The sequence below is a fragment of the Spirosoma sp. genome (genome assembly GCF_026391055.1).
In the GTDB taxonomy this organism is placed as follows: Bacteria; Bacteroidota; Bacteroidia; order Cytophagales; family Spirosomataceae; genus Spirosoma.
Map to the genome: position 1 here is coordinate 346029 of NZ_JAPLET010000030.1, position 230686 is coordinate 576714.

The 230686-nt window shown below is 50.4% G+C and carries 176 protein-coding genes, 2 tRNA genes, 2 pseudogenes and 1 riboswitch (2 of these 181 only partly in view); of the genes and pseudogenes, 82 read left to right on the forward strand and 98 right to left on the reverse strand.

Going from position 1 to position 230686, the window contains the following annotated elements:
• The 4 genes from NT073_RS30505 to NT073_RS30520 form a co-directional block, all read left to right on the forward strand.
• On the forward strand, positions 1-1976 hold the 3' portion of the coding sequence (locus NT073_RS30505) for a family 20 glycosylhydrolase (protein WP_297381721.1). The gene continues 616 nt to the left of window position 1, outside the view; only the last 1976 of its 2592 coding nucleotides appear in the window; its start codon lies beyond the left edge, outside the window; its stop codon occupies positions 1974-1976.
• 42 nt (positions 1977-2018) lie between these two features.
• Complete coding sequence (locus tag NT073_RS30510) at positions 2019-2855, forward strand: ROK family protein (protein WP_297381723.1); 837 nt, start codon at positions 2019-2021, stop codon at positions 2853-2855.
• Positions 2856-2939: 84 nt separating this feature from the next.
• Complete coding sequence (locus NT073_RS30515) at positions 2940-4217, forward strand: MFS transporter (protein WP_297381725.1); 1278 nt, start codon at positions 2940-2942, stop codon at positions 4215-4217.
• Positions 4218-4263: 46 nt separating this feature from the next.
• A complete protein-coding gene (locus tag NT073_RS30520) occupies positions 4264-5427 on the forward strand; it encodes a DNA-binding transcriptional regulator (RefSeq protein ID WP_297381727.1) in 1164 nt (387 codons plus the stop codon).
• A gap of 37 nt (positions 5428-5464) precedes the next feature.
• Here NT073_RS30520 and NT073_RS30525 read toward each other — a convergent pair whose 3' ends face one another.
• The 5 genes from NT073_RS30525 to NT073_RS30545 all read right to left on the reverse strand — a co-directional run bounded on the left by NT073_RS30525 (position 5465) and on the right by NT073_RS30545 (position 13070).
• A complete protein-coding gene (locus NT073_RS30525) occupies positions 5465-6217 on the reverse strand; it encodes a LytTR family DNA-binding domain-containing protein (protein WP_297381729.1) in 753 nt (250 codons plus the stop codon).
• Entirely contained in the window at positions 6214-7839 is a 1626-nt protein-coding gene (locus tag NT073_RS30530) for a histidine kinase (protein ID WP_297381731.1), read from the reverse strand. The genes NT073_RS30525 and NT073_RS30530 overlap by 4 nt, the downstream gene beginning before the upstream one ends.
• 150 nt (positions 7840-7989) lie before the next feature.
• The gene (locus tag NT073_RS30535; RefSeq protein WP_297381733.1) at positions 7990-9234 is read right to left on the reverse strand and encodes a hypothetical protein; all 1245 of its coding nucleotides are present in this window, start codon (positions 9232-9234) and stop codon (positions 7990-7992) included.
• A gap of 229 nt (positions 9235-9463) precedes the next feature.
• Positions 9464-11833 (reverse strand): hypothetical protein, encoded by a 2370-nt coding sequence (locus tag NT073_RS30540; RefSeq protein WP_297381735.1) that lies wholly within the window; start codon positions 11831-11833, stop codon positions 9464-9466.
• A 22-nt stretch (positions 11834-11855) separates the two neighbouring features.
• Positions 11856-13070, reverse strand: a complete 1215-nt coding sequence (locus NT073_RS30545; RefSeq protein WP_297382162.1) for a DegT/DnrJ/EryC1/StrS family aminotransferase — start codon at positions 13068-13070, stop codon at positions 11856-11858.
• 132 nt (positions 13071-13202) lie between these two features.
• Here NT073_RS30545 and NT073_RS30550 point away from each other — a divergent pair, with 132 nt between their 5' ends.
• Positions 13203-13799: a thiamine phosphate synthase gene (locus NT073_RS30550; RefSeq protein ID WP_297381737.1), complete on the forward strand. Its 597-nt coding sequence runs from the start codon at positions 13203-13205 to the stop codon at positions 13797-13799.
• Here the strand turns inward: NT073_RS30550 and moeB are convergent.
• The 15 genes from moeB to NT073_RS30625 form a co-directional block, all read right to left on the reverse strand.
• Positions 13796-14842, reverse strand: a complete 1047-nt coding sequence (moeB, locus tag NT073_RS30555) for a molybdopterin-synthase adenylyltransferase MoeB (protein WP_297381739.1) — start codon at positions 14840-14842, stop codon at positions 13796-13798. The genes NT073_RS30550 and moeB overlap by 4 nt on opposite strands.
• A complete protein-coding gene (thiH, locus tag NT073_RS30560) occupies positions 14839-15975 on the reverse strand; it encodes a 2-iminoacetate synthase ThiH (protein WP_297381741.1) in 1137 nt (378 codons plus the stop codon). The genes moeB and thiH overlap by 4 nt, the downstream gene beginning before the upstream one ends.
• Positions 15972-16751 (reverse strand): thiazole synthase, encoded by a 780-nt coding sequence (locus tag NT073_RS30565; protein WP_297381743.1) that lies wholly within the window; start codon positions 16749-16751, stop codon positions 15972-15974. The genes thiH and NT073_RS30565 overlap by 4 nt, the downstream gene beginning before the upstream one ends.
• Before the next feature lies 1 nt (position 16752).
• The gene (locus tag NT073_RS30570; protein ID WP_297381745.1) at positions 16753-17382 is read right to left on the reverse strand and encodes a thiamine phosphate synthase; all 630 of its coding nucleotides are present in this window, start codon (positions 17380-17382) and stop codon (positions 16753-16755) included.
• A gap of 53 nt (positions 17383-17435) precedes the next feature.
• The gene (gene thiC / locus NT073_RS30575) at positions 17436-19313 is read right to left on the reverse strand and encodes a phosphomethylpyrimidine synthase ThiC (protein ID WP_297381747.1); all 1878 of its coding nucleotides are present in this window, start codon (positions 19311-19313) and stop codon (positions 17436-17438) included.
• A 2-nt stretch (positions 19314-19315) separates the two neighbouring features.
• Positions 19316-19606 carry a sulfur carrier protein ThiS gene (thiS, locus tag NT073_RS30580; protein WP_297381749.1) on the reverse strand — a complete coding sequence of 97 codons (291 nt, stop codon included), beginning with the start codon at positions 19604-19606 and terminating at the stop codon, positions 19316-19318.
• A 36-nt stretch (positions 19607-19642) separates the two neighbouring features.
• Positions 19643-19735, reverse strand: a riboswitch (TPP riboswitch).
• A gap of 164 nt (positions 19736-19899) precedes the next feature.
• Positions 19900-23928: a putative Ig domain-containing protein gene (locus tag NT073_RS30585; protein ID WP_297381750.1), complete on the reverse strand. Its 4029-nt coding sequence runs from the start codon at positions 23926-23928 to the stop codon at positions 19900-19902.
• A 393-nt stretch (positions 23929-24321) separates the two neighbouring features.
• Positions 24322-25668, reverse strand: coding sequence for a Gfo/Idh/MocA family oxidoreductase (locus tag NT073_RS30590; protein WP_297381752.1), 1347 nt, complete (start codon positions 25666-25668; stop codon positions 24322-24324).
• A gap of 9 nt (positions 25669-25677) precedes the next feature.
• A complete protein-coding gene (locus NT073_RS30595) occupies positions 25678-26394 on the reverse strand; it encodes a DUF1080 domain-containing protein (protein ID WP_297381754.1) in 717 nt (238 codons plus the stop codon).
• 118 nt (positions 26395-26512) lie between these two features.
• The gene (locus tag NT073_RS30600) at positions 26513-28021 is read right to left on the reverse strand and encodes a RagB/SusD family nutrient uptake outer membrane protein (RefSeq protein ID WP_297381756.1); all 1509 of its coding nucleotides are present in this window, start codon (positions 28019-28021) and stop codon (positions 26513-26515) included.
• A gap of 25 nt (positions 28022-28046) precedes the next feature.
• Complete coding sequence (locus NT073_RS30605) at positions 28047-31514, reverse strand: TonB-dependent receptor (RefSeq protein ID WP_297381758.1); 3468 nt, start codon at positions 31512-31514, stop codon at positions 28047-28049.
• A gap of 61 nt (positions 31515-31575) precedes the next feature.
• On the reverse strand, positions 31576-32664 hold the full coding sequence (locus tag NT073_RS30610) for a FecR family protein (RefSeq protein ID WP_297381760.1): 1089 nt from the start codon (positions 32662-32664) through the stop codon (positions 31576-31578).
• A 15-nt stretch (positions 32665-32679) separates the two neighbouring features.
• Positions 32680-33270 (reverse strand): sigma-70 family RNA polymerase sigma factor, encoded by a 591-nt coding sequence (locus NT073_RS30615; RefSeq protein WP_297381762.1) that lies wholly within the window; start codon positions 33268-33270, stop codon positions 32680-32682.
• A 294-nt stretch (positions 33271-33564) separates the two neighbouring features.
• On the reverse strand, positions 33565-35397 hold the full coding sequence (locus NT073_RS30620; RefSeq protein ID WP_297381764.1) for a RagB/SusD family nutrient uptake outer membrane protein: 1833 nt from the start codon (positions 35395-35397) through the stop codon (positions 33565-33567).
• A 20-nt stretch (positions 35398-35417) separates the two neighbouring features.
• A complete protein-coding gene (locus NT073_RS30625) occupies positions 35418-38558 on the reverse strand; it encodes a TonB-dependent receptor (protein ID WP_297381784.1) in 3141 nt (1046 codons plus the stop codon).
• A gap of 389 nt (positions 38559-38947) precedes the next feature.
• Here NT073_RS30625 and NT073_RS30630 point away from each other — a divergent pair, with 389 nt between their 5' ends.
• The 3 genes from NT073_RS30630 to NT073_RS30640 all read left to right on the forward strand — a co-directional run bounded on the left by NT073_RS30630 (position 38948) and on the right by NT073_RS30640 (position 42535).
• Positions 38948-39508 carry a gluconate 2-dehydrogenase subunit 3 family protein gene (locus tag NT073_RS30630; protein WP_297381785.1) on the forward strand — a complete coding sequence of 187 codons (561 nt, stop codon included), beginning with the start codon at positions 38948-38950 and terminating at the stop codon, positions 39506-39508.
• A gap of 121 nt (positions 39509-39629) precedes the next feature.
• Positions 39630-41339: a GMC family oxidoreductase gene (locus NT073_RS30635; protein ID WP_297381786.1), complete on the forward strand. Its 1710-nt coding sequence runs from the start codon at positions 39630-39632 to the stop codon at positions 41337-41339.
• A 164-nt stretch (positions 41340-41503) separates the two neighbouring features.
• Positions 41504-42535, forward strand: a complete 1032-nt coding sequence (locus tag NT073_RS30640; RefSeq protein ID WP_297381788.1) for a YihY/virulence factor BrkB family protein — start codon at positions 41504-41506, stop codon at positions 42533-42535.
• 27 nt (positions 42536-42562) lie between these two features.
• Here the strand turns inward: NT073_RS30640 and NT073_RS30645 are convergent, their stop codons facing one another.
• Positions 42563-45154, reverse strand: coding sequence for a response regulator (locus tag NT073_RS30645; protein ID WP_297381789.1), 2592 nt, complete (start codon positions 45152-45154; stop codon positions 42563-42565).
• A 315-nt stretch (positions 45155-45469) separates the two neighbouring features.
• Here NT073_RS30645 and NT073_RS30650 point away from each other — a divergent pair, with 315 nt between their 5' ends.
• Complete coding sequence (locus NT073_RS30650; protein WP_297381790.1) at positions 45470-46969, forward strand: arabinose isomerase; 1500 nt, start codon at positions 45470-45472, stop codon at positions 46967-46969.
• 15 nt (positions 46970-46984) lie between these two features.
• Here NT073_RS30650 and NT073_RS30655 read toward each other — a convergent pair whose 3' ends face one another.
• Positions 46985-47593, reverse strand: a complete 609-nt coding sequence (locus NT073_RS30655; RefSeq protein ID WP_297381792.1) for an NAD(P)-binding domain-containing protein — start codon at positions 47591-47593, stop codon at positions 46985-46987.
• A gap of 70 nt (positions 47594-47663) precedes the next feature.
• Positions 47664-48917: an ornithine--oxo-acid transaminase gene (gene rocD, locus NT073_RS30660; RefSeq protein ID WP_297381794.1), complete on the reverse strand. Its 1254-nt coding sequence runs from the start codon at positions 48915-48917 to the stop codon at positions 47664-47666.
• Between the two features lie 116 nt (positions 48918-49033).
• On the opposite strand from rocD, the gene NT073_RS30665 reads away from it, so the two are divergent.
• The 3 genes from NT073_RS30665 to NT073_RS30675 all read left to right on the forward strand — a co-directional run bounded on the left by NT073_RS30665 (position 49034) and on the right by NT073_RS30675 (position 50343).
• Entirely contained in the window at positions 49034-49204 is a 171-nt protein-coding gene (locus tag NT073_RS30665) for a DUF5522 domain-containing protein (RefSeq protein ID WP_297381796.1), read from the forward strand.
• A gap of 60 nt (positions 49205-49264) precedes the next feature.
• On the forward strand, positions 49265-49504 hold the full coding sequence (gene rpmB, locus NT073_RS30670) for a 50S ribosomal protein L28 (RefSeq protein ID WP_046375705.1): 240 nt from the start codon (positions 49265-49267) through the stop codon (positions 49502-49504).
• A gap of 116 nt (positions 49505-49620) precedes the next feature.
• Positions 49621-50343 carry an RluA family pseudouridine synthase gene (locus NT073_RS30675; RefSeq protein ID WP_012930994.1) on the forward strand — a complete coding sequence of 241 codons (723 nt, stop codon included), beginning with the start codon at positions 49621-49623 and terminating at the stop codon, positions 50341-50343.
• Positions 50344-50441: 98 nt separating this feature from the next.
• Here NT073_RS30675 and NT073_RS30680 read toward each other — a convergent pair whose 3' ends face one another.
• On the reverse strand, positions 50442-50942 hold the full coding sequence (locus NT073_RS30680; protein WP_297381798.1) for a DinB family protein: 501 nt from the start codon (positions 50940-50942) through the stop codon (positions 50442-50444).
• Positions 50943-51034: 92 nt separating this feature from the next.
• Between NT073_RS30680 and NT073_RS30685 the strand changes: the two genes are divergently transcribed.
• The gene (locus tag NT073_RS30685; RefSeq protein ID WP_297381800.1) at positions 51035-52000 is read left to right on the forward strand and encodes an NAD(P)H-quinone oxidoreductase; all 966 of its coding nucleotides are present in this window, start codon (positions 51035-51037) and stop codon (positions 51998-52000) included.
• Between the two features lie 242 nt (positions 52001-52242).
• On the opposite strand, the gene NT073_RS30690 is transcribed toward NT073_RS30685, so the two are convergent.
• The 4 genes from NT073_RS30690 to NT073_RS30705 all read right to left on the reverse strand — a co-directional run bounded on the left by NT073_RS30690 (position 52243) and on the right by NT073_RS30705 (position 59580).
• Positions 52243-55425 (reverse strand): CusA/CzcA family heavy metal efflux RND transporter, encoded by a 3183-nt coding sequence (locus NT073_RS30690; protein ID WP_297381801.1) that lies wholly within the window; start codon positions 55423-55425, stop codon positions 52243-52245.
• A gap of 39 nt (positions 55426-55464) precedes the next feature.
• Positions 55465-56424: an efflux RND transporter periplasmic adaptor subunit gene (locus NT073_RS30695; RefSeq protein WP_297381803.1), complete on the reverse strand. Its 960-nt coding sequence runs from the start codon at positions 56422-56424 to the stop codon at positions 55465-55467.
• A 2-nt stretch (positions 56425-56426) separates the two neighbouring features.
• The gene (locus tag NT073_RS30700) at positions 56427-57728 is read right to left on the reverse strand and encodes a TolC family protein (protein WP_297381805.1); all 1302 of its coding nucleotides are present in this window, start codon (positions 57726-57728) and stop codon (positions 56427-56429) included.
• Positions 57729-57924: 196 nt separating this feature from the next.
• Entirely contained in the window at positions 57925-59580 is a 1656-nt protein-coding gene (locus NT073_RS30705) for a M28 family peptidase (RefSeq protein ID WP_297381807.1), read from the reverse strand.
• A 188-nt stretch (positions 59581-59768) separates the two neighbouring features.
• Here NT073_RS30705 and NT073_RS30710 point away from each other — a divergent pair, with 188 nt between their 5' ends.
• On the forward strand, positions 59769-60707 hold the full coding sequence (locus tag NT073_RS30710) for a nucleoside hydrolase (protein ID WP_297381809.1): 939 nt from the start codon (positions 59769-59771) through the stop codon (positions 60705-60707).
• A gap of 100 nt (positions 60708-60807) precedes the next feature.
• Here NT073_RS30710 and NT073_RS30715 read toward each other — a convergent pair whose 3' ends face one another.
• Positions 60808-61503: a hypothetical protein gene (locus tag NT073_RS30715; protein ID WP_297381811.1), complete on the reverse strand. Its 696-nt coding sequence runs from the start codon at positions 61501-61503 to the stop codon at positions 60808-60810.
• A 694-nt stretch (positions 61504-62197) separates the two neighbouring features.
• On the opposite strand from NT073_RS30715, the gene NT073_RS30720 reads away from it, so the two are divergent.
• The 7 genes from NT073_RS30720 to NT073_RS30750 all read left to right on the forward strand — a co-directional run bounded on the left by NT073_RS30720 (position 62198) and on the right by NT073_RS30750 (position 67743).
• Entirely contained in the window at positions 62198-62458 is a 261-nt protein-coding gene (locus NT073_RS30720) for a hypothetical protein (protein WP_297381812.1), read from the forward strand.
• Positions 62459-62477: 19 nt separating this feature from the next.
• Entirely contained in the window at positions 62478-63050 is a 573-nt protein-coding gene (locus NT073_RS30725) for an NUDIX hydrolase (RefSeq protein ID WP_297381813.1), read from the forward strand.
• 255 nt (positions 63051-63305) lie between these two features.
• Positions 63306-64478, forward strand: a complete 1173-nt coding sequence (locus NT073_RS30730; protein ID WP_297381815.1) for an aminotransferase class I/II-fold pyridoxal phosphate-dependent enzyme — start codon at positions 63306-63308, stop codon at positions 64476-64478.
• A 343-nt stretch (positions 64479-64821) separates the two neighbouring features.
• Positions 64822-65679, forward strand: coding sequence for a prephenate dehydrogenase (locus NT073_RS30735; RefSeq protein ID WP_297381817.1), 858 nt, complete (start codon positions 64822-64824; stop codon positions 65677-65679).
• Between the two features lie 110 nt (positions 65680-65789).
• Entirely contained in the window at positions 65790-66656 is an 867-nt protein-coding gene (locus NT073_RS30740) for an aldo/keto reductase (protein WP_297381819.1), read from the forward strand.
• A gap of 50 nt (positions 66657-66706) precedes the next feature.
• A complete protein-coding gene (locus NT073_RS30745) occupies positions 66707-67105 on the forward strand; it encodes a hypothetical protein (RefSeq protein ID WP_297381821.1) in 399 nt (132 codons plus the stop codon).
• A gap of 107 nt (positions 67106-67212) precedes the next feature.
• Complete coding sequence (locus NT073_RS30750; protein ID WP_012930978.1) at positions 67213-67743, forward strand: ferritin; 531 nt, start codon at positions 67213-67215, stop codon at positions 67741-67743.
• Between the two features lie 115 nt (positions 67744-67858).
• On the opposite strand, the gene NT073_RS30755 is transcribed toward NT073_RS30750, so the two are convergent.
• The 4 genes from NT073_RS30755 to NT073_RS30770 are packed head-to-tail and all read right to left on the reverse strand — an operon-like array spanning position 67859 to position 71221.
• Positions 67859-68491 (reverse strand): HmuY family protein, encoded by a 633-nt coding sequence (locus tag NT073_RS30755; protein WP_297381824.1) that lies wholly within the window; start codon positions 68489-68491, stop codon positions 67859-67861.
• Positions 68492-68519: 28 nt separating this feature from the next.
• Positions 68520-68726, reverse strand: coding sequence for a hypothetical protein (locus NT073_RS30760; RefSeq protein ID WP_297381826.1), 207 nt, complete (start codon positions 68724-68726; stop codon positions 68520-68522).
• A gap of 12 nt (positions 68727-68738) precedes the next feature.
• Positions 68739-69113 (reverse strand): hypothetical protein, encoded by a 375-nt coding sequence (locus NT073_RS30765; RefSeq protein ID WP_297381827.1) that lies wholly within the window; start codon positions 69111-69113, stop codon positions 68739-68741.
• Positions 69114-69169: 56 nt separating this feature from the next.
• Positions 69170-71221: a TonB-dependent receptor gene (locus NT073_RS30770; RefSeq protein WP_297381829.1), complete on the reverse strand. Its 2052-nt coding sequence runs from the start codon at positions 71219-71221 to the stop codon at positions 69170-69172.
• Positions 71222-71432: 211 nt separating this feature from the next.
• On the opposite strand from NT073_RS30770, the gene NT073_RS30775 reads away from it, so the two are divergent.
• Together NT073_RS30775 and NT073_RS30780 are read left to right on the forward strand one after the other, a co-directional pair.
• Positions 71433-72362 (forward strand): DUF6607 family protein, encoded by a 930-nt coding sequence (locus NT073_RS30775; protein WP_297381831.1) that lies wholly within the window; start codon positions 71433-71435, stop codon positions 72360-72362.
• Positions 72363-73012: 650 nt separating this feature from the next.
• On the forward strand, positions 73013-74923 hold the full coding sequence (locus NT073_RS30780; protein WP_297381833.1) for an ATP-binding protein: 1911 nt from the start codon (positions 73013-73015) through the stop codon (positions 74921-74923).
• Between the two features lie 102 nt (positions 74924-75025).
• Here NT073_RS30780 and NT073_RS30785 read toward each other — a convergent pair whose 3' ends face one another.
• The 10 genes from NT073_RS30785 to atpA all read right to left on the reverse strand — a co-directional run bounded on the left by NT073_RS30785 (position 75026) and on the right by atpA (position 89853).
• Positions 75026-76672 carry a glycosyl hydrolase gene (locus NT073_RS30785; RefSeq protein WP_297381834.1) on the reverse strand — a complete coding sequence of 549 codons (1647 nt, stop codon included), beginning with the start codon at positions 76670-76672 and terminating at the stop codon, positions 75026-75028.
• Positions 76673-76907: 235 nt separating this feature from the next.
• Positions 76908-78002, reverse strand: coding sequence for a cell shape determination protein CcmA (locus tag NT073_RS30790; RefSeq protein ID WP_297381835.1), 1095 nt, complete (start codon positions 78000-78002; stop codon positions 76908-76910).
• A 167-nt stretch (positions 78003-78169) separates the two neighbouring features.
• Positions 78170-79735 (reverse strand): RagB/SusD family nutrient uptake outer membrane protein, encoded by a 1566-nt coding sequence (locus NT073_RS30795; RefSeq protein WP_297381837.1) that lies wholly within the window; start codon positions 79733-79735, stop codon positions 78170-78172.
• Positions 79736-79892: 157 nt separating this feature from the next.
• Complete coding sequence (locus NT073_RS30800; protein WP_297381839.1) at positions 79893-83120, reverse strand: TonB-dependent receptor; 3228 nt, start codon at positions 83118-83120, stop codon at positions 79893-79895.
• Positions 83121-83205: 85 nt separating this feature from the next.
• Positions 83206-84984 carry a sensor histidine kinase gene (locus NT073_RS30805; RefSeq protein ID WP_297381841.1) on the reverse strand — a complete coding sequence of 593 codons (1779 nt, stop codon included), beginning with the start codon at positions 84982-84984 and terminating at the stop codon, positions 83206-83208.
• A 27-nt stretch (positions 84985-85011) separates the two neighbouring features.
• Entirely contained in the window at positions 85012-85659 is a 648-nt protein-coding gene (locus NT073_RS30810) for a response regulator transcription factor (protein ID WP_297381843.1), read from the reverse strand.
• A 411-nt stretch (positions 85660-86070) separates the two neighbouring features.
• Positions 86071-86361 (reverse strand): hypothetical protein, encoded by a 291-nt coding sequence (locus tag NT073_RS30815; protein ID WP_297381845.1) that lies wholly within the window; start codon positions 86359-86361, stop codon positions 86071-86073.
• A 99-nt stretch (positions 86362-86460) separates the two neighbouring features.
• Complete coding sequence (locus NT073_RS30820; protein WP_012930964.1) at positions 86461-87030, reverse strand: DUF4136 domain-containing protein; 570 nt, start codon at positions 87028-87030, stop codon at positions 86461-86463.
• 261 nt (positions 87031-87291) lie between these two features.
• Positions 87292-88185, reverse strand: a complete 894-nt coding sequence (gene atpG / locus NT073_RS30825) for an ATP synthase F1 subunit gamma (protein ID WP_297381847.1) — start codon at positions 88183-88185, stop codon at positions 87292-87294.
• 93 nt (positions 88186-88278) lie between these two features.
• Entirely contained in the window at positions 88279-89853 is a 1575-nt protein-coding gene (gene atpA / locus NT073_RS30830; protein ID WP_297381849.1) for a F0F1 ATP synthase subunit alpha, read from the reverse strand.
• Positions 89854-90226: 373 nt separating this feature from the next.
• Between atpA and NT073_RS30835 the strand changes: the two genes are divergently transcribed.
• The 3 genes from NT073_RS30835 to NT073_RS30845 all read left to right on the forward strand — a co-directional run bounded on the left by NT073_RS30835 (position 90227) and on the right by NT073_RS30845 (position 93559).
• The gene (locus tag NT073_RS30835) at positions 90227-91003 is read left to right on the forward strand and encodes an FKBP-type peptidyl-prolyl cis-trans isomerase (RefSeq protein ID WP_297381851.1); all 777 of its coding nucleotides are present in this window, start codon (positions 90227-90229) and stop codon (positions 91001-91003) included.
• Between the two features lie 96 nt (positions 91004-91099).
• Positions 91100-93229, forward strand: a complete 2130-nt coding sequence (locus tag NT073_RS30840) for a carboxy terminal-processing peptidase (RefSeq protein WP_297381853.1) — start codon at positions 91100-91102, stop codon at positions 93227-93229.
• Between the two features lie 90 nt (positions 93230-93319).
• Positions 93320-93559, forward strand: a complete 240-nt coding sequence (locus NT073_RS30845; RefSeq protein WP_297381855.1) for a hypothetical protein — start codon at positions 93320-93322, stop codon at positions 93557-93559.
• Positions 93560-93562: 3 nt separating this feature from the next.
• Here NT073_RS30845 and NT073_RS30850 read toward each other — a convergent pair whose 3' ends face one another.
• Positions 93563-94963 carry an MATE family efflux transporter gene (locus tag NT073_RS30850; protein WP_297381857.1) on the reverse strand — a complete coding sequence of 467 codons (1401 nt, stop codon included), beginning with the start codon at positions 94961-94963 and terminating at the stop codon, positions 93563-93565.
• 181 nt (positions 94964-95144) lie between these two features.
• Here NT073_RS30850 and NT073_RS30855 point away from each other — a divergent pair, with 181 nt between their 5' ends.
• The 5 genes from NT073_RS30855 to NT073_RS30875 all read left to right on the forward strand — a co-directional run bounded on the left by NT073_RS30855 (position 95145) and on the right by NT073_RS30875 (position 99957).
• A complete protein-coding gene (locus NT073_RS30855) occupies positions 95145-95954 on the forward strand; it encodes a DUF4290 domain-containing protein (protein ID WP_297382164.1) in 810 nt (269 codons plus the stop codon).
• Between the two features lie 111 nt (positions 95955-96065).
• Positions 96066-97373, forward strand: a complete 1308-nt coding sequence (gene murA / locus NT073_RS30860; RefSeq protein ID WP_297381858.1) for a UDP-N-acetylglucosamine 1-carboxyvinyltransferase — start codon at positions 96066-96068, stop codon at positions 97371-97373.
• Between the two features lie 147 nt (positions 97374-97520).
• A complete protein-coding gene (locus tag NT073_RS30865) occupies positions 97521-98177 on the forward strand; it encodes a DUF305 domain-containing protein (protein WP_297381859.1) in 657 nt (218 codons plus the stop codon).
• A 63-nt stretch (positions 98178-98240) separates the two neighbouring features.
• Positions 98241-99047 (forward strand): bacteriorhodopsin, encoded by an 807-nt coding sequence (locus NT073_RS30870; RefSeq protein ID WP_297381861.1) that lies wholly within the window; start codon positions 98241-98243, stop codon positions 99045-99047.
• A gap of 10 nt (positions 99048-99057) precedes the next feature.
• Entirely contained in the window at positions 99058-99957 is a 900-nt protein-coding gene (locus NT073_RS30875) for an S-adenosyl-l-methionine hydroxide adenosyltransferase family protein (RefSeq protein WP_297381863.1), read from the forward strand.
• A 134-nt stretch (positions 99958-100091) separates the two neighbouring features.
• On the opposite strand, the gene NT073_RS30880 is transcribed toward NT073_RS30875, so the two are convergent.
• Positions 100092-101933 (reverse strand): ABC transporter ATP-binding protein, encoded by a 1842-nt coding sequence (locus tag NT073_RS30880; protein WP_297381865.1) that lies wholly within the window; start codon positions 101931-101933, stop codon positions 100092-100094.
• A 175-nt stretch (positions 101934-102108) separates the two neighbouring features.
• Between NT073_RS30880 and NT073_RS30885 the strand changes: the two genes are divergently transcribed.
• From NT073_RS30885 to NT073_RS30905, 5 genes are read left to right on the forward strand one after another with little or no spacing between them, the layout of a single operon-like run.
• A complete protein-coding gene (locus tag NT073_RS30885) occupies positions 102109-102453 on the forward strand; it encodes a PadR family transcriptional regulator (RefSeq protein WP_297381867.1) in 345 nt (114 codons plus the stop codon).
• 2 nt (positions 102454-102455) lie between these two features.
• Positions 102456-103127 (forward strand): hypothetical protein, encoded by a 672-nt coding sequence (locus NT073_RS30890; RefSeq protein ID WP_297381869.1) that lies wholly within the window; start codon positions 102456-102458, stop codon positions 103125-103127.
• Positions 103128-103133: 6 nt separating this feature from the next.
• Positions 103134-103832 (forward strand): hypothetical protein, encoded by a 699-nt coding sequence (locus NT073_RS30895; protein ID WP_297381870.1) that lies wholly within the window; start codon positions 103134-103136, stop codon positions 103830-103832.
• A gap of 10 nt (positions 103833-103842) precedes the next feature.
• Positions 103843-104538 carry a hypothetical protein gene (locus tag NT073_RS30900; protein ID WP_297381872.1) on the forward strand — a complete coding sequence of 232 codons (696 nt, stop codon included), beginning with the start codon at positions 103843-103845 and terminating at the stop codon, positions 104536-104538.
• A 26-nt stretch (positions 104539-104564) separates the two neighbouring features.
• The gene (locus NT073_RS30905; RefSeq protein ID WP_297381874.1) at positions 104565-105269 is read left to right on the forward strand and encodes a hypothetical protein; all 705 of its coding nucleotides are present in this window, start codon (positions 104565-104567) and stop codon (positions 105267-105269) included.
• A 39-nt stretch (positions 105270-105308) separates the two neighbouring features.
• Here the strand turns inward: NT073_RS30905 and NT073_RS30910 are convergent, their stop codons facing one another.
• Positions 105309-106379, reverse strand: a complete 1071-nt coding sequence (locus NT073_RS30910) for a glycosyltransferase family 1 protein (protein WP_297381876.1) — start codon at positions 106377-106379, stop codon at positions 105309-105311.
• A gap of 174 nt (positions 106380-106553) precedes the next feature.
• Between NT073_RS30910 and hemE the strand changes: the two genes are divergently transcribed.
• Positions 106554-107588 (forward strand): uroporphyrinogen decarboxylase, encoded by a 1035-nt coding sequence (hemE, locus tag NT073_RS30915; protein WP_297381878.1) that lies wholly within the window; start codon positions 106554-106556, stop codon positions 107586-107588.
• A 184-nt stretch (positions 107589-107772) separates the two neighbouring features.
• Here the strand turns inward: hemE and NT073_RS30920 are convergent, their stop codons facing one another.
• The 3 genes from NT073_RS30920 to NT073_RS30930 form a co-directional block, all read right to left on the reverse strand.
• Entirely contained in the window at positions 107773-108774 is a 1002-nt protein-coding gene (locus NT073_RS30920) for a bifunctional ADP-heptose synthase (protein WP_297381880.1), read from the reverse strand.
• A gap of 90 nt (positions 108775-108864) precedes the next feature.
• Positions 108865-110385 (reverse strand): NADH-quinone oxidoreductase subunit N, encoded by a 1521-nt coding sequence (locus NT073_RS30925; RefSeq protein ID WP_297381881.1) that lies wholly within the window; start codon positions 110383-110385, stop codon positions 108865-108867.
• 108 nt (positions 110386-110493) lie between these two features.
• Positions 110494-111309: a TerC family protein gene (locus tag NT073_RS30930; protein ID WP_297381882.1), complete on the reverse strand. Its 816-nt coding sequence runs from the start codon at positions 111307-111309 to the stop codon at positions 110494-110496.
• 374 nt (positions 111310-111683) lie between these two features.
• Between NT073_RS30930 and NT073_RS30935 the strand changes: the two genes are divergently transcribed.
• Together NT073_RS30935 and NT073_RS30940 are read left to right on the forward strand one after the other, a co-directional pair.
• A complete protein-coding gene (locus NT073_RS30935; protein ID WP_297381884.1) occupies positions 111684-116744 on the forward strand; it encodes a translocation/assembly module TamB domain-containing protein in 5061 nt (1686 codons plus the stop codon).
• 6 nt (positions 116745-116750) lie between these two features.
• The gene (locus tag NT073_RS30940; RefSeq protein WP_297381886.1) at positions 116751-119174 is read left to right on the forward strand and encodes a BamA/TamA family outer membrane protein; all 2424 of its coding nucleotides are present in this window, start codon (positions 116751-116753) and stop codon (positions 119172-119174) included.
• Between the two features lie 93 nt (positions 119175-119267).
• On the opposite strand, the gene NT073_RS30945 is transcribed toward NT073_RS30940, so the two are convergent.
• A complete protein-coding gene (locus tag NT073_RS30945) occupies positions 119268-119981 on the reverse strand; it encodes an arylesterase (protein WP_297382165.1) in 714 nt (237 codons plus the stop codon).
• 186 nt (positions 119982-120167) lie between these two features.
• On the opposite strand from NT073_RS30945, the gene NT073_RS30950 reads away from it, so the two are divergent.
• From NT073_RS30950 to NT073_RS30960, 3 genes are all read left to right on the forward strand, one after another.
• Positions 120168-120884, forward strand: a complete 717-nt coding sequence (locus NT073_RS30950; RefSeq protein WP_297381888.1) for an ABC transporter ATP-binding protein — start codon at positions 120168-120170, stop codon at positions 120882-120884.
• Positions 120885-120963: 79 nt separating this feature from the next.
• Positions 120964-123471, forward strand: a complete 2508-nt coding sequence (locus NT073_RS30955; RefSeq protein WP_297382167.1) for an FtsX-like permease family protein — start codon at positions 120964-120966, stop codon at positions 123469-123471.
• A gap of 156 nt (positions 123472-123627) precedes the next feature.
• Positions 123628-124314, forward strand: a complete 687-nt coding sequence (locus NT073_RS30960; protein WP_297381890.1) for a thiopurine S-methyltransferase — start codon at positions 123628-123630, stop codon at positions 124312-124314.
• A 62-nt stretch (positions 124315-124376) separates the two neighbouring features.
• Here NT073_RS30960 and NT073_RS30965 read toward each other — a convergent pair whose 3' ends face one another.
• From NT073_RS30965 to NT073_RS30985, 5 genes are all read right to left on the reverse strand, one after another.
• Positions 124377-125003: an ABC transporter ATP-binding protein gene (locus NT073_RS30965; protein WP_297381892.1), complete on the reverse strand. Its 627-nt coding sequence runs from the start codon at positions 125001-125003 to the stop codon at positions 124377-124379.
• A gap of 74 nt (positions 125004-125077) precedes the next feature.
• Positions 125078-125875, reverse strand: coding sequence for an acyl-ACP--UDP-N-acetylglucosamine O-acyltransferase (lpxA, locus tag NT073_RS30970; protein ID WP_297381893.1), 798 nt, complete (start codon positions 125873-125875; stop codon positions 125078-125080).
• A gap of 50 nt (positions 125876-125925) precedes the next feature.
• Positions 125926-127320 (reverse strand): bifunctional UDP-3-O-[3-hydroxymyristoyl] N-acetylglucosamine deacetylase/3-hydroxyacyl-ACP dehydratase, encoded by a 1395-nt coding sequence (locus tag NT073_RS30975; protein ID WP_012930933.1) that lies wholly within the window; start codon positions 127318-127320, stop codon positions 125926-125928.
• A gap of 119 nt (positions 127321-127439) precedes the next feature.
• Entirely contained in the window at positions 127440-128468 is a 1029-nt protein-coding gene (gene lpxD, locus NT073_RS30980; protein ID WP_297381895.1) for a UDP-3-O-(3-hydroxymyristoyl)glucosamine N-acyltransferase, read from the reverse strand.
• Between the two features lie 150 nt (positions 128469-128618).
• Positions 128619-129881, reverse strand: a complete 1263-nt coding sequence (locus tag NT073_RS30985) for an HD domain-containing protein (protein WP_297381896.1) — start codon at positions 129879-129881, stop codon at positions 128619-128621.
• Positions 129882-130006: 125 nt separating this feature from the next.
• Here NT073_RS30985 and NT073_RS30990 point away from each other — a divergent pair.
• Together NT073_RS30990 and NT073_RS30995 are read left to right on the forward strand one after the other, a co-directional pair.
• Positions 130007-130080: transfer RNA gene (locus tag NT073_RS30990), tRNA-Ile, on the forward strand.
• Between the two features lie 95 nt (positions 130081-130175).
• On the forward strand, positions 130176-131219 hold the full coding sequence (locus NT073_RS30995) for a glycosyl hydrolase 53 family protein (protein ID WP_297381897.1): 1044 nt from the start codon (positions 130176-130178) through the stop codon (positions 131217-131219).
• A 76-nt stretch (positions 131220-131295) separates the two neighbouring features.
• Here the strand turns inward: NT073_RS30995 and NT073_RS31000 are convergent, their stop codons facing one another.
• The 5 genes from NT073_RS31000 to NT073_RS31020 form a co-directional block, all read right to left on the reverse strand.
• Positions 131296-131595: a hypothetical protein gene (locus NT073_RS31000; protein ID WP_297381898.1), complete on the reverse strand. Its 300-nt coding sequence runs from the start codon at positions 131593-131595 to the stop codon at positions 131296-131298.
• 171 nt (positions 131596-131766) lie between these two features.
• The gene (locus NT073_RS31005) at positions 131767-133074 is read right to left on the reverse strand and encodes a Gfo/Idh/MocA family oxidoreductase (RefSeq protein ID WP_297381900.1); all 1308 of its coding nucleotides are present in this window, start codon (positions 133072-133074) and stop codon (positions 131767-131769) included.
• 304 nt (positions 133075-133378) lie between these two features.
• Positions 133379-133645 (reverse strand): hypothetical protein, encoded by a 267-nt coding sequence (locus tag NT073_RS31010; RefSeq protein ID WP_297381902.1) that lies wholly within the window; start codon positions 133643-133645, stop codon positions 133379-133381.
• 184 nt (positions 133646-133829) lie between these two features.
• Positions 133830-134261, reverse strand: a complete 432-nt coding sequence (locus NT073_RS31015) for an ABA4-like family protein (protein WP_297381903.1) — start codon at positions 134259-134261, stop codon at positions 133830-133832.
• A gap of 118 nt (positions 134262-134379) precedes the next feature.
• Complete coding sequence (locus tag NT073_RS31020; protein ID WP_297381905.1) at positions 134380-135588, reverse strand: dipeptidase; 1209 nt, start codon at positions 135586-135588, stop codon at positions 134380-134382.
• A 249-nt stretch (positions 135589-135837) separates the two neighbouring features.
• Between NT073_RS31020 and ubiE the strand changes: the two genes are divergently transcribed.
• The 6 genes from ubiE (at position 135838) to NT073_RS31050 (ending at position 146003) form a co-directional block, all read left to right on the forward strand.
• Positions 135838-136572, forward strand: a complete 735-nt coding sequence (gene ubiE, locus NT073_RS31025; protein ID WP_297381907.1) for a bifunctional demethylmenaquinone methyltransferase/2-methoxy-6-polyprenyl-1,4-benzoquinol methylase UbiE — start codon at positions 135838-135840, stop codon at positions 136570-136572.
• The gene (locus NT073_RS31030; RefSeq protein WP_297381909.1) at positions 136518-137327 is read left to right on the forward strand and encodes a porin family protein; all 810 of its coding nucleotides are present in this window, start codon (positions 136518-136520) and stop codon (positions 137325-137327) included. Before ubiE ends, NT073_RS31030 begins: the two co-directional genes overlap by 55 nt.
• Before the next feature lie 134 nt (positions 137328-137461).
• Positions 137462-137539: transfer RNA gene (locus tag NT073_RS31035), tRNA-Val, on the forward strand.
• Between the two features lie 1003 nt (positions 137540-138542).
• Complete coding sequence (locus tag NT073_RS31040) at positions 138543-141731, forward strand: TonB-dependent receptor (protein ID WP_297381911.1); 3189 nt, start codon at positions 138543-138545, stop codon at positions 141729-141731.
• Positions 141732-141745: 14 nt separating this feature from the next.
• Positions 141746-143227, forward strand: coding sequence for a RagB/SusD family nutrient uptake outer membrane protein (locus NT073_RS31045; protein ID WP_297381912.1), 1482 nt, complete (start codon positions 141746-141748; stop codon positions 143225-143227).
• A 208-nt stretch (positions 143228-143435) separates the two neighbouring features.
• Positions 143436-146003, forward strand: coding sequence for a GH116 family glycosyl-hydrolase (locus NT073_RS31050; RefSeq protein WP_297381914.1), 2568 nt, complete (start codon positions 143436-143438; stop codon positions 146001-146003).
• Positions 146004-146034: 31 nt separating this feature from the next.
• Here the strand turns inward: NT073_RS31050 and NT073_RS31055 are convergent, their stop codons facing one another.
• The 7 genes and pseudogenes from NT073_RS31055 to NT073_RS31085 form a co-directional block, all read right to left on the reverse strand.
• The gene (locus NT073_RS31055) at positions 146035-146238 is read right to left on the reverse strand and encodes a hypothetical protein (RefSeq protein WP_297381916.1); all 204 of its coding nucleotides are present in this window, start codon (positions 146236-146238) and stop codon (positions 146035-146037) included.
• Positions 146225-146458: a hypothetical protein gene (locus tag NT073_RS31060; RefSeq protein ID WP_297381918.1), complete on the reverse strand. Its 234-nt coding sequence runs from the start codon at positions 146456-146458 to the stop codon at positions 146225-146227. The genes NT073_RS31055 and NT073_RS31060 overlap by 14 nt, the downstream gene beginning before the upstream one ends.
• Positions 146459-146529: 71 nt before the next feature.
• Positions 146530-146688: pseudogene (locus NT073_RS31065) on the reverse strand (helix-turn-helix domain-containing protein); the annotation flags it as partial.
• A gap of 108 nt (positions 146689-146796) precedes the next feature.
• Complete coding sequence (locus NT073_RS31070) at positions 146797-147609, reverse strand: hypothetical protein (RefSeq protein WP_297381920.1); 813 nt, start codon at positions 147607-147609, stop codon at positions 146797-146799.
• 55 nt (positions 147610-147664) lie between these two features.
• Positions 147665-147832: a DUF2147 domain-containing protein gene (locus tag NT073_RS31075; protein WP_297381922.1), complete on the reverse strand. Its 168-nt coding sequence runs from the start codon at positions 147830-147832 to the stop codon at positions 147665-147667.
• 144 nt (positions 147833-147976) lie between these two features.
• The gene (locus NT073_RS31080) at positions 147977-148585 is read right to left on the reverse strand and encodes a TetR/AcrR family transcriptional regulator (RefSeq protein WP_297381924.1); all 609 of its coding nucleotides are present in this window, start codon (positions 148583-148585) and stop codon (positions 147977-147979) included.
• A 187-nt stretch (positions 148586-148772) separates the two neighbouring features.
• Positions 148773-149084 (reverse strand): hypothetical protein, encoded by a 312-nt coding sequence (locus tag NT073_RS31085; protein WP_297381925.1) that lies wholly within the window; start codon positions 149082-149084, stop codon positions 148773-148775.
• A 414-nt stretch (positions 149085-149498) separates the two neighbouring features.
• Here NT073_RS31085 and NT073_RS31090 point away from each other — a divergent pair, with 414 nt between their 5' ends.
• Both NT073_RS31090 and NT073_RS31095 read left to right on the forward strand, forming a co-directional pair.
• The gene (locus NT073_RS31090; RefSeq protein ID WP_297381926.1) at positions 149499-150140 is read left to right on the forward strand and encodes a response regulator transcription factor; all 642 of its coding nucleotides are present in this window, start codon (positions 149499-149501) and stop codon (positions 150138-150140) included.
• 36 nt (positions 150141-150176) lie between these two features.
• Positions 150177-150527: a hypothetical protein gene (locus NT073_RS31095; RefSeq protein ID WP_297381928.1), complete on the forward strand. Its 351-nt coding sequence runs from the start codon at positions 150177-150179 to the stop codon at positions 150525-150527.
• Between the two features lie 19 nt (positions 150528-150546).
• Here the strand turns inward: NT073_RS31095 and NT073_RS31100 are convergent, their stop codons facing one another.
• Entirely contained in the window at positions 150547-152520 is a 1974-nt protein-coding gene (locus NT073_RS31100; protein WP_297381930.1) for a sensor histidine kinase, read from the reverse strand.
• Positions 152521-152821: 301 nt separating this feature from the next.
• Here NT073_RS31100 and NT073_RS31105 point away from each other — a divergent pair, with 301 nt between their 5' ends.
• Positions 152822-154228, forward strand: coding sequence for a Dyp-type peroxidase (locus NT073_RS31105; protein ID WP_297381932.1), 1407 nt, complete (start codon positions 152822-152824; stop codon positions 154226-154228).
• A gap of 12 nt (positions 154229-154240) precedes the next feature.
• A complete protein-coding gene (locus NT073_RS31110) occupies positions 154241-155662 on the forward strand; it encodes a hypothetical protein (protein ID WP_297381934.1) in 1422 nt (473 codons plus the stop codon).
• A gap of 45 nt (positions 155663-155707) precedes the next feature.
• On the opposite strand, the gene NT073_RS31115 is transcribed toward NT073_RS31110, so the two are convergent.
• Positions 155708-156634 (reverse strand): AraC family transcriptional regulator, encoded by a 927-nt coding sequence (locus tag NT073_RS31115; RefSeq protein WP_297381936.1) that lies wholly within the window; start codon positions 156632-156634, stop codon positions 155708-155710.
• A 319-nt stretch (positions 156635-156953) separates the two neighbouring features.
• Here NT073_RS31115 and NT073_RS31120 point away from each other — a divergent pair, with 319 nt between their 5' ends.
• Positions 156954-158678, forward strand: a complete 1725-nt coding sequence (locus NT073_RS31120) for a DUF5597 domain-containing protein (protein WP_297381938.1) — start codon at positions 156954-156956, stop codon at positions 158676-158678.
• A gap of 42 nt (positions 158679-158720) precedes the next feature.
• On the opposite strand, the gene NT073_RS31125 is transcribed toward NT073_RS31120, so the two are convergent.
• The gene (locus NT073_RS31125) at positions 158721-162920 is read right to left on the reverse strand and encodes a hybrid sensor histidine kinase/response regulator transcription factor (RefSeq protein WP_297381939.1); all 4200 of its coding nucleotides are present in this window, start codon (positions 162918-162920) and stop codon (positions 158721-158723) included.
• A gap of 385 nt (positions 162921-163305) precedes the next feature.
• On the opposite strand from NT073_RS31125, the gene NT073_RS31130 reads away from it, so the two are divergent.
• The 9 genes and pseudogenes from NT073_RS31130 (at position 163306) to NT073_RS31170 (ending at position 175863) form a co-directional block, all read left to right on the forward strand.
• On the forward strand, positions 163306-164148 hold the full coding sequence (locus NT073_RS31130) for a DUF1080 domain-containing protein (protein WP_297381941.1): 843 nt from the start codon (positions 163306-163308) through the stop codon (positions 164146-164148).
• Positions 164149-164152: 4 nt separating this feature from the next.
• Positions 164153-165013 (forward strand): glycoside hydrolase family 16 protein, encoded by an 861-nt coding sequence (locus NT073_RS31135; RefSeq protein WP_297381943.1) that lies wholly within the window; start codon positions 164153-164155, stop codon positions 165011-165013.
• Between the two features lie 235 nt (positions 165014-165248).
• Positions 165249-168290: a TonB-dependent receptor gene (locus NT073_RS31140; RefSeq protein WP_297381945.1), complete on the forward strand. Its 3042-nt coding sequence runs from the start codon at positions 165249-165251 to the stop codon at positions 168288-168290.
• A 24-nt stretch (positions 168291-168314) separates the two neighbouring features.
• Entirely contained in the window at positions 168315-169943 is a 1629-nt protein-coding gene (locus tag NT073_RS31145; protein ID WP_297381946.1) for a RagB/SusD family nutrient uptake outer membrane protein, read from the forward strand.
• A gap of 47 nt (positions 169944-169990) precedes the next feature.
• On the forward strand, positions 169991-170968 hold the full coding sequence (locus NT073_RS31150; protein ID WP_297381948.1) for a glycoside hydrolase family 43 protein: 978 nt from the start codon (positions 169991-169993) through the stop codon (positions 170966-170968).
• Positions 170969-171630: 662 nt separating this feature from the next.
• Positions 171631-172938: pseudogene (locus NT073_RS31155) on the forward strand (alpha-L-rhamnosidase); the annotation flags it as partial.
• A gap of 18 nt (positions 172939-172956) precedes the next feature.
• Entirely contained in the window at positions 172957-173268 is a 312-nt protein-coding gene (locus tag NT073_RS31160; protein WP_297382169.1) for an alpha-L-rhamnosidase C-terminal domain-containing protein, read from the forward strand.
• Positions 173269-173478: 210 nt separating this feature from the next.
• Positions 173479-175086, forward strand: coding sequence for a 7TM diverse intracellular signaling domain-containing protein (locus NT073_RS31165; RefSeq protein WP_297381950.1), 1608 nt, complete (start codon positions 173479-173481; stop codon positions 175084-175086).
• Between the two features lie 165 nt (positions 175087-175251).
• Positions 175252-175863 carry a hypothetical protein gene (locus tag NT073_RS31170; RefSeq protein ID WP_297381952.1) on the forward strand — a complete coding sequence of 204 codons (612 nt, stop codon included), beginning with the start codon at positions 175252-175254 and terminating at the stop codon, positions 175861-175863.
• Between the two features lie 76 nt (positions 175864-175939).
• On the opposite strand, the gene NT073_RS31175 is transcribed toward NT073_RS31170, so the two are convergent.
• A complete protein-coding gene (locus NT073_RS31175) occupies positions 175940-176872 on the reverse strand; it encodes an esterase (protein ID WP_297381954.1) in 933 nt (310 codons plus the stop codon).
• A 1-nt stretch (position 176873) separates the two neighbouring features.
• Positions 176874-177443 (reverse strand): hypothetical protein, encoded by a 570-nt coding sequence (locus NT073_RS31180; RefSeq protein ID WP_297381956.1) that lies wholly within the window; start codon positions 177441-177443, stop codon positions 176874-176876.
• Between the two features lie 498 nt (positions 177444-177941).
• On the opposite strand from NT073_RS31180, the gene NT073_RS31185 reads away from it, so the two are divergent.
• From NT073_RS31185 to NT073_RS31200, 4 genes are all read left to right on the forward strand, one after another.
• Positions 177942-178247 (forward strand): hypothetical protein, encoded by a 306-nt coding sequence (locus tag NT073_RS31185; RefSeq protein WP_297381957.1) that lies wholly within the window; start codon positions 177942-177944, stop codon positions 178245-178247.
• Positions 178248-178903: 656 nt separating this feature from the next.
• On the forward strand, positions 178904-179653 hold the full coding sequence (locus NT073_RS31190) for a LytTR family DNA-binding domain-containing protein (RefSeq protein WP_297381959.1): 750 nt from the start codon (positions 178904-178906) through the stop codon (positions 179651-179653).
• A 368-nt stretch (positions 179654-180021) separates the two neighbouring features.
• Positions 180022-180963: a HAMP domain-containing sensor histidine kinase gene (locus tag NT073_RS31195; RefSeq protein WP_297381960.1), complete on the forward strand. Its 942-nt coding sequence runs from the start codon at positions 180022-180024 to the stop codon at positions 180961-180963.
• A gap of 263 nt (positions 180964-181226) precedes the next feature.
• On the forward strand, positions 181227-181994 hold the full coding sequence (locus NT073_RS31200; RefSeq protein ID WP_297381962.1) for a CpsB/CapC family capsule biosynthesis tyrosine phosphatase: 768 nt from the start codon (positions 181227-181229) through the stop codon (positions 181992-181994).
• Positions 181995-182006: 12 nt separating this feature from the next.
• Here NT073_RS31200 and NT073_RS31205 read toward each other — a convergent pair whose 3' ends face one another.
• The 5 genes from NT073_RS31205 to NT073_RS31225 form a co-directional block, all read right to left on the reverse strand.
• Entirely contained in the window at positions 182007-183002 is a 996-nt protein-coding gene (locus NT073_RS31205) for a glycosyltransferase family 2 protein (protein WP_297381964.1), read from the reverse strand.
• Positions 183003-183012: 10 nt separating this feature from the next.
• On the reverse strand, positions 183013-183981 hold the full coding sequence (locus NT073_RS31210) for an NAD-dependent epimerase/dehydratase family protein (RefSeq protein WP_297381965.1): 969 nt from the start codon (positions 183979-183981) through the stop codon (positions 183013-183015).
• Between the two features lie 82 nt (positions 183982-184063).
• Positions 184064-185677 (reverse strand): glycosyltransferase family 39 protein, encoded by a 1614-nt coding sequence (locus NT073_RS31215; protein ID WP_297381967.1) that lies wholly within the window; start codon positions 185675-185677, stop codon positions 184064-184066.
• 19 nt (positions 185678-185696) lie between these two features.
• Entirely contained in the window at positions 185697-187202 is a 1506-nt protein-coding gene (locus NT073_RS31220; RefSeq protein ID WP_297381969.1) for a capsule assembly Wzi family protein, read from the reverse strand.
• A 219-nt stretch (positions 187203-187421) separates the two neighbouring features.
• Positions 187422-188516 (reverse strand): acyloxyacyl hydrolase, encoded by a 1095-nt coding sequence (locus tag NT073_RS31225; protein WP_297381971.1) that lies wholly within the window; start codon positions 188514-188516, stop codon positions 187422-187424.
• A 364-nt stretch (positions 188517-188880) separates the two neighbouring features.
• Between NT073_RS31225 and NT073_RS31230 the strand changes: the two genes are divergently transcribed.
• The 6 genes from NT073_RS31230 (at position 188881) to NT073_RS31255 (ending at position 197342) form a co-directional block, all read left to right on the forward strand.
• Positions 188881-189432 (forward strand): hypothetical protein, encoded by a 552-nt coding sequence (locus NT073_RS31230; RefSeq protein WP_297381973.1) that lies wholly within the window; start codon positions 188881-188883, stop codon positions 189430-189432.
• Positions 189433-189506: 74 nt separating this feature from the next.
• A complete protein-coding gene (locus NT073_RS31235) occupies positions 189507-191126 on the forward strand; it encodes a hypothetical protein (protein ID WP_297381974.1) in 1620 nt (539 codons plus the stop codon).
• On the forward strand, positions 191123-192112 hold the full coding sequence (locus NT073_RS31240) for a glycosyltransferase family 9 protein (RefSeq protein ID WP_297381976.1): 990 nt from the start codon (positions 191123-191125) through the stop codon (positions 192110-192112). Before NT073_RS31235 ends, NT073_RS31240 begins: the two co-directional genes overlap by 4 nt.
• A gap of 596 nt (positions 192113-192708) precedes the next feature.
• The gene (locus NT073_RS31245; protein WP_297381978.1) at positions 192709-194712 is read left to right on the forward strand and encodes an alginate lyase family protein; all 2004 of its coding nucleotides are present in this window, start codon (positions 192709-192711) and stop codon (positions 194710-194712) included.
• Entirely contained in the window at positions 194709-196073 is a 1365-nt protein-coding gene (locus tag NT073_RS31250) for a nucleotide sugar dehydrogenase (RefSeq protein WP_297381980.1), read from the forward strand. Before NT073_RS31245 ends, NT073_RS31250 begins: the two co-directional genes overlap by 4 nt.
• Before the next feature lie 6 nt (positions 196074-196079).
• Positions 196080-197342 carry a glycosyltransferase family 4 protein gene (locus NT073_RS31255; protein WP_297381981.1) on the forward strand — a complete coding sequence of 421 codons (1263 nt, stop codon included), beginning with the start codon at positions 196080-196082 and terminating at the stop codon, positions 197340-197342.
• A gap of 515 nt (positions 197343-197857) precedes the next feature.
• On the opposite strand, the gene NT073_RS31260 is transcribed toward NT073_RS31255, so the two are convergent.
• The 11 genes from NT073_RS31260 to NT073_RS31310 all read right to left on the reverse strand — a co-directional run bounded on the left by NT073_RS31260 (position 197858) and on the right by NT073_RS31310 (position 212570).
• Positions 197858-198961, reverse strand: a complete 1104-nt coding sequence (locus NT073_RS31260; protein ID WP_297381983.1) for a glycosyltransferase family 4 protein — start codon at positions 198959-198961, stop codon at positions 197858-197860.
• Between the two features lie 949 nt (positions 198962-199910).
• On the reverse strand, positions 199911-200765 hold the full coding sequence (locus NT073_RS31265) for a polysaccharide lyase (RefSeq protein WP_297381985.1): 855 nt from the start codon (positions 200763-200765) through the stop codon (positions 199911-199913).
• 871 nt (positions 200766-201636) lie between these two features.
• The gene (locus tag NT073_RS31270) at positions 201637-202782 is read right to left on the reverse strand and encodes an acyltransferase (protein ID WP_297381986.1); all 1146 of its coding nucleotides are present in this window, start codon (positions 202780-202782) and stop codon (positions 201637-201639) included.
• A 15-nt stretch (positions 202783-202797) separates the two neighbouring features.
• On the reverse strand, positions 202798-203931 hold the full coding sequence (locus NT073_RS31275; protein WP_297381988.1) for a glycosyltransferase family 4 protein: 1134 nt from the start codon (positions 203929-203931) through the stop codon (positions 202798-202800).
• A 185-nt stretch (positions 203932-204116) separates the two neighbouring features.
• Entirely contained in the window at positions 204117-205184 is a 1068-nt protein-coding gene (locus NT073_RS31280) for a glycosyltransferase (protein ID WP_297381989.1), read from the reverse strand.
• A gap of 19 nt (positions 205185-205203) precedes the next feature.
• Positions 205204-206478, reverse strand: a complete 1275-nt coding sequence (locus NT073_RS31285) for a VpsF family polysaccharide biosynthesis protein (protein ID WP_297381991.1) — start codon at positions 206476-206478, stop codon at positions 205204-205206.
• Entirely contained in the window at positions 206462-207025 is a 564-nt protein-coding gene (locus NT073_RS31290; RefSeq protein ID WP_297381993.1) for an acyltransferase, read from the reverse strand. Before NT073_RS31290 ends, NT073_RS31285 begins: the two co-directional genes overlap by 17 nt.
• Positions 207026-207049: 24 nt before the next feature.
• Entirely contained in the window at positions 207050-208354 is a 1305-nt protein-coding gene (locus tag NT073_RS31295; protein ID WP_297381995.1) for a lipid II flippase MurJ, read from the reverse strand.
• A gap of 214 nt (positions 208355-208568) precedes the next feature.
• Positions 208569-209255 carry a sugar transferase gene (locus NT073_RS31300; protein ID WP_297381997.1) on the reverse strand — a complete coding sequence of 229 codons (687 nt, stop codon included), beginning with the start codon at positions 209253-209255 and terminating at the stop codon, positions 208569-208571.
• A 145-nt stretch (positions 209256-209400) separates the two neighbouring features.
• Complete coding sequence (locus tag NT073_RS31305) at positions 209401-211743, reverse strand: tyrosine-protein kinase family protein (protein ID WP_297381998.1); 2343 nt, start codon at positions 211741-211743, stop codon at positions 209401-209403.
• Between the two features lie 29 nt (positions 211744-211772).
• Complete coding sequence (locus NT073_RS31310) at positions 211773-212570, reverse strand: polysaccharide biosynthesis/export family protein (RefSeq protein ID WP_297381999.1); 798 nt, start codon at positions 212568-212570, stop codon at positions 211773-211775.
• Positions 212571-213106: 536 nt separating this feature from the next.
• On the opposite strand from NT073_RS31310, the gene NT073_RS31315 reads away from it, so the two are divergent.
• Positions 213107-213730 carry a hypothetical protein gene (locus tag NT073_RS31315; protein WP_297382001.1) on the forward strand — a complete coding sequence of 208 codons (624 nt, stop codon included), beginning with the start codon at positions 213107-213109 and terminating at the stop codon, positions 213728-213730.
• A 74-nt stretch (positions 213731-213804) separates the two neighbouring features.
• On the opposite strand, the gene NT073_RS31320 is transcribed toward NT073_RS31315, so the two are convergent.
• Positions 213805-214473 (reverse strand): TetR/AcrR family transcriptional regulator, encoded by a 669-nt coding sequence (locus NT073_RS31320; RefSeq protein ID WP_012930837.1) that lies wholly within the window; start codon positions 214471-214473, stop codon positions 213805-213807.
• 516 nt (positions 214474-214989) lie between these two features.
• On the opposite strand from NT073_RS31320, the gene tsaB reads away from it, so the two are divergent.
• Both tsaB and NT073_RS31330 read left to right on the forward strand, forming a co-directional pair.
• Entirely contained in the window at positions 214990-215697 is a 708-nt protein-coding gene (tsaB, locus tag NT073_RS31325) for a tRNA (adenosine(37)-N6)-threonylcarbamoyltransferase complex dimerization subunit type 1 TsaB (protein ID WP_297382003.1), read from the forward strand.
• A 97-nt stretch (positions 215698-215794) separates the two neighbouring features.
• Positions 215795-216568, forward strand: a complete 774-nt coding sequence (locus NT073_RS31330; protein WP_297382004.1) for a type III pantothenate kinase — start codon at positions 215795-215797, stop codon at positions 216566-216568.
• Positions 216569-216637: 69 nt separating this feature from the next.
• Here the strand turns inward: NT073_RS31330 and NT073_RS31335 are convergent, their stop codons facing one another.
• Complete coding sequence (locus tag NT073_RS31335) at positions 216638-216805, reverse strand: Arc family DNA-binding protein (RefSeq protein WP_297382005.1); 168 nt, start codon at positions 216803-216805, stop codon at positions 216638-216640.
• Positions 216806-216908: 103 nt separating this feature from the next.
• Complete coding sequence (locus NT073_RS31340) at positions 216909-217763, reverse strand: SPFH domain-containing protein (RefSeq protein ID WP_297382006.1); 855 nt, start codon at positions 217761-217763, stop codon at positions 216909-216911.
• Positions 217764-217972: 209 nt separating this feature from the next.
• Here NT073_RS31340 and lysS point away from each other — a divergent pair, with 209 nt between their 5' ends.
• Entirely contained in the window at positions 217973-219742 is a 1770-nt protein-coding gene (lysS, locus tag NT073_RS31345; protein WP_297382007.1) for a lysine--tRNA ligase, read from the forward strand.
• Between the two features lie 86 nt (positions 219743-219828).
• Here the strand turns inward: lysS and NT073_RS31350 are convergent, their stop codons facing one another.
• Positions 219829-220035: a cold shock domain-containing protein gene (locus NT073_RS31350; RefSeq protein WP_012930831.1), complete on the reverse strand. Its 207-nt coding sequence runs from the start codon at positions 220033-220035 to the stop codon at positions 219829-219831.
• 338 nt (positions 220036-220373) lie between these two features.
• Between NT073_RS31350 and NT073_RS31355 the strand changes: the two genes are divergently transcribed.
• Positions 220374-220595 carry a PspC domain-containing protein gene (locus NT073_RS31355; protein WP_097127207.1) on the forward strand — a complete coding sequence of 74 codons (222 nt, stop codon included), beginning with the start codon at positions 220374-220376 and terminating at the stop codon, positions 220593-220595.
• Positions 220596-220696: 101 nt separating this feature from the next.
• Here NT073_RS31355 and NT073_RS31360 read toward each other — a convergent pair whose 3' ends face one another.
• The 3 genes from NT073_RS31360 to NT073_RS31370 all read right to left on the reverse strand — a co-directional run bounded on the left by NT073_RS31360 (position 220697) and on the right by NT073_RS31370 (position 224234).
• On the reverse strand, positions 220697-221719 hold the full coding sequence (locus NT073_RS31360) for a glycosyltransferase family 2 protein (RefSeq protein ID WP_297382015.1): 1023 nt from the start codon (positions 221717-221719) through the stop codon (positions 220697-220699).
• A 118-nt stretch (positions 221720-221837) separates the two neighbouring features.
• Entirely contained in the window at positions 221838-222167 is a 330-nt protein-coding gene (locus NT073_RS31365) for a YbaB/EbfC family nucleoid-associated protein (protein WP_012930828.1), read from the reverse strand.
• A 48-nt stretch (positions 222168-222215) separates the two neighbouring features.
• The gene (locus NT073_RS31370) at positions 222216-224234 is read right to left on the reverse strand and encodes a gliding motility-associated C-terminal domain-containing protein (RefSeq protein WP_297382018.1); all 2019 of its coding nucleotides are present in this window, start codon (positions 224232-224234) and stop codon (positions 222216-222218) included.
• A 177-nt stretch (positions 224235-224411) separates the two neighbouring features.
• On the opposite strand from NT073_RS31370, the gene NT073_RS31375 reads away from it, so the two are divergent.
• The gene (locus tag NT073_RS31375; RefSeq protein WP_297382171.1) at positions 224412-225707 is read left to right on the forward strand and encodes a bifunctional 3,4-dihydroxy-2-butanone-4-phosphate synthase/GTP cyclohydrolase II; all 1296 of its coding nucleotides are present in this window, start codon (positions 224412-224414) and stop codon (positions 225705-225707) included.
• Positions 225704-226051, forward strand: coding sequence for a thioredoxin (trxA, locus tag NT073_RS31380; protein WP_297382173.1), 348 nt, complete (start codon positions 225704-225706; stop codon positions 226049-226051). Before NT073_RS31375 ends, trxA begins: the two co-directional genes overlap by 4 nt.
• Before the next feature lie 271 nt (positions 226052-226322).
• Here trxA and NT073_RS31385 read toward each other — a convergent pair whose 3' ends face one another.
• The 3 genes from NT073_RS31385 to NT073_RS31395 all read right to left on the reverse strand — a co-directional run bounded on the left by NT073_RS31385 (position 226323) and on the right by NT073_RS31395 (position 229236).
• A complete protein-coding gene (locus tag NT073_RS31385) occupies positions 226323-226799 on the reverse strand; it encodes a hypothetical protein (RefSeq protein WP_297382019.1) in 477 nt (158 codons plus the stop codon).
• Positions 226800-226958: 159 nt separating this feature from the next.
• A complete protein-coding gene (locus NT073_RS31390; protein ID WP_297382021.1) occupies positions 226959-228230 on the reverse strand; it encodes an AGE family epimerase/isomerase in 1272 nt (423 codons plus the stop codon).
• Positions 228223-229236, reverse strand: a complete 1014-nt coding sequence (locus NT073_RS31395; protein ID WP_297382023.1) for a PfkB family carbohydrate kinase — start codon at positions 229234-229236, stop codon at positions 228223-228225. The genes NT073_RS31390 and NT073_RS31395 overlap by 8 nt, the downstream gene beginning before the upstream one ends.
• Before the next feature lie 296 nt (positions 229237-229532).
• On the opposite strand from NT073_RS31395, the gene NT073_RS31400 reads away from it, so the two are divergent.
• Positions 229533-230686, forward strand: the 5' end (the start) of a protein-coding gene (locus tag NT073_RS31400; protein WP_297382025.1) for an outer membrane beta-barrel family protein. Its footprint extends 1333 nt past the window's final position; 1154 of the gene's 2487 nt are visible here — the first part of the coding sequence; it begins with the start codon at positions 229533-229535; its stop codon lies beyond the right edge, outside the window.

Consider the following 230686-nt stretch of genomic DNA (forward strand, 5'->3'; position numbering starts at 1 on the left):
TCAAATTGGCTATCGGTACGGAAACGCTGGCCCTGGCCGCATCCATGCCGATCTATGCCGAAAAAGGACTCGAAGGCGAAGCGAATTTCCTGAAGCAGAAACTGAAAGCCCTGACGGGAAAAGACCTGTCCATCACGACGGGAACGCCACCGGCAACGGGTATTTTCCTGAAAACTGGCAGCGTCAGCGTTAACGGTACGGTCAACGAAGCGTATCGGCTTGGTATCGATGGAAACGGGATTTCCATTACCGGGAGCGATGCCGCCGGGGTATTTTACGGCATACAGAGCCTGCTGGCCCTCCTGCCTACCGAAGCCTATCTGACGCCCACCGCCGATATGGCCGTCCGATATACGCAAATTGAGGATGCGCCCCGTTTCGCGTTTCGGGGGCTGCATCTGGATGTCAGCCGGAATTTCCAGACCAAAGAGACTATTCTGCGTATTCTTGACCTGCTGGCCTTTTACAAAGTCAACCAGTTCCTGTTCTACACTACCGAAGACGAAGGCTGGCGACTGGAAATCGACGGGCTCCCCGAGCTGACCAACGTGGGTGCCCAGCGGCAACATACGTCCGGCAAGGAAACGCCAGTGCTGCACCCGGCCTACGGCTCCGGTCCCAAGGCCTACGCCGACGGAAAATACGGCAGCGGCTATTACACCAAAGCCGATTTTGTCGAAATTCTGAAATACGCGAAGGAGCGGCACATCAAGGTGATTCCGGAGCTGAATTTCCCGGGGCACGCGCGAGCCGCCATCAAAGCCATGGAAGCCCGCTACCAACGGCTGATGAAAGAAGGGAAAGAGCGCGAAGCAAACGAGTACCGGCTCATCGACCCCGACGATAAATCCGTCTATCTGTCTGCACAGGGATACACCGACAATGTGGTGAGCGTTGGGCAGGAATCCACTTATCATTTCTACGAAAAAGTGGTGGACGAAATTGCCAAACTGTACAAAGAAGCCGGGGTACCGATGGATGTCATGCACGCCGGTGGCGACGAAGTACCGGAGGGTGCCTGGACAAAATCGCCCATTGCGGCCAAACTGCTGAGAGAAAACCCGACCATCGGCGACCCGAAAAATTTACAGGCCTATTTCTTCCAGAACCTGCTGAAACGGCTCAAAAAGCGTAATCTGGAAGTCCACGGCTGGGAGGAAGTCGCCCTCACCAAATCGGCAGCGGGCGCGTATGTTCCCAACCCGGCCTTTGTTGGCCAGAAGGTCGTTCCCTACATCTGGAATAACCTCTTCGATCCCGACCTGGGCAACCGCCTGGCCAATGCCGGTTATCCGGTCGTACTGTGTAACGTATCGAACTTTTACTTCGACCTGGCCTATACCAACGACCCCCGCGAGCCGGGACTTTACTGGGCGGGCTACGTCGACACCCGCAATAGTTGGGCATTTGCCCCGTTCGATATGTTTAAGACAACCTACAAAACGGCCATGGGCAAACCCCTCGACTTTACCGGCCTGGAACGGATGAAGCCCGAAGCCCGGAAAAACATCCGGGGCCTTGAGGCTCAACTCTGGAGCGAGACCGTCAAAGGCCGCGACATGGCGGAGTACTATATGCTGCCCAAACTGATGGGGTTCGCCGAAAGTGCCTGGGCACCGGAGCGCCCCTGGGAAACCATCGAGAACCGGCAGGCGCGCGAAAAAGCCATCAGCGAGGGCTGGAACGTGTTTGCCAATACCCTCGCGCAGAAAGACCTGCCCCGGCTGGCCCGCATCAACGGAGGGTATGCCTACCGGCTTCCACCGCCGGGGGCGCTCATCGACAAGGGAACGCTCAAGGCTAATGTTGAGTTACCCGGTCTCCTGATTCGTTATACCACCGACGGTACTGAACCAACCAGCCAATCGACCTTGTACAAAAATCCAGTGCCCATAACAGGTACGGTGAAGTTAAAAAGCTTTGACAGCGCCGGTCGGTCGAGCCGGTCGGCAGTCGTTACCAGTACAAATCTATAGCGTCTTACCAGCCGTATAGATTAAAACCAAAACCTGCTTTCTATGACTATCGGAGTTGACTTAGGCGGAACCAATGTGCGCGTTGGTCTGGTCGATAATGGTATACTCGTTCGCCAGCGCAGTATGGCGCTGGAACAAAAAGATTCCCTTTCGGCCACCTTGGCGCAACTCATCGCGCTTATTCAGCCCTTTGCGGACAATTCTGTAAACAGCATCGGCATTGGGGTGCCATCGGTGGTCGATATTGACCGGGGGATTGTCTATAATGTCGCCAACATCCCCTCGTGGGAGGAAGTGGCCCTGCGCGATATTCTGGAAAAAGAGTTCGACCTTCCCGTTTTCGTGAATAACGATGTAAACTGCTTCATTCTCGGCGAACATCAGTTTGGGCTGGCTAAAGGCTACCGGTCGGCGGTGGGGATGTCTATCGGAACGGGGCTGGGGTCGGGCATTATCATTGACAACCAGCTGTATGCAGGCAGTAACTGCGGGGCGGGCGAAATCGGGTTGCTACCGTACCTCGACAAAAATATTGAGTCGTATGCTGCAACGCAGTTCTTCGAGTCCATTCACGGAACAACGGCACTGGAAGCCAGTCTGTCGGCTACCCTCGGGGATAAAAACGCGCTGAACCTCTGGTCTGATTTCGGGAAGCACTTCGGCGTGGCTGTCAAAGCAGTACTTTACACCTACGACCCCGAAGTGATTATCCTGGGCGGCTCTATTGCCAAGGCGTATCCATTTTTCCGGGCGTCGATGTACGAAAGCATGGCCGACTTTGCGTATCCGGTAACGCTCCGTCGACTACAGATCTTTCAGTCACAAAACGAGAACATTGCTCTGCTGGGCGCGGCTGCGCTGGTGCGCCAACTGGTATAAACCCTGCTGGTTTTTGCTTTAGACAAACGCCATATCCTGGAGATATGGCGTTTGTCTAAAGCACCCTTCACTCTTTTAAAAGCTATGAAACGAAACCCCCTGCTGGTTGTCCTGATTTTGTTGATCTTCTTTGTCATTTCTTTTCTGACCAATATTCTCGGGCCGATTATCCCCGATCTAGTCGACAGTTTTCAGCTCAGTATCGGATTGGCGGGTTTTCTTCCGTTTGCTTTTTTTGTCGCCTACGGCGTGTCTATGCCATCGGGTATTCTGGTGGAGAAATACCACGAGAAGCCGGTGTTGCTGGGTGCTTTTCTGCTAGCGTTGCTGGGGGCGCTGCTCTTTGCGCTGATTCCCCATTTTTCGGTAGCGCTGGTCTCGTTATTTTCCATTGGCATGGGCATGGCGATGTTGCAGGTTGCCATCAACCCGTTGCTTCGGGTAGCGGGTGGCGAAGAGCACTTTGCCTTCAATTCGGTATTGGCGCAGCTTTTTACGGGGGCGGCTTCGTTTTTAAGCCCGTTGCTATACAGCTATTTTGTCCGCACCGTGCATACCGACGATCCGTCTTTTGTTATTCAGTTACTCAACCGGCTGGTGCCGCTGCATTTCGAGTGGGTGTCGTTGTACTGGGTCTTCGCCGTCATTACCCTGCTCATGATCGTGGTGGTGGGCCTGATCCGGTTCCCAGCGGTTGTTCTTCAGGACGACGAACGGATTGAAGTGGGCGGCACGCTCCAGGAGTTGTTGCGTAATCGGACGGTCCTCCTCTTTTTCGCCGGTATTTTTGCGTACGTCGGTACGGAGCAGGGGATTGCCAACTGGATGTCGAAATTTCTGCAACTGTATCATGGCGTCGACCCGGCCACAACGGGTGCTACGGCCGTGGCTTATTTCTGGGGACTGATGACCGTTGGCTGTGTGCTGGGACTAGTGCTGCTAAAATTCACCGACAGCCGGAAAGTCCTGATTACGTTCACGCTCGGTGCCATGCTGACGCTGGTCATTGGTCTGTTTGGCCCCAAAGAGTGGGCGCTTTTTGCCTTACCGGCCACTGGTTTTTTTGCGTCGGTGATGTGGTCGATCATTTTTTCGCTCGCCCTTAATTCGGTACCTCATCATCATGGCACATTTTCAGGTATCTTGTGTACCGGAATCGTCGGGGGCGCACTGACTCCGCTCCTCATCGGCGGAGTAGCCGAACTGGTGGGGTTACGCTGGGCTATGCTGCTCATGCTGATTACGCTGGGGTACATTGTCAGTATCGGTTTCTGGGCAAAGCCCCTGGTGAGTAATTCAACGATTAACTTAAAAAGTGAAAGAGTGAAAGAGCGAAAGAGCGAACGGATGAACGAGCGGTAAAACTTACCAGCGAACCGCTCTTTCACTCTTTCACCATTCCTCTCCTATGCACAAGATTATTCTACTGATCGACTTCTCGGAAGAGTACAGCAAGAGTCTGCTGAAAGGCATTACCAAATATTCGCGGGAACACGGCCCGTGGGTGTTTTGCCGGATGCCCCTTTTCCACCGCGAAACGATGGGCATTGATGGCATCCTCGACTGGGCGCGGGAATGGGAAGCCGACGGCATTGTAGGGCAATTGTATAATGATGTCAGTGTTGAGAAGATCGTACAGGCGGGCATTCCCGTCATTGCACAGGATTTTAAAGAACGCTTCACCGATATACCCAATATAACTGGAGCCTATCGCGAAACAGGGGCGATGGGCGCCGAATACTTCCTGAAAAAGGGATTCCAGCACTTTGCCTTTTACGGCTTCAAAAACATCGTCTGGTCGCGGGAGCGGGCCGAAGGATTCGACGAGCGGGTAACGCGGGCGGGTTATCAGGTCACGTATTTTGAACACGAAAAAGCCCGTTCCAGCGAGTTGTGGTATTACAAGCCTAGTTCGCTGAGCGAATGGCTGGCGTCGCTACCCAAACCCATTGCGATCATGACCTGCGACGACCGGCTGGGGCAGCACATCACGGAGGCCTGCCGGCATTCGGGTATCCGCATCCCCGAAGAAGTGGCCGTGCTGGGTGTCGACAATGACGAGATGTTCTGCGAACTTTCCGACCCGCCCCTGTCCAGCATCACCCTTGATGCCGAGAAAGGCGGTTACGATGCCGCCCACCTCCTCGATCGACTGATTCGCAAAGAAATAACCGAGGGGTACGACATCGTTGTTGAACCCACGCAGGTCATTACCCGCCAATCGACCGACATCTACGCCACCCCCGACGAATACATTGCCGTATCACTCAAATACATCCACCAGAATATCGAAAAGAACTTACAGGTCGACGATGTGGTGAAGCAGGTTCCCTTGTCGAGACGGTCGCTCGAAATGCGTTTCCAGCAGGTGATCGGCTACCCGATCTACAAGTACATCCAGAATTTACGCATCGAGAAATTCTCCAAAAAGCTGCTCGAAACGGATCAGGCGGTGTTCGAGATTGCGATGGACTTAGGCCTCAACGACACTCGGAATATTGCCCGTCAGTTCAAGCAGATCAAAGGGTGTACGCCCCTCAAATACCGGCATCGGTACCTGGCCGGTAAGTAGCGGAATGGGGCTGGTGTTTGCTACAGGCCTGGACAGATCATAACCGCAGCGCTTTTTTAAGCTCGTCCTTCTTGCCTCGGGCGATGGGCACTTCGGTACCGTCTGTCAACAGCAGAAAGTCGCCAAACTCCTTTTTCCAGCTCCTGATGAACGCTTTGTTGACCAGATGCGACTGGTGACACCGTATAAAATCATGGCTTTTCAGCAGATCGTCGTACTCATAAATGGGTCTGCATACCAGCAGCGATTCGCCATCGGCCAGATAAAACGTCGTGTAATTATTTGATGACTGGCAACGGATGATCTCGCTTGTTTTCACGAACCGCGTCTCTTTGGCTGTTGCCAGGGCAATACGCTGCGCTTCGTTAGCAGGACCAGTTTTCAGTAAGTTCAGCAGGTTTTCGAGCTGTTGGTTCTGAACTTTCAGACGGCGCTGTTTAATGGCCCTGTCTACTGCGGCCTGCAACTCGCTAATATCCAGCGGCTTCAGCAGGTAATCGACTGCCGCAAACCGCATGGCCTGTATGGCATACTGATCGTAGGCCGTCACGAAAATCACCTCAAAATCGTGTTCGGGCAGCCTCCGTAACAGATCGAAGCCGCTTTGCTGAGGCATCTGTATATCCAGAAACAGCAGGTCGGGCTGGTGCGCATACAACAAGTGTTGGCCGACCTCGGCGTTCAGAGCTGTGCCACAAATGGTTACCTGCGGACAATACACATCGAGCAGCGCCCGTAGGTTGTCCAGGTTAGGCTGCTCGTCGTCGATCAAAAGGGCTTTCGCGTTCATAAAAACCAGTCTGTAAACGTAAGCGTAACGTGCGTACCCGTGCCGGTGTTGTTGCTGGCAAAGGTGATGGGCTGTTTCGGGTTAAGTTCGTTCAACAACTTGATCCGGTCATGCACAAGCCGTAAGCCCACCCCACTGCCCGACTTCCTCTCGGTGTAGCCTTTCCCGTTGTCGGCTATGGTAACCATCAGGGTGTGGGCCGACCGGTTAGCGCTTATAGCAATGCGGCCCTCTTCCTGTAAGGAGGCTACGCCATGTTTCACGGCATTTTCGACCAAAGGTTGCAGAAGCAGCGCCGGTACGTTTGTTTCATACGCATTCACCGCCGGGTCGATGCTGAGTTTGTATTGAAAGTTAAACCGCAGTTGCTCCAGTTTCAAATACGTGTCTAACGTTTGCAATTCTTCCTGAAGCGAAATTTCGTCTTTATTGCTGTGGTTGAGCGACTCCCTCAGCAACCGGGCGAAGTCTGACAGGTAATTGTTGGCACCTTTAATGTCCTGCTTATTGATAAGGCCCTGAATAGAGCTGAGCGCATTGAACACAAAGTGCGGGTTTAGCTGCGCGTAAATTGCCTTTAGTTCGAGCTGTACCCTGGTTCTGTTCATTTGCTCCTGCCTGGTTTTTCGGCGTTGCCAGATGAACAAGACGACGAACAAGCAGGCACCCAGTATGGCCGCCACAAAAATGCCGACGACTATGCGGAACAGATTCGTTTGGTACCAGGCAGGCTGTACGTCGAAACGGTATTCGGCGATATGCTGTGGCTGAGCCGAATACCGTATTTTAAGGGTATACCTACCTGGCGGATACTGGTTGAGCCAGATAAAGCTGTTGTCATACTCATTGTACCGCCAGGGGCTATACACGCTGCCATTACGGATTAGCTCATATTGAATTTGATCTTTGGCAAAAATAGGCCCTCTGAGCACAAAGATAAGGTTGGTATTGGTCGATGGCACGGTAAGTACGGGCGACTGCTGGCCGGTAGGCTCTTTAATTTTTGCCCAGGGATATTGCAACTTTTTAAGAAACTGGTCAACATTTTCGGACGTGTACACATTCGTCACTACCGGCTTGACAGCTTCCCAGGCAATCAGCGAGGTAGCCACGATACGCTCCTGTTCTACCTGCCTTACATCCACAATCAGCATCTTGCCGAGGGTGGTTCGGTAACCGCCGAGGTATGCCATTTTAGGCATCCCCGAGGCCCGAATCAGGGTGGAATCGGTAAACCGGTCGATACCCCGCCAGGGTACCAGAACCCGGTTACCGGGATATTCCATAACCCGAAACTGAAACAAGCGGGCATTTTGCGGACTAACACCGGGTACAAAGAACTGGGCATTGGCCGTATCGAACGTAGTGCGGGCTATGATTTCGTCGGGACGCAAACGCCGGAAAGACGCATCATTTACAAGCGAAAAATGGACGCTCGTTTCCCGTACCGACCATAGCCAGTCGTTGCCTTTACGCAAAGCGACCAGCAAACCAGGAGTGCGCGATTTGCCCGTTGCACCAGTCGAATAGCTTTGCGAATAGTCGCCCCACTTGATCTGAGCTTGTGCAGCAGCAATGGTCAGTATCGTTCCCATCACCGATAATAAGACTGCCTTTTTCATGTTCCCGACGTTATAGCATCAAAAAAAGGCTCTTTTCCGATGATAATTGAGATCAATGTGAATTCGGCAAGTCTTACTGTGAATTTGGTTTGCTTTGAATCTGGTAGCTACGTTCATGCCCTTCTGGCGTATTGACTCTACTTTAACGCCTTATTTAAAGCCAAAGAGTAGTGGGAATAAAAAGACTACAATGGCGCTCCACAAGCTATAGACGGGCAGAAAGAAGGTCATTGACCGGCCCACCAACGAGAGATCGTTTTTTCGGGTCATGGTCCGAAAAAGCTGTGATCCTACATACAGCAGGTGACTAAGCATTAGCACATTTGCCCCCAGTACCGCTGCTCGGTTAGGGGTTATGCCCCACTCGGCAATACGAAACAGAACCGCCGACAGCGCAATGCTGTTAACCACTACGGTTACTGCTGATAACAGGAAAAGAATCAGAATTTGAACAGGCTTTTTGCTGTTGGGTGTGGCCTCGGCTACCGAGAAGAAAATAAGCGCCATCACGCCGATTAACAGCGCATTGTACAGCAGCAGAAAATCGCGGTCATGGTAGGGATCTTTCCCCGAAAAAACCGTTGCCGTCAGGTAAACGACCAGCATCACCAGCGCCACCGGGCTGAACAGGTTCGCGATGACGGGTGCCACTTTATTGACCAGCGCGGGTTGTGCCTGGGTTAGAAAAGTGGCTACTATGGGCACTGCGGCCAATCCGCTAATTACGATGTAGTTGAAGTAGAACGTTTCGATCTTCAGGCCACTCAGGGCGAATAAGTTAATGGTAAGTGCTGTCGTTAGTCCGCCCGCGATCAACAGAAGGGCCGTAACGACGGCCAGTTCGCCATTATACCGCAGAAAGCCCAGCCAGTTCACCTCGCCTTTTACCCCCCCTCCGCCAAAAGTGAAGCCCAGCAGAGACCACAGCCACAGGGGTAAATGAATGCAGGACAGAATCAGCGTATTGCTGGTCGGATTTTTAGGGAGAAAGTTGATGAACCCAACGGCGAAAAGGGTAAGTCCGCCCAGCCAGGCAGCCGTTTTCCAGGAGATTTTGTTTTTCCAGACAAAGTAGGCGATCAATATTGGGAACACGATGAATCCCACATTACGGGAATAAAATAACTCCTGATCCAGTGACAATAGTTTGGGTAACTGGGCCAGCAGCGCGGCCAACCCAGACGCCACTACCACAAAAAGCCGTTCACTGGGTGTCCCCCAGCTCAGATCATCGGGTCTGTAGTTCAGTCGCTGGTACCATCCCTCCGCCAGCGGGTTATCCTGTAAGCTTGGATAAAGGGCGTTAAAAGCCGCTTTGAACGTTGTCTTGTTGGTCCAGTACAACTTTTCCAGTTGCCGGGGATTGTTCAGGCTGGACAGAATCTCTTCGTGCATAGACGTAGAATATGAAAGAGAAGGCTTAACCCGTCTGTTACCATCAAAACGAATATGATGCTCAGACGAACTTAACTGTGATATATAAAGTACTTTGTATTTCAAAGTTAATATTCTTTTTTATCAGGCAAGAGGTACAGGCAAAAATTTTTTCGGGAGTTAAGTCTTGGTATAGCAGTGAGTTAGTAAAGCCACGAGTTTAGAACCGGATAGCCGGCTCATTCGCGTCTTATTCAGTTCCTTTTTCTTTCAGCAGCCAGATGTCTGAAATGCGGGAGTTTTGCCGCCAGTTCAGGTGCGACTCTTCCGGCTGATCGAAGGTGACGCTGATGCGCCCGTCCATCGTGGCCGACAGCGGTACAATCCATTCTTTCATCGTGTCGGCTTCCCGGTTGTAGACCGTTGGTTCGAGCCGCTGGCCATCAACGCGCAACAGGGCTTCGCCAAACCCCACCACCCGAACAACATACCGGGCAGCGGGATCAAGGTTTTCGTAGGTGAGCGACGGGTTCCGCTGGTAGGTTTGTGACGATAGGCGGGCACGGCTACGGCCATCCTGCCACCAGGCAATGTCGGTGGCATCGTCGGATATGGTTTTCACACGTGGGCCTTTACTCACACTCGATACATCGTCGTAAAAACTGCCCTTGCCGGGGTTTTCCCAAGTGCTGATTTCCAGTAAACGACTTACCTGTTCCGCCTTCGTTTTCAAGGATTTAACTTTTATAAACTCATCGGCCAGCCACCAGCGGTTGTTGAGTGGGTAATCGACAAAATCCAGCACACAGCCCCGCTCGTAGCCTTTCGCTTTGTATTTCGGCACACTGGTCTGTAAGCCAACGGAGGCAAACAAATCGGCGCACAGGCTTTCGATCCGGCTCCTCAACTCGGGCGAAGCCGGATTTTTATCGGCCTGATTCACCACATCCAGCGCCTGACTCATGGCTGATTCGGGGCCGGTTATATCGGCCCTGGCGAGCAGGTGACTGGCGGTCTTTTCGAGACCCTGCTCATACAGCAACCGCCTGCGGGTATACGCATCGTACGTTGCCCGAAGCAGGAAAAGCTGCCACCGCCAGTTGGTCGACAAAGCTGGCTGATCGGCTTCCAGCTTTTCCCAGAAAGCGAGCGTCGCTTCTACTCCACCGTTTTCGGCCAGTGGCCCCTGCCAGTTTTGTTCGAGAGCTGCTATGCCGTTGGCTGTGGCGGCATCCAGCGTTGGGCCAAAGAAAAAACGGCCGTAATCGGCGAGTATGTCGTTTACATCGGCTTCCGGGTTCCAGCCGCGCATACTCCAGACAACCTTATTTACATCGTCATGACAGCCATCCGAGTACGACACAAAGCCGTCGGTAAACGGAGCTGCGGCTGCCTGCGCTTTGGCGAAGAAATAGGGGCGCGGGTTAGCCGCTTCCCGGCCCAGTGTCAGCGCGTAAGCCTGATCCCAGCGCTCGACCGGGTATTCGCAGCGGACGTTATGGGTAATGTCGGGGTACTGCCGAAGCTGGTATTGCTTCGGCAGCCGGAAGCGGGTTTCGGCGAGTGAGGGGCTCCCCGGCCCATGGACCAGACCGGCCAGCCAGTCGGGTTTGTACTGCACCAGATACCCATAGAAATAATCGACCTGTTCAACGCTGAACCCCTGCAGCGAGAGCCATATTTTGGCCTTCGGGTGGTACTTTATCAGACGTGTGTGCAGGTCTTTCAGGAAAGGCATCACCTCCCGGGGGTGATTATCGCCCGGATCACCCCCCGGCACAAAAATATGGTCGAGCCGGGGACAGGCTCGGTAAAAAGCCTCGTGCAAATCGAGTTCGGCTGTTCGTTTGGCCGCGTCGGTCAACGCAAACGTGGCGGGGGTCCACACCCAGTAGTCGAGATCGTACTTCCGGCATATCTCGCTCATTTTTACGCGCATCTCCGGAGCGGGTAACTTAAAATGAGGACTTGGCTTCTCTTCTTCGTGAAACGGAATGCCCTCAATGGCGTTGGTGCCAAAAATGGCTAGTTCGCGAATGTACTGATCGAACTGCGCCACCGACCACGCATCGTATGAATTAGCCGTTGACCGATACCCCAGCTGATGTCCCCGAATGGGGTAAGCGGGGGCCGTAGCCATATTGGCCGGTGCGGCCAATTCGAGCCGCTTTCGGTCCATTCTAAGATTTCGCAGCAGCCAGCCGGTACCGTATAAAATACCACGGGCATCGGCTCCGATAACCCATAGTGTGGTGCCTCTGGGCGTAACATCGCTCACAACCCGAAACCCTTCCGACCGTGTTTCCGGGCGTTGTCTGTCCGGACTTACGGGCACCGGAACCCCTGCAACATCGGTATCACCCGCCAGTGCAAATGCCACACAAACGGGGCTCGTTTTTGGCCAGCTGGTCACGTTTTTCAAGGTTATTCCCGTTCGTTTGGCAATTTCTTCCGTCAGCATCTGGGGAGCCGTTACGCGCATCGGTGCCGGAACAGAAGGCGATACGAGCACAACTGCCCGCTGTAGGTTAATTGATTGAGCTACCAGAGCGTCCGCTCCGGCAACGATCAGGAGAAGAAGTAAAGCAGCGAGTCGGGAAACGATATAGGTTAAGTACATAGATCGGGTGGGAAAGAAAAGACTAGTTTACAACGGCCTGTTGCACTTTGCGAATGGCTTCGGCAAAGGCGTCCATATCGGAGCGCGACCCCAGCATGGCCTGCTGAAAAATCCACACCGCTTCGTCGGTGCAGGCGCGTTCGGCAACCGGGCAGGTCACATTCGTATAATCGACGGTGTCGGGCAGGGCGTAGCACAGCCAGTTCTTTTGCTGAAAAACGGGCTGTTTGTACAGCGGGTGCGGATAACCCGCCGAACAGGGAATGCCCTCTGCCGCCAGCATTGCCACAAACTCCTGCTTGGGCACCTGACCGAATTTGGCCTTGTCGTACCGGAAAATATAGAGGTGATACGGATGGATCAGTTCGTCCCCTCCACGACTCAGTGGGGTTATGCCCGCCACATCGGCCAGCAGGCTGTCCAGGTAAAGTCCGTTCTCGTTGCGGATGCGTGTCTGCTCGTCCAGCCGCTTCAGTTGCTCGCTCAGCAAAACGGCCTGTAGCTGCGTAATTCGGTAGTTGCAACCCGGATTGAAATGGTCGTACCATTGCCCGCCCGGCAACCGACCCACATTTCGCAGGGAGTTCATGGTTCGGTACAGGTCGTCGTCGCTGGTAATGACCATGCCGCCCTCACCCGAGGTCAGGTTTTTGGACGACTGAAAGCTGAAACTACCCGCATCGCCAATGGACCCAAGTTTCCGGCCTTTGTACATCCCGCCATGCGCGTGGGCCGCATCTTCTACAACCCGCAGCTTGTGCCGACGGGCAATGTCCAGAATAGCCTCCATATCGCAGGGCAGACCGGCAAAATGAACGGGGATAATCACTTTGGTGCGCTCCGTTATGGCGGCCTCAATGGCAGCGGGGTCGAGGTTATAGGTATCAGGCTGAATATCGACGAAGACCGGAACGCAGTTGACCTCCAGCACTACCGAAGCTGTGGCAATGAAGGTGTACGGTGGCACAATGACTTCATCGCCGGGCAGTACGCCACAGGCAATCAGCGCGAGCCGCAGGGAGACAGATCCGTTAACGCAGCTTATGGCGTATTTACTGCCGCAGTACCGGGCAAACTGCTGCTCAAAGTCGGCAACGGCCCCGGCGCAGTCCGGGTTTCCCCATTGGCCGCTCCGCACCAGCTCAGCGACGGCCTGCACATCCTGCTCATCGTAAATGGGCCACGGGAAGGTGGTCTTGACGACTTTCTCGCCACCGTATATGGCCAATAAGCCCATAGAAGCTGTTTTAGTCACGTGATAAGAAAGTAAATAAAGAGTCTATTTCTTAATACGCCAGTTGGCCTGAATCAGGCTATTGGTCCATCAATTTGCTTATTTTTAGGTTAAAATTTCGGGACCGTTTATCAAGTGAATAAAAATCCGTTCCTACTAGTGGGCATTACCGATGGCAGCCCGCAAAGTCTGGATATACCAACGATTCAGGCACTGCTGACCGGCGGTCTTGATTTTCTATACTGGCGCGCTCCCGCCGATAGCGCCGGGTTAACCCAGCTCTCTGCTGGCTTCCAGTCATCGGTATTACTTCCGGCAACGAAAGGGAGCGATGTACCCGCGTCGTTTCGCTGGCATCTTAAAGACACGGATCGTCAGGCGGCAACCTTCATAGCCGGTTTTCCTTTTTCGACGAGTGTTCATGCCCTCAGCGAGTGGCCAAAGTTGGCCGGACAGGTTGACATGGTCTTTTACAGCCCACTTTTTCCAAGTATCAGTAAACCGGGTTACGGCCCGTCGAGTAGCCTGGAGATTATCGGACAGGAAGTGTCGGCGATTCGGCAACGACATAAGGACTTACCCAGGCTGATCGGACTGGGGGGCATACAGGCGGAGAATGTCGCCCTCGTACGTCGAGCTGGTTTTGACGGGGTCGCGCTGATGGGGGCACTCTGGCAGGCCCCCGATGCGGTCGATGCACTCAATCAAATCCGGAAAGCACTTTCCCGTTAGAGCCGTTTAAGGGCGTTCAGGCCGCCCTGCAAACTGAGCACGTTCTGATACCCCTGCGCCCGCAGAAAAGCTACGGCTTTCCGGCTTCGTGCCCCCGACTGACAATGGATAACGACCGGCCGATCGCTCGGCACCCGCTCAGGATGCTTGTACAGTTCAGCCAGGGGCAGCAACTGCCCGCCCATGTTCTCCCGCTCGTACTCGTGCGGCTCCCGCACGTCGACTAAAAAGGAACGATTGGTCTGCGCCAGCCAGTCCGAGACCGTTATTTCCGGAACAGGCAAGGCACAGTCGGTCTCCGATGGAGTAAGCGCCGTAATCGATTTGTTGACCGGATCAGCGGTAAACGAAAACGTATTGAAAGAGAGCGTAAGCGCGTTGAAAACCAGCAGCGTACCACTCAACAAGTCGCCGACGCCCGTTACCAGCTTTATCACTTCGCTGGCCATCAGGCAACCCGTCAGGCCCGGCAATACACCCAGCACTCCCACTTCGGCGCAGGCAGCCAGCTCGCTGGGTTCGGGGTACAAACACCGGTACGTGGGGCCATTCTCGTGATTGAACACACTCACCTGCCCGTCGAATTTGTAAATAGATCCGAACACCAGCGGTTTCCCCAGCAGAACGCACGCATCGTTGACCAGATAGCGCGTCGCAAAATTATCCGAGCCATCCACCACAATATCGTAGTCGCTCAGGATGGATAACGCATTGTCGCGGGTTAGAAAGACCGGGTGCGCCACTACCTGGCTGTATGGATTCTGCCGCGCCAGCAGAGTGGCCGCTACGGTAGCTTTTGGCTGGCCAACATGCTCGGGCGAAAAGAGAATCTGCCGCTGCAGATTGCTTTCTTCCACTACGTCGCCGTCGATGATTCCCAGCGTACCGACGCCCGCAGCCGTCAGGTATTGCCCCACCGGGCACCCTAATCCACCCGCGCCAACCAGAACCACGCGCGCCTGTTTCAGTCGCTGCTGCCCGGCAAGCCCAATTTCGGGGAGGCTGATGTGACGACTGTAGCGGTTCAGTTCTCCACTGGTCATACGGCAGCGAGCGTTTTATCCCAGTCTTTCCAGACTGGCTGATACCCTTGTTTACAAATAACGTCGACCATCTCGGCGGGGCTTCGTTCGTCCGAAATGGCAAACTGCTCAAGTGACTGGGGCTCTACGGCATAGCCGCCGGGGTTGGTTTTCGACCCGGCGCTCAGGCTGGTGACGCCCAATTTGAGAACGTGGTCGCGAAAACGGGGCGTTTCGCGGGTCGATAGCGAGAGCTCGACCTCCTCATTGAACAGCCGATAGGCGCAGATCAGCTGGACCAGATCCCGATCAGACATGCACCGCTCGAAAGACTTGGACGTAATGGTATCATTTTGCAGTAAGTCGATGGGTCGCAGACGCGGAAAGGAAATGCTGTATTTGGTCTGCCAGTACGTTCGTTCGAGGTAGTGCAGGTGGGCCGCCGTAAAAAAGCTGTCCGTACGCCAATCTTCCAATCCGAGCAACGCGCCCAGGCCCATTTTATGCACGCCCGCCCTTCCCAGCCGGTCGGGGGTATCGAGCCGGTAGGCGAAATTTGATTTTTTTCCCTTCGGATGGTGGTTCTTATACGTTTCCTGATGGTACGTTTCCTGATACACCAGCACCGTATTGAGCCCCTCGGCGATCAGTTCTTCGTACTCAGGTTGATCGAGCGGCTGAACCTCCATGGAGATATGGGCGAAGTGCGGTTGCAGCAGCCGAATAGCATTTCGAAGATACGGTACGCCCACGGTCTGGTTTGCTTCGCCGGTCACCAGCAGCACATGCTCGTAGCCCAGTTGCTTCAGGGCAGCGGCCTCCCGCCCTATTTCGGCATCAGTAAGGGTTTTACGAACGATTTTATTGTCGAGACTGAAGGCGCAGTACGTGCAGATGTTCTGGCATTCGTTGGACAGATACAACGGGGCATACAGCTGGATCGTTTTACCGAACCGTTTCTGCGTTAGCTCGTGGCTAAGCCGGGCCATGGGTTCCAGATACGCCTGAGCCGCCGGTGAGATCAGGGCTTTGAAATCATCGAGTGTCCGGCGGGTATTGCCCAGCGCCCGTTCTACCTGCCGGGGCGTTACGGCCTGAATATCCCGCTGAACGGTATTCCAGTCGTGGGCGTCAAACCAGGTTGTTGTACTCATAATTCGTCCAGAAAAGCGGTGAGCGGACTACTGGCGTGGGCGGTTATGGACGGTCGGGCCAGCCGCGCTTCGTAGGCTAACCGACCGGCTTCGACAGCCAGTTTAAAGGCAAGGGCCATGCGTACCGGGTCATCCGAAACGGCAATGGCTGTGTTGACGAGTACGGCAGCGGCTCCCAGTTCCATGGCAGCGGCTGCATGAGAGGGCGCCCCCAGACCGGCATCCACAACGACGGGCACCCGACTTTGTTCGATAATGATCTCCAGAAAATCAATCGTTCGTAGTCCCTTGTTCGTACCAATGGGCGCACCCAACGGCATTACGGCCGCCACCCCAACTTCTTCCAGCCGTTTGCACAACACCGGATCGGCATGGATGTACGGCAAGACCACAAAACCCAGTTTAACCAGCTCTTCGGCCGCTTTCAATGTTTCGATGGGGTCAGGCAGCAGGTATTTGGGGTCGGGGTGAATTTCCAGCTTCAGCCAGTTCGTCTCCAGCGCTTCGCGGGCCATCTGTGCCGCAAAGACGGCTTCTTTTGCCGTTCGCACACCGGATGTATTGGGCAACAGGCTGAACTGTGAATGAGTCAGGTGCGACAACAGATCGTCCTGGCGATTGGCGGCATCAACCCGTTTCAGCGCCACCGTTACCAGCTCTGTACCCGAAGCCAGCAGGGCCTCTTCCATGAGTTGCGCGGAACCAAATTTACCCGTTCCGGTAAACAGCCGCGAGGCAAACGATTTACCGGCAATGATCAGCGATTGTGTAGTCATATCAATCAAAAAAAGAAGGTGAGGTCGTTAGCTGACGGAGAAACAGCCGCGTTTGGGCCGCCGGATCGGATGCCCCGGTAATGGCCGACGAGACGGCTACACCATACACGCCCGTTTCCAGCAGGGCGGGCACATCTGCGAGGGTAATTCCGCCAATGGCGATAATGGGCAGCGAAATCGGCTGACGCGGCAACGCTGAGAGGATTTGCTCATAGCCTTGCAGCCCCAAAACAGGACTTAATTTCTCTTTGGTCGTTGTGAACCGAAATGGCCCCAGCCCCACGTAATTAACGCCATCCCGCTGATGCGCCAGTATAGTTTCCAGCGTATTGGCCGTTCCACCGATGATGAATGTATCGCCCAGCAGGGCACGTGCTTCCGGGATGGGCATATCCTCCTGACCCAGATGCACGCCATTCGCACCAATGTCGGCGGCCAGCAGCGGGTTATCATTAAGGATCAGTGTAGCCTTGTACTGTCGGCAAACGGCCAGCGTTTCCAGCGCCACGGCTTTCCAGTCGGCATACGACCGGTTTTTCAGCCGGAGCTGAATCCAGTCGGCTCCGGCCCGGCAGGCAAGCTCGGCCTCTTCGGGGCGGGTCGTTATGTAGTGTAGCGAACTAATCTTCATTGGACAAAGGCGTAAAACGGTTAACCAGCCTGGCCGATGGCCAGGCTGGATGCTTATAAATAGAGCTGGCCTCCCTGTTCTGCAAATTCCCTTGCTTTGGTCTGCATTGCCTTTTCGAGCACCTCGTCACTGGCCAGCCCGTTTCGTTCCGCGTAGTCACGCACGTCCTGCGTAATTTTCATTGAACAGAAGTTCGGGCCGCACATGGAGCAGAAGTGAGCGGTTTTAGCGCCTTCGGCTGGCAAGGTTTCATCATGAAACTCCCGCGCCGTATCCGGATCAAGGGAGAGGTTGAACTGATCTTCCCACCGAAATTCAAATCGAGCTTTACTCAGCACATTGTCGCGATACTGAGCGCCGGGGTGGCCCTTTGCCAGATCGGCCGCATGAGCGGCAATTTTATAGGTAATGACCCCATCCTTCACGTCTTTTTTGTTGGGCAGGCCAAGGTGTTCTTTGGGCGTAACGTAGCAGAGCATGGCCGTCCCGAACCAGCCGATCATGGCCGCTCCAATAGCCGATGTGATATGGTCGTAACCGGGTGCAATATCCATTGTAAGAGGGCCAAGCGTGTAGAACGGTGCTTCATCGCAGTGCTGCAACTGCTTGTCCATGTTCGCTTTGATCAGGTGCATGGGCACGTGGCCCGGCCCCTCAACCATAACCTGAACATCGTGCTTCCAGGCAATTTTGGTCAGTTCGCCCAGCGTTTCGAGTTCGGCGAACTGAGCCGCGTCATTGGCATCGGCGATCGAGCCGGGACGAAGTCCATCCCCCAGCGAGAAGGAGACATCGTAGGCCTTCATGATCGCGCAGATCTCCTCAAAATGCGTATACAGGAAGTTTTCTTTATGATGCGCCAGGCACCACTTGGCCATAATACTCCCTCCGCGCGATACGATCCCCGTAACCCGGCGGGCCGTAAGCGGAATGTAGCGGAGCAGTACACCGGCATGGATGGTGAAATAATCCACTCCCTGCTCGGCCTGTTCGATGAGCGTATCGCGGAACAGCTCCCAGGTCAGCGCTTCGGCTTTGCCGTTCACTTTTTCAAGCGCCTGATAAAGCGGTACCGTGCCAACGGGTACGGGGCAATTCCGGATAATCCATTCGCGGGTTTCATGGATATTCTTACCCGTCGATAAATCCATGAGCGTATCGCCACCCCATCGGCAACTCCATACGGCTTTCTCTACCTCTTCGTCAATACTCGATGAGACGACCGAGTTGCCGATATTGGTATTGATCTTGACGAGAAAATTACGGCCGATAATCATCGGTTCGCTCTCCGGATGATTGATGTTGGCGGGAATAATGGCCCGCCCGGCCGCTACCTCCTGCCGGACGAATTCGGGGGTGATAAAGTTTTTCGGCGTATTGGCCCCAAAACTGTTGCCCGGATGCTGCTGCCAGAGTGATGACTGGTCGTTGAGCGCATCGATACGCTGGTTTTCCCGAATGGCGATATATTCCATTTCGGGCGTGATGATGCCTTTTCGGGCGTAGTGCAGTTGCGTGACGTTCTGCCCCTCTCTGGCCCGATACGGATACCGTATATGCGCAAACCGCAGCGAATCCAGGGTTGAATTAGCCAGTCGCTGGTTCGAATAGTCGGATGCAAAGGCAGTCTGCTGCTCCACATCGCCACGGCCCGCAATCCACGACTCCCGCAGGCGGGGAAGTCCCTCTTCCAGATTGATCCGGATAGCCGGGTCTGTGTAAGGGCCACTGGTATCGTACACCGTTACGGCAGCATTGCACTGCCGCTCTTGTTGATTCCCCACGTGCGAAACGGTATCCGAGAGGCTGATTTCGCGCATGGCCACGCGGATGTCGTGCAGCTGACCCGGCACATAAATTTTGCGCGACCCCGTGAGTGGCTGGCGCGTGATCGTCTGCGCCGAAGGTACTTGTTCGGTTTTCTGGCTCATTATTATCCGCCCTGAGTGGCCTGTAAAATGGTAATTTTCTCGTTTCCCGATAAAACAAACTGTTCCCAGGCAGCGCGGGGAACAATGGCATTGTTGACGGCCACCGCAATGCCTTTCTGGTTAGCGATGGTCAGTTGAGTGAGCAGGGCTCCCAGCGATGAGGAGTCTGCGATTTCGACGGATTGATGGTTGACCGTTAGCGTCATAATCGTGCACAGGTTATGCAGAAAAACGGCTATCGGGGAAACCTGACGGATAAACGAACGGGGAAAATGCAGAACGGCCTCAGGCAAATCGTGCGATTAGCGGGCACGAAGCACTGGACAAAGGCCTGTATTCTCGCTTTTCCCTCCGCAGGTATTATCCTGTTCAGGTTCAAAGGGTGATCTCTCAGCCCGACTTGGGCACCCCTAAAGCTTTGCTTTTTCAGCAAGGCAAAGGTAGACCGGATTTATAACAAATCTTCATATATGGGCAAACTTTATCGCCCCGAAAAGCCGTAACCCCGGCCCCCGTTACAGAAGGTTCCTATAACGGGGGCCGGGGTTACGGCTTTTAAGATTAATCGACCGGAAGGTCGTATGCTCTACTGCGCTTTTATGATTTTGTATCGTTTGGTCTCGGCGCCTGTTCCTACCTGAAGCAGGTACACGCCCGGCATAAACCCGCTGCTTACATTAATGACCTCTTCAGGGGATAGATCGTCGCGTTGTAACACCACCCGACCGTAGCTGTCGTACATCAGCAAAGGCAGCTTGGCCGATGTTTGGCCCTGCACCTGCACCGTAAACGACTCGGTAAAGGGATTTGGGTAGTACTTGATCTGTAGGCCGTTCAACTCCTGCGGCTCGGTTGCGCCCAAACGTCCGCCGGGGGCCTGATTGATGACCGAGAAGTTGATAGTCAGCGCCGTACCAGTTGTACCGCCCGCCCCGCTGCTCGTATAGGGTGTAGCCGTCAGACTATACTGTCCTACGGCGGGTGTCCAGCCGTTGTATTTTCCGCTGTTATCACCAAACAGGGCATAAGGCAATATCGACTCGACAATGCTATGAATCCGGCCACCACTGAGAGAAAATTTCACACTGCCGACTGTGCCAGGATTAGTGTTGGCTCTGATGCTGATGTTACGCGTAGGCAGCGTAGCCAGGTTAAGCTGATCACCGGCGGCAAGCACTTTAATTTCCTGTTGATTATCGACATTCATCAAACTCAGGCTTACCACCGCCTGTTGAGAAACGGGGGCCGGATTTACCGTCAGGCTGAAGTCATCAGTAGCCAGTCCGCCCCGGCCGTCGCTGGCCGTTACCCGAATGGTTAACGAACCGCTGGTTGTGGCTACCCCGCTAAAAGCGCGGCCCGATCCGTTAAAAGTTAGCCAGCCGGGAAGGGCCGCCCCGCTCGATAAACTGGCGGAATAGGTCAGATTGTCGCCATCAGCATCAGCAAAGCTGCCAGCCGGGAAGGTATAAGACAGATTTTGCCCGACAGTAGCGACCTGATCGGCCAACGGGATCGCCACAGTGGGAGCCGAAGACGTAGAACTGGTTGTCGAACCGGACGAAAAACGCAATCGCTGGATGTCGATGGTTCGTTCGTAGTTCCGGCCATTGCTCCAGAAAAACAGCCGAACAGTTTTGGGGCTTTGCAGATTACCACTGTTATCGAAAGCGGGTACCGTAACGGGCGAAAAATTACCGTATTTCACCGTCAGCGCTCCACCAGACATGCTTATGTCGATGGCATCAGAGGTTGTTCCAGTGGCAGTGGCCGGGTTGAAGAACTCACCCTGTGCCATAACCTGACGGTTTGCCATCAAGCGCACCGGCGTATTGGTTTCACCAAAAAATACCTGGTTAAAAATTCGGGCCAGCACTTTCCCGTTGTTGTCCAGCACCTCAAAATAACTACCCCCCGAATCGGACTGCTCCGGTGTACCGTTGTTGGGGTTGGTGCCATTGAACGTAAGCACGCCCTTCAAACTCCAGCTCGATAAACTGCCCGTGGTGCCCAGGTCGCGGGTTACAGTGTAGATGCCGCCCGATTTGGAAAAGTTCGTGTATAGATCGGGGCTGCTGAAGCGATCGTAGCTCATGATGCCCGTTTTCACCGTCCATTTGTCGTTGTACGCGGTATTGGATTCACCCGCCGGATTTCGTTTCCATCCGGCAGTATTATCGGCAACCACTCCGCGCTGGGGCAGCCCGCTCAGCAGATCGACGCCCCCCACTCCCGACGGCTCTTCTCCAAATCCGTAGTTACCCAGTTGTTGCAGGTAAACGATTTGCTCCTGAATGGTATTGAGTCCGTCTATCCGCCAGCGATGTATACCCGACCAGCCTGCTTCTTCACCGTGGTAGAGGTACACGTTGCCGTTCGGTGCCTTGATCACCGTACCATAGTAAACGTTGCCGGCCATACCCGGCACGGGACCGCCGTCGGGTGCTTCAGCCCGGGCCTCCAGACCCGTTTTTCCGAATATCCCCAGCAACAGGCCGTTGTCATACACGTGCTGCCATTTGTTGACCTGGGTATCTTTCCAGAACTCACCGTGGTAATTCCAGAAAATATTTCGCTCGAAAACACTCACGCCCCCCCCGCCGTACTCGACGTCGTTACCTACATCGTAGGCCCCGTCGATGGGATAGGGGCCCTGATAATCGACCGACGTGGCGCGGGCGGTTTTCCATAGCCACTTGTTGTCGTTAACCCGAATACCCCCCAAATGGTACCCACCCCCTTTATCGCCGTCGACCTTACCGGCATCGAACGTAACCATAACATTCGACGTAGTGGTTTCGCCCGTTCGTGACTGTCCCCCCTGCCAGGTAATCGGTTCGCCCCCGCTGGCAATGGGCGCTACAGCATAAGGCACGGCCGGTCCCCAAATGGGATCATTGTTGCCGTCGAAGCCCGCCAATGGCCGATTTTGCCAGCTAACGGCTCCTGTCGTACCGCTGAGGTTACCGATCGACTGCTTGAGGGAGCCATCGGCGCAGAGGTGATAAGTGTACCGGTTGTCGGTATCGAAGGCGATACCGGTCATACGAACGGGACCCGTTGCGGGCAACTCCACCAATACCCACTTGTTGTCAGTAAAACGACGCAAAAACCCGTATGTACGCCCGTTTGAAAGTGTTACTACATCGCGAAAAATATGGGTGATGTAGATGTGGTTGATGGTCAGATTTTCGAAGTAGCTGGCCGGAATTGTGGCCCGCCAGTTCTTGGCCAGCGTCCAGCCCGAACCTACGGGCTGATTATAGTCGATGGCAAACTCCAGGTACTGACCAAACACACGACGTGGATTGTTCTGGTCTACATAACAGCTGTAGTTGTTCTGCATGTACTGGATTCGATCAATAAACGTACGGCTGCCGGAGTAGTGCTGGGCCCGGTAATTGCCCGAGTCACCCACCCAGAATGAACCATCCTCGTTATACGCAAGAAACGTACTGTTAATACCGCCACTCACGTCCGAGAAATAGAATTTATCATTGCTCACGTTGGGATCTGAACTGTACCCCCCTGGCTGACCCAACTGCCAGACAGCTTCACCCGTCTGATTATTGAAAGCCTTTACCTGCTGGCTGGACCCACCATCGGCCACTAGGACTGTACTATTATCGGGTGATACCGCCAGTGCCATCGGAGCTTCTATACCCGACAGCATCAGTTGCGGGTCAGACAGCGTACCGTCGGACCGGACGCTGAACTTGCCCACTGTTGTTCCGTTGATAACCCATAAGTTATCATCCCGGTCTACTGCTAAACCGGCGGCATCGTTGAAAAAAAGGCTTTGTACCTGTGCTCCGCTAACTTTGTCGATTACCCGTACCTGATGGCGGGCCTTATGCGATACGAACAGAAATCGTCCCTTCTTCTGCACGGCCAGCCCCGTTATGGTGCCCTTCGAGTCGCTTATAACATCGATACATGAACTGTATGTACCACCCATGACCATCTTCTGCGACTGCCCGTAAGGAAACTGCCGCTGAGCGTTATCGCTGGTGTTGGTGCCATAGATGAACCAGTTGTTGCCGTTGTTATAGCCATCGTAACCTGCCCAGTACACTGTAGTGCCATCCGTAGCCACAAACAGAGTAGCCTGATCTGTACTGCCTTTGGGTGAAAATTCAATTCGTTGCTGAGGGGTACTGACGTTGAATTTAGCCTGCGAGGGATTACCTTCGGCATACCCTACACCGTAGTAGACGGTATTGCCCGTAACGGCCATAGACTGAATCCGCAGAAAACCACGCTGAAGGGCATTACCCTGGCTTTTGCCAAAGGACGAATTGCCAATTACACCCTCCCAGATATAGCTCACAGTGTTCGACATCAGCTTGATGTCATACGAAGCTAACGGAGCTGGCTGACCTTCGTCATCGAGACCATCCCAATATTTCGTATAGGAACCGGATTTCAAATCGACACCGCTCCAGAGTGTGCGGATTAGAACACCATCTTTGGTAAACACACCTGCACTGGTGCGCTTGTCACCAGCGAGCGTGAACGTAAAAGGAACAAGACGTTTAGATTGAGCCAGAGCGGGTCTGAGCGAGCAAATGGCGACCGAAAGCGTAAAAAAGAGGAGAAAAATTCGGCAAATCATTAGTTGCTTAAAATAAAGATTGGTATACAGTTACGGAACATTGACCGAAAAATAAATATTTTTTAATAGATGAACATTATAGATTATGTATATTTATCCTATTTGTTGATAAGTTCCTAACAATCAGGAGATAAGTACAATTTGAAATTGTTTAAAATTTCTAGTAATCGGCAATTAGTTGTGAAGTGATTGGTTAATGAGTAATAAGTCATTGGGTATTTGCCAATAACCGATCGTTCGATAACGTTAGAGGGTGCCAGGGGCGGGTGGAATAACGCCATATCTTTAAGATATGGCGTTATTCCACCCGCCCCTGGCACCCTCTAACCAAATGACGACCAAGAAATTAACGCTTACTACCAGCACACAACTGGCGTAGCGTACCGTATACGTTTAAACTTTAGGTTCCCAGCCTTTTTCGTAATCACGGCCCCAAAGTTTCTGAGCCTCTTTATCATCCAGAATATGGCCGTTTTTCGGGTCAATTTTCAAATCCCGGCCAACCCGCCAGGCAATATTGCCCAACTGCATAGCCACCACGCTCTTATAACCCAGTTCAACATCGCAGTTGGGGCGACGGTTGTTCTTGATCGCGTCAAGGAAATCAGCTACGTGCAAACTATCCATCCCTAAACTGGGACTAGCCGTGTTGCGACCCTGTACATCACTTTCGGCTACGGACGGTTTTACGTCTTTCACCAGTTTACCGTCGAGGTCATAGACTTTGTAGCTGTCCCCGCCGGTGTCCAGACTTCCGTTTTCGCCGTAAAAAATAATACCGCGATCCAGTCCTTCGATCTTCCGACCGTTGGAACTTCTTGACTCCCACATCAGGGACACCCGATTTGGATAATCCATAATAACGATCTGTGTATCGGGGGTTTGCCAGTCGTCTTTAAACTCGTACCGGCCACCAACGGAGCTAACCCGCGTCGGGAAATCGACGCCAAGGCCCCAACGGGCCACATCGACCTCGTGGGTACCGTTGTTGAGGGCTTCGCCGGTGCCCCAGTGCCAGAACCAGTGCCAGTCATAGTGAATAAGTCCTTCCTGATAGGGCATCCGTGGCGCGGGGCCCTGCCACAAATCGTAGTCGAGCCAGGAAGGAACTGTTCCCGGTTTCAGATTCGTGGCTTTGCGTTTATTGGTGTACCATGTTTTGGCGAGATAGACCCGGCCAATAACGCCATTGTGCAGTTCCTCGATGCCCTTCGTCAAGGTAGGCGCCGACCGTCGTTGGGCGCCCATCTGAACCACCCGATTGTATTTGCGGGCGGCAGCAACGGCCATCTCACCTTCCCGTGGATTATGACTCAACGGCTTCTCGACGTACACGTGTTTACCGGCCTGGCACCCCATAATCGCCAGCGGAGCGTGCCAGTGGTCGGGGGTGGCGATGTAAATAGCGTCGATGGATTTGTCCTCCAGTACCCGTCGGCAGTCTTTTTCGGACTTGGGTTTCAGAGTTTGTTTAGTTTTCAGGATGGTTTCAATCGCCTTGGGAATGGCGCGTTCGTCTACATCGCAAACGGTGCCCACCTCGGCGAATTTCTGGCCTGCAATGGTGCCGCCCATGCTGTTGCCCCGGCTGTTGACGCCAATGGTGGCGACCCGCACCAGCTCATTGGCCCCAATGATTCGATTGTAGCTTTTGGCACTGAAACCGAAGGCGGTCCCGCCCACGGCCATACCTACCGAACCGGCAGCTGCTTTCTTGATAAAATCACGTCTGTTCTGCATGAAATTGACTTATAACGCCTTGATTTTGATATTTCTGAATGAAACTTCACTCCCGTGCTCCTGCAAGAGAATATGACCTTTTTCAACCGTCCCGAAGGCAGGTACTGTCTTGTTAAATTTACTCAACGCTATGGCTTCCGTAAAAGGCGCACTCCCCCGCGTAAATTCCAGAATCTTGACCCCATTGAGCCAATGCTCGACCTGTCGGCCTTTGGCTACTATACGTACAGTATTCCATTGACCAGGCTCATTTACCTTTTTGCGCGACGCATCGGGCGGTATCGCATCATAAAAGGAACCCGTAAGGTGATTCTCCTTCTTGTTATCTTCCGCCAGTTTGTCGTCCAGTAGCTGGTATTCCATGCCCAGTTTACCACCCGTTTCGTAGTTCGTATAGAAGTACTTGACTCCGCTATTACCTGCCGCTTCGATGTTGTAGTCGAACTTCAGGTCGAAGTCGGCGTATTCACGGGCAGTAATAATATCACCCCCTTTAGCACCTTTTTTAGCCGTGAGCGTCCCGCTTTCGGCTACCCAGCCCGCCGGAACCGACTTGCCGGCGGGGGTAGTCCAGCCCGCAGTGCTGACGCCGTCGAACAACAGCGCCCAGCCCTCTTTCTTCTCCTGGCGCGTCAACGTATTGGCTTGCTGGGCGAATACCGGGGCTGAAACCATCAGCCAGATGACCAGACTACCGAGCCGTATGTGTTTACTTTTTCGTTTCATTCGATTTAACTACTTGATCAAAAATTTTGGTTATTAACCGAAGGCGAATTAGTTGGATTTCGTGTGGTCAGCCGGGTTGCCGACCGTCCGCGGTCTTTGTTCAATAAATCCATTCACCTTAGTAGCCAGGGTTCTGTTTAATTTTTTCGGGGTTGGCCTGAATGGCCTGAAGCGGAATCGGGAACAGTAACATGTTGTCACTCCAGGCAGTCGGGTTAAATCCCGTTTGCTCTTTTTGTTCCTGCGTCATCACCTCTTTCGCCCGTTCGGTTCTGACCAGATCGAACCACCGATGGTTTTCGAAGGCCAGTTCAACGCGCCGTTCTTTCTCGATAGCCAGCAACAAGTCAGCATCAGTCGTAAAAGGTTTGTAATCGGGCAATATACCCGGTCCTCCACCACTGCTGTTTCTGGCGCGCTGACGGATTTTGTTGAGATATGTCAGCGCTACATCCTGTTGTTTACCCTGCCGAACCAAGGCTTCGGCATACAGTAAATAGACATCGGCCAGCCGCAATTCAATCCAGTTGTTGTCATTGTCCGAAGCGCTGAACGACACATCGTAATACTTCTTTACGTATTTTTCGTTGACGGGCTTACCCGTTGCGGTAGACACATAGCCGTCACTCATCGAAATAGATTTTCGCGGGTCGCCGGCTTCGTAAGCGTTGGATATGCTGGGCGTTGGGGCGTTAAAGCCACTCTTGTCGCCTACCAGAACGACTTCCTTATTAGAGAACCGGGGGGCGAAATCGTTGTTCCAGGGGCTGCCCGTACTGGTGCCTCCTTTTTTATACTGCACTTCAAACAACGACTCGGAGCTGTTTTTCTTGGTCACGTCGAACAGCGTCTTGTAATCCGGGACGAGCGAATATTGCGGGTTATTGATCACTTCCAGGGCTTTCGTTTCGGCCAGGGCATAATAAGCTGCGCCTTTTTTGAGCGGATACCCGGCCATGGTCATGTACACCTTGGCAAGCAGTCCTTTAGCCCCGCCCAGGGTCACGCGCCCTTTATCGACGGCTGCATAGGAAGCGGGCAGGTTGGCTTCGGCAAATTTCAGATCGGCGACAATCAGGTCATAAATCTCCTGCGCTGGTGCCCGTCCCAGCGTATAAGCCTCGTTTACTGACAACTGCTTCTCGACTTTCGGCACATCGCCATACACGCGTACCAGCCAGAAATACGTCAACGCCCGAATGAATTTTGCCTCGGCTTTATACTGTTCTTTCAGTTTAGGGTCTTTGAACGAAACCGCGTCTATTTTGTCCAGCACGAGGTTACAGCGCAGGATGGTGTTGTAAGCGTTGTTCCAGACGGTTAGTATAAACCCGTTGTCCGACAGGAGCACATCCCCGAAATTGTCGATGGAGGTCATGTCTTTGGAATTACCGGGAACCCACGAGAAGGTGGTATTATCCGAACGGATTTCGCTCACGTAGATAAACGGCTGATTATACAAAGACCGCAGGGATGCATATGGCGACATTACCGCCTGATTCATGTCCTGTTCGGTCTTGTAAAACGTCCCCGCGTTCATTTCCGAAATGGGCTGGAGATCAATAAATTCCTTTCGGCAGGAAAAAGAGGCCGTGGCAAGAAGGGCCAATAGGATAAATCGCTTCATGAGTAACTGATTGAGCAGAAAGTGATTAAAACGTTACGTTAAGACCAGCGATGAGGGTGCGGGCCGAGGGATACCCCAGGTAATCGCCACCGCGCGACAGACTGCCGCCTTCGCTGCTCGTTTCCGGGTCGAAACCAGGATACTTGGTGAAGGTGTACAGATTCTGTCCCGTTACATAAACCCGCAGTCCTTTGAGTCGCAGCTGCTTAAGGAGGATGCTGTTAAAGTTATAGCCGAGGGATACATTCCGGATGCGGACAAATGAGCCATCTTCCACCCAGTAGCTCGACGGTTCTTTTTGCAGCCCCTTGGGGTCGCGGTTGGCCCGCAGAATATCGCCGGAGCCGGGCTCCGTTTCCGAACGCCAGCGGTCGTTTAACTTGACAAGCCCATTGCGGTCGCCATGATAAATTCCCACCATACGATTGAAAAAGCTGAACAGTTTAGCCCCCTGCGAACCGGTCAGCTGCAGGTTGAGATCGAAGCCTTTGTAGGAAAAATCATTGCTGAAGCCAAAGATGAAATTGGGCTGGTTGTTTCCCAGAAAGGTTTTGTCGTCGGCATTGATAAGCCCGTCTTTGTTCGTGTCGACATACCGTGGGTCGCCGGGGTGGTCGTTGGCCAGGTGCGGAGCCGCATCCAATTCGGCCTGATTTTTGAAAATGCCGTCGTATTTATAACCGAAAAACGTGGCAATGGGCTGCCCGATGGTCGTAATGAAGGTATTGCCCGCGTTGGCCGCTCCGGCATAAATAGGTCGTCTGTCGGGACCCAGCGCCAGTACCTTATTCTTGTTGAAGGAGATATTAGCATCCGTCGACCATTTGAACGCGCCAACCAGGTTGCGCGACCGGACCATGTACTCCATGCCTTTATTCTCCAGCTGGCCGATGTTCTGCAATTGGGTGGCGTAGCCGGTCAGCGTGGGCACCGGAACACTGAGCAGCAGATCGACGGATCGGCTGTTGTAGAAGTCGGCTTCGAGCCGGATGCGTTCGTTGAGCAGCCCCAGGTCGAAACCGATGTTCCACTGCCGGGTTTTCTCCCAGCCGAGGTCGGGGTTAGGATAATTGATCGGGTCGACCGAATTGACCAGTGCATTGTTCAGAACATTATAACTGTTGCCGGTGCGGGCAATAGCGTCGTAATCGCCGATGCGGTTGTTGCCTACCAAGCCCCAGCTAGCCCGGATTTTCAGATCGCTGATGGGGCGAACGTCGCGCATGAACGACTCCCCGCTCACCCGCCACCCTGCCGAAACCGACGGGAACGTACCCCATTTGTTATTGGACCCGAAGCGAGACGAGCCATCGGTCCGGATGCTGGCCGTCAGCAGGTACTTATCGTCGTAGGCGTAGTTGAAGCGGCCCAGATAGGAAATCAGTGAGTTCTGGTATTCTGTATTAGTTCCGCCTACAATCTGACCGGCGCTCAGCGTGCGTACTACATCGTTGGGGAAGTTCTGCGCATTGACCCGCGCATACTCACCATACGACTTTTGGGCCGTGTAGCCCGCCAGCAGATTGATACTGTGTTTGGTGAACAGCGTTTTGTTATAATTCAGCGTGTGTTCGATCAGCCAGTTCCGGTCGAGCCAGGTTTCATTGCGGGCGTCGGCCGTTCGGGGTGCCCGCGAGCCGTCAAGATCTACATACGATGGGCGGTAGTATTTCAGCCGCCGGTTTTCCATGGTACCGTTCAGGCTTATTCGGTACTTCAGGCCCTCAATGATTTCATACTGGCCATAGGCAGAAGCGATAAAGCCGTTGCGGCTGGTGTAGTTCGTAATGGCGGTGGCAATACCGACCGGGTTGGCGACGTCGCCCGCCCAGATTTCCGGGTTGCGTACCTGTGAGCCGTAGGTGCCGTCGGGGTTGCGGAGGGGGTAGATCGGGGGCAGATAGACGGAGTAGGACAAGGGGCTGTCTTTCCCGTTGTCGACATTGTTATTCTCCGAATAATAGCCGCTGATGGATACACCCACTTCCAGCTTTTTGCTCAGGTTCGACGTGAGGTTGGTGCGTAGATTATACCGTTTGTAGTCGCTGTTGATCTGGATACCCTGCTGGTTGGTGTAGCCGCCCGAAATGGCATACCGCGTTTTTTCGACGCCCCCCGTTACGGATAGCTCGTGCCGCTGGGTAGGTGCTGTCCGGAAAATCTGGTCCTGCCAGTTGATGTCGGCAAAGTTGTTGGGATCGTTGAAGCTTTCGGGAATGACGTAAAAGCTGGAATTGGTATATTTTTCCCGAATCGAGTTAGGGTCATTGATGGTGTGGGGCGCGTCGCCGGGCATGGGTGCCCGGTCCAGCCAGGCCTGATTATGCCCATCCTTGAAAAACTGGAGGTATTCTCGGGTATTCATGACGTTCATTTTCTTCGCCACCTGCTGAATGCCGTAAAAGGCATTATAGGAAATGGTTGGTGCGCCAACGCTCCCTTTCTTGGTGGTAACGATCACGACGCCATTGGCCCCGCGCGAACCGTAAATGGCCGTGGACGAAGCATCTTTCAGCACCTGAATACTTTCAACATCCGACGGATTCACGAGCGAAAACGCGTTGCCGTCAATCGGGTAACCATCGATCACGTAGAGGGGCGAACTGGTAGCCGAAATGGAGCCGGTACCCCGCACCCGGATCGTTAGCCCTTCGCCACCGGGAGCGCCGTTGGTTTGCTGCACCTGTACCCCGGCCATTTGCCCCACCAGCGCTTCGCCATAAGACACGGCGGGCCGACTCTTCAACTTCTCTGCCGATATGGTCGCGATAGCGCCAGTGAGATCGGCTTTTTTCTGCGTACCATAGCCGACGACCACCACCTCGTTGAGGGATTTACTGTCGGCCTTCAGGGTAATTTTAAAGGCCGTCTGGTTGCTGACGCTCACCTCCTGCGGCTCGTAGCCGACATAGGAAAACACCAGCACCGCCTGTGCATCGGGCACAACGAGCCGAAAAGCGCCATCAGCGTCGGTGGAGGTGCCTCGGGTGGTGCCTTTTATGACCACACTTACCCCTGGCAGCGTTACGCCCGCTTCGTCCGATACGGTGCCCGTAACGGTCTGCTCAGCCGCAGCCAACAACCCTGCACGACCGTTGATACGTTGCAGCAAAGCTTCTGGTTCGGCTGGTTGGGGAACAGGGCTGATGATGATCTGACGGCCTACCACTTCGTACCGGAGCCGGAGCGGTTTAACCACCTTGTTCAACACATCGCCCAGCGGTTCGTTCGACGCGATGATGGTCGTTTTCTGATCGAAGGGAATCACCTGCGACCGAAAGGCAAATCGAATGTTGGTTTGCTGTTCGATTTCCTTAAACACTTTGCGTAAGCCCTGGTTTTCCAGCCGGAAGCTTACCCGTTTCGTCAATATCTCCTGAGCTGTAACATCGAGTGCCAGCGAAACACCCGTGAACGTTATGGCCAGACACACCTGTACCACCGAGAGTTTCATAAAATAAAGCAGAGTTTTAACTGGTATTGGTTTTTTCATTGGCTTAACTGGTTTTCGTTTATCGTTGAGAACAGAGGTTTGACCAGACCTCAGCATGGAATTAGTTGACTCTCGGGCACCCTTTACTGTAGATGACAATTTGAGCGTCGATGAGCTTGTATTGCGCGTCCAGTACTTTGCAGATGACATCCAGTTTCTGAAAAAGATTTTCGTCGTCCAGGCTCAAGGTCAGGGTGCAATGCTGCATCACCTCTTCATCGAAGATGATATCCACTCCATACGCCCGCTCAATAGCCCCAAAAATCCGGGCAATGGGCGCGTCTTCAAAGACGAACTGCTGTAGTTCCCTGCGGGAGATAAGTAGGCTGGGACTGTCGACCAGTATTTTATCGAGCGTGACTGCGTCGCGATGAAAGACCGCTTTTTGATTGGGTGTCAGCACCATCCCTTTCGATTCGGGGTCTTGTACGCGGCTCGGCTGATTCGCGTAGACCGATACCCGGCCGGTCTTCACGTCAACCGTCACGATCGACGCGTCGGCGGGCGCATTAACCCGAAAGCTGGTTCCGAGCACTTTGGTCACCAGTCCATTGGCATACACAACGAAGGGTTTGGTTGGATTCTTCCGAACCTGAAAGAAGGCTTCTCCGGTCAGGTACACTTCGCGCAGGGGACCGGCGAGTTCCTTCCGATACCGCAGCCGTCCGCCCTGCTGTAATTTCACCAGACTACCATCGGCAAGTTGGATTTCCATGCTCTGGCTGGCCTCGTTGAGCGTTTCGACCCAATCGTTACCCGCCTGAGCCAGTTTAGGCTTCGGCGTCTTACCGTTTTGTAACTGATTCATTCCCAGCCAACCGGCGCCCAGTATCAGAAGAAGCAGGGCCGCCATCTGCCAGGCCCGCTGCCAGGTTATCTGCCGGGTCAGGAGTATGGGTTGCGCAGGCTCCAGTGTCTGATCAATTCGTTGCCAGATACGCTCGACGCTGGCGTCCTGCCCCGGTTGGCACTGAATTTCCCGAAGTCCCGTAACCAGTTGCCGGGCTTCTTCGAGCTGATAGTACCGCTCGGGATATTCGTGCAGGAAGGTCTTCCAGAACGCATCGGTGTCGGGTGTGGGCGAACAGACCCACTCCTTAAAATAGTCGTCGGCTGCCAGGTCTTCCGCGTTGAATAGATAGTAGTTCATGGTGTTATTGTCTCCTTAAAATCCCTCTAATCCCACCCACAGCAAACCGACACTCAGGATACGGACAACTTCGCGAAGCGTTTTGAGGGCTGCGTAAATGAACCGGCAAGCCGACTGGTAATTGACGCCCATGATCTGGGCGATTTCCTCGTTGCTGAAATGTTGATAGAAGCGCAGGTTCAGAGCCTCTTGCTGGCGGGGTGTGAGCAGCGCGAAACTTTTAAGAAGCTGCTGATTGATGCGTTGGACTTCTTCGCCTTCAATAAGGGTATTTTCAATGATGAAGTCATCGACTGCTAAGGGTGCGTCGTTGATATCGGCTGCCTGGAAGAACAAATCCCGGTTGCGCGTTTTGGTGATTTTGTTGCGCAGAGACCGAAACAGGTAAAATCGAATGGAATCCGTATCGCTCAGATTGGCCCGGCTTTGCCAGAGTTCGATGAACAGATCGTGAATGCTGTCTTCAATGAGGGGTACATCATGGGTGACCTTGTAGCCGTAATTGAGTAAATCGCGGGCGTACAAGCCGTAAATCTGTTGAAAAGCCGCCCGGTCCCCCTGTCGAAAGGCGTGCCACAGGGCGGAGTGAGGACGAGCAGATAACACAGGGATCAGGAACGGTTAAGTTGAGTATCAATAAAACAATCCGTGGATTTAGCTGGCTTAAACAAAGGCCGCTATTTACTAATGCCTGTCCTGATCGATTTTAATCCTTTTTTTTCTAAAAATATTTTTACGTCCTTCGATAAAGGTTGATTGTTGTACTGAGGCAGGGTTAGTGGTTAGTTTACGTATCTACGGGCTTCAGCCCGTAACTCAGACTACACTTTTAAGCGAGCTGAATTACGGGCTGAAGCCCGTAGATACGTAAACTAACTAATCACCAGTAGCCAACCCCACTTACTTCGGTATTTCAGTCAACGGGGCAATGTTGCGCTGGTAGCCGTCGTACCCTTTGTTCTGGTTAATGATCCCCTTCGAATTTCCGTCGATAGCACTTTGCGGAACGGGCCACAATACATGATAGGGGCTCATCTTGTATTCATCGCCGTGGCGGGTCTTTACGCCTTTGTTGTAGAAATTATTTTTCTCCATGACCCGGTCGTAAAAGAAGTTGTTTTCCGAAAAATTGGCCAGGCTATACGTTTTTCCGTTGTAAGCCGCTTTACCCGTCTGCGCCAGGATGTAGGCAATTCGGGTAAGCTCGGTTTTGCGGGGTTCCTCGAAGTACAGTTCTCGGGCGCGCTCATCCAGAATGGTACCGATATTTATGGCCGATGGGGCCAGCGGGGCAGCTCCGGCCCGCGCCCGTATCTCGTTCAGGTCTTTGGCGGCATTGGCCAGGTCACCTTTCCAAAAATACGCTTCGGCCCGCAACAGGTAGGTTTCGGCCAGACGGAACACGTACCAGTCCGTATGCCCGCCTATGGGCTGAACGCGCTCCGGGTCTGGAACAAACAGTTTGTAAGCAGGCCAGTCGAACCAGCACCGGATCGTGTCGATGGTCAGCAGCGTACCGGCATCGGTGCGCAGTTGCAGGTTTTTGCCATAGTACGGGTCTTTGCCTTTGATAGCCGGATTGTTGTAGACGATATCCTGCATGCGCATCCAGTTGCCGGGAGCATGGCGCAAATCGTTCGGATCATCCCAGACACTGTTCGTTGAATACCAGGTGGGCCGAACCCGTCCGATCCCACGACCGAGTTTGTTGATCAGATCAATTTCGATGTTATACGTGTCGATAGTCCCCCGGTTTCCGGCTGGCGTATTGATGTTGTTGTGCCAGAAGGGTAACGTATTCCGCATGATCTGGATACCGCCGTCGAAGTTACCTTCAATCAACAGCCGGTCAATCACGAGCATGAGCGCTTCGCGATTAGCCGGAATGGATTTGTTTTCGGGTCGGTGTAAATCCCAGACTACATTGCGGGCCGGGTCGGACTGGTTGATGCCAAACCGGGTTTTCATCAGGCTGTGTGTTCCGCCATTGATTACGTTGCTGGCAGAGGTAATGGCATCGTCGAACAAGCCCAGCGACAGGTTAACTTTTGTGAGCAAATGACTGATCGACCCTTTGTTGACCGTCCCTTTATCCATAATGGCGGGCACCCACTTCTCGGCAAACTCCAGGTCTTCCTTCATCTTTTTCAGGATAACCTCCCGTTTTGTGGATTGATAATCCAGCTTGGGCGAGCTAACCTCATCCAGAATCAGAGGCACATCGCCGAACTGATGCACCAGCCGATAATACCGGTAAGCACGGTGAAAATAGGCCATGCCCAGAATGGTGTTTCGCTCCTGCTCCGAACTGTATTTGGGCTGGTCGATTCGGGTAATGGCTGCATTGGCGTACTTGATGCCTTTGTAGCCCTCGCTCCAGTACCAGCCAATTTTGTTGTAATCACCGCTATTGAGCTGGGCAGTGGGCGTAATCTGGAGGTCCATGTTCTGGGCCGGACCCGATTTGTCGGTGGTTCCCTCCACCGCTATATCCGAGAAAATGCTTTCCGTTACCAGCGGTGGCGCGTCGCCGTACCACTCGTAACGCATATTCCGCTCACAGGCCACGAGCGTAGCCCGCAACCCATTGGGGTCATTGAAGGTGTTTTCCGGAGCGAAAAAGGACAGGGGTTTGGGTGCCAGCCAGGATTTGTCGCAGCTAGTCAGCGAAACGAGCAGTAGCCAGGCCACCAGTCGTACACCCCGCTTGCTGCTGATATGAGTAAGTTTCATGATATCTGAAAAGAAAAGGTTTATAACGAAATGTCGATGCCTGCCGTCAGGATGCGCGGAACGGGTACATTATTGCCATCGCTGTCGGGTTCGGCATCCCAGTAACTCCATTGGGGCGCGTAGTACCCCACATTACGGACCGACGCGAAGAACTTCAGATTTTGAATGCTGGCCTTCTGTACCCAGGCTTTGGGCAGCGTGTACCCCACCGAGATGTTGTCGAGCCGGATGAACGAGCGATTGCGGTAGATGCTGAAACCCGTAGCCCCGCCTTCGCTGGAATACAGCCGGGCGTAGTCGTTGACGGGGTTCGACTCCGTCCAGTAGGGCGTAACGTAGGAACTGGTCCGGTCCAGGAACCCGTCGATGTTTTTCGCCTGATTGAAACCGGCTTTGTGACCCCAGTACGAATAGAGCACAAACGAAACATCCAGGTTATTGAACAGCTTGAACTCGTTGCGCAGTGTCCAGCGGAAACGAGGGTTGGTATAGCCCTGAAATACCTTGTCCGCATTGGTGTACTTCCCATCGTTGTCGACATCGCGAATCTTGAAATCGCCGGGGCGAACGCCGTATTTGGCCGCCAGATCTTTTTCATTGGCCTGCCAGACACCATCGACTTTGAAGTTCCAGATCTCGTCGATCGAGTGGCCAATAAACCACCGGTTTACTACATCGTCGATCTCCCGGCCGTTGGCGTCTACATCGCCGTAGAGGTGAACGATCTTGTTGCGGTTGAGCTGGAACGTAGCCGAGCTTCGCCACGAGAAATTGGGCTTGTTGATATTCACCGAGTTGAGGCTGAACTCGACCCCGTGGTTCTGCACTTCGCCGAGGTTATCCATCACCCAATCGAAGCCAACGACGTTGGGCAGCGACCGCTGAACCAGCAGATCTTTGGTGAACGATTTGTACACTTCAACCGAGCCGTCGATCCGGTTGTTGAGTATCCCGAAGTCAAAACCCAGGTTGAGCGAAGAGGTCCGCTCCCACTTCAGGTTCGGGTTCTGCATCCGGTTCACATACAGCTGATTAGCCTGATACACGGTGCCATCCTGCCGCACATACAGGTATTTGCCAGTGTTCAGGTCGGAGAGGGCCACGTAGCGGCCAATGTCCCGGTTACCGTTACTTCCCCACGAAAGCCGCAGTTTACCATAGTTGAGCCAGCTGCTTTTCATGAACTTCTCGTCCGTAAACACCCAGCCCAGGGCCGCCGATGAGAACAGCGCTCGCGGGTTTTGCTGCCCAAAGGCCGAATAGCCATCCCGCCGGGTCGAGAGGGTAACCATGTAGCGATCTTTGAAGGAATAGAACAGGCGGCCCATCAGGCCATCGCCCGTACTGTATTCATCGGTACTGCTGAGCGTTGGGTTGGTGCCGGTGCTGATGCCATGATAGCCCAAGGCATCGGTGGGCAGAAAGCCCTTGTTGGTCATGGTGTTGTCCCACTTCTGGTATTTCTCGGCATTGATCAGGGCCGTCGCATCGAAATTATGGGAGCCAATCGTTTTGTTCCATTTGAAGATATTATCGACCTGCCAGTAATACGTCTTTGCCATCTGCCGGCTGGCGCTACCGCCAATGGCGGCATAGTCGGCGTGTTTCGATGATATGGCATCGTATCGTTCGTAGAACTCGTAGCGGGGGGTGAAGTTGACGCGATAGGTAATACCCAGCGGCAGATTGACCGAAGCAAACAGAGTGGTATTCAGGGTTGTGAACTTCACCTTCCGGTCGGTCAGACTTGGGGTGTAATACGGGTGAATACCGCCACTCGCTTCGTTATTCGGACGCCATTTGTACGTTCCGTCGTCATTCAACGGCGACCCCCAGGGGGAGAGCGTTCGTGCCAGATTAAAATCGACCGGAATGGCGCTTTCATCCCGATCCGAGAACTGCGTGGTAACGCCCACCGACAGGAATTTGGTCAGTTTGGTTTCCAGATTCAGCCGTCCCCGCACGGTTTTGAACTGGTCGCCGTGCAGAATACCGTTGTTGTCAAGGTAACCTAACGAAAAGTAGTAATTGGTACCGCCATTCCGGCCCGAAACACTCACCGTATGGTCTTGCCGCATGCCGTTCTGAAAAATCAGGTCGTACCAGTTCGTACTTTTACCGGCCTTGTAATTCTCGATTTCAATGGGCTGCATGCCCAGACGTTGCAGCCAGATGGTGGTTGGATCGCCTTTAGAACCGTCGTAAGCCAGCCACTGGTCCTGCGTTACGCCCGATGGAAGATTCGCGGGGTTATCGAACTGACCCGGCTTATAACTGGAGTTGATGTTCTTCATAACATCGCTGCGCCAGCTAACAAAACCTTCGGGACTGTAAACAGGCTGATTTCGGCTCAGAGTCGACATCCCGATGTTCGTGTTGATATTGATAACCGGCTTGCCTTCCTTTCCCTTTTTGGTGGTGATCAGAATAACCCCGCTGGCCGCTTTGGCCCCAAAAACGGCGGCAGAACTGGCATCTTTCAATACGTCGATCGTTTCAATGTCGTTCGGGTTTATGTCGGACAGTTCGCCGTAGTAGATAGCCCCATCCAGCACCAGCAGCGGGCTCGTAGCGGCATTGAGCGAATTCCGTCCGCGCACCAGCAGGCTCCCACCGCCCTTGGCCGACGGCGACATGCCCACACTCAAACCGGCCACGTTGCCCCGCAGAATATCCTGTACGGAGTTGGGGTTTTCGTTATCAAGTTTGGTGGTATTGATCTGCGAAACGGCCCCGGTCAGGTCCCGTTTTTTCTGCGTACCGTACCCAACTACGACCACCTCGTTCAGCATCTTCTGGTCGCTGGCGAGGGAGATATTGATAGCACTCTGGTTGCCAACCGTTACTTCCTGAGCCATGTAGCCCACAGCAGAGAACACTAGAATGGCCTTATCGTCGGGGACATTCAGTTTATACTTTCCGTCAATATCCGTGGTTGTGCCGTTCGTGGTGTTCTTGACAACAACAGTTACGCCGGGTATTGGTGTGTTATCATCTTTGGATAAAACCTGACCGCTGACAGGTTTATCGACAAACCACCCGACAGCCGGGCGTGAATTGGTTCCGGGGATTGCCCGGACAGGCGTTAAGGGCAGCAGACAAGCTGCGAGCGTACCATGAGCCAGTAGTTTTCGAAACGTTGAGGTAAAGGGTTTAAGCATAAGTGTATGGGCTAAAAGAGCCCTTTTAAGGAGTGTTCATGTGACGTTTTAGAGATTAAAAAGAAGTAAATCTATCGAAGAAGATCCTAGAATAACACAGAGAAAAGACAGCTTATTTATACAACTACTGGCATTCCTTAACTAAATATTAATAAAGGATTAAAGGATTATAATAATAACCGATGCATCGTGTAGACGTTTACTGAGTATTAATCCACATAAAAAAGGCGTGAAAAATAGCCGTAAGCTTTGGCCGATATCCGCTGTAATACGGCGGAGAAGTGTGTTTTATAGAAGTATTAACAGGTAAACTATAACTTAATCCGGGTAAGTAAAGGCCGTTCGACGCTTTAGTAATCAGTATCTTTTTATTCTGTCTGCTACGGATCATGAGTGCCACCCAGCCACGAACTAACCCATTTATTCCCCGCCGGGAGGCTTTGCAGCGACTGGCGCTACTGGTCGGGGGAACGCTATCTCTACCGGTGCAGGCGGCCTTGCGGGGCGAAGTCATTCACGCTACCGCCAACCGGTTTTCGGCAGAGCAGCAAACGCTCATTGCCGATCTGGCCGACGTGATCATTCCCACCACCGACACGCCCGGTGCTAAAGCCGCCGGTGTGGGGGATTTTATCGAATACGTTATAGGGCATTGCAGCGCTGCCAGCCAGCAGGAAGCATTTCAGCAGGGATTAAAGCAAACCGACATATTGAGTCGGTCAACGTTCGGCAAGTCTTTTTCTGCCCTTACCCAGCCGCAGCAAACCGAAATCGTTACGCAGCTGACTCAGCAACAAAAGCCATTTTTCCTGACCCTGCGTGAGCTAACCATCGTTGGTTACTTCACCTCCGAAACAGGCGCTACCAAAGCACTCGACTATGTATCCATCCCCGGCCGTTTTCAGGGTGACATTCCCATGAAAGCAGGCCAGAAAACGTGGGCAGTGTGAAGGTTAGTAGTAGGCGTTAGGAGCGAGGAGCCATTCGGCGGCATAAAAGCGTGCGTCTGCCTCCTCACTCCTACTACAAGCTCCTACCGACTACCTCCTCGCTCCTAACTCCTAAAAAAACATGCTCCTTACAATCGACGCCAAGAAAGAAATGACCTACGACGCCATCGTGATTGGGTCGGGGGTTAGCGGTGGCTGGGCCGCTAAAGAATTGACCGAAAAAGGGTTACGGGTGCTTATGCTGGAACGTGGCCGCCCGCTGGAACACATAACGGGCTACGAAGATGCGCTGAAAGGTCCCTGGCAAATGCCCGAAACGAGCCGCCTGGGCGATCTGGCCCCTAAATACCCACAGGCACCGCAGGATTCGACCCTGGCCAAAAGCGCTCAGAGTTACTGGATGCCGGGTGCCGATACCTCCTACCGGCAGGATAAACCCTTCCGCTGGCTGAGGCCCGGTATCGTGGGCGGGAAATCCATCATGTGGGGGCGACAGTCGTACCGGTTCAGCGATATTGATTTTGAAGCCAATGCCCGCGAAGGCGTCGGGGTCGACTGGCCCATTCGCTATAAAGACATCGCGCCCTGGTATTCATACGTCGAGAAAATAGCGGGTATTTCGGGCGAAAAGCTAGGGTTACCGCAGCTTCCCGACAGTGAGTTTCTGCCGCCTATGGATATGTTTCTGGTCGAAAAGGAAGTGCGCAAACGGATCGAGAAGAACTTTCCGGGGCGGATCATGACCATTGGCCGAACGGCTAATTTATCCGAAGCCAAAAAAATACAGCTCGACAATGGCCGTTCCTCCTGCCAGTACCGCAACCAGTGCATTCGGGGGTGTCCTTACGGTGGTTATTTCAGTACCCAATCCTGTACGCTGCCACCGGCGGTGAAAACCGGCCGACTGACGCTACGCCCAAATTCGGTTGTGACCGAGATCATGCACGACGCCCAGAAACAGCGGGCAACAGGTGTGCGGGTCGTCGACTCCGAAACGCTGGAACACCGGGAGTATTTCGCCAAAGTCATCTTCGTTTGTGCCAGTGCCATGGCTTCCACGGCTTTGCTCATGAACTCGGTATCGGACCGCTATCCCAATGGCATGGGCAACGATTCGGGGCAGTTGGGCCATAACCTGATGGATCACCACTTCCGGATCGGCGCTTCGGGCGTGTGGGAAGGCGGTGAGGATCGGTATTTTTACGGCCGACGGGCCAACGGCATCTACATTCCCCGCTACCGAAACATTGGGACCGACAAACGTGACTACCTGCGTGGCTTCGGGTATCAGGGCGGGGGCGGACGGCAGGGCTGGCAGCGCAGTGTTGCGGAGCTGTCTTTCGGCGCATCGCTGAAAGAAGAACTAACCCATCCCGGCCTATGGACGATGGGCCTGATCGGGTTTGGTGAGCAACTGCCCGAGTACCGGAACCGCATGTATCTGGACAAAACCCAACTGGACAAATGGGGAATGCCCACTGTAGCCTTCGACGCTGAGATTGGCGAAAACGAGCGAAAGATGCGCAAAGACATGCTCAACGATGCGCAGGAGATGCTCGAATCGGCGGGGATAAGCAACGTAAAAGGCTATGATCAGGGATCGGTTGTGGGCGGGGCCGTTCACGAAATGGGCACCGCCCGGATGGGCCGCGATCCCAAAACCTCCGTGCTCAACGCACACAATCAGATTCATACCGTGAAAAATGTATTTGTACCCGATGGTGCCTGCATGACCTCGTCGGGCTGCGTCAATCCGTCATTAACGTACATGGCCCTGTCGGCGCGTGCTGCCGACTTTGCCGTTCGGGAGTTAAAAGCCCGGCGACTTTAACCCAGGGGTTAAAGTCGCCGGAACCGGCACGTTACCTCTTAAACCGGTTCAGTTCAGTAACAACTCGTCTGCGTTTGAGTTACCTCTTTAGTGAGTAAAAGCCGCTTGAACCGCTACGGCATATTGTAGCGTACGCATGCTTAACCACTAAAATGGCTACGCTCATGACAAATCTAATGACAGGGTTTTACAAGCGACTCTTTGCAGACTCAATCCCCCAGCCTGATGCGCCCGCTGTGGTGCCGAAAGGCTTTTTCGGCAATGCCTGGATCGTGTTGCGCGATTCGTTTAACGGTTTCTTGGATGACCGTTGCCTGAAGCTGAGTGCGGCACTGGCTTATTACACCATTTTTTCGCTGGCTCCCCTGCTGGTGCTAGTTATGTCGCTGGCCAGTGTTTTTCTGGGTGAAGAAGCTATTCGGGGGCAGATCTTCGGGCAGATCAATGGCCTGGTGGGAAATGAGGCCGCGAAGCAAATTCAGGAGATGATCAAGAATGTAGGCCTTTCGGGCAAGACTAATACAGCTCTGATCATCGGAATAGGCACTTTGCTGCTTGGTGCCACCAGCCTTTTCGTGGAGATTCAGGATTCTGTCAATCTGATCTGGCGGGTTAAAGCGAAACCTAAACAAGGCTGGCTCAAACTCATTAAAGATCGGTTACTGTCGTCCTCCCTCATCGTCAGTTTAGGTTTCCTGCTGCTGGTTTCGCTGGTCGTCAATGGTATTGTACTGGCGTTAAGCGATCAGCTAACCCGTTTTATGCCTGGCTTAGGTGTTTATATAATTAGTGCACTTAATTTTCTGGTCAGCACAGCCGTGGTTACCATACTGTTTGGGGTTATTTTCAAGGTTCTGCCCGACGCCAAAATTGACTGGAAAGATGTGCGTTGGGGAGCCATTTTTACGGCTCTCCTATTCATGATGGGGCGGTATTTAATTGGGTTGTACATCGACACCACCGCCACCAGTTCGGCCTACGGAGCCGCCGGATCGCTGATCGTACTCCTGACCTGGATTTACTATACAGCCGCTATTTTGTACTTCGGGGCCGAGTTCACCCAGGCATATGCAAACCGCTTTGGTATTAAGATTGAGCCATCAGAAAACGCCGTGTACGTCGAGCAAACGGAACGGGAGCACGAAACAGGAGCCATACCAACCCAACAAAAAGTAGAACAAAGCAGACAGCGCTGAACGCGACCTTTATACCGTACCCCCCGTTCAGGCAATCTCATTTTTTTTTGCCCGAACAAAATTACCGATATGCGGTAAGGTTGCTTTTACTTCCAGAACATACGATTCCATTAGGGGTGTAATAGCCTCTATACCGTTGCCGGCAATGATCAATGCCTCCGTTTCGAGAATCAAACGGGTCGCTTCGTCCATGCCCAGCATTTTTGTGTGTACCTTCTGGATATGAATCAGGCGCTTTACTTCCTTCACATCCTGCTGGTCCAGCGCCTGCTGTAGCTTTTCAATGTCTTCGGGCGTGTCGTTGAGGTAGGTGCCCAGTATCTCGATCACGGCCTCCACGTTATTCCCAAGCATTTTCAATATCGGTTCAGGAGAGAAATGTCCGGAAACGGGTGCCGCTACCACTGTAGGCTCCGGCGTTTTAAGCACCGAAGTTTCGGTTGGTAGAAATGGCCGAATAAGCAGCTGGAGTTCTTCGATCTGAAAAGGTTTGGACAGAAAATCATTCATTCCTGCTTTCAGACACTCTTCTTTCTCGCTGGGCAGGGCATGAGCGGTCATGGCAATAATCGGTACCGTCGCGTTTATTTTTGACCGAATATACCGAGTTGTTTCGTACCCATCCATCACCGGCATCTGTAGATCCATCAGGATAATGTCGAACGTATTGTTCTGTAGTATTTCGATTGCCTTCCGGCCGTCATCGGCAACCCGACCCTGATACCCCAGGTGCTTGAGTACCTGAAGAACCAGTTTCTGATTCATCAAGTTATCCTCTACCACCAGCACCCGCACCGCCCGCTGATTGCTGCTGGGGGTCAGGATATGTGGCTGATTGAAGTTAATCTGCTCTTTCGCGAGCACATACGGGATTTCGATCGTAAACCGCGACCCCTGCCCCAGGGTACTTTCCACGCCAACAAAGCCCTTCTGCAACTCGGTCAGGGATTTTACAATGTTCAGGCCCAGGCCCGTTCCACCGTAATATCGGGTCGTGAATTTATCGGCCTGCTGGAATCGTTCAAAAATGGTTGGCAGGACTTCCGTGGCCATGCCGATACCTGTATCCTGAACAATAAAGCGAACCGGTACGGAAGCGGACGTTGTCCTTTCGCCCTGTTCAATCAGGAGCGTTACACTCCCCTGCTTCGTAAACTTGATAGCGTTGTTAATTAAATTAAGTAAAATTTGAGTCAGTCGCGTTGGGTCGCCCATGAAAACGGTGGGCAAGTTCGGGTCGATTTCAACAATCAGTTGCAACCCCTTATCAGTTGCTGCCCCCTGACACATCGCCTTGATCGAGGCCGTGAGCATCTGGATACTGAATGGAATCGACTCCAGTTGAATCATCCCTGCTTCGATCTTGGATATATCCAGAATATCATTGACAATGGTCAGCAGGTTCTTACCAGCCGTTCGAATCAGCCGGAGAAACTCCTGCTGATCGGCATCCAGATTCGTGGTTTCCATTAATTCGGAAAAGCCAAGCATGGCATTCAGCGGTGTACGAATTTCATGGCTCATATTGGCCAGAAAGTCTTCCTTAAGCTTGGCGGCTTTTTCGGCCATGATTCGGGCTTCCTGCAATCGCTGCTGCGACTGCACACGGTCGCTGATGTCAATGCTCGACGTGATCACATATTGCAGATTTCCGCTGGCGTCATAAACCGGTGACGATGAACTGAGCAGCTGAAATCGTTTTCCGTTCATCCGTAATTCGAGGTCATCAACCTGGGTTGCTTCGCCCTGTAGGGCCCGGTACGTTGGCCGTTGCTCCCGTGGATAGGGCACCCCTTCGGGAAATCGGAAGAACCGATTTGAATTTACCTCATCGTCGTAGGGATCATACTCATTTATATTTTCGATTAAGTGGCTGGCCGCCTGATTTGCATAATAGAACTTGCCCTGGTGATTAACGATAACAATCGGTACAGGAACGGCCTCCAGTAATTTCTTGGTTTGCTGTTCGCTGTGCCTTAATCGCTGATTGAGTAAGGTGCTTTTCCTTAACGAGCGGTAGAGCACATAAATGGCCCACAGGATCATTACCAAAGCAGCCGTAGCACCCACAAGGTTACTGATCAACGCATAAGAGGCAGATCGTTTACTCTCAACCATTCGGGTTTCGAGCAACCTGTTCTCATCACTCACCGTCGCTTTGACAACCTGATAAAAGTCGCTGCTCAGCGCCAGATAAAGATCAAGGGAATCCAGTCGGGGCATACCCGGCTGAACAAGTCCAGCCTTAAGCAGCGATTGGCTACGGGATACTTTCTCCCGATAAAGCCGGATTAGAAGCTGCACACGCTTTGTCTGATCTGGATTATCGCACATTAGTTCCTGAGCCCCTTTGAGTTCTACGCTCATTTCGCGGCTGGTACGCTCAAAATCCGACCGGAAATACGAATTATTACTAAGGAGATAGCCCCTGAGGTCGTTGTCCATGTTGGTCAGCAGCGACTCTATGCGCTGGGCCTTGCTAAGTACCTTGTAGGTATGCACCACCCAGTTGTTCATTTCAACCAAGCGATGAATGGTTTGACGGGCATTTATACCAATAATTACCGTGATTAGCAGGCCTATCACGACCATTAGCGCTATACGCTGGTTTCGCTTCATACTAATAAAAAAAATCTAACATCAGCTAGTTTTATCTTTTGCATAAAAGAAGTAACTAAAGTGCCCTTTCATGCTCGAATGTATAATGCAGAGAGGATGATCACATTAATAAAGTTTACTACAAAAATTTATAAGAGTATAGATAGTTCCAGTCAGAGCTTAGACTGATGCAATAAGTTTCCGAAAATAATATTTTGTAAATATAAACATATGCGATTTACCGGACCAACGATAAAGAGCAAAATATATGGCAACTACAGCCTGCTAGGCTTACTTTTACACGTCTACCGTTTATTAATCTGTTTCGTATTTCGTATGCAGCCTACACCCCTAACGCAGCCAGCGGCTCATTCTGACACAAAGACACCAGCCACTTCGTACGCGCTTAAAGTTGGTTTATTTGGTATTGGTCTCGATGCCTACTGGCCGCAATTCGATGGTCTGCAAGCTCGACTACAGGGCTACCTGAGTCAGCTGGCAACGACTATGCAGCGGCCGGACGTCGACATCGTTAACCTCGGCCTCATCGACACACCCGAAAAAGCCATGCTGGCCGGGCACCAGTTCCGACAGGCCGACGTAGATATTATTTTCCTCTACGTAACTACCTACGCGCTGTCGTCTACCGTGTTGCCGGTGGTACGCCGGGCCAAAGTACCCGTCATTGTGCTTAATCTGGCCCCCGAACCAGCCATCGATTACACCTGGTTCAATGCGCTGGGCGACCGCACCCGCATGACCGGCGAATGGCTGGCCTACTGCTCAGCCTGTCCGGTACCCGAAATTGCGTCGGTCTTTAAGCGGTCAAATATCCCCTTCTATCAGGTAACGGGCATGCTTCGGAACGATCCGCTGGCCTGGACCGAGATCGATGAGTGGATCGAAGCGGCTCGCGTGGCCAATATCATGGCGCACAACCGCCTGGGCCTAATGGGCAACTATTACGGGGGTATGCTGGATATTTACGCTAACCTCACACTGCACAGCGCAACCTTCGGCGGACATATCGAAATGGTTGAGGTCGACCAGTTGTCGGCTCTGCGGCAACTGGTATCCGATGAGGAAATTCAACAACGAGTGGCTCTTTTCACCGAAACCTTCGAGGTACAACCCGACTGTCCAGCGGCCGAACTGAAACGGGCTGCCCGCACGTCGGTCGCTCTGGACCGGCTGGTGGCTGAGCTGAACCTGGGCTCTATGGCGTATTATTACAAAGGCACCGGCAACCGGGACGCCGGCCCGACCCCCAATGAAGACACGATGAGTTCGGTTATTCTGGGCAGTTCATTACTGACCGCCCGGGGCATTCCCGTTGCCGGTGAGTATGAGGTTAAAAACGTACAGGCTATGAAAATCATGGACGCATTTGGCGTAGGCGGCTCCTTTACGGAATACTACGCCATGGACTTCACGACTGATGTGGTGTTGATGGGACACGACGGACCGGGGCATATCGCCATTGCTGAAGGCAAAACAAAAGTGCGCCCGCTTCAGGTCTATCACGGTAAAGTAGGAAACGGCCTGTCGGTAGAAATGTCGGTGAAACAGGGACTGGTAACCTTACTCTCGGTTGTCGAAACCATTGACGGCAAGCTACAACTGCTGCTGGCCGAAGGTGAATCGGTAGCGGGGCCGATCCTTGAAATCGGCAATACCAACAGCCGTTATCGGTTCCCGATCGGTGCCCGTCAGTTTGTCAACGACTGGAATAGCCACGGGCCAGCCCACCATTGCGCTGTGGGCGTGGGGCACATGTCGGGTAAGTTAAAAAAGCTGGGCAAGTTGCTGGATGTGGAGGTTATCCAGGTGTGCTGATTGCCACTCCCCTGCTCACTTCGGTAACTTGATCAGATTATGCGTTGGCAGAGGCCCGCCAAACTGCTGAAATCTTCCGCCCGTTACCAAACCACCCAAATCGATAGGCGCAAAGCCCATCGCCTTGACAAGCTGCTTGACATCTTCTTTCGCAGCGGCATCATCGCCCGACAGGAAGATGACCCGTTGGCCCCCGGCTACCTGCGGGTCAGCCGCTAATATAGCGGCATCGAGGGTGTTGAACGCTTTCACGACCCGAGCACCCGGTACATATCCGGCCACGACTTCGCTGGAAGTTTGCTCACCCAGGTCAGCGGGTTTAAACTCCGGGAAAACGATAAAATTGGTAGCGTCAATTACAATACGACCCTCCCAGTCAGGCAGGCTGGCAAGACCATCAGCCAAGTGTGTCCAGGGCAGGGCCAGGAGAACGATGGGAGCCTGTGCGGCTTCGGCAACGGTACCCGCTTTAGCGCCTTCACCCAGCGTTACTACCAGTTCCGTCAGGGACTCCGGTCCCCGGCTGTTGCTGATAATAACCGGATAACCAGCTTTCGCTACGTGCCCGGCAAACGCCTGTCCGATGTTTCCGGCCCCTATAATGCCAATCGTTTTCGTATCCATAATTGATCAGTTGAGGAATCTTGGTAGTAACTAAATTGTCAGGGCCAGACTTCGGTCTGGCCCTGATTCCTTAAAATTCCAGGATCGTCTTTTCAATAATATCGCAGGCTTCGTGCATCTGCTCTTCATTAATAACGAGCGGGGGCGCAAAGCGGATTTTGTCGCCGTGGGTTGGCTTGGTGAGAAGACCGTTATCCTTCAACTTCAGGCAAATTTCCCAGGCCGTTTCCGAACCCAGGTCAGGACGTTCACTAATGACAATGGCGTTAAGCAAGCCTTTACCCCGTACCGACTTCACCAGCTCTGTCTTCTGACTTAACGCTGTCATGCGAGCACGGAAGACTTCGCCCATGGCGGCTGCATTCGCCGTCAATCCCTCATCTTCAACCACCTGAAGGGCTTCCATCGTGACCACACACGCCAGCGGATTGCCGCCGTACGTAGAGCCGTGTTCACCGGGTTTGATGGTCAGCATCACTTCGTCGGAAGTCATCACCGCCGAAACGGGCATGGTACCGCCCGAAAGCGCTTTACCCAGTACGAGCAGATCGGGCTTTATGCCTTCATGATCGCAGGCAACGCGCTTTCCCGTCCGGCCGATGCCCGTCTGAACTTCATCGGCTATAAACAGGACATTGTATTTTGTACATAGCTTCCGCACACCACGCAGATAGCCTTCGTGCGGAACCACAACACCCGCTTCGCCCTGAATGGGTTCGACCATAAAACCGGCAATATTCGGATCACTTTTGAAGGTGTCTTCCAATGCCGTCAGGTCGTCGTACGGAATGACGATATACCCCGGTAGTAAAGGACCGAAATCGTTGGTACTGCTGGGGTCTGTCGACGACGAAATGGCAGCCAGCGTACGTCCCCAGAAATTCCCGGCGGCAAACACGACTTTCGCTTCGTTCTGTGGGATTCCTTTGACTTTGTACGCCCACTTACGGGTTAGTTTCAGCGCTGTTTCGCCCCCTTCGGCTCCTGAGTTCATGATCAGTGCCTTGTCGAAGCCGAAATACTCGCAAAGGTATTTTTCACACAACCCGGTTTTGTCGTTGTAAAAAGCCCGGGAGGTTAGTGTTAATCGCTGGGCCTGCTGAACCATGGCGTTGATAATGCGCGGATGGCAATGCCCCTGGCTCACGGCGCTATAGGCCGACAGAAAGTCAAAATACCGTTTATCGTCGACATCCCAAACGAAGATGCCTTCACCCCGAGACAACACCGCCGGTATGGGGTGGTAATTATGCGCACCGTACTTCCATTCCAGTTGCATAGCCTTATCGGCGGATGAGATGGGCGTTGTTGGTTCGAGTATCATAGTGAAAAGCGGTTAAAATGAATTTGTTGACTAAGCCATTTGTAAGTTTGCAACTAACGGGCGTCACAGTCCGTTGGCTTTCAAAAATACGGTTTCTTCGACAGACGCCCAAAAGCATGACGTTTCGACCACCCAGGAAAAAAATACCCGGTTTAGCCGATGACGATTATTACTACACGCCCGAGGGATACGTCGTTTTTACGGCTGCTTATCACCTCAAAAGAGGCTACTGCTGTAAGAGCGGCTGCCGGCATTGCCCTTATGGATTCAAAAAAAAGGTAGAATGACTTGCAGATTATGAATTATTTAGCCAATTTTGCGCCCTCAAACGGATAACGAGTACGGTAATGGCCAGAGTTTGTCAAATAACAGGAAAGCGCACACGCACGGGAAACAACGTTTCTCACGCTAATAATAAAACCAAGCGTAAATTTTTCCCGAACCTGCAGAAGAAGCGGTTCTTCGTCGAATCAACCGGCGAATGGATAACACTACGAGTAGCTACGTCGGCTATCAAAACCATTAACAAAAATGGTTTGGAAGCAACGCTACAGAAAGCTTACGAGCGCGGTACGCTGACGGTATAGTCTTTCGAAAAATATTCCCCTCAGAGCCTCTTCCGACTGGGAGGAGGCTTTTTGTGTTTGATTATAGTCAGTAAGCGAAGCCCCTTACTAACTTACCGACTTATTAACTGACGACCGTGAAGCTAAACTTCGAAGACCTCATCGTTTTTGAGAATGAGGATTATATATTAATCAATAAACCGCCCCACGTTGCCTCGCTCGACGAGCGAACGACAGACCGGGGCGGGCAGAGCATTCTGCGGCTCGCGAAAGCCTATCACGCTGATGCGCAACTGGGTCACCGACTGGATAAGGAAACGTCCGGTATTCTGGCGATTGCCAAAAATCCAGAGGCTTACCGGCATCTCGCCATGCAGTTCGAACACCGAGAGGTAACGAAACGCTACCATGCCGTAACTAACGGGGTGCATAACTTCGAAGGTATATCGGTGTATTTGCCCATTTCTCCCATTAAAGACGGCACCGCCGTCCGAATCGACCGCGAGAAAGGCAAAGTCGCCGAAACGATTTTTAATACGCTACAAGCCTACCGTACCACAACACTGGTAGAGTGTATGCCGGTTACGGGCCGGATGCACCAGATTCGTGTGCATTTGATGTGTCTTAAAGCACCTATCGTCAACGACCCGACTTACGGCGGAAAACCGGTGTTCCTGTCGGATGTGAAGCGTAAGTTCAACTTAAAGGAGGGTACGGAAGAGTTACCCCTCATTCATCGGGTTGCCCTTCACGCCCACTCGCTCACGTTTGCTTTGCTGGACGGTGAAGAACAAACCTTCGTAGCCCCCTACCCTAAGGATTTTAATGTGCTCGTAAAGCAGTTAGAGAAATTCGTTTAACCCCGCAACTCCGAAGGGTTGACTCCGAATAGCCCCGGATTACATCCGGGGATAGATGGTATGTGGTAGTTGGCGGGAATACTGCTGTAAGAACGGTCTCACTTCCAAACGCCCAGCAACCGCCGGATGATGATGATCTCCCCCACGTGGTAGGCCGTATGGTCGGCGATAAGCAGAGCTTCGCGAAGCAGATTCTGGCCGTCGCCATGTTCGAAAGGCACGTATAGATCACGTTCCGGGTCGTTCAGCAATTCAACAAACGCATCCCGGTCCTGTTGAATTTGAGCCAGTGCCTGCTGCCAGGCAGCCTCGTCGTCGGGTGCCGGTTCCTGGGTCCAGTAGCCCGATGGCCAGGGTGGCGACTGGTGCGTGGCATCGCGGGAAAATTCGAGAATATCCCATTGAGCAATTCGGATATGGTCAACCAGTTGCCAGATGGTGTACGGCAGCTTATCGGGCTTTATGCCCCGCAGGCCAGCCGGTAAGTCATTCACGGCATCATCAAAAGACTGATGAGCGTTGCTGCCCGTCAGTAAAGAAATCAACTGCTTCCGTACAGCCGAATTTATATCAGTAACCGATTGGCTAGATGGTATCATGATCAGATTGGGTTTTATTAGCTAACTACCCATTTTGGGGTAAAGGGTTTGACTTTTTCTGACAAAAGATACCAGGATACAGTTATACCTGCATGAAAGCGATCATCATCACTCAACCCGGCGATAGCTCAGTTCTGGCCTTAGAGGAGCAAGCCACCCCAACACCAGCATCAGGCCAGGTGCTCATTCGCGTACGGGCTGCGGGCGTCAACCGAAGCGATATTCATCAACGAACGGGGGGCTACGGTGCCGATCCGTCGGGTCAGATTCCGGGTCTGGAAGTAGCCGGCATTGTGGAAAGCTGTGGTCCCGACGCCACTCGCTGGCGGGTTGGCGATGCCGTTTGCGCCCTCATCAGCGGGGGCGGTTATGCCGAATACGTAGCTGTGGATGAACGCCATTGCCTGCCCGTACCCGACAACCTCAGCTTTATCGAAGCCGCTTCGTTGCCCGAAACGATCCTGACGGTCTGGTCGACGGTTTTCCAGTGGGGGCAGTTGTCGGAAGGCGAAAATTTTCTGATTCACGGCGGCAGCAGCGGCATTGGCGTAACAGCTATCCAACTCGCCAAAGCCTTTGGAGCCAACGCCTATGCTACGGCAGGCAGCGACGACAAAGGTGCCTTCTGCGAACAATTGGGGGCCATTAAGTGCGTCAATTACAAAAAAGAGGACTTCGAGGAGTCACTAAATGACGTCGATATCAACGTCATTCTGGACATGGTTGGCGGTGACTATACCCCAAAAAATCTGCGTCTGCTCGCTCCCGACGGGCGACTTATGTTTATCAACGCCATGCAGGGTGCCGACAGTCAGATTCACATCCCGACGCTGATGCAGAAGCGCATCACCATCAGCGGCAGCATGCTCAAACCCCGTGACGCCGATTTCAAAGCCGCCCTTACCGCTGAGGTTGAAAAGCAAGTCTGGCCACTGGTAACGATCGGTCAGCTAAAACCCGTCGTCTACCGCAGCTTTCCCTTGGCCGAAGCCGCCAAAGCACAGGACCTCATGGCTAGCAGTGAGCACATTGGTAAGATTATATTGGAAGTACCTTGAAAACCACGTCCCAACCCCGAAGGGGTTGACGCTGGATAACCCCGGATGCAATCCGGGGACAGATGGACAGGGACATGGAACGGGGATAGACACGAACATAGGCTAGTAGCTTGATCGTAATCATGGCCTACCACACAGTCACCCCCCCGTCGGGGTTGCACAATTACCCACATAGCCAATAACCCCGGACTAACGCCCGGGGTTATCTACTGTTAACCCTTTCAGGGTTGCAATTCGACACACTAAATCTCCGTACCTTCCTCAATCGGTTCTGGTACATGGTTCCCCGACGAATCCAGCGGAGCTGGGCGGGGACGTTTGCGGTTAACCAGGTAGAACAGGGGCGGGATGATCAGCGGGGCGAAAAACAGCGTCGTGGTCAGACCACCGATGATGACCGTCGCCAGGGGACGCTGCACATCGGAGCCGATACCGCTTGAGATAGCCGCTGGCACCAGACCGATGATCGCGACCACCATGATCGCCATAATGGCCCGAAACTGCTCCTGCGCCGTTTCGATGGTAACGTCCTTCAATGACTTTGAACTACTCATCAGGTTTCGGTTTAGCGCCGATACGAGCAAAACGCCCGCCATCACCGAAATACCGAAGATCGACACGAAGCCCACACCCGCCGATACGTTGAAATTATACCCCCGCAACAGTAAGGCTCCGATACCACCCGCCAGCGCAAACAGCAGACAGGTGAGTGTTAGTAGCGTATCGCGGACGTTGCCGTAGAGCATGAACAGAAACAAGAACACAACGACAATGGTCAGCGGGATAGAAATGGCCAGTTGACCGCCCGCTCGTTCAAGGTTTTCGTACTGACCGCCGTAAATGACGCTGTAGCCTTCGGGAATTTTCACGTGCTGGCGTACCTTCTCGCTGATCTCCTTCACAAATCCGCCTTGGTCGCGGCCACGAATGTTTGTTCTGACCGTCACCATCCGTTTGCCGTTGATCCGGTAAATATTCGTCTGGCCCTGCACATAATGGATATCGGCGAGTTCGCTCATGGGAATCAGCGCCCCTGTGGCCGAAGGCACCTGCAATAACCGAATCGCGTCGATACTACCCCGGCTTTCGGGGGTGAAGCGCACGACAATGTCATAGCGTTTCGCTTCATCGTAAATATTTCCGATAGCTTTACCGCCAATGGCCGCTTCGATCATGTTCTCGATTTCAGCCACGTTAATACCATAGCGGGCGGCCGCCGGGCGGTTAATATTGATCGCTAACTGGTCCTGTGGTCCCTCCTGCTCAATGTTTACCGATACGGCTCCGTTCATGCCTTTTACCAGAGCCGCAATGCTATCGGCTTTGGCCCGCATCAACGTCAGGTCATTCCCGACGACCGAGATAGCCAGGTCGGCCGCGCTGCCGGTCACGATTTCCATCACCTGATCGATGATGGGCTGACCCGATGAAAAGAACGCGCCCGGAAAGGCTTCCTGCAATTTGCTTTGCATAGAGCGCACAATTTCTTTTTTCGAAATCGTATCCGACCAGGTGCTGTAATCTTTCAGGCCCACCAGAATTTCGGTCCGGTCGGTGGGAAAGGGGTCGGTGCCGTCGTCGTTGCGCCCCGACTGGGTGATGACAAAACTGACCGGCTTATAACTGCTGATGATCTCCCGAATCTTGGGCGCAATCTTCGCATTTTCCTGAATCGTGATGCCCGACGGCATGAAGGCCCGCATGAAAATAGAGCCCTCGTCGAGTTCGGGCAGGAACTCCGTACCTAGTTTCAGACCAAAGCCAATCATGACCAGCACAACCGTCATACCCACACCCACAACGACTGCTGGTGCTTTGAACAGCGTCGATTTCAATAACCACTGATACCCCCTTTCCAACGGCGACAGCAGGAAATTTTTATGCTCTTTTAGCGGCTTGCCATCCGGTGCGAGTGCCTTACGGAAAGCGAACGAAATGAGCACCGGAATAATCGTCAGAGCACAAATCAACGAGCCAATTACCGCAAAGGATAACGTCAGCGCCATTGGACTGAACAGTTTACCTTCAACCCGCTGCATCAGTAGAATGGGCATATAAGCCAGAATAATGATAGTGACGGAGAAGAAAATCTCCCGCGCCACTTCCCCTGCCGAGCGGGCCGTCACGTTCACGATACCCTGATTTCGGTCGGCTGGGCCGGAAGATCGGTATCGCCTGATGAGGTGTTCGGCCATTACACTGGCTCCGTCTACGATGATTCCGAAGTCGATAGCGCCCAACGACAGTAGGTTGGCCGGAATACCGACTAGTTTCATCAGGATAAACGCGAACAGCAGCGAAAACGGAATGGTGACTGTTACGACTAGAGCCGCCCGCAGGCTACCCAGAAACAACACGAGCAGAATGGCAACAATCGAAATCCCTTCGATAAGCGTATGCGCCACCGTTTCCAGCGAGTGGTCGATCAAAAAGCCCCGGTCGTACAGTATTCGCAGATGAACCCCTTTGGGCAATTCGCGGGCTTCGAGGTCGGCGATTTTCTCCTTGAGTAACTCCAGCACCTCGCTTGGGTTCTCACCCCGACGCAGCAGAACTATCCCTTCGGTAGCCCCAACCACGTCCAGCTTTTCGTCCGGAATCCGATAGCCTAAAATACCCGATGGCGAAGGCGGATTGATTTCGACGCTGGCCACGTCGCGCACCAGAACGGGCACGCCCTCATTGGCCTTCAGGACAATGTTCTGTACATCGTCGGGCGATTTAAGTGCACCCAGTCCCCGCACGGCAAAACCCTGTCCACCGCGCGAAATGACGTTGCCACCCGTGTTCTGGTTGTTTTTCTGAACGGCATCAATCACATCCTGCAAGGTCAGACTGAACTTGCGGAGCTTGGCCGGATCCGGTATGACTTGATACTGCTTGATAGGCCCACCGAAAGTCGTTACATCGGCCAGACCGGGAACCTGGAGCAGTTGCGGGATGATTACCCAATCCTGCAAATCGCGCAGTTGCATGGGCGTCATGCTGGCCGGAGCTTCAATGACATAGCGATAGATTTCACCGACAGCGGTTGTCAGCGGGGCCAGTTCGGGTGCGACGCCATCAGGCAGTTGCGCGCCCGTGAGCCGTTCCATAACCTGCTGGCGGGCGAAGTAATCGGTAACGGTTTCGTCAAAGTTCAACTGCACGACAGATAACCCAAAGATCGTCCGCGACCGGCGATCCGTAACGTGCGGTACGCTGTTGAGTACCCGCTCGATAGGGATCGTCACCTGTTGTTCCACTTCCTCAGCCGCGCGGCCATCGTATTTGGCAATCACAATGACGTTGGTATCGGCAATATCGGGGTACGCTTCAATCTTCAGCAGTTTGAAGCACCATAACCCCAGCCCCATAATCGCCACCGCAAGACCAACGATGACCCAGCGGTTTTTGAGGGAGAATATTATTAGTTTCTGAATCATTTCGTTTCGTCTAGGCCAAGCTCCCGCTTGGCCCAGACATCAATACCCAAAGCTTAAGCCTTTCAGTTGCAGAACGTTGGCCGTAACTACCTGGTCGCTTTCTTTCAAGCCGTTTTGCACCACCACCCGGTCTTCCCGCTGCTGGCCGAGTTCGACCGGTCGCCGTTCGATCACCTGAGGAGCGGTTCGGACAAAGACGTAATCGCGTCCCTGTACGGTTACGATGGCATCGCGCGAGACGGTTATATATTGTCCTGACTCTTTTATCCCAAATTCGGCGGTGGCAAACATGCCCGCTTTCAGTCGTCCATCTGGGTTAGCTACGGAAATACGCAGCTTTATCTGGCGGGTGGTGTTATCCACATAATCATTTACATTGTCGATCCGACCGGCAAACCGCTCGTTCGGAAAAGCAGTGAAGTTTAACGTACAGTTTATTCCGCGCCGAATGCTGCCAAACTGATTCTCCGGAATTTCGCAGACAACCAGAATGGTGTTGGGCCGTGCGGTACGCAGCGCTTCGGGGTCGAAACCCGCCAGTTTAAGCGTTGCTTCGTCCGAAATAATGGCGGCTTCTTCGTTGGCCAGTTGGGTTTGCGCTTCGATCACCTCCTTGCCCGAAGCGGCCCCGTGTGCCTGTAAATCCTTCACCCGTTCCAGATTGCCACGCTCCGTCTGAATATTGATCCGGTGTTGCAAAATGGCTGTATAGTTATCGGACAGGCCCGAATCATCGAATAACACAAGCCGCTCCGCCGGATTTTCACTTGACCGCACCACCATGGCCGCTACGTGACCAGGAGCCGAAAATTCGGTATGGATAGCTCCCGAACGAGCAGGCTGCGTCGAGAATGCTCGCATCATCACCGAATCCGGAAAGCTGATACGGACGCCATCGGTACTGATGGTTGGGCGGGGCGGAGCCGTAATAACCGGCTTGGGCTTGTTTTTGCAGGCAACCGTCAGGAGAGCCAGTAAGACTACAGAATGAAATTTCATACTCAGTACGTGTTGATTTGCCCGGTTGCGTACAGCAGCCGGACGTAGTTTTGGCGGTGTGTATAAAGGGCTTGGTAATAGGCGGTTTGGGTATCGAACCACGACGTTTGGGCCTGAAGCAGGTCAATTAGAGTGGTGGCTCCACGCAAATAGGCATAGCGGACAGACGCCAGCACGCGGTCGGCATCGCGCCGGATACCTACATAGCGGTCGATGTTCTGACGACTGGTGGCAAAGGACTGATAAGCCGTTTCTACCTCCGACCGTATCCGTGCCTGTACCAGTTTAGTGGCCTGCCCGGCCTGTTCCTGTAATACCCTCGACTTCTGTATTTCACCCTGATTGCGGCTATAGACCGGCAATTCGAGGGTCAGGAAAACGCCTGCGTAGGGCACGGCATTCTGGGGGTTCCAGATCAAGCCCGCTTCGTTACGAGGTTTGGCCAGTACTTGCTGAAGGTCGACATTACGCCGGGCCGTTTCCAAATTGGCTTCGGCCACACGCACGTCGGTTCGGGACGTAGCCGCGATCCGCAACAGGCTGTCGGCGCTGGCGGTTATCGTCGGGTACAGGCTCAGCGGGTTTGTAAAAGCAGGACTGATAATGGAGTCATTCAGCGCCACATTGATGCTATCGGCCACACCAACCACGAGCCGCAGTTCGTTCAGTCGGTTGCGTACGTCCTGCTGGGCCGTGCGGGTCTGGATGTCGTACTGATCCGATATAAGTTGTGTCCGGGTAAGGTCGGTTTCGGTAATGACCAGATTTTTAAGCCGTACCTTATTCAGTTGCACCAGTGTGTCGACGTTAGCCTTAGCCCGCTGGAGCAGCGCCAGTTGTACACGTGCATACCACGCATCGAGGTACCGGTTAGCCGCATCGAACAGTATGCCCCGCTCGGTTTCGGCCACGCTCTGCACTGCCAGATTGGTACTGGCTTCGGCAAAGCGGTTTCGATACAACCGTTTGTTATGAATATCGAATTCCTTCGTAGCCTGAAGCCAGAACTGCCGGCGCTGACGGTTCAGCACGCTAACCCCTTCAGCGCCGGGCATCGGGACTGATACACCCGCTGGTTGCGCCAGTTGAAAAAGGGTCTGATTGTTTAAAACCGGGTTTGGCCGCAAGTTGGCCGTTACCTGATCGGCCTGAGCCGCATTGACGTTTAACCGTTCAACACGCAAAGCCGGACTATTTTCGCGTACCTGCTGCAGCGTTTGCCGCAAGGTAAGCGTCGTCTGGGCAGATGCCATGAAACCGGCACCCATACACCCAAGATATAGGGTTAATTTTCGCAGATTCATTCGTTGTCAGGGCCTCAATAGGCTAACACTTCAGGTGCCCTAAAACGGTAAAATTGCGATTAAAACACTGTAAAATAGCAATTAAAAAATAGTTAAATATACTTAGTCGCAAAATAAGGTTGACCTATGAGGCAAGGACCCTAACGATCTCAGTAATCTGTTTACCAGATTGTTTCCTGCGAAAACAGCCTGTTTGTTACTTACGTTTATCAGCTTTCCCAAACTTCGTTCCGAAGAAATCGCCTTTGTTCCAAACCGGGCGCTGGTCGGCCTGAGCGGTTAGATAGCCGACCAGAAATTGCAGTTGGGCATGTTTGCCTGCCGCATTGAAGTCGAATGGCTGGTTCATGTCATCCTGTGGAGTGTGGTAGATAGTGGCCCGCCAGTCGAGGTTCAGTTTGGTTCCGTTGAGGTCGGGATTACCCGTTTGCGAACCACTTTTGATGAACAGCGCCGGAATGCCCTGCCGTACAAAGCTGAAGTGATCACTGCGCATAAATACGGTTTGCTCAGGGATCGGATCAGGACTAATGCCTACTCCCAGAAACCCGGCGGCTTGCCTAACCGGGGTATTCAGGCTCGAATGCTCCGCGCCATAGGGGACAATATCGAGCAGCGGATGGAAGAAAAACGGCATATCCAGCGTCGAATTGGCCACGATATTGCTCTTCGGCACGGTCGGGTTACTGGCGAAATAATCCGAACCCAGCAGTCCCATTTCTTCTCCGGTAACACCCACAAACAAAATCGAACGACGGGGCGCTTTGGGCAGTGAGGCAAATAAGCGGGCCGTTTCGAGGTTGATGGCCACACCCGATGCGTTGTCGTGGGCACCGTTATTAATCGAATCACCTTTCACGACCCGACCAATGCCCAGGTGATCTAGGTGGGCGACGAACACGACGTACTCATTTTTCAGTACCGGGTCGGAGCCGGGTAACATCGCCACCAGATTCAGTCCGGCTACGTCCTCCACCACATCGGTCTGCGCTTTCATATGTACCGACACATTGAGCGGGAATGCCTGAGGCACATTTTTCTGCGCCTTGGCAAACATCTCCCGGATGGGGGTGCCCGCATTAGCAAAGAGCAGCCGGGCGGTTGAATCACTCAGCGAAGCCGAAGCCTGTATACCCGGGTAGGTACGCTGCGGATGTCCCTGCTTATCCACCCAACGATACACACCCTGCCGGGCGCGGGGTGCTGCCGTTTCAATACGGTTACGCAAGTCGGTAGGCAGATTGAACGCCAGCGTACCAATGGCCCCGTGCGCCACGGCGTTCTCGGCTTTGGCCGACGAATAATACGCCCGCTGGTTGGATGGAAAAGTAGACGGTGCCCCGTTCAGGAAGGCGACAATTTTCCCTTTTACGTCGATGCCGGTATAATCATCGTACCCCAGTTCGGGCGCGGTAACGCCAAAGCCGACAAACACGACCGGAGCGGTAAGATCACTGGTGGCATGATCGGGCGCTGGGCTGTAAATAAACTGTTTCCCGTAGGCAAGGGATTGCTCCTTTCCATTAAAAATCAGCGCCAGCGTACTATTATCCTCGCGCACAGCCCACCGCCGAAGCGGTACATTCTGCTTGTAGGTATTATTTTCTCCGGCGGGTTTCAGGCCAAGGGCTTTAAACTGTGCCATCACATACTCGGCCGCCATGGCAAAACCCGGTGTTCCGGGCTTGCGGCCTTTCAACGAGTCGTTTGCCAGAATACGCATGTGGTTACGAATGGCGTCGGGCCGTACGGTCTGAACAACGCGCTGGGCATCGGCTGGAATATCACTTGACTGAGCCGTGGCTGCATGAGCAGCAAACAGACTACACAGAAGAGAAAGAGAAAAACGCATGTTGGCGGAGTGACGAAAACAGAACAAATAGCTAAAATAAGCGACGGTTCGCCCAGATCAAACTTTACCGTCACTTCCGTGGTATATAGTGATTAAATGATTCAACGGAGTAAACGATTGTATCTTCGCCCCACAAAGGAACACAGCCGGTATTCACTTCTTGAGATATGTGTCTCAACTGATCGATCATGAATAAAATCCCCGTACTTATTGACTGCGACCCCGGCCACGATGATGCTGTGATGTTACTGCTGGCATTTGGCAGCGGCCTGTTCGATATCAAAGCGATTACCAGCTCGGCGGGAAACCAAACGCAGGAAAAAACGCTCAAAAACGTGATGCGTATTATCGAGTTGATTGGTGCCGATATTCCGGTCTACCGGGGAGCCGACAAACCCCTTTTTCGCAAGCTGATCATCGCCGACAATGTTCACGGTGAAATGGGAATGGATGGCCCTGTATTGCCCGAACCAACCTTACAGCACCAACCGCTGTCGGCAATTGAAGCGATGGCGCAGATTTTGGCCAGGAGTGACGAGAAAATAACCATCGTTCCAACCGGCCCGCTCACCAACATTGCTACATTTCTGCTGGCTTACCCGCACCTCAAACCGAAGATCGAACGTATCTCGCTGATGGGGGGCGGAGCTTTCCGGGGAAATATTACCCCCACGGCCGAATTCAATATCTTCGTCGACCCCGAAGCGGCCGCCATCGTGTTCAAGTCGGGCGTTCCGATTACTATGTGCGGACTCGATGTGACGCATAAAGCGCTGGTCTTTCAGGAAGACATTGACCGATTCAGAGCCATTGGCAATAAGTCGGGTAAGGTGGTGGCCGAGCTGATGGATTTCTTTTCGATCTATTACCGGCGCGAACGTCCCGAGCTGGAAGGTGGGGCCGCCCTTCACGATCCCTGTGCCATCGCGTGGCTGATCGACCCGTCGATGTTCACAACCAAACTCTGTTATGTCGATGTGGAAGTGGCCGGTACGTTAACGGCTGGCACCACAGTTGTCGATTTCTTCAATGTGCTGAAGCAAGCGCCAAACGTCGATTTTGTGTATGACATCGACCGGGCGAAATACATCCAACTGATTTACGACGCCGTGAAGGTGCTGCCGTAAAGTGTTTTTTGACAAGGTTAACATGATTGACTAAGCTCGTGTGGTGTCAGTTTCTCAAAACTGACACCATAGCTGGCCACGGTCTCATGGCCATCGACAATCAAAACCAGGGTCTGCGCACTTTAAACGACCGTTTCAGGCCGCTGATGAGCAGCAGTGCCCCTAATATTCCGAAAATGAGGGCCAGCGTGGTTATGCCCAGGATGGCGAATACCACGGCTACCAGAATGACGAATACCGACGCTTTCAGCTTCCAGCTGATGCGCTGCCACCAGTTTAGCTCGGGACGTAGTTTCATGCCCAGACTCTGCCGAATCTGATTCCCTAACTTCAATTTTTTCTTGGGCTTTGGTCCCGGCTGCTGATCGGTTGTACGCGTTTCCAGTACCGACAGTAGTGTATTAACCCGCTGCATCCGGTGTTCTATACGGTTGGCCGTCGTTTGTCCAGATTGTACAGTCCGGCTGGCGACGGCAGGGCTTGCCGGATTTGGCACCTGAGCCATTGGCATAGTCGATTGCTCTCCTTCCTCTACCAAAAGGGAGTTTGTCTGCTCAATAGAAACCTCACCCGTTGGGGCAACATCCGTTGGGGCAACATCCGTTGGGGCAACATCCGTTGAGGCAACATCCGTTGGGGCAACATCCGTTGGCTTATGTTCTTTACTCTCCGCTCTTTTTGTGACGAGCCTGGAAGCCGCCGGGTGCGCTGTTGGTTGAAAATACGCCACGGGACGCTGGCAGGACGAAAAGAAAAGGCATGACGCAGCAGCAAACAGGGCAATGGTGTTCCTCATCAGGTTAAGGGTTGTTCGAACGTAATCGGCAAAACGCAAAATCCTCTTTACAACGAACTGTACAGGGTGGTTAATATGATTTGTCGGAAAACTTTCATGTAGTACCGACGGTTCGACGCATCGACGGTCAGTACTTTACAAAACGTTACTACAGGTATGAAGAACAGCTGATTTGCCTGTACGGGGCAAGCTTTTCTCAAATCTGTTTATGAGTCGACTCTTGTTCCTTTCACCGCTTATCCTGCATTCGAATCGTTTTGCCAACGAACAAGGCCCCGAAGGCTGTAACTATGACGAAGCTAAAGTGGGTACCTAAACCCTGCCCGATCCACTAAAAAACGAGCCTGGGAAAGAGGTTAAGGCCAAAGCTGACTGGCGCAACCGGCGGGCCAAACGCCTAAACCTGTTTGCTGAAAATGGATATGGTCAAATAACCGCCAACCCCGTTAAGCTGCATTTTCAGACAACTTCGGTCGATGCCTCAGCGCTGAATGGGCTGGCTGTCCATAAACAGGTGCCCATTTTCTTCGACGCTGTTTATAAAAACAAGGCAACGGAAAGGCCCGATGCTGGTACGGCGAAACCGTTGCCCGAATAAACACCAGCTTTTCGCACTGGTTTGCCCCTCAACACAAAACCTATAACAAACGCGTAACCGACTTACCCGTCGATCAGCACGAGCAGCTACTGGCCCTTGTCGCTCAACGACCGCTGTACATGGCCAGTGCTGACGGCGGACCAATGGTCGGACCTGAAGGGGGAGCTTCTGGGTGCGCTTCATACCAAACCGGTTTACCAGTTGTACGGCAAAGCCGGGCTGGGTACAACATCTTTTCCGGCCGTTGATAAACCCATTGGTAAAACCGTTCGCTACTATGACCGAACCGAAAAACATGATGTAACGGATTACGATTGGGAGCAATACCTGCGCTTTGCGGATGAATTAGTCCGATAGGTCTGCCTACCTTTACGGTATGATTCACGAAAATGACCCACGACCCTGGCAGGTCGAGCAATCGGAATACATCCACAATCTACCGTGGTTCACCGTTCGGAAAGACGCCATCCGCATGAAAAATGGCGGGACCATTCCCAATTATTTTGTCTTTGAATACCCTAGCTGGATTAATGTCGTTGCCGTCACAACCGACAATCAACTGGTCTTGATCCGGCAATATCGCCATGCCATTGCGGGGGTTCACTATGAACTCTGCGCGGGTGTGGTCGACCCGAATGAAGAACCGCTCGTAGCCGCCCAGCGCGAATTGCTGGAAGAAACGGGTTTTGGTGGCGGTGAGTGGAAATTGCTCATGACGCTTTCGGCCAATCCGGGCACGCATTCCAACGTAACCTACGCTTATCTAGCCACGGGTGTCGAGCTGAAACAGGCCCAACAGCTGGAGTCGACGGAAGAGATAACCGTACACATTGTCTCACCCGAACGGGCACTGGAAATCATCAACACAGGCGAGATGATGCAGTCGCTGCACCTGGCCCCTTTGTTGAAATACCTCCTAAACCGCACGGGCGGCCCTGCGGGATTCTAGCAAGATTTAAAAGATTAAATAAGATTGATGACATAAACGATGATGTACAAGATACTATAATACAGCAGTTGATGCGAACATTCATGTAATCTATTGATAGCCCTTAGCGTCGACAAATTGATTACACCCGTATCTTTGTTGTCCCAAAATTCATCAGCATCTACTATCCTTACTGCTATTACCTAATGGTATTGCTCTCAATGAGTCAATGTCATTAATCTTGAAAATCCTTCAAATCTTGTTAAAATCTCGGTTGTGATAATACCCCTCGCCCAACGCGCTGACCAAACGCAGGAATATTATTTTTCAGTAAAACTGGCCGAAGTTCGTCGTTTACTGGCGGCTGGCCATGATATTATTAACCTAGGCATTGGTAACCCCGATCTGATGCCTTCGGCCAATACAATTGATGCGTTGATCAAGTCGGCGCAGCAACCGACTTCGCACGGCTATCAACCGTATAAAGGCACGCCGGGGATGCGGCAGGCCATTGCCAATTTTTACCGGCATACCTACGGCGTCGCGCTTGAGCCGGACACCGAAATTCTGCCGCTGATCGGTTCAAAAGAAGGCATTACGCATATTTCGTTAACGTTTCTGAATGAGGGCGATGGCGTGCTGGTTCCTGAACTGGGCTACCCCGCCTACCGGGCAGTAAGCGCGATGGTGGGCGCAACCGTCCGCGAATACCCGCTGCTGGAACATGGCGGCTGGCAACCTGACTGGGAAGCTCTGACCGATTTAGTGTCGGCCAACCCGACGAAAATTCTATGGATGAACTACCCGCACATGCCCACTGGCGCACCGGCTACCCGTGCCCTGTTTGAGCGGGCGGTTCGTTTTGCCCACGACCATAAACTTCTGCTTGGCCACGATAACCCATATAGCCTGATCCTCAACAAAAAAGCACCGATTAGTCTGCTCTCCATTGATGGCGCTAAAGACGTGGCTATTGAGTTGAACTCCCTCAGCAAGTCGCACAACATGGCGGGCTGGCGGATTGGCTGGATGGCAGGCGCCAAAGCCTACGTGGATGCCGTGCTAACCATCAAAAGTAACGTCGACTCAGGGCAGTTTAAGCCCCTGATGGACGCGGCTACCGAAGCGCTCACCAATTCCGACGACTGGCATCGGGAACGCAATGCCGTGTATCAGGGGCGGCTGGATGCCATTCACGCGTTTCTGGATACACTGGGCTGCACCTACTCCACCGATCAGGAGGGTCTGTTCATTTGGGCCAAACTCCCCGACTCGGTAGCATCTGCGGAAGATCTGGTCAACGACCTGCTCGTTTCCAAACATGTGTTCATTGCCCCCGGCTTTATTTTCGGGCCAAAAGGAAATCGGTACGTGCGGGTGTCGCTGTGTATGCCGAAGGAGCGTATTGAAGAGGCAATAAGACGGCTAAACCCGGATTGGTATAATTGACCTGATAGACTATGATTTTATTTCTTTGATTCGGTTGTTTCTAATGATCAGGCCTTTATGTATCCTGATCTGAATAACTTTGTTTTTGCGGTGATCTACTATTGATTGCAGCCAATTGAAGCAATCTGTAGACAATCACATAGATAATAAAGTCAGAATGTAAATACTCCGAATTAACCGAACTGATTATCAGCTTTCGAACGAGTAGCAGCACTATATAACAGCTCATAAAATCACAAACCAAGTTATTATTCAGCTAATCATAGCCTGGCAGCAAAGCATAATTAGGCTATTATTCAGCTGATCATAGCCTGTTAAAAAAATCATAAAAATCCCGGTTCAGATGGTTGTCAGTATAATTGGAATAGGCTTACTCGGCGGCTCGTTTGCGCTGGCCGTTCGTGAAAAATACCCGAAAATGCGGTTCATCGGTGTCGATACATCGCCCGTAAATGGACAGTTGGCAATGGCAAAAGGCATTGTAGACGACGTAATGCCTTTACCCGAAGCCATTGCCCAAAGCACACTGGTCGTACTGGCAACACCTGTCAATGTCATCATCGACATGCTGCCCGCCGTTCTCGATCACCTGCCGCCGGGGGCAACCGTCCTGGATCTGGGCTCCACTAAAGGGCTTATTTGCGACGTGGCCGATGCCCATCCCAAACGGGCCCAGTTCGTAGCCGCTCACCCTATGGCAGGTACCGAAAACTCTGGACCGGGGGCCGCCTTCAAAGAACTTTTGTTTGGTAAAAACCTCATCATCTGCGACCGCGAAAAAAGTCACCCCGACAGCCTTACCCTTGCCGAAAGCCTGTTTCGGGATGTGGGCATGAAGTTGTTTTACATGAATCCACAGGAGCATGATTTGCACCTCGCCTACGTATCGCATCTGAGCCACGTGAGTGCCTTTGCCCTTGGCCTGACGGTACTGGAAAAAGAAAAAGACGAGCAGGCCATCTTCGACATGGCCAGTACCGGCTTCAGTTCTACGGTGCGGCTGGCCAAAAGCTCGCCCGCCATGTGGGCACCTATCTTCGACCAGAACCGGCAAAACGTATCGCAGGCGCTGGCCGATTACATCGACTTCTTGCAGCAGTTCAAGCAAATCATCGACGATCAGGACGTAACCAATTCTCTCGATTTCATGCAGCGGGCCAACGTCATCCGGCGCGTACTGGATGGGATTGAGAAACGGTAACATCACAAAAACTTGATAATGCAACTTATCCAAAACGTGTTTCTGTTAGTTACTATACAGTATTTAGGAAATCAGTATCCTGACTGCTTATTCAACAACAAGAAACACTCATGCAAGCAAGCGATCAACAACCCGCTCTACAGGCCGGTACAATTACTATCGGTGGCGATTTAACCGTTAACAGAATGGCTTACGGAGCCATGCGCATCACCGGCGACGGCATCTGGGGACCACCTAAAGACCACGATGAAGCCATTCGGGTGCTGCGCCGTACCCTCGAACTGGGCATCAACTTTATCGACACTGCCGACAGTTACGGCCCGCACGTATCGGAAGAACTAATTGCCGAAGCCCTGCACCCCTACCCGGATGGTCTGGTTATCGGAACAAAAGGTGGTTTGCTGCGCACAGGCCCGAACCAATGGCCGGTCGATGGGAGCCGCAAACACCTCGAAGAAGCCCTGAACGGCAGCCTGAAACGCCTGAAATTAGACCGGATTGACCTGTATCAGCTTCACCGCTTCGATGATAAAGTACCCTCTGAGGAATTCCTCGGTTTTTTGAAAGAAGCCCAGCAACAAGGTAAAATCCGGCATATTGGTTTGTCGGAAGTTGGCATCGAGCAGATTGAAGAGGCCAAACAATATTTCGAGGTTGTTTCTGTTCAGAACATGTACAACTTCGGGCAGCAACGCTGGAATAATGTACTGAAATACTGCGAGCAGAACAACATCGCCTTTATCCCCTGGTACCCACTCAATGCCGGTGATGTAGCCGCCGAAAATGCGATTAAAAAAGTTGCAGAACGCCACGGTGCTACAGATTATCAGGTCGCGCTAGCCTGGTTACTGGCTGCATCACCAGTCATGTTGCCCATTGCCGGAACCTCATCCGTAAAACACCTGGAAGAGAATATTAAAGCGGCTACCATTAAGCTGACGGATGAAGATTTTCAGGATATGCCCTTACCTAAGTAAGCATCAGTCGTTGACTAAAAATATTGTTTAGAAACTATCTAAACTAATTCATGCGTTGTATCTTTGTTCATCCATTTAGAGCAACGGTGAGTAAGGACGTAACGACAACACTTCAGGAAGTATTCCGCACTGATAAAGGTGCTGTTTATCAGTGCGATACCAGTAATCGATTGGTACTGGAATTCTGGGATACACATACCTATCTATCGGCTCGCGATTTTGCCCAGTTCCGGCGCATGGTCCAAACGGTCGACCTTAGGCAAATGGCATTAAGCACAGCCGCAGCCGACGATGTTGAAATCCTGACACTGCCCCGTTCTGAGCGGTGTTATGTGCTCACCCTTTGTGAGGTCGTGCATTTGCGGGAATTGCTTGCCGGTGCCCGGCTTATGCTGGAGCTGAACTCAATGTTGCGGGAATGCGGCTGTTCAATGACTAATTACGTTTAATAGACTTTACCTCAGGTTTTCTACAATTGAACCGACTGTTTAACAACAGTCGGTTTTTTTTCGTTGTTTTGTTACCATAAATTTCTCACCGCAAACAGTCACTCATTATGAAAGACTTGGCACGATTACGCAGTTCCGTAAAGGAAAGCGTTGAGCTGGCACTGAACCAGCAGATACAGATGGAAATGATTTCATCGTCGAAATACCTGGCCATGGCTGGCTGGTGCGACCGCAATGGTCTCGACCACTGTGCAGGCTTCTTTTACAACCAGTCGGAAGAAGAACGGAAGCACGGCATGAAGCTCTTTCATTACCTGTGCGACCAGGGCGGCACGGCTTTTTCGCCCGAGATTCCAGCCGTCAGTCAGGAGTTCGATACACTTCGTTCGGTGTTTGAAGGTGCCCTCGATCAGGAGATTGCCGTAACGGATTCCATTAATCGAATCATTGGCATTTGCCGTCGGGAAGGTGATTACGCAACCGAAGAGCTGCTGAAATGGTACGTGAAGGAACAAATGGAAGAGGAATACATTGCCCGTCGCTGCCTCGAACTCATCGACCAGATTCCATCGGATCAGGTTTACTACCTCGACAAAAAACTAGCCAGCGTTACCTACGACGGCAATCCCTTCGAGTAATTGCTTCGTTAGCCGGATATATGCAAAACCCACCCATTTAAGGTGGGTTTTTGCGCTAAAATGGCTTCAACAAACGCCATATCTCCAAGATATAGCGTTTGTTGAAGCCATTTTCTCACTTTAGTATCTGGCTTCCATCCGGTTGATACAGATATCGGAACGTATAATATCGGGCTACATTGGTCGACGTTGGTGTTATTGCCCCCCCCTGATAATAGCTTAGTATTTCCATCTTGGCGTACTTGCCATCGCCCGTGCGAATGATCAGTACTTTGCCGGGTATGGCCGAAATAATATTTGTCGTCGGCTCGTAATTGTACCAGCCTTTACCCGAGCTTGCCGTTATAGCCAGTTGCGTAGCACTTTGGTCCTGTGCAAACGTAGCCGACGCGGGCACCGTGGATATTTCATCAAACGTTCCCGTATGCACGTAAGCGCCCCCCTGCCCGGTACGGATTGCGCCACCGTTTACAATAATCATTGTTCCCCGAAAGCCAACGTCCCATTTATTCGTTGCCGAATCGGTGTTCGCGACCTGTTTATTGTCTTTGAAACTGAACAGGGTGAATTTACCGGTTGCAGCAACCGGCTGTTGCCCGCTGGCCGACGTCATGCTGGTTGGATCGGCAGCTAAATCCCGGACGGTCGTAGCCGTTAAAGGTTGTACCACAACCGGATTATCTTCACTGTTGCAGGAAATGAAAGCGGTGCTCAGGCAAACCGCCAGAAGTACATAATAAATACGCATAATTGATTGATTTGTTGGTAAATAGGGATTAAGTAAGTGTATCACATTGCAATCCGGCCTTCGTCAGCAGGCGAATGACATCCGTTTCGGTAAGGGATTCAGATTCGACCCGGAGCACACAGTCTTCCAGGTCGATGCTCCAGCGGCAGATGGTCCGGAGCTTGCATAACCGGCAGGCCGCCCGATGCACCCGTTCGTCGGTGTTGATGTTAGTTCGAAAAGCAAGGACGTTCATACCGTAAAGGGGTTAATTGCGGGCGTTTCGCAATACCTCGAACCAGTGTAGCCGTGCCACTGCCCTGCTTAGCATTTTCCGCAGTTCGAGAAGTTCGTGAACCCGGAAGCTGAACGTCAGAAAGCGGGATGGTGTGCTCAAGTGGATGCGCTCTTCGTACGGATGCGCTTCGAAATAAGCGGATGTATCGATACTGCGAACATTCCACTCCAGAGCCAAAAAATCCTCATAACACAGCCATTGCGTGATATTATTAAACTCCAGCGTTATGTTGTACTCGTCCTGGCTGAGTGAAGTAACCGGGTCGGCATGGTCGGACTTCAGCCGATCGTAAAGGGTAATGCGGCCATGGGCAGAATCGGATAAAAGATGACACTGGCAGTTCATAAGCAGTGAGCGTTTGGGGTTTACAATAATTTTTATGATTTCTACAGTTCCTTACATCAGGCCTTCCAGGCCCACCGCAGGGTTGTGTACCAAAGCCGCCCGGCCAGGTTGGGTATATAAGCCGGGTCGGTGTAACCCGTAAGGTTGTCGATACCGGCTTGTAACGTAATTGACTTCCACGTTTTGGCCGCCGACAGGTTATAGAGCATATACCCCTGGACGTACTCGGCATCGGAATCCAGAATCAGGTTGCCGTCACGATCGGCAAAGCCGTAGCGCCCTCGGTAAATAGCGCGCAATGAGGCCGAAAAGCCTTTTTTGGGCTGCTCATAAAAAAACTTCAGGTTAGTCATGTGTCGGGAGCGGTTGAACAAGCCGCCGTATTCGGCTGGCCTCACCCGCTCACTCGCCAGCGTTTCGGGATTGCGTCGGTAAACCGTTCCGGCCTTTATTCTGCCTATAATCGATTTGTCTTTGGCAACAAGGTACTGGTAGCCGCCACTAAGCGTTAGGTAGCCGGTACCAACGGCCCAGCGCCAGCTACTTTCCAGTTCGGCCCCCTGCGTAAATACCCGGTTCAGGTTGTTGTAGCTGAATACATTCTGCCCATTCGTTTTGCGGGCAATCACCTGCGTTTCAATCAAGTCACGAACGTCGTTACGAAACAAATTCAGACTCACCGTCAGGGGTAGCTCCGGCGACTTAAGCTGCGCCCCCAGGTTATAGGCCACCGACCGTTCGGCACGGATGGCCGACAACCGGGCGGGGTCGAGCACAATGTCGGCAATCTGCCCCTGCTGCCTCAGGCGGGCGATCCCGGCGGCTGCCTCCTGCGTTCCAAAGACACTGTACCCAGCTACGGCATTATCGAAGTTTAGGTACAGTTGCCGAAAATCGGGGGCTTTAAAGCCAACCCCTACACTGCCCCGCAAAGCAATGCCTGAACTCAGTGCGTACCGGGCCGACAGCTTAGGGCTAAACTGACTGGCATACTGGCTGTGGGCATCGTAGCGTCCACCGGCAATAACCGTCCAGCGAAGCGTGGGCATCCATTCATACTGCACGAAACCATAGGTGGTGTTGAACTGCTTCCGGTCGGTGTAACGGGTTGCTTCGACCGTTTCGGCAATGAAGCCGGTGCCCAGGATCAGTATATTCTTTGGATTGAAAATCCGTTCGGTTACAACTTCCGGACGATTGAATGTCTGCCGGAAAAAGCTGGCATCGTAAGCTTCCTGACCGGCCGTGTAGCGCAGGTTCGTTTCGGTTAAATAACCGGTTCGGTAGAATCGGTAGGTCATTTTCCAATCCGGCCTGAGCTGTTGCGTCAGAACCGGGTTCAGGGAATAATCACGAACCGTTCCGAGGCCCGACACCTGCGTAGTCTGACCAACGATGAACGCATTAGACTGGTTCTCGGTGAAAAAGCGCCCCGACACCGATAACTTTAGGGTTGGCGACAGCGTGTATGTAAGTCGGCCGCTGCCGGTATAATTGGTGAACGGCGCCACAGTCTGGCTTCCTTCCATGAGGGAATAGCCCACCGACTGATACCGATTCCCAAAGGCATAAACGCTCAGTTTACCCGATTGGCCAACCGCCCACTGTTTGGTAATATCCCCCGAAAAATCGCTGGTTTTGTTCGCTCCGTAGCGTGCCGACAAGCTGCCTTTAGCCCGCATATCTGTTTCGCCGGGCGTTTGGGTAATGATGTTTACCACACCCGCCAGCGCTTCGGAACCATACAGGCTGGATGACGGTCCCTTAACCACTTCGATCTGTTTAATATTACCAACGGCGAGCCGCGTCAGGTCGAGTGTTCCCGCCGTTCGCCCCACGACGGGTTCACCATCGACCAGAATCAGGGTGTAATCGGGCCCGAAGCCCTGCACCTGAATTCCCTGTCCGTGATCCGTAACAACGGCCAACCCCGTCTGTTCGCGCAACACATCGTTGAGCCGCAGACTGCCCATCTGCTGAATCTGTTTCCCGCTAATCACCGTAACCGGCAAGGGCAGTGCACCCATGGGCCGCTCTGCACGCGTTGCCGTAACCACAACCTCATCGATAGGTCTGGCTTTGAGGGTATCCTTCGGCGCTGGCTGCATAAGCGATAGCGTAAGTAGTATAAACAAAGACATAGCAACGGTTGTAAAGCCTCTCAAGCGCAGAGCCACTCGGCTGGCATCGGCTGAATCGATGTCACAAACGTAGACTCTATTTAGAATTTGTCCAAACAAATACCTATTTTATTTGTAAAGATTCTAAATAACAATACCTTTGCTGCATCGCTACATAACTATAAAACCTGTCTTTCTTATGCGCTCATCGTTTATACTACCCGTTTTTTTACTGACAATTGGTTTGCTGAAGGCACAGCAAACACCAAAGGCTGAAGACATTGCGGCAATTAAGAGCCAATGCGGTTGTCATGATGTTAGCTTTCTATACGCCGAGACGTTTGCCCCGGATAAAAACTACGTGTTCAAAGACAGATACACGGCCAAAGGCACCGAGCTGGTTCTCGTCGATGAACAGGTTGGCCCTGCCAATCGCCCGACGAAACTGGTTATTCAGCACTTACTCGTAGTAGGCGATTCGATGGTGATCAAGCACTGGCGGGAAGACTGGGAGTTTCAGAATACAAGCCTGCTCAGGTTCGATCAGAATGCTACCTGGAAACGGGTGAAGCTAACGCCCGAGCAGGCTAAAGGTCAATGGACTCAGAAAGTCTTTGAAGTTGACGACAGCCCCCGATATGAAGGCTCGGCCACCTGGGTGCATGTCGATGGGCGCACTTATTGGGAAAGTACGGTCGATGCGCCCCTCCCCCGCCGTGAATACACCAAACGGACAGATTACAACGTAATGCGCCGAACCAACCACCACGAAATCCGCCCGGACGGCTACATCCACGAACAGGACAACGACAAAATCATTCGTTCCGAAGCAGGCGACCAGTTGCTGGCTTCTGAAAAAGGACTGAACACCTACCAGCGTACGGACGACGCAAAATGCAAAGTGGCGAAAGAATGGTGGACAAAGAACCGGGCCTACTGGGTCGATGTCCGCAACGTATGGAGTGAAGTGCTGGCTAATCGAAGCACTGTAGCGTTGAAGGGTCAGGTTAAAGGTCAGGTGCTGGGACGTGAGCTGGATGAGCTGGCCGAGACAACCCAAAAAGCAACTTATAATTCAGTCTCAAGCCGGCAGCTCATCCGGCAGACGATCGAGAAATATTTGAAGTAACATCAATCATCAATGTGTCGGCCCGTCCTGTCGGGTATAATTAAACTGGGTGCTACTGTTCGGAGCTGTAGTACCCATTTTTTTGTACGCAGCCAAACGGGAAGAAGGCTATCTATCGAATCAGTAAACGCGTTATTCAGCTGGATTAAAGTGCTTGACAGTTAAACACAAAGGCAGAGAAAGATGATTTTATGCATATATTGCATTCAGCTGAATGTACCGTTTGTATAGCCAACATCCTTAACGCCAGACACCCTGAACACGTCCAGACAAACTCCACCGGCTCCAGGTGATTATTACGGCACCGTCTACAAAGGCGGCCTTATTGTGCCGATCCTGACGATTATTATACTTGTCGTGATTCTTTGGTGGTTTTTGAGAAAACGCAAATGACCGCAGTTAAAAAGGGGCCACTTACGAAATAGATTTTCAACCATTCCTCCTGATATACCTGACCATTGGCGTTCGGCATCACATTAAGCCGGGCTCCAAGCTTCGGGAAGCTACTGATCAAATTCAGCCCGGATACCCCCTCCTGTTTCTTCACTGATTTAACATAAAGTAAACATATAACTATTTACATCTATTTGTGCATAGGTTATTGTAGTTTTAGACTTTTTTCAGCAAACCAGAAATTAGCACCTACCTACATGGATGCGAATGATTCACCTGAATTACTCGAGGCTGTGTTAGCCAATTCGCTTACAAACATATATGCGGCTAACGCGATACGACACCCCGAGTCCGGGCAAATTATCGATTTCCAGATTGTACTGGCAAACCCCACCTTTAGAGAACGAAGCGGGTATACCGGCAATCAGTTACGAAGCCAGAGCCTGTTGACCCTCTATCCGGAATGGGCTCAATCATCCCTGTTGGAACGGTTCATAGAGGTAGTCGAAACGCGTCAGGTATTTCGAGGAGAGGAATATTCCTCCAACTCAACCGGCTCCTTCTGGTACGATTTATCACTGAGTCCGTTCGGGGATGGCCTGGTAGTAAATTTCATAGACAGTACTGCCAGATACCGAGAGCAGCAACTTGTCCAAGAGCAGGCCCGACAGCTTCAGGCTACTCTGGATGGATCTATAGGCAGCATTCTGGCTATGACCGCTATTCGCAATGCACAAGGACAGATTACTGACTTCTGGATGGATAAGGCCAACCAGGCTGTTGAACGTAGCTTAGGGAAGACACCCGCCGAACTGGAAGGCCGTACGCTGTTAAGCGTGTATCCGGGTAATGTAGAAAGCGGCTTTTTTGCGCTTTATGCCAAAGCCGCCGACACCGGGGAGTTACAACAGGCAACGCTACATTACACTGACGTCAATGGCTATCAGGGCTGGTTTGAGGCCTCGGCTGTCCGGTACGCCCCGGATAAAATTGTGCTCACGTTTATGAACGTGACTGATTATAAGCAAACCGAAGTGGTGATGCGACAGCAGGCCGACCTACTGCAAAGTGTGCTGAATGCGACCCTGAATACGGTCGCTACTTATCAGGCCGTCCGCGACCCGATGAACCGAATCGTGGATTTTCGGTTTACGATGGCCAATCAGGCCGCCCTGGAGGTGGTCAACCTAACGGCTGAGGAACTGCATGTCAGAACCTTGCTGGAAGTAAGTCCTGACCTTGTCAATAGCGAGGTGTTTAACCAATACGTCGCAGTGGTTGAAACCGGCCTGCCGGTAACGTTTGAACGCTATCGACAGGGACGCTGGTTTTTGGCGAACGCCGTCCGCTTTGGCCAGGACGGGCTACTGACGTCTTCCCTTGATATTACGTTGTTGAAGCAGGCCCAGCTTCAGGTTGAGCAACTCAACCAACAGCTTCAACAACGTAACGCCAGCCTTGACCAGTTTGCCGCCGTAGCCAGCCACGACCTACAGGAGCCGCTCCGCAAAATCAAGTCATTCGGCGATATCCTTCTGGACCAGTACGCCCCCAAGCTGGGTGATGGCGTAGGTTTGCTGACCCGGATGCAGTCGGCGGCCGACCGAATGCAAACACTCATCCGATCTCTACTGGCGTATTCGCGTTTGTCGCAGGAACAGCATACTACTTTTCAGCCTGTCGATCTAAACCGCGTAGTTGCCGAAGTGATAAATGACCTGGAAGTGGCCATTCAAGAGAAAGAGGCCGTTCTGGAACTGGGTGACTTACCGACGATACCTGGAGATGCACTTCAGCTACGACAGGTATTCCAGAATCTACTGAGCAATGCGCTGAAGTTTACTAAACCGGGCCGCTTACCCAAAGTCATACTACGAGCCCAGCCACTGAGGGACAACAAACTTGCGGAAGAGACTGGGCTGGCTCCTGGCTCTTACTGGCAGATTACGGTAACTGACAATGGCATTGGTTTCGGAGATGAGTATCGGCAGCAAATCTTCGGTGCCTTTGAACGGCTCCACAGTAAAAGTAGTGTATATGGGGGCACGGGGATCGGCCTGGCCATTGTGCGCAAGGTAATGGAAAATCATCAGGGGGGCGTAACAGCCCACTCAAGCGAGGATGAAGGGGCTGTGTTTACGCTCTTTCTTCCAGTTGAGGCCAGTTAGCCTGACTTTACGAACTACTACAGGAATACCGCATTAACCAAATTTATCAGGCAAACGCAGGTAAATCAGGTTTTATACTAAAAGATTTTTAACAATTTCCTTTTACGGCTTCACCACTTTTAGCGTCTGACTCTCGTTTTGGGTACTGACCCGGATAAAGTAAACGCCCGTAGCTTTACCCAGTGGTAATGAGTACGCTTCAACATCGGTAGCCCGCTCAATCTCTTTCGTGAGCAACTGGTTTCCTTTAGCGTCGGTCACGATAACTTTCAATCGCCCTCCTCCGGCGCTCCTCACGCTAATATCAGCCTTGTCACCCAGGGCGGGGTTTCCCAGCAAAGTAACCACCAAAGGCGTGTTGCCTTTACCAGCAGCAGGCTCTTCAATTGCCAGCGTTAGGGGTGGCCGCCAGTCGGGCAGTTCATCACGCGTAATCACATCCTTGTCGGTGAAGACCACTTTAAGCAAATCGAGGGGTTGTTTTTTGATATAATCCGTTCCGGTCCAGACCGCAAACCACGACCACCACGTACCAAACCCCCGAATTTTATCCGGGTTAGGCAGATTACCGGTTTCGGATAAGGTCACGAGTTTCTTCCCGTTCAGTTGCGATTGCGCACTACTCCAGTTGCCGCTCATGTTGGCCGTCGGGTCGGTATAGATATCCATCCCGACGATGTCAACATATTGATCGCCCGGATACCAGTCGGCCTTGAACGTATCGGTGGCGGTATATACCCAGATCAGGTTGTGGAGTTGGTGGTAGTTGGTCAGGCGGTCGTACAGAATACGCCAGAGTTCCTTCAGTGGCCCGGCACCCTTGGCACCCCACCAAAACCAACCGCCGGAGGCTTCGTGCAGCGGTCGCCAGAGGACGGGCACATCGGCCGCCTGGAATTTCTTTAGTTGAAGGGCAATAGCGTCAATGTCGTGCAGGATGAGCTGGTAGCGTTCGCCTTGTTTATCGGCCAGCACAGCGGCAATGTCGAATGTGGTAGCGTCGGTATAAAAACCGCGCCACCAGAGTTTATCGGGTGCCTGATTGATGAGATCGGTGGGCGCGTTCCAGTGCCACATCAGGCTAATGATACCCCGCCCGTCGCCTTTTTTCGCCCATTTTATAATGTCCTCGCTGTTCCGCTGGGGCTTCGACCCAAACTGAACCCGGCTTGGTGAGTACTCGATCAGATCGAACGAGCCGATGGCCGGTTCTTTGCCCGTCTTTTCCAGAATATACTCGACATCGTCCTGCTGACCGGAAATCACTTTACTACCATACTGATCGACCAGATACGAGAACAGGCCCTTTGTCGATAACGTAGCCTGAGCATCGACAAGCGTTTTAGACGGTTTGACGGGCAGTACTGCCGCTGTTGATGTTAGTAAAAGGTAATCGATATCAAAATAGCCCCAGCCCCGGTATATGGTAATGGTATTCGTACCTTCATTTAGCAGAAACTTGCCCAACCCGGCGGTGGTAAACCCGGCAGACGTTTGTTTCAGCGTACCGCTCCCCCGCTCGTCGTTGACCTGGAAGTCAATTCCTTTATCCCCGTAGGGAGAAGCATAGCCAATAGCCAGTTCGTACAATCCGGCGGGTGCACTGACCGTCAGAACGACCTTATCGGTTGCATTATCCAGCCCCGTTACATAACCCGTTCCAGAAAAACCCGGATTAGTCGAAGCTACCTGAACACCGGTCAACTCACCCAGTTCAGCCTCAACTTTTATGGGACCGGGAGCTGACAAAGCGTTAACAAAAAAACCAGAAATCAGCCATATGGGCAAAAAAAAAGGGATTGCTCCCTTTGGACGACGTATCGCCCGGTTTAACAAATTGAGTAAAGCCGGAATCATGAAAAGGAAAGGGTATAGGAATAGTCGTAAAGCAAATTACCCCACAGCAGTGGCCGACCGTCCCAGCCCCTCCCCTAAAAAAGGGAAGGGCCGGGGGTGGGGTAGCTCACTCAAAATTTATCATCAATTACTTCACAAGCAGAAGATCGTCGAAGTAGAATGTCTCGTCTTGCTTGTCGGGTCCTTGAATGCGGAAGCCAACCTGGGTCAGCGTTTTGCCGGGTGCCCAGAAGTCGATGTCCGACAGTTTGAGCTTAAAGTAATTCCAGACGCCCGCTTTCACATTGATCTTATTTTTCTCGTCGAACCCGCCAAAACCGGCTTTGCTGGCGTCGGTGGTCAGGTAGAGTGAGTAGTCGGCCGATGCGCCTTTGATCCAGCCCGTAACGTAAGTGTAATCAGCCGAATAGGCCAGCGCCGAACCCGACCAGTTGGCGAAACCGATCAAATGCCAGTTCCCTTTCTGGAAAGTCTTGCTTACCGAAGCAGTTCCGGTCTTAAACTCTTTCGCAGACACCGCCCCGGCATCGCCCCAGGACCCATCCTGGAAGCCGGTACCATAAGCATCCGCAAAGACCTTGTACGCCATGTCCATGTTCACGAATTCTTGCTTGGTACGCATACGGCCTGTGCCGTTAACAATTGTCAGGGTGCCGCGTGTGAGTGCGGAGGCTGGCATTTTAACTACCAGTTGTTTTTGCGATTTCGACACGATGGTGGCCGCATCCGAAATACCTTTTACAGAGTCAGCAAAAGCCACCGACGATACATCGTCCAGATTGTTGCCAGTCAGCGTGATCTCGGAACCTTTGGCGAAATCGTAGTTCGATACGTCGGCGACTGTGGCGTAGGCCAGCACTTTAAAGTCCACCGAAACCGACTGTCCAGCACTGTTGGTGAAGGTCACCTTCTGTTTACCACCCAAAGCCTCGGTAGGAACGCGGAAAATAAGGGCGTTATCGGTGTTGAGCGTTGGCTGGAAACCAGCCGGTACGCTATTTTTTTCAAAGACAATTGTCCGAATGTCGCCGAGGCCGGAACCAGTCAGTGTAACCGTAGAACCACCCGCTGCGGAATCAGGCGTAAACGCCTTTGCTACGGGGTTTCCGGGGGCAATTTGTGGACTTCCGTCCGTATCTTTTTCGCAGGAGGTCATCACGAAGCTGGTCAGCCCCGCCACTAATACCATACCCACGATTTTATTAACTCTAGTGAAGTTCATGTTAACTATGTTTTACGGTTAAAGTGTACCTGTTCAGGTTAGTTGCTATTGTGTCTTCTGACCTAAAATTGCTTACCTGTACTACCCGGAACCTGATACTGAAACCAGTTAATTAGTTGTGATCGAGTTACATTTCATCGCTGATGCGACTTGCTCGCAGACAAGGCTTATTTGTAATACGGAACGGGGTCTTTACCTAACTCGGGGTCCTGAACGATTTCGCCGGATGGAATGGGCAGATACATTTTTTCCTCTGTGAAGTTGGTAATGTAGGTTGCCCCGGTTACTGTTCCCCGGTTCTGCTTTTCAATGATGGCTTTCGCTTTGGCGTAGCCCTGGCGTTGAATGTCGTACCAGTAATCGCCTTCGAAGGCAAATTCAACCCGGCGTTCGTGCAGTATATCGTCCTGCGTAATCGCTGTTTTCGGCGACAGACCCGCCCGGCTTCGCACCTTGTTCATCGCGTCAAGGGCTTTGGTATCGCTGGTCGATGCGCCACCAGCCAGCACGGCCTCGGCATAAATGAGCAGCACGTCGGCATAGCGGAGCAGCACCACGTTATTGCCCGAGTTCTGACCCAGTACGGCATCGCCACCGAAGCTTTTACCCGGACCGGCAAAATATTTAACTATGTTCGCGCGGGTTGGACTCAGGCTTCCGCCATCGGCAGTAGGCTGAAGGGTGTCGTACTTGAATCCATTAGCCATAAACGCATTGTACTTGGGGGCATTAACGCGCTGCGGCTTCCAGTTCGGATTGGTCCAGCCCTGTTCCATCACCGACCATGTACGACGCAGATCGCCAAATTCATACTCTTTTAGCAAATCCAGCGATGGCACGTACATTTCCCAGGCATCGGCTTCGGACGTCCGCAGGGCACCGGCTCCTCGGTCTGGGTTTTTGATGTTGCCCGTTCCCCAGGGGTCCTGCGCCAACTGGTGCTGGATCGAGAAGATCGACTCCGCGTTGTTGTTCATGCTCATTTTGGTGAACATGCCAGTGTAATCGGCCACCAGGCTGTATTTGCCCGAGTTGATCACCTCTTCAGCTTTCGTTTTGGCGTTGGCGTAATCTTTGTTGTAGAGATACAGTTTTGCCATCATCGCCTTTGCGGCATACTTCGTTACCCGGCCCGGCACGTCCGACTCCGGCAAACCGGTTTCGGCCAGTTGTAACTCTTCAAGGGCAAACCGCAGTACGTCTTTCTGGATATAGCGGGGAATATTGAAGTTACCCGACAGGGCCGTAGCACCCGGATCGGTAATGATCGGCGCGGCTCCCCACGTACGACCAATGTAGAAATACAGCATACCGCGAATAAAATGACACTCGGCAATGGCGGGGTCCAAATAAGCGGCTCCACCACCGGCAGATTTCTTCTCTTCAAAGGTTTTGATCATCACGTTGGCGTAGCCGATGATCTTATAGAACGCACCCCACGACGCGCCAATCCGCTCGGAAGCCGACGACACGGTGAAGTTCAGGTACTCGACGTCGGTATAGGTGAACATGTTCCCCGACATAACATCGCCGATGGCGTCCTGCGCCCGGCTTTCGTAGTTGCGCCAGGGCAGACCGCTGTAGAGCGTACTCGTGGCCGCCCGTACTTCGTCGGCGTTGTTGTAATAGTTACCCGTTGTGGTGCCCGACAGGGATGGCCGATCAATGAAGTCTTTCGAACACGAAGACAACATCGCCGTCAGAACAAGGGCATATAATGGCTTGATTTTCATATCTGTTTAATTTTGAATGATTGAGTGAGTGAATGAGTGAATGAATGAGGCTAAACTTTCAACGAAAAGAAACTAGGTAAACCTTCCGACTCTGTCTAAGCAACGGTGCACAAGCCCACCTCCCCATTCAATCATTCCTTCATTCAATCATTGAGTATTAGAATTGCAGATTAGCGCCTACGGTGAACGTCCGTGGGTTCGGGTAGTGGCCCGTGTCCACGTTCATGAGTTTGATGCTGTTGTTGAAGGCCCCGATTTCAGGGTCATAGCCCGAGTAGTTGGTGAACGTTTTGAGGTTCTGGATTGACCCGTACACCCGCAGATTAGTAATCTTCACTTTGCTCAGCAGCGTGCGGGGAAGCCGGTAACCCAGCGTTATGTTCTGGATACGGGCATACGATGCGTCCTCCACATACCGGTCCGACATAGCCGTGTTATTCTTGTTGGTGTTCGTGAAGCGCGGCAGACTTCCGTTCGGGTTGGATTCGGTAAACCGATCCGTTACCGTGTTAAGTTGGTTGGTGTAGGCATTGTTCAGCCCTTCCAACTGCCAGCGCAGGAAGTTGTAGGCTTTGGCGCCCTGGCTTCCCTGAAAGAATAACGTGAAATCGAAATCCCCGTAGTTCAGCGTATTGGTAAAGCCCCAGGTGAACTTCGGCAGCGGGCTGCCAATGAAGGTCAGGTCCTGCGCGTCGATCTTCTTGTCGCCGTTGATGTCTTTGTACCGGATGTCGCCCAGCCAGGTTTCGGTCTGATTCACTTTGTAGCCGAACTGCGGCAGGCTGGCATCCAGATCGGCCTGCGTACGGAACAAACCGTCCGTTACTAATCCCCAAAATGAGCCAACAGGCGTGCCCGGCGTGGTGTGCGTAATCAGGTAGTTGTTGTAGTATACCTTACCATCGAGCGCCGATGCAGCACTGGCAGCCCGGTCGTACCGGTTGGTAAACTGCGTGAAAACGACGTTGCTCTTCCAGCTGAAGTTACCTTTCTTGATGTTGGTCGTAGTCAGGCCAATGTCGACACCCGTGTTGGTCATCTGACCGGCATTGCCCAGCGGTGCTTTCAGGTCGTCCCACTGGTCGCCTACCCCGATCAGGTTAGGGCCGGTCAGGAAGATGATCATATCGGACGTTACTTTCTTATACACATCAATGGTCGCGTCGATGCGGCCGTTAAAGAAGCCGAGGTCAACACCGGCGTTGGCCGTCTTCACGGATTCCCATTTCAGGTTCGGGTTCGGAATACCGTTGATCATGTTCGACGAGCCGAAGCCCACCGGACCGGAGAAGAACTGAACTGCACCCACGTAGGCCGGGTTCGGTGCGCCACCGGGAAAGTTCTGATTACCCACAATACCGTAGCCGATACGGGCTTTGGCATAGGTCAGCACTTTCGAAATATCGCCTTTCATGAACTTCTCGTTCGAGATTGTCCAGCCCGCCGACACACCGGGGAAATACCCCCAGCGGTTGTTAGGACCGAAGTTCGACGAACCATCGGCGCGGAAACTAGCCGAAACCGAGTAGCGGTCATCGTAGGTATAGTTAGCCCGGGCGAAGTACGAGTCCATAGCCCACTGCCCTTTACCACCGCTCAGACCCCAGGTTGTCTGGTCGGAGCTACCCGTGTTCAGGTCAAAGATGTTGGCCTGCAAATCCACTTTCGTACCCGAAATCGACTGGTAGTACGAGTTCTGCGCCTGGTGACCCAGCGTAGCCTGAATGCCGTGCTTCTTGAAATACAGGTTGTAGTTCAGGTAGTTGGTGATCGAGTAGTAATAGCTGTCGGACCGGGAGTCGATCAGTTTGCTACGGAACGACGTACCACCCACGTTACCGGCTTTCTGGAACGCAATGTTGTTATCCTGTCCCAGCGAGTACGACAGTTCGTTACGCAACGACAGCCCTTTCAGCAGCTGAAATTCAGCATAGAGGCTACCGAACACGTTGTTTGAGGTCTTAGTATTGCCCCGGAACTGGCTGTTACCGACCAGGTTGGCGTTGTTGTATTGCACCCCACCGACGGTTTGACCGCCACCCCACGAACCGTCGAGATTTTTAACGGGAATCAGCGGGCTGGTCGATGCTCCCCACCAGATGGTACCTTCGGCAGCATCGGCCAGCGATACGTTCTGGATACTGCGCGATACGTTGGCGCTCAGACCCACTTTAACCCAGCTCTTCAACTGTGTATCGAGGCTAAATCGCGACGAATACCGTTTGAAGTCCGAACCAAGCAGAATCCCTTTGTTGTCGAAGTAATTCAGCGACAGGTAGTAGGTCGTCTTGTCCCGTCCACCCGAGAAGCTCAGCTGGTGGTTGTTAATTTTACCCTGCTGGAACATCGCTTCCTGCCAGTCGGTGCCGGGCCCGAGCAGATCGGGATTTTTGAACTCGTCGGCAACTGGGTTACCAATGATCGGCAGCACTTCGTTTTGATAACGAGCAAAATCGGGCAGCTTCATCAGGTTCAGCCGACGAGCCACTTCCGAAACGCCGGTGTACATTTCGTAGTTGATCTTGCCTTCGCCCTGCTTGCCTTTCTTGGTCGTCACCATAATAACGCCGTTAGCCGCCTGCGAACCATAGATAGCCTGCGCTGAGGCATCTTTCAATACGTCGATCGACTCAATATCGTTGGGGTTCAGCATGGCCATCACGCTGTTTCCGGTTTGGCCATCGCCACCACCCAGACCGGCATAGCCCGTGCTGTTTGATGTGTTACCACCCACGAAAGGCACACCGTCGATCACGAACAGTGGGTCATTGCTGTTGATGGACGTCACCCCGCGCACTTTCACCGATACACCACCGCCCGGCTGACCGCCGTTGCTGGTTACCGTTACACCGGCCGCTTTACCCTGCAAAAGCTGGTCAATACCGGCTGCCGGAATGTCTTTCAGATCGGCGGCTTTTACTGTTGTGATGGATGAGGTAACATCCGACCGTTTAGCCGTACCGTATCCGATAACGACCACTTCGTCCAGCGACTGATCGCCGGTTTGGAGGGTGATGTTGAGCGTTGTGCGGCTACCAACCTCAACCTCCTGCGTTTTCATCCCGATAAACGAGATCACCAGCACTTTAGCACCGGCGGGCATATTGATCGAGAAGGCTCCGTTTACGTCCGTCGTCGTTCCCAACTGCGTGCCCTTCACCGATACTGTAGCACCGGGCAATGTATTTCCTTTTTCGTCGGATACCGTCCCTTTTATCAGGACTTTCACATCCGACTGGATGTCGATGCGCGTTTTCGCACCCCTGTTTGTGGCCAGAACAGCCGGATTGTCCAACTGGGCTAATCTGGGTGCGGTTCGATCCTGAGCGTGGACAGTAAGCCAGCTACTCAGGACAAACGCGCCTGAAAGCATATGTTTAATCATAAGATAATTAATTGAAAAGCAACAATATAGAGCAAGTAGGAAAATTAAATTTTAGCGTATCTGACAGGGTGGCCTTTCCTGAAAATTACGCAGCTGAAGTGATTACGGGTGATTCCTTCTTTACGGGCAGCGAGATCATAACGGACGTTCCTTTACCTTCTTCGCTCTGCCACATGACCTGCCCGCCGAGGTAGGCAATCCGTGAATTAATATTGGCAATGCCGTTTCCCCGGACCGGCATGTTCTCAAAATCGCCCCCTTTCCCATCATCATCGACACTGATCAGGGTTGTTTCGTCGCTGGCCATTAGCTGAACGGTAATGGTATGCGCATTGGCGTGTTTTAGGGCATTGTTCAATAGTTCCTGCACCACCCGATAGAGCATGACGGAGGATTCATCATCCAGGGCCGGTACTTCGCCATAGTGTTCCAGAATCAGCCGGGTTTGATTGACCAGATTTAACTTTTGCACCAAATCTTCCAAAGCCGGAATTAAGCCGAATGTTGATAAGGCATATGGGCGTAAATTATTGGATATCAGTCGAGTTTCGGTACAGGCTTCATCTAAAAACTGGTTTAATGGTTCTTTTACGGATAAGGGTAACTGTTCCTGGTGTGCTTCGACAAACAGCTTGATTCTCGACAGTTGGATACCCAGCCCATCGTGCAGGTCGCGGGCAATGCGGCTGCGTTCGCCCTCCTGCCCTTCGATCATGGCCCGCAGCGATTTAAGCTCTAACTGCCGAATTTGCTGCTGAGCAATAACGGTCTCCTGATGCGCGATCAGCTTTTGCTGGCGACGCAGAAACACCAGTGCACCCACGCCCAAAACACTAATAATCAGTCCAATACCTAACATTGAGTTCAGCACGCGCTGGCTGTGACTTTGTTCTTCAACCAGCTGTTTCTCTACAGCCAGCGTTTTAATTTGACTATCTAACTCCTGTAACCGAATACTTTTAGTCTGTTCCGACGTGTAAAACTGTGTTGTAAAATCCAGCGCCTTCAACGAAGCCTCGTACGCATTTTTGTGATCGCCCATCCGCGAGTAACTATCCGCCATGTGTTTGGACAACTCCCTCAGCATAGTCACATTATTCTCGTTCTCAGCCAGTTGATAACTCTTCCGATATTCTACGATAGCCTCTTTCGACTGGTTTCTGAACTGGTTGACTATGCCCAGGTAGAAATGATTCAGCGCTATCAGCCAGTTGATTTTCAGCCGCTGTGCTATCACCAAACTCCGACTAGCAAAATACTGCGCCGAATCCGGCTGCTTGATCCGGGAATAGGTACTGGCCAGCAAATTCAGCGCATACGCCTGCGAATAGGCCAGTTTGTGCTGTTCGCTCATCTGTTCGGTTTCGCGCAATGCTGCTAGTAATCCACCGGGTATCGGTTCCTTCTTCTGGTCAATATCGGCTAGCCCCAGCCGGCATTCGATCACCTTCGGAATGTTGTGCGTCCGTTCGAAATACTGACGCGCTTTTTTCAGGTACTTCTCGGCGTAGGGCTGCATGAACTCGTCATGCGTGTAATAATCGCCAATAACAATGTGCTCATTGTAATACCCCAGCGAATCGCCCAACAGGCTGTAGTACTTCAGGCTGTTGAAAAAGGCATCCATCGTATACTTGTTGTAGCCATACTGCTGGTGATACTGCCACCCCAGATTATCATACGACCGGGCCACCTCGCCATACTTCCGGTCCTTCGCCAACACACTGATTTGCCTTTTCAGACTGTCGATTGACGACGAAGCCGACAACGCCCATCCCTGCCGAGACCTGCCACTCACTCCAAGGAGCAGGATGACCAGTATCCATCTTTTTTGATGCAGGAAAAACCCGGAATTGGACGACATCTATTTACCGAATACAACCGTTATGGCTCAATCAATGTACTGCATTTCCATGGCCGTCTTAATCAGCAGCGCCGTGTTAGGTACGCCGAATTTCATCAGTAAACTGCTACGATGAAATTCAACGGCTTTAGCACTAACAAAAAGTTGCGCAGCCATCTGCTGGGTTGTCAGCCCCTGCGACATCAGTGTCAGCACTTCCGTTTCGCGGGGTGTCAGGTTTGGTTTAATACCTACACCTGCTGCCGGTTTTTTCGTTTTAGGGCTATCATTCAGCAGTATGTGCATGATGGTTTCATTGAAATACTGCTTCTCATGATAAACCGTCTGAATAGCCTGCAATAGCTCTGTTTTGGTTGTATTCTTAAGTAAATATCCTTTCGCTCCTTTCTTCACAACCCGTTTAATCAGACTGGCATCATCGTGCATGGTTAAGGCAACCACTTTAGTCTTTGGATAGCTTCGGGTAATGTGCTCGCAAAGGTTAAGACCATCTTCAATTTGTGGAAACGATATGTCCAGCAATACGACATCCACCGCTTCTTCACTCAACCGCTCAATCACCGATGGCACCGTATAACAGCGCTCGGTCACCTGAATATCCGATGAGCCAGAAATGAGCGATGCGATACCCTCGACAAAGACATTATGGTCATCCGCAATCAGTACCCGTATCATGTAATGTATTAGTTCGTATACGTTAAAAATAAGCTACAGAGGCAGACAATCTGTTAATCCGCACGATATCAACCCTTCTTATTACCTATCTTTTTCTTGCCAGCTTACAAAAACGAGCTTCTAAAATTTGACTCGCTTACTATTAACTTGTACGATACAGCTAAATAGAATTTTGTTTAGCAAAAGTAGGACTAACTACACGATGTATAGAATAGTGAAAACCCAACGAACTATAAATTTAGGGAAAACCCTATAGAGATACACTGCTAATGTGGGTAAAATTTTTGGGTCCAGCGAGTGGAAATGAAACCAGTAATTGCCTTTTGTGAAGCTGTTGGGGTATTGGTGAATCAGCTGCCTCGTACGCCAGACCTACGTTTGGTAACTCTCAGCGGGCACCGGGCTGACGGCTTATTTTCTTGAAGATATAGTCTGACTAATAACGCTGGCAGAATCAATTTGACTGGCGTTTCTCCAGCTTGAATCAGTAGGTAGTACCATCGGTGCACAGTCGTCGAGTCGCTGCTGAAGTTCCTTTATAATTTTTTCCTGCTGGCTAGTATTTCGTTGAAGATCAATGGCAGAATCTGCTAAGCGCTGGTTCCGACGTTTGGCTACACTAAACAGGGCCACCATCCCCAGCAGTAACAGAAGTACGGCTGCTGTGAGCGAATAGGTTGCTCTTCGGTTTACAGCTGGCATAGGGTATAACAAAGTGACAAATTAAGCAAATTTACCCGGCCATAAAAAAGCCTGCCAACCGTTGGGCTGACAGGCTTACTATTTTCTATACTTTACCAATTATCGGGCAGCACCGTAATCCTGTCCAGCGCTTTCGGGAAAGTTTTTCATAATGCTAGTGACCGTTTCGCGGAAAGCCTGATCACGATCACGTTCCTTGTTGCGGGTGTTCAGCTGACCGGTAGCCCAGCCCTGCCAGATGATGTCGTTGGTGCGGGCATCCGATACGTTAACAACTACCCTGTTTTCTTCGTACTGACGGGAGTATACGTTGTTTCCCATACCACCGTACCACCACGAATAAGGCGAATACATGTTGTTAGATTGAATCTGCTGCTTGTCTTTAGAGTCCATAAAGAACCGGACAACCAGATCGGCTTCGCCCTGCGTTACAGGCTTGTAGCCACGTGCCTTGAGCGATTGATCGAGGGCATCAGCAATACGACGCTGGTTGAGGTTACTGCCTACGATAGGGTCGGCATTCCGCTGACGGTCTGCTTCAATGCGATAGGTGGCAAACTGCCGAACGTTCACCTTCGGGTCGTAATCGTACTTGACCGTAATGGCCGGAGCGCAGGACGCCAGCGTACCGGCGACGAACAAACTGGTGATTATGTGGGTAAGTTTCATTTTGTTGAATCGTTAGTTGGTATCGAACCGATAAATAAACGCTTAAAAATAGCCGTTCGTATATCACAACTAAATAACTAAATCCAGGTCGTATTCGTTCAGGAAAGCCAGTGATTTGAAAGGCGTGCTACGCATCATAAACAGTTGATTATCAAAGCCATCTTTATCATTAAGCTTTTTTAACAGACTCTTAATCGTATAACAGAAAAGCCACTACCCTGTTGAGTAGCGGCTTTTCTGTTATACAATAAATCGTTGGAATTAAGAAGCGCTTGCCAGTGCTTCGGCACCACCCACGATTTCGAGAATCTCGGTCGTAATGGCCGCCTGACGAGTCCGGTTGTAAACCAGACGCAGTTCTTTGAGCAGTTCACCAGCATTTTCAGTTGCTTTATCCATAGCGGTCATCCGGGCACCATGTTCTGATGCATTCGAATCCAGCACCGCTTTGTACAGCTGAATTTTAATTGTTTTCGGGATCAGTTCAGTAATGATCTCTACCTCCGATGGTTCAAAGATGTAGTTGACAGAAGCCGCTGCAACGCCCGAACCCGGCTTGTCGGCCGAAACTATAGGAAGCATCTGCTCAGTCCGAACAATCTGCATGGCCGCATTTTTGAACTCATTGTAGATTACCTCAACAATGTCGTAGCGACCGTTGGCAAAGCCTTCCATGGCTTCTTCGGCGGCCGTACGTACGGTGGCAAAACTCAGCGAACCGAACGCATCAACGTGCGAAGTGTTGACCTTAAAGCCCCGACGCTGAAAAGCTTCAGCACCTTTCTTACCAATGGCCATAATCTCAACGTTGCCGGAACGAGCCTGAGCCGAATATTTCTCATCAATCAGCGTCAGAGCCGCTTTCACCACGTTTGTGTTGAAGGCACCGCACAGCCCCCGATCGGAGGTGACCACAATCAACAGAACGCGACCGATAGACCGTGTCTGCTTGTACGGATTCTCCGACGCGGTCTCTGCACCGGCAGAAACGGTTCCGAGCATCTGGCTCAATTTCTGAGCGTAAGGCCGCAGTTGCGTAATGTTATCCTGTGCCCGGCGCAACTTGGCAGCCGCCACCATTTTCATGGCTTTGGTTATCTGTTGGGTCGAGTTGATCGACGAAATCCGGGCGCGTACTTCTTTTAGTGAGGCCATTTTTTTAAGTAGTTAGGAGCGGGGAGCGAGGAGAGAGAATATGGGTACCGAATGGCTCCTCAATTCTCACTCCTGGCTACTAACTCCTTAAAACTAATAATTTGCAGACAGATCAGCCGCTACTTTCTTGAGGGTTGCCGTTGCTTCGTCGGTCAGTTTACCGGCGCGAAGGTCGTTCAGAACGGTTGGGTGCTGAGCACTCAACATCATACCAAACTCGCTTTCAAATTCTTTCACTTTGTTAACCGGCACTTTGTCCAGCAGACCATTGGTCGATGCGTAGATGATCGCCACCTGCTGCTCAACCGGTACCGGCGAATACTGAGGCTGCTTCAACATCTCCTGGTTCCGCCGACCCCGTTCGATCGTCAGCTTAGTCGATGCGTCAAGGTCAGAACCGAACTTGGCGAAGGCTTCTAGCTCGCGGAACTGGGCCTGATCCAGTTTCAGCGTACCGGCTACTTTCTTCATCGACTTGATCTGGGCGTTACCACCCACCCGCGATACCGAGATACCTACGTTAATGGCTGGACGGATACCTGAGTTAAACAGGTTCGACTCCAGGAAGATCTGACCGTCTGTAATCGAAATTACGTTTGTTGGAATATACGCCGATACGTCACCCGCCTGGGTTTCAATGATTGGAAGCGCCGTCAGCGAACCACCACCTTTCACCCGGTCTTTCAGACTTGGTGGCAGGTCGTTCATCGTTCTGGCGATGTCGTCGTTCTGGTTGATTTTAGCGGCCCGCTCCAGCAAACGGCTGTGCAGGTAGAACACGTCTCCGGGATACGCTTCACGTCCTGGTGGGCGACGCAGCAGCAGCGACACTTCGCGGTAGGCAACGGCCTGTTTCGACAGATCGTCATAAACAACCAGTGCCGGACGGCCTGTATCGCGGAAGAATTCACCGATAGCGGCACCGGTAAACGGCGCGAAGAACTGCATCGGCGATGGGTCAGATGCGTTGGCAGCCACAACTACGGTGTAATCCATAGCACCGGCTTTGCGCAGTGTCTGCTCAACTTGCTTCACGGTAGAGGCTTTCTGACCGCAGGCAACGTAGATACAAAATACAGGCTGACCTTTGTCGTAAAATTCTTTCTGGTTGATGATGGTGTCGATAGCCACGGCGGTTTTACCCGTCTGGCGGTCACCAATGATCAATTCACGCTGGCCCCGGCCAATGGGGATCATGGCGTCGATAGCCTTGATACCGGTTTGCAGCGGCTCGGTTACCGGCTGACGGAAGATAACGCCCGGTGCCTTACGCTCCAGCGGCATTTGGTACAGTTCACCCTGGATAGGGCCCAAACCGTCAATAGGCAAACCAAGGGTGTTTACCACGCGGCCCAGAATGCCATCGCCTACATTCACGTAAGCAATCTGGTCGGTCCGCTTCACGGTGTCCCCTTCTTTGATTTCTGAATAGTCGCCGAGCAATACAGCTCCAACGTTGTCTTCTTCAAGGTTCAGAGCCATGGCCTGAAGCCCATTGTCGAACGACAGCAATTCGCCGGCCTGCACTTTCGAGAGGCCGTAGATACGCGCTACGCCGTCGCCGATTTGCAGCACCGTACCGACTTCTTCGAGTTCAGCCTCGGTTTGCGTACCGGCCAGTTGCTGGCGCAGGATGGCTGATATCTCGTCGGGTCTTACGGATTCCATATGTGTATAATGAGAATTTAATGTTGATTTTTCGGCCGCAAAGGTACGATTAAAATTTAATAAAACTGCGATGAAACAAAGAAACAACGGCTGAATGTTAGACTTTTCCGCTAAATCGTTCAGCTAGTTTCAGCCATTAATGGCACCTTGGAAACCGTTCATCCAAAATAACAGTACTTTACCCCGCGAAAATTGGCATACGCCAACTTTTCAACTACTTTTATCTGTCTGGCCTTATATAGAATTAAGATTTATTAACAGCGAAGTGCCGTACAATTTTTCATCAAACAGAGCCGTCTTTAAACTTTTATCCTATTCTTTCACGTTTCAATAGTACCAAGTTTTGTTTATATACACCCCGTTTCGTTTTCGCATGAAGTTTAATCAATGGATGCTGGCCGGTATTGCGTCAGCCGTTTTTGTTGCTGGTTCCGCAACAGCTCAGGTAAAGAAGTCAACCGTTAAAAAACCGGCTGCTCCTGCTAAATCAGCCACCGCAGCCAGACCTGCCACAACCGGTTCGGCCATAACCTCTACTCAGGATTCTGTTAGTTATAGCATTGGGGTGTTTATGGCACAGAGCCTGAAACAGCAAGGAATTACCGATCTTGATGCCGCTCTGTTGACACGTGGCCTTCAGGACGCGATCAGCGGTCAGCCAACCCGTCTTACGCTGGAACAGTGCAGTCAGGTTATGACCGCCTATCAGCAAAAGCAGATGGCTGTCCGGAATGCGGAAGGCATGAAAGCCTCGTCCGAAAACAAAAAGATCGGCGCTGCCTTTTTAACGGAGAACAAAGCAAAGGCGGGGGTAGTTACTACCGCTAGCGGCTTACAGTACTCAGTTGAAAAAGAAGGAACTGGCGCAAAGCCAACCGTTAAAGACCGGGTTAAGGTCCATTACACCGGCCGCCTGTTAGACGGCAAAGTGTTCGATAGCTCGGTAGAACGGGGAGAGCCCATTGAATTTGGCGTAACCGAAGTTATTAAAGGCTGGACGGAAGCCCTTCAGTTGATGCCAGTAGGCTCAAAGTGGAAACTCTACATTCCGTCTGATTTGGCCTACGGAGACCGTGGTGCTGGTGCTGATATCAAACCCGGCTCAACATTAGTCTTCGACGTAGAGTTGCTTGATATAGTTAAACAATAAAGAGCGAAAGCATGAAAGAGTGAAAGAGCGAATTACCAGACTGTTATATCGCTCTTTCACTCTTTCGCTCTTTCGCTATTAACCTGGGTAATATAGATGAAAAAGTATCTGGTGACCCTAGTGCCCGTGCTGATGCTGAGTTTTCAGCCGGATTCGCCTTCAAATGGTGCCCCCAAAACACATGGGCAAACCATTTCTACAGGCGTTGTGAATGAAGATAAAAACGGGGGACCCGTTGAGGAACTGAAACCATCGATCTCGCAGGAGAAAGTGGAAACGCTGGTGGCGAAGCTCCTGACGACTTACCATTACCGCAAGGTAAAACTCAACGACTCCCTCTCATCGGTGGTCTGGGACAACTACCTGAAAGAGCTGGATGGCAACAAAACCTATTTCCTGGCGTCGGACGTAGCCTCTTTTGAGAAGTACCGTTATCAGATTGATGATGCCCTTATCAACGGTGACCTGACGGCAGCTTATGATTTGTTCAACCTGTACCGGAAACGCTACCAGGAGCGCAGTGAGTTTGTTAAAGCGCAAATCAAAAAGCCGTTTACCTTTACCAGCGACGAAAACTTCAACACCGATCGGGAGAAAATGCCCTGGCCCAAAACGGTGGAAGAGCAGAATGACCTGTGGACCAAAATCCTGAAAAATCAGGCGCTCGAACTCAAGCTGGGTAATCGAAAAGACAGTGCTGTAGCCGCCCTGATGACCCAGCGGTACAACAACCTCGATAAAGCTATCAATCGGGTGAAAAGCGCGGATGTGTTCCAGATGTACATGAACTCATTTGCCGAAGCACTCGACCCGCACACCAACTACCTGTCGCCAAGCTCTGCCGATAAGTTCAATCAGGACATGAGCCAGTCACTGGAAGGTATCGGTGCAATCTTACGCGAAGATGGCGACTACATTCGTATCATGGACGTTCTGCCCGGTGGTCCGGCGTTCAAAAGCAAACTTATTAACAAGGACGATAAAATAGCTGGTGTTGCTCAGGGTGACAATGGCCCGATGGTCAACACCATGAACTGGCAAGTCGACGAAGTTGTGAAGCTCATCAAAGGCCCGAAAGGAACGATTGTTCGGTTACAGGTCATCTCGCCAAACTCGCTGGCGGGCGCTCCACCAAAGGAAATTCGACTGGTTCGGGAAAAAATAAAGCTGGAAGAACAACGCGCCAAGAAAGAAGTCATTGAAGTGACGGACAATGGCAAACCGTTCAAGATTGGCGTTATCAACATCCCCATATTCTACCGTGATTTTGAAGGGGCCCGCAAGCGCGAGGAAGGCTTTAGCAGCACGACGAGCGACGTAAAGAAATTTGTAGAAGAGCTGAAAGCCGAGAAAGTGGACGGTATCGTTATTGACCTTCGCGACAATGGCGGTGGCTCATTAGTCGAATCCATTAACCTGACCGGCCTGTTTATTCCGAAAGGCCCCGTTGTACAGGTGCGCGAAGCAACCGGCGAAACAGAAGTGTATACGGATCCCGATCCGTCCGTTACCTACGATGGCCCGATGGCCGTTCTGGTAAACCGTTTTAGTGCGTCGGCGTCAGAGATTTTCGCGGCTGCTATTCAGGATTACAAGCGGGGTATTATTGTGGGTGGACAAACCTATGGTAAAGGCACGGTACAAACGATGATCGACCTGAACCAATGGCTGCCTAAAGAGCCCGAAAAAGTTGGTCAGGTAAAAATGACTATCCAGAAGTTCTACCGCATTAATGGCAGCAGCACACAGCATAAAGGGGTAACACCCGACGTTCAACTGCCTTCGGCTTTCTCGGCTGAAGAGTATGGCGAAAGTTCACAGCCAAGTGCCCTGCCCTGGGATCAAATCAACTCGACCCGATACGAGCAGTCGCGTGGTATTGACGACAAAATCCTGAGCCGCCTTCGTGACCGTTTTGATCAGCGCCTGAAGTCGGACCCTGAACTGAAGCAACTAGCCCAGGATCTGGCCGACTTCAAGAAAGCAAAAGAAAACACCGTTGTCTCGTTGCAGGAGGCCAAGCGCCGGAAAGAGCGGGATGAAGCAGAACGTAAGCGCACGGCTGCTAATAAGGTATCGCAGATATCGGCTTCAGGAGATGAAGCTGAACCCGCGGCCACCGGGACGGCAGCAACTCCCAAGAAGAAAAAAGACCTGTATCTGAACGAAGCAGGTCTGGTATTGGCAGATTATATTATGGCCACCCATCTGGCCGTGAACAAATAAGCCTGAATTAATATCTGAATTGATAAGAAACGCGCAGCGAACCGTTGCGCGTTTTTTATGTTTACCAATAAATGATTCGCAAATCACCGCATGTGGTACTTTCTAATTAAGCAAAACACACTCGATCGGGTGCAGTATCAATCACTGCAAAAGCGGGCTGCACTTACCGAAGTCGAGTTATTTAACGAACCCTACGAAAACTGGTACGTCTTTTCAATTGAGAAAGATGCCTATACCGCGTTTATGGACCATCTGGACCGCGCCGGGATTGGTTACGACTTAGCTACTGAACGGCCAACGCGCGATGAAATACTGAATATCATGCGCTAACTATCAGGCGATCGGCGTATCTGAAACAGTAGACCCAACAAACAGATCAACGCGTTTTACCCGTCGGAAAAAGCGCCAGGTAAGCAAAACAGCGACAATGGACAAACCCGCCAGTAACCCAATCCAAACCCCTACGGCATCCATACCCATCGGAAAAGCCAGGACGTAACTCAACGGCAGGGCAACCACCCAATAGGAAAACAGCGTAATCAGCGTAGGCACGTTCACATCCGACAGACCACGCAGCCCCCCAAGCGCCACCACCTGCACGCCATCGGAAAGCTGAAAGAACCCAGCCATAATTACCAGCGAAGCCGCAATGCTCATCACGGCCGGATTATCCCGAAGGTAGAGCGTTACGAGCCAATCGTTGGCAGTCAGGAACACGAGGGCTGTAACGCTCATGAAACTTACCGACAATAGAAAAGCCGCCACCCCGGCTCGCCAGACCTCCTCCCGGCTTTTGCGCCCCACAGCCGCGCTGACACGAATCGCAGCCGCCGACGAAATGCCCGTTGCCATCATATACGTTACCGACGCCATATTGATGGCAATCTGGTGAGCAGCCAGTTGAGCTTCTCCCAGCCAGCCAACAATCACAACCGCCAGCGAAAAAGTAGCTACCTCAAAGAAAAATGTCAGTCCACCCGGAATACCCAGCCGCAGTATGATCCAGGCTTCTTCTTTTGACGGCAGTAACTTGAATTCCCGTTTCAGGTAAGCCCGAAAATGTGCCGTTCGGTAAATATAGAGTAGCATTGCCCCCGCCATAAACGTTCGCGACAGTAGCGTAGCCAACGCTGACCCCATCAGTCCCAGTGCCGGGAATGGGCCAGCACCCTTTATAAATATGTAGTTAAAAAGGGCATTTATCCCTAATGCCGACAAGGTTATGGCCATGGCTACCCGAGGATAACGCAGGCCATCGCACAGTTGACGAGCCGCCACAAAAATCAATAGCGGTAAGAGCGAGGCACTTAAAATCAGCATAAAGTCGCGCGCCAGCCGGGTTACTTCGGCCGTTTGTCCGAACAGACTAAAGTTAAAGGCTAACAGTACCGACAGACCGCCCAGCAAAATACTCAGTAGCCCGGCAACCCGTAACCCGGCCCGAAAAAGCCGATTTACCCCCGCCGGATCGCTCTGGTTGCTAGCTTTGGAGACCAGCGCGGCCACCACCGACATGCCCCCTACGCCAATGCTCGACATCAGGAAAGATAATGAATTGGCCAGACCGGCAGCACCTAACGGCACTGCTCCCAGCAATCGGCCTACGAACAGATTGTCTGTTACGCCCATCAAAACCACACCTAGCTGCGCAATAATGATTGGTATACTCAGGCGAAGGGTGTCGGCAAATTCGGCGCGGTAGGTACGCAACAGCGGACGTTGAGCAATAGGCATAGCGTATCGACGGAGGGAACTAACGGCAAAGATAGCACTTCCTTATTTTCCATACTTTGCTACCCTTACCCTTTTGCCCATGCTTCCCTACGCCATGCCCCGAGGCCCTACGCTCATTACCCCTTGCCCCTTGGCCCATTCCTTCGTACTTTTGTTACTTTATCACCTATCGGGCAAGCCCTTGAAAGAATACGGCAGTAGTATCCAGAAGCTCGTTGACAACATGGTCAACATTGACGATCGCTCAACCCGAACTCGGTATGCACATATCCTGATTGAGTTGATGCGGCAAATCCATCCCAACATGAAGGATGGTCAGGACTACTACAATAAGTTGTGGGACGACCTGTACATCATGTCTAATTTTACGCTGGATGTGGATAGCCCCTACCCACCTCCATCGGAAGAAGCACTCGGTAAAAAGCCTCAGCGGGTTCCTTACAATACTCATAACCTGAAATTCAGACATTTTGGCCGGAATGTCGATTTACTGATCGCTAAAGCAGTTGCTCTGGAAGAACCCGAAGAACGGCGGGCTTTTGTTTCATACCTGGCGCGTTTGATGCGAACCTTCTATCAGGCATGGAATAAAGAATCTGTTGAAGATGAGACAATTTATCAAAGCCTGATTGAACTCTCGAACGGTAAACTGCACGACGACATTAAGCTCATCCGGGAGCAGGGGCTTGTTGAATCGACCCCCCGCGAACGTACCGGCGACCAGCCGCAGCGCATCGGGAATGGTGGCGGTAACAACTTCCGCAACGACCGTAACAATAGTTCTCAGGGACGGCCAAACAACCGAAACGACCGGAACGGCAACAATGAGAACGGGCAAAACCCGCGTAATGTCAATAACCGAAACCGGAACGATAATCCGCAGGGTCGGCCAAATAACCGAAACGACCGCGATGGCGGACAAAACCCACGGAACTTCGGCAGCCGTAATCGTAACGACCAAAACAGAAACAACGACCGTCGCAGACGGTAAATTTCAGTTATAAAAGATAACGGGTTCAGGGCGACTTTTGACTGTTTCTTTATTCACATCTGTTCCGCTAACTCGTTCATCATTTATAATTCATCATTCATCATTCCCTAAATGGCATCCTTTCAAATCACAGGCGGACGTAAACTAAAAGGCGAACTAAATCCGCAGGGCGCAAAAAACGAAGCTCTACAAATTCTTTGCGCCGTATTGCTGACTAAAGAACCCATTACGATTCACAACATTCCCGGTATTCGGGATGTGAATCAACTCATCGACCTACTGGGCGATCTGGGCGTATGGGTGACGAAGATTGGCGAAAGTTCGTACCGGTTTCAGGCCAGCGATGTTAATCTCGACTACCTCGAAACAGACACCTATAAGCGTAAAGCAGCCGCCTTACGAGGGTCGGTCATGTTGCTGGGTCCTATGCTGGCCCGGTTTAAAAAAGGACGTATTCCCCGGCCCGGTGGCGACAAAATCGGCCGTCGCCGGTTGGATACCCACTTCTTGGGGTTCGAAAAGCTCGGTGCTCAGTTTAACTACGATGCCAACGATGGCGGCTACTACCAAGTAGATGCCAGCAACCTACGCGGTACTTATATGCTGCTAGACGAGGCTTCTGTAACCGGTACGGCCAATGTGTTAATGGCCGCTGTTATGGCCGAGGGCACAACGCAGATTTATAATGCAGCTTGTGAGCCTTACCTACAGCAGCTGAGCAAAATGCTCAACTCTATGGGCGCCAAAATTACAGGCGTTGGCTCTAACCTGCTCACCATTGAGGGTGTATCGGAGCTACATGGAACAGAGCACACCATGCTGCCCGACATGATCGAGATTGGCTCGTTTATCGGGCTGGCCGCCATGACACAGTCTGAAATAACGATTAAAAACTGCCAGATTCCGGAATTAGGAATTATTCCCGATCAGTTCAGGCGGTTAGGTATCCAAATGGAATTTCGGGGAGACGATATTTTCATTCCGGCTCAGGAGCGCTATCAGATTGAAAGCTTTCTGGATGGGGGCATGATGACTGTTTCAGATTCTCCCTGGCCTGGCTTCACCCCCGATCTGCTGAGCATTGTTCTCGTCACCGCCGTACAGGCGCAAGGAACCCTGCTGATTCACCAGAAAATGTTCGAAAGTCGGCTGTTCTTTGTGGATAAGCTCATCGACATGGGTGCCCAGATTATCCTGTGCGACCCACACCGCGCTACGGTTGTTGGTCTGAACCGCCAGATTCCGCTGAAAGGCATCCGCATGTCATCGCCGGATATCCGGGCGGGAGTTGCCTTACTGATTGCGGCCATGTCGGCACAGGGTACTAGCATAATTGATAACATTGAGCAGATCGACCGGGGGTATCAGAACATCGACACCCGGCTAAATGCCATTGGTGCCGAGATCATCAGGTTGTAACCAATTATTCGATATTTTTAAGCCCGGTCTGCAAGATGCAGACCGGGCTTTTTCGTTTTGTGTACACGTACCCTTAAACCTTACCCTCACTTTTTTGTCTTTAGCATAGATTAGGATTAGTTTAACAGCAAAAAATAAGTACATCTAATGAAAACGTTCCAATCCAACCCTGCCGTTTGGGCACTGGCGGCCCTTCTGTCCGGTAGTTCGCTGGTAGCCTGCGCCCAGGCCACAACGGGTGGCGCAACAGCCAGTGCTTCAACAGCAAGCGACCCGGCCAAAACAATGCTGCTGCAACCGCTTCAGCAGATGGTTACAAAAATGAAAAAGCTACAGGCAACCGGCGACCCTGACTTCGACTATGCTTTTCAGGCTAAAGTCCATGCACAGGGAGCGCAGGATTTGCTAAAACAGGAAATCCAGAACGGGAAAGATTCATCTCTGAAACAAATGGCCCAGACATTGCTGACAGCCAGTGAAACCGAGTTATCGCAGCTGACCAGCACCCTGACCAGCCTTAAGCCAACCCGGCCAAATCAGGCATATACACAACAGCAAGGCCGAAATGTTGAAGCAATGAGCCTGAAGTTACAGCAAACGGGAGCCAGCGATAAGTTGACCAGTAATCTGGATAATAACTTCTCGACGCTTCTGATCGACCAGCGCCAGGATGCCATCGACTTGGCTAAAACTTACCTGCAATACGGTAAAAACAGCACACTCAAGGCCTACGCTCAGCAGTTGATCGATAAATCGACGCAACAGATGCAGCAAATGAAAACGATGGTGACCACACCTAAATAAAGCCAATCGTTGCACCATGAATGTACTAACGTTAGTTTTGACGCTACTAACGTTAGTACATTCATGGAAATAGCCGATTCGTTTGTTCCAACGGCAGGTGTCGTTGGCATTCTCCCATTAGTCACTTACTTCTTTTTAGTAGTAGCTACCTATACTTTTGTGGGTACATTCATTGCCGCTCTAGCTGTGCGGCCGGCCATGCCCGCCCAACACGATCAGTCCTTACCACTCATTTTAACGGCCGTTACTACGGCTATTGCGGGCTTCTCCTACTACCAGATTCAGGGGTATTACCACGACATGCTGGCCGAACTGGTAACAGTTACTGATCCCGAAAACCGGCAGGTACTCATTCGCGAATCGTACAATGCCATCGGTCAGTACCGCTTTATGGATTGGGCCGTAACGATTCCCCTGCTGCTTATTCAGGCGCTTACAATACAAAATACGAATTCGGGCCGGAGTACCCGAACACTCGTTACGCTAGTGACAGCCGGTCTTTTTACGATTCTGACCGGCTACATAGGTCATCAACAACTCGCCTTCGACAACGAGATTATGGTCGGCCCCAAATTAATCTGGGGAGCTATTTCTATGCTTGGCTATGCCTTCATTGGGCGAATACTACTCGGAATTTGGAGACAATCAGCCGATCAGGTTCAACCCGACGAACGACGAATTTCTAAACTGGTGGCAACTTCTGTAGCAGCTTTTGCCGTTGCCTACCCTATCGGCTACGTTCTCTCGCTTACCGCTATTGACTTCAACTTAATTCACATTCTATATACAACCACTGATTTGATCAGTAAAGTCGGCTTGGGGCTGGCCGCGTATTTTACCCTCACCAAAACCATTCAGAGTAAAACTTAAAGGGAACTCTATGCGACTTATTTACGGCTTAATTTGCTTGTTTATTCTTTCGCTGGCCTCATTGGCAAAGGGGCAAAATGGCATCGTTGTTTTTCAATCTGATTTTGGATTGAAAGATGGAGCCGTATCAGCAATGAAAGGCGTGGCACTGGGGGTATCATCAACCCTTAAGCTGGAAGACCTAACCCACGAAATTCCGGCGTACAACATCTGGGAAGCGGCCTATCGTCTACACCAAACCGTCCCCTACTACCCCAAAGGCACCGTTTTCGTATCCGTTTGCGACCCTGGTGTGGGTACAGAACGGCGATCGGTAGTAATGCTCACTAAATCGGGGCACTACATTGTTACACCCGATAACGGCACGCTCACCCTGCTGGCCGAACACATTGGCATTGCCGAAATCCGGCAGATCGACGAAGCGATCAACCGATTGAAGAACTCCGGGGCCTCTTACACCTTTCATGGCCGCGATGTATATGCGTATACGGCAGCCCGGTTGGCAGCAAAGGTTATCACGTTTCAACAGGTAGGCTCGAAATTGCCTAATCAGGTTGTAAAGCTGGCCTATCAGAAGGTGACTTATAAAGAGGGTATTGTGCAGGGAAATATTCCGGTGCTCGACGTTCAGTATGGCAACGTCTGGAGCAATATTCCCCGCGCCCTGATCAACCAGCTAAGCGTAAGACCCGGCGAATCGGTGCGGGTACAGATCTTCCATGGCGAAACGAGCCTGTACGATAAAACCGTTCGGATGGTAAATACTTTTGGTGAAGCTCCTGTTGGCGACGATGTAGCTTATATAAACAGCCTGCTCAACTTCTCCATCGCCATCAATCAGGGCAATTTTTCGGAGAAGTACAAAGTGTTCAGTGGCCCGGACTGGAGAATTGTGGTTAGTGGTAACTAGTGTAGTAAGTGAAATAGGTGTAGTCGGGTTTCAATTCATGATACTGGTGGTTGTGGTGTCGGGTCTGAGGACCCGACACCACAACCACATTCACCCGACCGGTCGGTCCGACGCATCGGCGGTCGGTACTACAATTACACACTCTGCATCGTGCTTAACTTTCGGTAAAATCCTTCATCTAGTGTGAGGAGTTCATCGTGCCGTCCGCGCTCTACGATGCGTCCCTGATTGACCACCAGAATCTCGTCGGCGTGTTGAATGGTACTGAGCCGGTGGGCAATCACGAGCGTTGTGCGGTTAGCCATCAGGCGCGTCAGGGCTTCCTGCACCAGTTTTTCGGATTCCGTATCTAGAGCGGAGGTAGCTTCGTCCAGAATTAGAATTGGCGGGTTTTTCAGGATGGCGCGGGCAATACTGATGCGCTGTCGTTGCCCACCGGATAGTTTGCCGCCCCGATCACCAATGATAGTCTGGTACCCATCGGACTGGGCCATGATAAAGTCGTGTGCATTGGCAATCCGGGCCGCTTCCATAATCTGGGCCTCGGTGGCAGCACTGCCAAAGGCGATGTTGTTGAAGATCGTGTCGTTGAACAGAATACTCTCCTGCGTCACGATACCCATTTGCGCTCGCAGTGAGGCCATGCTGCAATCGCGCATGTCGACGCCATCAATCAGGATTTGCCCGGCCGTAGGATCATAAAAACGCGGAATCAGATCGGCAATGGTAGACTTTCCTCCGCCCGATGAACCCACCAGCGCAATGGTTTTGCCTTTTTGAAGATCGAACGTAATATCCCGCAACACGGGGGTATCTACGTTATAGGCAAACGATACATGCTGCACCGAAATCTTATCGCGGAAACCAGTCAGCGTCACCGCATCGGGTTTATCCTGCACCGTGGGTACCGTGTCGATCAGTTCGAGCACCCGCTCGCCCGAAGCCAGCCCCCGCTGCGACCCGCTGAAGGCGTTGGAGATATCTTTGGCCGGACGTGTCACCTGCGAGAAAATGGCGATGTAGGCGATGAATTCCGACGCCGTCAAGTCCGACTGTCCATTCAGGATCAGCAATCCACCGTAGTACAGAATACTGGCTACGGCGGCCACACCAACCACTTCCGAGAAGGGTGACGCCAGTTCGCGCCGGTTGGCCAGCGAGCGGATGGCGTCACGATAGCCTTCGTTTTCACGCCGGAACTTGTCCAGAATAAAGCCTTCAGCCACGAACCCTTTCACCACGCGCATACCGCCAAAGGTCTCGTCGAGCAGGCTCACCAGACCGCTCAATCGTTGCTGGCCTTCCTGCGCGTCGCGCTTCATCCGGCGAACCAGCGTGGCAATAAAAATCCCAGAAATGGGAATAACGACGATGGCAAAAAGCGTCAGTTTGATCGAAATACTGAGTAGCGCAACGACGTAACCAATCAGCAGAAACACCTCTTTGGAAGCTGCTGACAGGGTGTTGGCAATTGAGTTTTCTACTTCCTGTACGTCGGTGGTAGTCCGGGAAATGAGATTGCCTTTGCGCTCATTCGAGAAAAAACCAAGGTGAAGTTGCAGCGTTTTGGCAAAAACAGCCTCGCGCAGCCTGGCCACCATTCTGGCCTTGAACGACTCCAATTGCCTAACTGACAAGTATTTAAAAACATTGTTAAGCAGTACGGATAGGATAATAACGACACAAACGAACTTAAGTGTCCCAACTTTTCCATATTCCTGAAAGGCCTGAGCAAAGTAATAATTAAAGACTTTGGTTGGCGACGTAAAGAAGGATACAAATGAAGGGGAAGGCTGGCTTAAAAGCTTCTTTACCTGCCCGGTATCAACCTGATTAAATAGCGTACTGAGCAGCGGGATGAGCAGTGCAAAATTCAACACGCCAAAAACACTGGACAACAGCGACGTAAACACGAACGGTGTCAGGAAACGCCCGAGTGGTTTGGCAAAAGAAAGTAATCGAAGGTATGTTTTCATTGATGGTGCAAAGTTAATCCGAACCTGGATTTATGTGATTTTTTTGACAGACCATGATTTTAAAAGGTTGCCTTCCCTGAAAAAATCAGAGTAATCAAAAAAATCACATAAATCCAGGTCAAAAAAGTATACCTAAGATTTGGAGGTATATAAAACTCTTTTGTACGTTTGGGTCATGAATACGTCCTCAAATTCCTCTTTACTAAAAGGTAGCCTGTCGGTTATGATTTTGCGGTTGCTGGAAGACCGCGAGAAGATGTACGGCTACGAGATTACGCAAAAGGTGAAAGACCTGACGGCGGGCGAAATGACCATTACCGAAGGTGCCCTCTACCCCGCTCTGCACAAACTCGAAGCTGATGGGCTGCTTACCACCGAAACCCAGATTGTCGACGGACGCACCCGTAAATACTACTCGCTCACTAAAACCGGCCATACCGAAGCCGCCGGGCGCATCGCCGAGTTAGCCGCCTTTCTGGAAAACCTGAATCTGGTTCTGAAACTTAAACCATCCATGTAATCATGGCTCTGACACCTTTTCAACTGAAATACCTGCGCTTCGATTTGATTGGCCTTGGCGACATCAAATACGATGATGTCATTGATGAATTGCTCGACCATTACGCCAGCCTGACCGAACAGAAAATGACGATTGGTATGGCCTTTGAGGAAGCCAGCAAACAGGCCTGGGCTGAGCTGGGGGCCGAAAAAGGCGTTCAGAAAATTCAGGCGTCGTTTGTTAAGGCCATTGAGCAGCAGATCAAAATGCAGCATATTACCATTTTAAAGAGTTATTTCCGCTGGCCCACGCTGGTCACTACCATACTTGTTGGATTGCTAGTGTACATGGTAGTTCCGCTGATACCGGTAAAACGGTTAATAGTGTGCACATTGCTTATTGGTGTAATACCGTTTCTATTCATCCTTCGAGGGTATTATTATGGATTTCATCAGCAAACTGATACGGGCAAACTAATCTGGGAATATCTGTTAAATAAATGCGGATTAGCCGTTTGTCTTTTCCACCTAAGCCTAAACCTACCCAATCACTTTTTAGAAAACGCTCCTGAGTCAACAAGAACGTTTTTGCAGACATACCCCACTATTTCGGTTCTTATTTGCCTGCTCCTGTTACTTTACACCGCGAGTTTCATCCAACTATTCCAGCATCAGTATAAACACAAATTCGTTTAAGCCGCTATGCTCACGCCCGCCCAACTCACCGCCATCGACCAGCATCTGCGCAAGGAAAACTGGTTGCTCAACGAAGACCTAATTACCGAACTCACCGATCATTACATCAATGGCATCACTGACCGACTGGCGCAGGGGATGGCTTTTGATCTGGCCCTGCGGGAAATACATACCGGCTTTGGCGGGCGCAAAGGCTTGCTTAAAATGGAAGAGGACTATCAGGTGCAGCGTTACCGAAAACTCGGACAGCTGGAATGGCAGGTGATTCGTTCCTTTATGAATGGATCAAGACGGCCGATTACCACCAGCCTATTCATTGGGTTGTATATAATCAATACATATTTTGGTGCGGAGGATATGGTAAAAACAGGGTTGGCTGTTGGCTTTCTATTTGTTACGTTTTCTGTTCTTATTAGTATTGCCAAGGGTATTTTCGTTCTTTATCAGAATCGGAATGAGGTTAGTCAGGCCGTTGGGCAACCGAGTTCGCCGGTTTTTATTACGGCCTATCTGCTTAGTATGTCCCTGTTACTTCTCAATAAATACGGCCTGCCAAAGTACGATTTAAGCCTCCCGGCGTCGGTACTCCTATCGCTGCAAACCTTGCTGGAGACGCTGTGCCTTGTTTATTACGCGGCCATTGTGCTGGCTATGAGACACATTTTATTGAAAGAACGTAACCAACGTCTCCCTAAGTCCGCTTAACTAACCGAACATGCTCACATCCGACCAACTCGCTGTTCTCCGTCAGGACCTGCTTGAGGAAGCGAACATTTCTTACAAAGAGGTGCTGGACGAACTACTGGACCATTACGCCAGCCTGACCGAGCGTGGGATAGACGAAGGTTACTCGTTTGACGAGGCCAGCCGAAAAGCGTGGATCAGCTTGGGAAGCGGACAGGGCATTTCTCACATTCAGGAGCGGTATAAGAAACTATTGTTGAAGCAAATGCAGGTGCAGCACTGGGCCATTGTGCGCCGTTATTTTCGCTGGCCTACAATCATTACAACCCTGCTGGCTGGTGTATTGGCGTACTTAGCGGCCGGCAAAGTATCACCGTTTGTTTTGCCAGTCGCTTTTATGGCGTTATCATTCTTCCCCTATTTGCTGTTCCTTCCGGGTGAAGTACGGCTTTTCTGGCAACAACGGGTTCGAAGACACCAAACGCTCCATTCGCTTCGGCGGGAGGTTGTATACCGGCAGGCCCGCTATGGCAATTATCTGTGTCTGGCTGTCATTCAAGTCCCTGCTTTGGCAGGTATATTCTTCCTGAATGATCCAAAACGCCTTTACTTGTTCGAGTGGCACACCGGTTTATCCGCTGCCTTAACATTCGTAGCCATGCTGTACACGCTTAGTTATGTCGAGCTTTATAAACAGCAATCTACGAAAGGCTTTACCCCCGTCTGACTCACCTTTTTCGACTACATCATCCCATGCTCACGCCCGCCCAGCAATCCACCCTCGGTTATCACCTTCGCGAGACGAACCTGCTCACAAACGAGGAATTAATTCTCGAATTGACTGACCATTACACCACGGCTCTGCTCGACCGTATGGCGCAGGGCATGACCTTCGAAACCGCCCTGACGGATACCCAACAGGCGTTTGGGGGTCGTAACGGGTTGCAGAAAATGGAGCGTCAGTACAACCGGGTCACCTTCCGGCAGTACGATGAGCGTTGGCGTCAGGCATTAGTTATGCAATTTCAGAAACCGTTGTTATGGCGGCAAACGCTGCCCATCTACGCGGTTATACTTCTCCTATCTTTTGTTATTTACTCACCTAATCCAGCGAATGGATTGGAGTTGGATGACGACTTCTATTATGGCTTTGCAAGTGGAACGCTTCTGGGGTTTATTATCTTGCTAATGAGCTTAATGTGGCCTTACCTAAAAACTGTGTTCAGGCATGGATTTTACAACGTCCCTACCGAAGCACTGTATTTGGTCACACGCCATTCCGTACTACTTCTCATCATGTATGGAGCAGGAGGAATGGGGTTTCTAGGAATTTTCCCCTTCCTGCCTTATCCTGTTCAGCCTATGCTCATTTCGCTTTACCTGGGATTCGTTGGCCTGTACACGCGAACCGGCAATATTATGTATGAATCGCTGTATGACGTTTATCCAAATCGATAAATAGTCCTGAACCAATAGCGCAAAGCCGGACGCCACTGGTTAGGGATTCACCAGCCCCTCATATAACTGCCAATATTCTGTCGCCACCTTTGGCCAGCTAAATCCGGCCGCCCGTCTGCGGAGACGCTCCTCGCGCAGGGAATTCTGGCCGAAATCGTGGAGCCCATCGTGCAGTACTTTGGCCATATTCTCCGGCTCGAAATCTTCGAAGTAATACGCTTCTTTGCCACCTACTTCGGGTAAGCTCGTGAGGTTGGAAATGAACACCGGCTTGCCAAATGTCATGGCTTCGGCAACGGGCAAACCGAACCCTTCTGCCAAGGAGGGGAACAAAAATGCTTCACAATGAGCGTAAAGCCACGACTTAGTCGCTTCATCGACCGGGCCAGGCATTAGCAACCGGTCAGCGACGCCCAGTTTTTGTGCCTGCTCGCGGATGTGCTGCGCATAGGGGTGTCCATCCGGACCCGCTAGGATCAGCCGGTAGTCGGGGAAAGCTTCGAGCAGCGGCAAGAGGGTGTGTATGTTTTTCTTGGGATGCAAAACGCCGACAAACAGAAAAAACGGGTGATCGTTGCCCTCCAGAAAAGCCGGTCGCGGGCCATCGGCCCGAAGATCGTGTTCGCTAATCGCTACACCGTTCGTGATCACCCGAACCGGCTTTGTATCGGGCACACGAAGCTGCTGCTTTACCACCGAGGCCGTGTAGACCGAAATAGCCGTCAGCGCATCCGCCCGGTCCACTTTTCGCTGTAGCGTTACCAGCTTACGGGCTTTCTTGGCCTCAGAATAATCGACGCGTTCCAGAAAATTCAGGTCATGAATCGTCAGAATCATCTTCGCCTTGTCGTGCGGCAGGTAGGCCGACTCCTGATGCAGGCAGTGCCATACCTCATAAGTACCGGGTGTCCAAAATTTTCGTAGCCACGACGCTTCTATGTACGACACCGTATCGCCGAATACACCGGTTTCTCCTTTCGGAACAAGAAACGTCAATTTCCACCCGTCGTGACGCTGACGAACCAGTTCGTGGCCGAGGTGTAAACAAACCTGGCCCAGACCACTGTTGAGGTCGCGCAGGCGTTCGGCGTCGATAAAGAGAGAAGGCATACCAGTTGAAGATTTCGACAAAATTGGGAAATTTTAAGAGTACTTCGTCTGAAAGTAAAAAAGCCGTGCCACGATTCTGAACCGTGGCACGGCTTTTTTACTTTCAGTTAAACAAAACAAATCACACGAATCATTTCAATCATAAAAATCCCGGTTCAGACTTACTTTTGCACCATGACTTTACAAAATGACTTGTTGCTCCGCACCGCGCGGGGTGAATTGACCGAGCGGGTGCCGGTCTGGATGATGCGGCAGGCGGGGCGGGTCTTACCGCAATACCGGGCTGTTCGGGAGCGAGCCGGGAGCTTCATCACGTTGGCTAAAACCCCCGAGCTGGCCGCTGAAGTGACGATCCAACCGGTCGACGCCTTCGATGTAGATGCAGCTATCATCTTCTCGGATATCCTTGTCGTACCCGAAGCGATGGGCCTCCCCTACGAAATGATCGAAAGCCGGGGACCCGTTTTCCCGACCACCGTCCGTAATCAGGCCGATCTGAGTCGCCTGCGCGTGGCCGATGCTGAAAGCGATCTGGGCTATGTGCTCGACGCCATTAAACTAACCAAAAAAGAGCTGAACAATCGAGTGCCACTCATTGGCTTTGCCGGAGCCCCGTTCACCATTTTCTGCTACATGACCGAAGGCAAAGGCTCGAAGACCTTCTCAGTAGCCAAGAAACTGCTGTATACCGACCCCAACTTTGCTCACGCCCTGCTTCAGCAAATTACGGATAGTACGATCGCGTATTTACAGGCACAGATTCGGGCGGGCGTCGATCTGGTTCAGATTTTCGATTCGTGGGCGGGCATTCTCTCGCCGGAGCAATACCGAACGTTTTCGCTGCCTTACATCAAACAGATTTGTGATGTGATTTCCGGAACGCCGGACCGTGACGTGCCCGTGACAGTTTTTGCCAAAGGGGCTTTCTTCGCCCGGCACGAAATTGGTCAGCTGAGTTGCGACGTGGTAGGACTGGACTGGAACATGGACCCCAAAGAGTCGCGGGCGTTAATCCCGGACCGGGTGTTGCAGGGCAATTTAGACCCTTGTGTGTTATACGCTGATTTTGCTCAGATTCGGGCAGAAGCGAAACAGATGCTTAGCGATTTCGGTCATCAGCATTACATTGCTAACCTCGGCCACGGCATCTACCCCGATACTGATCCCGACAAGGCCCGGTGTTTTGTGGATGCCATTAAAGAGATGTAAACGCGTTGTTTGCCAATAGTGCCTGATCCCGATAACGTCAGGCCCCGGTTCGGTGCTGTCAGGTTTAAGAACCTAACAGGTAAGGTTTCTCAAAACCTTTGCGTTTAAACACATAGACGGTTTTGAGAAACCTTACTATGCCGGGTTTAAGAACCCGGCGTCACATCATCATGATGCCTTCTCTTTACAAACTCTCTTTGGCTTCCTGCTTCAGCAGGGCCTTATCAATAGGTACTACACCAACCGATTCGCAAACCAGTCCACCGCCCAGGTTCGACAACCCTGCAATAATGTGAGGGGGTTGCTGGAGAGCCACACAGCAGGCCGCAATACTGATAACGGTATCGCCCGCGCCGGAAACATCGGCAATTTTGCGGATGTGAGCCGGTAGTTTCAGCCGTTCCCCTTTGTAATCAATATAAGCACCCCGCTCCGAGAGCGTAATCAGGGCACCTTTCAGGTTCAGGGTTTCCTTCAACTGGTTGACAACGGCCTGAAACTCCTCCGGTTTATCGACGTCAAAATCTACTTTCAACCCCTCTCGCAGCTCTTTAAGATTCGGCTTGAACAACGTAGTATTCTGGTACGACAGGAAGTTTCGTTTCTTGGGATCAACAACCGTTGGAACGCCCTGCTCATTGGCAAAATCCGTTATTTCGGCAATGGCTTCTTTACTGAGCACCCCCTTGTCGTAATCTTCAAAAATAACGACATGGCAGGTTGGGATCAGTTCTTTTGCTTTGGTAATTAACCGCGTTCGTTCGTCGGTAGTAATGTATTTATCCGTTTCCGTATCTACCCGAACCACCTGCTGGGAACCGGCAATGATGCGTTCTTTAATGGTCGTGATCCGGTCTGCGCTTCGAATGAGCCCATCGCAGTTGAGGCCCCGGTTGCAGAGTTCCTGTTCGAGCTGGTCGCCCGGTGCATCAGTACCGATGATGGAGCAAATAATGGCTTCCGCTCCCAGCGCCTGTACGTTCAGCAGTACGTTTCCGGCTCCCCCCAAACGTAACTCGCGCCGGTCGACCGTTACGACAGGAACCGGTGCTTCGGGCGAAATCCGCTCAACGCGCCCCCATACGTAGGAGTCGAGCATCACATCGCCAACAATTAACACGCGAAGTTTATCGAACTGATCGAACAGCTCGTCAATAGACATATCCAAGACACCAACCGGACTCATATTCACCAAACAGCTTGTTTCAGGATACAAAGAAACGAAACGGCAACGCCTTTTCCGAAAGCATGTATTGTCTTTGATGGAATGGAGCGATCATCGAACCGTAATGAGGTTGAGTAACAGATCGGGTTTTACAAATAACACGATGATAGGTACCACCAAACCAACCGCCAGCCAGACCGCTGCTGCGGGCAGGCGAACAGGGATATTCTGTTCGGAGTCTTCCGATGCCGGACGAAAAAATAGCAGGAACGGAATTTTGAGGTAATAGACCAGCGAAATCAGGGCGTTAAGCAAACCTAAGCCAAACAGCGCCAGCAGCCAGGTATCGCCACGTTGCTGGTAAGCGTCATACAAGGCAGAAAACGACAGGAGCTTAGCTGTAAAGCCCACCGTTGGCGGCAGGCCCGTCAGGGCCAGCATCACGACCGTCAGTGCAACAGCCAGCAATGGTTGCTTGGCCCCCAAACCGGCAAAATTTTTGATCGTAAGTCGGCTTCCGTTACTCCGGGCCAACAGGTCGATGAGAAAGAAAGCAGCCAGCGAAATAAACAGGTAAGTACCAATGTAAAACAATACCGCATCGAAACCGGCTTCGTTGAACGCAACCACACCCACCAGCAGAAAACCGGCGTGGGCAATGGTCGAATACGCCAGCAGCCGCTTGGCATCTGTTTGCCGCAGAGCCGACAGGTTACCGATCAAGATACCCGCCAGCGCCAGAACGGCCAATGGCGTTTGTAGCACAACGGCCGTTGTACCACCCGCCGGTACTTCGATAGGCAAGGCCGTTACCACCCGCATCAACACCAGCACCGCAGCGGCTTTGGGAGCCACCGAAAAAAAAGCGGCTACCGGCACAGGGGCCGCTTCGTAAGCATCGGGGGTCCAGACGTGAAACGGCACGCCAGCCAGTTTAAATAACAGTCCGGCCAGCGTCAGCAGCATCGCTACAGCAACAATTGCCCCGTCCTGCCGGGCCAGCTCCGCTCCGAATGCTTCAGCGGTGAGGTCGAGGGTGCCGGTCATGCCATACAGCAACGACATACCGTAGAGCATAACGGCCGAACTGATCGCCCCGAACAGCAGGTATTTGATACCGCCCTCGGAGGCTTTCCGGTCGGCGGTGAGGGCAGTTAATAAGTAAGAGCAGATGGAGACCAGTTCGATGCTCAGGTAGATGCTGAGCATGTTGACGGACAAAGTCATCAGGAACAACCCAAGCGTCATGGCAATCAGCAGGGAATACCATTCCAGCGGCAGTTTCGGCCGGTCGATGGCCTGATTGATGGGCGATGTAAACGCTTCGTACAACACGACACACGCAGCGCTCAGAGCAACGACCAGCTGAATAAAAATGGCCTGCTGATCGACAAAGAGCAGGTGCATGAACAGAAAACCGCGTGTGGGCAAGAGCACGGCCCAGCCGCCAGCCACCAGCAGTACGGCAACACTTAATCCAGCCAGGTATAAACGAGCTTTGGGTAAGGCTAATGACCGAACCAGAAGGAGTTCGGCAATTAACACAACACAAAAAGCTACAGACAGCCAGATTTCCGGTCCGAAACCGCCGAGGCTGCTTAAAATGTCGTTTAATTGGTCGGTAAGCGGCAAAATAGTGATTGGTAAAAGTGGTGAGAGTAGGTGAAAGTAGTTGGCGTGAGTGGAGTGATTGAGTTTACTAGTTCAATCACTCCACTACTCCACACTCTTAAATGAAACCTAAATCATCCCATCGCGGTCGGGTCGTCCTTCATAGCCGCGCAGTTTTACCGGCGTCTGCGTTTTACGTAACCGAATATTGAGGAATTCGACCAGTAGCGAGAAGGCAATGGCGAAGTATAAATACCCTTTTGGCACAACGCCCACTTCCTGCTTGAAAATGACAACTTCAGACAGGTGGGCTCCTTCGGCCACGAGCATAAACCCGATCATGATCAAAAACGCCAATCCCAGCATTTGTATGGTTGGGTGCTCATTAACAAACGAGCCGACAGGCCCGGCGAAAAACATCATAATTACCACCGACAGAACCACTGCAATCATCATGATCGTTACGTTCTGGGTCAGGCCAATGGCTGTCAGGATGGAGTCGATGGAAAAGACGATGTTGGTAACGGCTATCTGCGTAACCACACTGGAGATCGTGGCTTTTCCTTTGATACCCCCTCCCTCAATTTCTTCTTCTTCACCCCCTTCCAACTTGTGGTGAATTTCGGATGTGGCTTTATATAAGAGGAACAATCCGCCCGCAAACAGAATCAGGCTCTGACCGGTCAAAGCCGCTTTAAACCAGCCAGCATCAATGTGCGTGAAAGGTTTACTAAGTGATATAACAAATGAAATACCCATCAATAGCGCCAACCGGAAAGCCATGGCCAGCATTAAGCCGATATTCCGCGCTTTGGGCTGATCATTCCGGGCTAGTTTATTGGCCGCAATGGAAATGAAGATGATATTGTCGATACCCAGAACAATTTCGAGAAATGTCAGGGTAAGCAGGCTGACGATGGACTCAGCAGTAAAAAGATCGCTCATACGTGAACAAAGGTGAAGGCCAAAATTACCCCCTGCCGTTCAGGTCTGCAACAACTTGTTCAAGAAAGAACGCTGCATCGGACAAAAGGTGGGTAGGTTTGACGGTTGGTAAATGGCCACAACCCTGGGGCGCTGGCAACGAAACAAGGATTAGCTTCGTATAGTTATACTACACAGGGTGACCCAGCTTAACAGGAAGCGTCGAAAATTACCAACAGAAACTGCACAGTTTCATAAATAAAAGATATTTGTGGACATTTGATTGCTTTAAAACAAGCTGGTAACATATTTACCGTTGGCTCGTTATAAACGCAATGCGTAGTAATCTGATTCGATCCTAAACCGGTTAGTTACCCGTCAAAACTCAGCGTCTTGTGTCGAAACTGTTTGTCCGAATTTTACTTGGTTTATTAGCTATCGTGCTGTTGCTGGCAGGATTTGTGGTCATTATTGCCACAACACCCTGGGGGCAGCAACTGGTTACCCGGCAGGTAAACTCCTATCTCGCCCAGAAACTTCAGTCGCCCTTTCACATCGGGCGTATCCGTTACTCCATTCCCGATTGGGTTGAACTGGAAGATGTTTTCTTTAAAACCCCGAAAGGTGATACACTCCTCAACGGAGGCCGAATGCGTGTCGACCTCGATATGTGGGGCTTACTCAACAACCGCGTTGCCATTAACCAGATCGAACTGGAACATATTCGCCTGAATATCAGCCGAACATTACCCGACACGGCTTTCAACTTTCAATACATCCTTAACGCATTTGATACAGGCGCAGCGCCGGAACCATCCGATACGGTGTCGACACCCATGGCCATCAACCTGACGGGGATTGCCCTGAAAGATGTTCGTATCAAGTATAAGGACGACGTTACCGGGGCCGATGTCAATGCCTATATGGACAGTCTGCGGGCGGGCTTTAGCGCCACAGACGTTACTACTTCTAAATACCATTTGTCTAATGTAGCCGTCAACGGACTTGACGTGTATACCCGATTGTACGAAGGGTTACCAACGCCCCCCGGCGCACCCAGCAAACCCGGCGATACTCTCGATCTGGCCCTCGGAAAGTGGCAGATCAACCGGGCCAGATGGGACATCCGGGTCGAAACGGCCGACTTTAAGACCAAAGGTAGTGCCGAACGGCTGGCCATGGAATCCGATTATTTTTACCTGGATGGCGAAAAGATAGGCATTAAATCCCTCGACCTAGCTAACGCCGATGTGGCAGCTACCCTGACGAAACCGACGAAAAAAGCCGTCCCTACCCCACCATCGGCAACGTCGGCGATTACCCCCGGCTGGCAGGCCCGGCTAACCAATGTGCGGTTTGCCAACAATCGCATACGGTACGATGATGAAACGGCACCCCGGCAAAAAACAGGCCTTGACTATGGCCACCTCGATTTACAAAATCTGGGCATCGACGGCCGTTTCCTGGTTTATCAGGACTTGGGCAAACGGGGGCAGCGCATTAGTGGACAGTTGCGAAATGGCCGGTTTCGAGCCACCAGCGGCTTCGTTCTTCAGCAACTCGAAGGCAACATTTTATATACCGACACGACAACCACAATCACCAAACTCTACGTACAAACGCCAACAAGTTTGCTGCGGGATCAACTGGTGCTTCGGTATGACTCGCTCGGCCAACTGACAGACCCCCGTTTTGCCAAACGCGTAGCCGTTCGGGTCAACCTGCGGCAAAGCCGGTTATCGGTTGAGGATGTTCTTCAACTGGCACCTTTCCTGGCCGATACACCGCCCTTCGCGGGTAATCGAGGGGGTGTTTTCCGGGCCAATGCTCAGGCCACGGGTACACTAGCTGCCCTAAACCTGCCCCGTCTGGAATTCGATATGCTGTCCGGGACCAGAATCAGAGCCAGCGGCCGGTTAACCAACGTAACGGACCCCGACCGCATCGGCGTCGATATGGCCATTCAGGATGCAACCACGAATCTGGCCGACATCAACAAGCTGGTGCCAAAAGGAACAATACCTTCATCCATTGCACTACCTCCCTCCTTTAACCTGACGGGTAAGCTGAAAGGCGCGCTAAATGACCTTGTTCTGGATGCCAAACTGAACACCGCTTGGGGTACGGCCGGGTTTGATGGGCGGTTGGCCGGGTTCGTCGCCGGAAAGAACCAGACATACAAAGGCACGCTTAATCTGAACGATTTCGATGCTGGTAAATGGCTCAAACAAACGGGTACGGTTGGGAAAATTACCGGACGCGCTACGGTCGATGGGCGAGGCATTGATGTAAATACGCTGACTACCCGCTTCGATCTGGCCATACAATCGGCCGAGCTGAACGGATACCGCTACCAGAATCTCGACGCCGAAGGCCGACTGGCGAATGGAAATCTTAATCTGGTGGGTGCGCTGAAAGACCCGAACGCCAACCTGGCCCTCGACATCAAAGCCAATTTAAAAGGTAATTTCCCAAGCGTGGCGGGACAAACGGTCATTAATGAGCTGAACCTTCAGCAACTAAAACTGTACAAAGACCCGCTCTCGCTGAAAGGCAAGATCAACCTCGACATGGCTTCTACGGACCCCGCTAAACCCGTTGGTACCGTTTCGGCCAGCGATGCCGTAGTGACCCTGAGTGGCAAAAGCTATCCGGTTGATTCTCTTTATGCCCGCCTATCGGCTGATGGGGCCATTAAAAATGTTGTCGCTCAACTGCCGGGTGCTCAACTCCGCCTGAACGGGCAGTTCGAGTATGCCCAGTTGTACGACATCATTGCCGGGGAGATTAGCCAATATATTGCCCTTCCCTCGCTGACGTACAAACGCATTCCGCCCCCACATGCGTTTACGCTTAATCTGAAGGCGTATCAAAACCCGTTGTTCCAGGCGTTTGTCCCGGCACTTACCCGGATGGACACCGTTCGGTTCAACGCTTATCTGGATAACACACGTGATACAACGTTATCGGCAACGCTGCGCACCGGAGTGGTCGTATACGACACAACTACGCTACAAGGGAGCACAATGGCGATACGAGGTGCTAACAACCAATTGAAAGTAGACGGGCGCATAGACGGCGTACTATATAATGGCATTACAATTCGACAGACCAACATAAATGGTATTGCGGCCAACAATCGCTTCCGGTTTGCCGTCGTCAATAAAGATTCCATCAACCAGGATCTGCACGGCCTTTCGGGAACGCTCACTGTAATCGACTCCACTTACCGGTTTCAGTTTGCCCCCAACGGTCTGCTGACGAACTACCAACGCTGGCAAACCGATACGTCGGGGTTTGCTCAGTACGGCAGTGATGGTGTGCTGATCAACCGCTTGCACATCGAAACAGACCAACAATCGCTGGAAATCAGTAGTACCGAACAGTACGGCAATGCACCCATACGGGTCACGGCCCGCGCCATTGAGTTGGGCAATCTGGCCCGCCTGGCCAATCAGGATACTACCCTGGCCAGCGGACAGCTCAACGGAACTGTGATCGTGCGCGACTACATGAGTCAGGATAGTAAGATGGCCTTTACGGGCTCCATTTACGTCGACAGCCTGAAAGTCATGAGCAAACCGATTGGTAACCTCACGGCCCGCTTCCGCAACGACACCGACGGACGAATTGGCGTAAATACCGTTCTGGCGGGCCCTTACAATGATGCCACAGTTACCGGCTTTTATAATCCCGAAAATGCCAAACAAGCCCTCGATCTGGCCATCAAACTAAACCGGCTGGACGCCCGCACCATCGAAGCCTTTAGCTTTGGCGAACTGCGGCAGGCAAAAGGACAGCTCACCGGCGAGTTCACCGTTGCGGGGGCAGTCGACAATCCTCAGATGAATGGCAGCGTATCCTTCGACTCGGTTGCGTTCAACATCAAACAACTCAATGCCACGTATAACATCGACAAGGAAAAGCTGGCTTTCTCGGGGCAGACCATTACCCTAAGCGGGTTCGATCTGCGCGATGAACAGGGCCGGACGTTAACGACAGACGGTACCGTGGTGCTTAAAAATCTGCCCGATGCTGCGTACAACCTGCGCGTCCGGGCCGACCATTTCCAGGTGCTCAATGCCAGCCGGAAGGACAACGATTACGCCTATGGACAGGCCGCCGTTACCACCGATCTTCGGATCAAAGGAACGGGTACCAATGCGTCCGTCAATGGCACCGTCAGGCTGGAAGACGGTAGTAAAATTTCGATGGTGCTGCCCGATGAAGCGGCTAGTGCAAATGAGGCTAACGGCATTGTGACATTCATTAACCACAGCGATTCGCTGGCGCTGGTAAAGTACCTGTACAAGCCCAAACAGGATACCCTGGGGCCCCGGCTGGCCTTTGAGCAGTTAAGCAACTCCACCATTTCGGTCGATCTGGAAGCTGATGAAAAATCGGAACTGACGATTGTGGTGGACGAACTGAACGGTGACTACCTCCGCGCACGGGGCAACGCCCGACTCAACGTTGGCGTTACGGCTTCGGGCGAAGTGACCGTACTGGGTCGGTACGAAGTGACCGAGGGTGAATACTCGCTTACCTACCAGGTCCTGAAACGACAGTTTGAGCTTCAGAAAGGCGGCTACATCAACTTTACCGGCGATCCGCTCAAAGCCGACATCAACATGACGGCCGTTTATAAAGTATCGGCCCCTCCGTCGGACCTGATCGGCAGTGAGTCTAACGCCATTGGTGCGGCATCACTCAAGCGCAAACTTCCGTTTGAAGTTGACTTAACCATCAGCGACAATCTGGCGGCTCCCAAACTTAGTTTCGACATTCGGGCTCCGGAAATAGAAAACAACGGGGCAGGATCAGACAATTCCCTTGCCACCAGCGTTGAAACGAAGCTGCGGACACTCCGCCAAGACCCGGCGCAGATCAACAAACAGGTGTTTGCGCTGCTTATCCTGAGTCGGTTCCTGCCGGAGAACTCCGCGGATTTCTTCTCGGGATCGGACAATGGCGGGTTGAACACTCAGGCCGAGAACATTGCCCGCAGCAGTGTCAGCAAACTCATTTCGGATCAGTTAGGCCGGCTGGCATCGGGTGTACTGAAAGGCTTCGATGTCGACTTCAACTTGCTCTCGCAGGCGGGTAGCGCCAATACGGGCGGCACCACAAACGGCAGCCGGACCGACCTGAACGTTGGCCTGTCGAAGAGCTTTCTGGCGGGCCGGGTAACCGTTTCGGTCGGCAAAAACTTTGTGCTGGACAACTCGGCCAACGCGGCTGTTCCGAGCCAGAATCAAGTCTTCGACAACATATCGGCCAACTATAACATTACCCGCGATGGTCGCTACGTACTACGGGCGTATCGTCGCAACGACTACCAGGCCGTGCTCGATGGCTATATTATTGAAACGGGGGTTGGCTTCATTATTTCAATGGATTTCAATACACTGTCCGAGATCTTTCGTCGGTCATCGCCTGCCCCTGCCCTGAATTAAACCGTTATGACTTTCGTATCGACGCTAAAACTTTTCTTACATCACCTTACCGCTTTACGCAGACGGGCAAAGGGCACAATTCGTGTGCCTTATGCGGTGGTTGCGGTGCCGTTCACTATCTGGGTGCTCAGTGGCTGCAACATAGCTAAACATTTGCCGGCCAATGAACGACTATATATGGGGACGGATGTGCGGATTCAGGCCGACTCCACTATTTCGTCAACAGAGCAGGCTGGTCTGAAAACCCAGTTGGAAGAGCAGGCACGGCCCCGACCCAACAAACAGTTGTTCGGCTATCCGTATAAAGTCGGGTTTTATTACCTCTTCGGCGAGCCTAAAAAACCGAATGGTTTCCGGGCATGGTTTCGCCGTAAGTTTGGTCAGGAGCCCATACTGGCCAGCGCCAAAGCCATTTCATCGAATATTCCTGTTTTTAAGGCAACCCTGCAAAATCAGGGCTATTTCGGATCAGATGCCACGGGTAAGATTGTTGAAGATGGGTATAAGGCACGGGGTGTTTACGATGTTGATGTAAAACAGCGCTTTATTATCGACTCTACCGGCTTTCTGGTCGACTCTACGCCGGTTCGAAAAGCCCTGCTTGCCTCGGCCCGACGAACGGTTATCAAGAAAGGAAGTCCGTATCTCTTCGAAAACATCAAACTGGAGCGGGAGCGCATCAGTCAGTTTATCAAGCAGCGCGGCTTCTATTACTTTCTGCCCGACTACATTGCCGTCATCGCCGATAACGATACCGCCCGCCACCGGACAAAACTATATTTCGCCATCAAACCGGATATGCCCGAAGCAGCCGGGGTACCCTATTACATCCGCGACGTCTTTATTTATTCGAACTACAACCTGTCGACCGCCCGTAATGACACCAACCGGCGGCAAGCATTTCAGACGAATGAACAGTTTAGGATCATCGACTCTACACAGCGGTTCGACAATAAACTGTTCCGCGACATTGTAACGGTACGACCCGGCCAGCGGTACAATAGCCGGATGCAGGATTTGACCCTCTCCCGGTTCATTAATCTGGGCGCCTTCAAATTTGTCCGTAACCGCTTCGAGCCTGACCAGCAGGGCGACAGTGCCGTGCTCGATGTTCACTATTACCTGACACCTTCCCCGGCCAAATCGGTGCGGGCCGAACTGGATGGCACGTCGCGTTCTAACAACTTCAATGGTACGCAGCTTATTCTAAGCTGGCGAAACCGCAATGCGCTGCGTCGGGCCGAATTACTGACCATCAATGCCAACGCTGGTATTGAATTTCAGGTGGCCTCGGCGGGCGAAGGAATTACCAACTACCGGTTTGGGGCCGATGCTACGTTGAGCTTCCCCAGACTTGTGTCTCCCCATCGTTTTTTATACGACCAGCGACAGGCCCTGCCAAAAACAAATGTTACTGTCGGCTATCAAACGATCATTAGGGGAGGGCTTTACCGAATTAACTCGGCTCAAGTAACATTTGGCTATGCCTGGCGGCAGAGTCAGCAGTTGGAGCACGTCTTTCAGCCGTTTAACGTTAATTACGTTTATGTACCATCAAGCCAGATTAAGCCCCGAGTTCTTGAAATCATTGAAGATCCAGACATTTCTGACCTAATCAGAAGACAATACATAAATACCGTTTTCCGCTCTAACCAGCTTATTTTAAGTTCGCTTTATACATTTAATTTCAACTCACCTATCCGTTCCCTTTCTCCAACTTCGTTCCGGATAACGGCAAATGCAGAAGCTGCGGGTAACTTGGCAAGCCTTTTCTTCCGAAAACCGATAGAGGGTGAAGACCGGAATGGCATTTTTGGCGTCTCCTATGCCCAGTTTCTTCGGTTCGATGTCGACGGTCGATTATACCGTCGGCTGACACCAAAAATAACCTGGGCAAACCGTCTGTTTGCAGGCGTTGGCATCACCTATGGCAACTCGAAAGGCTATCAGCTTCCCTTCACCAAACAGTATTTTGTGGGCGGCAGCAATAGCATCCGGGCTTTCCGGCCGAGAGCCATTGGACCGGGACTGTTCACGCGTGACACCATCCGTAACCTGCCTCTGTTTCAGGACGGCGGGGGCGATATCAGGCTCGAAGCGAATACAGAGATACGCGCCAAGTTCAACAAGTATATCGAAGGGGCCGTTTTTGTCGATGCAGGCAACGTTTGGACCTATGCCAATACCGATACATTTGGAGAGGGAGCTCAATTCTCAAAAGCTTTTTATAGCCAGATTGCCGTTGGCGCGGGCGCTGGTATCAGGATTGACTTATCGTATTTCCTGGTGCGACTTGATGTGGCCACTCCGCTTCGCAAACCTTATAAAACAGAAGGCAGTGAATGGGTTATTGATAAAATGGCCTTTGGCAGCCCAACCTGGCGAAAAGAAAACCTGGTCTTTAATATAGGCGTTGGTTACCCGTTTTAACGTACGTAACGGGGGCTTTAGCCCGCGTAACAGAAGGTCCGTAACGCAAGGTCGACTTGCCTTCGGCTACGCGGGTTGAAGCCCCCCGCCGGATCACTTCAATACAGGCCGGAGAGTCTGCCAGACAGTGTTGGCCACAATCTTATGTCCGGCGGGGGTTGGGTGAATACCGTCAGGCTGGTTTAATCTGGGGATACCGCCAACGTTTTCGAGAAGAAACGGAATTAGAACGGCCTTGTTCTTATCCGCCAGTTCCTTAAACAACCCCCGAAATTCGTTGGCGTAACTCGTGCCCATGTTGGGCGGAATCTGCATACCAGCGAGCACAATCGTAGCCTGCGGGCTCTTGAGCCGGACAGTATCCATGATGGCCTGTAAATTCTTACGGGTATCGGCTAGCGGCAGGCCCCGGAGTCCGTCATTACCGCCCAGTTCCAGCACGAACACCGCCACCGGCTGACGCAGTACCCAACCAATGCGGCTTTTGCCACCGGCAGTCGTTTCGCCACTTAAACCGGCATTGACAACGGTATAATTCAAGCCAAGCGAGTCGACCTTTTTTCCGATCAAAGCCGGAAACGCCTGCGACGGCTCCACCCCGTAACCAGCCGTCAGGCTGTTCCCGTAGAACAGAATGGTTTGTTTCTTGGCCGGAGACTCCGGTTTTGATGCAGCCTGTTGAGCGGATGTGCTTGTGGCGGCATCGTTCGTTTTCGTATCAGATGAACCACAGCCCCAGACCGTTAAGACCAGCAAGAACCCGCTTATCACAGAATGGAGTGATTTACTATTTGTGCAGAACTTCATTGTTTTCATACGAGTTACTTGATGAACACAACGTGGTGCGCCATTGCGACGCAGAGAACACAGCGATGATCGTCAATTAGTTATCCGTTTGTTCCTTGTATTCGTTGGCTTAGGTAGTCGTTTACGGCTTTACCAATAACCCAATAACCACTAACTAAGAAAGTCGCAACAACCCTTTTTTGTTCCATGAGCATTCTTCGCGTCGAAAATCTGACGAAAACCTATTCGAGTGGGGGGCAGGATTTAACCGTTCTGCACGGCGTCAACTTCACCCTCGAACCCGGCGATACCTTTTCCATCGTTGGCCCATCGGGCAGCGGCAAAACAACCCTGCTGGGCTTATGTGCGGGTCTGGACCGGTCTTCGTCGGGTAGCGTTTATTTGAACGACGTTCGGCTGGATACACTCAACGAAGATCAGCGGGCGGCTATCCGCAACCAGTACGTTGGCTTTATTTTCCAGAACTTCCAGTTACTACCCACGCTCACCGCCCTCGAAAACGTGATGGTGCCGCTCGAACTTCGTGGCGAAAAGGGAGCCGCCAAAGCAGCTCAGGCCCTGCTGGAACGCGTCGGGCTGGGCAAGCGCGGGCACCACTACCCTACCCAGCTTTCGGGTGGCGAGCAGCAGCGCGTATCGCTGGCCCGTGCCTTTGCCAACCGGCCTAAACTACTTTTTGCCGATGAGCCAACCGGCAACCTCGACGCCGACACCAGCGCCACCGTTGTCGATCTGCTCTTTGAACTCAACCGCGAAGCCGGAACAACCCTCGTTCTGGTCACGCACGATATGGAACTGGCCGCCCGTACTCAACGGGTTATCCGTATAAAAGGCGGAACGGTCGTTTCTGATACCGAAGAGCGAATCGGAACGCCGAATCGGAGCGAAAGAGTGAACGAGTGACAACACTCACACTAGTTCACCACCTTGGCAAATCGCTCTTTCACTATTCACTCTTTAAATTATGTCCTGGCTTTTTCGAATGGCCTGGCGCGATAGCCGCCGGAGCCGACAGCGGTTACTACTATTTATGTCGGCCATTGTGCTGGGCATTGCCGCTTTAGTAGCCATCAACTCGTTTGGCGATAACCTCGCCCGCAGTATTGACGACCAGGCACGCGAACTCCTGGGTGCAGACCTGACGCTTTCCTGGAGCCGACCACCCTCGCCGAAAACAACGAAACTGGTAAAGACAATGGGCCGCGACCGGGCCTACGAAGTTTCGTTTGCCTCGCTCGTTTCTATCCCCAAAACGGGGGGTGTCCGACTGGCGCAGGTGAAAGGGCTGGAAGGAAATTTTCCCTATTACGGAACCTGGGAAGTACAACCGGCATCGGCCATCAAATCCTTCCGGCAGGCCACAGAGCGGGTAGCGTTAGTCGACGATGGGCTGCTGGTCCAGCTTGGTGCTCAACCCGGCGACTCGGTAAGGGTTGGCAACTTGTCTTTTCTGATTGCGGGGCGGGTCACAAAAACACCGGGGCAGGCGGCCATTGCGGCTACCGTTGCGCCAACGGTCTTCATTCCAAACCAATTTCTGTCTGGTACCGGCCTGTTGCAGCGCGGCAGCCGGGTAGCCTATAAATACTATTACCAGTTTGCGCCCGGCACCAATGTAGAAAAATACATCAAGACCATCTCGGCCCGGCTGGATAAGGAAGGTATAAGCTACGACACCGTTGACGGGCGCAAGAAACAAACCGGCCGTTCCTTCGCCGACCTGACCAAATACCTTAGTCTGGTAGCCTTCGTGGCCCTTTTACTGGGCTGCGTGGGCGTAGCCAGCGCCGTTCAGCTGTACGTCAAAGAGAAGGTAACGTCGGTCGCTATCTTGCGAACACTCGGTGCCAGCGGGCGACAGGCCTTTCTGATTTACCTCATTCAAACGGCCCTGATGGGCTTGCTTGGCGCAGTTATCGGCGCACTGGCCGGGTCGGTGGTGCAGTTGCTATTACCCCGTGTATTCAGCAACTTCCTGCCGGTAACAGTCGAAACCAGCCTATCGGTCACAGCTATTCTCGGCGGCATTGGAACGGGGGTACTCATTTCAGTGCTGTTTTCGTTACTTCCGTTACTGGCCATTCGAAACGTGTCGCCCCTCCGTACGCTCCGAAGTTCGTACGAAGCCGACCTCAGCAACCGTGACCCATTCCGGTGGCTGGTTTACCTGCTGGTGCTGGGCTTTATCGTTGGTTTTGCGTATCTACAAACAAAGAATTTCATGCTGGCCGTCGGTTTTACGGGTGGGCTGGCGGTGGCCTTCGGCATTTTAACGCTGCTTGGCCTGGGGCTTATCTGGCTGGTGCGTAAGTTCTTCCCGGCATCGTGGAGCTACGTCTGGCGGCAAAGTTTGGCCAATTTATACCGACCTAACAACCAGACCCTTATCCTCGTCACCTCCATTGGTCTGGGTGCGTTTCTGATTGCAACACTTTACCTTACCCAGGGTCTTTTGCTGGGCCGGGTGGAGTTGTCGGCGAGTGGTAAACAACCCAACATGGTGCTGTTCGATATTCAGAATGCCCAGATTGCAGGCATCCGGTCGCTGGTGACGCAACAGAAGCTGCCTATTTTGCAGGAAGTGCCGGTGGTAACCATGCGCCTGAACGACATCAACGGAACCACCAATGCTGTTCCTAAGAATGCCAAAGACACGACCGCCAAAACACCCAGTTGGGCCTTCACCCGCGAGTACCGGGTTACCTATCGCGACACACTTATTTCGTCTGAAAAACTGGTATCGGGTAAAGCCCCCTACCAGGAAAACGGAGCTATTTACGTGTCTATTGAAAATGGCTTTCTGGATCGGATGCACCTAAAGCTGGGCGATACGCTCAACTTTAACGTGCAGGGTGCACCTATTCAAACAATTGTAGGCGGCACTCGTGAGGTAGAGTGGAACCGGGTGCAAACCAATTTTCTGGTCGTCTTTCCATCGGGCGTTCTGGAGCAGGCACCGCAGTTTCACGTGCTGATGACTCGCGTACCAGATAACCAAACGTCGGCGGTACTTCAGCGGGCGCTGGTTAGTAACTTCCCGAACGTGTCGGCCATCGACCTAGGTTTGATCCTGAAAACGGTCGACGAAATTCTGGGGCAAATCTCTTTTGTTATTCAGTTTATGGCCCTGTTCAGCATTCTGACGGGGCTGCTGGTTCTGGCCAGTTCGGTCGTTATCAGCAAATACCAGCGTATGCGTGAGAGCGTACTGCTGCGAACACTGGGTGCCAGCCGCGGGCAGATTCTGCGAATTACGGCACTGGAGTACGGATTGTTGGGTTTGCTGGCAGCCCTCTCGGGTATTTTGCTTTCGCTGGTCAGCACATGGAGTCTGGCCCGGTTCGTCTTCGAGGTACCCTACCAGCCGAGTACCTTTCCGCTGGTCGTCATTGCCTTCACCGTTACGGCCCTGACTGTCGTGATCGGCGTTTTCAATAGCCGCGACGTGCTGGTCAGACCACCGCTGGACGTACTACGGGCGGAGGGGTAAGACAGTGGCTCCTTCTACGTAGTTTCCCCTGTGCATCCTGCTGATCTACGGGAATATACGGCATTTACAGAACCCGTACATCCGCGCTAAAAACCGGATGAAAGAGGAGAGAACTTTGCATCATCAAACTACGCAAAACCCTCTCCTCTTTACGTCATGGAAAAAGCATTCTGGATGAACTCATGGGAATTAGAAGGCCCTTATACCAGCTTTCACCGCAAGGATATCCACCCTTACCTGATCAAACACCTTCCGCCATTCTCTCTTGAAGGTAAGTCCGTCTTCGTTCCGCTATGCGGTAAAAGCGTCGATATGATTTACTTCAGCCACTTCGCCAATCGGGTGATCGGGGTCGAACTCGTTGAGAAGGCAGTTCTCCAGTTCTTTTCCGAAAACCAATTGACATACAGGCGCGTTGGCGATCGGTTCATCTCGGGAAACATCACCATTTTCTGCTGCGATCTTTTCTCCCTAACTCCCGACGATCTTGGCCCGATCGATGTTGTTTATGATCGGGCTTCGCTGGTGGCTTTACCCAATGCCATGCGAATGCGCTACCTGCAAACCCTCGAAGAACTGACACCGGTAGGTTCACTGACCTTCCTGAATACAGTTGAATACGCCCCCACCATGCCTACCCCCCCTTTCAGCATTTCGCCCCGCGATGTTTCGTCGTACTTTCCCAACTATGTAATTAACCACGTTGAAAGTCCCGTATTACCCAATCACGGTATGGTACGGAAGTTTAACCTGTCGTTCCTGATTGAACACGGCTTTCTGATGAGGAAGCTGTATCACTCATCGGTATGGACCGATGCGGGGCAAATGACCGAAGCTGTTTAAAACGTTTCTTTTCAATGATTAATGTTGTGCCGTCTGGTTTTTGAACCGGGCGGCACAGCTGTTTAGCGCGTTTTCCACTGCATCACATCCAGCACATTGGGGCAAAAATCGTACTCTTCGGGCTGATTGGAGCCAATGAGCAGAAGCTGGTTGGCGTCGAGCTGTCGTACCTGCTCGTGGTACCAGGCGGCCCCCTGCCGGTCGAGGTTGGAGGTTGGCTCGTCGAGAATAACGATAGGTGAATTGGAGAAGAAAGCCAGACCGAGCTTAACGCGCTGCTTCATCCCCGACGAGAAGTACTTGATTTCTTTGTGCCGGGCCTGCGTTAAGAGCAACCGCTCCGCAACGGCTTCGGGGGTGAGTTTATTCCTGAACGGCTTGAACGTCTGGTGAAATGTCAGCAACTCATCCAGCGTTAGTTCTTCGACCAGTTCGACGTAAGGCGCGGCAATACTCACCTGCCGAAACCAGTTGTCGGGTTCGATGAGGGCATTGCTCTTCGTGTAGGTGAGGTTGCCTTCGGTAGCGGGCAGGTTTCCGGCAAGTAATTGAAGCAATGTAGACTTTCCGCTACCGTTTGGTCCCACAAAGGTGTAGCTCGTTCCAGCCTGGAGGGTTAAGTTTACCCGCCGAAAAATCCACTCCCGTCTGTATTTCTTACCGATCCCTTCGGCGTTGATTGTCAACATTATGTGGTATCCCGGCCTTGCGCCATGAGGGTAAAAAAGCACAAGGCTCGGCCTTGTGCCTTTTAGTTAGCTTTTTATTCCCGCTCTGCGTTACTGGTTGACGGGCCCTTCATAATCCCGCGCTCCGACGATCGGATAAAGTTCACAATTTCGTCGCGTTCATCAGATGGGGGCAGCTCAAGTTCGATTTGTGTCAGGGCATCGGCGTTGTTCAGGCCGCGCAGGTAGATATACCGATAAATCTCCTGAATCTGGTTGATCTGCTCGTTCGTATACCCCCGCCGACGGATACCTACCGAGTTAATACCGGCATAGGTAAGCGGCTCTCGGGCGGCCTTGGAGAAGGGCGGAACATCTTTCCGAACCAGGGAGCCTCCCGAAATAAACGCGTGAGCACCGATACGGGTAAACTGAAGTACCGAACTTGACCCGCCGATAATTGCCCAGTCGCCCATAAAGACATGCCCCGCCATCTGCACGTTATTTGTAATAATGCAGTAGTTACCAATCCGGCAATCGTGCGCTATGTGCGCATACGCCATCACCAGGCAGTTGGCACCAATTTCCGTCTTCCAATGCTCCTCCGTTCCCCGGCTAATGGTAGCGTACTCCCGAATGGTCGTGTTGTCGCCAATGTACGTTCGGGTATACTCATTGTTAAATTTCAAATCCTGGGGTGTTGCCGAGATAACGGCTCCCGGATAAATTTTACAATTGCGGCCAATGCGAGCCCCTTCGTTGATAACGGCGTGAGAACCAATCCAGGTCCCTTCGGCAATCTCAACGTCTTTATGGATAATAGCAAATGGCTCGATTACCACGTTCTGCGCTATTTTCGCTTCAGGGTGGATATAAGCTAATGGTTGAATCATGTTTTTTACGATGAATGATGAAGGATGAATGAAAACGGTTTCATCATTCATCATTTCTTTTTAACCAGGCTGGCAATCATGTCTGCTTCACAAACCAACTGATTGGCTACATAGCCCCGGCCCTGCATTTTTACAATACCGCGCTTCATGGGTGATGTGAACTCACACTTAAAGATTACCGTATCGCCGGGCAAAACGTTGCGCCGGAACCGGCAGTTTTCGATACCTACCAGAAACGGCCAGTAGTTCTCCGGGTCGGGAACGGTACTAAGAACCAGAATACCACCCGTTTGCGCCATCGCTTCGAGCTGCATGACACCCGGCATAACCGGATTTCCGGGAAAATGGCCCGGAAAAAACGGTTCGTTCATGGTCACGTTTTTAATCCCGACTACGCTGTTTTCGTCCAGCGCAATGATCTTATCGATCATCTGAAATGGGTAGCGGTGCGGCAGCAGCTGCGAAATCCGGTTGATATCGAGAACCGGCGGTTGGGTAGGATCGTACTTGGGGACCTGGTTAACCGCGTTCTTCTGAATCAGTTTCTTGATTTTTTTGGCAAACGCCACGTTGGCCGCGTGGCCGGGCCGGGCGGCCAGAATCTGCGCCTTGATGGGTCGGCCAATGAGAGCCAGATCACCCACCATATCGAGCAGTTTATGGCGGGCCATTTCGTTCGGGTAGTGCAGTTCCAGATTGTTCAGAATGCCCTCCTGTTTGTTGACACTTACCTTCGGCTTCTTGAGCAGATCGGCCAGGTAGTCCAGTTCGCCATCTTTCACTTCCCGATCCACAATAACAATGGCATTGGTCAGGTCGCCCCCTTTAATGAGGTTCTGTTTGTACAGCGCTTCCAGTTCGTGCAGAAAAACAAACGTCCGGCAGTTGGCAATCTGCTCTGGAAACTGGCTGATGTCGTTCAGGTACGCGTGCTGACTGCTGATTACCCGCGAGTTATAGTCGACCATCACCGTAAGCCGATAATCATCCAGCGGCAAGGCGGCCAGTTCGATGTCTTTCTCCGGATTGCGGTAATGAACGTATTCGCTTACTTCGAAATAGTTACGGCTGGCGTTCTGCTCCTCAATACCGGCTTCACGCAGGGCATTGATGAACTGAATGGACGACCCATCCATAATGGGCGGTTCGGGGCCATCCAGCTGAATCAGGACGTTATCCAGCTGTAAACCAACCAGAGCCGCCAGCGTATGCTCAACGGTATGAATCCGTGCGCCACTCTGCTCGATGGTCGTTCCCCGCGACAGGTCCACCACGTTATCCACGTCGGCATCCACAATGGGCTGCCCCGGCAGGTCGATGCGCTGGAATTTATAGCCGTGGTTTGTTGGTGCGGGCAGGAAAGTCATGGTTGCAGAGACCCCTGTGTGCAGGCCCACGCCCGATACCGATATGGATTTCTGAATCGTCTGTTGTTTGGTATTCATTATTCTTTTTCAGTTCTCAGTTTACGGTTCTTGGGCTTCTGGCTGGCGGATAGGCGGTGTCTTCTCGCGGCAGCCAGCCACAAACCATACACGGTGAATTATAAACCATAAGCCGTAACTTATTTTGCATTTTTCTTTTCCAGATTCGTCAGCCGTTGTTCCAGGGCCGGCAATTTCCGGAATATGGCCAATGAACGCATACTTTCTTTCAGACCGAAAGCAGGCGAACTATTGAGGGATGTTCCTTCTTCGTACACATTTTTACCAACACCCGACTGAGCACCTACTTTGGTGCCGTTAGCAATGGTCAGGTGACCGGCAAAGCCAACCTGTCCGGCGATAACGCAGTTCTGACCAAGCTTCGTCGATCCCGAAATACCAGTCTGCGCGGCAATGACTGTGTTCTCACCAATGTCGACATTATGCCCGATCTGAATCAGGTTGTCCAGTTTAACCCCTTTGCGAATAATGGTAGAGCCCATGGTAGCGCAGTCGATGGTTGTGTTTGAACCGACATTGACAAAATCTTCCAGGATCACGTTGCCCAGTTGCGGAATGGTCTTGTAGCTACCATCGGGCTGAGGAGCAAACCCAAACCCTTCACTGCCAATAACGGCATTGGGATGAATCACGCAGCTTTTTCCGATAACGCAGTCGTCGAGAATACGGGCACCGGGATGGATGATGGTGTTATCGCCAATGCAGACGTTGTTGCCAACATACGCATGTGGATGTATCTTCACATTCCGACCAATCCGGCAGTTCTGACCGATGTACGAAAAAGCACCCCGGTAGATATGGTCACCAATCTGACAGCCTTCACCCATGTAGGATGGCTGCTCAACTCCTGCTTTGGCAAAACTCAGTTGCCTGTAGTATTCCTCCAGCAGCTGCGTAAAGGCTGAGTAGGAATTTTCCACAAAAATCAGGGAGGACAAAACAGGCTTTTTCGGCTGAAACGAACGATCAACAATCACCGCCGATGCCTGAGTTGTATACAGAAACGGTTCATATTTAAGATTCGACAGAAACGAAATATCGCCTGGCTTTCCTTCTTCAATTTTGGCTAATCCCGTGATTGCCAATGTATCATTTCCGGCGACTTCGCCCCCCAGCAGTGTGGCAATCTGCTTGACTGTAAACTTCATATGCGTATGACGGCCGTCGCAAAACACTCGATTTTAGCGAGCGATTGGGCCGCTAAGGTAGCTAACAAATTGCACTTTGCGGATAAAATCGACCGGAAATAGTTCGTAAGTTGGTAAGTTACCCATTCTGGGTTTACCTATTGTAGTCAGTTACTGACTCACCGGTTTACTCAACAATGTCAATTCTTTTGCCCAACAGACGTAATAGCGCCGTACGATGTTGGTAAGCACCTGAATATTCGATAAGTCGGAGGCATCGGCAATGTCGATAACTTTTCCTGATTTGAGTTTGATACTGATCCGGTCGCCGGAGGGTAGGTAAGCGGCATTGGTCGCCTGTCCTTCAACCAGAAAATAAGAAAGCTCCTCATCAGTTAACCCCAGTTGATGCAGTTGCTTTTCCAGCTCGGCGAGTAGTTCAGCGGCAAAGGGCTCTGTCGACAACATAATTTTAAACAGCCTCCGGTCGAGCAGCATTTGGCAAAGTGTCGACAGGACAAAATCTGGATGCCGAGCCCATTGCTTGATGCAGAACCAGATATCAAAATCGTCGAGCCGGGTAAAGGCATCTAAATAGGTTTGATTCGTTCGAAAATCGGCCAGCGAAATACTATCCTGCAAGAACAGCCGAAACGATTCCGGTGCAAAAACGGCCTCGGCGCCAGTCTGCCGAATCAGAAAACGCGCCCGCCGTAAAATCTGAATCAGCATCGACTCGGCGCAAATCGAGGTTTTATGTAGATACACCTGCCAGTACATCAGCCGACGGGCATTCAGGAAATTTTCGACGCTTAAAATTCCTTTGGCTTCCACCACCAGCTGATCGTTTACCAGATCCAGCATTTTAATGATTCGCTCGGCCCCGATGGCTCCTTCGGCCACACCCGTATAGTAGCCGTCGCGGTTGAGATAATCCATTCGATCCATATCCAGCTGACTCGATATCAACTGATGAAAAAAGGGGCGCTCGTAGGTCCCCTCAAACATTCGGATGGCCAGCGAGAGAGCCCCATTAAATTGCTGGTTGAGTTCACGCATGAGCAGTAGCGAAATTTCCTCGTGAGGTACATCTTCCAGCAGGCAACATTCCAGCACATGCGAAAACGGCCCATGCCCAACGTCGTGCAGTAAAATAGCAATCTGGGCAGCTTCGCATTCTTCCGTACTAATACTGTGGCCCTTGCTTTGCAGGGTACTCATCGCTTGTCCCATCAGGTGCATGGCGCCCAGAGCGTGATGAAAGCGGGTATGCAGAGCCCCTGGATAAACGTATTCCGATAAACCTAACTGCTTGATACGCCGAAGACGCTGAAAGTAAGGATGCTCAACCAAATCGAAAAGTAATTCGGTCGGGATCGTGATAAACCCGTAAACGGGATCGTTGAGAATTTTCTTTTTGTTAGGCGCTGACATTCAGCAAAGATACCGGACAGGATTGCAGGATTAACAGGATTATAGACCGAAAAACCGGTCAACTCTGCAATCCTGTCAAAAATTTTGTAAATTTGCATGCTGAACCTGAGCAATCAATCAGCAACGGGCTTGTAACTCAGTTGGTTAGAGTGCCTGACTCATAATCAGTAAGTCCCTGGTTCGAGTCCAGGCTGGCCCACAACAAAAAAAGCCGCACAACAGAGATGTTGAGCGGCTTTTTTTGTTTATTCCCGTCCGGTTTAACGGCTTATAGGCTCCCCCCCCTCAGCTACTGTGAAAAAGTCGATTACATTTCTCTATTCGTCCGCCATCAGCGTACTGGCTTTATTTTTTACCAGTAGTGTTACGCAAGCTCAGAAGTTTGCCAGGGGTGCCGATGTAGGCTGGCTTCAGCAGATGGAAGCCACTGGCTATGTGTTCTATAACGACAAGGGCGTGGCGCAGGACTGCTTTCAGATACTGAAAGATAGAGGCATCAATTCGGTCCGGTTCCGGGTATTCGTTAATCCATCGGCCGATAAGGTCAACGGCCATTGCGGCCGGGACGAAGTTGTTATAATGGCCAAACGAGCGAAGGCTTTTGGCTTTCGAATCATGATCGACTTTCACTACAGCGATACCTGGGCCGACCCCGGCCATCAGCTCAAACCAGTTGCCTGGGCCAAGCACAGCTTCAGTCAATTAAAGACCGATGTATATGACCACACCCTCGATGTCATAAAAGCCTTAAAAGCCAGCGGTATTACGCCGGAGTGGGTTCAGATTGGTAACGAAATAGGAAATGGCATGTTATGGCCCGATGGCAGCACAACGAACTATCCGCAGCTAGCCCAATTAATTACCAGCGGCTATAAGGCCGTGAAAGCAGTTAGCCCAACGACCAAAGTAATTGTTCACCTCGAAAGCGGTAATGACAACGCCAAGTTCAGAACGTTTTTCGATAACGTAACTGTCCATGGAGCCCGGTTCGATGTCATCGGCCTGTCCTATTACCCATACTGGATCGGTTCAGATTATACCGCATCCATTGGCAATCTGGCGGCTAACCTCAACGACATGGCGAGCCGGTATGGTAAGGACGTGATTGTGGCCGAAGTGGGTGACGATTATACCGCTGTGCAGAAGACCTACGACATGCTCGTTGCCGTGCAGAAGGTTGTGAAAGCCGTACCCGGTTCGAGCGGGCTGGGCGTTTTTTACTGGGAGCCGGAAGGCGCCAAAAGCTGGAGTAATTACCAGTTAAACGCCTGGGGCGACGATGGCAAGCCCACCAGAGCGCTCGATGCCTTCCTGACCGAAATACCAGTCCCCCGGTAACCTCTCATTGGGGTGTTCATAAAAAAAGCCCGGCTATGGCCGGGCTTACACAGTAAGATAAACAGACGTGTGCGCATCATCTTACTTTGCACACACCTTTCACGGTATAATCGCCATAAACGGATCGTTCAACACTGATTTTGTACTGACCGTATCCCTCAACAAATCGGATCGATTTCATAACAAACCGATTTAGCCCAAGCGAGCTGTCATTGTCCGTTGTTATGTCTTCAATCATACGGAAATTATCAAACAGGAAGTCGGCGAAGCCTTCCGTTTGCATTAATACGTGACTTACAGCCACATAGCCCATAAAGGACTCAACAGTAGAATTAACGTTAATTACGGTTGCGGTGAGTGCTTCTTCTAAAATCATAGTTTATATTTTTTTGAAACAATATACGCCATATATGTATATAGGTAAAATAGGCAACATCAAAAATAGTCTCTTGCTGACGAAAATCATCTGATTAGATATAAAAAAGCCTTCATATCATTGAAATATGAAGGCTTTTTTAGAATGAGCGGACGGCAAATTTTCCTTAACCTAGGTTGGGTACTGCCATTCACCCCGGTAAGCACGGCTCAGGAGTTTATTTGCTTCAGGATCGTTCGGAATCTGACTCCCATCCCATTCCACACTCCGACCGAGTTTCATAGACAGCATACCCAGCAAGGCCATATTAGTAGAACGGTGACCAATTTCAATATCGCAAACGGGTAGTTTCTTGGTTTTGATACTATCCAGAAAATTGGCCCAGAGCAAAGCAATATTCTGATCATCGGGTTTATCCAGTTGCGCATCCTGATGGATAACAGGCTTTTTCGAATCAGATGGGTAGAACGTCCAGCCATCGAGCCAGCCCTGGTGGAACGTACCTTCTGTGCCGTAGAAGTACACACCTACGGCCTGCTGTGGATGTGTTTTCTCGGCATTGTTAGCCCCAAACGTCCGGTGTTCCCAAACAGCGGTGAAATCGTCGAATTCAAAGGTTGCCACCTGGTGGTCGGGGGCGTCGGTACTGTCTTTCTTAATGGCTCGCCCGCCGGTTGAGTACACCTTGCGCGGGTGATTTTGCTCCGTTATCCATAAAATCTGGTCGAGCCAATGAATGCCCCAGTCACCGAGGGTACCGTTTGCGTAGTTCAGGTAGTTACGCCAGCCCCGTGGGTGCATGGTTGGGTTGAAGGACCGGAGGGGTGCCGGTCCGCACCACATGTTCCAGTCCATTTCTTTCGGGACTTCGGCATCGGGTGTAAGCTGACCAGCCCCACCGCCATAATGCACAAACGCCCGCGCCATACCGATCTTGCCCAGCTTGCCCGATCGAAGGAATTCCCTACCCGACACGTTGTGGGGCGATACGCGCCGGTGCATACCTACCTGACAGATACGCCCCGTTTGCCGGGCCGTTTTTACCATAGCTTTCCCTTCATTGATGGTATGGCTGATGGGCTTTTCGACATATACGTGAGCGCCTGCTTTCATAGCCTCAATAGCCACCAGCGGGTGCCAATGGTCGGGGGTAGCGACGATAACGATTTCGGGTTTCTCGGTCGCAATCATCTCCCGATAATCCCGGTATAGCTTCGGCTGGTCGGACGTTAGCTTACTGAGTTCCTCGCTGGTCTTTTTAAGCTGACGCGTATCAACATCACAAAGGGCCACAATTTTCGATTCGCCCGCCTGCACGGCGCAACGCAGAATGTTGCCGCCCCACCAGCCAGCCCCAACAACGGCTGTCCGGTATTTTTGAGGAGCCTTACGGGTAATAAACGCCCGAACCTCAGCGGGATCAGTAATCAGCGAGGCTCCGGCAAGAACGGATGTCTTCAGGAAATCAGTACGGTTCATCGGGTAAGGCAAGATTGCCCGGAATTGGTTAAAATGACGTTGAGACAGCCTTCACTGCCAGTATCCATTCAACCAAAGCAGGGTTTTCTGTTTTTTTACCATCAATTACCCAAACCAGCTACCAACGGCCTACCGGCCAGTGCCTGCATCAGCAAAGCGGTAACTATTATGAAGTAGACCGCTGCTATGATAATAACCTGGCGCGGTTGCCGGGCAATGTAATACCCGAACAAGGGAATAAGCTGTAGTGCGTGCCTGCAAAAAAAATGTGCAATCCGAAGGTCAACGTAGCGGCTACTCCAGTTCAGGGCAGGCAGACCCGGATCACCGTCGGAGCACCAACAGTGTGGGCCATGCGACCGGCCATCAGGAACCCTTCTAACGCAAAAACAACAAACAGCAAAATTCCCAACCGGATACCCCATATATAAGCCGTACGAATAGCCGCTGTATCGAGCCGAAAAAAGAGGTACCCAATGTAGGCTGTCCACGCGGTAAACGCCGTACTGGCGATGCTCATCAGGCCAAACAGAAAGCCATCCGCTGGCGTACACACATTAAAATGTGACACTTTACCCCGGCTGGCCTGCCAGATGGTAATACCTAGCTTTAGGCAAACACGGCGACGAACATCCAGGTGTAGGCCTCTATTAAGCGTAGCCGCTACGCATAACTACCCTAATTGGTACAGGACGGTGTTCCTCTCCTATGATGATGTAAAAAAAGTGGTCATTACATTGTCGTTAAAGGGAATGTTAGACCGATAGCTGCCGGGTGCGAATAACACGAATCAACCAGTAGAGCAGCAACCCAACCGGCCCCAGCATGAAGCAGAAAAATAAAGGAAGTACAATCAGCCACTGGGGAATGGCTTTTTCCTGTGCATCCCGCACAACGACCGTTCCAGCTACCAGATCGAAGGCTAAGTAATGCACCCATCCAGCTAGCATAACGCCATCGCCCCCGTTTGAAAAGAGGCCTTTAACTCCCGCCAGAGTGCCGAAAGCCGCGAAATCGACCGGACCTCCGCCGAACAGATAGATGACGTAAATGATCGCCAACACCACCGGAATCAGGTATGAGTTCATCAACCATTTCGTCACGAACCAGCGGGGCGCAAAAATCATCAGCATCCATTGCGGCAACACAAGGGTACTGGCAAGGCTAAAAACGGCTTCGGGAGTCATGGTTATTGGTGGAGTACGTGATTGGTTAAGTACGTGGAGTGGTTAAGTAGTGGAGTAAGTACAGGGGTTGTTAAGGCGTAGCTGGTAACTATATACTTAGTCCGCTCTACCTACTTCACTACTTAACAACCTTAGCTTGTCCCAGAACCCGCAACAGATTACCACCCCAGATCTTGGCGATGTCGGCTTCCGAGTAGTTCCGGCGGACGAGTTCGACGGTCAGGTTCTCGATTTCACTCACGTCTTCGAGCCCATTAACACCCCCGCCCCCATCGAAGTCCGAACCAATGCCCACGTGGTCGATACCCACCAGTTTAACGATGTGATCGATGTGATCGATAATATCCGACAGGCTGGCTCGTTCAGAGGCATATACTTTAGATACCGAGTCGCTCATAGCCGTCATTCGTGCTTCCATTTCCGGCGTCACGACTTTACCGACCCGCGCCATGCGTATTTTGGTTTTGGCAGCCCGGTTGGCATCGGAAGGCTTCTTTAAGTAATCGCTCACGAAGTTGACTTGCACCACACCCCCTTTGGCGGCAATAGCTTTGATCATATCGTCAGTCATGTTTCGCGGGAAATCGCACAACGCCCGGCAGTTGGAGTGCGATGCAATAACGGGCGCTTTGGAGAGCGCCAGCGCGTCATAAAAGGTGCTGTCGGCCACGTGCGACACATCGATGAGGATGCCCAGGCGGTTCATTTCGGGTACTACCTGCTTACCGAAATCACTCAGACCGCCGTAGATCGGGCCGTCGGGGTCGGTCGATGAATCGCCGATGAGGTTGTTGGCGAAGTGAGTCAGGGTCATGTATCGGCAGCCCAGATCATAGTAGGTCTTGAGCATCGACAGGTCTTTCCCGACCGGGTAACCGTTTTCCATCCCGATAAATACCGCCCGTTTACCGGCTTTCTTGATTCGGTAGGCATCGGCGGGTGTGGTCGCCAGTTCGGCCAGATTTGGGTATTTTTTCAGGGCTTTGTGAATCAGGTCGAACTGGTTCAGCGCATTGCGTTTGGCTTCGGCATGGCCTTCGTCGGTACGCGGCCCCTGTGAGGTATATACGGCAAAGAACATAGCGTCCATGCTCCCTTTTTTCATGCGCGGAAAGTCGATCTGCGAGCCGTCGCGTTTGGTATCGTGCGAAGCGCCCACATCGAAACCGGGCTTCTGCAGCATAATTGGTGCATCGGCGTGAGTATCGAGCGTTAGCACGCGCTGGTGAATTTTATGGGCTTTTTTGGTGATCGGATCGTCGTTGCCGGGAGAAATTGCGCTAAACGAGCTGAATGTAAGTAGTATTGACAGAACGGTAGAGATCATAATGAGTCAGGTTGTAGTAGAAAAAGACATTCTTTCGAAACTACACATTGCCTCTCTGAATATCAAACTTTCATCCGAAACGTGCTGTTATGGCACTACCTTTGTGGCACCGCAATTTAAGTAGCAGGAGTGAGTACCAGGAGTGAGGAGGGCTGGCGCATACTTTTTGCTGACCCCGGTCTATTGGTGTGGTCAGCCCTCCTCACTCCTGGTACTCACTTCTACTACTCACTTTTTCTTTATTTACCCATGTCCGTCGTTCCCTATAAAGATAAAGACACCTCCAAGCGCGAGCAGGTTGCGGAGATGTTCGATAGTATTTCGCCGAAGTATGACTTATTGAACCATGTTCTGAGTGGTGGTATAGATATTCTGTGGCGTAAACGAGCCATCCGCGAACTCCGGAAAGCGTCTGCTCAATCCCCCAAACGCATCCTCGACATAGCCACCGGTACCGGCGATTTCGCCCTGGAGGCCCTGGCATTAAAGCCCGAGAAAGTTGTAGGAATGGACATTTCGGAAGGGATGCTCTCGGTGGGCCGCGAGAAAATGAAGAAGCGTGGCGTCGACCAGATTATCGAAATGCGCTCAGGTGATTCAGAAGGATTGCCCCTGCCAGACAATGATTTCGATGCTGTCATCGTTGCATTTGGTGTGCGTAACTTCGAGAATCTGCTGAAAGGTCTGACCGACATGCACCGTGTAACGCGCCCCGGTGGTGTGTGCGTCGTGCTGGAGTTCTCGAATCCGCGCCAGTTTCCGTTTAAACAGCTTTACAGTTTTTACTCCAGTACCATTCTGCCGCTCATCGGGCGTGTAGTAAGCAAAGACTCGTCGGCCTATACCTACCTACCTGAATCGGTACAGGCGTTTCCTGATGGTCCTGACTTTCTGCGCATTTATGAAGCGGCCGGATTCAAAAACACCAAATGGATACCGCTCACCTTCGGCGTTGCGTCAATTTACATCGGCCACAAGGCCTAATTCCGGCTGGTTCATCTCGAACCAATGCTGTCTTACTACCCATAACTGCCCGACTATCGGTGCAGACCGGCTTCCTTTTGTTGCTGTTTAGTCTCGTTTCGGTCAGCACACAGGCCCAAACGAGCTACAAATACATACGAAAACACCTTGAGCGGTACGATGACAAGACCATTCATTACGGTTTTTTCTTTGCCGCTCCGATTACCCGATTCAGCGTTACACACAGCCCGCAATTTCTGACGGCGGATTCGGCCTATCGTATCTATTCGCCGAATAAACCAGCATTTCGTGTTGGGTTTGTTGTCAATGCCTATTTAAACGACCGCTTCGATCTGCGGCTTACACCCTCGGTATCCCTGTTTAGCCGGGAGGTCCAGTACGATTATCCGGGCGGCACGTCAAAGACGGAAATTCGGGAATCGACCTGGATTGATTTCCCGCTGTTGCTCAAATACAAATCTGAACGGCGCAACAACAGCCGGATGTATCTGCTGGCGGGCGGTACGTTCAGCGTTGAGAGTAACGTGCGCCGAAAAGAGACGCAAGGTATAAGCCGACTGAGTACCAGCACGATGGATTTTGCGGTTGAATATGGTTTTGGCTTCGAGCAGTTTTTCGAGTATTTTAAATTCGCACCCGAAATCCGCTTCTCCCATGGGCTCGTTAATCTTTACCGTCCTGGCACCAATGCCGCTAGTATAGGGATCAATAAACTAACCACGCACTCGGTAACGCTTTACTTAAATTTCGAGTAGAAAAAGATCACTGTCAATCAGGCAATTAAAAAATAATTCACTTTTTTTTGGCCTCAGGCTTGCATAAAGGCATTTTAGGCTCTTATATTTGCACTCCCAAACGACGACAATCGCAAGGGAAAATATAAAGAAAAGGGAGTTTAGCTCAGCTGGTTCAGAGCATCTGCCTTACAAGCAGAGGGTCGGCGGTTCGAACCCGTCAACTCCCACCAGAATAAAAAGGCACTTATCAGAAATGGTAAGTGCCTTTTCGTTGTTAGGTACAACAACCGTTTTACATTTCATTTGTAGACTCCCAAAAGGTAGACTGGTAGGATCAAAGGCCATTAACGCTATGCTATAGAATGGAAGAAGAACCCCAAAATCCATTTGCAAAAAAGGACAGAAGTCCACGAAAAGGAAAGAACATTCAATGGCATCAATAAGAATTAGAACGCCAAACACACTTGAAAGAAATTTGGCGGTTGCCCATTGACGAGCGACGGAAACAAGCCGATGGCCGGCAATCGGTACAGCGACGCTGGGACTGTGAAGCCGGTGGTTTTTACAGTGATTAGGAACACGACCGTCGTATTCAGGAACTGATGAAATCATATAAGGCTATATGATTGGTCTATAGTTACTCGTTTTGTTTTCTAAAACTCGCCAGATGGCGTGTATTAGAAACTATTACCTTCCTACAAACCACAGTTTTATTGTAGGCGGGTAAAGCTAGGCATAGTGATATACTCTGTCCAACTCCAACGTCTGCCGCATGTATACGGTTGGTTACCAGCTTCGAGTAGTGCCAATCACTTACCTAAAATCGGATAGACAACATCGTAAATAGCACAAAAAAAAGGCTGTTCGAACAGCCTTTTTTTCGTGCTAACATTTCCAAATAATCCCTACTTAGGTAACAAAAAATAGAACACACAACCAATTATTCTTAAATCGTAAACTCCTACTAATACACTATATACCAAACAATTATTATCACAAAAATAAGATAACCATCAGCAATCGTTGAATGATTTCAATAAGTAATTAAGAGCTTATCAGTAACATTATATAACAATATAAACATTTAATATAAATTTGTCTATATCATATTTATACAGTATTAATCATACGCAATGAAAGACTTTTTAAGAATAATATATTGATTTTATATATTATAACGTACTTTTGCCCCGAAATTAAAACTCAATTAAAACACTTTATCGGTAACACTTCATGGGAAAATTTATATTGGGCAGTTGGCTTCTGGCCCTTCTATCCTGTTTACCCGCTCTGGCGCAGGATTTTACGGTGAGTGGCCGGGTAACATCCTCCGAAGACGGGGGCGGGCTGCCCGGCGTAAGCGTACAACTTAAAGGAACAACGCGCGGCACCACCACCGACGCCGAAGGCAACTATCGGTTAAACGCGCCCGCTACGGGCCGGTTGGTATTCAGCTTCATTGGCTATGCGTCTCAGGAGATTGCCATAGGTAACAAGTCGACCATCACGGTGAACATGGTGCCCGATGCCGCTAATCTGGACGAGGTTATCGTAACCACCTTTGGTACGGCAAAACGGGCATCCTTTACGGGTTCGGCGGGTACGCTGTCACCAACGCAGATTCAGAATCGTGGCGTTAGTAACGTGGCACAGGCACTTTCGGGTGCGGTATCTGGCGTTCAGACAACGGCCGGCAGCGGTCAGCCGGGCTCTGCTCCCGAAATTCGTATCCGGGGCTTCGGCTCTATCTCGTCGGGAAATGACCCACTGTATGTGGTAGATGGCATTCCGTATTCGGGCAATATTGCCAACATCAACCCGAGCGATATCGAAAGCGTGTCGGTGCTGAAAGATGCGGCCTCAACCGCCCTTTACGGTGCGCGAGCGGCTAATGGCGTGGTGGTCGTAACGACAAAAAAAGGCCAGAAAGACCGGAGTACCATCAACGTGCGCTATACACAGGGCTTTAGCAGCCGGGGTCTGCCCGAATACGACCGGGTTGGCGTTGGCGAGTACTACCCGCTGATGTGGGAAACCTACCGAAACAGCATTGCCTACCGGGCCACTAACCCCGTTGCGCTGGCAACGGCAAACGCCGATGCCACAAACCGCCTGGTTAGTCTGGTCGGCTACAATGTATACAACGTACTCGGCAATCAGCTGGTTAATACCGACGGGCAGTTCAACCAAAACGCCCAGCTTCTGTTTTCGCCCGACGATCTGAACTGGGAGAAGCCGATTACGCGTCAGGGGAACCGGCGTGAGCTGAACGTAAGCTTCGCTGGCGGACAGAAAAACTCCGACTATTTTGTGTCCTTGGGTTACCTCAACGACAAAGGGTATCTGATCCGCTCCGACTTCGAGCGGTTTACGGGCCGGATCAACATCAACTCTCAGATGAAACCCTGGTTTCGGGTAGGAGCCAACCTATCGACGACCATCTCGAAATCCAACCAGGCAGATGCCGATGGCAGCACCAACTTTGTGAACCCGTTCTTTTTCTCGCGAAATATCGGCCCTATTTATCCTGTATACGCGTACGACCCGAATAATGTCGGCCAGTTTCTAACGCTGCCGAACGGTCAGCGACGCTGGGATTACGGAAACCTGACGTCCTTGGGCTTACCTGCCCGACCCCAGTTCGGTGGTCGCCATTCGGTTGCGGAGACGTTGCTGAACCAGAATTTTCTGCGTCGTAACGTACTGGGCGCACGAGGCTTCGCCGAAGTTTCGTTCCTGAAAGATTTCAAGTTCTCGGTGAACGTCGGTACGGACATTACCAATACGAATGTGTTCACCTATGGCAACCCCGAAGTGGGTGACGGTGCTCCGGCGGGCCGTGCGAACCACCAGTTTCAGAACATCACTAGCTTCAACCTCAACCAGTTGCTGAACTACAACAAGTCGTTTGGAAAAAATACGTTCGATGTGCTGCTGGGCCACGAGAACTTCAGCATCAACGACAACAACCTGGAAGGGTCGCGTTCGCAGCAAATTGTAGATGGCAACTACGAGTTAGGCAACTTCACAACCACAACCTTTCTGTCGTCGGTATACAACACGCGTCGGGTGGAGGGCTATTTCTCCCGTATCAACTACGACTACGACCAGAAGTACTTTCTCTCCACTTCGGTTCGACGCGATGGCTCAAGTAAGTTCTACCGGGATTCCCGCTGGGGTACGTTCTACTCCGTGAGTGGCGCGTGGCGTATCGACCAGGAAGATTTCCTACGGGCTATCCCAACCATCAACTCCATGAAATTACGGGCTTCGTATGGTCAGACCGGTAATGATGGCGGAGGAAATACGGCGGCTTTTGCCCAGGACAATACCATCAGTTATTACGCCTGGCAGCCTTTGTTCGGCTTAGGGAGCTGGAACAACGCATCGGAAGCGGGTATTCTGCAAACGAGCCTTGGCAACCAGAACCTGGCCTGGGAATCGAGCAACTCCTTCGATGCCGCTCTGGAGTTCAGCCTGTTCAAAGGACGTGTTTCCGGCACGGTCGAGTACTTCGACCGACGGTCGTCCAACCTGATCTTCGCCGTACCCTTACCCCTGTCGGATGGCATTTCGACAGTTACCCGAAATATCGGCACGATGTACAACCGGGGTATGGAGGTTGAACTGGGCATTGAACCCATCCGTACGAAGGACTTTACCTGGCGCATCGACCTGAACGCCACCCGTGTGAAAAACCGGATTACGAAGATGCCCGATGAAAATCCCGAAATTATTGATGGCACGAAAAAACTAGCCGTTGGCCGGTCTATCTATGACTACTGGCTCCGCGAATACATGGGTGTGAACTCAACAACGGGCGAAGCACAATACCGGGCGGCAAACTATGTGGCGTCGAACTCCCGTATTACCGAAGGCGGTGACACGCTCACAACCAGCGTCAATAATGCACGCTACCATTACAGCGGCTCGTCGATCCCCGCAGTGTCGGGTGGGTTTACGAATACCTTCCGCTACAAAGGCATTACCCTATCGGCGCTGACTGTGTATCAGTTAGGCGGTAAGACCTACGATGGAGCTTACGCAGCCCTGATGAGTTCGGGCGGGTATGGCAGCGCTAAATCCGTCGACATTCTGAACCGGTGGCGGAACCCCGGCGACATCACCAACGTGCCTCGCATGGACGCTGGACGCACGTCGGATTTTGATGCCGCATCGGACCGCTGGCTCACGAATGCCAGTTACCTGAACCTCCGTACCGTAACGCTTTCGTATGCGTTGCCCGCTACCTTGTCGCGTAGAGCCTTCCTGGAGAATGCGCAGGTGTACATCACTGGCGAGAACTTCCTTATCCTGTCTCACCGGAAAGGGATGAACGTTCAGCAAACCTTCACGGGGGTAACCAGCAACGTATTCAGCCCCGCCAAGAGTATTATTCTGGGTGTTTCATTTACGCTTTAAGTTTCAGACAATTCATGAAAGCAAGATATCTAACTATAGTACTAGCGCTAGGCCTGCTGACAACAGCCTGCGAAAAAGAATATCTGGAAACGGCACCCACCGCCAGTATCGATGCCGGGGCGGCCTATTCCACCACAAAAAATGCCGCCAGTGCCATCAATGGTATTTACAGGGCTATGGTTGTCCGGTACCTGAGCTCGCAGGGGCACTTTGGTCATCCGGCCATGATGATCATCATCGACGCCCTAGGTGAAGATCTGCTTCTGAGCAATACGTCAAATACCTGGCACTTGCCCGAACAGCGCTGGCAGGCTCACCGCTCGGAAACATCAGTGGGCGATCAGCTACCTTACGAGCTGTATTACCGGGTAATCGGCAATGCCAACATTGGTATTGCTAGTATCGACAATGCCGCAGGCGCTCAGTCGGAGCGCAATCAGGTTAAAGGAGAAGCGCTGGCGTTACGGGCGTTCTCGTATTTTAATCTGGTACAACTTTATGGAAAGCGGTACGATGCTGCGGCCAAACCCAATAGCCAGTTGGGCGTACCGCTGGTGTTGACGCCCACCACCGAAGGGCTGCCCCGGGCCACCGTTGAGGAAGTGTATACGCAGATCAATAAAGATCTGACCGATGCCGCCACCCTGCTCACATCGGCTCGTTCTTTCAAGTCGCATATCAACCTGGAGGTGATCAAAGGCTTGCAGGCGCGGGTAGCCCTGACCCAGCAGAACTGGGCCGATGCCGCAAAATTTGCCGCCGAAGCCCGCAAAGGTTTTTCGCTGATGAGTATTGCCCAGTATCAGGAAGGTTTCTCGGACATAGGTAATCCCGAGTGGATGTGGGGATTCGATCACGTCGAAGATCAGTCGGAGTTTTTCGGCGCGTTTCATTCCTACATGTCCAGCAACTACAATTCCACCAATATCCGGGTAACGCCAAAGGCCATCAACAGCCTGTTATACGACCAAATTCCGGCTACGGACGTGCGGTCGAAAATGTGGGTAAAAACGCCAACGGCGGCTAACTCAATTGTGCCAACGGGTGGTGTACGGGTTCCTTACATGAACCAGAAATTCCGACTACCGGGTACACCCTCTACCAGCGCCATGGGCGATATTCCGTACATGCGGGTGGCCGAAATGCACTTGATCGAAGCCGAAGCGCAGGCGCAGTTGGGAAATGCTACGGCAGCCGCCAGCGTGCTGTTCGATCTGGTTAGCAAACGTGATCCTTCGTACAAGTTATCGACCAGTACGGGTAGCACGTTGCTCAACGAAATCCTGTTCCAGCGTCGTATCGAACTGTGGGGCGAAGGCTTCCGGTTCACGGATCTGAAGCGCATGAACATGGCTCTCAACCGGAACGGTACAACCAACACCAGTTCGGCAGTGGTTGTCCTCTTCGACGTACCTGCCGGCGATGTTCAATGGGAGTTTCTGATTCCCCGTCGGGAAATCAACGCAAACAAAGCCATCGTTCAAAATCCGCTGTAAGTGCTCGTTTGGCATCAGCCGGACCACGCTATCAAATCGGCACCGAAGCAGTTCGGTGCCGATTTTCTGTTTCAGGACTATCCTAGTCCAGACGGACGTGCCAACTCATCGATGGTAAGAAACTGACTCGCAGACGCTTTTAGGAATAACTTCCCGACAACCGCCCCCTGCTCTTTAGTTTTCACTCCTGCCTACTGTTTTAGAGATCATGAAAAAAGTAATAGTTCTGCTCCTGATCCTTGCAGCCTGTACAGCACAGGCTCAGTCATCGCTGTGGCATCCTCAGCCCTGGCCGGTATTAAAACGCTACGATCAGCAACACCTTACCCGCATTGCCCTGCCGCTGGGTGGCATTGGTACGGGAACCGTCTCCCTCGGCGGACGTGGGCAGTTGCAGGATTGGGAGATCATGAACCGCCCGGCCAAAGGATATAGTACCGTACTGACGGGTAATACGGCCCCCTTCTTCGCCATTCATGTACTGGAAGTCAAAAAGACAAAAGCCCTGCTCGGCCCGCTTGAATCGCACGAATACCAGCACATGGAAGGTCGGCCTGTCGATCATCATGGCCTTCCCCGCTTTGCCAACGCCAGTTTCGAAACGGCGTATCCCTTCGGGCAGGTTAGCCTGAGTGATGCCGCCATGCCAGTTTCTGTACGAATAAAGGGCTTCAACCCACTCATCCCCGCCGATGCCGACGCCAGTGGATTACCCATTGCCGTCCTGACGTACGAAGTGACCAACACCGGCAACGAACCCCTAACGGTTTCCATTTGTGGGTCGATGCATAATTTTATCGGGCGCGACGGCAGCAAAAATCATAAATCCTGGAAAGGGGAACTGGAGCCGCAGGGAGCGAAACAGAACCGCAATCAGTTTCGGCAGGAGAACGGTCTTACCGGCATCTATATGTATTCCGATGGGGTCGATAAAGCCGATCCGGCCTGGGGTACCGTTGCCCTCACCACCGCCGAATCGGAAGGCGTAAGTTACCGTACGTCGTCCGTAACAAATGCCTGGGAAAACGCCCTACTCGATTTCTGGGATGATTTCAGCGACGATGGAAAACTAACCGAAAAGAAAACCCCGGCCGACGAAGACCCGATGGCTTCGCTGGCGGTGCAGAAGAAGATCGGGCCAAACCAGACCCAGGCGTTCACTTTTTTCCTGACCTGGCACTTCCCCAACCGCTTCGGCTGGTCGAAGGACCGTGTAGGCAACTATTATACCACGCAGTACAAAGACGCCTGGGCCGTGGCCGACAAAACCGTCCCGCTTTTACCGAAGCTGGAACAGAAAACAATGCAATTTGTCAACGCGCTGGTTCAGAGCAGCTACCCCGACGAGGTGAAAGAAGCGGCTTTATTCAACACCAGTACCTTGCGCTCACAAACGGTTTTCCGAACGGAAGATGGCCGCCTGTTTGGCTGGGAGGGTGTTATGGACGATGTGGGTTCCTGCCAGGGGTCGTGTACCCACGTCTGGAATTACGAACAGGCAACCCCGTTTCTGTTCGGCAATCTGGCAAAAACCATGCGGGATGTTGAGTTCAACTACGCTATGGACAACACCGGGCTCATGAGTTTCCGGGTGGGCTTACCGCTGCAAAAAGGCTTTGGTGGTGGCGTAGCAGCCGCCGATGGGCAAATGGGTACGATCATGAAGTTTTACCGCGACTGGCAGCTTTCCGGCGATACCGATTTCCTGCGTAAGAACTGGCCGCAGGTCAAACAGGCGCTGGCGTTTGCCTGGATACCGGGTGGCTGGGATGCCGACCGCGATGGCGTGATGGAAGGCGCGCAGCACAACACCATGGACGTGGAGTATTTTGGTCCTAATCCGCAGATGCAGCTCTGGTACCTGGGCGCGCTGAAAGCCGCTTCGGCAATGGCGACGGCCATGAATGACCGTTCGTTTGCCCAAACCTGCGACCAGATTTTCCAGAAAGGCAGCACCTGGACAGACGCCAACCTGTTCAATGGAGACTATTACGAGCAGCAGGTCATCTCCCCGGCGGGCCACCTGATTGCCAAAGGCACCTTTTCGGGTTTTAACAAGGTAGAACAGAACGACCCGGCCTACCAGCTGGCCAAAGGTTGCCTAGTCGATCAATTGGTGGGGCAGTTCATGGCGCACGTTTGCGGACTGGGTTACCTGGTGAACCCGGATCACGTGAAAACGACGCTGAAATCTATTCTGAAGTACAACTACCGGGCCTCCATGACCGACCATTTCAACAATATGCGGTCGTATGCGCTGGGCGATGAAGCGTCGCTGCTGATGGCAAGCTGGCCCAAAGGACGCCCTAAAGTACCGTTTCCCTATTTCTCGGAAGTGATGACCGGCTTCGAGTACACAGCAGCCATCGGTATGTTGTACGAAAACCAGACCGAGCCGGGTCTGCTCTGCATCCGCAACATCCGCAATCGGTTCGACGGCAGCAAACGCAACCCGTTCGACGAAGCGGAGTGTGGCCACCATTATGCCCGCGCCATGGTTAGCTGGGCCACTACTCTGGCCCTGAGTGGTTTCCATTACTCGGGCGTAAGCCAGATTATGCAGTTCAACGGTCAGGAGGGTACTTACTTTTGGTCGAACGGCTACGCATGGGGAACGTGTACCAAGACAAAACAAGCCGATAAGCTACAGGTCAAGCTAACGGTTCTGCAGGGTCAGTTACTACTTAAAAACCTGGAAATTGGCAACAAACGACTAGTTGCCAGAAGCTTGAAGGAGGGCGAAAGTTTCGCTGGTACGCTGAGTATGGAGAAGTAATGAGCTGACGTTGTAGTGCCGACGGTCGGCACTACGTATTCCGTTTCAGGAAAGAAGCCGCGAAATCGGAGACCAGATAGCCCATGACCATGCCGTAGGGAAGCATAGCCTGCCAGTTTGACTTGATTGGACAAGTGCCCGTAACACAACCAATTTCCTTCCAATACACAAGCCCGGCCAAACCGCCCAAAATCGTACCTACGATAACCCATTTATGGGCACTAAACATCTTCATAAACGACTTCTTTTGCTTTATCCAATGGATTACGACGAGTGATGGTGGGGTTACAGCCAGCTGCGTTACAACCCGTATTCATCAATACCTGGATCACAAAAAACCCACCTAACACCCCGATCCACGGCTGCTGGTTTGCGAAGGATTGGTACATGATCACAACGCCCATAACCAGACGCAGGATGCGCATAAAGCCCCAAGGAGCCAAGATTGCTTTCATAGCGTAATTCTGTTTTGAACTGGACGACACTGTCCGGCAATTCGTAAATATAGTTCGACTTATGTTTCCGGTCAGTGATAAATGTCACGCATCTCACTACCAGACAACAACTCAATCTTATTGCGCTTTAGCAATAGTTGACCTTCCCTTTCCAACTGCTTGAGCAGTCGGTAAATCACCTCGCAGGAAGTAGCCAGGTTCCGCGCTATTTCTTCGTGGGTGATCGTCAGCACCAAGAGATGATTATCCGTCGGAAAAGAACACAGTAGGGCTTTAACTGATTTACTACCCGATGGAAGCCCGTTGTTCAGGAGGATTTATACAACCCTCCAAACTGACTACCCGGATGTCAGGCGGTTAGGGGGTGACTGATCCGATGAGTTGACGCGGGGCAGCAGCGGTTTCCCCCGAAGAGCCTGCCAAAACACGGCTGCGGTAAGCAGGGCGTAGCACAGACTCATCACCACAAGCCACCGACTGCTCCTGATCACGTAAAAGCCCAGCAAGGGCAGCACCTGCAAGGCGTGCATCCCCAAAAAGTGAGCAATACGCAGGTCGCCGTAGCGTCGGCTCCAGTTCACGATGGGCAGACCGGGGCTACCATCAGGCCCGCCAATGGTGTGCGTCAGCCGACCGCCCATCGCGAAGCCTTGCATTGAAAACAGTACGAAGAGACCAATTCCCCAGTAGATGCCCCAGACGTACGCACGGGGTAGGGCCGAGAGGTCGGCCCGGAATAGGAGGAGGCCGATGTAGCCCGTCCAGAGCGACGCGCCCGTGGCGGCTATAGCCATCAGGCTATACAGCCCGGCGTATAGCGGGGTGCTCACATTGAAGTGCGACAACTGCCCCCGGCCGGCCTGTAACACAATGTAAATAATTTCGAAACCCAGCAGCCCGATCATCCCCCATGAATAGGCCACCATGGCCTCCGACCGACCCAGGTATTGCCCGTACCAACCCATAGTCCATACCAGCAACGTTGTCGACAGGCAAAATTTCATCGGCTTGTACCACGCATTCACGCCCATTACCTGCGTATGGGTCAGTTGGGTTAGCACCAGGCACAGCCCTGCCCCCAGCAGGCAAACCCACCCAAACGCATACAGGGGCGGATTTACCTGATTCAGTTGTTGTAAGAATGGTTTCATAGGCGTTAGAGGGAGGTACGCTGGTATTGAGTCATGAAAATACGGCTGTTAAAGGTTAATTTTCTTTCGTCCAGACCTCGGTTTGGCCAAAGAGCGATACACCGACGTACCCACGAATGTTCAGGTGGGCCGAGTCTTTCAGGGTCATTTTGCAGGAATACATTTTGCCTTCGCGGGGGGCGTAGATGGTGCCGTTCTGCCAGGTGTCGCTGCCACCACCCACCCGTGCGACACACGGCTCGATTCAGTAGTGGTAAGATAAATTCATACATTACCGGCATGACGATGCGGAAAAAGATATGCGTTTCTACCTCCTGGCTGATCATGGATTTAAAATTGAACAATGTTCATTGACGAGGAAATTTTTTTAAAATTTATCAAGCATCCGTAAAAACTCGGCGTAACCCTGCGTGGTGGGCTGAGCGAGATTAACCACGTCGGTACGGCACGAGATTCTCAGGCTACACATTCCATGCACGATACTCCAGATCAGAAAAGACAGGGCTTCCGGATCATGCCCTTCAAAATGCCCTACCGCCTGACAGTCCTGAATCATGGTGCGCAGGAAGCCAAAGGTTGCTTTCCCTTCGTTCCACACATCGCCATCGCCTTCTTTTACGAAATCCATCGGGGCCTGTGTATTGAACATCAGATCGTACATATCTGGCTGCTCCTGAGCAAATTGAATATACACTTTGCCCGCAGCCTTTAGCCGTTCCATCGGGTTTTCCACGTTCAGCAAGACCAGAAACCGGTCGCGCAGTTCCAGAAATCCCTTGGTGTGGAGGGCGTGCAGAATAGCGTTTTTGTCTTTGAAATAGACATACACCGTCCCGACGCTATACTCCACGGCATCGGCAATGTTCCGGATCGTCACGTTAGCTACGCCCTTTTCGGCAAAGAGCTTCATGGCCCCTTCCAGAATTAGGTTCCATAATTCTTCTTTCTCCCTTGCTTTCCGTTCACTGACACCCATATTGCTACTCGTTGCGCCAAAGATAAATTAAAAATGAACAATGTTCATTTTTTTTACCTTTTTTTCTTTTCCTCTATTGACCCTTTACTGAATAGGTACGTCAGTGAGGTTATTCACACAGTTGGCTACCGCTAAGACTCAACTCGTGAACCGGTGAACAGGCTCACGTCAGCCGGACAAAGTTCCTCTACGGCTTGCTGTGCGCTTCGCGCAAACTGTCGACATAACCCTCCGTATGCGTTTTAGCTAACAGGTCGTATCCCTGATCGATCAATTCCTGGTAAGTGAAATCCTCACTTTTCACCTTACGGCTGGTGTTATCATCTACGGCCAGTCGGCACAGCGCATGGTTGATGGAATCATTTTTTGCATTCGACCCGACCCGTATGTCGTACCACATGGTTTGACTACGGTACTTTTTTTCCAGCGGGCCACTACCGCAACTGAGCATAGCCGGAAGTACCAGCAACAAAACCAGGCAATTTGTGAAGTTTCTCATGGCAGCAAATTACAATAATCCGGTCACGAACCTCCTATAAGATCTACTCAAATAACGGTAAGACGGTATAGCTGGATTGTAGTCTGGAGGAGGCCAATGACAGGCCGGACCGGCGAGCTTTACAATATCCTTAAATTAGGGGATACAAAATCACGAGAATCAAGGATGGTTCTCCGATGCCGGAATACGGACCTTTAGGGCACGTTTCTAGCCACACCAAATCTCTTTTAGCTCACCCGGCAAAACGGTATGGGTAACTCGTTTCGCCGGGTGGGCTGATCTTGTTTTACCAGTATGCCAAGAGGAGATAGTGCTGTTCGACAACTTAGAACCCATGGCTGATTTACAGCCATTTGCACTTTAATTATTAATTCATCAGCTTACTATTGATTTGAGTCGATATCTCTTTAGTTTATGCGCATTCTCGTCGCTGAAGACCACCGAATCCTGCTAGACAGCCTTGCCATGCTCCTCGCGAGTATCGATGGGGTTGAGGTCGTGTCGAAACATACTAATGGCCAGCAGGTGTTGACGGCCCTGGAAATTGAGTCTGATATAACGCTGGTCGTTTCGGATGTACAGATGCCTGTAATGGGCGGTATTGAACTAACCATCCAGCTACGCCAGCGTTTTCCGCAGGTGAAAATATGCCTGCTCACGGTAGCCGACCAGCCCGAAGCCATTAAAGAGGCCATTCGTGCGGGGGCCGATGGCTACGTCCTGAAAAGCGCCGAGCGATCTGAACTGGAAACGGCTCTGCGTACCATCAGCAAAGGCAATAAATTTTACAGTGAACAGGTAATGCTGCAGCTGGCCAATGAAGCCGGTATTGAAGTAACTCCCGACCTGGATAAACCTCAGAAGATAACCATTTCCAAACGCGAACTGGACGTGCTGAAACTGATTGCGCAGGAGTATTCGGGAACGCAGATTGCGGAGAAACTATTCATCAGCCCTACCACCGTAGAAACTCACCGCAAACACCTGATGCAGAAACTGGGTGTTCAGACGACTATCGGGCTAGTAAAGTATGCCATCAAATTCAACCTTGTTTAACTGAATAAACCCTTTCACCTCTAACCCACTTACATTATGGAAGCCCGCACCGACACATCAGACGGCAGCTACATTCACCTGGTTGGCCCAGCTACGATTCACGCTACTACGGACGGAAAGATTCTGTTATACCTTCTGGACAAAAACCGTACTCCTATTAACGATCCTATACAATTGGGTAGCCAGATAAGCTTCGTGAATATGCATATGGTTACAGAATTCAGTCCACAGATGATGGCAAAACACAATACAACCATAACCCAAAGCGATTTCCCATTCGTGGAGCTTGCCATGATCAGTGATCCAACGGATACAAGACTCTCGAAATTCACGAAATGCATGACCTCGACTGATCCACCAGGATGCGATAATACCGTTATAGGCTAACAAACTGCCTCAACAAATCTCATCCCAGCGCAGCATTCCCATTGAAACTGACCATTTCAATGGGAATTTTTATGCAGATGCAGGTTCCTTTTTCAACAGGTAGCTCGGTATCGAACGTGCCGCCCAGCGAATCCAGCCGGGTCTGAATATTTTGCAGACCCACCCCGCGTTTGGTTGAAAATTGCCCCATACCAATGCCATCGTCCGCTACCGATATATCGATGCCCTGATCTGTTCTGATCAGACTGATTATAACCTGGGTAGCGTTGGCATGGCGGATAGCGTTGTTAATCAATTCAAAAACAATACTGTACACATTGAACTCAATTTCTACCGGAAGCCGCGCCGTTAGCCCGTTTATCAGGAGCGAAAACTGGAGCGGTGAATTTTGATTCAATTGCCCAACCAGCGTCGTCAGTGTAGCAACCAGTCCTTCATGCTCAAGCCCGGCCGGCAGAATGTTGTGCGAGATGTTCCGCACTTCCGAATAAGCGTTCTGGATGAGCTGTTTGACGTTTCGATAGACCGACTGCTCGGCGTTGGATAAGTTTTGCGGATTAATGGCCTGGATGCTCATATTTACCGCACTCAGCAAACTGCTCAGGTTATCGTGCAGTTCGAGTGCCACCCGTTTGCGTTCAATAGTCTGCCCCTTAAAGAGCGCCGATTTTATCTCTTCGTTTTTCCGCACCAGCTCATGGTTTGCCGATAGCAGTTCTTCGGTGCGCTCTGCTACACGTATTTCCAGCGTTTTGTTAATGTCGGCCAGTTGCTCGCGGGCGGTTTCGAGGAGCGTTCGCTGCTGATCGATTTTCTGGTTCTTCGCCTGTAGTTGTCTGTTGTTGCGAAAGAGAAGCATGGCCCCAAGCAGGATGGCTACAATCCCGAGAAACAACCCATTCTGAATCTGGGCGTACTGGTCCATCTGTAGTTTCTGCAACTTCTGCTGGGCCGCCTGTTTCTGCAGCAGATTCTTTTTCTGCTCATTCTCGTACAAGGCCTGCAACGTCTCGATTCGCTGTTCGTTGGTTTCTTTGGCCAGACTGTCTTTCAGGAAAACGAACTCCTCATAAGCTTTTAACGCCTTTACCGGTTCGTGCATCTGTTTGAATGTGTTATACAGCTTCTCATTGGCCTCGGCAACGATACTACTATTTTTCAGCCGGATAGCCGTTTGCTTAGCCATATTGTAATAGGTCAATGCCCGGGTCCATCTTTTTTGACTAGCGAAGACATCGCCAATGTGAATCAAGATGCTTTTTTCCAGATCTGCACTCCCCATTTCCCGCGCTAGAACCAGCGCTTTTGTAAAATAGCCCAGTGGTTTTATGGTGTCGCCCAGTTCCATGTAGTCCCACCCAATTGTATGTAGTCCCTGCGCTTCGAACCAGCGGATATGTTTCTTGTGAGCCAATTCATACATCGTTTGATTCGCCTTCAATGCCTCGGCAAACCTCCCCTGCCCCCGGTAAATAGCCCCAAAGGTGTTCAGGATCGACAGTTGTATGGTGGTGTCGGGATGCTGCCGAAGTACATTCAGCCCCTGCCGACAAAGTTTTATTGCCTTTTCGTATTGCTCAAGGCTCATGTAGGCGTGGGCCAACGCGCCCAATGATCTTGCCATACGGGTGTGCTGCTTCAGCTTTTCGGCCAGCGGTAAGGCTTTGTAGTGAAAACGAATGGTTTGGTCGTAGTCGCCCCGTAACTGATAAATATAACCGGCGTACTGGTAAGCGTAGATAAGTTCTTTCTGAAGATTCGCCTTCTGGCAAAGCCTGATCATGCGGGTGTTGTACTGGAATGACGAATCAATGTCCACGTCCACATAGCCGGTCATGATGGCTTTTAGGGTATTGTAGGTGATGGTATCGTTTGTGTAGCCTCCGGGTAATTTCTGTAGCCTGGCCAACACCTGTTTAAGGCTATCGAGCCTGGGTGTCTGAGCAACCCCTGCTTGCGCCAGTAAGCACAAAAAAAGTAGCAGCTTCTTCATAGAGGTGTGTTTTGAACAAACTTACACGGTCTGTACGAATATCCCAATCAGGAACTACTTTATAGATCAAGGGATCAACATCCTTGAATTATAGGATACAAAATCATCATTCTCAGTGATTTACAAGCCCGTAGTATATGCCGACCTTTGAGCTATTCAATCAGTCTTGCACGAAACTCAGGTAAATACACAAAAAACATCATCGGCTTTCCGACTCTATCTACACCCATCCCATCCGCAGAACCATCACCCATAAACGTTACCCATTATCCTTTTCGAATTTACCTTCACTTAGCTAACCATGACTGTTTTACTAGACCCCCAATCTGTATCCAATCGCTCATTGCTCGACGGCATTCAGGGCAACATTCTGAAATCGCATGGCCGCCCTTATACGGCCAATATCTTCATTCACTGCCGCCCAAACCATGTAGATGAAGCCAAAACCTGGCTGCATAGTCTGGTAGAAGGGGAAGATGCACTTATTCAGTCAGGCTATGCACAACTACGAAGCAACCTGCTTCACAAGGATAATCCGGCAATAGACACCGGCCTTTTTGCCTGCATTCATATCAGCGCGGCAGGCTATTGTTATCTGTTCAATGACCAGAAGGTCAAGCTCTTCAAAGACCCGTCTTTCAGAAAAGGCATGAAACATAAGGATGTCATTAAAGAGCTGAATGACCCAACATTAGACGAATGGGAATCCGGATTTCGGAAAGAAAACCACTTTATGCTCCTGCTGGCTTATACGAATGAAGATAGGCTGACTGCCATCGTAGATCAGATCAATCGAGCTATTCAATCTTTTGCCGATGTTACTACCATTTCGTGGGGAAATGCACTAAAAAACGAAGAAGGTGCTGGCATCGAACACTTCGGCTATGTAGACGGCATATCGCAACCCCTGTTCTTTCTGGATGAATGGGAAACCTATAAACAAAATAATAACGTAAAAGATGAAGCCCAAATTAAGTACGACCCTCGTGCCGACAAAAAGTTGGTGTTAGTGCAGGACCCCTTTCTGCCCAACGACACCAGTGCATTGGGAAGCTACTTCGTGTTTCGGAAACTGGAACAGAATGTGAAAGGATTCAAGCAGGCAGAAGCCAATCTGGCAGGTAAACTGGCATTTAAGGAAGAAGACGATAAGGAGCGGGCCGGGGCCATGCTGGTAGGTCGATTTGAAGATGGGAGCCCTATCGAACTCAATCCAAACCCGGGACTGATCAATAGTGCCCTACTCAACGACTTTACCTATGATTCGGCAGTTAACAGCCGGTGCCCGTTCCACGGCCATATTCGTAAAACGAACCCCCGTGTCGGACCCGTCGAAGAAGGTGTTCAGGTAGCCAACAACCGGGTTATGGCCCGGCGGGGTATTCCTTTCGGGAGACGAACCGATGGCCCCAATGACGGGAATATTTATAATAAGCCCACGGGTAAAGTTGGACTACTCTTCATGAGTTATCAGGCCAGCATTAAAGACCAGTTTGAGTTTGTTCAGACAGGAGCCAATAGCACTGCACAGGGTAAGGACCCCGTTATCGGACAAGGGACGGGGGACAGCGTGGGCGATTTTGCCAAAATCTGGGATGACCCGAACACATTAAAATCCGCTTCATTTGATGAGTTTGTACACCTGAAAGGGGGGGAGTACTTCTTTGCGCCCAGCATGAGTTTTCTGAAACGTATCGACACACTCTAACTATCCACATCCATGAGATATTTAATTACCTTCCTGCTCCTTGGGGTGGGCCAGGGTCTCTATGCCCAGATGATTACGTATGATTGGCAATCGAGTACATATTTACCTCCTACTATTAGTTGTGTAAATCAGGGGGCTACCATCGGCTACCGGATTGTCAACCTTAACACCTTTGCCAAAAAGGTACTGATAAACGGCAGGATGATCAGCTTCTCGACCGACAGGCCTACCGAGATCGCTACTTTATTTAGAATCAAGACGGATGATGCACAGACAGAGGCCACTAAGAAACTGGATGATACCCAGAAAGAGATAGCAAAAATGGTTGATGTCAAAAAAGACGCCAATGAAAAGCTGGCTGTGGCATCAGACGCTAAAGAAAAGCAGACCACCGCGTCAAACGCCAGGAAGGCATCCATTACGCAGGAAGTAGAGCAGTTGGATTCGCTGGTTGTTGCCTGTAACGATTATTACGCGAAGGCCAATGAGGCCAAAAACATATTAAAGGTTCAGAAAATGCTGGCTGCAACTATGACCGATGGCACTCATTCTACCGAGAGCAAGATGGAGCGGGCATTAAAAGACCGAAAGATAACGGCTTCGACAATTGACACCCTTAAAATACAATTTGATGCGTTTGAGGATGCTTATGAAAAGGCTAACAAACAGTATACACAGGCTTTCAATGCTGCCATTGATGCAGGAGACAAAGACCACGCTGCCCGCATCAAGGACGCCCAGGAGCAGGTTCGGAAAAATTATGAAGCGCTCGAAAAACAGTATGAAGACGCGCTACAGAACAGTACTGACTTTTTTCTGAAAGCATTGGACTCAGCCAACTACGCTTTTACATCGACGGATCGAATTTTTGCCCAGGATGATGTAGATGAGTTGGAGTTTCAGGTACAGGTTGGGGGGCTTAACGAGGATCTTAGTGGCAAAACCCCATTCAAGAAAACAATTCGGGTAAAAGGAGGACTAAAAATAGATTACAGCGTAGGACCTGTCATGAAATTTATTTCTGACGACAAATTCTATCTGGCTGGTGATACATTGAGGCAGCGGGAGAAGGATACGTTCTTCAAAACAGTCACACCGGGTATCGCATCTATGATGCACGTATACAAGCGAACCTGTAAGTCCACAGCCTTTGGCGGGATGTTTGGTATCAACGCTGATTTTAAGGAACTGACGGACATTAATCTGGGCTTTTTGTTTGGTGGCTCCGCCATAGTGGGGCGGTCGCAGAAAGCTATCATTTCGGCAGGCTTGAGCTATTCACATGTGAATCGCCTGAAAGAGGGGGAATACCGTATTAATAAGTTATATAAAGACCTAAAAATTGAGAACGTCACCGAACGCGTGTTAAGACCTTCTTTTTTTGTATCTGTTTCCCTGGCTATCTCCAAACGAAATGTAGTGAAATTTGAGTGAGCAAGGCGGCTTATCGCCGAATCACGACTGCCCGAAAACGCCACATTAACCGGCCTGACTCAACCGATATTGTTTGGGAGTCAGGCCGGTCTTTTTTCGGATGAAGCGTGTGAAATTAGCCGGGTCCTGCTTTTTGATCAGGTAGGCGATTTCGCTGATACTTAACTCGGTTTGTGTTAATAATACCCGGGCTTCCAGCAAAAGCATCTCTTCGAGCAGGTCGTGAGCGGAGAGGCCGGTGGCCATCTTCGCCGATTTGTTCAGATGATTCGGGCTGATGTTCAACAGCGCTGCGTAGGCCGAAACGGTGTATATTTCGTAAATAGACTTCGTCAAAGCCTCTTTGTACAACTGGGTAATCCGGAAGGCGGCATTCCGTTGTTTCGTATCCTGCGATACGGCCTGCACACCGCCCTGTTTCAATTCCGTCAACAGGGTTACCAGATACAGCCGAACCAGCAGTGGCAAATCGGCGCTTTTTTTGTCAACCAGAGCCTCCAGCCGCTCCAAAAGCGATAAGATTGCAGCAAGTACCTCTTCGCTCAGGGCCAGGATAGTCTCCTGCCCAATATGGAGAATTGGAAACTCCTTCCCGATGTCCGGTTTTAGCCAGGAGTAGCTCAGGAAGTCAGGCTCAAAATGGCAGTAATACCCCTTTATATCGTCGCTCATCCACTCCTCATTATAGATCTGATGAGCCGGGATAAAGACAATGTGGTTTCGGGGAATGATATGCCGGGTTAGCCCAATCCGCCGAATCAGCTGACCCTGGGTAACCAGCATAAAGTCGGTCACGGTTTTACGATGCGGCTGGGTGGGAAAGTTCAAAGCATCTTTGACATCCTCAAGCGAATTGATGTGGAAGTAATGAAGTGATTTTAAATGGAGCGTTGGCCAGTTGGGCTGCTTAAACGCAACTTCCTTCAATGCACTGGGTGTAAGAATCGGAACGGGTGCTGTCTTGGCAGGCATACAGGGAGGTCTCGATGAATCGTGGGCAGCTTAGCCAGTGAGTTTAACACGAAAAAACTTCGTTACCAACCCGACTTGATTGTTTTTGACAATTACCTGATTTGTTTTGACTCATTGGCCGGGTAAGGCGACTGTTACTTTTGCAATAAAATCAGCTTTTTCTGTAACAATCGAATACATGATTTTGCGTATTGTTCACGCACATACCCCAAAGCCATACGCTGACCCTGTTGAAAAGTTCATCTCAGCGTTTGGTCGTAGCCCGACCGGGCTACAACCAAACGCTGGAAACCAATAACCCTACTCCTATTCCCCGATTATGAACATGAAGAATTACTTGTTTTTACCGGTCTTGCTGTTAGCCGTCAATACGGTTAGGTCTCAGTCATTTAAGCCGCCCCATTTGGTGCGACAGAATAATACAACGCAGTTGATTGTCAAAGACAAGCCTTTTCTGGCTCTGGGTGGCGAACTTCATAATTCAAGCGTTTCGACGCCGGCATACATGCGACCTATCTGGGCAAAGATGAAGGCCAAAAACGTGAACACCCTGCTGGCACCCGTATACTGGGAACTGATCGAGCCGCAGGAAGGTAAATTCGACTTCGCTGTGGTAGACAGCATGATTCTGGGTGCCCGAAAACAAAACCTGCATCTGGGTATCCTGTGGTTTGGCCTGTTCAAAACCACTTATTCAACCTACGCACCGCTGTGGGTGAAAGCGAACCTGGCCAAATACCCACGGGTAAAAAACAAAGAAGGAGAACCCATACCGGTCGTTTCGGTCTTTTCGGCCAATGCGCTACAAGCCAACGCAAAAGCGTTTAAGCGCCTGATGGAGCACATCCGGCAGATTGACGAAAAGCAGCAGACCGTAATTCTGGCCCAGGTAGAGAACGAGCCCGGCCTGTTTTATAACCCGCGTGACTACAGCGACGAAGCCACCAACGCCTACAAAGAAGGCGTACCGGCCGACCTGATGAGCTACCTGACAGCCAATAAAGCCAACCTGCAACCCGGTCTGGACAGTACCTGGAAAGCCAATGGGTATAAGACGACCGGAGGCTGGGAGGATGTATTCGGTAAAAGTGTGCTGAATGACAAAACACCCAACGGACTATCGTATTTCCCGGAAGAATTATTTACCGCTTATCACTACACCAAATTCATCGGTAAAGTTGCGGCCGCCGGTAAAGAAGCCTATCCGATTCCCATGTTCATCAACGCCTGGCCCAAAGCCGCCGGGCTGATGAGCACCCCCGGCAAATACCCAAGCGGAGGACCGGTTCCTCACCTGCTCGACATCTGGCGGGCCAATGCTCCGGCCATTGATTTTATTACACCGAACGTGTACGCATCCAAACAGGGCGTGTATGCCCTGGCTGAACAATACCACCGCTCGGGTAATCCGCTGTTTATTCCGGAAATCAAACAAGGCCCCGAAGCCGCCAACCTGGCTTTCTGGCTGTATGGTCAGCATGACGCCCTATGTGTGGCACCCTTCGGTATTGACGACAGCCCGGCCGAGGAAGACCCGTTTACGCGAACCTTTGCGGCCGTCGCTCAGGTGAAAGAACTCATTCTGTCTCATCAGGGAAAAGGCACGATGGCCGGTATTTTTGTCGATTCGACCGTTGCGTCGCAAAGTTTTCCTCTGAATGGCTTTACGGTGAAGGCGAACCTGGTTGTTCCGAGAGGGTTTGCGGGTGCCGCCACAACGGAGAAAAAAGCGCCCTTTGCCGGCGGTATCGTATTCGCTGCGGGGCCGGACGAATTTATAGCCGTTGGCCGCGATTATGAACTAACCTTCACGCCCACCAACCCCAACCCGCAAAAACCACGTGTCGATCTGGATTTCATGGAAGAAGGTACCTTCGTTAACGCCAGATGGGTGCCCAGCCGCCGACTGAACGGTGATGAAGGAACCGGGGGCGGGGGTATCGGCGCATTCGGTGTAAAAAACAATAAAGCTGGCTCGCTCCGCTTTCAGAAAAATCCGACTGGAGCCTATACCATTGTCCGTATTAAGTTTTTCCGGTATTAAGGATGCGGTATGATCCATTAGCAACAGCCCTAAAGCACACGCTTAGTCTATCGCGTTTAGTTTCGTTCCTGCTTCCGGCCGGTGCTGCCGGGCGTAATCTGAGGGCGAAAGAGTGTACAGACTCTGGAAGGTTTTGCGAAAATGCTTCAGATCATCGAAACCCACCTGATTGGCAATTTCCGAAACGCGCAACGTTGTTGTCGACAGTAGTTGAGCCGCCCGCTTCATCCGTACATCCCGGATAAATTCAACTACCGACTGCCCCGTCATGGTTTTGATTTGCCGGTAGAAAGCCGACTGGCTCATACCCATTTCCCGCACCAGAACGGGCACCGTAAAGTCCGAATCGGACAGATGGGATTCAACAATGGACATGGCCTTTTCCAGTAGCTGTTTTTCTTCGCTTGGAATGACAATATCGGTTGGTTTGAGCAGAATCTGACGCTGATAGTATTCTTTCAGCCGATAGCGACTCTGTAGCATCACGGCTATTTTGGTGTACAGCAGCCGGGGGTTAAACGGCTTGGCCATGTACTCATCAGCGCCCGTTTCCAGCCCTTCCAGTTCATGTACCGCAGCCGCCCGGGCCGTTAGCAACACCACCGGAATGTGCATGGTCTTGGGATGCTGCTTAATTTTCCGACATAGCTCCAGCCCGTTGCTACGGGGCATCATGACGTCGCTCACGACGAGATCGGGCAGAAGGCCGAGTGTTTTTTCCCAGCCATCCAGACCGTCAACGGCCAAATAAACCTCAAACGTGGGGGCCAGCAGTTGCTGTACATACTGCCGAAGTTCATCGTTGTCTTCTACCAGTAGAATACGGCCCGAGCGAACCGGCAGCCCCGATGGAGTCATCGGTTCAACCTCCGTGGCATCGCCGGTGAGGAGCAGTGGCCTATCGGTTTGGGGCGCATCGTCACGGATAGTTTCCGGCGATAGGTGGTCCTTGCCAAAGGGCAAACGCAGGGTGAACGTCGTACCGGCACCGGGGGCGCTTTGCACGCTTACCTCACCCTTGTGCGCTTCTATAAACTGCTTTACCAGCGATAGGCCAATCCCTGTACCCGTCATTCGCATCGTTTCGGTATGCGATGCCTGATAGTACGGGTCAAATATTTTATCGACTTCATCGGGGTTCATGCCCACGCCCCAGTCACGGACAACCAGAACGAGGTAGTTCGTGTGCAGCCTGTTTCCGTGAAAAACGGCCGGCTCCGCTGGTGAACCGACTACGGACACGAGCACCCTGATTTTGCCACCTCCCGGCGTAAACTTAAAGGCATTGGATAGCAGATTGGTCAGAATAATTTCGACCTTGCCACGGTCAAAGTACATGTTTATGTCCGTTGCCGGGGCTTCCATGGCATAGTCCAGTTGCAGCTCTTCGGCTTTTAGTTTAAAGATCAAAACGATCTCCGTCAGGAATGCCATCATGTTTCCCTGACTGGCCCGCAGCGTAACATGGCCTGCTTCGACCTTCCGAAAATCCAGCAGCTGGTTGACCAGGTCCAGCAGTTTTCGGGTTTGCTGGTGCATAAGCATGACTTTGTCTTTGGCCTGATGCACGGTACCGCTCCCCGCCAAAGCCAATTCTTCCAGCGGCCCCAGAATCAGGGTGAGCGGAGTGCGGAGTTCGTGCGACACATTGGTAAAAAACCGCAGTTTGGTATCGGTCACTTCCTTTTCCTTTTCGACTTTGTACTGTTCCAGCGCCAGCCGGTTTTTTAATTCCTGCTTAGCCAGTTCGTTGCGCTGGTAGAACCAGAACGCCCCAACAACGGCGGCAGCGTACAGCAAATACGCCCACCAGGTACGCCACCAGGGCGGTAGAATTGTAAACTGCAACAAGGCCGGTTTAACCGACCAGACCCCATCGTCGTTACTGGCTTTCACCATAAACGTATACGCACCCGCCGGGAGGTTGGCGAAGTTGGCTGTCCGCTGACCGGGCGCGGCCTGTACCCAATCGTCGTTATACCCAACCAGTCGGTACATATACTGCTGTTTCTGCGGATTGGCATAGTTCAGGCCGACAAACGCAATGGAAAAATCATTTTCTGAGGCTTCCAGCCGAATCGTTTGCGGTTCGGTGAAGGGCTTTCCCAGTAAAACTCGCCCGTTCAGCGTATCGCCAATAGTTACGGGCTGGTTAAGAACGCGTAGCTCCGTAACCTGCACCAGGGGCGGATACGGATTAGGGGTCAGCGTACGGGGTTGAAAATAGGTGATGCCATTGGTGCCACCAACGTATAAAGTCCCATCGGCCGCCCGATAAGCCGCCCCTACTTTAAACGAATTACTTTGCAGCCCGTCCGTTACGTCGTAGTGAAACAGCCGTTTGCTGGCCGGGTTGAACTTGTACAGTCCGGCACCACCAATCCAGAGATTCCCGGCCTCATCCGTCAGCAGACTTTCTACATCCGTTTCGGGTACCCACCGACTATACCGGTCTATTACCTCCTTACCGGCGGCATTCTTCGTAAGCCGGTGCAATCCCCCGCCAATGGTGCCAATCCAGAGCGTTCCCTGCCGGTCCTTGAGCAGCGGCCAGGCATAATTGGTTTGCAGGCTGTTGGGGTTGTGGGGTTCGTGTTTGAACTGGTTGAGCAGGTGCAGGCCCGTTGGCGAAACCTGTATTTTCAGTACACCGGCATCTCGTGTACTGGCCCATAGAACATCGGTTTCTTTCTCATAGAGCAGGGTCGTAAACTGATGAGTGGGTAAGGCGTGGTGAAGTGTATCGTATGTTTTAAGGTGGTGCCCCTGTCGGGTAAACTGATGTATCCCCGCGCTGAAGGTGGCTACCCAGATGGTCCCGTGCCGATCTTCGACAATGCTCTCGATGCTCGTATTTCCCAGATCCGGCATACCCATAACCGCGGGTAACCGGTTGGGCATTGCCCCCGCCGGGCTCTTCAGCGTATATAACCCAAAATAGCGGGTGCCAATCCAGAGGGTACCGTCGGTTGCCTGAAACAGCGTAGCGACGTCGATTCCGTTGACATCACCGGACAGGTCACGGTTGAGGTAATTCCGGTAGGTTTTTCGGCTTAGGTCGTAGCTGGCAAAGCCATTGCGCGTACCCATCCAGAGCTGGTTATTTTTTTCGTCTTTCCAGATGGTGTTGATATAATTGTTGGCGGGGGTCGTTTGCCCCACCATTTGCCGCCGGATATGCCCAAATGGCTTTGGCCGCAGTTGAAGCCGATTCAGCCCCCCGGCCGATGTGGCCAGCCAAAGGTTGTGAAACCGATCTTCCAGCAGGTCGTGCACCCGAACGGAGTTGATGCTAGCGGGGTCGGTATCCAACGGTAGAAACGTTCGGACCGCCTGCTCATCAACGGGTGGTTTAACACCGGTTGCCATCCCCGCATCCATAAGGAGCAACCCGTAATTGGTACTGATCCATAACCGCTTCGAGGAGTCCAGAAATAGGTTCTCGATAGCCGCAAACGTTCTTTGCAGGGCTTGGGGCGGGATGCCGGGAGAGCTGGATAGCCCCTGGCGGCTTAGCCAGAAAATCCGACTGTCGGTGCCAATCCATAAGTCGCCCCGGATATCGAGGTGCAGGGCTCTGATGTTGGTTTCCGAAAATGGGGACACAGGACTCGCCCGCAACGGTGCTTTCGACCCAAGTGATCTATTTCCGTCAAAGACCCAGAGTCCTTTGCCCAGGGTGCCGATCCAGACCCGGCCGCGGTGGTCGACCGCCAGTTTATTGACGAGCGGCTCGGCTTTCGAGCGGTTTGTAATCGCGATCTGCCGAATATCACTGAGTTTTCCCTGTCCGTCGGTTTGCAGCACAAAAACCCCGTAATGTTGCGTTGCCACCCAGATGCGATGCTGTTGATCGGCCCGTATGGCGTGTACATTGGTATGGGTCAGTTGCTGAAGATATGGGCCAAAATTGGCGGCACCGGGCAGTTCGCGGATACTCACGAATCGATCGTGACGGGGGTCGTACCAGAAAACACCCGACCGCTCCACCCCTACCCACAGTGTTCCCTGCCGGTCTATTTCGAGTGCCCGTATGCGGTTACTGGAAATGCCGTCCTGATCATTGATGGGCAGTTCGTATTTTTTCAGGCTGTAGCCGTCGTACCGGTTAATACCTTTGTTAGTCCCGATCCAGATAAACCCGCCTTTGTCCTGCGTAACGCACATGGCATCGCTGTGCGACAGGCCTTCATCGACGGTAATATGCTGAAACTGAAACTGGTCCGGCTCCCGTTGCGCCAAACAGGCCGGAGAACTCAGAAAAATGCACCAAAAACAACAAACGTTGAGAAAAACCCACTTCATCATCACCGACCAATTTACCCCCTTCTTTTGACGAAAACCAACCCCTTTGCCGATTTCGAGTATAACTAGCTTTGCACTCCTTTAACCCTCTTTTCTATAATAACGTCACATCGGCTACAAAATGGCAACTGGTGATTTTTGATTTTTAGTTGGTAGTTACCGACCTGTTTCGCCGGACACGTGCTATACCAATCCTTATACCTTTTCATATTGTGCATGCCCAAATTTTTAGATTAGATTGGTTTAGAAAGGACGAGACCTTGTCTCGTCTCTTTTCTTTTTTACCTTTCGCCAGTTCTACTCACCCCTAAACTCTTTTCCTATGCGCTCCCTGGTCTTATTCGTTTGTATACTGCTTACCACCGGCCTGAGCCAGTGTCCGTCGACATCAGAACAGGGTAACTGGCTTCACCTCTTCAACGGTAAAAACCTCGACAACTGGTCCGTCAAAATAACCGGGCACCCGCTCGACGATAACTACGGCAACACCTTCCGGGTCGAAGATGGTAAGCTAGTGGTCCGCTACGACCAATACAAAGCGTTCGATGAGCAGTACGGCCATATTTTCTACAAAAAGCCCTTTTCGGCCTACCTGCTGGTGATGGAGTACCGGTTCGTTGGGGACCAGGTAAAAGGGGGGCCGGGCTGGGCTATCCGCAACAGCGGTGCCATGCTGCACGGCCAGGACCCGAAAACGATGGGGCTCAAACAGGATTTTCCGATCTCGATGGAAATGCAGCTACTGGGTGGCGATGGCCAGCACGAACGGCATACCGCCAACCTGTGTACGCCGGGCACCAACGTTGTGCTCGACGGTAAACTCTTTACCCCGCATTGCATTGACTCCAACTCAAAAACCTACGCCGGCGACCAGTGGGTTCATGCCGAAGCGCTCGTTCTGGGCGATTCACTCGTTAAACATATTGTGGAAGGCGACACCGTGCTCACGTACTCGAAACCACAAATTGGCGGTGGCAACGTCATTAATGTTGAACCAGGCCAGAAGAAAGACGGTCAGCTTTTAAAAGGGGGATATATATCCCTGCAAAGCGAAAGCCATCCGGTCGAATTCCGGAAGGTAGACCTGTTCGATCTGTCGCCTTACCTGAATAAGCCAACCCAGCTGGCGGCTGTTCTCCGCCAATTACAAGCACGAAAACCATAACGTTATGAAACAAGTACTCGTTTTGCTGTCATTACCCCTGCTGCTGAACCTCGGCAGCTGCATGAAATCGGAAAATCCCGTCAGCAACCCGGTGGCCGGGTCGGACACGACCTGGAAACTGGCCTGGTCGGATGAATTTAACACGACGGGAGCTCCCAGCGCCAAAAACTGGACGTTTGAAAACGGATTTGTCCGCAACAACGAATTGCAATGGTACCAGCCCGACAACGCCCGCTGCGAAAACGGTCTGCTGGTTATTGAGGGCAAACGGGAACAGCGCCCCAACCCAACCTATAAAGCGGGCAGCACGGACTGGAAAACCAGCCGTAAAACCATCGACTATACATCAAGCAGCATGACCACGAGTGGTCTGCAAAGTTTCAAATACGGCCGATTTGAAATGCGGGGCCGGATTGATGCCCGTGCCGGGCTATGGCCCGCCTTCTGGACGTTAGGCGTAGCGGGCGAATGGCCATCCAATGGTGAAATTGACATCATGGAATATTACAAGGATAAACTGTTGGCCAACGTAGCTTGGGGTACCGACAAACGCTGGACGGCCGAATGGCGCAGTAAGACAAAAACAGTAGCCTCGTTCAACGACCCCGACTGGTCGACAAAGTTTCACGTCTGGCGCATGGACTGGACCGAAGAGTCAATTAAGCTGTACGTCGATGATCTGCTGCTGAACACCGTTTCGCTGACTGAGACGATCAATAAAGATGGTTCGGGAATCAACCCCTTCCACCAACCCCACTACATCCTTTTGAATCTGGCCATTGGTGGCGACAACGGTGGAGATCCGGCCAACACGCCATTTCCCACCCGCTACGAAGTCGACTACGTTCGCGTTTATCAGCGGTAAATTTGGCAGAGTAGGGGTAATTATTGGAGTGGGTGGAGTAGTTGGCGTGGGTTAACTACTCCACCCACTCCACTTACCCCACTAATCCCAATTACGCCCCCTTTTTTGGCGAAAATACCCCCCGTCCATTCAGAGCGACCAGCTTAGTTTTGCACTATTCAAATAATGATTTTGCTTACGATTGATACATCGTAAAGTAAATCATCAAAAAACTAAGAAATCCAAATTCCTCTTTATGGACATTAAATGGCTACTTTTTTGTGGCGTCCTGCTTCCTGCACAGGAAGTACTCGGCCAGCAAATCGCCAGCAATAGCAGTCCGCTATATGCTTCTGTCAGATCAACGGTTGCCGGATTACGTGCGTCGGAGACGGCGGTAATTACCGTGACGGGAAAAGTGACCGACGAGAAAGGCGACGTATTGCCCGGCGCTACCGTTTCGTTGAAAGGCGGGTCAGTTGGTGCCAATACCGACGCCGACGGCAACTACACCCTGCGCATCCCCGACGGCACCCCGAACCCGGTGCTGGTCTTTTCGTTTATCGGCTACACCTTGCAGGAAATTGCCATCGGCAACCAGACCGTGGTGAACGTACAACTTAAAGGCGACGCCAAATCCCTGAACGAAGTCGTCGTTGTGGGGTATGGTACCCAGAAACGCTCAGACATTACCGGTTCGGTAGCGTCCGTACCCAAAACGCGGTTGTCGCAGTTGCCCGTTACCAACGTGTTGCAGGCCATTCAGGGCTCGGTGGCGGGTGTTAATATCTCGCAGTCGTCGTCGGTACCGGGGGCAGCGCCGTCAACGACCATCCGTGGTCAGAACTCCATCAACGCCAACTCCGGCCCTTATGTGGTTGTCGACGGTATCCCGCTGAGCAAAACGGGCGGCTCGCTGAGCGATATCAACCCCAACGACATCGAGTCGATGGAAGTACTGAAGGATGCGTCGGCGGTGGCTATTTACGGGACCAACGGTGCTAACGGGGTTATTCTCGTGACAACCAAACGAGGTAACACCGGCAAGCCAACCATTCGGTATAACAACTACGTGGGTATCGAGAATTTCGCCCACATGCTGCGGCCGCGCAACGGCGCTGAGTACGTGCAGAAGTACGCCGATTACATGGCCCAGACCGGCCAGAAACTGGTCAACCCGGTACCTAACTACGACGAACTGGCGAACTACAACGCGGGCATCACCACCGACTGGATGAAGGAAGCCACCCAGACAGGCGTGTTGCAGGACCACAACCTGAGCATTTCGGGCGGGTCGCCTAACGTTCGGTACTTCATTTCGGGTGAATTTCTGGATCAGAAAGGCGTTATTAAAGGCTATCAGTACAAGCGGGCCAGTTTCCGCTCCAACCTGGATGTCACCCTGACGGATTACCTGACGGTAGGAACCTCGCTGTTCATTGCCAATAGTAACCGCGACGGTGGCCGCGCCAACATGCTCAACGCATCGGCTATGAGCCCCTATGGGCAGGAATACAACGCCGATGGTACGTACCGGATTTACCCCATGTTCCCCGAGCAGTTGTACACCAACCCCATGATCAGCCTGACCGTCGACCGCGTTGACCGCAACACCAACCTGAACGGAAATGCCTACCTCGAACTGAAGCTGCCGGGCAAACTGAACGGCCTGAAATACCGGATGAATCTCGGCTACTCGTACATTCCGGCCCGCACGGCGAGTTATACCGGTCGGGCGGCCAACGACCTGCTGGGTACGGCCAACACGTTCTTCTCCGAAACCAACAGCTTTACGCTCGAAAATATCCTGTCGTACAGCCGGGATTTCGGTAAGAACCACTTCGACTTCACGGGTCTCTACAGCGCCCAGCAGCGGAAATACGCCACGGCTACCGGAACGGCCACCGGCTTTGTCAACGACCAGTTGTCGTTCAATAACCTGGGAGCCGGTGCCACCCAATCGAGTAATTCCTACGCCGACCGCTATGGCCTGAACTCGCAGATGGGCCGGATCAATTACTCGTACGACAGCCGGTATCTGTTCACCGTTACGGCCCGTCGCGATGGCTCGTCGGTGTTTGGGGCTAACACGACCAAATACGGCCTGTTCCCCTCGGCGGCTATCGGCTGGAACATCAGCAACGAGGCTTTCATGAAGAACGTGAACCTGGTGAGCAACCTGAAACTGCGCTTCTCGTACGGTAAATCGGGCAACGAAGCCATCAGTGTGTACCGGACCATTACGACCGACAACACCGTTCGCTCGCCTTTCAACGGTGTGAGCACCATCGGCGCACAGCCGGGCAATCTGGGGAATGCCAATCTGCAATGGGAAACGACCCTTAGCCGCAACATCGGCGTAGATTTTGGGATCCTCAACAACCGCATTAACGGTAGCCTCGATCTGTACAAGAACAACACCAAAGGATTGCTCCTGCTGCGCAGTCTGCCCATCCTGACCGGCTATTCGAGCGTATACGATAACCTCGGGGAAACGTCGAACACCGGTATCGAACTCACGCTGAACACCCGGAACGTAACGAGTGGCGACTTCAAATGGGAAAGCACGGTCGTGTTTGCCTCCAACCGCAACCGCATTCTCGACCTCTACGGCGACAAGAAAGACGACCTCGGCAACCGCTGGTTCATTGGTCAGCCCATTAGTGTGGTGTACGACTACAAACTGGCTGGCGTGTGGCAAACGGCTGAAGACGCGTCTTCGCAAGACCCCGGTGCGGTGGCCGGTGACCTGAAATTTGCCGACCTCAACGGCGACAAGAAGATCACCGCCGACGGCGACCGGATGATCCTGGGCCAGACGGCTCCCAAGTGGACCGGAGGTCTGACAAACACCTTTCATTACAAAAACTTCAACCTCAACGTGTTTATTCAGACGGTTCAGGGCATAACCCGCAACAACGCCGACCTGACCTACGCCGACGAAACCGGCAAACGAAACACGCCCATCGACGTGGGGTACTGGACGGCCGACAACAAGAGCAACACCCGCCCGTCGCTGGCGTTCAAGAACCCACGGGGCTACGGCTATGCGTCGGATGCGAGCTATACCCGCATCAAGGACGTAACGCTGAGCTACGTCTTCGACCAGAAACTGCTCGATAAACTGCACCTCGGCAGCCTGACGGTTTATGCCAGCGGTCGTAACCTCTACACCTTCACCAACTGGATTGGCTGGGACCCCGAAGCGGTGCAGTCTTCCCGCGGCTCCGGCGACTGGACGAACAACTACCCACTGACCCGCTCTTTTGTGATGGGCCTCAACATCAGCCTTCGCTAACGCGCAGCCTCAAAATCAACTTCGATGAAAGCATACATAAAAGTACTGGCCCTGTCGACCGTCGTTCTGACATCGGCCTGCAAGGATACCTTTCTGGAAGAAAAACCTTTTTCCTCCTACACGCCCGTTACCCTCAATGACTCATTAGGGTTCGAGGCATCACTTGTGGGGTTGTACAACCACACGAGTACCTATTTCTCCTGGTCCGACCAGCAGGGGTGGCCCAGCGTCTGGCAGGTGGGTACCGACGTAGCCAACGCGACGGCCAACCAGCAGGGTATCGAAATTCCCTACTACAACTACGCCCTGCTGACGCCTACCGATGGAGCCGCGGCCCGCACCTGGAACCGCAACTACGTGATGATCAACCTGACCAACACGATCATCAATGGCATTGAGGCCCCTACCCTGACGGCCATCAGCAAGACCGGTAAGGATAAAATTGATGCTGAAGCACGGTTCTTTCGGGGATACGCCTACAACAATCTGGCTACCTGTTTCGGGGGTGTTCCTATCCTGACACAAGCGCTGACCGGCCCCAAAACGGATTTCGTGCGGGCTCCGGTAGAGGATGTTAACAAGCTGATCGTGGAAGACCTGACCTATGCCGCGGCCAATCTGCCGGACATTGAGAGCGTGAAAACCAACTCCAAAGGCAAGCTCTACGGACGGGCCAATAAATTCATGGCGATGCAACTCCTGGCCGAAGCCTACCTGCGGATGGATAAGCCCGATCTGGCCGAAGCCCAGCTTCAGTCGATCTTCAGCAGTGGCCGGTTTAAGCTTATCAAGAACCGCTACGGAATCAAAGCGGGCGATGCAGGTGACTATTACCACGATATGTTCATCTACGGTAATCAGCGCCGGGTGCAGGGCAATACCGAAGCCATCTGGGTACTGGAGCAGGAAAACCCAACTACAGTTGTGGGTGGTATTACGGATAATCCGCAACAGCGCCGGACTTGGGGAGCGTCTTACCATAACGTGCAGGGTATGGCCCTCTCTGATTCGACCGGAGGCCGGGCATTGGGACGACTACGGCTAAGCAACTGGGTATTGTACAGCCTTTACAAGCCGGGCGACGTTCGCAATTCGCAATACAACATCCGTCGGCGGTACGTGTACAACGACCCTTCCAAGCCAGCTACGTATGGCAAAGTGGTGCCTTACACTGGTACGGATACGCTGTTCAACATAGCACCCCACACCACCAAGTGGTACCAGTTCGACCCCAACGATACATTTGGCTACGCTATGATCAAGGATTTCATCCTGATGCGTCTGGGCGAAACCTATCTGCTACTGGCCGAAGCGCAGTTCAAGCAGGGTAAACTGGAAGCGGCAGCTGCCAGCATCAACGTACTGCGCGAACGCTCATTTGCCAACTACCCAACAGTAGGCAAAGTAACCTCGGCGGATATGACGCTGGACTTCATCCTCGATGAGCGTGTTCGCGAACTGATCGGCGAAGAGAACCGCCGGATGACCCTGATGCGAACTAAAACGCTGGTTGACCGTGCCACCCGGCTCAACGCGAACAGCGCCGTAAACCCCTTGCGAAGCCTGACCAGTACGCACTTGCTGATGCCGATTCCCTTAACGGAAATCCAGCTTAACAAAGACGCGGTGCTGACGCAGAATCCGGGGTATTAATCATAGCGCGGCTGGGACTCCAGCCGCGCAACTTTATTTTTTCAACTATGAAACGTATTTCCTTTACCCTCCTTTTCTTTACCATAATCCTGCTCCCGCTCATCAGCACCGCGCAGAAGCTTATCAAACCCGGTGCGGTCTGGTACGATGACAAAGGCGATGTTATTAACGCGCATGGCGGGGGGCTCTTGTATGTGAATAAAACGTACTACTGGTTTGGCGAGAAACGCGGCTCATCGGCCTCGGAAGGCGTCAATGTGTATTCGTCGAAAGACCTGTACACCTGGAAAAATGAGGGACTGGCATTGGCAAAATCCACCGACCCGGCGAGCGAAATTGCCACGAACGGCCTGATGGAGCGGCCCAAAGTCATTTACAATCCAAAGACGAAGCAGTATGTGATGTGGTTTCACCTCGAACTGCCCGGTCAGGGTTACAAAGCGGCCCGTGCCGGAGTGGCGGTCAGCAAAAACGTGACGGGACCGTACCAGTACGTAAAGAGCTTTCGGCCCAACGGCCACATGTCGCGGGATATGACGCTGTTTGTAGATGATGACGGCTCGGCCTACCACATCTACTCGGCCCGCGAAAACTACGACCTGCGGCTAGTGAAACTAACCGACGACTACCTCTCGGCAACCACGCAGGACACCCTGCTGTTCAGCAACCACCGCGAAGCACCGGCCATCTTCAGGAAAGACAATCACTATTACCTCATCACCAGCGGCTGCACCGGCTGGGCACCCAATCAGGCCAGTCTGCACGTAGCCACATCGCCCTTTGGGCCGTGGAAACTGGTGGGCGACCCCATGCAAGGCCCGATGGCCGACAAAACCTTCGATGGGCAGTCGACCTATATCCAACCCGTTCAGGGCAAACGGAATGCGTTCATTTTTATGGCCGACCGCTGGAATCCCAAAGATCTGAAAGATAGCCGTTACCTGTGGCTGCCCATCACCTTCGAAAACAACCAGCCAGTCGTAAAATGGGTAGATCAGTGGGAATTGGCGCGTTTAGGGAAATAAGTAGTTAGTCTACAACGACCCATTTCATGCGCTACATTTTCTTTCTTGGCCTGCTGGCCGCTGGTCTGACAGCTTTTGCTCAAACGGCTCCCACAAGCTTACGGACAGACCTGTTGCTCCATACCGATAAGGTGTGGAGCAACGGCTTTTTAACGAACTACACCCTCGACGGGGCCGATTCTGCCCGGTTTATCGGCCAACTGGCCCTGATTCGCAGCAGTCAGCCTTCCTTTAGCTGGGTGCTTCCCAGTACCGGCGGAACGAGTCGGCAAACGGCGTACCGGATTATTCTGTCGACCTCCCGACAAAAAAATCAGACCGATGCGGGCGACGTTTGGGATTCCGGGAAAGTGATGAGCAGCCAGAGTGTGGGCGTTCTTTTACCTGCTTCGCAAAAGCTGGATACCAATCAGATTTATCTCTGGAAAGTAAAAGTCTGGAACGAGCGTAACCAGGAAAGTACCTTCTCTCAATCCAAAGCGTTCCGCACCGCCCCGCGCCTGACAACCTACGAAACACCGTTTTATCCGCTGGTTAAAACCGAAGAAGCCCCCCGGTCGAGACGGACGCTGGCCGGGCAACGAATTATGTATGATTTTGGCAAAGACGCGTTCGGACAGGTTTTTCTGACCGTTTCGTCCGCTTCGGAATCTGATACGCTGATGGTACACCTGGGTGAAGCCGTTACCGCCGATGGGCACGTCAACGAAAAACCATCGGGTACGCTCCGCTACCGCCAGATTCGGGTGCCATTACAAAAAGGGACACATCGCTACGCCATTCAGTTCAAACCCGATAAACGCAACACCGGTCCCAAAGCTATACTCATGCCCGATTACATCGGCGAAGTGCTGCCGTTCCGCTACGTTGAACTGGCGTTCAATCCAGCCACCCACATTGAGCAGGTCGTTCGGCAGATCGTCACCTACCCGTTCGATGATAACGCCACGACCTTTAGCAGTTCAGACTCGACCCTAAACCAGATCTGGGACCTCTGCAAACACACCATCAAAGCCACAACGTTCACCGGGTATTACGTGGATGGCGACCGCGAGCGAATTCCGTACGAAGCCGATGCTCTGCTCAACCAGTTGTCGCACTACGCCACCGACGCCGAATACAACATGGCCAAACGGTCGCTGAACTACCTGGTTTTTCATGCCACCTAGCCCACCGAATGGTCGCTGCAAAATGTGCTGATTGCGTGGTACGACTACCTCTACTCCGGCGATTCGCGCACGGTAGAGGCCCTTTACCCTGAACTGAAAGCCAAACTTCTGCTGCCCCTCGCCCGCCCGGATGGTCTTATCAGTACCCGAACGGGTCTGCAAACCCCCGAGTTCAAGAAGTCGATTCACTACGACACTTTTGATGGTCGGCCTACCATTCAGGATATTGTCGACTGGCCGCAGCAGGGTGTTTTAGGGTTAGGCAAGAAAGAAGCGGGCGAAACAGACGGGTTTGTCTTTACTGATTATAACGCCGTTGTCAATGCGTTTCACTATCAGGGACTTGTCTTTATGGCGCAGCTGGCAAGCCGCCTGGGCAAAACCGACGATGCCACCTTCTATACCAACCGCGCCAGTATGGTCAGGAAGTCGTTTCAAGCGACGTTTATTGACCCTAAAACGGGGTTGGTTCGCGACGGCGAAGGTACCGACCATGCCTCCCTACACGCCAACATGATGGCACTGGCGTTTGGACTGGTACCTGAGAAACTGCAATCGAAGGTGCTGGCTCATATGCGTTCGCGAGGGATGGCCTGTAGCGTATATGGGTCACAGTTTTTGCTCGATGCGCTTTATAACGCCAACGAAAGTGCCTACGGGCTGGCCCTGATGACCTCAACCGATGAGCGAAGCTGGTATAACATGCTGCGCACTGGCTCCACCATGACGACCGAAGCCTGGGATACCCGCTACAAACCCAATCAGGACTGGAACCACGCGTGGGGATCGGCCCCGGCCAACATCATCATGCGAAAGCTGATGGGCGTTGAAGCCCTGACACCGGCTTATGAAGCCGTTCAGATAAAACCACAGCCCGATACGTTACGGCAGGCATCGCTGCAACTGGCTACCCTACGCGGGTCCATCTCGGTAGCGTTCGACAATACGCCGGACCAGTTCGTGTTACGGACTACCCTGCCCGCCAACACCAGCGCTGTCGTCTATCTGCCCCGCAAAAAGGCAAAAAGTCAAGTACTGGAAAACGGCAAACCGATTAAGGCCGCTGTCGAAGGTAATTTCTGGAAAATCACATCCGTTGGGGCTGGCACGCACGAATGGGAAGTGAGGTGACAGGTATCTTCTTTCCCGTACCTGACCCCAATAACTGTTAACTACTTTTCATTAAAAGGTGGTTAATAAGTATAGCTATTCAAATTGTCGTGCATTATACTTACGGCACTAATTGCACGATAAGGCTACAAATAGGTTATCCACCCATTAAGAATTTTGAGAAATCGTATACTTCCGTTTCTGCTAGTATGGTTAAGTACTATAACTCTCATGCAAGGCCAGCACACGATTCGGTATCAGCGGGCCAGTGAACTGATTGAAATGGGCTCCTATGCCCGCTATTATGAAGATACGACCAGCCGGCTGAATCACATTCAGGTTAGTAAACTGCCCGACAGGTTGTTTACCAACAGCCCCGACAAGGTGCTTAATCTGGGGTTTACACCGTCGCGCATCTGGCTGAAATGGGATCTCAGCAACCAGACCAACGAGCCGGTTTACGCGATACTGGAAGCGCAGGATGTCGATTTCGTCGATGCCTACGTCGTTAGTGAGGATACAACGTATTTCCTGGAAACGGGTGTGCTACGTCCGTTTACCAATCGCTACTTCGGCATCAATAGCATCACGTTATATCTGGGGCGACATCCCAAACATGTTTATATTGCCCTTAAAGATATGAATGGGCTTGTTCTGCCCATCAAGCTGGGTAGCATTCAGCCAATCGTACAGAAAGTCTACCGCGAAACAATGATCAATTCGTTTGTGGCGGGGGTTATGGCGCTCATTGCCCTGTTCAGCTTTTTCATGTACGTATCCCTGCGCGACCGGACCTTTCTGCTCTATACCCTGCATGTCGTCTTTTCCTGCCTTACGCTGCTCACATTTGAAGGGTACCTGTTCGATCTCCTCTGGCAGGATATGCCGTATATGAACAACGGTATAAACTCCAGCCTCATCCGGCTATTCACCCTGCTGACGAGTCTGGCCTTCTCGGTCAATTTTCTGAATCTACGGGCCGTTTACCCGCGTGTCGCCCAGGCTTATCAGGGAACAGCGGTGCTCGCCATCGGCGTAGTTGCCGCTAAAATTGTCGGCATTCAACAGGCTGAAATGGTATTCAATGTTGTTGTGCTGATTACCTTCCTGTCGTTTCTAGGCCTGGGGTTAGTATTGTATCGTCGGGGCTTCCGGGCCGCCCGTTTCTATCTGCTCGGATGGGGTATTTACATCGTTGAAATCCTGTTGCTGGTACTCACGCTGTTCAACGTGATCTCGTTCGATCATGTTTTCACGTATTACGGCTACCAGATCGGAGCCGTTTGCCAGGCTACGCTGCTTACATTTGCCGTGATGGACCGCATCAACCTACTCCGTCACGACATAAGCCAGGCACAGGAACTGGCGCTCAAACGACTTGAAGAAAATCAGAATTTGATCGAACAGCATAATGAAGTACTCGAAAAGCAACTCAATCAGGCACCGTCTCCCCCAAGCGACGAACTTCAGCAGGTGCTCAGGATGATCCGGGAAGAACGGGAGCGGGTAAAGAAAATACCCATTCCAACTATAGAAAGCGTGTTGCTCTTTCCCGCCGACGATATTGTCCGGATCGAAGCGATGGGCAGTTACACCACCGTTCACTTTACTAACCGAAAAGAGTTGGTTGCCTCCCGCTCACTGGCCGAGTTTGAACAGGTACTGACCGACCACGACCATTTCTTCAAGGTACATAAGTCGCATCTGGTTAACCTCAAGTACATAACCAGGTACCGGCGCGGAGATGGGGGCACACTTATGATGAGCGACGGTAGCGAAGTAGACGTAGCCCGGCGTGTAAAGCCCGATTTTTTACGGAAGATGGGGCTGGAAAGCTAATTACTATGCGAATTGGATGATTAAGCCGTACCTATAGGACAGTCACGGCTTCTTTTTCCGACCGCAGATAACCTCAAGTCTGCCGGGCGTAAACTCGCCCGGCCCCAGCATGTTACAGGCCGCTACTTTTGATGTGTTCATTCACCAAATCAACCATCCTGTAGCATGAAGAAGTCCCTTTCTATCCTCATCACCTTATTGACCCTACAAACTCCGGCTGTACACAGCCAGGACATCCAAACCCCGCCCCGACCACAGTATGGGCCCGTGTTCATCCGTATCTACCCGCTTGAGCTTATCATGCATGAAGTACGGATGGGAGTCGAAATCCCGACCGCTAGCCGGCAGTCAATTGTGTTTGACGGTAGTTATTTCTGGGGCGATAATTCGACCAACAATACACTTTTAAGGAAAGGTTGGGCGCTAAAAATGGACTACCGGTTTTACCTGGCTAACGCTCAAAAGCGTGCCCGTTTTTTCGTAGGTCCAAATCTGATGATAAAAGGGCAACAATATACTCAGGATGATTTCAGCTATACGCGGTCATCGACGTCGGTTTCCTCAGCGGATTCCCGGATGATCTATTGCGTAAACCTGAAAATGGGTATTGATATTCAACTCGCCAGAGAATCTCGGAGCCGTCTCGAACTATTTTCAGGCGCGGGATTACGCTATCAGTCCAAAAGCCAGGACTTGACCCTCGATAGGGGTACTTCTGGCTATTCTAATGGCAGAGTATTACCCAATATCTTGTCTGGTATACTGTTGAAATTCTAACATACATACTCTCGGCCTGAGCAGAACGGTTCGAATACGTACATCTGCCCAAGCCGAGAGTGTCATTTATGACCCATCAACGCAGTACCTGTCTCACAATATCGGTAAAGGTTGCCGTCTGGTTTTGGCGGTCTTTAACCGTTATCTGGTCGCGTAAATTCAGGCGCGTATATACATGCAGTTCCGAGTCGATCAACTCAACGGCAATGGGACTTCCATCGGCGGTTTTGGTGCCCTGATCGATCAGTACTGCACTGACCGGGTCGGCCGACGAGTCTTTTTTCGATTTATACACCTTCATGGTACAGCCGCTCGGGAGGGTAATGCCCTTTTCCAGATCTTTCCGGACGATAGTCAGCACATTCTGTAACTGCTGAAGGGTTTCCTGAGGGCGGAAATGAAAAAATACTTTATCCTCACTAACCGACTGCTGCGTTTCGAAGTAACCCAGCATAGGACCAACCAAACCAACCAGCGAAAGCGATTTATCGGAGGGGACAACAATAGGGTCAACCAGCAATATAGTACGAGGGGCCAGCCGATTAGCGAAATAACCCGACGACACCAGTTCCAGCAACAGTGCCCCGCTGGTAGATGAACCCAACAGACTAATGTTTGTGTAGCCCGACTTTACCAGCCGGTCATATTCCTCCATAATAGCCGCCTGCCAGTCGTGCCAGGTCGACTTTTTGAAATCATCATAACTACGTCCATGCCCACCCAGAAGCACCTGCGACAGATAAAAGTCGGTTGGACCATTGGCCCAAGCCCGGAATTCGTCCCATTCGAACGTGGTTGCCGAATAGCCGTGGCAGGCGATAATAACGGGCTTTTTTGCCTGATCGGGCGTGGGGTTCGGAATAGCTTTCGAGACGAGATAACTTTCCGGTTTATAGATCGAAGGGTCGAACAACGTACCACCATCAAGCATTTCGGTTGTAATAGCCGGTTCCGATGAACAGGCAATGCCCATGACAGCCAGTAGCAGAAGACAAATGACTGTTTTCATATCAGTTTTTTGAGTTTTTGAGAATGTTCCAGGTAACACTGGTTTGTACAAACACGGGGTACAGCGTACCCGGTCCGGTCACACCATTGCCGGTAAGAAGGTTGTAGCCGATCGACGCATTGATTTTGAGCGGGACATCCGGGCAGTAACATAAACCAAATTCGGGCGAAGCCAACGGAGAAGTCTTCGGCAGTTCATCGAAGAGAGGATTAGCGTAGTGTGCCGCAAAGTAGCCCACGTTTAGCCTGGCCATCGGACGAACCACCCAGTTTGGCCGGAAATAATACCCGGCCGATACCAGAAAATTATCCTGTTTGATGGCATTGGACTGAAACGCTGTCCCTAACCGGGAGGTAATATAACTCAGACCCAGAAACAGACGCTTCGACACCAACTTAGGGTGTGCGTACTGTGCAGTAATACCATTTTCGGTATAAAAACTAATTGACTTCTGGAATCGGATACCCACATCGAGAACTGCTCCGGCAGGTGGGTGAATGGGGGGCTGACCAATCGTCTTCGAGATGGTTACCCAAGTAAGCAGGGCAGCCAACAGACACTTTTTTCGCATGGGGTGGATGACTAGTTGAACAACTGATAGATAGATCGGCAAATTACCCTTTATTCAATTGTATCAATCCATCCATTAATAAATACTTATCCTTTGTTTACTCCTGACAGCCAAATAGTTACACACCTTTATTAATATGCCAGGCGGCAACTAGTTCTTACCAGGCAATTACTTGCGAATAGAGCCCCGGGACCATTGAATAATTAACAAATAGTCTACACACTAAAAACTAAAACATTATTATACTTTCATGTGTAATTCATGTGTAGGTTTTCGAACACTTTCTTATAACTTAAGATGACTGAGGGTATTTAAAGGTTTCCTATTCAGTAGTTATTGAACTTATCGGCTTTATAATTACATTATAACCGGTTATCTGGCAAAAAACGGGTAAAAGTAACAGTTCATCGAAAACTCAGCTTCTTACAAGGCTCAACATACCACTTTTGTTATGTCAACGAGCCAGACAGACCCCTAACTCAAGTACGATCAGAAGACATGAACATTACAACCAGCGTAACCAGCCGTCCTGCTATATCAACAACTGTCATAACGGCAAATGCACGGGATACTAGCCAAATGCTGGATGAGTTGCTGGTTATCAACGACGTAGAAGAATCGACTTGGCTGCCGGGTGCCTTAAAACGATCATCACGCTGGTTTTCTGAAAGCAATTACCTGGGAGTCGATGAGAACCATCATTTGATGTACAGCCTTAACCGAAAGGAAATATACCTGTTCACGGCTATAGGCGTCACTGGTTTAACCCTATTGGGCTCACTTGCTCTATGGCTGGTTGGCTAACTTGGAGGTGCCTTCACTGCCATACATCTACCCAGCCAACTTTGTGGGAAGTCTCGTTTAAAAATACTGCTGTTTTCTTCATCAGTCTGATTCAGGCCTTTATTTGTCCTGTTAAACGACCACGTATGTAGGTGATAGTTCTTCTAGAAAAGCGCTTTTCATATAAGACTATTCCTTAAGTGGTCTGCTCTAAAAGCGGCCTTTTACCTACTTTATACCCTTTTTAAAACCGGCCAGCGTACCAGCATAAAGATGGGCGAACTTCTTAAAAATTTTACCAGAACCGTCTATAAACCAATGTACTAAAGTTTTACTATACAATAAATCAAAAAGATACACACGATTATATTACCCATATTTCAACAGTTAAGTTATATTTGTTTACTTATCACATCAGTATCTTCATTTTGCTTGTTATTTCTCCTATACATTTAATTTTTTATACTTGTCATATTCGCTATATGACCGCTTATAGCCGTTATATACACTAATTGGTAGACCCACCCTACTAATCTTCCTTACCCTAATTATCAGTATCCTTACCCACGTTTTGTATTTTATATCTTAAAGTGAGTTACTTTGCACAATAAGTGTGAAGACATCGATGTTTCCTTAGTGCCCTTTTCGTAACTCTGTAACTATAGAAATCTATCCATATGAATGACGTTGAATCAACGGTACGTTATAGTACCCTATTGGTCGAAGATGATCCTACTTTTATTGAACAGCTAAGTCGTTATATTAACCAGGTAAAATTCCTCGCTCCGCCACTCATATGCTACACGGGTGTTGATGCCTTAAAAGTTCTGGCGACCACTCCAATAGATATCCTGTTTCTGGACCTTACCCTGCCCGACATGAATGGGCTAGACTTACTAAGAGCCTCCCGGAATACGTCGGCCGTTATTGTTACGTCGGCTTACAGTGAACTAGCCATCGAGTGCTTTGATTTCGATATCATTGACTTTTTACCCAAGCCTTACGACTTTAAGCGGTTTTTGCGGGGTGTGGGACGCGTTCTTGAGCGTATCCAGCCAGCAGCCGTTACCGAGGGAAAGCCAGCAGCACCCATTAAGGAAGAAATATATTTTAAATCCGGACGGCGGTTGGAGCGGTTCGCCTTTAGTGATATTCTATACATAGAAGCGTATGGTCTTTACATTAAAGTCCACACCCCGGATGGCGTCTTCGCAGTTAATAAACGTATATCTGCCCTGTCTGATGATCTCCCGAACGACCGTTTCATCCGTATTCATAAATCGTATATCGTCAACGTTACCCATCTGAAACGACTGGAATCAAAAGCGGTCTGGATCAAAACCACTAAGATTCCTATTGGTATTACCTATCAGCCTACGGTACAGGAGCAAATGCAAAAGCTTGGCATTAGTGCTAAGTCAAACTAACCATCATGCCCTCGCTATCAAGTATACAACAAAGGCTATTTCCGAGGTATGGCCTAGAATCACTGTCTCCATATGACAGATTCAGGTTCATGACCTTGCTAAACATTGCCTGGTTACTTATTGCGGTAATGATTCTCGTTGCAATTGCCAACGCTTATTTTCACAAATACGATAGGGTGTTCAGCAACGCATTTAATATTACCTTTTCCTATGTGCCTACACTTTGGCTCACCTATAAACATAAAATAAACCGTGCTGCCTGGTACTGTGTTGGTTCTTTATACATCACAATACTCCTCGCTTTTTTCCTGAGGCTGGCCACAGGTCATGAAACTGACCTGGACTTACATATAACAGGCCTTTGCATTATGTCGCTGATTCTACTCGACGGAAAAGCCTCGTTACTAATGGCTCTGCTAACGGCCTTCACCTATTTTTCATGTAGAGTACTTCTCATTTATTACATCCCTACTCCATTCGAGATCGGCCACTTTGTAGACGGAACCACTGTTTTCAGCCTAATCATTTACTTTGGCTACATTGTCAGAAAAACAGCACTTAAGATGCAGCGGGAGATTAGTGAACAGAACAGCAAGCTTATCAACGCTAACACACTAAAAGACAAGCTATTTGGCATCATTGGCCACGACCTGCGCAGCCCCATCGCCAGCCTCAAAACCCAACTCATGGGCATACACGAAGGCTACATCAACCCCCTCGATTTCCAGCAGCGCACCGGACGGCTCATGCAGATGGTCGATGGCGTCTACCTGACCCTGGACAACCTGCTCCACTGGTCCATGCTCCAACGAGACCATCTCCTGACCCGACCCACAAAGCTCGACCTGACCCAACTCATCGAATCGGTTCTCTACCTTTACACCGGTGAGTTGAAAGAAAAAAACCTCTCCCTTACCACCTGCTTTCAAGCCGCCCCGGTGGTAGCCGATGAACTGCAGCTCCAGATTGTGCTGCGCAACCTGCTCCACAACGCCATCAAGTTCACCCCGGCGGGCGGCTCTATCCACGTCAGCACCGGCCAACACGACCACACCGCCTGGCTGCGCATCACCGACTCGGGAGTGGGCATGCCCATCAGCCGACCGACCTCTTTGTCGGAGCAGGTCGTTCCCAGCCGGGGCACGGCGGGCGAGAAAGGGACGGGGCTGGGCCTGGAGCTATGTCGGGAGTTCATGCGGCTCAATCAGGGTGAGCTACTTATTGACAGTGAACCGGGGAAAGGAACGACCGTAACGATCAGACTTAGTAACTTTGCCGACGCAATGGATAAGCAACTTTTTTATCAATAACAGAGTTTTGTAGACTTATATAATAAGTCTTTAACTTAAAATTTACCTTTACATCAAATCAAACATCGATTTACATCTTGCAGATCTAGTGGGTGGTAAGCTTTAACTTACACTAAACCCAGCTTCTCTTCGTAAAAGAATCGCAGTTGGGCAGCTATCACTCGTATCAGCCTTGTCGTTTATCGGCTCACACACGTCGTGTAGGATTGGCTCCGTTTTTTGTTAGCCAACTGATTTTGTAGATTTGACGAGATTACAACATTATGAATCTTTGGAAACAGTTAAAAACACGGCTCACACAGAATCTGGCAAACGATCCGAAAGCAGTGGAGGAGGCCTGTTTCTGGCGCGTTGACATGCATTCGCACTTACTCCCCAATGTCGACGATGGTGTTAGTAGCCAAGAAGAAACCCTGGCTTGCTTACAGCAGATGGCCGCCTGGGGTATTCAGCGGGTCATTACCACACCGCATGTCAGCCGCGACTGGTACCCCAACTCGTCCGATACGTTACGGACGGGCCAGTTAGAATTGCAGGAGCTAGCTGATACGCATGGTCTGTCCATGCAAATTGACGTTGCAGCTGAATATATGCTCGACGAGTTTTTCCCGGAACTGCTTGATAAAAACGACCTGATGACATTTGGGAAGGAACGGTACGTACTCATAGAAACCGGCTGGGCAGCCGCTCCACAGCAGCTCGAAGATGTGTTATTTCGCCTTCAAACCAAAGGTTACATGCCCGTTCTGGCTCACCCAGAACGCTACACTTACTACCATACAGACGAAGCTGCGCTGGCCCGACTCCATGAAATTGGCTGTTTATTTCAGCTTAACTGGCTTTCGCTGACGGGTAGGTACGGCCGAAAAGTTCGTACTCAGGCACAGCGCATACTGCACAATAACTGGGTCGATTTTATTGGCAGTGATCTCCATCGGGCAGATGACCTGGATACGCTTGCCTCGTTATTTACCCTGCCGGAGTATGAACTACTCCGCTCCCAGCCCCTGCGGAATGAGTCATTGCGTTGAGCGGACATACCCTCATCCAACAAACTCTGTCTGGTAATACGTATGTTGTCGCACGGGTTCCGGCACCCTGGTTTGATACGTATAGGTACGCCGGACAATATAGCTTTTTTTGCCCTGAGACTCATAATAGGTACGCATTTGCAGATCCAGGCTAACGCCAAACGCCAGAAACTGGAGCCCGGCCAATAGCCAGATCGCACCTACGGCAAAGCGGTCGAGATCCGTAACAGCGGCATCAGACGTCCATAAAAAGCGCATGGACAGAAAAAGGCCACCAAGCAGCAACAGCATACCCAGCCCGCCAAACAGGTGCATGGGTCGGTTCAGGTATCGCTTAAAAAACAGCAGCAGAAACAAGTCGCTTAAAACGCGCCCCGTTCGTCCCAACCCATATTTTGACTGACCGATCCGGCGGGGGTGGTGCCGAACGGGGACCTGTACAATCCGGGCACCATCCAAGTGGGCCAGTGCTGCAATGAACCGGTGCAGCTCGCCATATAAGCCAATCCGTTTTACACAATCGGCCCGGAACACTTTAAGCGCACAGCCATTATCATCAATGGGCAGGTCGAGCGTTCGACGGATAAGGCCATTTGCCAGTCGGCTAGGCCATACCCGCGACCAGCTCGCGTCCTGGCGATTATGCCGACGACCCATCACCAGATCGACGTCCTGTTCGTCAGCAATCCGAAGCATGGGAATAATATCCAGCGGATCATTCTGCTGGTCGCCGTCCATCGTAACAATAAACCTGCCCCTGGCGGCATCGATACCCGCCGACAAGGCCGCGCTCTGGCCATAGTTTTTTTGTAAGTCCAGAATCGTCAGCCGCTCGTTTCGGACGGCCAGCAACTCGGCCAGCGTCGCATCGGTTGAGCCATCGTTGACGTAAATAATCTCATAATCCAGCGATTGCAACGCCCGATGGAGCTGATCAAGTAAGGGCTTGTTATTTCCTGATTCGTTGTAAACACAAACCACGATAGATACATACGGTCGATTTTCCATAGGCTTTTACTTACTCGATGGGCTGGGCATAAGCCTGCGTTCGTTGATATTGATTGACCATGTTGCGTAAGCCGTCTTTCAGGCCGGTAGCTGGCTGATAGTCCAGTAACCGTCGGGCTTTTTCGATGGATGCGTGAGTATACGGCACATCGCCCGGCTGATCGGCCAGCCAGTTGATCGGCACACGCCGTTTGGTGAGCTGTTCGAGCATACCAATTAATTCCAGCAGCGTAACCGGATGAGCACTGCCCAAATTGACAATCTCATAGCCCTTTACCCGCTCGATCGACCGGCTTATGCCGGCCACAATATCATCGACATACGTATAATCGCGACGACTTAGCCCATCGCCGAAAAGGGTAATCGACTGACGGTTTTTTAGTTGCTGAATGAACCGGGAGATGCCCATATCGGGGCGCTGCTGCGGGCCATAAACGGTAAACAGCCGCAAACAAAATACGTGCAAACCGTACAGCTGGTGATGCTGCTGGCACAGCCGTTCGGCTGCCCGTTTCGAGAAAGCGTAAGGTGATACCGAATTTTCGGCACAATCCGTTTCCAGAAACACGCCCCCGGACCGGCTGCCGTATACGGACGATGACGAGGCAAACACAAATCGCTTGACATTGAATAACCGCATGGCTTCCAGCAAAACAGCCGTCCCGTTTACGTTATGCTCCATGTAGGCAGACGGGTTCTGTAACGATGGCCGAACACCCGCCAGACCGGCCAGATGAATTACGCCATCGACCCGGTGGGCGCTAAAAATCTGGTTCAGTAAGCCTGAATCGCGGATATCTCCCCGGTACAATGACCAGCCTGATAAATGCCGGATAGATTGTATATGCTGCCACTTAATGGCGGGGTCGTAACTACTGTTGAAATTATCGAGCAGTAGCACCGTGTGCCCCATTGCCAGCAAATGACGGGTTAGTGTATGACCGATAAAGCCCGCTCCACCCGTTATCAGAATCGTCATCGCGTATAAACGTTTTACCTGATTGATGATTGGTTATTCGTTAGTGGTTAGTGTGTTACGGATAACCATTAACCACTAACCATTACTCAAATACGACAATGGACGCCGGGTGCCGATCAAACAGAACAAGTTGGGCAACGGTCCTGGCGGATTCATGCGCCAGACTGACTGAGTCGGCGATGTAATAAGCACCCGGTATCTTTTTGCTGGTTTTCCGTAAGATGTCGCCCCGTGTAAGGGTAATATGAAACGAGCTGACATCCGTTGCCGGGCCGTCCCCTACGGTTGTTTTGTAGCCATACAGCGGATGCCCCAGTGTTAGGCGGGCTGCTTTAACAGCCGCATCTCTGTAAAACTCACGCTTGGCAGCTCTACCCGGCAGCGCAAACCAGTTGAATCCCATCCGAACGACAATCAGCACGGCAATCATCAGACTGAGCCGATTGCGGGCATCCCTGAGCATAAACCAAGCCAGACCCGCCAGCAGAACAGAGAGAGCGGCCGTTTTGGCGAATGCACCGGGCAACACACGGGTTGTGGGGTAGAATATAACGGCCCAGCAACCCAGGGCCAACACAACCGTTGTGACCAGCCAAATCCGCTCCACCCACCACCGCCCACGGCTAGCCGGGCTACTGTGTTCATAATAGAGATACGCCAGTACGGTAAACAGCATAGGCATTAGCCCGATCAGGTAGCGCCCATATACCTGGGGCGAGAGCCAGTAAATGACAACCGTAGAACTGAACGATACCGCATTAAAGGCAATAAAAGGATTGCCTGCCAGAACTTTGCCGATTCCGCGACGTATCAATAACACCAGCAATAGCGTGAAAGGGGCAAAGTGGTAAGTAAGCTCAAACGGAAAGGTAATCAGGTGCAGCAGGGTTGCGCCCCAGCCAAAGTACAGTCCGGTACGCTTGGCACTTTCGGTAAACAAGACCCCCGCAACATCCTGAAGCGGGATGGCGTTCCGGCTGAAATACGTCCAGTAGTAAGCGCCCGTAATGAGTACGAATACCCCGATACCGGCAAAATGAGCCGGATGGAAAAGCAAACGAGTCCGCCGGGTATACGCAAACCAGCCCAGCAGGGTTAACCCCTGAAAAGCTACCGGAGGAAGTCCTTTAAGCAAAAAAGCGACAGCCGTAAGAGCATACGTTGTGAGGTAAAGCCACCAGTACGACCGTTTCTGATCGTAGCGATAGACCAGCACAATGGCCGTATAGGTAACCAGTGAGAAGGTGATCTCAATTAGCCCCAGCATCGAATCGTACAGCAGCACTCGCCCGTTGGTAAGCATCATCAGGGCAGCCGCCCCACCCACCACCGGGTTTATTTCCTTTCGCACGAACCGGAATAATACCAGGCCCAGCAACAGCAGCGAAACGAACATAGGGAACCGCAGGGCGAAAGACGAATAGTTACCAAACAGCCGATATGAAGCAATGATGAGCCAGTTGAACAGAGGTGGTTTGTTAAAATACCGTTCGCCATGCAGTGTAGGCGTTATGTAATCGCCGGACAGCATCATCTCCAGCGATACCAGTGCTCGGCGAGCCTCATCGCCCGTATCGAGCGGCATAAATCCCAGGTGAGACACCAGCGTGAACGCCAGGCCTGCACAGAGGACTAAAGGCCACCAGTTGGTTGTTGACCCAACAGTAAGCCGATTGGCAGTTGTGAGAGCTTCCATCTGATACCGAACAGTTCGTTTATCGTTTTTGAATGACTTTACGTAAGCTCAACCACCCACCCAGGTTATTCGTCAGCCACTGTCCCTGGTCGAGGGCCACGGCCAGATTCAGTTGGGTGCCGCCCAGCCACGATACGGGTAGCATGAGTTGGGCCATACCCGAAAACTGGGTTAGTGGGGTGCGTGGGTCGCTGCTCATAGGTCGCCCCAGATTACGGCTGAATGACAAGAGTGTTCGGAGCTGCACGCCAGATGGCCACTCTCCCAGCATACCAAAATGGCCTACTTGTACGCGGTTGTTGCTGATCATCATGGGCCCAAAATTTTTACGGCCACCTTTTAAATTGTGCAGATCCTCCCGGGAATCCATCAGGCGAGTAATAAAGGGAGTTCCAATAATCCGCTGCCGGTGGGTCCAGCCGTCAACGTACTGGTAATTATTGAAGTAATCGTCGGCCCCGTTGTACAGGCGGCTCCCAATGTTAAAGTTAAAATCTGTCTGGTTTAAGGTTGTCAGAAATTCGGCGGTCAACTGCCGGATTACGAAGCCACGTCGGCCGTCAAGCTGCTTATTTTTCCAGCGAATGCCATACAGGCCATCGGGCATATTCTGAAACGCCACCCCCGACTTGTCTTCGAAAGGATGTTGATAATACAAAAACCAGTTGCCCTCCTTAGCGTCAATCTCCATGGCAACGTCGATGGAGCCGAGGTGATTTCCGGCCTGATTTATTAAATCGAAGTGACTATACTGGGCCGTATCATTAGGTGGTTGTCTGACCAGTATGATGTCTTTATAAGTCTGCAGCGAACTGGGAATTTTACCATCCACTGTATAAGCCCCTTTTAGGGTTCGCGAACTACCGCCCCATTGTGCATAGTGCGTAACCCCTCCGTATAACTTCACCCGGCTCCGAAAAAGGTTGATCCGTACAAACAGGGCTTTTTGATGAAGAAACGAATTTTGGATAGAATCGGTGTTACTAAACCATCCATGGGCATACATTCCATTAAGGGCAACTACACCTTTTGTAAAGCCTAATGGCACATAGCCACGGCTACCCAGTTGGATTTTATAGATCGGCAGGGCATTTCCAGACCAAGCATACGAACCCGACGACAAAAGCGTATCGACCAGCCCGAACACTTCCCGCTTACGTCCCAGGTATAACTCAAAGTTCCTGGATAACAGACTGGCATAGGCTACCGGCAGAATAAACTGCGAACGAGTACCTACATTGGCCACCCCTTCGACGGCTACTTTTGAATGAATCCTTTGCAGGTTACCGAACTGCCTGGTAAGACCCAGTCGAACAATCCCGGCTGGCCCGGTTAAGGGTACGGTTCCATATTGGCGCGACCGAAACCAGAACGGCGTTTGTCTGGCCGACGATCCAAAGCCGCCTACTTCGGCCATAAAGCTCTGCCGGGCGGTCACCGTATCGGGGATAGCCTGAGCGACCAAACGAGGTTGAACAGCAATACAGGCAAGAAATAAAAGAATGAAGCGTACTATATTTATCATGAAGTCAACTATATTTTGTATTTATACTACAACCTATTAAGACTATACACATAAATTCTCTTTTTCTATAAATTAACGTCTTACAATCTTAGTAAAAAACAATCAATAATTTACCCTTTCAGCTATACTGGGAATAATATGTTTACAATATTAGTGAAATACAGGTATAATTAATTGACTTGCTCAACTCACAAGGCTTATTTCTTTAAGTAACCTGTATCAAAAAGTCATTCCGGCAACGGCCTGAAAGTTTTTGGTGTTATCGCCGTAGGCTTTCACGACAACACCCGTGGTGAAGCCATTCCCGAACCGATAGAGCAACCCGTATTTCTGATAGGTAGCGGGTTTATACCAGAGTGGGCGCACGGCATTCCAGCCCATGTGAGCCGTGAACGAGAAATGCCCTTGCCAGAACTCATAACCCGCCAGCAGCGTCCCTTGCCGATAAGGTTGATAACGCTCTTTCCATCGATAAATCTGCTCCTTGAAATACTGATCGTCGATCACTTCAAAACCACCCGATAATACATGCGAGCGGGTCAGGTGATAACCCGCGATCAGGTTCAGCCCGAAAATAGGGTAAGCCCGCTCCGGGTCACGGTCGTTGGCTTCCAGCACCTTGGCCGAGCCTATGACCAACGCACGAAACATCCAGCGTTTACCCATCCGGGTCGGCTGCCAGGTGCGTGTATCAGGCAAGCGTCCACTCATTGTATACCGTTGTATACCAATGGATAAGGCCGGAATATTGAGTCCCTGGTTGGGTAAGCGAATACCCGCGTTGGAGATGTGTTTGTAATCCAGCCCCGCCAGCAAACGCCAGCCGGTTGCCAGAGTGAAGCGGCCATATAAACCGGCACCAATCAATCCATTGATCGGTGTTCCAAACGCAACGTTGCCCGGATTGGTGAGGGCTCCGTAACTGCGTGATACATAGGTGATGCCTGCCAAAGCCCGAAGCGAAAGCCCCCATCGGGGCCGATGTACGAGTACAGGCTCATAAAACAGCCCCCCGCCAATCGACTGCCCGAGAACGCCCGGATTGCGGAATGAATAGGCATTGATAAAAACACCCGACCGGAAGAAACACTGGCACTGTTCCCACGATTGACGACGCGTGTGTAACACACTATAGCGAATTTCAATCCCAACCGGGGTTTGGGTAGAAGCGGGTGTTATGTGACTCGCTTTCGTTAAACCAGCCAGTGCAACAACTCCTAGTTCCCGCTCTTCTGGTTCCTGCACCTGACCGATGGCTTTTACACAGCTCTCCAGTATCAACCAGGCCGTCAGGAAAATGCGCAGAGTAGGCATATACAGCTAATAAACAACTAGTTATCGATTTAAAAGTTCACTCACTTTTTAGTCGCCCGGACAGAGACCAGCGATTTATTGACACAAAAGTATAATACTTACTATAGTAGTTAACTATATTTACCAAATGAATAAAATAAATATATGTATTCAGCTTATTATAAATCTATTGTATTACAAATAAGACACTAATACGTACTAATCAGTGTATGCTATGATCCGTATTTATGTTTATATCTTACTTAGTTGGTTAAGCATGGAGTCGGTGTGTTGGGCCACACGCATACAGTCTGATTCGTTACCAAAGCAGTCAGTCAGTGTGCAGCTTGGCACAATAGGACCGGGGGCGTTTTACAATTGGCCGTTGAGCACTACCAGACGGCTTACCTTACGGGTAGGTGGCCACTATTTTTCTTATCAGCAGCAGGTAGGGGTCAAAGTAGCAACGGATTCTTATATACAGATCAAACCCGATTTCGCCATTGCCGTTGCACAGGCCAATCTAACCTGGCATCCTTTCCGGCGCAGTTCTTTTTTTTTGACGGGCGGTGTAGGCTACACCTGGCACCCGGACCTGCGTTTAACCCTGACAACTCAGGATAAATTGAATCTGGACGGGCTGGAATTGCTACCGGAGGATGTTGGCACCGTAAACCTCGGCTTTCGCTGGCATCCGATAGTCGGTTACCTGGGTTGGGGATTTGGCCGGAGCATACCCAGAAGCCGGTTGGGCGTCGGGTTCGAAATGGGCGTTTTTTACCTGGGCAAACCAAGCGTACAGCTCGAGTACGAAGGTTTTCTGGAAACGACAACGATCGACGAACAGGTACCGATTGCGGAGCGCAATTTATCGAACTATCGCTACCTGCCGTCCCTCAATCTGACAGTATCCTACAGACTTAATAAGAGCAAGTAGCTGAAAAAGCATAGCTGACCAACGGATTTATCCACGTGCCACGCTTTCCTCTATTATTCATTAACTCTTTCGGTATGCAAGTCCGTTCTCTTATTTGTCTATTCCTGCTGGCTGCGGCCGGGCTTGAAGCCTGTAAGAATCCGCTCGATGGCGTAAAACTAGGCTTAAAAGACCCATTACAGAACGGTGTCGTGGCCTATCGGTTTTACGATCCGGCTGGCAATCCGATGCCGTCTGTCAACCAGATTACCATAGCTGGGCCCGATGCCAGCCAGATCGTAACCACCCTGAACTCCACTCGCTATAAACTAAATAGTGATGGAGTGCTACTGGTTGCTCCCTCCCCCACAACGGTTTATTCTACTCAAAAACCGCTCCGCTTTTCCATCGTTGTGGAGGCTGAAGACTACTTGACGGTTATTCAGCCGGTTGTAATTTCCGACGATAAACAGCAATCCCGCTCGGTTCGCCGAATTAATATCACCAAACCACCTGTTACGCTCAATGCCGCCCGTACACCGGTTAACTCTACTGCCAATGGTATAGTCACAGCCACAGTAAGCCTTAGCACAACACCCCAGGGTACGGATGTCGACCGGGCATCGGCAACCCTTCTGGCAAACACATCAGTCAGTGATCGGGATGGAGGCCCCGTTGGCGGTAACCTGACGATGGTACTTATTCACACCAACGCCCGAAACGCTCAGGCTACCCAATACGTGCCGGGTGGTGGAATAATGACTGCTGTTGGTACTCGAACCGGTGGGGCTTCGCAAGGTAATATGCGATTCATGTCACTTGCGGGTTCCACGACTCTACAGATTTATAATGACCGATTCGAATTAGCTACCGCCCTGTCTCCCGCCGTTCCTTTAACTATGGAGCTCTATCAGCAGGCCTATAACGTGCAGCAAAATCGCGTTATTCAGGCAGGCGACTCCATTCCGTTGTTCAGTTACGATGAGTTCACGAACCAATGGAAGGAAGAAAGACCGGGCTTGGTCAGGAAGAACCAACAAACAGGCCGCCTGGAGTACATGATACAGGCAACCAGAGCAGTAGCTTATGTAGCCGGGTGGGCCGTGGTCATCTGCGCGTCGGGGCCAGTTTTCAAAGTAAACAGCCGACTGGTTAATGTTGATGTAAACTATCGCTGCAAACTGATTGACGTCGCTACCGGCAACGTAGTTTCTACTTTCTACGCCAATGCAAACAATGGATCAATTATACGGGCGTACAACCAGTTGAAGAATCAGCGCCTTAAACTTCAGGTTTTCGACGAAACGGATGCCTGGGGCAAAGGGGCGAAAGGCGGACTGATAGGCGAATCGGAACCGGGCCTCACCTGCGACCAGACACCCATACCGATTAATCTGGGGGCGTTACCGGAGCCACCACCGGTAACGCTGGAAATTAAGTTCTCTTGTCCCACAGGAACAGTCCTCGATGAAGCCTCGCTGCCGGCAATTATGAAAACCCAGTACAGCGAAGCCGGAAAAAACGCCTGGAATGACCTGATATCGGTTACCCGAACCAACCGGAAAGTGGTTTCCTACAAAATAAAAATGGGCCGTTATTACGACTTCAGAGCCAGCACCGATGGTGGAGCAAGCTGGCCATTACGTCAGAGTAATTATCTGATCGATAAATCGGAGTGGACACTAAAGATTAACGCAGACATGTATTGCAAATGAAGATTCTGATCCTGCGTTTCTCATCTATTGGCGACATAGTCCTGACAACACCAGTAATCCGTTGCCTGAAGCAACAGATTACTGGTGTTGAAATTCATTATTGTACCAAGCGTCAATACCAATCGCTCATTGTCAACAATCCCTATATTGACAAGTGTCATTATCTGGACGATAGCCTCCCCCACCTGATCGGTCAGCTTCGACGGGAGCGATACGATATTGTCATCGACCTCCACAACAACCTCCGTACAACGCTGATCAAACAGGCGCTGGGCAAACGGGCGTTTACGTTCGACAAAATCAATATGCGAAAGTGGCTCTATGTTCGCTTTAAAGTAAATGTAATGCCCTCCGTTCATATTGTGGATCGATACATGGATACAGTAAAGACTCTGGGTGTGGTCAATGACAACAAAGGGCTGGACTATTTTATACCTGCCGAAGAACATATACCCGCTCACTACCTTCCCTACACGTATCAATCAGCGTTTGTGGCCTACGCCATAGGGGGGCAGCATGCAACCAAACGTTTGCCAGTAGAGCGTATGATTGAGCTTTGCCGGAAAATAGCCCGACCCATCGTACTACTGGGCGATGAGCAGGACCGGGAATCAGGCGAAACTATTCGTCGGGCATTGGGCGACTCGCTCATTTACAACACGTGCGGCTTGCTTACACTCAATCAGTCAGCCTCTCTGGTAAAGCAAGCGCACTTGGTATACAGCCACGACACAGGGCTTATGCACATTGCTGCGGCCTTCAAGAAGCCCATCATTTCCATTTGGGGAAACACGACCCCTCAGTTGGGTATGTATCCGTACAAAACATCTCATCTGATTATCGAAAATACTACTGTTAACTGCCGTCCCTGTTCAAAAATAGGCCATGACCGCTGTCCGCTCGGTCACCACAAATGCATGAACGAACTATCATTTACCATTGATTCTCATTTTACATCTAATTATATACGGTCTGAATACTATTGATAACATTATCTACAGAATAATGACTGCTATATTATATTAGGTTAACTTAATTTAAATAAATACTTAAATTGTGTTTTTTTATTGATCTATAAAACTATAATAAGTTTATTTATATTTATTTTCATAAACTCATTATAGCCATATTGAAGGTATTTATTTCCTTTTTATATTGCGTTAGGAAATAAATGACACAACATCAACTAATCGAATTTATACATGCATACACCATTGGCAAGAGGAATTATTCAAGCAAAACTACCAACGCAACAGATCAGTTGACCGATGCCAGAATCCTACAGCTATCTATCCTTACGCTTACCACCATTCACTTAAATAAAGTCACACAACAGCTGTTTTGTCCTGCTTAGGTAACTAATTCTCTCGTTTACCGATAGACCTAAATTATTATTAACAACCACTACAAATAAATTAATGAAGATGCTCCCCGTTTACAGATTCAAACTATAAAAACCAAATACCACTGATTATCAATAAATTAAAACAAGAAGCATAAGGTCAGTCCAGTAGTCATTATCAAAAATATATCACTACCTATGTCTCGTAATTATACTTGGCTCTATAACAGACTTCGGTCAATGTCAATCCCGGAAATGGTTTTTCGGGGTGGGCAGTTTATACAGAAAAAAGCGGATCGGAGCCGTATGGGCTGGAAACCTACGGTTCGGCTCCCACACCTCCCCGAACCAATCCTACCATTTGAGCCAACCCAGACACCTACTGTCACGTTTTCGCCGGAGCAACCTATCTTTCGGTATACAACCAATATTAATGGCCCTATAGACTGGCATCTGGACGTCAGCACGGGTCTACGCTTTCCAAAAACATACGCTAAAGACGCGGATGTCCGGAGTGGTCGCTTTGGTAGCGCCAAATACACCTGGGAAATCAATCGGCTGCTGTTTTTACCCCAATTAGCCGTTCAGTATCGCCAAACAGGTGATCAGAAGTTCCTAAATCAGTTTGTAGCCATCAATCGGTCGTGGTTTGCCGAGAACCCATACTTGACCGGCGTCAACTGGTACAGTAATATAGAAGTCAACATACGGCTGATTAACTGGTTTATCAGCTGGAACATTCTGGATGCCTCGGCCCTGGCAGAAACGAACGTCGACTTCCGGCAGTTTATCGAGGCCGAACTAGTACCGGTTATCTATCAGCACTGCGTTTATAGTCGTACAAATCCATCGCATTACTCGTCAGCTAACAATCACCTGATTTCAGAGTATTCCGGCTTATTCGTTGCGGCTTCCTTCTGGGAGTTTCCGGAATCGGCAGCGTGGCGCACATTTGCCAAAGCGGGGCTGGAGCACGAGATTGTAGAACAGCATAGTCCCAACGGTGTGAACCGTGAGGAAGCTGCGGAGTACATTCAGTTCATAACGGATTTCTTCCTGATTGCCCAGGTAGTGGGCGACCGAACCGAAAACCCGTTCTCAACGACGTATACTAACAGCCTACGGCAAGTTCTACACTACATTGCACAGTTTCTGGACTGCGAGGGCACCTTCCCACGCTACGGAGACGAAGACGATGGCCGGGTATTGCTGCTAGACGATGAGCATCCACACAACAATTTCCGGTCTCTGCTGCGCACGGGTGCTGTATTATTCGGCGAGCCTTTGTTCAAACAGAAATCAGCAAGCTGGGGCGAAGTCCCCCGCTTTGACCTCAAGAATTACGTATTGTTTGGTACCGACGGGCAGGCCGCTTTTGACGCCGTACCTACTCAAAAAGACCTGTCGGGTAGCAAATTCTATACGGACGAAGGCCACTTTATTATCCGTAAGCAGGAAGTAAGCGATAACCCGAACCAACTACGGGAAATTTATATCCATGCCGATGTGGCTCCCTTAGGCTATCTGTCTATTGCGGCCCACGGTCATGCCGATGCGCTTTCGTTCCTGATGCATATAGATGGGCATGTATTTCTGGCTGACCCCGGCACTTATTCCTATCAAACTGACCCACAGTGGCGAAATTACTTTATAAGCACCCGCGCCCATAATACAGTATGTATCGACGGGCAGAATCAGGCCTTACAGGCTGGGGCACTCCTATGGCTAAATCATTACAAAACCTGGTTGTTAAGCGCACAGTCAACCGATACGCTGGATCAGCTGAAAGCGGTTCACAATGGCTATAAACAACTGGAATGTCGGCACCAGCGTCAGTTCGATTTCGATCGTATCACAGATACCCTGTGCCTTACTGACACCATCGAAAATAGTGGTGAGCAGACGCGACTCGTTGAGGTAATGTTCCATTTAGGCCCCGACGTTCAGGTTGAGGCTTTGGCTCACAACGCGTTTTTGCTTTCACTGCCAGGAACCTCTAGACAGGTCTGTTTAACGACCGATGCGCTTCTGAACGCAGAAGCTATAACGGGTCAACTCGAACCAACACCGCTGGGCTGGTATTCAAACGGCTTTTATCAATTACAACCAAGTACAACCATCCGGGCCTACTTACACATAGCAGCTCGCCAGAAGGTGACACTCACGCACCAGTTGGCTGTACAAGACAATCTTAGTATTAATCATTTATCACAAAATTATTCTCAACTATCAATACGAATATGAATATTAGTATTTTTGGATTAGGCTACGTAGGATGCGTAAGCCTGGGGTGCCTTGCTCAGAATGGGCATTCAGTTGTTGGTGTTGATGTTAACCCAACCAAAGTTGGTCAGATTAATAGCGGCCGTGCTACTATTGTCGAAAAAGATATCGACACCATCATTGCTATCCAGCATAGTCTGGGCCACATTCGCGCCACTATCAACTTCCGCGAAGCTATTCTTAACACCGATGTATCAATTATTGCGGTAGGTACACCCACAACGGCACAAGGGCATTTGAATCTGAGCTACATTATGAATGTAGCCGAACATTTTGGCGATGTTCTCAAGGAGAAAGCCGACGTCATGCCCGATTCATTCCACGTGATTGCCCTTCGCTCAACGGTAATGCCAGGCACTTGCGAGAAAATTGCCGCTATGATCGAGAGCCGATCCGGCTTAACCGCAAACGTTGACTTTGCCGTAGTTAGCAACCCAGAATTCCTGCGTGAAGGCACAGCTGTTCATGATTATTATAATCCACCCTTGACGCTCATCGGTGCCGGTTCGGAACGGGCCGGTAAGGTTATCCGCAGCCTGTACGAAGAACTGCCCGCCGAAGTAGTTGTGGCCGATATCCGCACCGCCGAAATCATGAAGTATGTAAACAATACATACCATGCCCTCAAGATTTCGTTTGCCAATGAAGTGGGCAATATATGTTCGTCGCTGGGTATCGACTCGCACCAGGTTATGGATATTTTCTGCAAAGACAAGCAGTTGAACATCTCTAATTATTACTTCAAACCGGGTTTTGCCTACGGCGGGTCCTGCCTGCCCAAAGACCTCAAAGGTTTACAAACCCTGGCCCATGATCTGTACCTTCAAGTGCCCGTGATCAGCAGTATTCACCGTACCAACGAGATCCAGATGCAACGCGCCATCTCGATTCTGATGCGCCATAGCTATCGTAAAATAGGCTTTCTGGGTATTGGGTTCAAAGCGGGTACCGACGACCTCCGCAACAGCCCGGCCGTTGAACTGGCCGAAACACTGATGGGCAAGGGATTCTCCCTCAGCATTTATGATGATAACGTACGCACCTCCGAGCTGACTGGTACGAACAAAGAATATATCGATCAGCACATTCCCCACCTTTCCCGGCTTTTGGTGGAAGATGCGAACGAACTGGCCGAATGGGCTGATGTTCTGGTTATCTGTACCAAAGAGGCCGAGTTCACGGAAGTACTCAAAAACGTTCAGGGAAAGACCATTTTAGACCTTGTGCGGTTGCCGGCCGACATTGACCCCAGTAATGAATATATTGGTATTAACTGGTCGCTCGACTCAGCCGACTCACCCGCTCAACTCACTTTTAGATAACCGGTTATGACTACGGAGCAATACGGTCACATTGAGGGAAAGCACGTACTGATAATTGTCGAAAACCTACCAGTTCCCTTCGACAGGAGGGTGTGGCAGGAAGCGACCACGTTACATGAAGCAGGTGCAGAAGTAAGCATTATCTGCCCTCGGATGAAAGGGTACACGACGCCGTTCGAACAGATTGACGGCATTGATATTTACCGACATCCCTTGCCTGTTGAAGCGAAAGGTGCACTGGGTTATCTGGTTGAATACGGAACTTCCATTTTCTGGTGGTACTGGTATGCCTTTAAAATCTTCGCCAAAAAGAAGTTTCAGGTTATCCATGGCTGTAACCCGCCGGATCTGATCTTTACGGTAGCGTTGCCGTTCAAGCTGTTTGGTGTGAAATATGTATTTGACCACCACGACATCAACCCGGAGTTTTATCTGGCCAAATTCGGCAAGAAAGACTTTTTCTACCAGCTCATGCTGCTGTTTGAACGACTGACGTTTATGACAGCCAACGTTAGCATCGCAACGAACGAGTCGTACAAGGAGATAGCCGTGCGCCGGGGTAAAATGCAGCCCGAAAACGTAACCGTTGTTCGAAGCGGCCCAAAACTCGACCGGCTTAAACTTGGTCCGGGCAATGTAAGGTATAAAAACGGTCGCAAATATTTACTGGGCTATCTTGGCACGATCAGCGAATCGGAGGGTATTGACTTACTGCTGATGGCTATGCAGCGGCTTATTGCCAAACGGCAGGATGTGCAATTAGCTATCATCGGGGGCGGAACGGGTCAGGCAGAGATGAAAGAGTTATCCGAAAAGCTTGGCTTAGCCAACTATGTCGACTTCTATGGCCGGGTATCAGACGAACTCATGGTAGATGTGCTCAACACTGCTGATGTGTGCGTTAATCCCGATAAACCCAGCGAGATGAACAACCTCTCCACCATGAACAAAATAATGGAGTACATGGCTCTGAAGAAGCCAATCGTTCAGTTCGATCTGAAGGAAGGCCGATTCTCAGCCCAGAAGGCTTCGCTGTATGCGCGCCCTAATGATCTGGATGATTTCGCTGAAAAAATCATGTACCTGCTCGACCACCAGGATACACGTACCAATATGGGCGAATTTGGCTATAATCGTGTCGTTACAGAACTGTCGTGGTCGCACGAACGAGGAAAGCTTTTAGGCTTATACAATCAGGTCCTGGCTTCTTTCAGCACGGAGATCCAGCCAAAAAGCGAGCCCGAAGCCGCAACGGTATCGGTTGTCTAAACTGCATTATATATAGCTCTCTCTGCGTGAAGATAGTCGCTTGCTCAGCTGTTGGTTAAGTAAGCGACTATCTTCACGCAGATTCATTAAAAGAGACGCTTCTTTTACGGCCTTGAGCATACGCCAAAGCTATAAGAGAAACGTCTCTTTGTGCTTACAACATGAAGCAAATACAGATATACCAGTCCTGCAATCCGACTTACACCATACGACTTACCGGGCTAGGATAAACTGGAGCTACGGGCTTACAATAGAGTGATAAGCGTTGTATTGACAGGCTATGCATTAGTCTGTAAAGCGTGTAGGGATTGTCACTATCTACGCAGGGCTCATATTTGGCTTATTTTGAGCCCGCCAACCTGCTAAAAACAGACAACCGAAACGGTACTGTATTTACTTGAAAATAACTGTTATATCGAGTGATTTTCACTAAAATCTAACAAGTATAAATATGCGGTAACGCCAGCTATAAACGTCTGACGCTACCGCATATTTTTTTAAAAGAAGTACTCTACTTATAAGGACATATAAGTTGCCAGGATTCGATCAGACCATTCAGCCAAGTCAAACTCTTTGCTCACAAATTCCTTTCGGGCAATTGCCTGCCGTTGTTTCATATCTTCATTCATCGAAAGTACCTCTATTAATGCTCGTTTTAAGCTAGAGGCATCCTGAGGCAAAAAATGAGTGATATAAGGAATATTTAATGACGTATGGCCGGGTATATCACTGGCAATAATTGGAACCTGACAGTATGCTGCTTCTATTAACGAATAGCATAATCCTTCTGCTCTACTGGATGATATAAAAATATCGCTGGAACGATAATACGTTGCAATATCATCTCTAGCCTCTACTAAAAAAAGCCAATCAGGTATCTCACCAAATTTTTCAATTATTTTAGAAGAGATAAACTCCTTATTCTTCGACAAGCTTATCAATAAACAAACTTCATAATTTTCCTTTCTTAGCTCATCTATAGCTTCGATGGCGATATCAACGCCTTTACGGTAATAATCAAAGCCAAAAAGCAAGAATCTCTTTGTACCTTCTGGCAAACTAGCATTTGTTAAAATTGTGTAACTCTCTAACCGTTGAAAGTCGATAGCATTGGGAACAGACGAAACCTGTGCTTTACTTATACGAAACTCCTGCGAATAATGATCAGCAACAGATTGGCCACACCCAATATAAAAATCTATTCTTGAAGATGCTCTTTTAAGAAACTCTACTACATAATTACTCGGCTTATAGTGATTATGCAAATGTCTAACAATAAATATTTTTCTATTAAATAAATATCTTACAAGATTAAAATACATGTGAATTTTGCTATCTGTAAAATGTGTATGTATAATCTTGATGTTAAATTTTTTCAGCAAAGACATAATCGTTACAATATCCCTGAAGAAATTATCTGACAAGAAAAACACGTCCTTATTACTGTCAATTAGTTCCTGTGCCCAGGAGCGGTTCGCAACTTTCTTAGGAAAAAGATAAACCATTTTCAATCCCTCAACGCTTAATGTTTCTTCAAGATTTGTTAAAGATCTGATGAAGTTACCGGCGTATGGCGCATTGTAGTTCATGAATTGAAGAACATTACCTAAATCTTTCATTTTTTACGGTTTTACAAGTTATAAATATTGTGTTCCAAACAGTTACAAATCTTTTGATACCGACTATCCATCACAGTTTAGCATTCTAAATTCAAACCGGTAAGCCATAATAATTTCTCAATACCAGACTTTTCTCTATATCAACAACCTGGCCGTATACTAATGACATAATCAATCTTCTTTTCAATGAAAAGTGCTGGTTACATTTATTCTCAAAGGACTTATAACAGAGTCCCTCACTTGTATAAACAGTTGAATTGAGAGCGTAATGGCTTGAATAAAGTGATCTATATAAGCAAGTTTTATAAGTCGCAAAATAGCTTCTTTGAAGAAACTATTTAGTTATCGAAAATCAAATACTGTAAACTCGACGTTAAAGTAATATGGTTTTTTCTAAATTCTATATTTGCGTAAACTATAAATAAATAAATCGGGATAAAACTTTCTATTATGCAATTTGAACTAAATAATTATCATTTTTTTTAACTCAAAAAAACCAATAAACATCTATTAATATTATCAATTATATCAGAATTATTTTTTAATCTCGCTCAATAATATTCCACAATCTATACGCACATAACTAACAATAAATCAACATATTAATATTTGAACAATGAAAATTAGTTGGCGCCATTTATATTATTACCTCAAAAAAAATACCACCAAATTGTCTATTTACATCGCTGGTGGCTCCTTATGTATTTTATCTTTCTGAGAAAAAAAAAGCCATTATTCGCAGTTTAATTATGGCCAAACTTTTAAATATTTACTTGATAGAATAAGTATTTATTTCAATACATATTAGACGTATACGATTGGCAATACGTATTCTGTAACCCAGTTATTTCTGGGTTACAGAATACGTATTGGACAGAAGGGCATTGGTCATCCAGCCCCAGTTATGCTGCGAACAAAGGCCGGTTTATCGAGAAGAAAGCAATATTAATTAATCATGAGTCCGGGCAGAGTTGTCGTCGCGACCAGGCTTTACCGCGTCATAACCGGCGATAGCATTGCCAATACGCATCTCATCATAGTAAATGACCTTTTCGGCATACTTCGACTTGCCTGTCCAGCAGTAAAGACCCGCTTTCCAGAAAGGTTTAAGTTCCTGCATGTAGCCAATCTGGATACCTTGCTCGTTAATTTTTAACTCACCATTCTGCCATACCTGCAAAATACCCTTATATCCGATTGGGTCCCATTTGATATGAACAACGTAGTCAACCCACTTATCAAAAATAGCGGCTCCTAAATCTTTGTATACCTGACTTGTCGGCCCTTGCATCGACCTCACAATGGGCTTGTTCATGGCCCTATAAACCAGTTGCAGTTTGTTGCCGGGTTCTACTGAAATTGCAACAGGTGGAACCGTGTCTTCGAAACCCGGATCAGGCTGGCCGTGCCACTGAGTCACAATGACAGTTTGATCGTCATCAGCCATTGACGATGACGGCATATAGCTGCTATACCCATACCAACGCTCGGTTTCGCCATTATCCAAAGGTTTACTGGACAATTCCGAATGCTTCATCTTATTTGTTCCATCAACCTGACTTAGCATCCAGGATATACGAAGTGATTTCTTGCCCGACCGTTTGATTTCTTTAGTAATTAGTCCGGCCGTAGGTGTCCAGAAATTGGGCCGCCAGAATGACGCTATGTTGTCATTTTCAAAATTGTCTTTAAATAGGATGCTGGCTTCCTCACGCGCAGCGGAGTGAGTTTCCGGCGGGGCTGCTGTATCGATTGGCGTACAGCTTGTCAAATTGACTAGTAAGGAGAATACGGTAGTAAGCATAACAGCAAAAACAGAGCGACTGGTCGTATTAACATACTGTTTTTCACTAGCTGTTGTTGTGCGCAGGGCATTAAAATCTAGTTTAGATTTATAGTCTTGTTTCATATAAGATATGCCATTAGAGATCATTCATGGCGAGCTATGCTCCACGCATATCCGGGAAATACATCTGATTATCAGGCAGCCTTATTCTGCTCTGTGGTTTGTAACGAAGTCCCTAGCTGTAATTCGAACCACTGGACGGGATACGAGCGCGTCTAAACGCTTTGTTTACCAGACTTGGCCCTGATTCTATTACTTTATAGGTCGTTATTATCCGAAGTATGCCATGGCTTTGATCGTTATTGGGTTTAGATGATCAAATATTACTTCGGCCCGGAGAGGGGGTATTGTCTATTAGATGAGTTGTTGATTTCGCCAGTTTTTAGGTAGGAAATTGCCGATTTTCATTACCTGGCCCAACCCCCTTTATTGTACTTATATAAGATTCAGAAAGCGAAATCTGATTACTTTTATTATGATTAACCTATAGGAAAACAAAAATCATTAACTATAAACAACTGATTTACAATATTATATATAATAAGGGTAGTAAATATATATAAATAAACTAATGAGAAGTATAAAATATTATATCAAGAGAATTTATAACTAAAATTATATTTTTCCAATACAACAAAAACCATAACTTACAGAAACAGTAGAAATACACCACTTTTAATTAATGTTTACAGCTGAATGAAAACAAAAAAAGGTTGGCTTAGCCCGTAGCTAAACCAACCTCTTAGTAGGTGAAAAAGTAAAGTCAGTATGTAAAGAAGCGTCATGACGCTTCTTTACATACTGACTTTATATCAGGTAATGAATACGATTATTCGAGCGTAAGCACTGGTTTCGTTTTAGGAGTGAATTCGGCCTTTTTAGGCTCATCAAATACTGTAGAGCCAAACCGTTTCCGTAAGCCAGCAGTAGGCTTCTCTACATAGTAATAACTAAGCAGGCTAAGTACCAGGCCCAATGGTACCGCCGTTAACAACCAAGGCGCGGTTAATCGCGGACCACCTACCAGATTTTCGGCAACGCTCATGCCCACCCAGTGGAACAGATAGAGTGAATAACTGAGTTTTCCAACCATCACCAGCCACTTTGTACTCAGCAGACGTACTAACCACTGATAAGAACTGGCATATACGGTGGCTGGTAATATGACACAAAGAGCCAAACCCTGAAGCGAATAACGCCAGGTTTCACGAAAAACAGGGTCGCGATATAGGAATGAAAAAAACAAAAGAGCAACGGCTGCGATAAACACGGCTGGATGACTGGCTCGGCGTATAAAATACCCCGCCCTATCTATATGCATGATCAAACTCATAAGGCAGCCAAACATAATAGCGTCGAGCCGGGTATCTGTCAGGTAATAAATCCGGGCTACCGATTCATGCGTGATTCCCTGCGTTAGCACAATGTTCATACGTAAGGCGAAAGCAGCTACTATAATCCCTACCATTATCAGTATCAATACATTAATACGACGGTAAAGCGCCATAAATAACAGGGGGAAAAACAGGTAAAAATGCTCTTCAACGGCTAAAGACCAGGTGATATTAAAAATCCGATTACAATTATCAGGGATTATATCATGGTAGATCATATAGTAATTGCGGTAATAAAACAACGTTGACAGCACCTCCCCTAGTTGAAATCCGCACCCCATAACCATGGTAAAAGCAATGGCCAAAGTCACCATGACCAGCAGTGCCGGGTAAAGACGAAGAACACGTCGCAGATAAAAACTACCCAAGCCAATGTGTCCACTTGTCTCATATTCTGCAATTAATAGACGAGTAATCAAAAAACCACTGATAAAAAAGAAGAGTGTAACCCCAAAGCCACCAGGAATCAAATGCCCAAGCCCCCAATGACTAATAACAACCATCATGATAGCGATTCCCCGAAAACCATCCAGAGATGCTATATAGCCTTTACCGGCAAGAGAAGTTTCATTTTGTTTCATACGAGTAGTTTCTGTTTAGGCTGCTTTTGCCAAGAGAGATTGATAAAAAGTACTTAGTACGGGAAGAACCGTTTCGGGCAGGTATTGACGAACAAGCTGAAGAGATTCATAACCCATTGTCGGCGCTAGCTCAGGCTGGGTAACAAATTCCATTAAACTATTGTACAGAGCTTGCTTATCTCCCGGATTAACTAAAAAACCGTTGTCTCCATGATGGACGACTTCCGCCGTTCCGCCAACCGGTGTTGATATAATAGGAAGACCATAACTCATTGCCTCCAAAATAGAGATCGGCAAACCTTCATTATAAGAGGGAAGAATATAGACGTCGCTTGTGCTGAGAAGTTCGTGCTTTTGGGCACCAGATACCCAGCCTTCGAACTGTACCATACTCGTTAACTTGTGTTCACCTATGTAGTCTTGCAGACGTTTGGTCTCCCCATTACCGCCGATTCGTAAAACCAAACGTCCCTCAAACACATCCCGATGCCGGGCCAGCACATCGAGCAAGTCAAAAATCCCTTTCCGTTGACCAATAGCTCCCAAAAAAAGCACGCGCAAACGAACATCAGCCTCTTTATTAATTAGAGGTAAATGATTCGAGCTAGGCTGGTGGATAACATTATTAAGAATTTCGATTCGGCGTAATTTAAAATTTTGCAGAAAAAACTCTCTCCAGTATACTGATAGCCCAATAATCAAATCTGATTTTTCAACAAGGCGTGAGATAAAGTATTTAGAAACAGGATCACTATTCCTATAGAAGTCTTCGAAGCGTGAACCATGCATGTGATAAATTATCTTTTTACCAAATCCATATCTGGCAGTAAAGAACAAGAGCAGCTTCCGATAAAAACTACCGTGCGACGATGCCTGAATATGTACAATCTCAATATCCTTGTCCTGTAATAGCGTGGTCACAAAACGTATATACTGAACGATAAAAAAGGGTATTAAGCGCCACTTATTTTTAAAAGGCTTATGTGTTGTTATAAACTTATATACCGAAAAATGACGTGCATATACGTTCATAACACTACCAATTCCACCTCTAAAATCAATGTGATCAGGGCCTACTGTTATAACCTTTCTTGCTATAGATAAAGGGACATAAATGTCATCTACTTTTGCGGCTGATGAGTTTACCATAGTATAATCTATTTTCAAATTAAAAAGAGGATCTCAATTAACTCATGTGTTGAACTAAAAAATAAACATCAATTTCGATATGTCAAAAAATGATAATGGGTATGTGAATAGTTTATGCTTAAAGATTTACTATTGTAGACAACAAAAATTAAAAGGTGTTTCGTTATATATCTGTAGGAGAAAACTTAACACTCTGCCAGTTCTTTATACTGCTGAAAAATATCAGAACTTTTTAGCTTTAACTTTTCTCGATTAGACTCTATGACTATCTCTTTGTTTATATACCTTTCGATCAAATTTACAATATCCCTCACTTTACCCGTTGGCTCGAAATAGTGAACATTAGGTTGGTCAGCATCTATCAATTCAGAATAACCAGACCGAATATCGCTTAGTATCATAGGGATTCCCGCATTGAATACTTCAAGAACACTATTACCTAAACCCTCCCATAAAGGCAGATGAATAAAAAGATTCATCTGCTTTATATACGAGTAATAAGACAACTGAAAGCCATGAATCTCAATAAGAGAAGGTTTGCATTTCTCTTTTAGCGCATTCAACAAAGAGACCTGTTCACCTTCTCCAAAAAAGTGAAATTTAATCTTGTATGGCTTATGAGAAAATGTCTCTATTATTTCAACAATTGTTGGTATGTTTTTTTGCGCTGAAAGCCTGGACACCAAGCCAATGTGAAAAAAATCATCCTCTAAAACAGCAGATGATAAGTCGTCAACTATAACAAGTGGGTTATATATAACATTTATCTTTTCAGAAGGCAAACCAGTATAATTCAAGAGATCAGATTTTACAATATTGGATATAGCTATGCATCTATGCGCAAATCCATATACATACTTTATCAATGACAGGGTAATTGAATCTTTTGTCTTCCGGTTACTCTTTTTAAACTCACTTATAGTATTTGCCTCACGGATTATCACCTTAATAGCAAGCAACTTACCAATTAAAATAGATGTGAGATTTGCATTCAATAAGGTAGAATAAAGGACATCTACCCTATTTTTTCTAAGATACATAAATAAAGGTATTACAGAAGCAATAGACCTTTCTTTACCCAAAACAACGATCTTTACCTTTGGGTCAACCATAGACATATATGGTCCTCTATTACGAGATAATATTAAGTATACATCATGCGAGGTTGTTTGACAAAGGTGGTTAATAAAACCAACCATCATTTTCTCAGCACCACCGCTATTTAAATCTCTTAAGAATACAGCGATTTTCATATTATAGTAAACAGTTATATTAACTATGAAAACTCGTCAATAAAACAGGTATAGGATCCTGTTCGTCAATATCCACCCTTCTTGTTTTTATGGGCACATTAACACGAACTAATCTGTATTTTCTTTGAGTATTGAAAGCATAAGAGCACAATACAAAAATACTAAGAATGATCGTATTACTCGACAGCGAGTTGTTCGTAGATGCAATACCAAGTAGAGCAAGAGTAATAATGCTTTTACTTATAGTAGGGTAAGTCGCCAGCAACTTGGCAATAAATTTCACCAGAAAAAAAATCAATATAGGCGCCACAACTAAGCCGAATCGAATGATCCACCCTATCCAGAAGTTTTCGATGGTAGCTATGCCAATTTCAGATGTAAACTTTTCAACAGCTTCACTAGAATTTCCCCAGATTAAGTTACTGGAATCAAGCATATCAAAAATATCAAAAACGTTGAGTCTTACGTTTGCACTTTCATCCATATATAATTTATTCATTAATCTTTCACCAATGGATGTATACAAAAGTGCATAGCTAACAGCCGTAACGCTGACGACCATGAATAAAACGGTTAATAGTTTTTTATGTACTTGTACATTTGAGAACAGATCTTTAAAAAAGTAAATAACTAAAACCAGCGTACAAATAAGAATAGAACTTCTAGAACCAAAGCAAATAATGCTAAAATAGCCTAGCATATAATAGGCATACCGCACATGAAGTTTCATTGTTGAAAACAAGATGAAAACCATGATAATAGACGTTATAAACGCATTATTCAGTGGGTGATCGTGGAGAGCCGTTGATCGAAAGCCAAAAAAATCTAAATTTTCGACATTAGACTCAAAAAAGTGAGCATTTCTTAATCGTTCGACAATAGCAAGTGAGCTATTTATAAGGAAAAAAGTCAGTAATAACCGCTTAATCTTTAGAACGTTACTAATATCTCTTTCATCTAATGAAATTGAAAATAGTATGGGTAACAGTATTGTATTTGGTATAAATGAAATTGAAGAAAGTGCATTAAAGAATTTCAACATAGCTAAGAAAAATAGCATAAAAGCTAAAAAATGCACTTCTATCGTTTTACGTTTATATAGTGTATTAAAATTAGATCTGGCGAGAACAAGAATAAAGACTAGGACCATAGGATAAAGCGCAGGAAACAGCTTCTGCCATGCCGGGGCCGAATCCTCACCCATCATATACCCTAAAGAGCGTAGTACATTGGTACCTAAAAATAAGGCCATTATAACAGACACCAACAGCAACAACCTAACTAAATTTCTCATAAGACATCATCTCTTTTTTAAAGGACTTATCCAACATCTTATTAACCCGGTCGTAATATGAATCCGTTATGTCAATTTCCTTATCAGACGGAAAATTACTCAGGGCTCTCTTCTTATAATCGGAGAATCTACCAATAATTCTTGCCGGGTTTCCAGCAACTATGTGATCATCTGGAATTGACTTTGTCACAACCGACCCAGCACCGATTAGCACATTGTTGCCAACTTTTACACCGGGCAGTATAACACAATCCATTCCTATAAACACGTTATTTCCAATCACCACCCGCTGATAATGATAACGCCTTCCTAAGGAGTCCCGTATGAGCCAAGTGCTTCCATCATGTGTAATTATCCGTACCCCATGAGCCACCGTCACTTTATTCCCTATACTGATAAAGAATGGTTCAGAGCCAAAATCTGTAATATATATCCTACAGTCATCACCTACTTTTACGCCTAAATACCTAGCGTATGCTTCTTTACCTTTTAAAGTAATAATGATTGCCCTCATTAATACCTTTTTTGCTTTTTTAATAAATAACATATCTAGTATAGTTTAGTAAATTTTTCAAACGTTGAAAGCGTTTTTTTTATAATTTCTTCTGAATAGATAATAATTAACTGTTAAACCCACAAAGTGGACACCGGCACTTGATATGCAAATACCAATAACCCCCCATTTTACAGCAAATAACACATCAAATACTACATTAGCAGCTACCCTGAATCCCGATGTAGTAATCATAATTTTAGTTTGCTTTAAAACGATAGAGGCTCGATTTATCACCTGGCTTACCGAATTAAAGACAAAACCAATCATATTGATCACCAACAAGGTTGCTATTAATTCTTTGTCGTTCGCAGAAAATGTGGGATATATCCTTGAGATCAATTCATGCTTTACAATAAAGATAACGATCAATGCGCTTACAGCGGCAAAAAAAACGACCTTGATTATTTTTTCTAGCTTAGAGAGATCGAACTTATTTTTAATTGCCTCATTCGACCACTTTGACAAAATCAGGGTTAGAAATGAGTTTAGGAGTACATTAAAAATAACAAATATTTTATCACCATAATCTATAATTGAGATAGAGCCTACTATCAAAAAAGACGCAACCAACCTGTCAACCAGAGGATTTATCGAAACTAGCGTTGTCGATATGATTTGATTTGAGCCCTCTTTCACAAAAGTACGGATCACGCTAAAATCTCTGTTCTTTAGCGATAGTGTAATTGACAACTTACTGTTCAATACATAATATAACTGGATAAATTTTGCAAACTCTCCCAAAGAGTATCCAATAATAACAGCTCCAATCCCAAATGTTTCACTAAACAGAAATATCATAATCAACACGACAACTGCTCTTATTAGTGGCGTTGATTCTGCTATATAAAACTTATCTACTGAGTTAAATATACCATAGAAAAAAGAATTAATAGTTGTCAATAAAATAATTGGTACACCTATACTCAGGTAGTAAAAGGTAGAGTTACCAGATATAAGCAATGAGGTTAATGTTGCGCATAAAACAAGTACTGATAATCCCCCTACATATTTTATTGAGTAAAAGTAGACTGTAGAAACAAATTCATTAAATACGTTAGTGTCATTTAACTTTTCCTTCAAAAATGGAATAGATACCCCTCTAACAGCAAATGAAAATATTGTACTTATAAAGGTGAGTATACTATAACTCAGGAAAAAATTATCCGTTTCAGAAGATATTTTGTATTTGTATCCAATATAAACAGGTATCAAAAACCCCAAGGAGTTAGACACTAAGGATACGATTGAAAGCAATAGCGTTTTTATAGCTAGACTTTCTTTATTGAAGTTCATTTTCTTTAAACCTATCTTCGCTATCATTGTTAATAACTCATTAGCTTATTATAAAGCCTCGCTTGACTGTTCTAGTTTATAACAGAGACAATTACCTGTGAAACTATATCTATCTTTCCAAGTGTCACACGGCAAGTACCTCCGACAGAACCTATTATTTTAATCTCTGTTATTTTATCCGATTACTTAGTATATTTTATTAACTCAAACCTCAATTTTTTCTTAGCTATACTTTTATATATTAACAGGCATTTTTATCACCTCTAACCATATTGACAGCGGTTAACCAGCAGATACGTAAGTCGAATAGAAATGAGCTTTTATAAATATAAAAGTGATCGAACCGTACGCGTTGCTTCATTTTTAAAAGTGTTTCAGTTTCTCCCCGGCTTCCGCTCACTTGCGCCAGCCCAGTAATACCTGGCTTTACAAGATAACGGGCCGGATAGCCCGGCATCGTACGCCAGTATTGTGCGTCCAGCTGTACAGGATGCGGGCGTGGACCAACGATACTCATTTCTCCTAAAAATACATTAAGGACCTGGGGCAATTCATCCAGATTTGTTTTGCGCAAAAACCGGCCAATCGCCGTAACCCGACAATCATTTTGGGTAGCCTGTCGAAATTCTGCATTTCGATCATACGTCATTGTTCGAAATTTAAAACACCGAAACGGCCGACCATTATAGCCTGTTCTTAGCTGAACAAATAATATTGGTCCAGGAGACGTAAGTCGAATTAAGATTCCTATAATTGGAATGAACCAGCTTAACAACAGAAGTATAACAATACTGGAAATTACAATATCAAATAGTCGTTTTGCCAGCATGAATTTGACATCTGACGTTGTATTCTCTTTCGTTTGAGCAATGACCGATTCATTGAACTCAGCTTGCTCATTGAGCGATGGTAGAGATAAATTGACCATTAGTATGTGCGATTTAATGGGTGGTTATTTGTATAAGTTGACGGTGTTTATATACTTCTTTACAAGTGGCTTGAAAATGAACGGCAAAGGCGTAGCCTGTCGCCCATTTTCAAGCAACCACAGCTGATCTGTTTAAGCTGGTTTATTAGGATATTTTACGAGCTATCGACTTAGCCGGGAGATTAGGCTCATCATAATACCCGCCATAATTATAGCTGTATCCGTATTGGTACGACTCTCCATCGCCGACTCCGTTCAGAATCAGATTCAGCCGTTGGAATCGCTGCTCTCTCCACAGATTATCGATCATTCGGATATAGGCTTTTGGCGTATGGTCATGGCGCACCAAGAACATAGTTGCATCTACATAGGGAGCTATTAACTGAGCATCGGTTACCAGACCTATTGGCGGGGAGTCAACGATAATATAAGCAAACCGTTGGCGAAGTTCCGTAAATAGCCGCTCCAGCTGAGGGCTGCTTAATAATTCAGCCGGATTTGGCGGAATTGGACCACAGGTAATGATATGATAGTTGGGAAAGCCGGGTATAGGTTGCAGAACTTCATCCAGTGTAGACTCCTGAATCAGGTAATTACTTATACCAACCGTATTAGCTACATTGAGTACAGCGTGTAATTTCGGTTTACGTAAGTCCATTTCAAGTACTACCGTTGGCCGGTCTACCAGGGCTAAACTAGCACCTAGATTCAGTGAGAGGAACGACTTTCCTTCTCCGCTTATGCTGGATGTGAACATTACAACCTGGCTGTCGGTTGGGCTGCTACGCAAAAATTGAAGATTAGTCCGCAGAGTTCGTATCTGTTCGGCAATAACAGAACGCTTACCCGAAATCATTATCAAAGGATCAATGTTTTTGCTGGCCATGATTTCGCCAAGAATTGGCACCTGCGATGCTTCTTCAATGTCTGCACGGCGACTTACGCGGTCATTCATCATGTCGCGGACAGCAATAACACCTACGGGCATAATCAGGCCTAACATTCCAAACAGCAACAAGATTGTAGCTTTCACGGGCTTTACAGGGTCTGTGCCTGTGCGGGGTGGATCGATGGTCCGGCTATCAGCTACATTCGATGCATAAGAAAGGGCAGTTTCTTCGCGCTTTTCCAGCAAATAGGTATAAAGGTTATTTTTAATGGATTGCTGGCGAGTAATATTGACCAATGCCCGCTCTTTGTGGGGTATAGTTCGGATCTGCCCTTCCAACTGCTTGTTTGTAGCCCGCATTTTCTGGCGTGTGCTTAGCAGTGCCTGTTTTTGATTGGTTATATTTTCTGACAAACTTATTTTGGTGGCCCTAATCTGATTATTTAATGATTGCAGCAGTGGGTTACTGGCTGTAGTAGTCAGGTTGAGCTGATCTCGCTGCAACTCCAGCTCATTTAACTTTGTAACAAGGCCAACAAGCACGGGATCACCTATGCTGAGTGTTGACGGCGCAACCCCCCGTTCTTCGGCCCGGCTGTTCACGTATTGCTCAACATCATCAATCATTCCGAGTCGGATATTGGTTTGATTTAACTGATCATCATTTTCTTTTACAGTTGCCAGAAACACTTGAGCCTGGGCACTTAAATCAGTGATTCCTTCTGCTGCCTTAAAGTTCTCAACACCTTTTTCAACGGTAGACAGTTCACCAGCGATCAATTGAAGCCGTTCTTCAATAAAGCTAAGCGTATTAGACGCCACAATATTCTTATCGGCAATGGCTGCCTGGTTGTATTCGCTAATAAGTTTGTTTAAAAGCGCTTCGCCTTTACGGGGTACTGCGTCTTCTAGTGACATTTGTAATACTGTCGACTGTTTACTGCTGGCCTCTACGCTAAGGTTCTTGAGATAGCCGTCAACCGCTACCTGACGTGGTACAGCCTGTACAATAACCTTCTCACTATTAATCGAAAGGGGCTTACTGGCAAATATCCGTAAACGGCCATAAGGCGTTTGAATGGTTTGATTAACAGGATACACATTGTCATTAATGCGTACAGCGTGGGAACTGGTAGCAGTAATCTCCAATGGGGTTTCATATAATGAAGGCTGCGCCGATTCAATAACTAATCGGAATGGAGTTGACTCATAAATTTCCCGTTTACCGAAGTTGGTAGAGCGAAAATATTTTACATCCAAACCTAACTCCCCTACCACCTTATTCATCATGGCAAAGGATTTCAGGATTTCCATCTCATTTTCGACGACCTTCTTGGGCGTGAAAATGTCCATTTCTTTAAGAATATTATCTTCGCTCAGCCCCTTTTTGTCATCTTTTATAAGTAAGCTGGTTTGAATTTTATAAATAGGAGTCTGATATTTTATATAGACATAGGCGCCTGCCCCTGCTAAGATCAGCGACAACACAAACCACTTCCAATGCCTTGCATAGCGCATTAGTATTAGCCGCAAATTCGGCGAATTTTCGGCTTCGTATTCCTGGTACGGAGCGTAAGCGTAGTTACTAGAGTTCGACATGAAGTTGCCAGTTAATATTAGATAATAGACTAGAAATAACGAAATATGATAGCTAGGAACGATAGGGCACTTAGCGCTATTGGCAGTATTTGGAAAGTTCGATCAGCGCTGGCAATGCGAGATTTGCCAGGCTCCACATATAATACATCGTTTGGTTGCAGATAGTAGTAAGGGGAACTGAAGAGAGCGCGGCTGGTGAGGTCAATACGGGTAAAGGTTCGAACACCATTCACCTCCCGAATCAGCAGCACGTTATCACGACGACCAAAAATGGTGATATCGCCAGCCAGGCTCAGGGCTTCGAGCATGGTTATCCGTTCGTTGGGAATGGTAAAGAGCGAGGGTCGGGCAACCTCACCCATGACCGAGACCCGAAAATTTTGATTTCGAATAACTACAGTTGGCTCCTTGAGATACGTTTTGAGTTGGTTACGAATCAGGTCAGTTGCCTGACTGGTTGTTAGTCCACCAACAGGAACCTTGCCCAAGAGCGGCAACTCCAGTGTGCCGTCTGCATTGACCAGATAACCGGATAATTCCGGAAGCGCCGAAGCTGTTGCTTGCGTTGTTAAGCGATCGGGCGATATGGTTGCCGAGAGTGGGTTGAAGAAATTACTGGCCTCCGGACTTAAGCTACTAACCCGAACCGATAGGATATCATTCGGTTGAATAGTCGGGCTGAAGCGATTTAGTAATTTTATTGAATCAGAAGTCGTAGATGGACTCTGAAAATAAACCAGTTTCTTGGACGAAACACAACCTGATAGTAAGGTAACTAAAGCTAACGCAATGAGTAAGGGCGTTCTAGCATAATAAACAAATGTCATATAGTAACCAGATTAACTATGTTAAAAAGAAAGAGATATAAATACACACTATAATAAACTACTAGCTCGATTAATCATATAGTGTATATTATTAATCCAATACACTACATTTTATAATCAGGAACAGAGAAATTTACTACTAGTTGTCAACTAATAGCATTGTTATCACATTTCAAATATATCGCATGTTATCTATAGTAACAAAGAAATTCAGTATATATTTTATTTACTATCTAAAATAAAAGTAAACATATTGACCGTTTAAAAAACAAAATCAATCTTACATATAAGCCTAAATGTCTATAAACCAATCTTTTATTAGATAAAGCAGCAATAAACTCTCCTTTTCTGCAACATTTTCTGTAGAGTAAGAATATTTATATTTCACAATAGACGATAAAATTAATAATATGTAACCCTAAATGGCTTTATTGTACTTTTATTGGATAAAACTGTAAATAAGAAACATAAGCTCAGGTTATCTATTCTGCGTTTTTAAAAAGTTGCATATTTGCATAATCCAGAAAGTATATACTATGAATTTACAAACGTCAGTGGATATTCTACAAAGTAGAGACTGGAAATTAGTCCATCAAAGCAGTATTTGCTGTGTATATAATTCTGCGGCCCAGTACCTTGTCACTCCGTTGCGAAGCGTAGGCAGTATGCCGGCCGGAACCTTAGATACTCTCTTCCGGGCTACTTATGCTCCTCAAACCGCTTCATTCAAAGGCCAGCATTCGAAAAAGTTGTCAGTACCTACTGTACCGGTTGTACTCGAAAAAAAAGGAAGTCAGCTTTGGGGACGGGTCGAGTTACAGAAATTATTGATCCTTACCTGCGGAGCTTCCCGCGAGATGATCACCGAAAAGCTACATGCTCAACTCAACGAGTTGACTACTTATTTACAAGCTCAAAATATCGACAGGCAAATTTTGCCCAACGATTATGTCTTCAATTTTCACCACGATTTAACTGCTGTTCGGGAGCTCTTTCAACAGTTCAGAATAAATCATCTTGCCGAGCAGACCGACATCCCCCAGGACTTACTCAGCCAGTTCATGTCAAACAAGCAACATCCTTCCACCCAGGAGGCCCAAAAGATAGAAATGCTGATTCAGCAGTTTGGGCGCGAGATGCTTAACTTCTCACTACTATAATTAAGGTATGATCCATAAAAAAAGCTTCTACTCGGTCGAATAGAAGCTTTTTTTATGGGTCGATTCATAATAGTCTACCATTGGCTAGCAGGCTGGGCTTTGGCTTGAGCGCTTAACTTCACGGATTGGGTGTCAATCGCCATTTTATTAAGTGCCAGATAAATTAACTTAACTGCTCCTTCGATACGTTGCCATCCCTGCTCACTACGCAGATCAATACCAACCATTGTGTGGTTGTTTTGCGCCTGAATCGTCAGGTAAGATAAAGCGCCCAGCATAACGGCCGAAATCGCCTGGCTATCAGGCCCTTCGATGAACGAAAGCTGGTTAACTAACCGCTGGAGTTCATCATCCTGTGCTTTACTGATTACATCAGCCGTTGGATCATTTTCAACAACGTTTGCCTTTAATACTTCGCGAGCGGCCTTCGATGTACGCATGTAACGAAACATCTGAATCGCCTGCCGGTACCAAACTTTCGCCAGATCATCCTGGTGTATAGGACGAATCTGATCTAGCATGGCCGGAGTGAAATGTGGGAACATTCGACCCATCCGAACGTAATATTCCATTAACCCATCTAGACCGCCGAAATAGCGATAGATAAGCACTTTGCTAATCCCAGCCTTTTCAGCAATCTGGTTAATTCTGGCACCTTCAAGACCTTGCTCAGCCAGTACATCTTCAAGTGCGTTAACAATACGCTGTGTGGTGTCCGCGCGATTTCTTCTAATTTTTTCCATCTATAATCTGAGCCAGCTTAGATATATACTGCTAATGTAGAATTTATAGTTTACAAAAAGTCACTTAAAAACAACTTTTTATTTTTCGCACCTCCTTAAAATTAACAGTACCCTCTAAAAGTAAATATTAAATTTTCGGTAATTAGCTGAAGCAAATAGCATCTTTTTATACTAATAAGTAGCATATTAGCCCATTTTTTTATCGTATGCTCTTTCAATTTACTATACTAAACAGTCAAATCGAAAGCTAAAATCCTTCTGTAGCCTTCTAGCAAAACAATTAAACAGCTAATAATCAGCAACTTTTATCAATAAAATATATTTTTATTTTCTTAAGTAGTTATAGAGAAAAAATATACAAACTTCATCACTGGCAGTAGCAGGCACAACGGGATAAGCCAAGTACGAGCCGTTTATTTTGTCAACAATACCGCCAATTCTAAAAACATAAAGGAGTCTGGCTGCTTGCAAATCGGTAGGTGACGCTTTACTTTGCTCTCGTTTCCTATTAAGTATATGCCACTCATTCTTTCTATTGATACATCAACGGCCATCTGTTCAGTAGCCTTGCACAGCACAGACGGTTCGCTCAGCAGTTCGTTACTTGGCTCTTATGAGCTCTTCACAGAACGAACCTCTTCTGCTATGCTCACAACGCTCATCGGCGATATTGTACGTCAGGCAGGCTATGAGCTAACCCAGCTCGATGCTATCGCTGTAGCCAAAGGACCTGGCTCTTACACGGGGTTACGCATTGGGATTTCGACAGCAAAGGGCCTTTGCTTTTCGCTGGATAAACCTCTACTAGCCATCAATACGCTAACAGCTATGGCCGAACAAGTCCGTTGTTTTTACCCCAAGAACTACATACTGTGCCCGATGATTGATGCCCGGCGTATGGAAGTCTACTGCGCCCTATACAATACCGATGGGCAGGAAATGCAGCCAACGACGGCGCAGATTGTTGATGAGCAATCATTTGACGAGTGGCTGGAGAAGAAGCCGCTGGTCTTTTTTGGCGATGGAGCCGCAAAGTGCGAAGCCCTGCTAGGCAGTCACGTCAACGCCCATTTTCCTAAGATACCGATCCATCCTTCGGCCAGAACCGTTGGGAAGTTGGCCATCGTAGCTTATGCCCGTAGCGAATTTGAAGATGCCGCTGCTTTTGAGCCCTTTTACCTGAAAGATTTTATGGCCATAAAGCCTAAAAAGTCCCCATTTTAACCAGCTGCAAACCCCTTATTGCCGGAACGAACTACCAGTACGCTAAGAATGTGCCGTTTTTCTCCTTATTTCGCCCCGGCATTTACTTCTTTCGCTCGTGCAAATTATCGTTGATATTGGCAATACCGACGCCGTTTTCGGATTTTATAGTGCAACCAGCTGGCAGCACATCTGGCGAACGCCCGCCCGGCATGATGAGTCAGCCGAATCCTACGAGCGTCGATTGCGGCTTTGGTTACTGGAAGCAGGGCTACCCTTAAGTAGTATAAAAGCGACTGTGTTAAGCAGTGTTGTGCCCGCCCTTACGCCTACCATACGTGCCATGCTGACAGAGCTGTTTGGCTTTGCTCCCATAGTTGTCGGACCCGATATTTACCCACATTTGCCCATTGAGGTGTTGCGTCCCCACGAGATTGGCTCCGATTTAGTCGCCAATGCGCTGGCGGCCTATACCCGCTATCAACGCACCTGCGTTGTAGTCGATTTTGGAACGGCTTTAACATTCACCACAGTATCCGGGACTGGTAAACTACTGGGAGTAGCCATTGCACCCGGTTTGAAAACCGCTATCCGGTCGTTATTCGCCAACACCGCTCAACTCCCCGAAGTACCCATTGAAGTCCCCGCTTCTGCACTCGGCACCAGTACCACCCACGCTATTCAGGCAGGTGTTATATTAGGGTACGAAGGCCTGATCCGCTCGCTGGTCAGTCGCATTCAGAGCGAACTGGACGGCGATTGCATAGCCGTAGCCACCGGCGGTTTATCCGGGCAGATTACGTCGCTCAATGATGTATTCACCGATATCGTCCCTTCGCTGACGCTGGACGGTATTCGGTTGATTGGTGATGCAGTGAGTGTTAGAAGTTAGGAGCGAGGAGCCATCCGGTGGCATAACTTACGTCAGACCTCCTCACATCTCGCTTCTAACTCCTGATACTCACTCCTCCACTTTAGGGTTCCGTTTCTTTCGCTTGCGTAGGGCGTCGTTGAGCAAAAATTCAATTTGCCCGTTCACACTCCTGAACTCTTCCTGTGCCCACCGCTCCAGTTCCTTCAACGTTTCGGGTTGAATGCGTAAGACAAATGCTTTTTTCTCGGCAGCCATGTGTTTTTTGAGGAGTTAGGAGGTAGCAGCGAGGGGCGAGGAGATATCCAGCGGCATAACCTGCGTCAGCCTTCCTCACTTCTCGCTGCCACCTCCTAACTACTTAATTATACAATGTTCCGGCGTTAACAACTGGACTAACTGATTTTTCGCCACAGAGCACCACCAGCAAGTTACTCACCATGGCGGCTTTGCGTTCCTCATCCAGCGCAACGACGCCATTCTTTTCAAGACGTTCCAAGGCCATTTCGACCATACCCACGGCCCCCTCAACAATCAGTCGACGGGCAGCTATCATAGCCGATGCCTGCTGACGCTGTAACATGGCTCCTGCAATTTCGGAAGAGTAAGCCAGGTGACTAACCCGGGCTTCGATAATGTCGACACCCGCCCGTTCGAGCCGTTCGTTAAGCTCCTGCTCCAGAAATACGTTGATCTGGCCAGTGCTGTCCCGTAAGGTTACCGACGAGGTTTCATCTTCCATGTGGTCATAGGCGTAAGAGTTGGCCAGCTTCCGGACAGCCGCTTCGGATTGTACCTGCACAAAGTTCACATAATTATCTACGTCGAAGAGTGCTCTGGCTGTGTCTTTCACCTGCCAGACAACAACAGCGGCAATTTCAACGGGATTACCCATTTTGTCGTTGACTTTCAGTGTTTGTCCGTTCAGGTTACGGGCTCGCAAACTGATTTTGGCCTTACTGTATAGTGGGTTGACCCAACGTAGCCCGCCCTGTTTCATGGTCCCAACATAATCGCCGAAGAACGTACACACGACGGCCTCATTTGGGTTGATTACGGTTATTCCCATAAACAGAATAATGGCCAGTATAACTAGTACCACCGGGATCACCAAACTCTTCAGAGCGATTCCCAAACCAGCAGCTGCAACCAGGCAGCCCACGGCAACAAACAACAACACATAACCAGAGATTGATGTAAGCGGTTTTTCCTGCATTTTCGTAAAGACTAGTTCAATAAAGTAATATCATTTTGATAGCACAATGATAGATATAAAAGAGATATACTCTAAACTGATTTATGAGAACGGCTATCCAACTCCACCAACGGCTTCTTTCGGCTTATCACTGTAAACGCCAATCCTTTTCACTATTTTTGCACCCTTAAAACGGGTCGCCTTTCTGGCCGGCCAACACATTGACGACCATGCTGCTGAGTGAACAGGAAATAAATCGCCGACAAAAGCGCGAAGAATTAATGCGGATGGGCATTGACCCCTACCCCGCCGAGTTGTTTGACGTAACCACGACCATTGCCGACATTCGGACGGCTTTCCAGACGGATGGGCCTGGCACAGAAGTTGCCCCTGAACAGGATTTTTCCGGCGATGAACGATGGGGAAATGTTCAACTGGCGGGCCGGTTGATGGTCTTTCGCATTAGTGGCAGCGCGTCGTTCGCCGAAATACAGGACTCTACCGGCCGGATGCAGTTTTATTTCCGGCGAGACGATCTCTGCCCCGGCGAAGACAAAACGCTTTACAATACTGTCTTTAAAAAGCTGCTGGATATCGGCGACATCATTGGCGTAAAAGGGCATGTATTCACCACAAAAACCGGCGAGTTGTCGGTATATGTCAAGGAGTTTAAGATTCTCAATAAAGCCTTACGTCCTTTGCCGGTGGTAAAAGAGGTGGTGAACGAGAAAGGAGAAAAAGAAACCTACGATGCCTTTACCGATCCCGAACAGCGGTATCGGCAACGTTATGTGGACCTGATTGTAAACCCGCAGGTGCGCGATGTTTTTATAAAACGCACCAAACTGGTTAACTCGATCCGGCAGTTTCTGAGCGAAAAAGGCTATCTGGAAGTAGAAACGCCCATTTTACAGCCCATTCATGGCGGAGCTGCAGCCCGGCCATTTCGCACGCACCACAACTCATTGGATATGACGCTGTATATGCGCATTGCTAATGAACTTTACCTTAAACGCCTGATCGTTGGCGGATACGACGGTGTATTCGAGTTTGCCAAAGATTTTCGGAACGAGGGCATGGACCGTACCCACAACCCCGAGTTTACGCAGGTGGAGTTCTACGTTGCCTATAAAGATTACCTGTGGATGATGGATACCATCGAGGAGATGGTGGAAAAAGTAGCCCTGGATGTAGCCGGAACAACGAAAGTTACCGTTGGCGAAAACATCATCAACTTCAAACGCCCCTGGAAACGCCTGACCATGTTCGAAGCCATTCAGGAATACACCGGCGTGGATGTATCGGCCATGGAAGAAGATGAACTCCGGCAGGTTGCCGAGCAGCGGGGCATTAAGATAGACAGCACTATGGGTAAGTCGAAACTGATCGACGAACTGTTTGGCGATGCCTGCGAGCCCAATCTGATCCAGCCGACATTCATTACTGACTACCCCGTTGAGATGTCGCCCTTGACCAAAAAGCACCGGAGCAAGCCGGGTTTGGTTGAGCGGTTCGAAGCCATTTGCAACGGAAAGGAAATAGCCAACGCTTACTCCGAGCTAAACGACCCCATCGACCAGCGCGAGCGGTTTGAGGAACAGTTGCGTCTGGCCGAACGGGGTGACGAAGAAGCCATGGCCCTTGACGAAGACTTCCTGCGGGCACTCGAATACGGGATGCCGCCAACAGCGGGCGTGGGTCTGGGCATCGACCGACTCTCGATGATCATGACCAATCAATCGTCTATTCAGGATGTGCTGTTTTTCCCGCAGATGCGTCCCGAGAAGAAGCAGGAGCAGTCAGACGAAAGCGATTTCATTACCGCCGGTGTTCCGGCCGAGTGGGTTCCAGCCGTTCAGAAACTGGGCTTTATGAGCATCGAACAACTTCGGGGAGCTAATCCTAACAAACTGTTCAACGATCTGGGTGGCGTTCGCAAAAAGTTGAAACTAGAAGCTAAAATGCCCACTCTGGATGAAGTGAAGGGGTGGATTGGTTAGTAAGAATTATCGACTGACAAAACACAAAACCCCCGCCGGATGATTCTGGCGGGGGTTACACATTCATATCTAGACGAACTGTCGGCTTAATAATCGGAATCGATCTTTTTCACCTTTACAGCGTTGAGTCCTTTCTTGCCATCAACCACTTCAAACTGAACCCGGTCTTTTTCGCGAATGGTAATCCCGTTCAGACCGGTGATGTGGACGAAGATGTCCCGGTTGGTATCGTCTTCAACAATGAATCCGTAACCCTTACTTTCGTTAAAGAATTTTACTACACCTGTTTGCATAAAACTTAAACAATTTAACAATTAAACACTAAAGGGTCAGTTAATAACAAAAACGCAAATCAGACAGCAGCGTACCTAACAGAGTTGATACATAGTTGAAAATCAGCGAAATTTGTTGAGCATAACGGCGCATCTGGCACTTGAGGGCTACGAACGCCGTTACAATACAAAGAAAAGAAAAATGTTGCGACTTCAACTAGATTGCGCCCTTTTTTTAGCTACTTTCACTAAGTTTATATGGAATTTATGTGTAAACGGCAAACAATCTATCTGGATCGGTCGTTAGCTTTTATCAATTGAGATACTTATTTAGTCAATACACTTCGCGAACTAAAGACATGAACAAGATAAGATATTTCGTTGAAAGTCAGGCGTTTGGCGTCTGTTCCCGACTGGGTGAGAAAATGAATATATCAGCTAGTAGTATTCGGCTCTATTTTATATATACGTCCTTTCTGACGCTCGGCTCACCCGTTATTTTATACCTGATTATGGCTTTCTGGATGGAAATGAACAAGCACCTGCGCCGTCATGCCCACCCAACTATCTGGGAACTATAATTTAGTTAATAGTTAATGGCTACTGAATAATCTATAGTGTATCTGTACATACAAAGTCAGGGTATGTCATAGTACCCATTATCCATTTTATATTACCCAGCCTACATCTGCTTAAACGTCTTTTTCCCCTCCGCAAAGTATTTCCAGACAAGGCTGTGGGGATACAGTTCTACCTTTTTTTTCTGTTGTGCTTTCAACAGCTTTCGCTGGGCATGAAGGTGCGGTAACCGGCCGTAAAAGGCAAAATGAGCCTGTATAATAGCCCAGACATCGCGCCATTGCCCAACCTGCAGGAAGAGGATAGATGACGAACCGTCAAGGATTAGTCGCAGCATGATCTTCGGCCATAGCCAGCCATCGGCGGGCCAGTTCTTATACAGCATGAACAGGCTGTTCCGGTAATTCAAAAACGTTTTGTGAGGATTGGATTTATGAAGCGTACCGCCACCTACATGGTAAACCGTCGACTCCCCGCATGCCCAGACTTCGTACCCCAGCCGCTGAACTCGCCAGCACCAGTCGATCTCTTCCATGTGCGCGAAGAATGAACCGTCGAAGCCCCCCGTTTCGTGAAACACGTCGGCCCGCATGAACAGGCAGGCACCCGTTGCCCAGAACACCTGCCGATTGTCGTCGTACTGCCCATGATCCGTTTCAAAAGTTGCGAAGATGCGCCCCCGGCAAAATACATACCCCAGCCAATCGACGAAGCCACCAGCGGCACCCGCGTGTTCAAATAAATCGCGCTGGGCGTACGAACGGATCTTGGGCTGACAGGCCGCAATATTGGGGTTCGCTTTCAGTAAATCCAGCACCGGCGACAGCCAGCCGGGCGTTACTTCGATGTCGGAATTGGGAAGGACGTAGTAGGTAGCTCCACCGAAATGGGTTCGGATATGTTCAAGAGCCAGATTATACCCACCGGCATAGCCTTCGTTGCGGGGAAGCTCAATAACGCGGACGGACGGAAAATTGGCCTTCAGAAAAGGCACTGAGGAATCTGTTGATGCACTATCCGCTACATAAACCGGATGGCCGTCGGCATTGGCAAGAACCGTGGGAAGAAATTTAGCTAAAAACGGCTGACCGTTGTAGTTAAGAATAACAATGGCAAGGGTATCCACAGTACGCGTTTACGGTTTATGATTTACGGTTTACGGCTTCTGGTTTACTATCAGACCAGATTGTTCCTGAGCAAACTAAAAACCGTAAACTATAAGCCGTAAACTTACAAACACTTTCCTACATTAGCCCATCTAGGTTCAGACCGGGTATGTTTGGTAGCAGGCCTTCTGTTGCCTGACGAAGCTGTTCACGCGCTTTTGTCTCTACGTTACTCATCGCTTTATTGGTGGCGGCAACAATCAGGTCCTGGAGCATTTCGCGGTCGTCCGGCTTGATCAGATCGGGGTCGATTTCAATTTTCAGGACATTTTTAAGCCCGTTCACGGTTACTTTAACCAGACCGGCTCCCGCATCTCCCGTTTCGGTTACGGCACTAAGATTCTCCTGCGCATCTTTCATTCGGGATTGAACTTCTTTCATCTTCCCGAACATATCCATCATATTCATAGCTGTAGTTTTTTTAGTCAGTAAGTTGGCAAGTGGCTTACCAACTAATTATCGTATCAACAACACAGCTCCGGTACGAACAGTTTTCAGACCAGTCAAATCAATAACTTCAATGCGGTACATATATTGACCGGCGGGTGCCTGCTGTCCGTTGCTATTCCCATCCCAGCCTTCGCTTTTGCTCGTTGTACTATACACAACTTCGCCCCAACGGTTGTATATAGTCATCAGAAACCTATCTACATAAATACCGAAGGCCTTAAACTCGTCGTTCATTCCATCGGCGTTGGGTGTAAACGCATCCGGCACCAGAATTTTAGCTTCTCGTCGGAATGTGTAAAAATTGGAAAAACTAGTGGTTCCTCCCGTAGTAAGAGCAATGATCCGGTATTTCTGCGATTGCAGATTCGGGTCGTTTAGGTCTGGTTCATAATGCGTGTTAGCACCCATGTTTATCTCCTGCCTTGTCCCGTTCAGGGAGTCGATCACTTCTACCGTATAGCTATCCACGGTTTCGGGCGCAAAAGGCGAATCGGCATTCCAGTCGATTCCATTAGCCGATTTTGCTTCCAGATAAACGGTACAAACGGTCTTCGACGGGGGCGTTTGCAGCCCACAGTTCGTCTGATAGACTACCTGATAGCAGTAAGAACCTGCCGATGGGTTAGCACTTTCATCGGTATAGGCGCTTTTTCGGTCGAGGGTGGCAACAGGCTGGAAACTTCCCGATGCACCCGATGCCCGGCTAACGACCATCGTGTAACTATCGGTGGCACCAATACCTACAGGTGGCGTAGTAATCAGTCGTGGGCGCCCATCTTCAATGGATATAACCATACTACCGATCTCGCCCGGCGGGTCGCCGTTAATGCCGATAGCACAGGTTTTCGCTGACGTTATCACGGTCTGGGCACTCCCCTCAACCGTAGCCTCCAGACTGTAGCAATATTGTGAGCCACAAACAATGTTATCGGCATCGCTATAGGAGTTTAGGCTTACTCTCGTCATTGTAGGTCCAATCGGCGCGCCGTTCCTGTAAAGTCGATAAAAGCGAAAGCGGGGCGTTGTACCGGCATAGGGTTGCCATGTCAGATTATTTTGCTTGTTGGCCGACTGAGCCGTTAGCACCAGACTACACACCTCATCCGATTTAGCCGTTTGGCTGTTGCAGGCATCCTGGGGCACTAATTGAAAACACTGTACCTGTTTGGCATCGGTCTGAACGGTAAACGTACCGCCCCCGGTACCTTTCTGGCCCGTGGCTACATAAGTCCCGTTAACTTTTTGATAAAGCTCTACCGATACGCCCGCGCTGGTTTGATACTTAAGCTCGATGGAGTTGTCGTTAATGGTTGTCAGCGCATTGATTATCGGCTGAGTAGCGGCTGCCAGCAGGGTGATTTGCTGAGGAGTTTGGGGGCTGTTACATAGCGGAGAAGCGACTGTACCATAAATACCCTCTACTGTGATGGTGGGCGAATTGGGTGAGCCTATATTATAAGTATGCGCCGGATTTGCCTGCATCTCCGCACGGCTTTTCGGATCAGAAACGCCATCGCCCCACCGAATCAGATAAGAGTCATACTGACCCAGTGTGGAAGCATCGACGGTTAAGGTGGCCCGGCGACCCAAACAGGACTGTGCCGTGAACTTGACAGGGTCGAGCGGGAGAACCGTAATGGTTTGACAGGCTAAAGCCCGTCCATTATTTATCGTTCCTACCTGTAAAATAGTGTACGAGCCAGGCTTGGTATACTGAAAACTTGGCCCCGATTCGAAATTAGTTGGAATGCCTTTTCCGCTATACTCCTTTACATATCCAACACTTAGTAAACCCGCTGGAAGGCCTCCTGTAACCCGAACAGGTGTTCCTACGCATACTCGAATTTTGTCTAAAGTGAATCCTCCCCTTTCAGCTCCCTGAGGGTCTACACAGTAATTGTTGTTGGGGTCCTGAGCGAATGAGGTATTGATCGACAGAACAAAAAGAAACACCGCTACCAGCCAACCAATCACGATACCGGTCTGCTCTTTACTATTAGTTGGCCATAGTCGTAAATTTCGCACGAAGAGTATATTTTTTGTCGTTCGTATAAATTTAGTCGTTTCTATTCTCTGAAACGGCTTTAGCGGACATTTTCGCATCCGGCGAAACGTATCTTTCTTAAAATCAGTTTTCAGCTTAAACAGAATCAGGAAACTACCTGCCAAAGATATTTGCGCCAACACGCATCAACGAAAATGATGAGCAATAATAGTACCAACTCTGAGATAAATTCTGCGAACGAGGAAAATCCTGTCGAGCCGAACCCCATCCGGCTGGATCGGATCGAAGATGCCATTGCTGATATAAAGGCAGGCAAGATTGTCTTGGTCGTTGACGATGAAGATCGGGAAAACGAAGGTGATATGATCTGCGCGGCCGAGATGATTACGCCCGAAATGGTCAATTTCATGGTGCGTGAGGCCCGTGGGCTTATGTGCGCTCCCCTCACGCAGGAACGTTGCGACGAGTTGGGTCTGGACATGATGGTGACCAGCAATACCTCGGTTCATACAACACCCTTTACGGTATCGGTCGATTTGCTGGGTAATGGCTGTACAACGGGCATCTCGGCATCCGACCGCTCGAAAACCATTCAGGCGCTGGTCGATCCCAATACCACCCCCGACGATCTGGGCCGACCTGGCCATATTTTCCCCCTGCGGGCCGTTGAAGGTGGCGTTATCCGTCGGGCTGGTCATACCGAAGCTGCGGTGGATTTAGCCAAACTGGCGGGTCTGTCGCCGGTGGGCGTACTGATTGAAGTACTGAACGAAGACGGCACCATGGCCCGTCTGCCCGAGTTGCGCGTACTGGCCGACCGCTTTGGTATGCGGCTGGTGAGTATTCAGGATTTGATCGAATACCGGCTTCGGACAGAAACGCTGATCCGGCGCGAGATTGGTGTCGATATGCCCACCCAGTGGGGGCACTTCGATCTGATCGCCTACAAGCAGAGCAACACCGGCGATACGCACCTTGCCTTGATAAAAGGAACATGGGAACCCAACGAGCCGGTGCTGGTGCGGGTTCACTCCTCCTGCGTAACGGGCGATATTTTCGGTTCCTGCCGCTGCGACTGCGGACCGCAGCTCCATGCCGCCATGGAGCTTGTCGAGAAAGAAGGCAAAGGCGTGGTGGTGTATATGTTTCAGGAAGGGCGCGGCATTGGCCTGATCAACAAGCTCAAAGCTTATAAACTTCAGGAAATGGGCCGCGATACCGTTGAAGCCAATCTGGACTTAGGCTTACCCATGGACGCCCGCGATTACGGTGTAGGGGCGCAGATTCTGCGTGATCTTGGTATCCGTAAGCTTCGACTGATTTCCAATAACCCGAAAAAACGGGCTGGCTTAATGGGCTACGGGCTGGAGATTGTCGACACTGTACCCCTCGAAATAAAGTCCAACCCGCACAATGAGCGCTACCTGCGAACAAAACGGGATAAGATGGGTCATACCATCATGAATGAGCCGGTGAATGAAGAACAGGAATAAGTGGGCAACTTACCCCTGACCAATTAACCACAAAGAACATGAACAAGCAATCATTTAAAGACCTCATAAACGGCGATAAGCCGGTTCTGGTCGACTTTTATGCCGACTGGTGTGGACCCTGTAAACAGCAGGCTCCTATTTTGAAGCAACTGACGGAGCGTTCCGGCGATAAGGTACGCGTGGTTAAAATCGACGTCGATAAAGCCCAGGCGGCTGCCCAGCAATACCAGATTCGGAGCATCCCGACCATGATTATGTTTAAAGACGGCAAGATCGTCTGGCGACAGTCGGGGGTTCAGCCGCTACATACGCTGGAAGGATTAGTGAAGCAGTTTGGCAGTTAAGCGTTGATACCAGCTATGTAAAGCAAAAAACCGACCACCATGGTCGGTTTTTTTACGTCAATACAACTGTCAATAGGTTTTGAGAAACCTACCGGGTGTTGGGTTTAAAAACCCGACATCACAATGCGAGCCCTAGTGTCGATCTGGTCTCCTCATTGAACATAGTCACAGCGTATGCCGATCAACTCACCAAAAGAGTGATTTAAGGCTTTAGTAGAAATCAGTTGACTCGCCCGACCGGGACGGTTCGACGGTCGGTATACTATATAGTTTACTTCTGCGCCAGCCCGAAGCCTTTCAGGTTCGTTAGCGCCGTGACGTTAATGATCTTCCATTGACCGTTAATCTTTTCGAGCGTTCTTGACTCTTTCGAGGTCGTTTTTCCGTGGCTATCCACGAGCGTCTGGTCATAAGCTACAAAAGCCATGTTTCCATTCTGGTGAATGGTGTAGTTTGAATTTTGCACCGTAACCTTATCCGATACTTTCGAGCTTTTAAACTGACTGGCAAACTGTTTTTCCAGGTTGTTCCAGCCTTTCACCAGCATAAAATCGCCCCCGTACAGATTGGCCGCAAAATGAATGTAGGGTGTATGGGCCCATGCATTCGACCACTCGGTCTTGTCGCGCTTAAAAAAGCCTTCTGTTTCACTGCGTAACACACGTTTAATGGCATCGTTGTCGGACTGGGCCAACCCACACGTAACGGTACTCAGCAACAAAGCGGTTACTAAAAGTGACGTTTTCATGACCAGAAAGTGTTTAGTGACACATCAAGTTAGCCAGAAAATATCAATAAACAACTATTATTTTATACGTTTCTCATACATAGGAACCATATTACTAAGGTGTCGAAAAAGGGATTTCAATAGCTCCCGTTGAGCATAGTCTGTGACTATGACGACCAACTATACCTTCTCCAGCAGTATATCCAAACGCCGGATCGACTGCACCATAGACCGGACAGTGTGGTAGTTTATCTTCCAGGAATGGCTCATGTGCGTCCAGATGGGCACCCCCTTTCGCGTCATGAGCGGCCACCACTCCCCTACCGGACGATTCACCATTTTGTCCATTACAAACCGGTGAACGTTCTCATACGCCCGCCAGTATTTTTCCTCGCCGAAGATTCGATACGCATCCAGAAAACCAATAAGTACTTCGGCCTGCTGCCAGAATTCTTTTTCGCGGTCATAGACCTTCCCGCTATGCGAGCCCTCGACAAAAACGCCCCCAAACTCCCAGTCAACACCGTTGTCGGCTGCGTGGGAAAACGCCTTCTGCAACTGACTGAAATAGGTCTCGTGCGGAATCTCCAGTATTAAGAGTGCATGGAGGAGCAACCAAGCAAACTCGGCGTTATGGCCGTAGCTGGTGTTATCTTCGGCGGCTTCTTTTGCACCATCTTCCGTAAAGCGGTCCCATCCCCAGATCACGTCGAATTTTATCTGCGGAGCCACCCGCCAGTCGGCCCAGAACTGCGGCACGCCCGTACCATATACGGGATGCATTACTTTACCAACCAACAGGCTGATCACTTCCAGGAGCTTCCGGCGGTGGATGGGCTGGCGCGTACACTCGTACAAAGTAGTAAAGGCCTCCATAAGGTGCATGTGGGCATCGAGGGTCTTACGGTTCCCCCCGGCAGCACCGGGCCCTTTCAGCGTCCAGCCGCGGTCAAACATTTCGAAGTACCCGCCATAGCAAGTATCGGCTCCGTATTTTTGGAGTAAATCAAAAACCTTCTGAGCATACTCAACGCCCCGTTGGTCGCCGGTAGCGAGGGTGTACTCACTCAGGCAGTAAATGGCGAAGCTTTGACCGTACACAATTTTCTGGTCGTTCGTTACCTCGCCTTGGCGGTTGGTCATCCAGTAGAAACCGCCGTGTTCATGGTCCCACATGCGGCTCAATAAATAGTCGACGCCATGCCGGGCCAGATCAGCCAGTTCACCCGATCCGTAGCCTGCCCGGTGGGCCGATGCATACGTGTAGATAGACCGGGTCTGAGCAATGAGCGATTTCTCATCTTCGCCCGAGTCGTGGCCATGCTCGTCGAAATGAGTAATGAAGCCCCCGTGTACATGATCGGCGGTGCGGGCTGTCCAGAAGGGCAGCAGCTCGGTGGTCAGGTGATTGTATAACTCCTGACGGCAGTGATGTAAGGTTTCGTTAGTCATTGGAATGGTAGGTATCATGCAGGGCAAGGATTTCGGATAGGCTGGCGGTACCCGTCTGATGTAGTTTCTGAACGGTTACCGCAGCCGCCATATTGGCAATATGCAGCGCCTGAGCTGGGGTAGCTCCGGCTCCAAGACAAGCGGCCCAGGTAGCCACAACCGTATCGCCCGCGCCAACGGTATCGAGTTCGCCCGGAAGGGGCAGCCCATCGACAAGCTGCTGCTCATCATCATCCAGGTAAAGAATACCCGCTGGTCCGCGTGTAATCAGCAGAGGACCTTTGCTTTGCGCCCGAAAGGCGTTTCCGTGCCGGATGCACCAGTCGAGATCGTCAGAGTCCGGCGCATCAATTGCCAAAAAATCCGCGAGTTCTTTGGTGTTCACTTTGAGTGTCGCTCCCCGAACCAGCGTTCCCACATCGCGCATATCGGCCAGAAACCGAACGGTCGGAAAACGGGCAATCAATTCGTTAAGGGCCGCAATCCGATGTTTGTTAAGCAACGGGTTAGCAAACTGCTGGTTGATGATTAACACATCTAGTTGAGCCAATAGCTGCTCCAGCCCGGCCATAAGATCCGTGAATAAGGCATCAGACAGGGTATTGGCAATCCCGAAGTCAATCCGATTAGCTTCCTGCCCGTTCAGGTTGGGTTTAGTATAAAGGCAGGTATCCCAGCCCGAATCGAGAATGTGTAGCTGTTGAGTAAGTACACCCAGCGAACCGAAGATGTTCTGCATTTCGCGCCCGAACAGGTCGTTACCCACGCAGCCCGCCACATGGCAGGTGGATACGCCCAACGCCATCAGGTTCTGAACCACGTTGCCCGCAGCGCCCAGAGAAGCCCGGGGCTGGCTCCCCCAGAACACATCCCGGCCGGTTTCCAGCGATTGTTCGCCGGTTTGGGTTTGCAGGGTGAAATATAAATCGAGGGCAAAGTCGCCAATCACACCGACTCTGATGGTTGAGAATCGCCGGAAGAGCGCACTGATTTCGGAAGATGTCATGAACAGACTCGAAGTTAAACTTGCAGGTATAAAGTCGGTTTTAAGGCGCGGGCTACTCACATCGCAAGTTTGTTCGTATACGAAGTAGTTTCACCTTATTTGTTGATTGGGGTGCCTGTTAACAAGTAGTATAGGTTACACGAGCTAAAATTGATGCTTAATAAGTGTCAAACATTGGTTAAATACCGATTGACCACATAAACGAGCCCTCTTTAAATTATACTATTTATAGAATTGGAGTAATTCGGCAGAATCTTCAGAATTACTTCAAGATTGACCAACATTTTTGCCGCATCATGAAGCCAGTGCTCCGCCTTTTATTCGTTCATAGTATTCTTTTTTGGGCTGGTTCGGCTGCGGCACAACAGGCAGCAACGGGCAGTGGTAACCGACTGATGGGGATGGTAATAGACGCCACGACCAGGCAAGTGCTACCGTTTGCATCGGTAGCCGTTATTACGCAGAGACAAGGAAAGGACAGTCTGTTGACCGGTAGCCAGACCGATGAAAAGGGTGCCTTTGCCGTCACCAATTTGCCAGCGGGTGTATTAACCGCCCGGATTACGTTCGTTGGGTATCAGCAGTTGGAACAGGTGATTCGCATCTCGCAGGCGCAAACTGATTTGGGTACGCTGGCCCTGAAACCTGATGCCAGCCAACTGAAGGAAGTACAGGTAACAGGTGAGAAAAGCGGCATCGACATGACTATGGAGAAGCGCACCTTCAATGTAGCCAAAAACCTAACTACCATCGGCGGAACGGCCGAGAATGTGCTTAAGAACGTCCCCTCCATCACCCTCGACGAAAGCGGTAATCCAAGTTTGCGGAATATGGCAACCACGATTTACGTCAACGGTAAACCTACCCAGCTGACGTTGGCCCAGATTCCGGCTAATCAGATTGAGTCGGTTGAGGTGATCTCGAATCCATCGGCTCGTTATGATGCATCTACCTCGGGCGGCATTGTTAACCTGGTGCTGAAGAAAAACCGGCTGCCCGGTTACAACGGACTGGTTAGTGTTGGTATCGGGAATAATTCCCGTTTCGATGGAACGCTCAATCTGGACTGGCGCCAGGGCAAATGGAACCTGACCAGCTTTTACTCCATCAACGCGACCAAAAATCCGGTGACGGGCTATGTGTATCGGACGAACCGGAACGCGGATGGGAGTCCGATAAATTACTTCAATCAAAACACCAACATCAGTCTGAACAATACGTTCCAGAGCGGGCGCATTGCGGCTGACTATGCCCTTAATAAGCGCAATACATTATCGCTGGCGGCAACGCTCGTTGGGGGCGAATTTAATACGGTGAGCAACCAGCCCTACGAGTACCGCTACCTGTCGCAGCGCGTGATTAGCTCCGGCAATCGGAACACCGTGCCGCATAATACCTTTACCAACCTTGGTCTGGAGTTTGACTGGAAACACCAGTTTGCCCGTAAAGG

Bases quoted from the DNA above. Each gene is read 5' to 3' on its own strand.
- NT073_RS30510 (WP_297381723.1), top strand. From the start codon at position 2,019: ATGACTATCGGAGTTGACTTAGGCGGAACCAATGTGCGCGTTGGTCTG.
- NT073_RS30515 (WP_297381725.1), top strand. From the start codon at position 2,940: ATGAAACGAAACCCCCTGCTGGTTGTCCTGATTTTGTTGATCTTCTTT.
- NT073_RS30520 (WP_297381727.1), top strand. From the start codon at position 4,264: ATGCACAAGATTATTCTACTGATCGACTTCTCGGAAGAGTACAGCAAG.
- NT073_RS30525 (WP_297381729.1), bottom strand. From the start codon at position 6,217: ATGAACGCGAAAGCCCTTTTGATCGACGACGAGCAGCCTAACCTGGAC.
- NT073_RS30530 (WP_297381731.1), bottom strand. From the start codon at position 7,839: ATGAAAAAGGCAGTCTTATTATCGGTGATGGGAACGATACTGACCATT.
- NT073_RS30535 (WP_297381733.1), bottom strand. From the start codon at position 9,234: ATGCACGAAGAGATTCTGTCCAGCCTGAACAATCCCCGGCAACTGGAA.
- NT073_RS30540 (WP_297381735.1), bottom strand. From the start codon at position 11,833: ATGTACTTAACCTATATCGTTTCCCGACTCGCTGCTTTACTTCTTCTC.
- NT073_RS30545 (WP_297382162.1), bottom strand. From the start codon at position 13,070: ATGGGCTTATTGGCCATATACGGTGGCGAGAAAGTCGTCAAGACCACC.
- moeB (WP_297381739.1), bottom strand. From the start codon at position 14,842: ATGACCAGTGGAGAACTGAACCGCTACAGTCGTCACATCAGCCTCCCC.
- thiH (WP_297381741.1), bottom strand. From the start codon at position 15,975: ATGAGTACAACAACCTGGTTTGACGCCCACGACTGGAATACCGTTCAG.
- NT073_RS30565 (WP_297381743.1), bottom strand. From the start codon at position 16,751: ATGACTACACAATCGCTGATCATTGCCGGTAAATCGTTTGCCTCGCGG.
- NT073_RS30570 (WP_297381745.1), bottom strand. From the start codon at position 17,382: ATGAAGATTAGTTCGCTACACTACATAACGACCCGCCCCGAAGAGGCC.
- thiC (WP_297381747.1), bottom strand. From the start codon at position 19,313: ATGAGCCAGAAAACCGAACAAGTACCTTCGGCGCAGACGATCACGCGC.
- NT073_RS30585 (WP_297381750.1), bottom strand. From the start codon at position 23,928: ATGATTTGCCGAATTTTTCTCCTCTTTTTTACGCTTTCGGTCGCCATT.
- NT073_RS30590 (WP_297381752.1), bottom strand. From the start codon at position 25,668: ATGCAGAACAGACGTGATTTTATCAAGAAAGCAGCTGCCGGTTCGGTA.
- NT073_RS30595 (WP_297381754.1), bottom strand. From the start codon at position 26,394: ATGAAACGAAAAAGTAAACACATACGGCTCGGTAGTCTGGTCATCTGG.
- NT073_RS30600 (WP_297381756.1), bottom strand. From the start codon at position 28,021: ATGAAGCGATTTATCCTATTGGCCCTTCTTGCCACGGCCTCTTTTTCC.
- NT073_RS30605 (WP_297381758.1), bottom strand. From the start codon at position 31,514: ATGAAAAAACCAATACCAGTTAAAACTCTGCTTTATTTTATGAAACTC.
- NT073_RS30610 (WP_297381760.1), bottom strand. From the start codon at position 32,664: ATGAACTACTATCTATTCAACGCGGAAGACCTGGCAGCCGACGACTAT.
- NT073_RS30620 (WP_297381764.1), bottom strand. From the start codon at position 35,397: ATGAAACTTACTCATATCAGCAGCAAGCGGGGTGTACGACTGGTGGCC.
- NT073_RS30625 (WP_297381784.1), bottom strand. From the start codon at position 38,558: ATGCTTAAACCCTTTACCTCAACGTTTCGAAAACTACTGGCTCATGGT.
- NT073_RS30630 (WP_297381785.1), top strand. From the start codon at position 38,948: ATGAGTGCCACCCAGCCACGAACTAACCCATTTATTCCCCGCCGGGAG.
- NT073_RS30635 (WP_297381786.1), top strand. From the start codon at position 39,630: ATGCTCCTTACAATCGACGCCAAGAAAGAAATGACCTACGACGCCATC.
- NT073_RS30640 (WP_297381788.1), top strand. From the start codon at position 41,504: ATGACAAATCTAATGACAGGGTTTTACAAGCGACTCTTTGCAGACTCA.
- NT073_RS30645 (WP_297381789.1), bottom strand. From the start codon at position 45,154: ATGAAGCGAAACCAGCGTATAGCGCTAATGGTCGTGATAGGCCTGCTA.
- NT073_RS30650 (WP_297381790.1), top strand. From the start codon at position 45,470: ATGCAGCCTACACCCCTAACGCAGCCAGCGGCTCATTCTGACACAAAG.
- NT073_RS30655 (WP_297381792.1), bottom strand. From the start codon at position 47,593: ATGGATACGAAAACGATTGGCATTATAGGGGCCGGAAACATCGGACAG.
- rocD (WP_297381794.1), bottom strand. From the start codon at position 48,917: ATGATACTCGAACCAACAACGCCCATCTCATCCGCCGATAAGGCTATG.
- NT073_RS30665 (WP_297381796.1), top strand. From the start codon at position 49,034: ATGACGTTTCGACCACCCAGGAAAAAAATACCCGGTTTAGCCGATGAC.
- rpmB (WP_046375705.1), top strand. From the start codon at position 49,265: ATGGCCAGAGTTTGTCAAATAACAGGAAAGCGCACACGCACGGGAAAC.
- NT073_RS30680 (WP_297381798.1), bottom strand. From the start codon at position 50,942: ATGATACCATCTAGCCAATCGGTTACTGATATAAATTCGGCTGTACGG.
- NT073_RS30685 (WP_297381800.1), top strand. From the start codon at position 51,035: ATGAAAGCGATCATCATCACTCAACCCGGCGATAGCTCAGTTCTGGCC.
- NT073_RS30690 (WP_297381801.1), bottom strand. From the start codon at position 55,425: ATGATTCAGAAACTAATAATATTCTCCCTCAAAAACCGCTGGGTCATC.
- NT073_RS30695 (WP_297381803.1), bottom strand. From the start codon at position 56,424: ATGAAATTTCATTCTGTAGTCTTACTGGCTCTCCTGACGGTTGCCTGC.
- NT073_RS30700 (WP_297381805.1), bottom strand. From the start codon at position 57,728: ATGAATCTGCGAAAATTAACCCTATATCTTGGGTGTATGGGTGCCGGT.
- NT073_RS30705 (WP_297381807.1), bottom strand. From the start codon at position 59,580: ATGCGTTTTTCTCTTTCTCTTCTGTGTAGTCTGTTTGCTGCTCATGCA.
- NT073_RS30710 (WP_297381809.1), top strand. From the start codon at position 59,769: ATGAATAAAATCCCCGTACTTATTGACTGCGACCCCGGCCACGATGAT.
- NT073_RS30715 (WP_297381811.1), bottom strand. From the start codon at position 61,503: ATGAGGAACACCATTGCCCTGTTTGCTGCTGCGTCATGCCTTTTCTTT.
- NT073_RS30725 (WP_297381813.1), top strand. From the start codon at position 62,478: ATGATTCACGAAAATGACCCACGACCCTGGCAGGTCGAGCAATCGGAA.
- NT073_RS30735 (WP_297381817.1), top strand. From the start codon at position 64,822: ATGGTTGTCAGTATAATTGGAATAGGCTTACTCGGCGGCTCGTTTGCG.
- NT073_RS30740 (WP_297381819.1), top strand. From the start codon at position 65,790: ATGCAAGCAAGCGATCAACAACCCGCTCTACAGGCCGGTACAATTACT.
- NT073_RS30745 (WP_297381821.1), top strand. From the start codon at position 66,707: ATGCGTTGTATCTTTGTTCATCCATTTAGAGCAACGGTGAGTAAGGAC.
- NT073_RS30750 (WP_012930978.1), top strand. From the start codon at position 67,213: ATGAAAGACTTGGCACGATTACGCAGTTCCGTAAAGGAAAGCGTTGAG.
- NT073_RS30755 (WP_297381824.1), bottom strand. From the start codon at position 68,491: ATGCGTATTTATTATGTACTTCTGGCGGTTTGCCTGAGCACCGCTTTC.
- NT073_RS30760 (WP_297381826.1), bottom strand. From the start codon at position 68,726: ATGAACGTCCTTGCTTTTCGAACTAACATCAACACCGACGAACGGGTG.
- NT073_RS30765 (WP_297381827.1), bottom strand. From the start codon at position 69,113: ATGAACTGCCAGTGTCATCTTTTATCCGATTCTGCCCATGGCCGCATT.
- NT073_RS30770 (WP_297381829.1), bottom strand. From the start codon at position 71,221: ATGCAGCCAGCGCCGAAGGATACCCTCAAAGCCAGACCTATCGATGAG.
- NT073_RS30775 (WP_297381831.1), top strand. From the start codon at position 71,433: ATGCGCTCATCGTTTATACTACCCGTTTTTTTACTGACAATTGGTTTG.
- NT073_RS30780 (WP_297381833.1), top strand. From the start codon at position 73,013: ATGGATGCGAATGATTCACCTGAATTACTCGAGGCTGTGTTAGCCAAT.
- NT073_RS30790 (WP_297381835.1), bottom strand. From the start codon at position 78,002: ATGAACTTCACTAGAGTTAATAAAATCGTGGGTATGGTATTAGTGGCG.
- NT073_RS30795 (WP_297381837.1), bottom strand. From the start codon at position 79,735: ATGAAAATCAAGCCATTATATGCCCTTGTTCTGACGGCGATGTTGTCT.
- NT073_RS30800 (WP_297381839.1), bottom strand. From the start codon at position 83,120: ATGATTAAACATATGCTTTCAGGCGCGTTTGTCCTGAGTAGCTGGCTT.
- NT073_RS30805 (WP_297381841.1), bottom strand. From the start codon at position 84,984: ATGTCGTCCAATTCCGGGTTTTTCCTGCATCAAAAAAGATGGATACTG.
- NT073_RS30810 (WP_297381843.1), bottom strand. From the start codon at position 85,659: ATGATACGGGTACTGATTGCGGATGACCATAATGTCTTTGTCGAGGGT.
- NT073_RS30815 (WP_297381845.1), bottom strand. From the start codon at position 86,361: ATGCCAGCTGTAAACCGAAGAGCAACCTATTCGCTCACAGCAGCCGTA.
- NT073_RS30820 (WP_012930964.1), bottom strand. From the start codon at position 87,030: ATGAAACTTACCCACATAATCACCAGTTTGTTCGTCGCCGGTACGCTG.
- atpG (WP_297381847.1), bottom strand. From the start codon at position 88,185: ATGGCCTCACTAAAAGAAGTACGCGCCCGGATTTCGTCGATCAACTCG.
- atpA (WP_297381849.1), bottom strand. From the start codon at position 89,853: ATGGAATCCGTAAGACCCGACGAGATATCAGCCATCCTGCGCCAGCAA.
- NT073_RS30835 (WP_297381851.1), top strand. From the start codon at position 90,227: ATGAAGTTTAATCAATGGATGCTGGCCGGTATTGCGTCAGCCGTTTTT.
- NT073_RS30840 (WP_297381853.1), top strand. From the start codon at position 91,100: ATGAAAAAGTATCTGGTGACCCTAGTGCCCGTGCTGATGCTGAGTTTT.
- NT073_RS30845 (WP_297381855.1), top strand. From the start codon at position 93,320: ATGTGGTACTTTCTAATTAAGCAAAACACACTCGATCGGGTGCAGTAT.
- NT073_RS30850 (WP_297381857.1), bottom strand. From the start codon at position 94,963: ATGCCTATTGCTCAACGTCCGCTGTTGCGTACCTACCGCGCCGAATTT.
- murA (WP_297381858.1), top strand. From the start codon at position 96,066: ATGGCATCCTTTCAAATCACAGGCGGACGTAAACTAAAAGGCGAACTA.
- NT073_RS30865 (WP_297381859.1), top strand. From the start codon at position 97,521: ATGAAAACGTTCCAATCCAACCCTGCCGTTTGGGCACTGGCGGCCCTT.
- NT073_RS30870 (WP_297381861.1), top strand. From the start codon at position 98,241: ATGGAAATAGCCGATTCGTTTGTTCCAACGGCAGGTGTCGTTGGCATT.
- NT073_RS30875 (WP_297381863.1), top strand. From the start codon at position 99,058: ATGCGACTTATTTACGGCTTAATTTGCTTGTTTATTCTTTCGCTGGCC.
- NT073_RS30880 (WP_297381865.1), bottom strand. From the start codon at position 101,933: ATGAAAACATACCTTCGATTACTTTCTTTTGCCAAACCACTCGGGCGT.
- NT073_RS30885 (WP_297381867.1), top strand. From the start codon at position 102,109: ATGAATACGTCCTCAAATTCCTCTTTACTAAAAGGTAGCCTGTCGGTT.
- NT073_RS30890 (WP_297381869.1), top strand. From the start codon at position 102,456: ATGGCTCTGACACCTTTTCAACTGAAATACCTGCGCTTCGATTTGATT.
- NT073_RS30895 (WP_297381870.1), top strand. From the start codon at position 103,134: ATGCTCACGCCCGCCCAACTCACCGCCATCGACCAGCATCTGCGCAAG.
- NT073_RS30900 (WP_297381872.1), top strand. From the start codon at position 103,843: ATGCTCACATCCGACCAACTCGCTGTTCTCCGTCAGGACCTGCTTGAG.
- NT073_RS30905 (WP_297381874.1), top strand. From the start codon at position 104,565: ATGCTCACGCCCGCCCAGCAATCCACCCTCGGTTATCACCTTCGCGAG.
- NT073_RS30910 (WP_297381876.1), bottom strand. From the start codon at position 106,379: ATGCCTTCTCTCTTTATCGACGCCGAACGCCTGCGCGACCTCAACAGT.
- hemE (WP_297381878.1), top strand. From the start codon at position 106,554: ATGACTTTACAAAATGACTTGTTGCTCCGCACCGCGCGGGGTGAATTG.
- NT073_RS30920 (WP_297381880.1), bottom strand. From the start codon at position 108,774: ATGAGTCCGGTTGGTGTCTTGGATATGTCTATTGACGAGCTGTTCGAT.
- NT073_RS30930 (WP_297381882.1), bottom strand. From the start codon at position 111,309: ATGAGCGATCTTTTTACTGCTGAGTCCATCGTCAGCCTGCTTACCCTG.
- NT073_RS30940 (WP_297381886.1), top strand. From the start codon at position 116,751: ATGACTTTCGTATCGACGCTAAAACTTTTCTTACATCACCTTACCGCT.
- NT073_RS30945 (WP_297382165.1), bottom strand. From the start codon at position 119,981: ATGAAGTTCTGCACAAATAGTAAATCACTCCATTCTGTGATAAGCGGG.
- NT073_RS30950 (WP_297381888.1), top strand. From the start codon at position 120,168: ATGAGCATTCTTCGCGTCGAAAATCTGACGAAAACCTATTCGAGTGGG.
- NT073_RS30955 (WP_297382167.1), top strand. From the start codon at position 120,964: ATGGCCTGGCGCGATAGCCGCCGGAGCCGACAGCGGTTACTACTATTT.
- NT073_RS30960 (WP_297381890.1), top strand. From the start codon at position 123,628: ATGGAAAAAGCATTCTGGATGAACTCATGGGAATTAGAAGGCCCTTAT.
- NT073_RS30965 (WP_297381892.1), bottom strand. From the start codon at position 125,003: ATGTTGACAATCAACGCCGAAGGGATCGGTAAGAAATACAGACGGGAG.
- lpxA (WP_297381893.1), bottom strand. From the start codon at position 125,875: ATGATTCAACCATTAGCTTATATCCACCCTGAAGCGAAAATAGCGCAG.
- NT073_RS30975 (WP_012930933.1), bottom strand. From the start codon at position 127,320: ATGAATACCAAACAACAGACGATTCAGAAATCCATATCGGTATCGGGC.
- lpxD (WP_297381895.1), bottom strand. From the start codon at position 128,468: ATGAAGTTTACAGTCAAGCAGATTGCCACACTGCTGGGGGGCGAAGTC.
- NT073_RS30985 (WP_297381896.1), bottom strand. From the start codon at position 129,881: ATGTCAGCGCCTAACAAAAAGAAAATTCTCAACGATCCCGTTTACGGG.
- NT073_RS31000 (WP_297381898.1), bottom strand. From the start codon at position 131,595: ATGATTTTAGAAGAAGCACTCACCGCAACCGTAATTAACGTTAATTCT.
- NT073_RS31005 (WP_297381900.1), bottom strand. From the start codon at position 133,074: ATGAACCGTACTGATTTCCTGAAGACATCCGTTCTTGCCGGAGCCTCG.
- NT073_RS31015 (WP_297381903.1), bottom strand. From the start codon at position 134,261: ATGACTCCCGAAGCCGTTTTTAGCCTTGCCAGTACCCTTGTGTTGCCG.
- NT073_RS31020 (WP_297381905.1), bottom strand. From the start codon at position 135,588: ATGATCTCTACCGTTCTGTCAATACTACTTACATTCAGCTCGTTTAGC.
- ubiE (WP_297381907.1), top strand. From the start codon at position 135,838: ATGTCCGTCGTTCCCTATAAAGATAAAGACACCTCCAAGCGCGAGCAG.
- NT073_RS31030 (WP_297381909.1), top strand. From the start codon at position 136,518: ATGGATACCGCTCACCTTCGGCGTTGCGTCAATTTACATCGGCCACAA.
- NT073_RS31040 (WP_297381911.1), top strand. From the start codon at position 138,543: ATGGGAAAATTTATATTGGGCAGTTGGCTTCTGGCCCTTCTATCCTGT.
- NT073_RS31045 (WP_297381912.1), top strand. From the start codon at position 141,746: ATGAAAGCAAGATATCTAACTATAGTACTAGCGCTAGGCCTGCTGACA.
- NT073_RS31050 (WP_297381914.1), top strand. From the start codon at position 143,436: ATGAAAAAAGTAATAGTTCTGCTCCTGATCCTTGCAGCCTGTACAGCA.
- NT073_RS31055 (WP_297381916.1), bottom strand. From the start codon at position 146,238: ATGAAGATGTTTAGTGCCCATAAATGGGTTATCGTAGGTACGATTTTG.
- NT073_RS31060 (WP_297381918.1), bottom strand. From the start codon at position 146,458: ATGAAAGCAATCTTGGCTCCTTGGGGCTTTATGCGCATCCTGCGTCTG.
- NT073_RS31070 (WP_297381920.1), bottom strand. From the start codon at position 147,609: ATGAAACCATTCTTACAACAACTGAATCAGGTAAATCCGCCCCTGTAT.
- NT073_RS31080 (WP_297381924.1), bottom strand. From the start codon at position 148,585: ATGGGTGTCAGTGAACGGAAAGCAAGGGAGAAAGAAGAATTATGGAAC.
- NT073_RS31085 (WP_297381925.1), bottom strand. From the start codon at position 149,084: ATGAGAAACTTCACAAATTGCCTGGTTTTGTTGCTGGTACTTCCGGCT.
- NT073_RS31090 (WP_297381926.1), top strand. From the start codon at position 149,499: ATGCGCATTCTCGTCGCTGAAGACCACCGAATCCTGCTAGACAGCCTT.
- NT073_RS31095 (WP_297381928.1), top strand. From the start codon at position 150,177: ATGGAAGCCCGCACCGACACATCAGACGGCAGCTACATTCACCTGGTT.
- NT073_RS31100 (WP_297381930.1), bottom strand. From the start codon at position 152,520: ATGAAGAAGCTGCTACTTTTTTTGTGCTTACTGGCGCAAGCAGGGGTT.
- NT073_RS31105 (WP_297381932.1), top strand. From the start codon at position 152,822: ATGACTGTTTTACTAGACCCCCAATCTGTATCCAATCGCTCATTGCTC.
- NT073_RS31110 (WP_297381934.1), top strand. From the start codon at position 154,241: ATGAGATATTTAATTACCTTCCTGCTCCTTGGGGTGGGCCAGGGTCTC.
- NT073_RS31115 (WP_297381936.1), bottom strand. From the start codon at position 156,634: ATGCCTGCCAAGACAGCACCCGTTCCGATTCTTACACCCAGTGCATTG.
- NT073_RS31120 (WP_297381938.1), top strand. From the start codon at position 156,954: ATGAACATGAAGAATTACTTGTTTTTACCGGTCTTGCTGTTAGCCGTC.
- NT073_RS31130 (WP_297381941.1), top strand. From the start codon at position 163,306: ATGCGCTCCCTGGTCTTATTCGTTTGTATACTGCTTACCACCGGCCTG.
- NT073_RS31135 (WP_297381943.1), top strand. From the start codon at position 164,153: ATGAAACAAGTACTCGTTTTGCTGTCATTACCCCTGCTGCTGAACCTC.
- NT073_RS31140 (WP_297381945.1), top strand. From the start codon at position 165,249: ATGGACATTAAATGGCTACTTTTTTGTGGCGTCCTGCTTCCTGCACAG.
- NT073_RS31145 (WP_297381946.1), top strand. From the start codon at position 168,315: ATGAAAGCATACATAAAAGTACTGGCCCTGTCGACCGTCGTTCTGACA.
- NT073_RS31150 (WP_297381948.1), top strand. From the start codon at position 169,991: ATGAAACGTATTTCCTTTACCCTCCTTTTCTTTACCATAATCCTGCTC.
- NT073_RS31160 (WP_297382169.1), top strand. From the start codon at position 172,957: ATGGGCGTTGAAGCCCTGACACCGGCTTATGAAGCCGTTCAGATAAAA.
- NT073_RS31165 (WP_297381950.1), top strand. From the start codon at position 173,479: ATGCAAGGCCAGCACACGATTCGGTATCAGCGGGCCAGTGAACTGATT.
- NT073_RS31170 (WP_297381952.1), top strand. From the start codon at position 175,252: ATGAAGAAGTCCCTTTCTATCCTCATCACCTTATTGACCCTACAAACT.
- NT073_RS31175 (WP_297381954.1), bottom strand. From the start codon at position 176,872: ATGAAAACAGTCATTTGTCTTCTGCTACTGGCTGTCATGGGCATTGCC.
- NT073_RS31180 (WP_297381956.1), bottom strand. From the start codon at position 177,443: ATGCGAAAAAAGTGTCTGTTGGCTGCCCTGCTTACTTGGGTAACCATC.
- NT073_RS31185 (WP_297381957.1), top strand. From the start codon at position 177,942: ATGAACATTACAACCAGCGTAACCAGCCGTCCTGCTATATCAACAACT.
- NT073_RS31190 (WP_297381959.1), top strand. From the start codon at position 178,904: ATGAATGACGTTGAATCAACGGTACGTTATAGTACCCTATTGGTCGAA.
- NT073_RS31195 (WP_297381960.1), top strand. From the start codon at position 180,022: ATGTCGCTGATTCTACTCGACGGAAAAGCCTCGTTACTAATGGCTCTG.
- NT073_RS31200 (WP_297381962.1), top strand. From the start codon at position 181,227: ATGAATCTTTGGAAACAGTTAAAAACACGGCTCACACAGAATCTGGCA.
- NT073_RS31205 (WP_297381964.1), bottom strand. From the start codon at position 183,002: ATGGAAAATCGACCGTATGTATCTATCGTGGTTTGTGTTTACAACGAA.
- NT073_RS31210 (WP_297381965.1), bottom strand. From the start codon at position 183,981: ATGACGATTCTGATAACGGGTGGAGCGGGCTTTATCGGTCATACACTA.
- NT073_RS31215 (WP_297381967.1), bottom strand. From the start codon at position 185,677: ATGGAAGCTCTCACAACTGCCAATCGGCTTACTGTTGGGTCAACAACC.
- NT073_RS31220 (WP_297381969.1), bottom strand. From the start codon at position 187,202: ATGATAAATATAGTACGCTTCATTCTTTTATTTCTTGCCTGTATTGCT.
- NT073_RS31225 (WP_297381971.1), bottom strand. From the start codon at position 188,516: ATGCCTACTCTGCGCATTTTCCTGACGGCCTGGTTGATACTGGAGAGC.
- NT073_RS31235 (WP_297381974.1), top strand. From the start codon at position 189,507: ATGCAAGTCCGTTCTCTTATTTGTCTATTCCTGCTGGCTGCGGCCGGG.
- NT073_RS31240 (WP_297381976.1), top strand. From the start codon at position 191,123: ATGAAGATTCTGATCCTGCGTTTCTCATCTATTGGCGACATAGTCCTG.
- NT073_RS31245 (WP_297381978.1), top strand. From the start codon at position 192,709: ATGTCAATCCCGGAAATGGTTTTTCGGGGTGGGCAGTTTATACAGAAA.
- NT073_RS31250 (WP_297381980.1), top strand. From the start codon at position 194,709: ATGAATATTAGTATTTTTGGATTAGGCTACGTAGGATGCGTAAGCCTG.
- NT073_RS31255 (WP_297381981.1), top strand. From the start codon at position 196,080: ATGACTACGGAGCAATACGGTCACATTGAGGGAAAGCACGTACTGATA.
- NT073_RS31260 (WP_297381983.1), bottom strand. From the start codon at position 198,961: ATGAAAGATTTAGGTAATGTTCTTCAATTCATGAACTACAATGCGCCA.
- NT073_RS31265 (WP_297381985.1), bottom strand. From the start codon at position 200,765: ATGCTTACTACCGTATTCTCCTTACTAGTCAATTTGACAAGCTGTACG.
- NT073_RS31270 (WP_297381986.1), bottom strand. From the start codon at position 202,782: ATGAAACAAAATGAAACTTCTCTTGCCGGTAAAGGCTATATAGCATCT.
- NT073_RS31275 (WP_297381988.1), bottom strand. From the start codon at position 203,931: ATGGTAAACTCATCAGCCGCAAAAGTAGATGACATTTATGTCCCTTTA.
- NT073_RS31280 (WP_297381989.1), bottom strand. From the start codon at position 205,184: ATGAAAATCGCTGTATTCTTAAGAGATTTAAATAGCGGTGGTGCTGAG.
- NT073_RS31285 (WP_297381991.1), bottom strand. From the start codon at position 206,478: ATGAGAAATTTAGTTAGGTTGTTGCTGTTGGTGTCTGTTATAATGGCC.
- NT073_RS31290 (WP_297381993.1), bottom strand. From the start codon at position 207,025: ATGTTATTTATTAAAAAAGCAAAAAAGGTATTAATGAGGGCAATCATT.
- NT073_RS31295 (WP_297381995.1), bottom strand. From the start codon at position 208,354: ATGATAGCGAAGATAGGTTTAAAGAAAATGAACTTCAATAAAGAAAGT.
- NT073_RS31300 (WP_297381997.1), bottom strand. From the start codon at position 209,255: ATGGTCAATTTATCTCTACCATCGCTCAATGAGCAAGCTGAGTTCAAT.
- NT073_RS31305 (WP_297381998.1), bottom strand. From the start codon at position 211,743: ATGTCGAACTCTAGTAACTACGCTTACGCTCCGTACCAGGAATACGAA.
- NT073_RS31310 (WP_297381999.1), bottom strand. From the start codon at position 212,570: ATGACATTTGTTTATTATGCTAGAACGCCCTTACTCATTGCGTTAGCT.
- NT073_RS31315 (WP_297382001.1), top strand. From the start codon at position 213,107: ATGAATTTACAAACGTCAGTGGATATTCTACAAAGTAGAGACTGGAAA.
- NT073_RS31320 (WP_012930837.1), bottom strand. From the start codon at position 214,473: ATGGAAAAAATTAGAAGAAATCGCGCGGACACCACACAGCGTATTGTT.
- tsaB (WP_297382003.1), top strand. From the start codon at position 214,990: ATGCCACTCATTCTTTCTATTGATACATCAACGGCCATCTGTTCAGTA.
- NT073_RS31335 (WP_297382005.1), bottom strand. From the start codon at position 216,805: ATGGCTGCCGAGAAAAAAGCATTTGTCTTACGCATTCAACCCGAAACG.
- NT073_RS31340 (WP_297382006.1), bottom strand. From the start codon at position 217,763: ATGCAGGAAAAACCGCTTACATCAATCTCTGGTTATGTGTTGTTGTTT.
- lysS (WP_297382007.1), top strand. From the start codon at position 217,973: ATGCTGCTGAGTGAACAGGAAATAAATCGCCGACAAAAGCGCGAAGAA.
- NT073_RS31350 (WP_012930831.1), bottom strand. From the start codon at position 220,035: ATGCAAACAGGTGTAGTAAAATTCTTTAACGAAAGTAAGGGTTACGGA.
- NT073_RS31355 (WP_097127207.1), top strand. From the start codon at position 220,374: ATGAACAAGATAAGATATTTCGTTGAAAGTCAGGCGTTTGGCGTCTGT.
- NT073_RS31365 (WP_012930828.1), bottom strand. From the start codon at position 222,167: ATGAATATGATGGATATGTTCGGGAAGATGAAAGAAGTTCAATCCCGA.
- NT073_RS31375 (WP_297382171.1), top strand. From the start codon at position 224,412: ATGAGCAATAATAGTACCAACTCTGAGATAAATTCTGCGAACGAGGAA.
- NT073_RS31385 (WP_297382019.1), bottom strand. From the start codon at position 226,799: ATGAAAACGTCACTTTTAGTAACCGCTTTGTTGCTGAGTACCGTTACG.
- NT073_RS31390 (WP_297382021.1), bottom strand. From the start codon at position 228,230: ATGACTAACGAAACCTTACATCACTGCCGTCAGGAGTTATACAATCAC.
- NT073_RS31395 (WP_297382023.1), bottom strand. From the start codon at position 229,236: ATGACATCTTCCGAAATCAGTGCGCTCTTCCGGCGATTCTCAACCATC.